Origin of the sequence: Bathymodiolus thermophilus thioautotrophic gill symbiont (genome assembly GCF_003711265.1) — a bacterium.
GTDB lineage: Bacteria > Pseudomonadota > Gammaproteobacteria > PS1 > Pseudothioglobaceae > Thiodubiliella.
Map to the genome: position 1 here is coordinate 2,249,187 of NZ_CP024634.1, position 230,686 is coordinate 2,479,872.

The 230,686-nt window shown below is 37.8% G+C and carries 231 protein-coding genes, 5 tRNA genes and 3 pseudogenes (2 of these 239 only partly in view); 89 read left to right on the forward strand and 150 right to left on the reverse strand.

The genetic code is table 11. From position 1 onward, the window contains the following. The 3 genes in view from MS2017_RS07825 to MS2017_RS07835 are tightly spaced (at most 29 nt apart) and all read right to left on the reverse strand, a layout consistent with a single transcriptional unit that may run on beyond the window. Positions 1–319: the start of a nitrate reductase subunit alpha gene (locus MS2017_RS07825; RefSeq protein WP_122951840.1), read on the reverse strand. Its footprint begins 3,416 nt before the window's first position; only the first 319 of its 3,735 coding nucleotides appear in the window; its start codon is at positions 317–319; the stop codon falls past the left edge of the window. Between the two features lie 29 nt (positions 320–348). Further along, complete coding sequence (locus tag MS2017_RS07830) at positions 349–1,962, reverse strand: MFS transporter (protein ID WP_071564161.1); 1,614 nt, start codon at positions 1,960–1,962, stop codon at positions 349–351. A gap of 24 nt (positions 1,963–1,986) precedes the next feature. Further along, a complete protein-coding gene (locus MS2017_RS07835; protein ID WP_122951841.1) occupies positions 1,987–3,384 on the reverse strand; it encodes an MFS transporter in 1,398 nt (465 codons plus the stop codon). Positions 3,385–3,495: 111 nt separating this feature from the next. Here MS2017_RS07835 and MS2017_RS07840 point away from each other — a divergent pair, with 111 nt between their 5' ends. Further along, positions 3,496–5,019 (forward strand): nitrate- and nitrite sensing domain-containing protein, encoded by a 1,524-nt coding sequence (locus tag MS2017_RS07840; RefSeq protein WP_071564160.1) that lies wholly within the window; start codon positions 3,496–3,498, stop codon positions 5,017–5,019. A gap of 57 nt (positions 5,020–5,076) precedes the next feature. On the opposite strand, the gene MS2017_RS07845 is transcribed toward MS2017_RS07840, so the two are convergent. From MS2017_RS07845 to MS2017_RS07875, 8 genes are all read right to left on the reverse strand, one after another. Then, positions 5,077–5,814, reverse strand: coding sequence for a pseudouridine synthase (locus MS2017_RS07845; RefSeq protein ID WP_122951842.1), 738 nt, complete (start codon positions 5,812–5,814; stop codon positions 5,077–5,079). Further along, complete coding sequence (locus MS2017_RS11935; RefSeq protein WP_420886038.1) at positions 5,814–5,930, reverse strand: hypothetical protein; 117 nt, start codon at positions 5,928–5,930, stop codon at positions 5,814–5,816. The genes MS2017_RS07845 and MS2017_RS11935 overlap by 1 nt, the downstream gene beginning before the upstream one ends. Beyond that, complete coding sequence (locus MS2017_RS07850; RefSeq protein ID WP_122951843.1) at positions 5,881–6,108, reverse strand: hypothetical protein; 228 nt, start codon at positions 6,106–6,108, stop codon at positions 5,881–5,883. The genes MS2017_RS11935 and MS2017_RS07850 overlap by 50 nt, the downstream gene beginning before the upstream one ends. Positions 6,109–6,315: 207 nt before the next feature. Next, a complete protein-coding gene (locus MS2017_RS07855; RefSeq protein WP_122951844.1) occupies positions 6,316–7,512 on the reverse strand; it encodes a tryptophan--tRNA ligase in 1,197 nt (398 codons plus the stop codon). After that, complete coding sequence (locus tag MS2017_RS07860) at positions 7,502–8,104, reverse strand: type III pantothenate kinase (protein WP_071564157.1); 603 nt, start codon at positions 8,102–8,104, stop codon at positions 7,502–7,504. The genes MS2017_RS07855 and MS2017_RS07860 overlap by 11 nt, the downstream gene beginning before the upstream one ends. Beyond that, positions 8,091–9,467 (reverse strand): sodium:proton antiporter NhaD, encoded by a 1,377-nt coding sequence (nhaD, locus tag MS2017_RS07865; RefSeq protein WP_122951845.1) that lies wholly within the window; start codon positions 9,465–9,467, stop codon positions 8,091–8,093. Before nhaD ends, MS2017_RS07860 begins: the two co-directional genes overlap by 14 nt. 15 nt (positions 9,468–9,482) lie before the next feature. Further along, positions 9,483–10,130: a CAF17-like 4Fe-4S cluster assembly/insertion protein YgfZ gene (ygfZ, locus tag MS2017_RS07870; protein WP_122951846.1), complete on the reverse strand. Its 648-nt coding sequence runs from the start codon at positions 10,128–10,130 to the stop codon at positions 9,483–9,485. A gap of 214 nt (positions 10,131–10,344) precedes the next feature. After that, the gene (locus MS2017_RS07875; RefSeq protein ID WP_084032323.1) at positions 10,345–10,926 is read right to left on the reverse strand and encodes a urate hydroxylase PuuD; all 582 of its coding nucleotides are present in this window, start codon (positions 10,924–10,926) and stop codon (positions 10,345–10,347) included. A gap of 372 nt (positions 10,927–11,298) precedes the next feature. Between MS2017_RS07875 and mutM the strand changes: the two genes are divergently transcribed. Genes mutM through MS2017_RS07890 form a run of 3 tightly spaced genes read left to right on the forward strand, consistent with a single transcriptional unit; the run spans position 11,299 to position 12,720 of the window. Continuing rightward, on the forward strand, positions 11,299–12,108 hold the full coding sequence (gene mutM, locus MS2017_RS07880; protein WP_071564470.1) for a bifunctional DNA-formamidopyrimidine glycosylase/DNA-(apurinic or apyrimidinic site) lyase: 810 nt from the start codon (positions 11,299–11,301) through the stop codon (positions 12,106–12,108). After that, a complete protein-coding gene (locus MS2017_RS07885) occupies positions 12,105–12,500 on the forward strand; it encodes a S24 family peptidase (RefSeq protein ID WP_337925549.1) in 396 nt (131 codons plus the stop codon). The genes mutM and MS2017_RS07885 overlap by 4 nt, the downstream gene beginning before the upstream one ends. 1 nt (position 12,501) lies before the next feature. Continuing rightward, positions 12,502–12,720: a DUF2798 domain-containing protein gene (locus tag MS2017_RS07890; protein ID WP_071564472.1), complete on the forward strand. Its 219-nt coding sequence runs from the start codon at positions 12,502–12,504 to the stop codon at positions 12,718–12,720. On the opposite strand, the gene pgeF is transcribed toward MS2017_RS07890, so the two are convergent. The 6 genes from pgeF to MS2017_RS07920 all read right to left on the reverse strand — a co-directional run bounded on the left by pgeF (position 12,701) and on the right by MS2017_RS07920 (position 14,914). Continuing rightward, the gene (gene pgeF / locus MS2017_RS07895; RefSeq protein WP_122951847.1) at positions 12,701–13,429 is read right to left on the reverse strand and encodes a peptidoglycan editing factor PgeF; all 729 of its coding nucleotides are present in this window, start codon (positions 13,427–13,429) and stop codon (positions 12,701–12,703) included. The two genes, MS2017_RS07890 and pgeF, sit on opposite strands and share 20 nt — an antisense overlap. Next, entirely contained in the window at positions 13,416–14,360 is a 945-nt protein-coding gene (gene rluD, locus MS2017_RS07900; RefSeq protein ID WP_071564473.1) for a 23S rRNA pseudouridine(1911/1915/1917) synthase RluD, read from the reverse strand. The genes pgeF and rluD overlap by 14 nt, the downstream gene beginning before the upstream one ends. Beyond that, the gene (locus tag MS2017_RS07905; RefSeq protein WP_122951848.1) at positions 14,357–14,557 is read right to left on the reverse strand and encodes a hypothetical protein; all 201 of its coding nucleotides are present in this window, start codon (positions 14,555–14,557) and stop codon (positions 14,357–14,359) included. Before MS2017_RS07905 ends, rluD begins: the two co-directional genes overlap by 4 nt. A gap of 30 nt (positions 14,558–14,587) precedes the next feature. After that, positions 14,588–14,664: transfer RNA gene (locus tag MS2017_RS07910), tRNA-Glu, on the reverse strand. 84 nt (positions 14,665–14,748) lie between these two features. Beyond that, a tRNA-Glu gene (locus tag MS2017_RS07915) sits at positions 14,749–14,823 on the reverse strand. 15 nt (positions 14,824–14,838) lie between these two features. Further along, positions 14,839–14,914, reverse strand: a tRNA-Ala gene (locus MS2017_RS07920). 74 nt (positions 14,915–14,988) lie between these two features. Between MS2017_RS07920 and MS2017_RS07925 the strand changes: the two genes are divergently transcribed. Genes MS2017_RS07925 through MS2017_RS07960 form a run of 9 tightly spaced genes read left to right on the forward strand, consistent with a single transcriptional unit; the run spans position 14,989 to position 22,411 of the window. Further along, positions 14,989–15,711: an MBL fold metallo-hydrolase gene (locus MS2017_RS07925; RefSeq protein ID WP_071564474.1), complete on the forward strand. Its 723-nt coding sequence runs from the start codon at positions 14,989–14,991 to the stop codon at positions 15,709–15,711. Next, positions 15,708–16,274: a nicotinate (nicotinamide) nucleotide adenylyltransferase gene (nadD, locus tag MS2017_RS07930; protein WP_122951849.1), complete on the forward strand. Its 567-nt coding sequence runs from the start codon at positions 15,708–15,710 to the stop codon at positions 16,272–16,274. Before MS2017_RS07925 ends, nadD begins: the two co-directional genes overlap by 4 nt. Next, positions 16,267–16,392, forward strand: a complete 126-nt coding sequence (locus MS2017_RS11820) for a hypothetical protein (RefSeq protein WP_257468770.1) — start codon at positions 16,267–16,269, stop codon at positions 16,390–16,392. The genes nadD and MS2017_RS11820 overlap by 8 nt, the downstream gene beginning before the upstream one ends. Before the next feature lie 5 nt (positions 16,393–16,397). After that, complete coding sequence (gene rsfS, locus MS2017_RS07935; RefSeq protein ID WP_071564476.1) at positions 16,398–16,730, forward strand: ribosome silencing factor; 333 nt, start codon at positions 16,398–16,400, stop codon at positions 16,728–16,730. After that, positions 16,706–17,194: a 23S rRNA (pseudouridine(1915)-N(3))-methyltransferase RlmH gene (gene rlmH / locus MS2017_RS07940; protein WP_241156920.1), complete on the forward strand. Its 489-nt coding sequence runs from the start codon at positions 16,706–16,708 to the stop codon at positions 17,192–17,194. The genes rsfS and rlmH overlap by 25 nt, the downstream gene beginning before the upstream one ends. A 41-nt stretch (positions 17,195–17,235) precedes the next feature. Continuing rightward, entirely contained in the window at positions 17,236–17,895 is a 660-nt protein-coding gene (locus tag MS2017_RS07945; RefSeq protein WP_071564478.1) for a glutathione S-transferase family protein, read from the forward strand. 29 nt (positions 17,896–17,924) lie between these two features. Beyond that, positions 17,925–20,336 (forward strand): efflux RND transporter permease subunit, encoded by a 2,412-nt coding sequence (locus MS2017_RS07950; protein WP_122951851.1) that lies wholly within the window; start codon positions 17,925–17,927, stop codon positions 20,334–20,336. Beyond that, on the forward strand, positions 20,336–21,130 hold the full coding sequence (locus tag MS2017_RS07955) for an outer membrane lipoprotein-sorting protein (protein ID WP_071564480.1): 795 nt from the start codon (positions 20,336–20,338) through the stop codon (positions 21,128–21,130). Before MS2017_RS07950 ends, MS2017_RS07955 begins: the two co-directional genes overlap by 1 nt. Next, entirely contained in the window at positions 21,131–22,411 is a 1,281-nt protein-coding gene (locus tag MS2017_RS07960; RefSeq protein WP_122951852.1) for a DUF1302 family protein, read from the forward strand. It abuts the gene before it with no gap. A 187-nt stretch (positions 22,412–22,598) separates the two neighbouring features. Here the strand turns inward: MS2017_RS07960 and arsC are convergent, their stop codons facing one another. Further along, entirely contained in the window at positions 22,599–22,946 is a 348-nt protein-coding gene (gene arsC / locus MS2017_RS07965; protein ID WP_071564482.1) for an arsenate reductase (glutaredoxin), read from the reverse strand. A gap of 15 nt (positions 22,947–22,961) precedes the next feature. Here arsC and MS2017_RS07970 point away from each other — a divergent pair, with 15 nt between their 5' ends. After that, positions 22,962–23,468 carry a TlpA family protein disulfide reductase gene (locus MS2017_RS07970; RefSeq protein WP_122952242.1) on the forward strand — a complete coding sequence of 169 codons (507 nt, stop codon included), beginning with the start codon at positions 22,962–22,964 and terminating at the stop codon, positions 23,466–23,468. Here the strand turns inward: MS2017_RS07970 and epmB are convergent. Beyond that, positions 23,465–24,400: an EF-P beta-lysylation protein EpmB gene (gene epmB, locus MS2017_RS07975; protein ID WP_122951853.1), complete on the reverse strand. Its 936-nt coding sequence runs from the start codon at positions 24,398–24,400 to the stop codon at positions 23,465–23,467. The two genes, MS2017_RS07970 and epmB, sit on opposite strands and share 4 nt — an antisense overlap. Positions 24,401–24,466: 66 nt before the next feature. Further along, positions 24,467–24,652 (reverse strand): Alvin_2107 family globule sulfur oxidation protein, encoded by a 186-nt coding sequence (locus MS2017_RS07980; protein ID WP_071564484.1) that lies wholly within the window; start codon positions 24,650–24,652, stop codon positions 24,467–24,469. Positions 24,653–24,777: 125 nt separating this feature from the next. On the opposite strand from MS2017_RS07980, the gene uvrD reads away from it, so the two are divergent. From uvrD to MS2017_RS08025, 9 genes are all read left to right on the forward strand, one after another. Then, positions 24,778–26,952, forward strand: a complete 2,175-nt coding sequence (uvrD, locus tag MS2017_RS07985; RefSeq protein ID WP_122951854.1) for a DNA helicase II — start codon at positions 24,778–24,780, stop codon at positions 26,950–26,952. Positions 26,953–27,086: 134 nt separating this feature from the next. Continuing rightward, a complete protein-coding gene (locus tag MS2017_RS07990; protein WP_122951855.1) occupies positions 27,087–27,314 on the forward strand; it encodes a DUF6500 family protein in 228 nt (75 codons plus the stop codon). 300 nt (positions 27,315–27,614) lie between these two features. After that, positions 27,615–28,178 carry a DUF2278 family protein gene (locus tag MS2017_RS07995; protein WP_122951856.1) on the forward strand — a complete coding sequence of 188 codons (564 nt, stop codon included), beginning with the start codon at positions 27,615–27,617 and terminating at the stop codon, positions 28,176–28,178. Positions 28,179–28,192: 14 nt separating this feature from the next. Then, complete coding sequence (locus MS2017_RS08000; protein WP_122951857.1) at positions 28,193–28,654, forward strand: hypothetical protein; 462 nt, start codon at positions 28,193–28,195, stop codon at positions 28,652–28,654. Beyond that, positions 28,654–29,727 (forward strand): serine/threonine-protein kinase, encoded by a 1,074-nt coding sequence (locus tag MS2017_RS08005; RefSeq protein ID WP_071564489.1) that lies wholly within the window; start codon positions 28,654–28,656, stop codon positions 29,725–29,727. The genes MS2017_RS08000 and MS2017_RS08005 overlap by 1 nt, the downstream gene beginning before the upstream one ends. Positions 29,728–30,192: 465 nt before the next feature. After that, a complete protein-coding gene (locus tag MS2017_RS08010; protein ID WP_122951858.1) occupies positions 30,193–30,396 on the forward strand; it encodes a hypothetical protein in 204 nt (67 codons plus the stop codon). A gap of 159 nt (positions 30,397–30,555) precedes the next feature. Further along, a complete protein-coding gene (locus tag MS2017_RS08015; protein ID WP_122951859.1) occupies positions 30,556–30,792 on the forward strand; it encodes a hypothetical protein in 237 nt (78 codons plus the stop codon). Between the two features lie 64 nt (positions 30,793–30,856). Next, complete coding sequence (locus tag MS2017_RS08020; RefSeq protein ID WP_122951860.1) at positions 30,857–31,324, forward strand: hypothetical protein; 468 nt, start codon at positions 30,857–30,859, stop codon at positions 31,322–31,324. A 431-nt stretch (positions 31,325–31,755) separates the two neighbouring features. Further along, positions 31,756–32,532 carry a TSUP family transporter gene (locus tag MS2017_RS08025; RefSeq protein ID WP_122951861.1) on the forward strand — a complete coding sequence of 259 codons (777 nt, stop codon included), beginning with the start codon at positions 31,756–31,758 and terminating at the stop codon, positions 32,530–32,532. Between the two features lie 394 nt (positions 32,533–32,926). Here the strand turns inward: MS2017_RS08025 and MS2017_RS08030 are convergent, their stop codons facing one another. The 8 genes from MS2017_RS08030 to MS2017_RS08065 all read right to left on the reverse strand — a co-directional run bounded on the left by MS2017_RS08030 (position 32,927) and on the right by MS2017_RS08065 (position 39,559). Continuing rightward, on the reverse strand, positions 32,927–33,970 hold the full coding sequence (locus MS2017_RS08030) for a hypothetical protein (RefSeq protein ID WP_071564882.1): 1,044 nt from the start codon (positions 33,968–33,970) through the stop codon (positions 32,927–32,929). Then, on the reverse strand, positions 33,967–34,800 hold the full coding sequence (locus MS2017_RS08035) for a hypothetical protein (RefSeq protein WP_122951862.1): 834 nt from the start codon (positions 34,798–34,800) through the stop codon (positions 33,967–33,969). Before MS2017_RS08035 ends, MS2017_RS08030 begins: the two co-directional genes overlap by 4 nt. Before the next feature lie 213 nt (positions 34,801–35,013). Then, entirely contained in the window at positions 35,014–35,751 is a 738-nt protein-coding gene (gene djlA, locus MS2017_RS08040) for a co-chaperone DjlA (protein WP_071564884.1), read from the reverse strand. Between the two features lie 191 nt (positions 35,752–35,942). Continuing rightward, complete coding sequence (locus MS2017_RS08045; protein ID WP_071564885.1) at positions 35,943–36,224, reverse strand: hypothetical protein; 282 nt, start codon at positions 36,222–36,224, stop codon at positions 35,943–35,945. Continuing rightward, positions 36,221–37,210, reverse strand: a complete 990-nt coding sequence (gene nagZ, locus MS2017_RS08050; RefSeq protein WP_098008889.1) for a beta-N-acetylhexosaminidase — start codon at positions 37,208–37,210, stop codon at positions 36,221–36,223. Before nagZ ends, MS2017_RS08045 begins: the two co-directional genes overlap by 4 nt. After that, the gene (locus MS2017_RS08055) at positions 37,207–38,721 is read right to left on the reverse strand and encodes an AmpG family muropeptide MFS transporter (RefSeq protein WP_180334622.1); all 1,515 of its coding nucleotides are present in this window, start codon (positions 38,719–38,721) and stop codon (positions 37,207–37,209) included. The genes nagZ and MS2017_RS08055 overlap by 4 nt, the downstream gene beginning before the upstream one ends. Beyond that, positions 38,715–39,116, reverse strand: coding sequence for a rhodanese-like domain-containing protein (locus MS2017_RS08060; protein ID WP_122951863.1), 402 nt, complete (start codon positions 39,114–39,116; stop codon positions 38,715–38,717). The genes MS2017_RS08055 and MS2017_RS08060 overlap by 7 nt, the downstream gene beginning before the upstream one ends. After that, positions 39,113–39,559: a L,D-transpeptidase gene (locus tag MS2017_RS08065; protein WP_237731953.1), complete on the reverse strand. Its 447-nt coding sequence runs from the start codon at positions 39,557–39,559 to the stop codon at positions 39,113–39,115. The genes MS2017_RS08060 and MS2017_RS08065 overlap by 4 nt, the downstream gene beginning before the upstream one ends. A gap of 428 nt (positions 39,560–39,987) precedes the next feature. On the opposite strand from MS2017_RS08065, the gene MS2017_RS08070 reads away from it, so the two are divergent. From MS2017_RS08070 to MS2017_RS08090, 5 genes are all read left to right on the forward strand, one after another. Next, the gene (locus tag MS2017_RS08070; protein WP_122951865.1) at positions 39,988–43,224 is read left to right on the forward strand and encodes an FG-GAP-like repeat-containing protein; all 3,237 of its coding nucleotides are present in this window, start codon (positions 39,988–39,990) and stop codon (positions 43,222–43,224) included. Between the two features lie 723 nt (positions 43,225–43,947). After that, positions 43,948–48,024, forward strand: coding sequence for an Ig-like domain-containing protein (locus MS2017_RS08075; protein ID WP_122951866.1), 4,077 nt, complete (start codon positions 43,948–43,950; stop codon positions 48,022–48,024). A gap of 665 nt (positions 48,025–48,689) precedes the next feature. Continuing rightward, entirely contained in the window at positions 48,690–50,942 is a 2,253-nt protein-coding gene (locus MS2017_RS08080) for a calcium-binding protein (RefSeq protein WP_122951867.1), read from the forward strand. Between the two features lie 214 nt (positions 50,943–51,156). Then, positions 51,157–51,306, forward strand: coding sequence for a hypothetical protein (locus MS2017_RS11450; protein ID WP_164707668.1), 150 nt, complete (start codon positions 51,157–51,159; stop codon positions 51,304–51,306). A gap of 15 nt (positions 51,307–51,321) precedes the next feature. Next, complete coding sequence (locus tag MS2017_RS08090) at positions 51,322–55,194, forward strand: beta strand repeat-containing protein (protein WP_122951869.1); 3,873 nt, start codon at positions 51,322–51,324, stop codon at positions 55,192–55,194. Positions 55,195–55,567: 373 nt separating this feature from the next. Here MS2017_RS08090 and MS2017_RS08095 read toward each other — a convergent pair whose 3' ends face one another. From MS2017_RS08095 to MS2017_RS08130, 9 genes are all read right to left on the reverse strand, one after another. Then, positions 55,568–58,714 (reverse strand): DEAD/DEAH box helicase, encoded by a 3,147-nt coding sequence (locus MS2017_RS08095; RefSeq protein ID WP_122951870.1) that lies wholly within the window; start codon positions 58,712–58,714, stop codon positions 55,568–55,570. Then, positions 58,708–60,027 carry a 23S rRNA (uracil(1939)-C(5))-methyltransferase RlmD gene (gene rlmD / locus MS2017_RS08100; RefSeq protein WP_122951871.1) on the reverse strand — a complete coding sequence of 440 codons (1,320 nt, stop codon included), beginning with the start codon at positions 60,025–60,027 and terminating at the stop codon, positions 58,708–58,710. Before rlmD ends, MS2017_RS08095 begins: the two co-directional genes overlap by 7 nt. A 2-nt stretch (positions 60,028–60,029) precedes the next feature. Then, a complete protein-coding gene (gene glcF / locus MS2017_RS08105) occupies positions 60,030–61,154 on the reverse strand; it encodes a glycolate oxidase subunit GlcF (protein WP_122951872.1) in 1,125 nt (374 codons plus the stop codon). Positions 61,155–61,349: 195 nt separating this feature from the next. Further along, a complete protein-coding gene (locus MS2017_RS11455) occupies positions 61,350–61,538 on the reverse strand; it encodes a hypothetical protein (protein WP_164707669.1) in 189 nt (62 codons plus the stop codon). A gap of 230 nt (positions 61,539–61,768) precedes the next feature. Further along, entirely contained in the window at positions 61,769–62,254 is a 486-nt protein-coding gene (locus tag MS2017_RS08110) for a transposase (protein ID WP_122951873.1), read from the reverse strand. A 478-nt stretch (positions 62,255–62,732) separates the two neighbouring features. Next, positions 62,733–64,454, reverse strand: a complete 1,722-nt coding sequence (locus tag MS2017_RS08115) for a DUF2326 domain-containing protein (protein ID WP_122951874.1) — start codon at positions 64,452–64,454, stop codon at positions 62,733–62,735. Next, complete coding sequence (locus MS2017_RS08120; RefSeq protein ID WP_122951875.1) at positions 64,445–64,687, reverse strand: ABC-three component system middle component 6; 243 nt, start codon at positions 64,685–64,687, stop codon at positions 64,445–64,447. The genes MS2017_RS08115 and MS2017_RS08120 overlap by 10 nt, the downstream gene beginning before the upstream one ends. Further along, a complete protein-coding gene (locus tag MS2017_RS08125) occupies positions 64,684–65,577 on the reverse strand; it encodes an ABC-three component system protein (protein WP_122951876.1) in 894 nt (297 codons plus the stop codon). The genes MS2017_RS08120 and MS2017_RS08125 overlap by 4 nt, the downstream gene beginning before the upstream one ends. 174 nt (positions 65,578–65,751) lie before the next feature. Continuing rightward, positions 65,752–66,600: a hypothetical protein gene (locus MS2017_RS08130; RefSeq protein WP_164707670.1), complete on the reverse strand. Its 849-nt coding sequence runs from the start codon at positions 66,598–66,600 to the stop codon at positions 65,752–65,754. A gap of 128 nt (positions 66,601–66,728) precedes the next feature. Between MS2017_RS08130 and MS2017_RS08135 the strand changes: the two genes are divergently transcribed. Further along, the gene (locus tag MS2017_RS08135) at positions 66,729–68,030 is read left to right on the forward strand and encodes a HipA domain-containing protein (protein WP_122951878.1); all 1,302 of its coding nucleotides are present in this window, start codon (positions 66,729–66,731) and stop codon (positions 68,028–68,030) included. Positions 68,031–68,246: 216 nt separating this feature from the next. Here the strand turns inward: MS2017_RS08135 and MS2017_RS11460 are convergent, their stop codons facing one another. The 6 genes from MS2017_RS11460 to MS2017_RS08160 form a co-directional block, all read right to left on the reverse strand. Beyond that, on the reverse strand, positions 68,247–68,408 hold the full coding sequence (locus MS2017_RS11460; protein ID WP_164707671.1) for a hypothetical protein: 162 nt from the start codon (positions 68,406–68,408) through the stop codon (positions 68,247–68,249). 197 nt (positions 68,409–68,605) lie between these two features. Continuing rightward, a complete protein-coding gene (locus MS2017_RS08140) occupies positions 68,606–70,843 on the reverse strand; it encodes a tetratricopeptide repeat protein (protein WP_277424508.1) in 2,238 nt (745 codons plus the stop codon). Positions 70,844–70,875: 32 nt separating this feature from the next. After that, a complete protein-coding gene (locus MS2017_RS08145) occupies positions 70,876–71,184 on the reverse strand; it encodes a hypothetical protein (RefSeq protein WP_122951879.1) in 309 nt (102 codons plus the stop codon). A 333-nt stretch (positions 71,185–71,517) separates the two neighbouring features. Beyond that, complete coding sequence (locus tag MS2017_RS08150) at positions 71,518–72,048, reverse strand: FAD-binding protein (RefSeq protein ID WP_122951880.1); 531 nt, start codon at positions 72,046–72,048, stop codon at positions 71,518–71,520. Next, positions 72,048–73,478: an FAD-linked oxidase C-terminal domain-containing protein gene (locus tag MS2017_RS08155; RefSeq protein ID WP_122951881.1), complete on the reverse strand. Its 1,431-nt coding sequence runs from the start codon at positions 73,476–73,478 to the stop codon at positions 72,048–72,050. Before MS2017_RS08155 ends, MS2017_RS08150 begins: the two co-directional genes overlap by 1 nt. A 132-nt stretch (positions 73,479–73,610) precedes the next feature. Beyond that, positions 73,611–73,889 (reverse strand): hypothetical protein, encoded by a 279-nt coding sequence (locus tag MS2017_RS08160; protein ID WP_122951882.1) that lies wholly within the window; start codon positions 73,887–73,889, stop codon positions 73,611–73,613. 46 nt (positions 73,890–73,935) lie between these two features. On the opposite strand from MS2017_RS08160, the gene MS2017_RS11470 reads away from it, so the two are divergent. Further along, positions 73,936–74,082 (forward strand): hypothetical protein, encoded by a 147-nt coding sequence (locus tag MS2017_RS11470; RefSeq protein ID WP_164707672.1) that lies wholly within the window; start codon positions 73,936–73,938, stop codon positions 74,080–74,082. A 165-nt stretch (positions 74,083–74,247) separates the two neighbouring features. Further along, positions 74,248–75,363, forward strand: a complete 1,116-nt coding sequence (locus MS2017_RS08165) for a pyridoxal-phosphate-dependent aminotransferase family protein (RefSeq protein ID WP_122951883.1) — start codon at positions 74,248–74,250, stop codon at positions 75,361–75,363. Positions 75,364–75,528: 165 nt separating this feature from the next. On the opposite strand, the gene MS2017_RS08170 is transcribed toward MS2017_RS08165, so the two are convergent. The 4 genes from MS2017_RS08170 to MS2017_RS08185 form a co-directional block, all read right to left on the reverse strand. Further along, positions 75,529–75,729 carry a hypothetical protein gene (locus MS2017_RS08170; protein WP_122951884.1) on the reverse strand — a complete coding sequence of 67 codons (201 nt, stop codon included), beginning with the start codon at positions 75,727–75,729 and terminating at the stop codon, positions 75,529–75,531. Between the two features lie 47 nt (positions 75,730–75,776). Continuing rightward, positions 75,777–79,331, reverse strand: a complete 3,555-nt coding sequence (locus MS2017_RS08175; RefSeq protein WP_122951885.1) for an Ig-like domain-containing protein — start codon at positions 79,329–79,331, stop codon at positions 75,777–75,779. Between the two features lie 153 nt (positions 79,332–79,484). Beyond that, positions 79,485–80,075: a hypothetical protein gene (locus MS2017_RS08180; protein WP_122951886.1), complete on the reverse strand. Its 591-nt coding sequence runs from the start codon at positions 80,073–80,075 to the stop codon at positions 79,485–79,487. A 2-nt stretch (positions 80,076–80,077) separates the two neighbouring features. Continuing rightward, the gene (locus MS2017_RS08185; RefSeq protein ID WP_071565365.1) at positions 80,078–80,311 is read right to left on the reverse strand and encodes a YfhL family 4Fe-4S dicluster ferredoxin; all 234 of its coding nucleotides are present in this window, start codon (positions 80,309–80,311) and stop codon (positions 80,078–80,080) included. Positions 80,312–80,396: 85 nt separating this feature from the next. On the opposite strand from MS2017_RS08185, the gene MS2017_RS11825 reads away from it, so the two are divergent. Genes MS2017_RS11825 through MS2017_RS08205 form a run of 4 tightly spaced genes read left to right on the forward strand, consistent with a single transcriptional unit; the run spans position 80,397 to position 84,448 of the window. Continuing rightward, positions 80,397–81,344: a peptidylprolyl isomerase gene (locus MS2017_RS11825; protein ID WP_071565366.1), complete on the forward strand. Its 948-nt coding sequence runs from the start codon at positions 80,397–80,399 to the stop codon at positions 81,342–81,344. 1 nt (position 81,345) lies between these two features. Continuing rightward, complete coding sequence (gene mraY / locus MS2017_RS08195; protein ID WP_071565367.1) at positions 81,346–82,431, forward strand: phospho-N-acetylmuramoyl-pentapeptide-transferase; 1,086 nt, start codon at positions 81,346–81,348, stop codon at positions 82,429–82,431. Between the two features lie 2 nt (positions 82,432–82,433). Further along, complete coding sequence (locus tag MS2017_RS08200) at positions 82,434–82,877, forward strand: deoxycytidylate deaminase (protein ID WP_071565368.1); 444 nt, start codon at positions 82,434–82,436, stop codon at positions 82,875–82,877. Beyond that, positions 82,877–84,448, forward strand: coding sequence for a peptide chain release factor 3 (locus MS2017_RS08205; protein ID WP_071565369.1), 1,572 nt, complete (start codon positions 82,877–82,879; stop codon positions 84,446–84,448). The genes MS2017_RS08200 and MS2017_RS08205 overlap by 1 nt, the downstream gene beginning before the upstream one ends. Positions 84,449–84,579: 131 nt before the next feature. Here the strand turns inward: MS2017_RS08205 and MS2017_RS08210 are convergent, their stop codons facing one another. Continuing rightward, positions 84,580–84,771 carry a hypothetical protein gene (locus MS2017_RS08210; protein WP_071565370.1) on the reverse strand — a complete coding sequence of 64 codons (192 nt, stop codon included), beginning with the start codon at positions 84,769–84,771 and terminating at the stop codon, positions 84,580–84,582. Positions 84,772–84,994: 223 nt separating this feature from the next. Here MS2017_RS08210 and MS2017_RS11475 point away from each other — a divergent pair, with 223 nt between their 5' ends. Continuing rightward, complete coding sequence (locus MS2017_RS11475) at positions 84,995–85,144, forward strand: hypothetical protein (RefSeq protein WP_164707673.1); 150 nt, start codon at positions 84,995–84,997, stop codon at positions 85,142–85,144. Between the two features lie 63 nt (positions 85,145–85,207). Next, the gene (msrA, locus tag MS2017_RS08215) at positions 85,208–86,503 is read left to right on the forward strand and encodes a peptide-methionine (S)-S-oxide reductase MsrA (RefSeq protein WP_122951887.1); all 1,296 of its coding nucleotides are present in this window, start codon (positions 85,208–85,210) and stop codon (positions 86,501–86,503) included. 143 nt (positions 86,504–86,646) lie between these two features. On the opposite strand, the gene MS2017_RS08220 is transcribed toward msrA, so the two are convergent. From MS2017_RS08220 to MS2017_RS08315, 21 genes and pseudogenes are all read right to left on the reverse strand, one after another. Beyond that, the gene (locus MS2017_RS08220; protein ID WP_071563968.1) at positions 86,647–87,243 is read right to left on the reverse strand and encodes a YceI family protein; all 597 of its coding nucleotides are present in this window, start codon (positions 87,241–87,243) and stop codon (positions 86,647–86,649) included. Positions 87,244–87,610: 367 nt separating this feature from the next. After that, entirely contained in the window at positions 87,611–87,913 is a 303-nt protein-coding gene (locus tag MS2017_RS08225) for a hypothetical protein (RefSeq protein ID WP_122951888.1), read from the reverse strand. Positions 87,914–88,022: 109 nt separating this feature from the next. Next, positions 88,023–88,418: pseudogene (locus MS2017_RS08230) on the reverse strand (nuclease-related domain-containing protein); the annotation flags it as partial. A 58-nt stretch (positions 88,419–88,476) separates the two neighbouring features. After that, positions 88,477–91,077, reverse strand: coding sequence for a DNA gyrase subunit A (gyrA, locus tag MS2017_RS08235; protein WP_122951890.1), 2,601 nt, complete (start codon positions 91,075–91,077; stop codon positions 88,477–88,479). Between the two features lie 107 nt (positions 91,078–91,184). Beyond that, entirely contained in the window at positions 91,185–92,252 is a 1,068-nt protein-coding gene (locus MS2017_RS08240) for a 3-deoxy-7-phosphoheptulonate synthase (protein WP_071563486.1), read from the reverse strand. After that, a complete protein-coding gene (folE2, locus tag MS2017_RS08245) occupies positions 92,246–93,040 on the reverse strand; it encodes a GTP cyclohydrolase FolE2 (RefSeq protein WP_071563487.1) in 795 nt (264 codons plus the stop codon). Before folE2 ends, MS2017_RS08240 begins: the two co-directional genes overlap by 7 nt. A 2-nt stretch (positions 93,041–93,042) precedes the next feature. Then, the gene (gene queD / locus MS2017_RS08250) at positions 93,043–93,411 is read right to left on the reverse strand and encodes a 6-carboxytetrahydropterin synthase QueD (protein ID WP_071563488.1); all 369 of its coding nucleotides are present in this window, start codon (positions 93,409–93,411) and stop codon (positions 93,043–93,045) included. Between the two features lie 279 nt (positions 93,412–93,690). After that, positions 93,691–94,290, reverse strand: coding sequence for a hypothetical protein (locus MS2017_RS08255; protein WP_122951891.1), 600 nt, complete (start codon positions 94,288–94,290; stop codon positions 93,691–93,693). Between the two features lie 312 nt (positions 94,291–94,602). Further along, a complete protein-coding gene (locus tag MS2017_RS08260) occupies positions 94,603–95,940 on the reverse strand; it encodes a hypothetical protein (protein ID WP_122951892.1) in 1,338 nt (445 codons plus the stop codon). Between the two features lie 8 nt (positions 95,941–95,948). Next, positions 95,949–96,092, reverse strand: coding sequence for a hypothetical protein (locus MS2017_RS11480; protein WP_164707674.1), 144 nt, complete (start codon positions 96,090–96,092; stop codon positions 95,949–95,951). 77 nt (positions 96,093–96,169) lie between these two features. Beyond that, positions 96,170–98,407 (reverse strand): DNA topoisomerase IV subunit A, encoded by a 2,238-nt coding sequence (gene parC / locus MS2017_RS08265; RefSeq protein WP_122951893.1) that lies wholly within the window; start codon positions 98,405–98,407, stop codon positions 96,170–96,172. A 228-nt stretch (positions 98,408–98,635) separates the two neighbouring features. Next, positions 98,636–101,725, reverse strand: a complete 3,090-nt coding sequence (locus tag MS2017_RS08270) for a cadherin repeat domain-containing protein (RefSeq protein ID WP_122951894.1) — start codon at positions 101,723–101,725, stop codon at positions 98,636–98,638. Positions 101,726–102,601: 876 nt separating this feature from the next. Next, on the reverse strand, positions 102,602–105,409 hold the full coding sequence (gene gcvP / locus MS2017_RS08275) for an aminomethyl-transferring glycine dehydrogenase (protein ID WP_122951895.1): 2,808 nt from the start codon (positions 105,407–105,409) through the stop codon (positions 102,602–102,604). A gap of 422 nt (positions 105,410–105,831) precedes the next feature. Then, on the reverse strand, positions 105,832–106,188 hold the full coding sequence (locus tag MS2017_RS08280; protein WP_071563983.1) for a hypothetical protein: 357 nt from the start codon (positions 106,186–106,188) through the stop codon (positions 105,832–105,834). A gap of 102 nt (positions 106,189–106,290) precedes the next feature. After that, positions 106,291–106,665, reverse strand: a complete 375-nt coding sequence (locus MS2017_RS08285) for a hypothetical protein (protein WP_071563984.1) — start codon at positions 106,663–106,665, stop codon at positions 106,291–106,293. Positions 106,666–106,814: 149 nt separating this feature from the next. After that, positions 106,815–107,390, reverse strand: a complete 576-nt coding sequence (locus MS2017_RS08290) for an HNH endonuclease (RefSeq protein WP_122951896.1) — start codon at positions 107,388–107,390, stop codon at positions 106,815–106,817. 187 nt (positions 107,391–107,577) lie between these two features. Continuing rightward, positions 107,578–107,898 (reverse strand): hypothetical protein, encoded by a 321-nt coding sequence (locus MS2017_RS08295; RefSeq protein WP_122951897.1) that lies wholly within the window; start codon positions 107,896–107,898, stop codon positions 107,578–107,580. Between the two features lie 86 nt (positions 107,899–107,984). Next, a complete protein-coding gene (locus tag MS2017_RS08300) occupies positions 107,985–108,323 on the reverse strand; it encodes a histidine triad nucleotide-binding protein (protein ID WP_071563728.1) in 339 nt (112 codons plus the stop codon). Between the two features lie 13 nt (positions 108,324–108,336). Then, entirely contained in the window at positions 108,337–109,464 is a 1,128-nt protein-coding gene (locus tag MS2017_RS08305; protein ID WP_122951898.1) for an NAD(P)/FAD-dependent oxidoreductase, read from the reverse strand. Positions 109,465–109,467: 3 nt separating this feature from the next. Then, positions 109,468–109,770 (reverse strand): hypothetical protein, encoded by a 303-nt coding sequence (locus MS2017_RS08310; RefSeq protein ID WP_071563730.1) that lies wholly within the window; start codon positions 109,768–109,770, stop codon positions 109,468–109,470. After that, on the reverse strand, positions 109,763–110,197 hold the full coding sequence (locus MS2017_RS08315) for a hypothetical protein (protein ID WP_071563731.1): 435 nt from the start codon (positions 110,195–110,197) through the stop codon (positions 109,763–109,765). The genes MS2017_RS08310 and MS2017_RS08315 overlap by 8 nt, the downstream gene beginning before the upstream one ends. Positions 110,198–110,233: 36 nt before the next feature. On the opposite strand from MS2017_RS08315, the gene MS2017_RS08320 reads away from it, so the two are divergent. Further along, the gene (locus MS2017_RS08320; protein ID WP_071563732.1) at positions 110,234–110,815 is read left to right on the forward strand and encodes a malonic semialdehyde reductase; all 582 of its coding nucleotides are present in this window, start codon (positions 110,234–110,236) and stop codon (positions 110,813–110,815) included. On the opposite strand, the gene MS2017_RS08325 is transcribed toward MS2017_RS08320, so the two are convergent. The 12 genes from MS2017_RS08325 to dapB all read right to left on the reverse strand — a co-directional run bounded on the left by MS2017_RS08325 (position 110,808) and on the right by dapB (position 119,830). Beyond that, positions 110,808–111,050, reverse strand: a complete 243-nt coding sequence (locus MS2017_RS08325; RefSeq protein WP_122951900.1) for a hypothetical protein — start codon at positions 111,048–111,050, stop codon at positions 110,808–110,810. The two genes, MS2017_RS08320 and MS2017_RS08325, sit on opposite strands and share 8 nt — an antisense overlap. A 240-nt stretch (positions 111,051–111,290) precedes the next feature. After that, a complete protein-coding gene (locus tag MS2017_RS08330; RefSeq protein WP_122951901.1) occupies positions 111,291–112,202 on the reverse strand; it encodes an MBL fold metallo-hydrolase in 912 nt (303 codons plus the stop codon). A 10-nt stretch (positions 112,203–112,212) separates the two neighbouring features. Beyond that, a complete protein-coding gene (locus MS2017_RS08335; protein ID WP_071563965.1) occupies positions 112,213–112,833 on the reverse strand; it encodes a DUF4395 domain-containing protein in 621 nt (206 codons plus the stop codon). A gap of 125 nt (positions 112,834–112,958) precedes the next feature. Beyond that, the gene (locus tag MS2017_RS08340) at positions 112,959–113,405 is read right to left on the reverse strand and encodes a hypothetical protein (RefSeq protein WP_071563964.1); all 447 of its coding nucleotides are present in this window, start codon (positions 113,403–113,405) and stop codon (positions 112,959–112,961) included. Positions 113,406–113,648: 243 nt separating this feature from the next. Further along, positions 113,649–114,233 (reverse strand): Crp/Fnr family transcriptional regulator, encoded by a 585-nt coding sequence (locus MS2017_RS08345; RefSeq protein WP_122951902.1) that lies wholly within the window; start codon positions 114,231–114,233, stop codon positions 113,649–113,651. Continuing rightward, entirely contained in the window at positions 114,226–115,407 is a 1,182-nt protein-coding gene (locus MS2017_RS08350; protein ID WP_122951903.1) for a BaiN/RdsA family NAD(P)/FAD-dependent oxidoreductase, read from the reverse strand. Before MS2017_RS08350 ends, MS2017_RS08345 begins: the two co-directional genes overlap by 8 nt. Then, positions 115,404–116,639 carry a TlpA disulfide reductase family protein gene (locus tag MS2017_RS08355; RefSeq protein ID WP_164707675.1) on the reverse strand — a complete coding sequence of 412 codons (1,236 nt, stop codon included), beginning with the start codon at positions 116,637–116,639 and terminating at the stop codon, positions 115,404–115,406. The genes MS2017_RS08350 and MS2017_RS08355 overlap by 4 nt, the downstream gene beginning before the upstream one ends. A gap of 8 nt (positions 116,640–116,647) precedes the next feature. Continuing rightward, positions 116,648–116,899, reverse strand: a complete 252-nt coding sequence (locus MS2017_RS08360; RefSeq protein WP_071563618.1) for a hypothetical protein — start codon at positions 116,897–116,899, stop codon at positions 116,648–116,650. After that, the gene (locus tag MS2017_RS08365) at positions 116,892–117,599 is read right to left on the reverse strand and encodes an MBL fold metallo-hydrolase (RefSeq protein WP_122951905.1); all 708 of its coding nucleotides are present in this window, start codon (positions 117,597–117,599) and stop codon (positions 116,892–116,894) included. The genes MS2017_RS08360 and MS2017_RS08365 overlap by 8 nt, the downstream gene beginning before the upstream one ends. A 549-nt stretch (positions 117,600–118,148) precedes the next feature. Continuing rightward, positions 118,149–118,448: a YciI family protein gene (locus MS2017_RS08370; protein ID WP_071563448.1), complete on the reverse strand. Its 300-nt coding sequence runs from the start codon at positions 118,446–118,448 to the stop codon at positions 118,149–118,151. Then, positions 118,448–119,086, reverse strand: coding sequence for a DUF2238 domain-containing protein (locus tag MS2017_RS08375; RefSeq protein ID WP_122951906.1), 639 nt, complete (start codon positions 119,084–119,086; stop codon positions 118,448–118,450). Before MS2017_RS08375 ends, MS2017_RS08370 begins: the two co-directional genes overlap by 1 nt. Before the next feature lie 9 nt (positions 119,087–119,095). Beyond that, positions 119,096–119,830 carry a 4-hydroxy-tetrahydrodipicolinate reductase gene (gene dapB, locus MS2017_RS08380; RefSeq protein ID WP_071563446.1) on the reverse strand — a complete coding sequence of 245 codons (735 nt, stop codon included), beginning with the start codon at positions 119,828–119,830 and terminating at the stop codon, positions 119,096–119,098. Between the two features lie 203 nt (positions 119,831–120,033). Here dapB and MS2017_RS08385 point away from each other — a divergent pair, with 203 nt between their 5' ends. Beyond that, a complete protein-coding gene (locus MS2017_RS08385) occupies positions 120,034–120,795 on the forward strand; it encodes a hypothetical protein (protein WP_164707676.1) in 762 nt (253 codons plus the stop codon). Between the two features lie 169 nt (positions 120,796–120,964). Here the strand turns inward: MS2017_RS08385 and kdsA are convergent, their stop codons facing one another. Next, complete coding sequence (kdsA, locus tag MS2017_RS08390; protein ID WP_071563444.1) at positions 120,965–121,819, reverse strand: 3-deoxy-8-phosphooctulonate synthase; 855 nt, start codon at positions 121,817–121,819, stop codon at positions 120,965–120,967. A gap of 81 nt (positions 121,820–121,900) precedes the next feature. On the opposite strand from kdsA, the gene trpC reads away from it, so the two are divergent. The 5 genes from trpC (at position 121,901) to MS2017_RS08415 (ending at position 123,862) form a co-directional block, all read left to right on the forward strand. After that, complete coding sequence (trpC, locus tag MS2017_RS08395) at positions 121,901–122,698, forward strand: indole-3-glycerol phosphate synthase TrpC (protein WP_122951908.1); 798 nt, start codon at positions 121,901–121,903, stop codon at positions 122,696–122,698. Beyond that, positions 122,695–123,108: an OsmC family protein gene (locus tag MS2017_RS08400; protein WP_071563442.1), complete on the forward strand. Its 414-nt coding sequence runs from the start codon at positions 122,695–122,697 to the stop codon at positions 123,106–123,108. The genes trpC and MS2017_RS08400 overlap by 4 nt, the downstream gene beginning before the upstream one ends. Next, entirely contained in the window at positions 123,101–123,322 is a 222-nt protein-coding gene (locus MS2017_RS08405; protein ID WP_071563441.1) for a hypothetical protein, read from the forward strand. The genes MS2017_RS08400 and MS2017_RS08405 overlap by 8 nt, the downstream gene beginning before the upstream one ends. Before the next feature lie 32 nt (positions 123,323–123,354). Then, positions 123,355–123,723, forward strand: a complete 369-nt coding sequence (locus MS2017_RS08410) for a hypothetical protein (protein WP_164707677.1) — start codon at positions 123,355–123,357, stop codon at positions 123,721–123,723. Positions 123,724–123,769: 46 nt separating this feature from the next. Then, a tRNA-Ser gene (locus tag MS2017_RS08415) sits at positions 123,770–123,862 on the forward strand. Positions 123,863–124,081: 219 nt separating this feature from the next. On the opposite strand, the gene MS2017_RS11485 is transcribed toward MS2017_RS08415, so the two are convergent. Beyond that, positions 124,082–124,240 carry a hypothetical protein gene (locus MS2017_RS11485; RefSeq protein WP_164707678.1) on the reverse strand — a complete coding sequence of 53 codons (159 nt, stop codon included), beginning with the start codon at positions 124,238–124,240 and terminating at the stop codon, positions 124,082–124,084. 194 nt (positions 124,241–124,434) lie between these two features. On the opposite strand from MS2017_RS11485, the gene MS2017_RS08420 reads away from it, so the two are divergent. From MS2017_RS08420 to MS2017_RS08430, 3 genes are all read left to right on the forward strand, one after another. Next, complete coding sequence (locus MS2017_RS08420; protein WP_071563839.1) at positions 124,435–125,214, forward strand: thiazole synthase; 780 nt, start codon at positions 124,435–124,437, stop codon at positions 125,212–125,214. 67 nt (positions 125,215–125,281) lie between these two features. After that, positions 125,282–125,884 (forward strand): cache domain-containing protein, encoded by a 603-nt coding sequence (locus tag MS2017_RS08425; protein ID WP_122951910.1) that lies wholly within the window; start codon positions 125,282–125,284, stop codon positions 125,882–125,884. Then, positions 125,881–127,269, forward strand: coding sequence for a KAP family P-loop NTPase fold protein (locus tag MS2017_RS08430; protein WP_122951911.1), 1,389 nt, complete (start codon positions 125,881–125,883; stop codon positions 127,267–127,269). The genes MS2017_RS08425 and MS2017_RS08430 overlap by 4 nt, the downstream gene beginning before the upstream one ends. Positions 127,270–127,283: 14 nt before the next feature. On the opposite strand, the gene MS2017_RS08435 is transcribed toward MS2017_RS08430, so the two are convergent. Then, entirely contained in the window at positions 127,284–128,204 is a 921-nt protein-coding gene (locus tag MS2017_RS08435; RefSeq protein WP_122951912.1) for a LysR family transcriptional regulator, read from the reverse strand. 103 nt (positions 128,205–128,307) lie between these two features. Between MS2017_RS08435 and metE the strand changes: the two genes are divergently transcribed. After that, positions 128,308–130,584 (forward strand): 5-methyltetrahydropteroyltriglutamate--homocysteine S-methyltransferase, encoded by a 2,277-nt coding sequence (gene metE / locus MS2017_RS08440; protein WP_122951913.1) that lies wholly within the window; start codon positions 128,308–128,310, stop codon positions 130,582–130,584. A 40-nt stretch (positions 130,585–130,624) separates the two neighbouring features. On the opposite strand, the gene gcvA is transcribed toward metE, so the two are convergent. After that, the gene (gcvA, locus tag MS2017_RS08445) at positions 130,625–131,530 is read right to left on the reverse strand and encodes a transcriptional regulator GcvA (protein ID WP_164707679.1); all 906 of its coding nucleotides are present in this window, start codon (positions 131,528–131,530) and stop codon (positions 130,625–130,627) included. A 327-nt stretch (positions 131,531–131,857) separates the two neighbouring features. On the opposite strand from gcvA, the gene MS2017_RS08450 reads away from it, so the two are divergent. The 5 genes and pseudogenes from MS2017_RS08450 (at position 131,858) to MS2017_RS11940 (ending at position 133,354) form a co-directional block, all read left to right on the forward strand. Then, the gene (locus tag MS2017_RS08450; RefSeq protein WP_122951915.1) at positions 131,858–132,490 is read left to right on the forward strand and encodes a DDE-type integrase/transposase/recombinase; all 633 of its coding nucleotides are present in this window, start codon (positions 131,858–131,860) and stop codon (positions 132,488–132,490) included. Positions 132,491–132,496: 6 nt separating this feature from the next. Then, positions 132,497–132,862 carry an integrase core domain-containing protein gene (locus tag MS2017_RS08455; protein WP_122951916.1) on the forward strand — a complete coding sequence of 122 codons (366 nt, stop codon included), beginning with the start codon at positions 132,497–132,499 and terminating at the stop codon, positions 132,860–132,862. A 70-nt stretch (positions 132,863–132,932) separates the two neighbouring features. After that, positions 132,933–133,022 (forward strand): annotated as a pseudogene (locus MS2017_RS11830) (ATP-binding protein); the annotation flags it as partial. Beyond that, entirely contained in the window at positions 133,002–133,289 is a 288-nt protein-coding gene (locus MS2017_RS11735; protein WP_122952245.1) for a magnesium chelatase subunit ChlI family protein, read from the forward strand. The pseudogene MS2017_RS11830 and the gene MS2017_RS11735, both read left to right, overlap by 21 nt. Next, positions 133,277–133,354: a hypothetical protein gene (locus tag MS2017_RS11940; RefSeq protein ID WP_420886048.1), complete on the forward strand. Its 78-nt coding sequence runs from the start codon at positions 133,277–133,279 to the stop codon at positions 133,352–133,354. Before MS2017_RS11735 ends, MS2017_RS11940 begins: the two co-directional genes overlap by 13 nt. Before the next feature lie 300 nt (positions 133,355–133,654). Here MS2017_RS11940 and MS2017_RS08470 read toward each other — a convergent pair. The 5 genes and pseudogenes from MS2017_RS08470 to MS2017_RS08485 form a co-directional block, all read right to left on the reverse strand. Next, positions 133,655–134,830: pseudogene (locus MS2017_RS08470) on the reverse strand (IS1380 family transposase); the annotation flags it as partial. A 324-nt stretch (positions 134,831–135,154) separates the two neighbouring features. Beyond that, positions 135,155–136,393 carry a serine hydroxymethyltransferase gene (glyA, locus tag MS2017_RS08475; protein ID WP_122951918.1) on the reverse strand — a complete coding sequence of 413 codons (1,239 nt, stop codon included), beginning with the start codon at positions 136,391–136,393 and terminating at the stop codon, positions 135,155–135,157. Further along, on the reverse strand, positions 136,386–137,192 hold the full coding sequence (locus tag MS2017_RS08480) for a Fe(II)-2OG oxygenase family protein (RefSeq protein WP_122951919.1): 807 nt from the start codon (positions 137,190–137,192) through the stop codon (positions 136,386–136,388). Before MS2017_RS08480 ends, glyA begins: the two co-directional genes overlap by 8 nt. Continuing rightward, on the reverse strand, positions 137,158–137,331 hold the full coding sequence (locus MS2017_RS11490) for a hypothetical protein (RefSeq protein ID WP_164707680.1): 174 nt from the start codon (positions 137,329–137,331) through the stop codon (positions 137,158–137,160). Before MS2017_RS11490 ends, MS2017_RS08480 begins: the two co-directional genes overlap by 35 nt. Beyond that, the gene (locus MS2017_RS08485) at positions 137,331–138,194 is read right to left on the reverse strand and encodes an EamA family transporter (protein ID WP_122951920.1); all 864 of its coding nucleotides are present in this window, start codon (positions 138,192–138,194) and stop codon (positions 137,331–137,333) included. The genes MS2017_RS11490 and MS2017_RS08485 overlap by 1 nt, the downstream gene beginning before the upstream one ends. A gap of 698 nt (positions 138,195–138,892) precedes the next feature. Here MS2017_RS08485 and MS2017_RS08490 point away from each other — a divergent pair. Together MS2017_RS08490 and MS2017_RS08495 are read left to right on the forward strand one after the other, a co-directional pair. Continuing rightward, entirely contained in the window at positions 138,893–139,501 is a 609-nt protein-coding gene (locus tag MS2017_RS08490) for a LysE family translocator (protein ID WP_237731894.1), read from the forward strand. Beyond that, on the forward strand, positions 139,491–140,279 hold the full coding sequence (locus tag MS2017_RS08495) for a sulfite exporter TauE/SafE family protein (protein ID WP_180334666.1): 789 nt from the start codon (positions 139,491–139,493) through the stop codon (positions 140,277–140,279). The genes MS2017_RS08490 and MS2017_RS08495 overlap by 11 nt, the downstream gene beginning before the upstream one ends. Positions 140,280–140,396: 117 nt before the next feature. On the opposite strand, the gene MS2017_RS08500 is transcribed toward MS2017_RS08495, so the two are convergent. Further along, on the reverse strand, positions 140,397–140,714 hold the full coding sequence (locus MS2017_RS08500; RefSeq protein ID WP_122951922.1) for a DUF6172 family protein: 318 nt from the start codon (positions 140,712–140,714) through the stop codon (positions 140,397–140,399). 154 nt (positions 140,715–140,868) lie between these two features. Between MS2017_RS08500 and MS2017_RS08505 the strand changes: the two genes are divergently transcribed. From MS2017_RS08505 to MS2017_RS08525, 5 genes are read left to right on the forward strand one after another with little or no spacing between them, the layout of a single operon-like run. Beyond that, positions 140,869–141,942: an aminotransferase class I/II-fold pyridoxal phosphate-dependent enzyme gene (locus tag MS2017_RS08505; RefSeq protein WP_122951923.1), complete on the forward strand. Its 1,074-nt coding sequence runs from the start codon at positions 140,869–140,871 to the stop codon at positions 141,940–141,942. Continuing rightward, positions 141,881–142,660: an alpha/beta fold hydrolase gene (locus tag MS2017_RS08510; protein ID WP_241156923.1), complete on the forward strand. Its 780-nt coding sequence runs from the start codon at positions 141,881–141,883 to the stop codon at positions 142,658–142,660. The genes MS2017_RS08505 and MS2017_RS08510 overlap by 62 nt, the downstream gene beginning before the upstream one ends. Positions 142,661–142,679: 19 nt before the next feature. Continuing rightward, on the forward strand, positions 142,680–143,168 hold the full coding sequence (gene purE / locus MS2017_RS08515; protein WP_071563830.1) for a 5-(carboxyamino)imidazole ribonucleotide mutase: 489 nt from the start codon (positions 142,680–142,682) through the stop codon (positions 143,166–143,168). 11 nt (positions 143,169–143,179) lie between these two features. Further along, positions 143,180–144,271, forward strand: coding sequence for a 5-(carboxyamino)imidazole ribonucleotide synthase (locus MS2017_RS08520; protein ID WP_071563829.1), 1,092 nt, complete (start codon positions 143,180–143,182; stop codon positions 144,269–144,271). Then, positions 144,258–144,560 (forward strand): DUF3846 domain-containing protein, encoded by a 303-nt coding sequence (locus MS2017_RS08525; protein ID WP_122951925.1) that lies wholly within the window; start codon positions 144,258–144,260, stop codon positions 144,558–144,560. The genes MS2017_RS08520 and MS2017_RS08525 overlap by 14 nt, the downstream gene beginning before the upstream one ends. An 80-nt stretch (positions 144,561–144,640) precedes the next feature. On the opposite strand, the gene MS2017_RS08530 is transcribed toward MS2017_RS08525, so the two are convergent. Genes MS2017_RS08530 through MS2017_RS11495 form a run of 7 tightly spaced genes read right to left on the reverse strand, consistent with a single transcriptional unit; the run spans position 144,641 to position 148,274 of the window. Continuing rightward, positions 144,641–145,015 (reverse strand): glutaredoxin domain-containing protein, encoded by a 375-nt coding sequence (locus MS2017_RS08530; RefSeq protein WP_071563827.1) that lies wholly within the window; start codon positions 145,013–145,015, stop codon positions 144,641–144,643. Beyond that, the gene (gene folD / locus MS2017_RS08535) at positions 145,012–145,848 is read right to left on the reverse strand and encodes a bifunctional methylenetetrahydrofolate dehydrogenase/methenyltetrahydrofolate cyclohydrolase FolD (RefSeq protein ID WP_122951926.1); all 837 of its coding nucleotides are present in this window, start codon (positions 145,846–145,848) and stop codon (positions 145,012–145,014) included. Before folD ends, MS2017_RS08530 begins: the two co-directional genes overlap by 4 nt. Continuing rightward, positions 145,845–146,579, reverse strand: coding sequence for a 3-deoxy-manno-octulosonate cytidylyltransferase (kdsB, locus tag MS2017_RS08540; RefSeq protein ID WP_122951927.1), 735 nt, complete (start codon positions 146,577–146,579; stop codon positions 145,845–145,847). Before kdsB ends, folD begins: the two co-directional genes overlap by 4 nt. Further along, the gene (locus MS2017_RS08545) at positions 146,576–146,740 is read right to left on the reverse strand and encodes a Trm112 family protein (RefSeq protein WP_071563824.1); all 165 of its coding nucleotides are present in this window, start codon (positions 146,738–146,740) and stop codon (positions 146,576–146,578) included. The genes kdsB and MS2017_RS08545 overlap by 4 nt, the downstream gene beginning before the upstream one ends. After that, positions 146,737–147,654, reverse strand: a complete 918-nt coding sequence (gene lpxK / locus MS2017_RS08550) for a tetraacyldisaccharide 4'-kinase (RefSeq protein WP_338134305.1) — start codon at positions 147,652–147,654, stop codon at positions 146,737–146,739. The genes MS2017_RS08545 and lpxK overlap by 4 nt, the downstream gene beginning before the upstream one ends. After that, positions 147,644–148,069 carry a phosphate-starvation-inducible protein PsiE gene (locus MS2017_RS08555; RefSeq protein WP_071563822.1) on the reverse strand — a complete coding sequence of 142 codons (426 nt, stop codon included), beginning with the start codon at positions 148,067–148,069 and terminating at the stop codon, positions 147,644–147,646. The genes lpxK and MS2017_RS08555 overlap by 11 nt, the downstream gene beginning before the upstream one ends. Positions 148,070–148,118: 49 nt before the next feature. Beyond that, a complete protein-coding gene (locus tag MS2017_RS11495) occupies positions 148,119–148,274 on the reverse strand; it encodes a hypothetical protein (protein ID WP_158009257.1) in 156 nt (51 codons plus the stop codon). Positions 148,275–148,330: 56 nt separating this feature from the next. Between MS2017_RS11495 and MS2017_RS08560 the strand changes: the two genes are divergently transcribed. Genes MS2017_RS08560 through MS2017_RS08570 form a run of 3 tightly spaced genes read left to right on the forward strand, consistent with a single transcriptional unit; the run spans position 148,331 to position 150,787 of the window. Then, positions 148,331–149,566, forward strand: coding sequence for a lipoprotein-releasing ABC transporter permease subunit (locus MS2017_RS08560; protein WP_122951928.1), 1,236 nt, complete (start codon positions 148,331–148,333; stop codon positions 149,564–149,566). Further along, positions 149,559–150,230, forward strand: coding sequence for an ABC transporter ATP-binding protein (locus MS2017_RS08565; RefSeq protein ID WP_071563820.1), 672 nt, complete (start codon positions 149,559–149,561; stop codon positions 150,228–150,230). Before MS2017_RS08560 ends, MS2017_RS08565 begins: the two co-directional genes overlap by 8 nt. Continuing rightward, the gene (locus tag MS2017_RS08570) at positions 150,227–150,787 is read left to right on the forward strand and encodes a hypothetical protein (protein WP_122951929.1); all 561 of its coding nucleotides are present in this window, start codon (positions 150,227–150,229) and stop codon (positions 150,785–150,787) included. The genes MS2017_RS08565 and MS2017_RS08570 overlap by 4 nt, the downstream gene beginning before the upstream one ends. A gap of 70 nt (positions 150,788–150,857) precedes the next feature. Here MS2017_RS08570 and panD read toward each other — a convergent pair whose 3' ends face one another. The 6 genes from panD to infA form a co-directional block, all read right to left on the reverse strand. Then, positions 150,858–151,229: an aspartate 1-decarboxylase gene (gene panD, locus MS2017_RS08575; protein WP_122951930.1), complete on the reverse strand. Its 372-nt coding sequence runs from the start codon at positions 151,227–151,229 to the stop codon at positions 150,858–150,860. 5 nt (positions 151,230–151,234) lie between these two features. After that, positions 151,235–152,365, reverse strand: a complete 1,131-nt coding sequence (locus tag MS2017_RS08580) for a sodium ion-translocating decarboxylase subunit beta (protein WP_071563817.1) — start codon at positions 152,363–152,365, stop codon at positions 151,235–151,237. A gap of 78 nt (positions 152,366–152,443) precedes the next feature. Continuing rightward, the gene (gene oadA / locus MS2017_RS08585) at positions 152,444–154,276 is read right to left on the reverse strand and encodes a sodium-extruding oxaloacetate decarboxylase subunit alpha (protein ID WP_122951931.1); all 1,833 of its coding nucleotides are present in this window, start codon (positions 154,274–154,276) and stop codon (positions 152,444–152,446) included. Positions 154,277–154,281: 5 nt separating this feature from the next. After that, positions 154,282–154,509 carry an OadG family protein gene (locus MS2017_RS08590; RefSeq protein ID WP_071563815.1) on the reverse strand — a complete coding sequence of 76 codons (228 nt, stop codon included), beginning with the start codon at positions 154,507–154,509 and terminating at the stop codon, positions 154,282–154,284. 22 nt (positions 154,510–154,531) lie between these two features. After that, positions 154,532–154,616, reverse strand: a tRNA-Leu gene (locus MS2017_RS08595). Between the two features lie 11 nt (positions 154,617–154,627). Then, positions 154,628–154,846 carry a translation initiation factor IF-1 gene (gene infA / locus MS2017_RS08600; protein WP_071563814.1) on the reverse strand — a complete coding sequence of 73 codons (219 nt, stop codon included), beginning with the start codon at positions 154,844–154,846 and terminating at the stop codon, positions 154,628–154,630. A 466-nt stretch (positions 154,847–155,312) separates the two neighbouring features. Between infA and metF the strand changes: the two genes are divergently transcribed. Continuing rightward, positions 155,313–156,134, forward strand: a complete 822-nt coding sequence (metF, locus tag MS2017_RS08605; protein WP_071563813.1) for a methylenetetrahydrofolate reductase [NAD(P)H] — start codon at positions 155,313–155,315, stop codon at positions 156,132–156,134. 45 nt (positions 156,135–156,179) lie between these two features. On the opposite strand, the gene MS2017_RS08610 is transcribed toward metF, so the two are convergent. After that, positions 156,180–156,614, reverse strand: coding sequence for a hypothetical protein (locus MS2017_RS08610; RefSeq protein WP_071563812.1), 435 nt, complete (start codon positions 156,612–156,614; stop codon positions 156,180–156,182). A gap of 256 nt (positions 156,615–156,870) precedes the next feature. Here MS2017_RS08610 and MS2017_RS11500 point away from each other — a divergent pair, with 256 nt between their 5' ends. Beyond that, positions 156,871–157,014: a hypothetical protein gene (locus MS2017_RS11500; protein ID WP_164707681.1), complete on the forward strand. Its 144-nt coding sequence runs from the start codon at positions 156,871–156,873 to the stop codon at positions 157,012–157,014. A 130-nt stretch (positions 157,015–157,144) separates the two neighbouring features. Here MS2017_RS11500 and MS2017_RS08615 read toward each other — a convergent pair whose 3' ends face one another. Next, positions 157,145–157,876 (reverse strand): uroporphyrinogen-III synthase, encoded by a 732-nt coding sequence (locus MS2017_RS08615; RefSeq protein WP_122951932.1) that lies wholly within the window; start codon positions 157,874–157,876, stop codon positions 157,145–157,147. A 4-nt stretch (positions 157,877–157,880) separates the two neighbouring features. Beyond that, positions 157,881–158,477 carry a hypothetical protein gene (locus tag MS2017_RS08620; protein WP_071564634.1) on the reverse strand — a complete coding sequence of 199 codons (597 nt, stop codon included), beginning with the start codon at positions 158,475–158,477 and terminating at the stop codon, positions 157,881–157,883. Positions 158,478–158,526: 49 nt separating this feature from the next. Here MS2017_RS08620 and MS2017_RS08625 point away from each other — a divergent pair, with 49 nt between their 5' ends. Together MS2017_RS08625 and tsaE are read left to right on the forward strand one after the other, a co-directional pair. Beyond that, positions 158,527–159,480 carry a calcium/sodium antiporter gene (locus tag MS2017_RS08625; protein ID WP_206423656.1) on the forward strand — a complete coding sequence of 318 codons (954 nt, stop codon included), beginning with the start codon at positions 158,527–158,529 and terminating at the stop codon, positions 159,478–159,480. After that, on the forward strand, positions 159,477–159,938 hold the full coding sequence (gene tsaE / locus MS2017_RS08630) for a tRNA (adenosine(37)-N6)-threonylcarbamoyltransferase complex ATPase subunit type 1 TsaE (RefSeq protein ID WP_122952250.1): 462 nt from the start codon (positions 159,477–159,479) through the stop codon (positions 159,936–159,938). The genes MS2017_RS08625 and tsaE overlap by 4 nt, the downstream gene beginning before the upstream one ends. 13 nt (positions 159,939–159,951) lie before the next feature. Here tsaE and MS2017_RS08635 read toward each other — a convergent pair whose 3' ends face one another. The 15 genes from MS2017_RS08635 to MS2017_RS08705 form a co-directional block, all read right to left on the reverse strand. Next, complete coding sequence (locus MS2017_RS08635) at positions 159,952–160,284, reverse strand: HesB/IscA family protein (RefSeq protein ID WP_071564632.1); 333 nt, start codon at positions 160,282–160,284, stop codon at positions 159,952–159,954. Between the two features lie 25 nt (positions 160,285–160,309). Continuing rightward, a complete protein-coding gene (locus tag MS2017_RS08640) occupies positions 160,310–161,674 on the reverse strand; it encodes a cobyrinic acid a,c-diamide synthase CobB (RefSeq protein ID WP_122951933.1) in 1,365 nt (454 codons plus the stop codon). 13 nt (positions 161,675–161,687) lie between these two features. Next, positions 161,688–162,887 (reverse strand): NrfD/PsrC family molybdoenzyme membrane anchor subunit, encoded by a 1,200-nt coding sequence (gene nrfD / locus MS2017_RS08645; RefSeq protein WP_076982507.1) that lies wholly within the window; start codon positions 162,885–162,887, stop codon positions 161,688–161,690. Between the two features lie 19 nt (positions 162,888–162,906). Beyond that, a complete protein-coding gene (gene dsrO / locus MS2017_RS08650; RefSeq protein WP_071564630.1) occupies positions 162,907–163,635 on the reverse strand; it encodes a sulfate reduction electron transfer complex DsrMKJOP subunit DsrO in 729 nt (242 codons plus the stop codon). After that, complete coding sequence (locus tag MS2017_RS08655) at positions 163,632–164,012, reverse strand: sulfur reduction protein DsrJ (RefSeq protein WP_071564629.1); 381 nt, start codon at positions 164,010–164,012, stop codon at positions 163,632–163,634. The genes dsrO and MS2017_RS08655 overlap by 4 nt, the downstream gene beginning before the upstream one ends. 16 nt (positions 164,013–164,028) lie before the next feature. Continuing rightward, positions 164,029–165,993: an NAD(P)-binding protein gene (locus MS2017_RS08660; protein ID WP_071564628.1), complete on the reverse strand. Its 1,965-nt coding sequence runs from the start codon at positions 165,991–165,993 to the stop codon at positions 164,029–164,031. 18 nt (positions 165,994–166,011) lie between these two features. Beyond that, positions 166,012–167,601 (reverse strand): sulfate reduction electron transfer complex DsrMKJOP subunit DsrK, encoded by a 1,590-nt coding sequence (dsrK, locus tag MS2017_RS08665; protein WP_071564627.1) that lies wholly within the window; start codon positions 167,599–167,601, stop codon positions 166,012–166,014. Between the two features lies 1 nt (position 167,602). Beyond that, complete coding sequence (locus tag MS2017_RS08670) at positions 167,603–168,376, reverse strand: respiratory nitrate reductase subunit gamma (RefSeq protein WP_122952251.1); 774 nt, start codon at positions 168,374–168,376, stop codon at positions 167,603–167,605. A 280-nt stretch (positions 168,377–168,656) separates the two neighbouring features. After that, the gene (locus tag MS2017_RS08675) at positions 168,657–168,980 is read right to left on the reverse strand and encodes a TusE/DsrC/DsvC family sulfur relay protein (RefSeq protein ID WP_071564626.1); all 324 of its coding nucleotides are present in this window, start codon (positions 168,978–168,980) and stop codon (positions 168,657–168,659) included. Positions 168,981–169,004: 24 nt separating this feature from the next. Then, complete coding sequence (gene tusB / locus MS2017_RS08680; protein WP_071564625.1) at positions 169,005–169,301, reverse strand: sulfurtransferase complex subunit TusB; 297 nt, start codon at positions 169,299–169,301, stop codon at positions 169,005–169,007. Positions 169,302–169,313: 12 nt separating this feature from the next. Continuing rightward, complete coding sequence (gene tusC, locus MS2017_RS08685) at positions 169,314–169,718, reverse strand: sulfurtransferase complex subunit TusC (RefSeq protein ID WP_071564624.1); 405 nt, start codon at positions 169,716–169,718, stop codon at positions 169,314–169,316. Position 169,719: 1 nt separating this feature from the next. After that, on the reverse strand, positions 169,720–170,121 hold the full coding sequence (tusD, locus tag MS2017_RS08690; protein WP_071564623.1) for a sulfurtransferase complex subunit TusD: 402 nt from the start codon (positions 170,119–170,121) through the stop codon (positions 169,720–169,722). An 11-nt stretch (positions 170,122–170,132) separates the two neighbouring features. Next, the gene (gene dsrB / locus MS2017_RS08695) at positions 170,133–171,206 is read right to left on the reverse strand and encodes a dissimilatory-type sulfite reductase subunit beta (protein ID WP_071564622.1); all 1,074 of its coding nucleotides are present in this window, start codon (positions 171,204–171,206) and stop codon (positions 170,133–170,135) included. Between the two features lie 44 nt (positions 171,207–171,250). Further along, entirely contained in the window at positions 171,251–172,555 is a 1,305-nt protein-coding gene (gene dsrA, locus MS2017_RS08700; RefSeq protein ID WP_071564621.1) for a dissimilatory-type sulfite reductase subunit alpha, read from the reverse strand. Between the two features lie 391 nt (positions 172,556–172,946). Then, the gene (locus MS2017_RS08705; protein WP_122951934.1) at positions 172,947–174,380 is read right to left on the reverse strand and encodes a glutamate synthase subunit beta; all 1,434 of its coding nucleotides are present in this window, start codon (positions 174,378–174,380) and stop codon (positions 172,947–172,949) included. Positions 174,381–174,499: 119 nt separating this feature from the next. Between MS2017_RS08705 and rplS the strand changes: the two genes are divergently transcribed. The 3 genes from rplS (at position 174,500) to xerD (ending at position 176,084) form a co-directional block, all read left to right on the forward strand. Continuing rightward, a complete protein-coding gene (rplS, locus tag MS2017_RS08710) occupies positions 174,500–174,853 on the forward strand; it encodes a 50S ribosomal protein L19 (protein ID WP_071564619.1) in 354 nt (117 codons plus the stop codon). A gap of 100 nt (positions 174,854–174,953) precedes the next feature. Next, positions 174,954–175,205, forward strand: coding sequence for a hypothetical protein (locus tag MS2017_RS11505; RefSeq protein WP_164707682.1), 252 nt, complete (start codon positions 174,954–174,956; stop codon positions 175,203–175,205). A gap of 6 nt (positions 175,206–175,211) precedes the next feature. Then, the gene (gene xerD, locus MS2017_RS08715; RefSeq protein WP_122951935.1) at positions 175,212–176,084 is read left to right on the forward strand and encodes a site-specific tyrosine recombinase XerD; all 873 of its coding nucleotides are present in this window, start codon (positions 175,212–175,214) and stop codon (positions 176,082–176,084) included. Between the two features lie 219 nt (positions 176,085–176,303). On the opposite strand, the gene greA is transcribed toward xerD, so the two are convergent. Genes greA through carA form a run of 4 tightly spaced genes read right to left on the reverse strand, consistent with a single transcriptional unit; the run spans position 176,304 to position 181,814 of the window. Then, positions 176,304–176,780 carry a transcription elongation factor GreA gene (gene greA / locus MS2017_RS08720; RefSeq protein WP_071564720.1) on the reverse strand — a complete coding sequence of 159 codons (477 nt, stop codon included), beginning with the start codon at positions 176,778–176,780 and terminating at the stop codon, positions 176,304–176,306. A gap of 10 nt (positions 176,781–176,790) precedes the next feature. Further along, positions 176,791–180,000, reverse strand: coding sequence for a carbamoyl-phosphate synthase large subunit (gene carB, locus MS2017_RS08725; protein WP_122951936.1), 3,210 nt, complete (start codon positions 179,998–180,000; stop codon positions 176,791–176,793). A gap of 24 nt (positions 180,001–180,024) precedes the next feature. Continuing rightward, positions 180,025–180,684 (reverse strand): MlaA family lipoprotein, encoded by a 660-nt coding sequence (locus MS2017_RS08730; protein ID WP_237731898.1) that lies wholly within the window; start codon positions 180,682–180,684, stop codon positions 180,025–180,027. An 8-nt stretch (positions 180,685–180,692) separates the two neighbouring features. Next, positions 180,693–181,814 carry a glutamine-hydrolyzing carbamoyl-phosphate synthase small subunit gene (gene carA, locus MS2017_RS08735; protein ID WP_122951938.1) on the reverse strand — a complete coding sequence of 374 codons (1,122 nt, stop codon included), beginning with the start codon at positions 181,812–181,814 and terminating at the stop codon, positions 180,693–180,695. 107 nt (positions 181,815–181,921) lie between these two features. On the opposite strand from carA, the gene MS2017_RS08740 reads away from it, so the two are divergent. Continuing rightward, positions 181,922–182,191: a heavy-metal-associated domain-containing protein gene (locus MS2017_RS08740; RefSeq protein WP_071564724.1), complete on the forward strand. Its 270-nt coding sequence runs from the start codon at positions 181,922–181,924 to the stop codon at positions 182,189–182,191. Beyond that, positions 182,188–182,388, forward strand: coding sequence for a sulfur carrier protein ThiS (gene thiS, locus MS2017_RS08745; RefSeq protein WP_071564725.1), 201 nt, complete (start codon positions 182,188–182,190; stop codon positions 182,386–182,388). Before MS2017_RS08740 ends, thiS begins: the two co-directional genes overlap by 4 nt. A 41-nt stretch (positions 182,389–182,429) precedes the next feature. On the opposite strand, the gene MS2017_RS08750 is transcribed toward thiS, so the two are convergent. The 4 genes from MS2017_RS08750 to prmA form a co-directional block, all read right to left on the reverse strand. After that, entirely contained in the window at positions 182,430–182,939 is a 510-nt protein-coding gene (locus tag MS2017_RS08750; protein ID WP_122951939.1) for an Lcl C-terminal domain-containing protein, read from the reverse strand. 229 nt (positions 182,940–183,168) lie between these two features. Further along, positions 183,169–185,724, reverse strand: coding sequence for an Lcl domain-containing protein (locus MS2017_RS08760; protein ID WP_122951940.1), 2,556 nt, complete (start codon positions 185,722–185,724; stop codon positions 183,169–183,171). A 239-nt stretch (positions 185,725–185,963) separates the two neighbouring features. Continuing rightward, complete coding sequence (locus MS2017_RS08765; protein ID WP_071564729.1) at positions 185,964–187,007, reverse strand: tRNA (5-methylaminomethyl-2-thiouridylate)-methyltransferase; 1,044 nt, start codon at positions 187,005–187,007, stop codon at positions 185,964–185,966. Positions 187,008–187,064: 57 nt separating this feature from the next. Continuing rightward, positions 187,065–187,934 carry a 50S ribosomal protein L11 methyltransferase gene (prmA, locus tag MS2017_RS08770; protein ID WP_241156924.1) on the reverse strand — a complete coding sequence of 290 codons (870 nt, stop codon included), beginning with the start codon at positions 187,932–187,934 and terminating at the stop codon, positions 187,065–187,067. A gap of 101 nt (positions 187,935–188,035) precedes the next feature. On the opposite strand from prmA, the gene MS2017_RS08775 reads away from it, so the two are divergent. Further along, a complete protein-coding gene (locus tag MS2017_RS08775) occupies positions 188,036–188,326 on the forward strand; it encodes a TusE/DsrC/DsvC family sulfur relay protein (protein WP_071564731.1) in 291 nt (96 codons plus the stop codon). A 243-nt stretch (positions 188,327–188,569) separates the two neighbouring features. Here the strand turns inward: MS2017_RS08775 and alaS are convergent, their stop codons facing one another. From alaS to MS2017_RS08790, 3 genes are all read right to left on the reverse strand, one after another. Next, on the reverse strand, positions 188,570–191,170 hold the full coding sequence (gene alaS / locus MS2017_RS08780; protein ID WP_122951942.1) for an alanine--tRNA ligase: 2,601 nt from the start codon (positions 191,168–191,170) through the stop codon (positions 188,570–188,572). A gap of 291 nt (positions 191,171–191,461) precedes the next feature. Next, positions 191,462–192,082, reverse strand: a complete 621-nt coding sequence (locus tag MS2017_RS08785; RefSeq protein WP_071563718.1) for an L-threonylcarbamoyladenylate synthase — start codon at positions 192,080–192,082, stop codon at positions 191,462–191,464. Then, complete coding sequence (locus MS2017_RS08790) at positions 192,082–192,939, reverse strand: PHP domain-containing protein (RefSeq protein WP_241156925.1); 858 nt, start codon at positions 192,937–192,939, stop codon at positions 192,082–192,084. Before MS2017_RS08790 ends, MS2017_RS08785 begins: the two co-directional genes overlap by 1 nt. Positions 192,940–192,959: 20 nt before the next feature. On the opposite strand from MS2017_RS08790, the gene glmS reads away from it, so the two are divergent. Next, positions 192,960–194,801, forward strand: a complete 1,842-nt coding sequence (glmS, locus tag MS2017_RS08795) for a glutamine--fructose-6-phosphate transaminase (isomerizing) (protein WP_122951943.1) — start codon at positions 192,960–192,962, stop codon at positions 194,799–194,801. Here the strand turns inward: glmS and MS2017_RS08800 are convergent. The 5 genes from MS2017_RS08800 to MS2017_RS08815 all read right to left on the reverse strand — a co-directional run bounded on the left by MS2017_RS08800 (position 194,784) and on the right by MS2017_RS08815 (position 198,989). After that, entirely contained in the window at positions 194,784–196,223 is a 1,440-nt protein-coding gene (locus MS2017_RS08800; protein ID WP_122951944.1) for a TolC family protein, read from the reverse strand. The two genes, glmS and MS2017_RS08800, sit on opposite strands and share 18 nt — an antisense overlap. After that, on the reverse strand, positions 196,220–196,507 hold the full coding sequence (locus tag MS2017_RS08805) for a helix-turn-helix domain-containing protein (protein WP_071564862.1): 288 nt from the start codon (positions 196,505–196,507) through the stop codon (positions 196,220–196,222). Before MS2017_RS08805 ends, MS2017_RS08800 begins: the two co-directional genes overlap by 4 nt. Positions 196,508–196,768: 261 nt before the next feature. Next, on the reverse strand, positions 196,769–197,608 hold the full coding sequence (gene galU, locus MS2017_RS08810; RefSeq protein WP_122951945.1) for a UTP--glucose-1-phosphate uridylyltransferase GalU: 840 nt from the start codon (positions 197,606–197,608) through the stop codon (positions 196,769–196,771). 3 nt (positions 197,609–197,611) lie between these two features. Continuing rightward, a complete protein-coding gene (locus MS2017_RS11510) occupies positions 197,612–197,782 on the reverse strand; it encodes a hypothetical protein (RefSeq protein WP_164707683.1) in 171 nt (56 codons plus the stop codon). A gap of 1 nt (position 197,783) precedes the next feature. Next, complete coding sequence (locus tag MS2017_RS08815) at positions 197,784–198,989, reverse strand: glucose-6-phosphate isomerase (RefSeq protein ID WP_071564864.1); 1,206 nt, start codon at positions 198,987–198,989, stop codon at positions 197,784–197,786. A gap of 749 nt (positions 198,990–199,738) precedes the next feature. Here MS2017_RS08815 and MS2017_RS08825 point away from each other — a divergent pair. From MS2017_RS08825 to MS2017_RS08850, 5 genes are all read left to right on the forward strand, one after another. Beyond that, positions 199,739–200,368, forward strand: a complete 630-nt coding sequence (locus MS2017_RS08825) for an EF-hand domain-containing protein (RefSeq protein WP_122951947.1) — start codon at positions 199,739–199,741, stop codon at positions 200,366–200,368. A gap of 121 nt (positions 200,369–200,489) precedes the next feature. Beyond that, complete coding sequence (locus tag MS2017_RS08830) at positions 200,490–207,281, forward strand: FISUMP domain-containing protein (protein WP_122951948.1); 6,792 nt, start codon at positions 200,490–200,492, stop codon at positions 207,279–207,281. A 108-nt stretch (positions 207,282–207,389) separates the two neighbouring features. Next, positions 207,390–209,015 (forward strand): hypothetical protein, encoded by a 1,626-nt coding sequence (locus tag MS2017_RS08835; protein ID WP_122951949.1) that lies wholly within the window; start codon positions 207,390–207,392, stop codon positions 209,013–209,015. Positions 209,016–209,233: 218 nt separating this feature from the next. Next, positions 209,234–210,130 (forward strand): hypothetical protein, encoded by an 897-nt coding sequence (locus MS2017_RS08840; RefSeq protein ID WP_122951950.1) that lies wholly within the window; start codon positions 209,234–209,236, stop codon positions 210,128–210,130. A 377-nt stretch (positions 210,131–210,507) separates the two neighbouring features. Then, a complete protein-coding gene (locus tag MS2017_RS08850) occupies positions 210,508–212,178 on the forward strand; it encodes a glutamine--tRNA ligase/YqeY domain fusion protein (RefSeq protein WP_122951952.1) in 1,671 nt (556 codons plus the stop codon). Positions 212,179–212,245: 67 nt separating this feature from the next. Here MS2017_RS08850 and hemW read toward each other — a convergent pair whose 3' ends face one another. Beyond that, entirely contained in the window at positions 212,246–213,352 is a 1,107-nt protein-coding gene (hemW, locus tag MS2017_RS08855; protein ID WP_071565056.1) for a radical SAM family heme chaperone HemW, read from the reverse strand. Next, complete coding sequence (gene rdgB / locus MS2017_RS08860) at positions 213,349–213,918, reverse strand: RdgB/HAM1 family non-canonical purine NTP pyrophosphatase (RefSeq protein WP_122952253.1); 570 nt, start codon at positions 213,916–213,918, stop codon at positions 213,349–213,351. The genes hemW and rdgB overlap by 4 nt, the downstream gene beginning before the upstream one ends. Positions 213,919–213,955: 37 nt before the next feature. Between rdgB and rpiA the strand changes: the two genes are divergently transcribed. Next, complete coding sequence (rpiA, locus tag MS2017_RS08865) at positions 213,956–214,615, forward strand: ribose-5-phosphate isomerase RpiA (protein WP_122951953.1); 660 nt, start codon at positions 213,956–213,958, stop codon at positions 214,613–214,615. Here the strand turns inward: rpiA and MS2017_RS08870 are convergent. Continuing rightward, the gene (locus tag MS2017_RS08870) at positions 214,612–215,949 is read right to left on the reverse strand and encodes a M48 family metalloprotease (RefSeq protein WP_164707684.1); all 1,338 of its coding nucleotides are present in this window, start codon (positions 215,947–215,949) and stop codon (positions 214,612–214,614) included. The two genes, rpiA and MS2017_RS08870, sit on opposite strands and share 4 nt — an antisense overlap. A 111-nt stretch (positions 215,950–216,060) precedes the next feature. Here MS2017_RS08870 and MS2017_RS08875 point away from each other — a divergent pair, with 111 nt between their 5' ends. The 3 genes from MS2017_RS08875 (at position 216,061) to MS2017_RS08885 (ending at position 218,556) form a co-directional block, all read left to right on the forward strand. Continuing rightward, positions 216,061–216,285, forward strand: a complete 225-nt coding sequence (locus MS2017_RS08875; RefSeq protein ID WP_071565052.1) for a sulfurtransferase TusA family protein — start codon at positions 216,061–216,063, stop codon at positions 216,283–216,285. 25 nt (positions 216,286–216,310) lie between these two features. Further along, positions 216,311–216,826, forward strand: coding sequence for a DsrE/DsrF/DrsH-like family protein (locus MS2017_RS08880; protein ID WP_071565051.1), 516 nt, complete (start codon positions 216,311–216,313; stop codon positions 216,824–216,826). A 764-nt stretch (positions 216,827–217,590) separates the two neighbouring features. After that, positions 217,591–218,556 (forward strand): hypothetical protein, encoded by a 966-nt coding sequence (locus MS2017_RS08885; protein ID WP_164707685.1) that lies wholly within the window; start codon positions 217,591–217,593, stop codon positions 218,554–218,556. A gap of 292 nt (positions 218,557–218,848) precedes the next feature. On the opposite strand, the gene MS2017_RS08890 is transcribed toward MS2017_RS08885, so the two are convergent. From MS2017_RS08890 to mltG, 7 genes are all read right to left on the reverse strand, one after another. Then, on the reverse strand, positions 218,849–220,270 hold the full coding sequence (locus MS2017_RS08890; protein WP_420886049.1) for an IS5 family transposase: 1,422 nt from the start codon (positions 220,268–220,270) through the stop codon (positions 218,849–218,851). Positions 220,271–220,342: 72 nt separating this feature from the next. After that, positions 220,343–220,996, reverse strand: a complete 654-nt coding sequence (locus MS2017_RS08895) for a histidinol-phosphatase (protein WP_071565049.1) — start codon at positions 220,994–220,996, stop codon at positions 220,343–220,345. Positions 220,997–221,003: 7 nt separating this feature from the next. Continuing rightward, on the reverse strand, positions 221,004–222,287 hold the full coding sequence (hemL, locus tag MS2017_RS08900; RefSeq protein ID WP_122951956.1) for a glutamate-1-semialdehyde 2,1-aminomutase: 1,284 nt from the start codon (positions 222,285–222,287) through the stop codon (positions 221,004–221,006). A gap of 9 nt (positions 222,288–222,296) precedes the next feature. Next, positions 222,297–223,298, reverse strand: a complete 1,002-nt coding sequence (locus tag MS2017_RS08905) for a DNA polymerase III subunit delta' (protein WP_122951957.1) — start codon at positions 223,296–223,298, stop codon at positions 222,297–222,299. After that, positions 223,295–223,912 (reverse strand): dTMP kinase, encoded by a 618-nt coding sequence (gene tmk / locus MS2017_RS08910; RefSeq protein ID WP_122952254.1) that lies wholly within the window; start codon positions 223,910–223,912, stop codon positions 223,295–223,297. Before tmk ends, MS2017_RS08905 begins: the two co-directional genes overlap by 4 nt. An 11-nt stretch (positions 223,913–223,923) precedes the next feature. Further along, positions 223,924–224,082 carry a hypothetical protein gene (locus tag MS2017_RS11515; RefSeq protein WP_164707686.1) on the reverse strand — a complete coding sequence of 53 codons (159 nt, stop codon included), beginning with the start codon at positions 224,080–224,082 and terminating at the stop codon, positions 223,924–223,926. Between the two features lie 56 nt (positions 224,083–224,138). Continuing rightward, complete coding sequence (gene mltG, locus MS2017_RS08915) at positions 224,139–225,938, reverse strand: endolytic transglycosylase MltG (RefSeq protein ID WP_122951958.1); 1,800 nt, start codon at positions 225,936–225,938, stop codon at positions 224,139–224,141. Positions 225,939–225,980: 42 nt separating this feature from the next. Between mltG and MS2017_RS08920 the strand changes: the two genes are divergently transcribed. The 5 genes from MS2017_RS08920 (at position 225,981) to MS2017_RS08940 (ending at position 229,212) form a co-directional block, all read left to right on the forward strand. After that, positions 225,981–226,712 (forward strand): DUF1538 domain-containing protein, encoded by a 732-nt coding sequence (locus MS2017_RS08920; protein ID WP_122951959.1) that lies wholly within the window; start codon positions 225,981–225,983, stop codon positions 226,710–226,712. 23 nt (positions 226,713–226,735) lie between these two features. Then, positions 226,736–227,455 carry a DUF1538 domain-containing protein gene (locus MS2017_RS08925; RefSeq protein ID WP_071563512.1) on the forward strand — a complete coding sequence of 240 codons (720 nt, stop codon included), beginning with the start codon at positions 226,736–226,738 and terminating at the stop codon, positions 227,453–227,455. Then, positions 227,445–227,795, forward strand: coding sequence for a P-II family nitrogen regulator (locus MS2017_RS08930; RefSeq protein WP_071563508.1), 351 nt, complete (start codon positions 227,445–227,447; stop codon positions 227,793–227,795). Before MS2017_RS08925 ends, MS2017_RS08930 begins: the two co-directional genes overlap by 11 nt. Next, complete coding sequence (locus tag MS2017_RS08935) at positions 227,792–228,190, forward strand: CBS domain-containing protein (protein WP_071563509.1); 399 nt, start codon at positions 227,792–227,794, stop codon at positions 228,188–228,190. Before MS2017_RS08930 ends, MS2017_RS08935 begins: the two co-directional genes overlap by 4 nt. Positions 228,191–228,564: 374 nt before the next feature. Further along, positions 228,565–229,212 carry a DUF302 domain-containing protein gene (locus tag MS2017_RS08940; RefSeq protein WP_122951960.1) on the forward strand — a complete coding sequence of 216 codons (648 nt, stop codon included), beginning with the start codon at positions 228,565–228,567 and terminating at the stop codon, positions 229,210–229,212. Positions 229,213–229,218: 6 nt separating this feature from the next. Here the strand turns inward: MS2017_RS08940 and MS2017_RS11520 are convergent, their stop codons facing one another. Next, a complete protein-coding gene (locus MS2017_RS11520) occupies positions 229,219–229,380 on the reverse strand; it encodes a hypothetical protein (RefSeq protein ID WP_164707687.1) in 162 nt (53 codons plus the stop codon). A gap of 62 nt (positions 229,381–229,442) precedes the next feature. Between MS2017_RS11520 and MS2017_RS08945 the strand changes: the two genes are divergently transcribed. Further along, positions 229,443–230,408: an MBL fold metallo-hydrolase gene (locus MS2017_RS08945; RefSeq protein ID WP_122951961.1), complete on the forward strand. Its 966-nt coding sequence runs from the start codon at positions 229,443–229,445 to the stop codon at positions 230,406–230,408. A 38-nt stretch (positions 230,409–230,446) separates the two neighbouring features. On the opposite strand, the gene MS2017_RS08950 is transcribed toward MS2017_RS08945, so the two are convergent. Further along, on the reverse strand, positions 230,447–230,686 hold the 3' portion of the coding sequence (locus MS2017_RS08950) for a leucyl aminopeptidase (protein WP_122952255.1). 1,077 nt of this gene lie beyond the right edge of the window; the window shows 240 of its 1,317 coding nt (coding positions 1,078–1,317); its start codon lies off the right edge, out of view; it ends in the stop codon at positions 230,447–230,449.

Sequence of the window (230,686 nt, forward strand, 5' to 3'; positions counted from 1 at the left end):
AACTGTATAAATACCATGAATATGAAGCGCCTCTTGGGCAGCCACGAGGCTCATGATCAGGCAAGTCGGGGCGGGTTCTTGGGTAATTAGTTTGTTGCGTCTCCCAAGTTACCAAACCATTTTTAACATAAATCTTCCAACTACAAGACCCAGTGCAATTAACACCGTGTGTTGAACGAACTACCTTGTCGTGTCCCCAACGACCACGATAGGCACGCTCCCAATCTCTATTCTCATAGACCAACTTTCCATGTCCATTAGAAAACTCTTCCGCTTTTTCTTTATTAAAAAAACTCAATCTGTCTAATAAATGACTCATATTTTTTCTCCTAATTTATGATAGTTTTGTTATGGGTTGTGAAATTCAGCATCTTTGCGTAAATAAAACCACCAATTAATAATCATACAAAGTGCATAAAAAACTGCAAAACCATACAATGCATTCTCTGGTGTTGTTAATTTAATTTGCTCGCCAAACACTTTTGGAATAATAAACGCACCGTAAGCCGCTACTGCCGAAGTCCATCCCAACACTGGACCTGCTTGCTCTTTGTTAAATACTTGTGAAATTGTTCTAAAAGTAGAGCCGTTACCAATGCCAGTCATTGCGAATAGCACAACAAATAAGATTAAAAATGGATAGAAAAACTCTTCAGGCGTTGCTGACGAATAGGCTTGCTTCATAAAGTAAGCCACGCCTAATGCTGATACCACCATTACTGCAGAAATAATTTGCGTTACTTTAGCGCCACCAATCTTATCAGCAATCATACCGCCAATAGGTCGAATCAACGCACCAACAAAAGCACCCATCCAAGCGTAAGTCAGTGCTGAGGGGCCATTTAAATTTACCGTATTGTGCGTCATTACACCGTCAACTAGAATGTGTTGAAAACCAAAAATAACTTTAATTGACAATGCCAATGTTGCAGCGTAACCAATAAATGAGCCAAAAGTCATTGTGTAAATAATGGTCATCGCCCAAGTGTGCTTGTTGCTAAAAATTTTATACTGACGATTGATGCCTTCTTTATAATCATTGCCAAGCGGTAGTAATTTAAGCAACAATACCGTTAAGATAATTACAATAGGAAGTACCACCCACTTGCTCACCATAAGCCCAGAACCATTAACCACCTCTGGAAGCATTAAATACAAACCAAATGCTGCTGTTGAAAGCCCTAAAATCAACATTACAATAATCTTGATAAAAGCGCCCAAGGTGGAGCCAATATTTGGCGACACATGGTCTTCGGTAATATTGTTCATTCCCATCCAAGTTGCAAGAGATAAAGGGATTAAAAGGATTAACCAAACATAACCTGCATTTTGCAAATAAGTATCTGTACCCGCTGGAATTTTACCAATCAATGTGCCTGAAGCGATTTGCAACTCTGTCGGGTTGCCCATAATTGCAAGTGTCATGACCAATGGAATAACAATCTGCATGGTTGTTACACCAAAATTACCCAGACCTGCATTCATACCAAGAGAATAACCTTGAATCTTCTTTGGAAAAAAGAATGAGATATTTGACATTGACGAAGCAAAATTACCGCCTCCAAAGCCAGATAATAACGCCAGAATCTGAAAATGCCAAAATGGTGTATCAGGCGCAGAAAGTGCAATACCCAAGCCCAAAGCTGGCAATATCAACAGTGAAGTGGTTAAGAAAATGGTATTTCTACCACCTGCTAGGCGAATAAAAAAGGTTGAAGGGATTCTTAAAGTAGCACCTGATAAACCCGCAATAGCCGCTAAGGTAAATAACTGAGATTTATCAAAGCCACCATAACCTGTATTCATCATTTGCACCGTGATGATGCCCCACATTAACCAAGTGGCAAAACCTGCCAATAAACTTGGAATAGAAATCCATAAATTACGATTGGCTATTGCCTTGCCAGTGCTGCCCCATTCGGATTTGTCATCTGGATTCCAGTTTTTTATATCTTGAGCCATTATTATAGCCTCCTCTATTAAAAATTATTTTGTATGTGCTTGCTTAAACTCGTTGTATTTCTTATTAAACTCTTCAATTAAATCTATTTGCTCTAAAACTGCCTGGGCAGCAATAACATCATTAGGATTGTCGTGTGTTGTTGCATACTCTTTTAACGCCTTTGTTCTTGCCTCTTGAGTGTGTTTGATTTTTTTCTCTTTGGCAAAAGTAAAATACATCCAAACCAAAGAAACTGCTGTTGCCCCATATAACAACATAAATATCACACTATTAATACCCGTATAGTCAATTAATGCACCAAATATGATAGGCAGAGTAAAGCCACCTAAGCCACCAGCCATACCAACAACGCCAGAAACCACCCCAATATTATCCGGATATTCATCTGACAAAAATTTAAACACACTCGCCTTGCCAAACCCCCAAGAAACGCCTAGGGTAAATAATAACGCCGTAAAAACCCACACATTTAAACCAATATCAAATTTAACTTCGCCTGTGGTGGTTTTAATCAATAAAGCAGTTTGTGGATAAGACATAAAAAATAAACAAGTGAGAGAAACCCACATAACCCACCAAGTAACTTTATAAGCACCATATTTATCAGCAAACCAGCCTCCTAAAGCTCGAACAACACCTGAGGGAAGAACAAAAATAGCACCCAATAAGGCGGCAGTTTTTAGATCAAAGCCGTATTCATTAATATAATATTTAGTCATCCATAAAGACAACCCAACAAAACCACCAAATACCAAGGAATAGTACTGCATATATTTCCATACCTTAGGATCCCTTAATATCTGCAATTGCTCTTTAATGGTTACCTTAGAAGCATGCTTATGATCAGGATCAGTATAGGTAAACATCCAATATAAAATCACCACCACTACCATAGCCATGGCATATATCTTAGGCACCATTTGCCAACCAAAAGACAATAAAATAGCAGGGGCAACAAAGTTTGTAATCGCCGCACCTGCATTGCCTGCGCCAAAAATACCCATGGCAAAACCTTGGTTCTTTTTATCAAACCATTTAGAAGTATAAGCAATCCCCACGGTAAATGAAGCACCTGCCACACCAACCAATAATCCCAATACTAAAAATTGCCAATATTGCGTGGCTGAACCAATAAACCACAATGGCGTTAGTACCGTTAATAGCAAAGTCAAGTAAACAACCCTGCCGCCAAACTTATCTGTCATCATACCAACAGGCAGTCTAAAAATTGAACCTGTTAAAATGGGTGTTGCAACTAAAATACCAAACTGAGTGTTATTCAATGACAATAATTCCTTAATAGGAATGCCGATAATTGAAAACATTACCCACACAGCAAAGCACGCTGTAAACGCAATCGTATTAGCCGCTAAGACTGATTTAGCTTGCGCAGTTTGGCTCTTAATGATAGAAATACCCATCCACTCCCCCTGATAATTTATTGCAATTTTATATTCTATTTGTTTGCTTTTAGATTTAAAATATGGCTTTTTATAAAAAGTGTGATTTATATCACGCAATATTAACTAACCATGCAACAACTACAAATACTGAGCGACACATTTCACGCATTACAAAATGAACGGGGCTTTGCAATGCTTTATCTGCGTGAAAATACAACGCAATATAAGCAGGAAATGCTGGGTTATTTTGCCAAAAGCAACTTGAGCATCAAGCAATTAAAACTAAATATTGCACAACAAAGCAGCGATAAAATGGATACAGAACAGCAACAATTAATTCAAACTATTGACGCAAGTTTAGAAGAATTAAAAACCAATCGTTTGACATTAATACGCTTGGAATTAAAGGCTGGCACTGTATTTGACTTGTATTCTTATCAACTTATTTCCCCTATTATTCAGTTGATGACGCATTTAATTTTAAAAATCAAAGGCACCCACCCCAGTGCAATTAGTGCTTATTGCTTTTTTCTGCAATGGAAGGAGAAAGTCGGTTTAGAGCGTTCTATTATTATGCGTGGCTTTATTGAGGGAAATTCTAATAAGAATGAATGCATTGAACACATCAAAGTTTTAATTAATGAACAAAAATATTATAAAAAATCCTTCTTGTCTTTAGCCACTATTGAGCAGAAAACTTTTATTAAAGCCATCTACCAAACGCCTGACATAGATACATTGCACACCATTCACCAGCAACTTAGCACACAAGGAAAATCGGACATACTCTCTAAAATGGGTACGAAAGATTGGTTTGCGCTTATCTCAAAAAAAATAAACAAACTGCATGATATTGAAGAAAAACTACGCCTTACCTTAGAAGGCGATCATCAATTAAGCAAACACAAAATTAACACACCCGGCACCTCAGAGCGTTTGGCGTATAAAATTGCTCTTTTTCAAGATATGCCTATTGACGAGGTGGAGCAAATTATTAGCCATTCTAAGATTTATCAAATCCCAAAAAACAAAGCGCTAATTTTGGAAAATAACCCCATAACCCATTTATATGTTGTTTTAATGGGTTGGGTTAAAATTTTTAAGCAAAACGATGGTCGAAATGAAATTTTACAAATTATTAGTAACAATGAAACTGTATTAGAACATTGTCTATTTACACATCAAGTTTTTAACGCAAATGCCAAAACTATTACCGATACACTAATGCTGTCCATTCCAATTAATGTACTTAACCATACACTGGAAAAATCCTCAAAATTCGCCCATAATCTCATGGTTATGAGTGCGCAAAAAACCAATGCTACTCTGCAAAACATTCAATCTATTAAGCATAAAAATACCGAGCAAAGAATGGGAGAATTTTTCTTAAAATTACTGAATGATAAAAAATGGCAGTCTAATACCATTCAATTGCCTTACAACAAATCCCTTATTTCTTCTTATTTAGGTATGAGCAGAGAAGTGTTTTCACGCAATCTAAAGCACTTGTCTCAACAAGGCATTAGCATTACAAAAAAGACCATCACTATTGTCAATAAAGAAAAATTGTGTAAATATTGTCATTTTGATATTAATAATCAATGTCATAATTTTCAACACAATCAATGTCATCATAATGAGCAAAATAAATAACATCACATCCCGATTTTTTACTGATGCGTTAACAAAAAAAACCAAATGATCAGAATATTATATTTTCAAATTAACCGCATCTAATAATAATTTTACTTGTCCGGGTTTAAGGTAATCATAGTGGTTTGCCTTAAGTTTATCTGGCAGGCGAATTTCACCAAAACGGATACGAATTAAGCGTGATACTTTAAAACCCAATGCCTCCCATAGACGGCGCACTTCTCGTTTTCGACCTTCTTTTAATACCACTTTATACCAACGATTTGCCCCCTGTCCACCACCGACAGTCACACGAAAAAATTTGGCAAAACCATCCTCTAGTTCAATGCCATCTGTTAATTGTCGCAAATCTTCTGGTTCAACTTTTCCCAATACTCTAACTGCATATTCTCGGTCAATTTCAGAACTTGGGTGCATAAGTTTATTGGCCAAATCGCCATTGTTGGTAAACAACAACAAGCCTGATGTGTTCAAATCTAAACGCCCTACCATAACCCAGCGGGATTCTTTAGGCAATAAACTGAAAACGCTTTTACGCCCTTCTTCGTCTTTCTTAGAGCAAATAAAGCCCGCTTGTTTATTCAGGATAATAACCTTAGTTTCCTCTTCTTTATAGCGTGCAAGGTCAATTTTTCGCCCGTCAATTTTGACAATATCGGTAATGTCGGCTTTATCGCCAATGCTGGCAGTTTTATTATTAACCTCAATGCGCCCTTGCTCAATCAAGCGCTCTGCCCAACGACGAGAACCGTAACCTGCTGTGGCAATTAATTTTTGTAATCTTTCCAAAAGAATTATCTCCTTAAAATGTCAATTAGATTTTGAAACTTTATCCATAAATTGGCGTTATTGTCTTCTTGCCTAGAACGAATAATAAAAGGCTCTGCTTGTTCGTAAATGTGAATAATCATGGTTTTTTGCGCATCTTTTATCAGAATTTTTTTTATTTGCTTTAGCAAAATCTTCAATGTGGTATTCTTTATCTATCTTTCTTAATATTTTCAAACCATCTGTTAAGAAATCACCTTCCAAATCTTTCATTAATAAACCAATCGTTTTTTCTTTGTTTTTTAATTGAAATCTACGCAACGAAAACAGCCACTATTAAAGTGGCTGTTTGTATAACTTGAAAAGTTGTCTGACCATCTAGCTCTATCAAAGAACTACAACCCATTTGAACCTTCTTGTAAAAGAGTCATAACCCCCCTTGTTTTTTGATTAATAATTTAACTATATTTTTTTGATTAATAATTTAGCTACACAAATTATAACATATTTAACTTTTAATAAAAGTCTTTAGTAGGTAATACCCATAACCTCACGCACTTCTGCCATCGTTTCTTGGGCGATGCTACGCGCTTTTTCAGATCCTTCGTGAATAATTTGGCTAATCAGTTTAGGGTCGGATTGATAAGTGGCAATACGCTCTTGGATTGGCAATAATTCTGTCTGAATACTGTCAATTACCGGTTGCTTACATTCAACACAGCCTATTTTTGCATGGATGCAACTGTCTTTTACCCAATCGCAAGTTTGCTCGTCTGAATATATTTCGTGCAGTTGCCATACTGGACATTTTTTCGGGTCGCCTGCATCGGTCAATTTTATTCGTGCTGGGTCGGTTGGCATACGCCTAATTTTGGTTTCAATTTCTGCCTTGGTATCACGCAAAGAAATGGTATTGCCATAAGACTTACTCATTTTTTGCCCGTCCAAACCTGGCATTTTTGAGGCCTTTGTCAACAACGATTCTGGTTCAGTCAAGATAATTCTGCCAATCCCTTCGATGTAACCCAACAATCTTTCTCTATCGCCAAGGGTGATATTTTGTTGTTCTTTTAATAGGGCTTGTGCTTTATTTAGTGCCTCAATGTCACCTGTTTCTTGGTAAGTTTTGCGCAATGAGCGGTAAGATTTGGCTTGTTTTTTACCCATTTTGGTAATGGCAACTTCTGCTTTTTCTTCAAAATCAGCTTCTCGCCCATATACATGATTAAAACGCCTTGCGACTTCACGAGTAAGTTCAATGTGTGCCACTTGGTCTTCACCCACTGGCACTAAGCCTGCTTTGTAAATAAGAATATCGGCACTTTGCAAAAGCGGATAACCTAAAAAACCATAAGTACCCAAATCTTTGGTTCTTAATTTTTCTTGTTGATCCTTATATGATGGCACACGCTCCAGCCAAGGCAAAGGGGTAATCATGGACAACAGCAAATGCAATTCTGCATGCTCTGGCACTTTTGATTGCACAAAAATCGTTGAGGTATTTGGATTGATGCCTGCTGCCAACCAATCAACCACCATTTCAGTAACATTAGACTCAAGATCAATCTTGTCGGAATAATGTGTCGTAAATGCATGCCAATCAGCAACAAAAAAATAAGAATCGTACTCATTTTGTAATGCCAACCAATTTTTTAAAACGCCATGATAATGACCCAAGTGCAATTGCCCTGTGGGTCTCATTCCTGATAAAACTCTATTTTCCATCTATTTCCTTTAATCCTATTATCACTAAATTTTGATGATATTCTGCTTGCTTAATATCAACTATCGCTTGTCCACCGCCCGTGATTAAAATCTTACCATCAAACGCATCACAACGCTTCTCAATGGTATCACGCAACATATTTTCTGTCCCTACTCGCCACGACCTTTGGCTGTCATCACCCACAAAAGTTTTACACCCTTGTAATTGATAAAGCCCCGGCGCAATACCTCCATCAATATGCCGATTATTTTGCACATAATCAATGGTAATAAATGTGCCAATATCCACCAACATAAAATCTTGTTCGGGATATTTTTCATATCCTGCCACAAGCCCTAAAAAACGGTCAACACCTAATTGCTCTAAATTATAATCAAAAACCAAACCTTCGTAAGGCTTAGGCTGAATAATAGTTGGATTAGAAAAATGCCGAATAAGTTGATGATTTGCCACACAAGCAATAGTACTAACTTGGTGTTGCGGTATGACATTAGGTTGAAAATCTTTAATATCAACACTGCCATAACAGCCGCCAATCTCCCAATCTACACTACTGTTACCAATATCTACCCATAGATTAGATTGGCACATTAAACAATTCTTTATTCCACCATAAATGCACCAGAACACTGGCAATATAGCCCAATGCAATCACTGGCATCCATTTTAAATGCGATACAAATGTATAAAGACCTTTTGATTGACCCATTAACGCCACACCAGCAGCAGAACCTACTGAAAGCAAACTACCGCCTACACCAGCAGTCAGTGTTACTAACAACCATTGACCTAATGACATATCAGGATTCATGGTCAAAACTGCAAACATCACGGGAATATTGTCAACAATTGATGACAATACGCCGACCAAAATATTGGCATAAGTTGCACCTAAAGAGGCATACATCAACTCTGAAGTTAGTGCTAAATACCCCATAAAACCCAAGCCACCAACACTGATAATCACCCCAAAAAAGAACAACAATGTGTCCCACTCAGCAAGCGCAATTTTTTTAAACACATCAAAGCCCCCCTCTTGCGTTTTCCTTTCTTCTCTACGAATAAAGAAGGCAGCAATCATCAAATAACTCATTCCTGTCATCATGCCCATTGCTGGCGGTAAATGTAAAAAGTTGTAAAAACTTACCGCAGTAAAAATAGTCAGCACAAACAAAACAACAATCGCCAAACCGCCAATTTTAATCTTAACCGCTTGGTTGTTACCAACTGCCACATCGTCTTTAATGAAAAAATGCATAATCGCTGCTGGCACCAAAAAGTTAATCAAAGACGGAATAAATAAATCAAAGAATTGGGAGAATCCCACCACCCCTTTTTGCCAAACCATTAGCGTGGTAATATCACCAAATGGACTGAATGCACCCCCTGCATTCGCTGCCACCACAATATTAATAAATGCCAACGAAACAAACTTAGGATTTCCCTTGCCAACCGCCATTACCACTGCACCCATAATCAATGCTGTGGTTAAATTGTCCGCAACTGGTGAGATGAAAAATGCCAAAAACCCTGTTAACCAAAACAACTGGCGAAAGGTTAAGCCCTTATTGATCAACCAGACTTTTAATGTCTCAAACACATTGCGCTCACGCATTGCCTCAATATAAGTCATTGCCACCAATAAAAATAACATCAACTCTGAATATTCTAATATATTATGTTTAAGTGCCACTTCAGCACTATGCGGCAAACCATGCTGTGCATATACCCAACCAATCAGCCCCCAAATAATACCTGCCACCAAAATCACAGGTTTGGACTTTCTAAAATGGGTAAATTCCTCCACCATCACAAAAATATACGCCAAAGCAAACAAAGCCAAAGCCACATAACCCACCCAATGGCTGGTTAAATCTAAGGTTGCAGGTGAGCCACTAGTGGCAAAAGCAGGAGAGGATAGCAACAATAATACTAAAGTCTTAATGAATGTCATAATGTAGTTTGTGTATTACGAAGGAAAATTAGCCAATTCAAGTAACTTAACTGGTTGGTTGTTGATAAAAATAGTATTGTCTTTTTCAGCAATTTTAAGCACGGCAAAAAAGCGAGATTTTACCTGATTAAGCACCGTTCCAACATTTTTTGTAGCGTCTTCTAATGTTAATTTGTCCAATGGATTGACTTCAAAATCACACTCAAATTGATATAACCTGCGTTTCGGCGTACCCAAATAATGCACCCTTGCCACCACTTCCTGCCCCGGATAACAACCTTTGGTAAAACTCACGCCCACTTCATCAATATCCAAATTCAAATCTTGTGGAATAAATTTTTCACTGGTTGCTAATGTTACCTGCGCTTCCTCAATAACCTTTTCTTGACAATCAACCTCATTAAAAACCACTGCCGCATTCAGAGCGAACATTTTCAAGCGATTTTGCACCACTGCTTTCAAATCTAATGCAAAGTCTAAATAAAAATCATCACCCTGCTTTTGCACCCACATCAACGCAATAATTCGCCCTTGATGCTGACAATAAGCATTCAACTGCCATTGTCCATCAACAATTTTATTAATTTCATTCGACAATTGTCCTTGCAAGAAACTTTGCGCATCTTTGCCACTAACTTTTAAAACAGGTGTTCTTGTTATCATAATTAAAGTAGATTATACCATTTTTAAAAAATAATCATATTGAGACCTTTGCATAAATATGGATGATTAGCAAAATTCAATTTTCACCCACTCGGTAGTTTTGTTGGTAAAAATGAGTGCTTAGTGAATGTGATTATTTTTTGAAAATGGTATTATACAATAGACGAAAAAAAACCGAGTATAAAACTCGGTTTTTAAAATAAAAGCGACTATTTTAATGCCATGCAATCATCGTTAACAACATTGGCACAGATAAAATCACATTAATGGAGGAAGCTAATGCCGCATTCTTCTTTGCAGTTGCAATCTCACCATCAGTTGCAGATTTCATACCTAAAATCTTTTGCTGATTTGGCCAAATAATAAACCACACATTAAATGCCATAACCGTTCCCATCCATGCGCCAATACCAATAATTTGATACCCTTTTGCAAAAGTAAATGCACCCATAATACCGTCCATACCACGAGATTGTAATGCCAATAATACCAAGCCTAAAATCCAAGTTGTTGCCGCTGCCATACGAAACCATAATAAAGCACGAGGAGCAATATATTTACCAATCGCCGCTGGACCCGGACCCTCTTTATCAGCCAATGCTTGACCCATACCTGGTACTTGAACAAAATTGAAATAATATAACAAACCAATCCATAAAACGCCTGCCGCAACATGCAACCACACTGCCATCGTGTAATGCGTCATATTTGCTTGTCCATTAAAAGACACAAAAACGATAGCCGCCAAAATAAAACCCATTAAAATTTTTCCTTTTACCGAATTGATAAAACCCATCTTTTTCTCCATTGTTATAATAATTGACTATTATAATAAGGTATTTAAGATTGTGTGCTATTTTTTTTAAGTTATACCCCACTATAAACCCCCAACAATTTCAGACAACAATCTAAACAAAAAAAATCAAAGTAGTGATTTTTGGTTGATTTATGCAAAGGTCTCTAGTAAAACCTACCTATAGAGACCTTTGCATAAATATGGATGATTAGCAAAATTCAATTCTTGCTCACTTGGTAATTTTCTTAAACCTTGTCCTGGCAGAGCTAAGGCTGGGTTTAAAAAATTACCAAGTGGGTGAAACGAGAATTCTTGATGATTATTTATATTTATACAAAGGTCTCCTATAATACAATTACCTAATGATAACCAATGCCAGAACTACCTGAAGTTGAAACCACCAAACGAGGACTTGAACCTTTGATTGTCAATCAAAGGATTGAACAAGTGCACCTATATCGAGACAATTTGCGTTGGGAAATACCCAAACATTTGCCAAGGACATTGGCTCATCAAACTGTTAATGGAATTGAGAGGCGAGGCAAATATTTACTCATTAGGTTTGGCGTAGGCACGCTGATTATTCATTTGGGAATGAGTGGCTCAATTAAAGTGGTGGATAATGAGATAGCACTCAAAAAACACGACCATTTTGAATTAACATTTACGAATGGCAAGCGTATGCGTTTGAATGACCCTAGGCGTTTTGGTGCGGTGTTATTTACTGAGAATAACACACATCCCTTGTTGGATAATTTAGGTGTTGAGCCGTTAGAAGTGGTGTTTAATGAAGAATACTTGTATGGCAAATCGCGCAAAAAACAGCAGAATATTAAGGCATTTATCATGGACAGTAAAGTCGTGGTTGGCGTGGGCAATATTTATGCATGCGAAAGTTTATTTCGTGCGGGCATTAACCCTGAGCGAAAAGCTGGTAGTATCAGTAAAAAACGCTATGTGCTTTTAACACAATGTATAAAAAATATTCTTACTCAGGCAATCAAGGCTGGTGGGACAACTTTGCAAGATTTTTCTGCTGTAGATGGCAAACCGGGATATTTCTCACAGACTTTGTCAGTGTATGGGCGTGAAAATGAAAACTGCACGCAATGCAACGGTAAAATAGCGCGAATTGTACAAAATCAACGATCGTCATTTTATTGTAAAGGATGTCAAAAATGAGTAAAGAAACTTTTGAAACTAATTGCGGTACTAATTCAGAACCATTTGCCTTGCAAAATTTAGGCACTTATATGGAGCCTGAATTTAGTGAAAATTGCATTTTAATTATTGACCCTGGTATGCAAATTCATCATCGTGCTTATGCAGTAGTGCGTTACGAAGATGAATTATACTTTCGTCAATATATTGAACGGGGCAATAATAAGTTTTTAGTACCATTAAATACACAACATGATGAAATTGAAATAAAAAATGAATTTGAGACCATTGGATGCGTGGTGCAACAAAAACAGCGCAAACAAAAACCACTGCATTACTATCATTTAAATGTTAAAACAAAAGAAATGGATTTCACCATCTCTGGTAAAGAAAAAATAAAGGAAGGAAAATAATATGGAAAAGAAAGTACACTTAATATTTAGTATCGTTATGTCGCTATTTATGATTAGCATCATGTCGTTTGTTGTTACTTATATGAACATCGGTTGGGTTGACGAAACCATTGAAAAATGGCTCTCTAGTTTTGCTATTGCCTGGCTAGTAGGTTTCCCATTATTGTATGTTTTTGCGCCAATTTTTAAGCAAACAATTATTAAGTCGTTATCCAAATAAGGTGTGCCATTCTGCCTGAGTTTGCACCATCTCGACGATAGGAAAAATAATCTTGCTCCTGCTCAACAGTACACTGGTCGCCACCACTAATTGTTGTAACGCCTAAATTATTCAAAATAAGACGGGCAACTTGGTAAATATCTAACTGATATTTTTCACCTGTTTGCACGAATGCCGCACTAAGTTTGTCATCTTTAGCAATAAATTGTGCAAACACCTCCTTGCCAACTTCAAGGTTTTTTGATGAAATCGCCGCACCAAAATGTATTAATAAATCACGCTCATTAAACTGCGCAATAAACGCCTCAATCACACCATTAAGAATCCCTTGCCAGCCCGCATGAGCAACCCCCACCTGCGTGCCAGACTGATTGGAAGCAAAAATCGGCAAACAATCAGCCGTCATTACCGCACAAATCACACCTTTTTCACGGGTAACAACAGCATCCCCTTCACAATCATTAGACTGTGCATCTAAGCAAATATTAGAATGAATTTGATTCAGCCATTTTGGCATGCTTGGCAGATCAAAATGCGTGACCAATAATTCACGATTATACGCAACAGCATCAAGATTATCACCTGTATGTGTGGCCAAATTAAAATTATCATAACTACACTTGCTTGCCCCACCCTGTAAATACCGTGGCGTTGAAAGTAACCTAACATTGTTTGGAAGATTAAAAGACCTTTCCTTATGCGGCATCATAGCTTTGTAAAATTTTAATTAAATCTTGCATATCTTCTGGCAATGGTGCTTTCCACGACATTTCTACTGCTGAAATCGGGTGGGTTAAGGTCAGTTTTTTAGAATGTAAGGCTTGACGATTAAAACTTTTTAATGCTTCTTTAAGTGCCTCATCTGCTTTTTTTGGAAAACGAATTTTGCCCCCATACATCGGGTCGGCAATCAAAGGATGCCCAATGTGCGACAAATGCACACGAATTTGATGGGTGCGCCCTGTTTCTAAAATCGCCTTAATATGCGTATGATGGGCAAATCTATCAATCACACGATAATGTGTAATCGCCTGTTTACCCTCTTCCACCACTGCTTGTTTAATGCGGTCTTTAGGATTGCGTCCAATCGGCTCATCAATAACACCACCTGAAATCATATGCCCATACACAATAGCAGAATATTCCCTAGACACACTGTGCGTCTGCAACTGTTCAACCAAGTTTTTTTGCGCCAACTCACTACGCGCAACCACCATTAACCCCGAAGTGTTTTTGTCCAATCGATGCACAATACCCGCCCTATCAAGATTGGCAAGTGCAGGGTCATGATACAACAGTGCATTTGCCAATGTGCCCGTCCAATTGCCCGCACCCGGATGTGTGACCAAACCCACTGGTTTGTTGATAATAATAATATCTGCATCCTCAAATACGATATTTAACGGTATATTTTCTGCCACCCAATCATTGGTCTTTTCCACCTTAATGCTGAGTTCCACAATCTCACCACCCAATACTTTTTCTTTAGGCTTAAAGGTTTTTCCATGAATCAATGCACGCCCCAACCTCACCCACGCTGTGATTTTAGAGCGAGAATAATCAGGCAACATTAATGCCAATGCGCTGTCAATGCGCTGTCCAATAAGCCTATCTGGGATAATAATATTAAGTTGATTCATATCAATAGCAAAAAATAGATTCCATAGTGATTATTCATATTTATGTTTAACTTGAGGCCTTTGCATAAATATGAATGATTAGCAAAATTCAATTTTTGCCCACTTGGTGATTTTCTTAAACCCTGTCTTAGCAAGGCTAAGGCTGGGTTTAAAAAATTGCCAATTTGGTGAAAAGTGGATGCTTGATGATTATTCATATTTTATGCAAAGGTCTCAACTTTATAATTTGGCGTCCCGTAAGAGATTTGAACTCCTGTTATCAGGATGAAATCCTGAGGTCCTGGGCCAGCTAGACGAACGGGACAAATGCCTATTATATAGTCCAACTACATTTACAACGAACAAAAAAAATAGCCCAGCATCATTACAATACTGGGCTATTCAAATATGGCATCGCCTAGGAGAATCGAACTCCTCTTACCAGGATGAAAACCTGGGGTCCTAACCGATAGACGAAGGCGACATAACTTTTTTTACTTGGTGGAGCTAAGCGGGATCGAACCGCTGACCCCGACACTGCCAGTGTCGTGCTCTCCCAGCTGAGCTATAGCCCCATAAAATACTGGTGACCAAATAAAAGAAACAAATTATAGCGTGTATGGCGAATTAGTCAAGTTAAAATACCGCTATGCTAGAAAAAAAATACATTGAAAAAACTTTTACCCTAGAAATCCTCTATCACATTGGTGCATTAGAGGATTCTATTCATTTTATCTTTGACCACGATAGTAAAACTTGTGCCATTGTTGATCCGGCGTGGGATGCATCATTATTCATCCAACGAATACACGATAAAGGCTATACGCTTACTGATATTTGGCTAACACATTGGCATTTTGATCACACCAATGCAGTGGATGAAATTGTAGAAAAAACAGGTGCAAAAATTACTGTAGGCGTTCACGAGGTGCCTTATTTGCAAATTGACAGTTTGCCTGAAACAGTTGAAAACAACGACACTATTTTTATCGGCAAGACCCCTGCTAAAATTATTAATACTCCCGGTCATAGTGCTGGTGGCATTTGTTATTTGCTGGATGGGCATTTGATTGCAGGGGACACGCTCTTTGTTTATGGCGCAGGACATTGCTCCTTGCCAGGTGGCAATATTGCTGAATTATTTAATTCCATGCAAACACTCAAGCACATTGATAATGAAGTTATGCTACATTGTGGTCATGATTACGGCTGCAAAATTGAAACCACGATGGGGGAGCAAAAACAGGGTAACGCTTATTTATTGATTGACAATGAAGCGGATTTTGTGCGCTTTGTAGAAGGTATGTCAGTTGGTCAATACCCTTATCCAACCGAAGCGCTGACCAAAACAGAAGTTCAAACCATGTTATGATCGGCTTCTTCGGCGGTTCGTTTGACCCTGTGCATTATGGGCATTTAAAAACGGCTCGTGCTCTCAAAAAAGAGTTGGGATTGACACAACTTTTTTTAATGCCTTGTAAGGCTCCTGTGCATAAAAGTGCCTTACAATTTTCCAATCAACAACGCCTTGATATGTTAAATTTGGCAATCGCTGAGTTTGATGATTTACAGCTTGATAGCCGTGAAATTAACCGACAAAGTGCCTCTTATACCATTGACACGCTCAAACAAATTAAAATAGATTACCCCAATAAAAAGATTTTTCTAATTATGGGTGAAGACAGTTTTAACACATTAGAAACTTGGAAAAACTATCAACAACTTAGCGACTATGCACAATTGGTAGTGCTACCCAGATTGTCCGAACTTGAGGGTTCAATTTCTCGTATGGGGGTATATTTTGCCAAAACACTGTTAGTTAATATTTCATCGACGCAAATTAGAAGTAAAATACGCAATCAAGAAAACTTATCAGAATTATTACCTGAGAACATTATTAAATATATTGGAAAGACCCTGCACAAATATGAATAATCATCAAAATCCACCTTTTGCCCACTTGGCAATCTTTCCAACGACACTCAGTAGCCCTCTAGGAAGGCAAAAATTGAATTTTACTAATCATTTATATTTATACAAAGGTCTCACTTAAAAACTATGAATTTAAAACAACAACTAAAAGCAGTTACCGACATTATTGACGAACTTAAAGGGGAAAATGTTGTTACTCTAAAAGTTTTGCAACAAAGTGCAGACATTGAGGCAATTGTAATTGCCACAGGCCGTTCTACGCAACATGTGCGAGGCATCGTTAATAATGTCAAAATTGAAGCAAAGCGCTTGGGAATGAAGGTTGTTGGCATTGAAGGTGCAGAAACGGGGCATTGGATGTTGATTGATTTGGCAGAAGTGGTGGTACATGTCATGACTGAGAAAACCAGAGAGTTTTACAAGTTGGAAAAATTATGGTCGGGAACGGACGACGAGTGAAAATCAACTTAATTGCCATTGGTAAAAAAATGCCTGACTGGATACAAACGGGAATCACTCATTATCAAAAGCAATTGCCCCGTGAACTCAACTTTAGCTTGACCACGCCCGAAGCGCAAAAACGCAAAGGCAAAAATATTGAGCAAATCAAACAACTTGAAGGTGAATTACTAATGAAAGCCAGCACCCATGCAAATTTGATTATTGCTTTTGACGAACACGGCAAACAACACACCACCAAAGAAATCGCCACGGCAATGAAAAATTGGCAACAAAATGGCGACAGCGTGGCTTTGTTGATTGGCGGTGCTGACGGTTTAAGTAATACCATTAAACAACAGGCTCATCAATTATGGGGATTGTCAAACCTAACTTTGCCCCATTCAATGGCACGATTATTGGCGGTGGAGCAGATTTATCGTGCCCATTCATTATTAACCAACCACCCCTATCATCGGGAATAATTTAGAGGAAGCAGAAGCTTTCTTACTACAAGGAGAAAAAAATGAAATTAGAACTTATTAGCTTTAAACTTTGTCCATTTGTACAACGGGCAGTGATTTCATTGGAAGTACAAAAAATTGATTTTAAAATGACTTACATCAACCCAATGGACCCGCCAGATTGGTTTAAAGAAATTTCACCCACTGGACAAGTGCCATTACTTAAAGTTGACGATCAAGTTATTTTTGAATCCTTAGTGATTACTGAGTTTATTGAAGAAATAAGCACACACAGTTTTCATCCAAAAGAGGCTATACAGAGGGCTAATAATCGCTCTTGGATTGTGTATTCTGGAGAAATGTTAGGCGATATGTTCGGCATAATAACAGGCGATGAGGAAAAATTTCACACTTCGAAAAAAGCGTTATTTGAAAAATTAACAAAGATTGAAGCAATTAAAAACCAAGAAAAATTCTTTAATGGCGATGAATTTAATATGATTGATGCTGCTTTTGCACCAATTTTTATGCGCCTAGCTTGGATGAATGAATTTACCAATAACACCCTATCTATCACAGAATTTAAACATTTAAGCGCTTGGAGTGATGCAATTTTAGCCCTTGATGTGGTTAAAAACTCTGTGGTTGATGGGTTGGACGATGTGTATTATTCAAATATTGAAGCACGCGAAGGTTATCTTTCAACCTTATTAATCGATTAATTATTTTTTTAAAACTTACGGATATTACAATGAACTGGCGACTAAAAATAGAACAAAAATTTGAGAAATTATCAGATTTTATTTTTGAAAATAGCAAAAAAACTATTTTGGCAATTTTGCTGATAGTGGTGGGACTTGGCTCTAATTTGTCACACCTTAGAATGGACACCTCAACCGAGGGTTTTTTACATAAAACCGATGAAATGCGCATTAAATACGATGAATTTCGTGACCAGTTCGGCAGAGATGAAAAAATCTTAATTGCGGTTGAAACTGAAGATATTTTTAACCTTGATTTTCTTAAAAAACTGGCAAAATTACACCAAGAATTAGAAAATAATTTACCCTACATTAAAGAGGTCAATTCTTTGATAAACGCCAGAAATACCCTTGGCACAGCGGACAGTTTAATTGTTGAAGATTTGTTTGACAATTATAAAATTGACAAATCCACGCTCAATGCCAAAAAACAACTGGCGACTGCCAATCCTTTGTTAAAAGATTTGTTGTTTAATGGCGATAAAACTTTTACCAACATCGTCATTGACACACAAACTTATTCTAGTTTTGATAAAAATGGCAAAAAAATAGTCGTCAACGAAGCAGATGAGTTTGCCGAAGAAACAACAAACGATGCGCCAAAAATATATTTAACAGACAATGAAAACACCAAAATCATTGAAGCAGTACAACAAATTACCAAAAAATATGAAGATGCCAACTTTACCGTTCATCTCGCAGGTTCGGCACTATTTGCAGGCGTTATTAAGCAGGCAATGAGAAAGGACACGCAGAGTTTTATCCAAAAAATGCTACTCATGGTAATTTTGGTGTTGGCACTAATGTTTAGGCGTGTTTCAGGGGTTGTTTTGCCGCTCATTACTGTTGTTTTGACAATCGTAAGTGCCGTTTCATTAATGGCACTGTTTGACGCACCCTTTACCGTCGTCACTCAAATTATGCCTTCGTTTTTATTGGCAGTTATTACCGGGGCAAGCATCCATCTTTTGGCAATGTTTTATAAAGACTTTGCCAAAACTGGGGATAAAAAATCAGCACTGCGCTTTGCCATGGGGCACTCTGGCTTTGCCATTGTAATGACCTCGCTTACCACTGCTGCTGGCATGTGGTCGTTCTCATTTTCTGATGTCGCACCTGTTGCTGACTTAGGCATTTTTGCCAGTGCCAGTATTGTATTGGGGCTGTTGTTTGTTTTGGTATTATTACCTGCCATGCTTGCTACTCTGAAACTTAAGCACAAACCCATTGCTGCACACAATAAAAAAATGGACACTTTTTTACACAAAATTGCTGATTTTTCTCTAAACCACGCCAAATCCATTGTGTCAATTAGCGGTATTATGATTATTATTGCCGTCTTGTTTGCAACACAAATGAAATTTTCTCACCACCCACTCATTTGGTTTGAGGCTGACAATCCTGTGCGTGTTAGCGTTGAAACGATTGACAAGGAGTTAAACGGCTCAATGACTTTAGAAATTATTGTCGATACTGGACGGGAAAATGGTCTATATGAACCAGAGATATTACAAAAAATTGAAAAGGCAACCGATTATCTTAACACCTTAAAAGAGGGAGAGGTTTTTGTTGGTAAAACGATAACACTGGTTGATGTGTTGAAGGAGACCAATAAGGCGTTAAATGCGAATGATGCAGCGTTTTATAAAATTCCCACGAACAAAGATTTGATTGCACAAGAACTGTTTTTATTTTCCAATAGTGGCAGTGATGATTTGGAAGATTTTGTTGATTCTGGCTTTTCTAAGGCACGCATAACGGTCAAAGTGCCTTTTGTTGATGCCATTAAATACAATGAGTTTTTAGATAAAATCCAAACCCATATTACACAAGAATTTAACGCCAAAACCGATGTATCTTTCACCGGCATTGGTGTTTTGCTGGCCAGTATTATGGAAAAATCCATTCATTCTAGTGCAATGAGTTACATTCTTGCCTTTGGACTTATTGCCATTATGATGATAATTTTAATTGGCAATATTAAAATTGGCTTGATTAGCATGATTCCAAATATCCTACCGATGTTGACCATTGTGGCATTGATGGTTGGTTTTGGCATTCCTTTTGATATGTTTTCAATGCTTGTGGGGGCGATTGCCCTTGGTCTTGCCGTTGATGATACCGTGCATTTTATGCACAATTTTAATCGCTATCGCCTAGAGGGAAAAAGCGTCGATGAGGCAACGAGACTAACCTTTATTGGAACAGGGCGGGCGATTATCGTTACTTCTGTTGTGCTTTCCCTTGGGTTCTTAGTGTTGCTAAGTGCCAGTATGACCAATATGTTTAATTTTGGTGTTTTGACTGCCAGTGCTATTTTTGTCGCCCTTATTGCTGACTTTTTACTGGTGCCTGCCATTATGAAATTATTAGAAAAACCGAAACCTTTGGAGCAAAAATAATGAAAAAATTACTCTTACCCGCCCTTTTATTAAGTGCTAGCGTTAACGCCTTAACGGGCTTAGAAATTATGCAAAAAGTTGATGCCAGAGATGATGGCAGCAGCGTTGTTTCCACTTTGCAAATGATTTTAATCGACAAACATAAAAAACAACGCATTCGACAAATGCGCACATTCTCCAAAGATATCAATAAGAATACCGAATATAAATCTGTCTTTTTTCTAACGCCCAGCGATGTTAAAAACACAGCGTTTTTAACCTTTGATTATAGTGGAAATGATAAAGATGACGACCAATGGATGTATCTCCCCGCACTCAAAAAAACCAAACGCATCCCAGCCAGTGACAAAGACGGTGCCTTTATGGGCAGTGATTTCTCTTATGCCGATATGACGGATAAAAATCTTGATGATTATCATTTTAAATTGCTAAAAGAAGGTGTTATTAAACGCAAAAATGGTAAAAATCCAGTATGGATTATTCAATCTTTGCCAAAAAATCAAGCGGTGATTGATGAAACTGGCTATACCAAAAGCATTTTATACATTCGCAAGGATAATTTTATGCTCGCCCGTGCTAAGTTCTATCTTAAAAAGGCCAACCGAGTCAAATATATGGATGTTCGTAAAATGGAAAAAATCGACGGCATTTGGGTGGCAACACAAACAACAATGACGACAAAATACGGCAAACAAACCCTACATAAAACCATTTTGAGTAATCGTGATATTAAAATTAATGTTGCCATTGATGATGAAATGTTCAGCGTTCGTAAAATTGAAAAAGGCTTGTAAATGAAGTTAATTTTATTGTTTTCATTGCTTTTAACTGCTTTTTTATCGAATGCTGAAGAAGAGTTTGACGATGGATTTGATGATAATATTGACGATATTATCATCGAAACTGCGCCGCCGCCTGAAAAAAATTCGGTGTATGGTTCTGTCAATTTCGAAACGCATTACAATCTCAATAACAATAAAAATATATCTTCTACAAAACTGCTACTGGACTTAACCACCGATTACAAAATGGACAATGGTTTTAAGGTAAATAGTAATTTGAAAGCCTATCATGACTTTATATTTTATGCCAGCAACAACTACGAAACAACGCCTAGCAACTATGAAAACGAGTTGAATTTAAATGAATTAAATATTGAAGGCAGCATTAACGCCAACCTTGATTTTAAAATCGGCAGACAAATTGTCGTTTGGGGCAAATCTGATTCTATTCGCATTACCGATATTCTAAATCCATTAGACAATCGTGCACCGGGATTGATTGATATTAAAAATTTACGCCTTGGTAGGTTAATGAGTAAATTAGATTATTACCAAGATAACTTAAAATTTTCTACCGCTATTTTGCATGAAAATCGTTTTAGTGAAAATCCAAAATTCGGCTCTGATTTTAAAAACAGCGCCGATTTGCCAGAGAATACCCCCAGCAATGGTTTAAAAAATACGGGCATTGCACTGAGCCTCACTGGCGAGTTTTCTGGCTATGATTTTGGGGTATATTTTGCCGATACTTACCTTGATAAACCTTATTTTAAAGAAGGTGCTTTACAGTTTGATAACCGATCAAAAATGTTGGGTTTGGCCTACAACAAAGTGGTTGACAGTTTTTTATTAAAAACAGAAATCGCCTATTTTAACAATATTAAATACACGGGACTGAATGACACAAAGTCAAGAATTGATAGTTTAATCGGCGTAGAGTACACGGGCATTAGCGACGGCTCAATTGGCTATGAATTGGCACTTAGAAAAATCAATCATTATGACGCTATCATCAATACCCAATTCAATAATTTCACCCGACAAGAAACCTATCAACACGCCTTACGCTTTACCCAGTCATATCTCAACCAAACCCTAAACTTAACTGCAATTTCAGGTGTATTTGGCAAACAAGGTGACGCAGGAGGTTTTGCTAGAATTTCATTAGAGTATGCCATTGATGACAAACTTTCAATAAGCGGCGGCATCATTGATTATATTGGCGGTTCTACTGCCACTGATGCAATTAAGAATAACGATAGAATTTTTACTAAAATCAGTTATTCTTTTTAAAGAGGTCTTTGCATAAATATGGATGATTAGCAAAATTCACTTTTCACCCATTTAACAATTTTTTCCAACAACACACCAAAAAGGCAAGCCCAATCGTAGGGAACGGTTTGTAACCGTTCCTCCCTCGCACAAGGTGTTTACCCTCTAAAAAAAGCAAAAATTAAATTTTGCCAAGTTCTCTCAAGATTTAAATAATCGCCAATACATTCTCAGGCGGTCGTCCAATTACCGTGCCTTTATCGGTTTTCACAATGGGACGCTCAATTAGAATTGGATAATCAACCATGGCTTGGATTAAATCAGCTTCGCTGAGTGATTCGTCTTCTAAATTATTAGCCTTATAAGGTGCCTCATGGGTACGCATTAGTGATCTGGCATCTAATTTTAATTGTCCAAGCAATGTTTTTAGTTCCTCAGCAGAGGGGGTATCGTCTAAATATTTAATTATCTGAAAATCAATGCCTTTTTCTTCTAAAATACCTAAGGTCAACCTAGATTTTGTGCATCTGGGATTATGATAAATTATTGCACTCATTTTAAAACCTCATATATGAAAAAAATCTTTATTATACTCGCTATCATTCTTCCCTTAAGCGTCGTTCATGCAATGACACTGGGGGAACTTTTCTCTAAAGACGATGCCCCAAAAAAAATTCAACTACCTAAATTTTCAGTGGTGGATATGAATGGCAAAGTACACAACAATGACACCGTTAAAGGCAAATACTTGGTGGTTAATTTTTGGGCAACTTGGTGCCCACCTTGCTTGAGAGAAATCCCTGCTTTTGTTGATTTTTATGACAAGCATTCAGACACAGTGGAAATCTTAGGAATGGATTACGAGCAAGCCAGTATTGAGAAAATTACCGAGTTTACCGAGAGTTTTATGGTGAGTTATCCTATTATTCTATCTAATAACAAAAATCGTGCTGAATTTGAAAAATTTGGCAAAGTAGTGGGTATGCCAACCACCTATATTTACACCCCCGATGGCACATTGATTAATCATTATATGGGTGAAGTTAGCATGAAAACTTTAGAAGAAGCCATTCGCTAAAGCCAAGTTTTGGCTGCTAAATTTTCATCTCTTACCAATCTAGGCACTAAGTAGCCACTGAGTTTTTTGCCTAATTCTCTGTGTAATTTAGTGGCAGTTGCATCATCAACTAAAAAATGCTCTGCACCGCTCACTTTATCCAACAAATGTAAATAATAAGGCAAAATTCCCAAGGCAAATAAATCGGTAGAAAGTGTACTTAAAACCGATACAGAATCATTCACATCCTTGAGTAAAACCGATTGATTGAGCAAAGTTACTCGGGTTAATTGCTGTATCGCTTTAGCGAATTTATTTGACAATTCATTGGCGTGATTCACATGAGTAACCAGCACAACGCTCAATCTAGTTTTGTCTAACATTTTTACCAATTCGACGGTTATTCTACTCGGCGTTACCACGGCACTGCGTGTATGAAATCGAAGATTTTTAATGTGCGGAATGCGCTCAATATTGTTAATTAAAACCTGTAATTTTTCATCACTTAAACTCAACGGGTCGCCGCCACTTAATATCACTTCATTTATTTGCGGATGGGTGCGAATATAATCTTCAATCGCTTGCCAGTTGCTGATGGCGTCATGCTCGCTGTAATTAAAATTTTGTCTAAAGCAATATTGACAATGAATGGCACAAACCCGAGAGGCAATTAATAACACTCGATTGGGGTATTTATGAATAAGTCCTGCCACAGGAGAATTCTTCTCATCTTCTAATGGTTCGACTGAAAAACCCTGTTGTTCAATTTTTATCTGCGGTAAAACTTGTTTTAGCAGTGGGTCGTTTGGATTGCGTTTATCAATAAGATTGGCAAATTCTAAAGGGATTTTAATGGGAAAATTTTGCTCTGTAAATTGCTCGCTGTGAAAAAAAGCGTTACATTTATCTGCACCCTTAAGTGTGTTTCTAGTATTTTGTTGCCAATGGCTCATTAAGTAATACCCCACAAAAAAGCCCCGTGAACGGGGCTTTTTTTTAAAATTTGTTAGTCTGCAAGATTAGCAAAAACTTCCAAAGTTTGAATCTGTATGCTCTTTACCATCTTCAAAGCCAGACTCCCACTCGTCAGTAATTCTTTGCTCTTCAATCTCAGGATTGTTTAAAAAACCAGCGACCCAACCTTGAATATAGTTGTCGTTTACGCCCATTTCTTCCATTTTTTTAACGCCTTCATAATATGTCATTACTGCTACTCCTTGATAAATAATGTTTATAATTTCCCACTTCTTAATCAAACTTAAAATGTTGGGATAAGATGTAAGAGAAAGGCAATATTATAACCATTTAAAACAAATACACAAGAAAAAATATGAATTTATCTGAAATAATTGACGGACTAAATAGCGAACAATCTCAATCAGTTACGCTGAATGACACACAAAGTGCTTTAATATTAGCAGGCGCAGGCTCTGGAAAAACCCGAGTGCTAACCCATCGTATCGCCTATTTGGTCACACAAAAAAACCTTCACATTGATGCCATCTTGGCAGTTACTTTCACCAATAAAGCAGCCAATGAGATGCGCGAACGCCTTAATGTGCTACTCAGGCGACCTATTAGAAGTATGTGGGTTGGTACTTTTCACGGTTTGGCACATCGCCTATTGCGCACCCACCCTACTGAAGCCAATCTGAGCCCTCAATTTCAAATTCTTGACCAACAAGATCAATATCGTATTGTGAAGCGCTTGATGAAAGAAAACCAGATGGATGAAAGTAAGTTTCCAGTTAGAAAAGTCCAATGGTTTATCAATCAGCAAAAAGACGAAGGCATTCGCCCCAACGATATTGAGGCGGGACATAATTTCTTTGTCAAAAAAAGTCTTGAAATATTTAAACTCTACGAAGCACATTGTCATGCCAATGATTTGATTGATTTTGCCGAATTGCTAGTGCGTAGTTACGAATTGCTAAAAAATAACCCAGTGCTACTCACACACTATCAAACCCGCTTTGCACATATTTTAGTAGATGAATTTCAAGACACAAACACCGTGCAATACAAATGGATTAAGTTATTGTTTAATGGCGATAATAAGGTGTTTTGTGTTGGCGATGACGACCAGTCTATTTATGGTTGGCGTGGTGCAAAAATTGAAAATATCACCAAACTTACACAAGATTTTGCCCCACTTCAAACCATTCGTCTAGAGCAAAATTATCGCTCAACGGGTAATATTCTAAACGCCTCAAACGCACTCATTACGCACAATTCAAATCGTATGGGCAAATCCCTATGGACCGATGCTGGCGAAGGTGATTTGATTGATTTATATGAAGCACGCACAGAAATTGACGAAGCAGATTTTGTCGTCAGCGCCATTCAAAAACACCTTGACAATGGCGTATCAGCCAGCGAATGCGCCATTCTTTATCGCTCAAATGCACAATCCAGAGGATTTGAAGAACGCTTGATTAAATATAACATTCCTTATATTATTTATGGTGGTTTACGCTTTTTTGAACGCGCTGAAATCAAAGATGCCCTAGGCTATTTGCGCCTCATGGAAACCACCGCCGACAGTGTCGCCTTTGAACGCGTCGTGAATTTTCCAACCCGTGGCATTGGCGCCGCTACCGTTGAAAAAATACGAGCATTTGCACGAGAAAATCAAACCAATTTATTCCAAGCAGCAATCAGTATCGCACCAACTTTGCCCACTCGTGCCGCCAATGCCTTAATTGGATTCACTCAGTTAATTGAAAAAATGCAAGACGACACTCAGCACTTAAATTTGTCTGAAAAAGTTGCCCACCTCATTACGGCATCCGGACTGATCGCACACTATTCCAGCGACAAAACCGATAAAGCTGGTAGCAAAACCGCCAACTTAGAAGAACTGATCGCCGCCGCCGAACAATACCATCACGAAGAAGACAGCGACATGAGCGAAACCTTAGGTTTCCTCTCTTTAGCATCACTTGATTCCAGTGGCGACGCCAATTCACCCCCCGCACAAAATGTGCAACTAATGACCATCCACTCCGCCAAAGGCTTAGAATTTCCTTATGTGTTTTTAACAGGCATGGAAGAAGATTTATTCCCCTCCAGACAGTCCAAAGACGAACCTCATTTAATAGACGAAGAAAGGCGTTTATGCTATGTCGGTATGACCCGTGCCATGAAAAAACTGTCCCTTTCATTTGCCATTAAACGCTTTTTACACGGACAATCCATCTACGCCTACCCCTCCCGTTTCCTCTCAGAAATCCCAAGCAAACACCTCAACCAAATTAAACAAAAATACGGCGCAACACCCCAAAACTACCAAGCAGACGATTCCTTCAACCAAGAAATCACACAAATTACACCAAGTGCAAACGGACAACTGTCCATCGGCAAAACAGTTAAACACACCAAATTCGGCTTCGGCACCATCCTAAATTTTGAAGGCGATGGCGACAGCGCCAGAGTACAAGTCAAATTCAAAACCGCCGGCACAAAATGGCTGATTAGTGCTTATGCCAAGTTAGAGTTTGTTTAATAATGTATTAAGAAATTGTATCTCACTCCTACGCTGAGAAAACAACCTTTTCTTGATAGAAATATGGGTAGATATACTCTTATAACAATAACTAACGGTTCGAAAAAGTTGTTATTTTCACATTATTGGAAGATATGAAAGAATTATTGAAACAAAAAATCATTAGGATTTGCAATAGTAAAATTGAAACAAAGGGTGTGGATGTTGGATTATCATTCTATGCGTTTTTTTCAAATAAAAATGACAATCCTCAGTCGTTAATGGAGGTTGCTGAATGGTGGATTATGACTCACAAACTTAATCATTTTGAAAAGGCAACAAAGATTAAATCCATGATAGAAAATATGGGTGTCAATAAGTAATAGAGAAGAAAAAATACAAAAAATGGAGGTGGATACTTTGACTTACAAAGAGATAATAACAGTCTGCTTTCATTTAATTACACGCTAACCCTAATATTATCTATCAACAAAACAATTAAATACACTAAATTCGTCTTTGATGTCGCACTGAACTTTGAAGGCGAGAATTAGGATGTAAATCAAAGTCAAAACTGTTGGCACAGCATGGCTGATTGGCACTTATACTAATTTAAAATTTATTTCACTATTTTTTTGGATTAAGGTAGAATATAAATTCCTTTATGAATTAAATTTTAAATTATGTCACAATGTCACACTCATTATGGATTAATCTCTGGAATACTTCTAAAAGACTTTGAAAAAGGTGCGCATCCACATTTATATCTTTATATTAAGAATGATACTGAAGAGCCCTTTAGAGTGGCAGTTAATGTGAGAGATTACGATGATTCTGATGTTTTCTTTGCTCACATTAAAGATTTAAAGGCTGATTTTCTCAAAAATTTATCAACACTAAAGAATGGTGCTTATTATCTACAACCCGCAAATCAAGAAAATTCTTTAGATTACATTAAAGAAGAATTTATTAAGGAAGCACATTTTATTCAAACACCCGAGGAAGAATTGGGTAACACCCTTCTGGACATACTCAAACCCTACATTGATGCCGACAACGGTTCTAGGGTAACTGCTTACGGTTCTCGTTTCCCTGGTGGAATACATGACATACACATGAATCAAGGCTATCCACACTCATCATTGCCTTCTTGCCAAGACGGTGCTTTAATTTTATATGATGCGATTAATGATAAATACGAAGGGTTGTTTTTTCATTTCCACAGTCAAACACTTACAGCGCCTTAATTCAAGGGGTAAGTTTGAAGTTATTGGGAATTAGGACGGCACCAACTCAGTTGCGTTATGCGCTCATTAAAGTTGACGATGATAATAATTGTAGTCTTGTTAATGGCAACAGTGAAAGTTTAATCAAAGTTCCTGCTGGTATGGATGATTTTAGCGAAAAGCTTTCTTGGCAAAAAGATGAAATCGACAGAATCATAAGGCAAAATCAGGATGTAAAAAAAATTCTCTTAAAAATTGGCGAGTATGGGAGAAGCGATACAAAATCTAGCCGCCTAGCTGCTTACTTTGATGCAGTGGTTATTTTGGCAGCCAAAGAAGCCAATATTCCAATTCAAACTAAAGTATATAATCAACTTAGCACTAAACGCAAGCAGGTTAAAGAGCATGCAGAAGCGCGTATTGGTCGAACAGAAAAATACTGGAATGAACAAATTGCTGATGCCATAGTGGCTGCATGGTCAGGGCGTCATCTCTGATGGCATTAAATATAACGCTTAACCCTGGGGACAGCCTTTATAAGTATCAATTAATTCGAAAAATTGGAGGTGGTAACTTCGGGGAAGTTTGGCTTGCTGATGATGTAACTATATCAAAAGAAGTGGCGGTTAAAATTCTTGATGAAAGCATGGTGCCTGTAGCAGAAAATTTAAAAGAGGCGCAGATTGGCCACTTGCTTGAGCATCAGAATGTTGTTCATGTGCATTATGCTGATGTGGTGGGTATATTGGGGGTTAATGTGGTGATTATTGCTATGGATTTTCACCCACATGGATCAACAGTTGGAATGCTCAATCCGTCTAATTTTTTATCAATTATTCAGTCGATAAAAATCATGATTGACATTCTCCGAGGGTTGGAATATTTACATGAGAAAGGTCTTTATCATAATGATATCAAACCCTCTAACATCCTTGTTGGCCCTCGTGGCGAGGGCATTCTTACAGATTATGGTATTTCTTGTTTGGCACCTAATCTACAGCCAGCTCAGGCACCAAATGCCTATATTCTTCACAGAGCCCCTGAGACAGGCGTGCATAACAATATTTCTGTCCAAACTGATATATATCAAGTAGGCCTTACTCTATTTAGATTGGTAAATGGCATAGGCTTAATACAAGAACTCCTCCTCGCTCATGGTCAAGACAAGTTCGAACAATTAAAAGCACAAGAAAAAATACCAAAAGCAAGTAACTATCAATTATTTGTGCCTCCAAGTTTGAAACGAATAATTTCCAAAGCCATCAAAGCAGATCCAAATAGTCGCTATCAATCTTCTTTAGAAATGCGCCGAGCATTAGAACAAATTGCCATATATGGCTACTGGTCAACTGATTCTACTGGCTCTTACTTGGGTTATTATGACAAGCAAGTATTTAGGTTTGAGACAATAAAGACTAGGACTGGTCTTAAATTCCAAGCATATAAAAAACGCTTAGAAACTGGAAAGGAGGTAAAAATTGGAAAAATGTCCTCGTCTTGTGCCAACGAACAAGAAGTAAAAAAATTAAAGAAAAAATTAATGTTAGCCGTTGTTAGTGGCAGTCTATGACCTAACAAATACTTACGAAGGTTGTTTTAATTATTGCACCAAGTTAGCATTTGCTTAATACCCCAAGAAGTCATGCCTCGTGCGTAGAAACGAAAATGATGCTTAACCCTAATATTTCACACATTTATTAAATGAGACCTTTGCATAAATATAAATAATTATCAAGAATCCACTTTTCACCCACTTGGTAATTTTTTAAACCCAGCCTTAGCTCTGCTAGGACAAGGTCTAATAAAATTACCAAGTGGGCAAAAATTGAATTTTGCTAATCATCCATATTTATGCAAAGGTCTCTAAATAACTAACCTGTTTTCTGTTATCATACTTTACTAAAATTAACTGTAAACAGTATTCAACTTAGTTTTTTAACCTTGTCTTAAGCAAAAAAGGTTTAATTATTTTTTGACAGGATTTATTTTTAATATAGCACTTATAACAATTAACTTTCACAGCAAGAGAAAAAAAATGAGATTAAATCAAACAATAATAATTTTAATAATATCCATATTTGTCATTAGTTGTAGCGCAACTCCTGGAGATGCCGCATATCGTGGAGGGCATCCGGTTCAAGCAGCCAATCTTTATATGCAAGGTGCAAAACTAGGAGACAGTGACGCCGCCCTAAAATTGGCTCGAATGATATCTGAAAGCGAAGTATCTATCTCCTAATATGGAAGTGCGACAAAATGGTTAAAACGCTCATGTGAATTAAAAAACAATGCTGGCTGTCATAATCTCGCCCTTGTCTATGAGTACGGAGAAAATGGAGAAAATAAAGAATATACAAAGGCACAAGGGTATTATTTATTAGCAGCAGAAAAGGGGTATATGCAATCCCAATACAACCTTGGAACTTTATATTCCAATCAATATTTAGATGATAATGTTGAAGGGCTCAAATGGATACTTCTTTCCCAAAAATTCGCAAAAAAATGTTCTGAAGAGCCATTATGCAATTGGGTATTACAAGACCCTCCAGGTCACCGTGCCATGTTAGAAAATAGGATGACTGAAAAACAAATTTTAAAATCACATAAAGAAGTAGACGAATGGAAAAGCAAATAACAAAGTTAATAAATCATTTTTTGGATCGCTCGTGTCAGGTGAATTTAAGCATTAGAGTGTCATAATGAGTAATTCTTTTCAGAGAATAGGCGCAAAATCTAATGCACAAGTTGGTAGAGATTTTGAGAATGCAGCGTTACAATTTTTTAAGTCTCAAGATTTAATTCTTAAAAAAAATATAAAAATAAAGGTTGGTATAGAAGAGACTCCCAAAAAATTTCATGCATTCGATCTAGGGTGCAAAGAGCAAAAAATAATTGTTGAATGCAAATCTCACAAATGGACATCTGGTGGAAATGTGCCTAGTGCAAAAATGACTGTGTGGAATGAGGCAATGTATTATTTTGCCATATTACCAGATAATTTTAAAAAAATTATGTTTGTTTTATATGATTACAATGAAAAACGAGAGGAAACATTAGCACAATATTACTTGCGAACATACGAGCATTTAGTACCAAAGACTGTTGAGTTTTGGGAATACAAAGAAGGAGTAAGTGCAAAAATTTTATACCCTAAAAAATCATTTTAGCCAAGACCGCTAACGAGTCAACTGAAAAAGAGCCAAAATCAAAGGGATTAGTATCGCTTAATTTCTTAATACATACACTGCCAACTAATAGCATTTTATCTTTATTCAAAGACACTTTCCCCCAAACTTTTTGCTATATCCTTACCCTAAAAACCTAGATATACATTGCCACGCGCAGCGTGAGAACGAGAATACAAGATGTTTTTATTTTTGAAACAAAAAGTCAATATATGAGAAGATAAAAAATACTTTGAGGGAGTTTAAGCAACCCCTCAAGAAATTAAATTAAAATCATATATTTGCATTAAAAAGTTATTGTAAAAAAATATGCTTGATAGAGGCAACAACCTTAGACTGATAAAAATATCAAACAAAGCCTCTACAACTTGTGACTGCGAAGCAGAAATAAAGGAAATTATATTGGAACTTACATGATTGAAATATTAAATGAAATGGGTTATTTTGCTATAGCAACGCTCTTTTTTGTTGCAATAATAGCAGGTATCGTTGATACAATTGCAGGTGGTGGTGGACTGATAACTCTGCCAATGTTGTTGTTGTTTAATATACCGCCAGCCACAGCACTTGGCACAAATAGGCTTCAAGCAACTATTGGAGAGTTGTCGGCTATTATGTTTTTTATTCGTAAAAAAGTTTTAAATTTTAAATTCTTATTAAATGGCGTTGTTTTTACGGCTATAGGAGCGGCGACTGGAACGATGTTAGCCTATTCAATCAATGAAAAAACTTTGGCATTTGCCCTGCCTGTGTTGTTACTTTTAATAGCGATTTATAGTTTACTTTCACATAAAATATTAATTGATGTTGAGTCTCGTAAATTATTAAGCACAAAAAGTTTTTTAATATTATCGGGTCTAACAATTGGCTTTTATAATGGCTTTTTCGGTCCAGGTGCTGGCTCAATTTGGATATTGGCATTTGTTGTATTACTTGGATCAACAGTGTCGCAAGCCACTATAAATGCCAAACCTTTAAATTTTATTGGTAATTTAATTTCTTTATTGATTTTTTTGTTTTTGGGTAAAGTCAGTATACTGATTGGGGTAATAATGGGGTTAGGTCAAATTTTAGGGGCTTTTATTGGCTCGCATTTGGTTATAAAAAAAGGCGCTAAAATTATTAAACCTATTTTTATAATTGTCGTAATTTTTATTGCAATCAAGGAAATTTATCACTACTTCTGGTGATCAAAAAATTTAACAGTTCGTTTCTGTCTAACTGCCAACGGGTCAACTGAATGTAATACCATTTCCAAAAATAAATTAGGCAATCTGGCACCCACCCTCATCCCAAGTATTGTCATCAGTAAGAATTAGTGTACTTTAAAATTAACTGGCAATTCTCATCGTCCATATTTTTTGAGACCTTTGCATAAATATGGATGATTAGCAAAATTCAATTTTTGCCCACTTGGTAATTTTCTTAAACCTGCCCTAGCAGGGCTAAGGCTGGGTTTAAAAAATTACCAAGTGGGTGAAAAGTGGATTCTTGATGATTATTTATATTTATGCAGAGATCTTGTTTTATGCAAATATTCTTATTCTAACTGTTAACATATCTTTTTTTTATTGCACAAAGGCTCTATCTAATCACTCCTCTTTGTTCTTTTTTCACTCTAAGGGAAAATTCACCATTGGATTCTGAAAAACCACTAACAACAATATAGATTTCACTAGGAGAGGTAGGGGGAGTATATAATATTTTACTCATCAACTTATTACTGTCATCATTTGAAGCAAGCACATTCCCAGCTTTATCGTAAACATATAAGTAAGTATCAAAATTTGCACTCTCTATCTCTATACTATATAGGCGATCTTGGCCTTGGGGTATAGAAAGTTTGTAAATAGAGGCTCTTCTCGCGACCCCCCTATGTAACCCAATGTATTTTGGTGCACTGCTAGTATTGCCAGAATACAAAGCATCAAGGGAAATTTCAACAGCAGAAGTTAGTATGCTTGAAAGAGTTGCCCAAACCCTGTTTTTATTATCGTTATCCCAAAATTTATTCTCTCTGCTGTAAAACCCTGGATTTGGATACATAATTGATGCACTAAACCAATATGTAGAAGAGTTATTCTTGGCACCCAACATAAGACCCACCATATGGGCTGCACTACTCTCATAATTGTCAGATGAGATACTATAATAATAGCTAGAATATGCCTCTCCACTCTTTGAACTGAACCAACTACCCCAATTACTTTCTGTCATTAACACATGATAATTATTACGACTTTGCCCATAGTTTTTCTTGAGGTAATTATAAAATTGCGACAACTGATCATCAGCATTATCAATTTTATGAATAACATCATCAAAATGCTGATAATTTTTAAAGCTAGAATCTAACCAATGCACGGAAATGATAGAAGAGTTACCCACATTTTGTATTGATTCTAGTGCGCTGTTTTTAATAATGGTAGAACTCTGACCTATACTCCCTATTGATTCTAGTATGTTGTTTTCAATATCGTCCCGATCATCTACAGATGGATCTAATTCCCATAACCATATATTGACCACCTCCTTGCCAATGTTATGTATTGTTTCTGGCAATTCTAAAGCATGAACTAAGGGAAGGCAAAAAAGACCAACACTTAAAAATAAGATTTTTTTATTCATTGGTAGTTCTCCTGATCTGAAGGTGAAATTGTATCGTTTTCATAGTTAACACCATTTGGCGAAACCACTCTTTGGTAAACCTCTCTTTGGTATATATCATCTTTTCTTTCGCTTATCACATAATAGTCATTTTGAGTCTCGTAAAAACTAGATTTAATAGACTTGGTTTTACTTTTTGCTCCCTGTGATGATTGGGAATCTTGATCTTTTGATTTGTTTCTATTGTCCATGTATCTTTGTCTTTCGTTCAAGGTCTTTGAAATTTTAATTTTGCCTTCAGGTTTGTAAATATAGACGGTTACTTTATCTGCAAACGCCTTAACTCGGGTTTTTATATCTGTACCTTCAACATATCCTGAATACCAATCACCGCCATCAGTATAAGCATTAGTGCGCTTTAGGGTCAACTGATAATCTTCATTCAATGCTCTGACATTAAATAAAACTTTTTTTGATTGGCTGAATTTTTGACGGTAATTAATATCCGTATTCGGCTGAAAATCTACCTCTGAAGTAGATGCATTAAATAACGCTTGCTGGGCTTTGGCAATTTTCTCAGCCTCGTGTTTGGCGTCCATTTCGGCTTGTTTTTCGCTGTCAAATAATGATAAAGTTTCAGGAGGAGGTGGAGGTGGATCAATATTCTTAGATAAATGGCTGATTGGGTTTGGACTTGGACTTGGCTTTACTGGCGCTTTATTGCTATTGTGCGTAATGACATTAATTTTTGGCTTTTGGACGGGTGTTGAAGGAGTGTCATTAGACTTAATAATAAAGGCTATAACAAATACAATGATTGCAGCAAATAAGTAGCGATAATTAATTGTCATGTATTATGGCTTAATAAAATAATGAACTTTTATTGTAGCACATAAATTCTTCCAAGGATAAATTAAATTACGCCATTTCAAAAATAAATGAATGCGTAGAACTGAATAAATCCAAAATGTATTTTTCGTTTCCACACTGTGTATGAAAATACATAAAAATAAGGATTACCAGGTAACGCCATACATCTCTAAGACAAGCTTAAGAGGCGCTTGTCAACTATCATGCCTATATTTCTTAATAAGGTCATACGCTTTGTTGATACTTTTTGATTGCTCATTGGCATAATCCATAAATTCTTTAGGCAGGCCTTGGGAGTGTATTTTATCGGGATGATGTTTGGCGATGGCGCGCTTATAACTTTTCTTAATTTCTTTAATGCTACTGTCTTTACTGCACCCAAGTATTTCATAAGCTTTGTCTATGGCGTCCTCATTCCAATCATTTTGATTGTGAATTCTGTCTTTATATTGATGATAAGCGCCACTGTTTAAACCTAAATATTCAGGTATTCTTCTTAAAATTTCGTCTTCTTTTTCATGCAAAATACCGTCAGAATAGGCAACATCCCAAAGTACGGCATAGACCACACCTCGCATTTCTCCGCTGGCTAATTTACTATATTGGCTGGCGTATTCATAGATTGAATGTTTGCTTACTGATGCGCTTCTAAAGGCGTTAATAGCGGTTTTCTTATCTGCGCTACTCAGTTTGACATGATTCATAAATTGTGTAACGGCATCAATTTCTTCTTTGGTAATAATGCCATCTGCTTTTGCGATTTTTGCAAGCATTGCAAACAAGGAGTTAAGGAACAAATCGGTAACATGATTGTTGTTTCTAACGACAAATGAGCGCACAGCAAAACCTAATACCCAGGCTATTAAAAAACCAATCAATGCGCCAAAAGGTCCATTGATTGCATAGCCGATAATGGCTGCTAGCCAAATCATTGTGATTGCCTATGCAAACTTTTTCGTAAATATAAAGGATGAGCCGAATTCAAATGTTGCTCGCCTAGAAGGTTGCGCTTTAAACTTTGTCTTAGCAAGGTTATGATTGGGCTTGAAAAATTGCCAAGTTGACAAAAAGTAGATGTTAGATTATTCATATTTATATAAAAGTCTCATGATAATGCACGAAGTTAGTTTAAGGTTTTTTTCAAATCATCGACAGAAAAACTTTGCACCGTTTGCTCATCGGTGTAAACGGGCTTCATCTTGGTGTGTGTGCCCGCTTCTTTTTCAATGGCAACTTGTCTGGAGACAACAATGTCCAAACAGTCGGTAATCATTTTTTGCGTGTCTTGTGTCAATGGGTGGCGTAATCCCGGCTTGGTCATGGTGTCTTTTGCGACAGAAATAAGGGTTTTTCTGACGGCACCAAGCAGTCTGGTTTCAAAATCTTGTGTATTGTTATTGCTCATAATAAATCTCGGATGATTGCTAAATGTTGTTGATGGCTAATTTTATCGGATTTAAACCCATAAAAACCTTGCATTAATTGTAATTTTGCATTTACCCCCCAATCTTTGTCAATAACTTGCGCAACCAGTTCCGGATGATTGCAAATAAGCGCCATATCACAGCCACTGTCTAACGATGCGCTGACTCTATCGGCAATATCTTCGATAAAATGTGCGCCTTGCATTGATAAATCATCGCTAAAAATCACGCCTTTGAACTTAAGTTGGCCTTGCAAAATGTCTTTAATCCATTTGGCAGAAAATCCTGCGGGTTTGTCATCCACTTGAGGATAAACAACATGAGCGGGCATAAGCGCATCAAGCCCGTGGTTGGTCAAGTTTTTAAAAGGGGCTATATCTGGCAATAAATCGTCCATTGAGCGATTGTCTATTGGCAAATCTAGGTGCGAATCTGCCACCACAAAACCATGTCCAGGAAAGTGTTTACCGACACATTTCATCCCCGCTTGATGCATGCCTTGAATCAAACAACCTGCCAATTCAACCACCACAGTAGGACTGGAATGAAACGCCCTATCGCCAATCACACAAGAATTACCATGGTCTAAATCAAGCACGGGGGCAAAAGAAAAATCCACGCCAATATCCAACAATTCATACGCCAAAACAAAGCCACAAGAAAACGCTTTTTTAATTGCCTGCTGAGGATTCTGATCATACAATTCACCCAGTTTTGCCATGGCTGGTAAATGCGTAAAACCTTGTTTAAAGCGTTGCACCCTACCACCTTCATGGTCGGTAGCAATGAGCAAATCTTTATTAATTTGACGAATATCTTTAATTAAAGATTTAATTTGCTCCATGGATTCAAAATTACGCGAAAACAAAATGACACCACCAATGCTTGGTTTAATCAATTGTGTTTTTTCTATTTCAGTCAGTGTCAAACCTGACACATCCATCATAATAGGACCTAAGTTTTTCATTTAATATAAGGTTTAATTTTATAAACAAGCCACAAGACTGGCACACCAATCAATGTGGTAATAACAAAAAATTCACTGTAACCAAATTGCTCAACCAATGTGCCCGAATAACCGCCAAATATTTTAGGCAAAAGTGTCATTAAGGATGAGAACACAGCGTACTGTACAGCGGTAAATTTTACATTAGTTAAACTGGATAAAAAGGCAATAAATGCAGCACCTGCAAGACCTGCGGATAAGTTATCCATACTAATGGTAATATACAACCAAGTAATATCATGCCCCACATTTGCTAATACGATAAACAACAAATTGGTTAACGCCGATAACAAAGCCCCCAAAAATAACACCTTAAACACCCCCATTCTAAGCGCCATCACACCACCAATGAAGCCACCAGCAATCGTCATTAACAAGCCAAAAGTTTTGGCAATGGTTGCAATCTCAACTTTGGTAAAGCCAATATCTTGATAAAAAATATTGGCAATAACACCAAGCACGATATCACTCACACGATACAAACCAATCACTGCCAATAGCAACACCGCAACGCCCATGCCATAACGCTCAAAGAAATCTTTAATAGGATTGATATAAGTACCATCCACCATAGCCTGATTAACAACATTAAACATTATCATGCCTTTAGCCACCATATAAGCACCCAACAATGCGAATGCCATCTGCAAAACGCCTACAATAAATCCAGCGAGGTGCTTGTTGTTAAAAACTTCGCTCAACGCTTGCTTAACTGTATCCACCAAGTCTGCTGTAACAATAAATATTAGAATAAAAGTCGCAATTACGGATAGAAATAACAAGAAAAACTGCACATAATCTTGCGTTGTATATCGGGCTTCCGTGTGCTTAGATTGTGGCTCGCTAATAATCAATGTCGTTGCCACGCCAATCAACATTACTGCTGCCATTACCATATAAGCACCTGACCATGCTTCGTAACTATATAACGCTTTGGTAGAGCCCAAATAACTGGCAATAAACAACCCCCCTGCACCTGCCACCAACATACCAATTCTATAACCTGCAATATAAGTGGCAGACAACATCGACTGCATCTGCCTATCTGCCGATTCGATACGATAGGCATCAATCACAATATCTTGCGTTGCTGAAGAAAATCCTAACAATACCGCCCCATAAGCCATGACATTTAGGCTGTCAATATTAACTTTCGGGTCAATAGATGACATTAACAAAATAGCGCCAATAATACTCAACTGAGACACCAACATCCAAGCACGACGACGACCTAATGTTTTCGTCAAAAAAGGCAAAGGCAAACGGTCAACCAAAGGTGCCCACACAAATTTAAACGAATAACCCAGTGCTGCCCATGAAAAATAAGTAATGGTTGATTTAATAACACCCGCTTCATTGAGCCATAAGCCCAAGGTAGAAAATATTAATAAAATAGGTATGCCTGCCGAAAAACCCAAAAACAACATGGTTACCACCCTAGGGTGAATAAATAATTTAATGCTGTTTAACATTGATCCCAAGGCATACCGTCATGCCGCCAACCGCTAACATTGCCACGCTGATTGTTTTCATCAAGATCACCTTCAAATCCGCTTACAATATGTGCCACATTACTAAAATTTCGTTTAATTAAACATTGTCCAGCGTCATTAGAACGATAACCATTAAGGCAAATTAAAATAATTTCTGTGTCTAATTGACAGCCCAAACGCTGAATAGTAGCAACAAAATCCTCAGGACATGGCGAACAATTAGGCGTCTCCACCCAAGGCACAAAAAGACAATTTAAAGGTCTGCCAACAAACCTATTTTCCGCCTCAGTCCGCACATCAATCAAAACTGCCTCATGATTGTCTTGCAACCGCTCATAGGCTTTTTTGGGTAAATATTGCGTCAATTTATTCATTGCTTAATTATAACCACTTTTTCACCCACTTGAACCACATCAAACAGCGCAACCATATCTTTATTGTGCATACGAATACACCCTTTAGAGCCCACCACGCCCATCGGTTCCTCATCAGGTGTGCCATGAATATAAATGTAGCGTGCTTTGGTGTTTTTATTATGCGATTCAAGCCCTTCTAACCAGAGAATACGCGTTAATATCCAGTCTCTATCAGGACATTGTCTGCCTAATTCAGCCGTGTAAATTTCACCCGTCGGCACTCTACCCACTAATACCGCACCTACCTGCAAGTCAGTACCAATTTTATCCGCAATTTTAAACGCACCTATCGGCGTGCAAAATGAACCCTCTTGCTCGCCAACGCCATTTTTAGCACTGCTAATTAAATAAGAATTGCCTTTAAAACTTAAACTTTGTTGAGCAATGTTAATAGTAATCACAATAAATTCTTGTCAAGCTTCACCATACTACTCCCTATTTTCAAAAACCACATTCCAAAACACCCAAATTCTTTAGCAAGCCAAATTATACCGACAGAGATCCCTACTGATGAGTTACTGGTTTAGGCGACAATATTTTATCTAGAAAAATATTTTAGTTGGGCGCAGTAAAATTTAGATGTTTTTTTTGAAAGTCTAAAAGTTGACCAATTAAGTGCCATATTAAGATTCACCCAATGCTACTTTTCAAGTATAATTATATCTCCATTAGTTTTTTAATTTTCTATCTTAAATTAAAAGGTTACGCGAATTAAAGGGTTAGAAAACTTCTTTATTGTACGATAATTTTGCTATAGGTTGCCATCAGTTAAAAAAAAGCAAATCAAAATTATATGGTGAAATACAAAAAAAATCAGGAGAAGTAAAGCATGCAAGCAGAAACACAGAAACAAATTATGTCGTTACAAAATAAAGCAAAAAAAATTGCCGATAAACTCAACGAAGAAGTTATTACCATTGCCAAAGGCATTCAACACATCCAAACTCAAGCAGGTATAGCATATCAAATAAACTCTAAAGATTTTAACACTAAAAAGTTAAGCTTAATTGCCAAAAAAATCGGTGATGATTTAGAAATAGCATTAGCAGAAGATGTTGTTGTCTTTGATAACTACTTTAATATTTGTTCAACTGATTTGTCTTGCTTAGTTTCTTTGCCTACCAAAGACGGTGGGCTTTATCATATTGTTGCTGACACCTTTTTCACTTTAGAAGATGGCACACAAGTTGTGTATTTTTATGGTGAACAATCTATTGTTTCTACAGAATCTAGCGCAGTAAGTGCAGATGATGATCAAAGTTTCTTGGAGGTTATCAAGTCAAATATAGGAATTGTAGCCGCAGTTGCAGTTGTAGTTGTAGCCGCTGCAATTGCCACTAATAATAGTGGTGGTAATGATGGTGATGATGATGGTAATGATGATGGTAATGGTAATGGTGATGACGATGACGATGATCTAACACCTCCTCCAGCGCCGAAATTTACCTTTGTAGATACAGGTTCATCAAGTGTCGATGGTATTACTAATAATGGCACAATTACTATTAGTGGTTTAGAGCCAGGTGCAACTTGGCAGTACTCTACCGATGGTGGTGCTAACTTCTTCACTAATGGCATAGGCAATAATTTTGTACTAAACGAAGGTACTTATGATGCTAATGCCATCCAGATTAAGCAAACCGATGTAGCTGGCAATACTTCAAACATCTTTAAGAATGCCTTACCTATTATTGTAGATACCACAGGCGCTTCATTTACCAGTGCAACTATTGTTAATGTTGAAATAAACACCGATGTAACAGAAACAATATATACAGCAGCAGCAACAGACGATTATCCACTTACTTACTCTTTAAAAGAGGGTAACCAAAAAGACAAATTTACGATTAACATTGCCGGTGAATTAAAATACAAACAAAAACAAACTCAAGCAGAGACGCACAAAGTTTCCATTATTGCCACTGATACGGCTGGAAATGAGGTTGAACAACTTATTACTGTGTCAGTGAAAAACCCACCCTCAGTACCTCCAGAACCTCCAGTACCCCCAGTAACAGAAGGCTTTGTTATCAATGGTGAAAATGCTGGAGATAAGAGCGGCTGGTCAGTTTCCTCAGCAGGGGATGTCAATGGCGATGGCTTGGATGATTTGATTCTTGGTTCACCTGAAACAGCTTTCAGTGATAACGATAATGTAGGTCGGTCTTATGTGGTATTTGGTAAAACTAATGCAACTGTTATTGATTTATCAAACATAGCCTCTGGTACAGGGGGCTTTGTTATTAATGGCGCACAAGCCAATGATTATAATGGCTACTCAGTCTCCTCAATAGGCGATTTCAATGGCGATGGCTTGGATGATTTGATCATTGGTTCAAGAAAAAGAGAGTCCGATGGCAACAGTGTGATAGGTAAGTCTCATGTGGTGTTTGGCAAAACTGACGGAACTGTTGTTAACTTATCAAACTTGGGTACGGGTGGCCTCGTTATTAATGGCGAGCAACCCAATGATCATAATGGCTACTCAGTCTCCTCAGCAGGCGATGTCAATGGCGATGGCTTGGATGATCTAATTATTGGTGCTTGGGGTATGAATAATAATGCAGGCAGATCTTATGTGCTGTTTGGTGTGGCAGGCAATCCTACTATTGATTTATCAAACATAGTATCTGGCACGGGTGGCTTTGCTATCAATGGCGAAAATGCTGGAGGCTTTAGTGGCTATTCAGTTTCTTCAGCGGGCGATGTTGATGGCGATGGCTTTGATGATTTGATTATTGGTGCTTGGGGGATAGATTCGGCAAAAGGTAGATCCTATGTAGTATTTGGCAAAACTGACGGCACTATTGTTGATTTGTCAAACATAGCATCTGGCATAGGTGGCTTTGCTATCAATGGTGACGATGTTCATAATGTGAGTGGTTCCTCAGTTTCCTCGGCAGGCGATGTTAATGGCGATGGCTTGGACGACTTAATTGTTGGCTCTATTATTGCGGAAAATAACAGAGGTAAAGCTTATGTGGTGTTTGGCAAAAAGGAAGGGTCTGCCGTTAATTTAGGAGACATAGCATCTGGCACAGGTGGCTTTGTTATCCGTGGCGAGAAGGATGGAGATAAAAGTGGCCACTCAGTGACTTCAATAGGTGATTTCAATGGCGATGGCTTGGATGATTTGGCCATTGGTACTAATCAGATAAATGGTGTTGATAAAGAAAATTACCCAGGCGAAACCTATGTAGTGTTTGGCAAGGCTGACGGAACTGCCATTGAACTATCAGACATAGCATCAGGCAGTGGTGGCTTTATTATCCGTGGCGAAAAAGATAAAGATTGGAGTGGTGTATCCGTCTCCTCAGCGGGCGATGTCAATGGCGATGGCTTGGATGATTTAATTGTTGGCTCACCTCAAGCAGATCCCAATGATAACAATAATGCAGGTAAAGCTTATGTGGTGTTTGGCAAAACCAATACGGAAACCGTCGATTTAGCAAATATCAGCAAAGGTGGAGGTGTTGCCGCTCATGCAATTGATTTTCAAGGCGATGCCAATGCCAACATACTAACAGGCACCTCTACAAATGAATTATTTGTCGCTGGTTTGGGCGACGATATTTTAACGGGTAATGGTGGCTTTGATGTCTTTAACGCAGGTGCAGGCAATGATACCATTATTATTAATGACAGTAATATTGCCACACTCTCCAGCAATATGTTTGACAGTCATTTACTTGCTCGTGTTGATGGCGGTTATGGTCTTGATACTTTGAAGTTGGCAGGTGAAAACCTTATTCTAGACCTTGCCAACATAGATAATAATCGCATTCAAGGCATTGAAATCATTGACTTGACAGGCTCAGGTAGCAATACCTTAAAACTTAATGTTAATGACTTATTGCACATTTCCAACGAAAGCAATATTCTTAGAGTTATTGGCGATTCAAACGACAAAGTTAAGATAGAACTTTCCGATGATGGTTTTTTTGCTGAGTCCCCTATACTAGAAGATGGTGTGAAGTATTATGTTTATAGCAGCCCAAGCAATGACTTTGGAAGATTATGGGTAGGCCAAAATATAGTCGTGGAGAATTCAGGGGAAGTAATTTAGTAATTATTCTATTATTACCTTGGCTTTGCCTCCCTTTTTTTTAACCAAGGTAGATTGGCTTTGAAAATTTAGCGCTAAAAATGATTAAAAAAATATGATTTTTACCTTATTTCTAAGCCCTTCTTAGATAGATGTAACACCTGTGAACTTGGAAGTAAAGTGGCTCTGTATTATTAAATTAATACCATTTTTTTGGAAATGGTATAACTTATTTTTTGTGAAAAGGCAAAAATTTTATATGCTATCGCCTAGAAAAATATTTTAGTTGAACGCAATAAAATTTAGATGCTTTCTTTAGGTGTCTAAGCGTTGACTAATTAGAGTTAAACGCCACCTTAAAATTCATTTAATACTACTTTTTTAAGTATAATAATACATTGAAAAATTCTTTAACATAGTCTTTTTTATTCTAAGTTAGCGATTTCTTTAAACCCCATCCTAGCAAGACTAAGGCTGGATTTAAAAATTTCCAATAAGACCCTGCATTAGACATGAATGCTAAATAAAGGGCGAATTTTATTCAGTTGTAAATTTTTATCAAATTTATCTTAGTGGAACCAAGATGGGCTTTGTAAAAAATTACAAATGGGTAAAACTGGCCTTTGATTAATATGTATGTCTAATGCAAGGATCTCAAGTGAGTGAAAGGTGGATTCTTGACGATTATTCATATTTATGTAAAGACCTCAGAATAGTAAATAGTATGAATTAGGAGCAGTAAGCATGCAAGTAAAAACACCAAAGCAAATTATGGTATTGCAAAATAAAGTGCAAAAAATCGCTGACAAATTTAATGAAGAAGTTGTTACTGTTACCGAAAGCGTTCAACACATTCAAGTTCAAACAGGCGTAGTTTACCAATTAAACGCTAAAGATTTTGACACTAAGAAGTTACACTTAATTGCTAAAAAAATCGACAATGATTTAGAGGTAACACTGGAAGAAGGTGTTGTTATCTTTGACAACTATTTTGATGCTTGTTCTCCTGATTTATCTTGCTTAGTTTCCTTGCCCACCGAAGATGGTGGACTTTACCATGTTGTTGCTGATACATTCTTCACCTTAGAAGATGGCACACAAATTGTGTATTTTTATGGCGAGCAATCTATTGTTTCTACAGAATCTAGTGCAGTAAGAGCAGGTAACAACAAAAGTTTTTATAATGTGACAGAGATCGTGTCTGCAATTGCGATTATGATCATTGCTATTACTGCTACTGGCAGTGACAATGATGATGATGGCGACAATGAAGCAGTCATCACAGGTAATGTCGGTTTAGGGCTAATAATTAATAGCAGCTTAAGGGTGCAAGCTTTTATTAATGGGGTTGCCATTTCTGATAAATTTATCGTTGACACCAGTGGTAAATTTACTATTACCCTAAGCGAATCATACAATCAAGGTACAATTGTTACCCTTAAATTAACAGATACCACAGCTACTGCGGACTATATGGACGAAGCTTTAGGTACTAATAAAGACTTGGACAGTGAGTTGCGGGCAACCATTGTTATTCAATCAGGTGATACAAAAGTCAACATTACGCTATTAACTGATGTTGCCACCAAAATCATAACTAAAGAAGCCAACATTACCCAGGAACTTGTTACTAATACCAATACACAAGTGGCTACAGTCTTTGGTATATCAGGTGATGTGACCACGGAAGAAGTTAGAGCTGTTATAGATAAAAAAGGCTTTACCACGACAAGTAACGCCTATGGTCAAGCACTAGCTGTTGTTTCTCAGTTTGAGAATGACACCAGAGCAGACTCAAGCTATTCCATCAGCACAAGCACTGTTACCACGACAATTGCCAATGCCCTTAAAGATGGAAATATTGCCAATATAAATGTAAAGAAAAAACTTAACGAAGCGCAAAAAACAATTAAAGATACTTATCCTAGTATACTTTTGAACGAAAATTTCACCTCACTAACCATTCAAATAGCAGAGGAAAACGCAACAAAAAATGAAGCGCTAAATGAGAATCAAATTACAATAGTGGCAGAATCAGGTAGCAAGGTAATTATTGTCTTTTCTGCAAACGGCAAAACTGTCACAAGAACAATCGATTCTACCTCAGGTAACACTGCTAACAAAGTTCCTGCTTTAATAGACAGCGAACTCAGTACATTAGGTGATGGCTTAATCAGCATTTTAGCCACCTTAATTAAAGATGGTATAACGAACTCCACTAGCACTAACAGCTTTATACTTGATACTACAGCACCAAATGCACCGGTAATCAATATGATAGCTGAAAATAATACGATTAATTTCTTTAAGAAAAACGCAACCATTGCTGGTATAACGGAATTTGGCAGTTCTGTTGTGTTGTCCATTGCTGGCAATAACAGAAAAACAGAAATTTCAGGCATAACTTGGCATTACACCTTAACAGATGCAGATATCAAGGCCATGGGCCAAGGTCGAGAAAATATCACTGCAACTACAACTGATGTTGCAGGTAACCACACCACATCACATGCCAGAGGCATTATGATTGATACCGTAGCGCCAATATTTGATCAACAACCTATTGCAATCAATATCGCTGTTAACACCTTAACTACAACCATTATTTACGATGTTCAAGCAAGCAATTTTGAGGGCGGCAACGCAGATGAAGGTGTTACCTACAGTATAAAAAATGCAGAGGACAGTAAATTTTTGATCAATGCTAATACTGGAATAATAACCTATCGAACAATACAAACATCCGTACATGATGATACGATTACCATTATTGCTACTGACGCTGCAGGCAATACAAAAGAACAAAGCGTTACTGTGTCGGTGAAAGATATTGATTTATCTACCTCAGTTGTTTGGAATCATATTGGTAACAGTAATATCAATATTGATAAATTAGCAACAGCCACTTTAAGTGGCACAGTTGCTATCATTGGTACAGTTACTGACTTAAGTATTAAGAGCATTATCTTCAAGCAAGAAAATGCTGTTGTCTATACAATTGACGCCGATCTTCCTGAAATTGTTAATGGCATTTGGACTTTGGCCAATAACAACTCTTGGACTGCACAACTTAGCAATGGTAGTTATACTGTTATCGTTCACCTTTCTGGCAATAATGGCAGTATTACAGGTCGAGGAATAACAACAGCAACAGTAACGGTTGACACAATCGCTCCAACTCAACCCACAATTACCTTAACAAATGACACAGGTAGCGATGGTTCTGATTACATAACTAACGACATGACGGTATCCATCTCAGATCTTGGGGTTGATAATACTCGTGTTTATAGTTTGGAGAAAGACGATAATAAAATTATTAATGTTACCAGTAAAGCAAATTATACTGCTTATATAGAGGATGCAAAGGATGCCACCTACAAACTTACCGTTACTGATATCGACGCTATAGGCAATACCACTAGTAGCAACACACTTGCTTTTGAACTAGACACTGTTTCTCAAACATTAACAACTGACATGGGAACAGGAAAAAATTTATCTGGCAACAAACTTTTTACCAATAATAATACGGTTACTATTGACAATTTAGAGTTAAAGGCAACTTGGCAGTATTCTACTAATGGCTCTGCCTTCATTGATGGTATCGGTAATAGTTTTACGCTGGCTGACGGCACTTACGAGATTGGGTCTATTAGAATTAAGCACACTGATGTAGCTGGCAATGTCTCAGCCGTAAAAAATCAAGAGCACACTTTGGTCATAGATACCAAAGTTCCAGTATTTGACCAGATAGATCCAGTCACTGGGAAACTAATCGGAGCAAAAAATATCTTTGTCAATGGCCCTTTTACAGCCCCTATCTTTGATGCCCAAGCACGCAACAATTCTAAGGAAAATCCAGATGAAAATCCAGATAAAGATATAACTTATAGCATAAAGGAGGAAGGTAGTAAATTTAAGATTACTCCTGACTCTGGAATACTAACCTACAAAGAAAGGCAAACATCAGCAAGTAGCAATGCAATTACCATTATTGCTACTGATTTGGCGGGTAATACAGAAGAATATACCGTTTCTTCATCAGTAATCCTCCCCACAGCACAAGGCTTCATTATGAATAGCAAGAGGAGTAGGGATCTTAGTGGCGTCTCATCCTCCTCAGCAAGCAATGACGATGACCTAGATGGTAAAGCACAAACAGATAAATCTTATGTAGCATCTAGCAAAACCAATACAAAAGCCGTCAATGTAACAGACATCAGTGAAGACAAGGGTGTTATTACTACTCATGCAATTAATCTTCAAGGCGACGACAACGACAACACACTAATCGGTTCTCTTGCCAATGAGTTATTTGTTGCTGGCTTAGGCGACGATACCTTAATAGGCAATGGTGGTACGGATGTCTTTAATGCAGGCGCAGGTGATGATACCATTGTCATAAATGACGACAATCTCGCCAAACTTTCCAGTAACCCACTTAGCGGTAATTTACTCGCGTGTGTTGATGGTGGTAGCAATACCGATACTCTAAAATTAGAGGGTAGCAACCTTAACTTAGACCTTACTAACATAGACAATAGCCGTATTCAAGATATTGAAATCATTGATTTAACAGGTTCAGGTAACAATACTTTGAAACTTAATCTTAATGACTTACTGGATATCTCCAGCGAAACCAATGTTCTTAAAGTTATGGGTGATTCAGGCGATAAGGTTGATATAGAACTTAATGACAATGCCTTTGTTCGAGATTCTGCATCAGAAACAGAGAATGGTATTACTTATCATATTTATAGCAATGCTAACGATTCCACTGCAGAATTATGGATAGATCAAGATTTGGGGGTGATGTAGTAATTGCTCTCTATTGTTGCTTTGAATTATTATCTGCTTGACCCTTTTAGCCAAAAAAGGTAAAACTTGACAGGGATTAACTTTAAAGAGTTGGCATTCAAAATACCCCCTGTATTAAACATGGATGCCAGATAAAGGGTAAATTACAAATAAGTAAAAGTTAGCTTTGATTAATATTTATGTCTATACAGCCCCAAGCCTGAGAGTAGTTTCGCTTAAAATATATACACCAAAATTCTTATGGATAAAAGCGAATATCTGTATTTATCAACTTTAACACAATTAGAGACCTTTGCATAAATATGGATGATTAGCAAAATTCAATTTTCACCCACTTGGTAATTTTCTTAAACCTTGTCCTAGCAGAGCTAAGGCTGGGTTTAAAAAATTACCAAGTGGGTGAAAAGTGGATTTTTAATGATTATTTATATTTATGCAAAGGTCTCGTTCTAGTATATTAAATAAGGCTTGGGAGCAAGGGTGGTGATATTTTTTGTAGGCGTTATAAAGATATTATTGTATAATTAACGGAATACTTACTTATAAGCATGATTTTTTCTAGCCTTTAAAAAGAAAAATTTAATCTGAATTAAACCATGAAAGGAACTTTTTTTTGCATAGTTAAGTAAAAAAAACAATAAAATAGAAAATCAGGAGAATCGAGTATGCAAGTAAAAACATACAAGCAAATTATGGCTTTACAAAATGAAGCACAAAAAGTTGCCGATAAACTTAACAAAGAAGTGGTTGCTATCGCCAAAGGCGTTCAACACATCCAAGTTCAATCGGGCATAGTTTATCAGTTAAACACTAAAAAGTTAAACTTAATTGCTAAAAAAGTCGGCGACGATTTAGAAGTAACACTAGAAGAAGGTGTTATCGTCTTTGACAACTATTTTAATGTTTGTTCTGCTAATTTACCTTGCTTGGTTTCCCTACCCACCAAAGACGGCGGGCTTTATCATATTGTTGCCAATGCATTTTTCACTTTAGAAGATGGCACACAAATTGTGTATTTTTATGGTGAGCAATCTATTATTTCTACAGAATCTAGCGCAGTAAACACAGATGACAATCAAAGTTTTGAAGATATCATCGCTTCAAATATAGAAATCATAGCCGCAGTTACAGTTGCGATTATAGCCGTTACGGCTATTGGCAGTGGTGACGACCCTACAGATGATGACAACCCTACAGGTGATGTATACACTATGTTCATCGGCGACAACAAGGATACATCGGTCAATAGTCGCATTACCAATAATGCCAATGTCAAAATTAGTTTAACCTTAGCCAATGATCTCATTTTAACAAGTGATAAAACACTACAAGTCAGTGCCGATGGAGGTGTAACTTGGGTAAATACCACAGGCAGTAACAAGATATGGTTTACCACAGACAATGCTGTTACCTTAGTAACAGGAACAGGTAGCACGCTTATTACTGCTCGGATAATTGACACAGCAGGCAATGTTACTATTCTCCCCTTAAGTGATAATAGCTACACCTTGGACACGACGCAAGCAACTATAACCAGTGTTATTATTAACGGCAAAAAACGCAATGATGGAAAACTCTTTACTGGTAGCGGTACCAATGACGATCCAAGCTTCGTTGCCAATGAAACCGAAAGTATCTTAAGAGTCAGAGATGAAGTTATTGTCAAAGTAACGATGAGTGAAGTGGTTCACTTGACAACAACAGATGCTTCAAACCCAGCAACTTACACCATTAAAGTTGATGGCGTGGATAAAGTTGCTACTTATGTAGGTGGCTCTGGTTCCAACACTTTGACCTTTAGTTATGAAGTTGAAGATAATATTAACACGACAAATATCACATCACCCGTCAATGCACTATCACTAGGTACTGATACACTTACAGATACTGCTAGCAATAATGCCAACCTAACCATATCAGCACCTAATATTACTGTTACGGATATCACCATAGACAACACACCCTCAGTAATAAATGCAGAAGCAACAAAAATTTTAGATTCGGCTGGCAGTATTAAAGTGAAAAGCAGTGAGAATGGAACGGCTTATTTAATTCAACACCAAGTATCTACTTTTGTTAGTCCTGGCTTTATTTTAACCTACAAACAAAAACTTGATTATGCGTCTACCCTTGTTGACCCTAATGGTATTCCTTATGGCGTTAAGATAGATGTTTTAGCCGATACCTTTGCAGATTTATCAATTAGCCAATTGAAAGCAGATGAGCGCTATAAACTGCTTTTCCTTGATGAGGCAGGTAATTTCGTAGGTAGTGAGACTACTAATCTCTTTATAATCATTAGTGGCAATACCTTGTCACACGACATGGATAATATTGACTATGGCTTACCAAAATATCAAGATGATGCAAAGATAAGTAACTTCATAGGTGGCACAGGCGCAGATACTATAACAGGTGGTGTGGGTGCAGATACTATAACAGGTGGTGCAGGTGCAGATACTATAATAGGTGGCGCAGGTGCAGATACTATAACAGGTGGTACAGGTGCCGATACTATAACAGGTGGTGCAGATGCAGATACTATAACAGGTGGTGCAGGTGCAGACATCTTTAACTATAGTGCCGTTGCAGACAGCACTCAAGATAACGCTGATACCATTATTAATTTTGACTTTTTGGGTGCGGCAGATAGATTAAATCTTAAAGATATAATAACAACTGACACCAACGGAAGCATTACAGATGCCGCCAGTTTGGCCAAATATATTCACGCTGAAGCCGACGCCGACAATAGCACTAACATTAAGCTCTATATTAAGAGTGATGGCATTAGCACTGGTACTGTAAGTGCTTCTAATGCAGATATGCTGATTAATTTCACTGTAGATGCTACCAATCAAAGTTCAATTGTTGCAGCATTTATTGATAACAATCTTAGTGAATATATCTTGTCGTAGCGCTTTTCTTAACTAGCCCTTAATAAGTAAAAAAACAACCGTTTAAGGTCTTTTTTTGAAAATGTCATTTAAAAACTATTTTTTACTTAAAAAATAGCAGGTAAAAGGTGTATCAATCTAAAGTTAGAATGTATTATAATGCCTCCTCTAAATTCAAAAAGGTGACTTTGTGCCATTTTCAAAAACAAAATATATATGAGACCTCTGTATAAATATGAATAATCATCAAGACTCCTCGTTTCACCCACTGGGTAATTTTTTAAACCCAGCCTTAGCCCTGCTAGGACAAGGTTTAAGAAAATCATCAAGTGGGCAAAAATTGAATTTTGCCAATCATCCATATTTATGCACAGGTCTCATATAAGAAAAAACAAGCATCATGAAAAATATACAAACAAAAGTAACCGCGCAAAAACAAATAACAACACTGCAAAATAAAGTGCAAAAAGTCGCTGACAATCTCAATAAAGAAGTTATTACTATCGCCAAAGGTATTCAACATATCCAAACGCAAGTAGGTGTAGTTTATCAATTGAATACTAAAGATTTTGACGCTAAAAAGTTAGGTTTAATTGCTAAAAAAATCGGCGATGATTTAGAGGTAGCACTAGAAGAAGGCGTTATTATATTTGATGATTATTTTGAAGTTTGTTCGACTGATGTATCTTGCTTAGTTTCCCTCCCCACCGAAGACGGTGGACTTTATCATGTTGTTGCTGATGCTTTCTTTACTTTAGAAGATGGCACCCAAGTTGTGTATTTTTATGGTGAGCAATCTATTATTTCTACTGAGTCTAGTGCAATAAGAATGAGTAATAACAAAGGCTTTTATGATACTATGGAAATTGCGTCTGCAATTGCGCTTATAACCATTGCTGTTTCTGCCACTGGTGGCAATGATGATAGTGACGATGGTGATGATGCTAGTGACGGCGATAGAACGCTCATTACAGGTGATGTTAATTTGGGAACAGTAACTGGTCGCAGTTTAAAGGTGCAAGCCTTTGTTAATGGGACTGCCATTTCTGATAAATTTATCGTTGACGCCAGTGGTAAATTTACCATCACCCTAAACAAATCATATAATCAAAATGCCATTGTTACCCTTAAATTAACAGATACCACAGATACTGCGGACTATATAGATGAAGCTTCAGGTGTTGCCAAAGACTTGAACAGTGATTTGCAGGCAATTGTTATTATTCAATCAAGTGGTACAAAAGTCAACATTACGCCATTAACTGATATAGCTGCCAGAATCATAATTAAAGAAACAAACATTACCAAGGAACTTGTTATTAATGCCAATATACAAGTAGGTAAAATCTTTGGCATATCAGGTAATGTAACCACAAAAGAAGTTAAAACTGTTCTAAACAAAGAAGGTGTCATTACCACAAGTAACGCTTATGGTCAGGCACTGGCTGTTATTTCTCAATTTGAAAAGGACGCTCAAGCAAGTGATGCCACTATCAAAACAAGCGATACTAATAAAAAAATTGCTGATAGCATTAGCATTAACTATGGAATCATCACTAACAATGGCATAAGGGTAAAGCTTAGAGTGGCAGAAGTTGCAACTGATATAAAGTATAAAATAACATCTAACGATCACTTTAATAACATACAAGCAACAAAGATTATGATTAAGTTAGTGACTACAGATAATATCATTAACTTTTCTGAAAAAGACAACACCAGCATCACTGGCACAGTAAAAGCTGGCAGCACTGTCGTACTGTCTATTAACGGCAGAGACAAAAATGCAAGTGTCTCAGACACAACTTGGCGTTACACCCTAACAAATGCCGACATTGCTGCCATAGAGGGCGAAACCATCAGTATTATCGCAACAGCAACTGACGCTAACAAAAAAGTAACCATATCAGACACCAGAGTCATCACAATAGACACTATAGCCCCCACATTTGACCTATCACTCCCCACCACAATCAATATCGCCACCAACACCCCCATTACAACCTCTGTTTACAACGCCCAAGCAACCAATCTAGAGGGTGGTAATGGCATTATTTATAGCCTAAAAGAGGCAGCAAGCAGTAAATTTAAGATCAACGCCGACACTGGAAAAGTAACCTACAAAACCCTACAAACATCAGCACATAACAACGACACAGCTACCATTATTGCCACCGATAACGCAGGCAATACCACAGAACAACTTATAACTGTCTCAGTACAAGATATTGGCTTGACTACTTCCGTTGTGTGGGGCAATATTAGCAATAATGACAACATTATCGGCACTAACGACCTAACAACAGCTACTTTAAGTGGCACAGTTTTTGTTACTGGCGCAGTTGACTCAATCAGCATTACCAGCATTATCTTCAAAAAAAATGGCAATACCGTTTATGGAATCAACACCAACCTCCCCAATGTCGATAACAACAACACTTGGACTTTAACTCATGGCAGCACTTGGACCTCAAAACTGATTAACGGCGATTACACCATTGTCGTTAACCTTTCTGGCAATAGAACAATTGAAGGCTCAGGCACCTTAACAACAACAATTGACACAATTGCCCCAACCCAACCTACTGTTACTTTAACGAATGGTGGAGATGTTACTAAAGACGGTGCAATTATTGTCTCAGATCTTGAACCGAATGGCACTCGTGCTTATCATTTAAAGAAAGGAAATTCCAAAGTTGCTAGCGTTACCGATGAGACAACTTATACCGCCTATATGGCGAATGCAGATGAGACCACTTACCTGCTTACTATTATTGATACTGATAATGCAGGTAATGCCAGTATTAATAACAATACACTTGCTTTCACATTAGACACAACCCCCCCAAATTCGCCGATAGTTATTTTGCAAGAAGACAGTGGACTGATGGGCGATAACATTACTAATAATGGTCGATTATTAGTTTCTAATGTATCAACAGAGGCAACCTTCATTGTTACCAAGAACAATGGAGTGCCACTTGCTGCCATGACAAAGGAAGAATATACGGCTTACATTACTGGAAGGAATAGGGATGGTGATTATTCAGTGGAGATTGCCGTTAAAGATGCTGTTGGCAATACAAGCAATGCAATCATAAAATTTACCTTAGATACCGATGTTTGGGCGCCTACCTTTAGCTTTACAGATACGGGTTCGTCAAATAGCGATAGGATTACTAATAATGGCACAATTACTATTGGCAATTTAGAATCAGGATCAACTTGGCAGTATTCTACCAATGCTGGCACTAACTTTGTTAGCGGCGAAAACAATAGTTTTATGCTGAATGAAGGCACTTATGAGATTAACGACATTCAAGTTAGGCAAGTCGATACAACTGGCAATACATCATCAAACATAGCCACAAACACTTCACTTCTTATTATGGATACCACAGCCCCTTTATTTACCAGTGCAGCTGCTATTAATGTTGAAATAAATACGGCTATTTCAGACACAATATATACAGCAAAAACCAACGACGATCTAACTTCGTACTTCTTGAAAGACGAAAATCAAGGGAAAAAATTTACGATTGGCAGTGACAGCGGCATATTGAGATATGTACACAAACAAACCCAAAAAGGCGAGCACCAAGTTACTATTATTGCCATTGATATTGCAGGCAATGAGGCAGAAAAAGTTGTTCATGTGTCAGTAATAGATACGGGCTTATCCCCCTTTAATCATCACACCAACACAACGCCAGTGCTAAATGGCGACGACAACGACAACACACTAATCGGTTCTCTTGCCAATGAGTTGTTTGTTGCTGGCTTAGGCGATGATACCTTAATAGGCAATGGTGGTACGGATGTCTTTAATGCAGGCGCAGGTGATGATACCATTGTCATAAATGACGACAATCTTGCCAAACTTTCCAGTAACCCACTTAGTGGCAATTTACTCGCGCGTGTTGATGGTGGTAGCAATACCGATACTCTAAAATTAGAGGGTGGCAACCTTAGCTTAGACCTTACTAACATAGACAATAGCCGTATTCAAGATATTGAAATCATTGATTTAACAGGTTCAGGTAACAATACTTTGAAACTTAATCTTAATGACTTACTGGATATCTCCAGCGAAACCAATGTTCTTAAAGTTATGGGTGATTCAGGCGATAAGGTTGATATAGAACTTAATGACAATGCCTTTGTTCGAGATTCTGCATTAGAAACAGAGAATGGCATTACTTATCATATTTATAGCAATGCTAACGATTCCACTGCAGAATTATGGATAGATCAAGATTTGGGGGTGATGTAGTAATTGCTCTCTATTGTTGCTTTGAATTATTATCTGCTTGACCCTTTTAGCCAAAAAAAGGTAAAACTTGGCAGGGATTGACTTTAAAGAGTTGGCATTCAAAGTAACCAGAAAATATCGTTTTCTTACCTTATAGAGCATAAAGCATAAGATTGAGACCTGCATTAAACATAAATCTTAACCAAAAGCCAACTTTCACTCAGTTATAAAATTTTATAAATCCCATCTTAGCTCTACTAAGATAGACTTTATAAAAAATTACAACTGAATAAAATTTACCCTTTATCCAGCATTCAACTCTAATTCAGGGGTCTCAAATCACTAAGCAGGAAAAAGTGAATGGTTGATGATTGTCCATATCTATGCAAAGGTCTCATTTTAATAATTTCAGCAACTCTTCGCCCGAAATTTTTTCAGTTTTTCCACCTTTATAAACACCTTGCTGCAATTGCAGTTTCTTCTTTTGTAATTCTAAAATCTTTTCTTCAATGCTATTTTCAATAATGAGTTTATAAACAAATACTGCCTTAGTTTGCCCAATACGATGCGCCCTATCTGTCGCCTGATTTTCAACGGCTGGATTCCACCAAGGGTCATAATGAATAACCGTATCTGCTTCTGTTAAATTAAGCCCAACACCGCCCGCTTTCAGGCTAATCAAGAATACATCTGCTTGGCCAGAGGTAAATTTTTCTATCACTTCCTCGCGTTTTTTAGTGGCACCTGTTAGCTTGGTATAACTGATATTTTTCTTCTCCAATTCATTCTGCAAAATATTCAACATAGAAGTAAACTGGGAAAAAACCAATATTTTTCTATTTTCAGACAGTAACTCTTCTAACAAATCTAAAAACAATTGTAATTTGGCGGATTCTTCTACTTTTTTTGCCATCTCTATTTTAACCAATTGCGGATCACAACAAACCTGCCTAAGTTTTAACAAAGCGTCAAGTAGCATAATGTGTGATTTTGCCAAGCCTTTTTGGGTGATTGCTTCTCGCACTTTTTTCTCCATAGTAAGGCGAATGCTTTCGTATAGAGCAGCTTGTTTTTCATCAAATTGAGTGTATTTAATAATTTCAGATTTTTCTGGCAATTCAGGCAAAACTTCAGCTTTAGTGCGTCTTAGCATAAATGGGCGCACACGCTGATTGAGCATCTTTTGCTTATCTTGATCCAAGTGTTTTTCGATTGGCGTTTGGTATTTTCTTTTAAAAGTAATTTGATTGTGTAAAAATCCAGGCATTAAAAAGGAAAAAATCGACCACAATTCACCCAAATGATTTTCAATCGGCGTACCGCTCAATGCCAAGCGGTAATCGCTTTTAAGGGATTTGATGGCAACACACATTTTGGTTTTTGGGTTTTTAATTTTTTGCGCCTCATCCAAAATAATGTAACTAAAATGATATTCAATAAATTTATCAATATCACGATAAATGAGCGCATAAGAAGTAAGCAAAATATCAGCCTCCTCTATCTGTTTAAACATTTCAAAGCGTTCTGACCCCCCATATAATGAGAGTATTTTTAAATCTGGCGTAAATCTTTTTACCTCGTTTTTCCAATTGGCAATCAATGAAGTTGGCACCACAATTAACACCGGTTTTTTTATTTTTTTCTGCGCTTTTAAGCAAGATAAATGGGTCAATGTTTGCAAAGTTTTGCCCAGCCCCATATCGTCTGCCAAAATACCAGAAAATTTAAACTCAAATAAAAAGTTCAGCCAACTAAGCCCTGTTTTTTGATAATCCCTGAGTGTGGTTTGTAAATTTTTAGGCGTTTCTACAGGTGTAATTTTGTCAAAATTGCGTAATTTTTCTGCAAGTTTTAAAACCTCTTTTGAACCACGCCAAAGAATATCTTCACCCATATTTTCCAATGTATGCACCTCATTCGCCCCCACTCTGACACTTTGAGATTGTCCGTCATAAAGTTGCAATATCACATTCAAAATTGGTTTAATTTGCTCTGTTTTAATGCGCACAAAATAATCAGGACGCACTTCCAAATTAACATATTCTCTTGATTCATGCTGATCAAATTTTGTTACAAACGAACTAATCAAAGGCGCTAACGGCAACTTTATCCCATCAAATTCTATATTAAATAACAAAGAAAACCAGTCATTTTTCACATCACTGTCTATCGAAACTTGAGCGTTATTAGCAAAATTTAGTGTCCAATTTGGGTCTATTTCAATCACAAAACCTTGTTGTTCCAATGAATCTAAACTTTGTTTAAACCGATACCAAAAATCTAAATATTGTTGCTTGTCTTCATTTTCATAATAAAAATACAACTGTTTCTTAAAAAAATCACTCGCAAATCCCAATGCCTCAAACTGTTGCTTAATCTGATTTTCAAAAGCCAAATCACGCTTAATTTGATACTGTATGTCTGCCTCTAAAACAACACTTGTTTGCTCTTGTGGATAATAATTTAACACCGTCTCATCGTAGATAAAATCCAGAGTTACAACGGCTCGCCTTCGATTTGTTAACTTGATTTTTGGCAGAGCAATAACATTGATTTCTTTGCACTCAAAATCCTCTGGAATAACAATATTAATATCAATAAAATTCTGCCTAAACAATTGATACATTGGGATAATTTGCGACTTAGAAACCGTAGGTGCATTTAGTATTTTTCTCAAAGTATCGTAGTTAACACCTTGCACAACAGTGGCTTGATTATTGTCAATAGCCACCACAGGGTCGGAGGCAATAATGCGGGCATCTGCCGCTAAATTGGTGGTTATTTGATAAGAATTTTTTACCTTTTTCCAACTTAATGCCAAAACGGTTTGAGTTTTTTCTAATTGTAGCGGCTGTTCATTGTCTTGATAAAAACAACGATTGGTTTTTATCATTTCCAGCAAAACACGATAGCCCAATTTGCCAGAAAGCGTTTTTTTAAAATAAGAATATTGCGGAAAAATACCCCGACACATGGTAATAATGTCTTGATCTTCTTTGGTAATTATGTGTTGATGAGCACCCCCATATAAAAGTTTATCTGTGTCAATTTTGTAAAAGCGAACCTTGTTCTTTTTAAGTTGCTTGACCTTAGTGAACTCAACATCTCGATTGGAGTCATCGCCAATAAACAAACGATAAATCATATAGTCGCTATTTGTTTGAAGTTGATTGCCTTTTTCACTTAGTTTTTGAAAATCATCCGCCCACACTTCAAATTTTGACGGTAAATTTTCATCTTGTGAAACAAAATTTTGTGTCTTCATGTCGCTAAAAGCAATGACCGCTGCCACAACATGCTTGCAATTGTAACCAACAGGACAATCACACTTTCCAGCAATAATGGCATATTGACTGTGACGAATAGCAATAGTTTGCGTGTATAAACTATTACCATACACTTGAGAATTTAATACAACAGAGCCAGAATCTTTGCGCTCAACCTTCAAACTCTCAAGCGCACTATGGCGATAATATTGAAATCCCCTGTCAAAAGCACCGTTATTGCCAATCGCTTGTTTAATTTGCTCTAAATTTAACATCTAACAAACAACGCAATAGATTCAACATGCGCTGTCTGTGGAAACATATCCATCACCCCTGCAGTTTCTAGTTCATACCCAATTTCAATCAATTTCTCAGTGTCTCTCGCCAATGTAGCAGGATTACACGACACATAAACCAAGCGCTCAACGCCTAATTTTGGCAACAATTCAATAATTTCAATAGCACCTGAACGGGCTGGATCAATCAATGCCTTGTTATAAGTTTTACCTCGGAACCACTCAAAACCTACCACTTCTTTAAACAAATCCGCCTTATAAAAATCTGCATTCTGAATGCCATTTTTCTGCGCATTTGCCTTAGCACGCTCAATCAACCCCGAATCCCCCTCAACACCAACCACATACTGCGCATATCTCGCAATCGGCAGCGTAAAATTCCCCAAACCGCAAAACAAATCAATCACCTTATCATCCTTATCAAGCGCCAGCAAATCAAGCGCCAATGACACCATTTTTTGATTTAATTTAAAATTCACCTGCGTAAAATCAGTTGGCAAAAACGCCATTTCAATATCATGCTGAGGATGAGAATAAGTTAAAGTAACCGACTCCCCCAACGCTTTAACCGTCTCCTCACCCCCACTCTGCGTATAAAACGAAACCCCCAATTTATCCGCACAATCTAACAATATCTGCTCATCCTCCGCACTAAATGGCTCAAGATGTCGCAAAATTAACACCGTATTATTCTCAGCAATTGCCACCTCAATTTGCGGCACCTGCGATTTAATAGAAAGCCGCTCAATACACTCACCCAAATCCACCAAATGCTCGCCAATAGCAGCATGCAACACCTCACACCTATCCATATTAGCAATCCAACCCGACTTTTTCTCTCTAAAGCCAACCAAAACCTTGTCCTTTTTAGCCACCCAACGCACACCCAACCGCGCCTTACGCCGATAACCCCACACCTGTGCCTGCAAAGGCTCCAGCCAATTCTTTGGCTCAATCTTAGCCTGCTGTTTAAACGCATCTTTCAACCACGCCCCTTTAGCCTCAATCTGATCCTCACTAGACAAATGCTGAAACGAACACCCGCCACAAATACCAAACACCTCACATTTAGGCACAATCCGATTATCCGCAGGCACCAAAACCTCCACCACATCCGCCTCTTCAAATTTAGCCCGAGAAAAAACACGCTCAGCCACCACTTTTTCCCCTGGCAACGCACCACTAACAAAAATCACTTTTTCATCTAAATGTGCAATACCCCGCCCTTCGTGTGAAAGCGCTTCAATCTCTAATTCGTAAATCCTTGGTTTTGGTTTTCTTCTTTTGCCCATGCTTATGCCTCCAGTAGCTCGATCCAATGTTTAACAGGTGTTTTAGTGCCTTTTTGCAAATGCATTAAACAGCCTATGTTTGCAGTAACAATCATCTCTGGATTGCTTGCAGTTAGATTTTTCAGTTTGTTGATTTTCAATTGTTTTGAAAGTTTTGGCTGAAAAATTGAATAAGTGCCCGCAGAACCACAGCATAAATGCGAATCAACAACAGGCATTTGCTGATAACCCAGCGAATGTAAAATAGAATCAACCAAGCCACCTAATTTCTGACCATGTTGCAAGGTGCAAGGCTCATGATAAGAGATATTAACTTGCTTTACATTAAGCCGACTCAAATCTTGATAAACCAAAAATTCAGCAATGTCCTTGGTTTTGTTCGCAATATATTGCGCCTTTTGATAATACGGGTCTGACTCATCAAATAACGCTGGATAATCTTTAACCATCACCCCACAACCACTGGCACTGGAAATAATAACCGTCGCCTCAACTTGAAGCCAAGCATCAATATTACGCTTGATTTTAATCAACGCATCACGACTGGCACTCAAATGCTGGTCAATCGCCCCACAGCATTGTTTTTGCGGCGTTTCTGTCGTTTCGTAACCCAATTTTGCAAGAATATTTTTAATCCGATGGTTGATATTAGGCGCCAGCACACCCTGCACACAACCACCCAATAACAAAACCTTACCCGTTTTCACCAGTGGCTTAATCAACGCCCCACACACCTTAGAATGCCTCAACACCCGCCCCACCGGATTAAACAAAATCGGCGTGGTCAAAAATTGACGCACAGAATATCGATACACCCTCTGCCAAAGCGGTCGTTTTTGCTCCACAAACGCCCGCCCAATATCCACCAATTGACCATACTCCACCCCCGATGGACAAGTAGTTTCACACGACCTACAAGTTAAACAACGGTCTAAATGTTTGATACTTTGCCGAGAAAAATCACGCCCTTCCAAAGCCGATTTAATCAAATAAATACGCCCCCGCGGCGAATCCAACTCATCCCCCAATAATTGATAAGTCGGACAAGTCGCCAAACAAAATCCACAATGCACACATTTACGGATAATATCATCAGCTTTTAAATTTTTAATATCTATGGTTTGCATAAGTTTATTTCTTTTCCAACTTTAAATCTCACAAGCACCTTACCCCTTCACATAAAAAATCAGGGAAAGGCTTATAACCCCTTCTAAAACACGATTAATCCACAAAAAAACCACTCTTTATATTTTAAAAAGAATAAATTCACAAACTCTGGCAACAAGAGGAGCAGTTACAAACCACTCCCGACGGCTTTATATTTAATTTATTAAGTTGTTTTTATCTAAAAAATTAATAATAATATGAGACCTTTGCATAAATATGGATGATGAGCAAAATTCAATTTTTGCCCACTTGGTAATCTTCTTAAACCTTGTCTTATCAGGGCTAAGGCTGGGTTTAATAAAATTACCAAGTGGGTGAAAAGTAGATTCTTGATGATTATTCATATTTATGCAAAGGTCTCAATATAAAGTCTGATAATTATGTCATTTTTTTGACCTCTAATTACTCTATTATCAAAAATATTTTTACTACTTAAATTTTATGAATCTATCCAATAACTCCACATTATAAGGAACGGTTTATAGCCACCCATTTCTCGCCCACAGCCCGCTTAAAAACAAAGATTTCCTACCAAAAAAGGAACGGTTACAAACCGTTCCCTACGGCTTCATGTTTAATTTATTGAATTGTTTTTGTTTAAATGCCATTTCAAGGGGTTATTAGCAATATAGAGTCTAGCATTGTCTAATTCCTTTTGACTTCTAATCACTCTATCATAAAAAGATTTTTGCCACCTAAATTTCACCAACGCATCCTCTTCATTAATTTTCTTAGACGAAAAAGTTTTAAAACCACGCATTATCTCCGACAACCCATGCCTTGGTTTGCAACCACCCCCTTCCCGCTCATTATTAATAATCACAATCCCATGAAAATGATTAGGCATCACCACATACTCATCCAATATACAATTTTGATAATGACTTGACAAACCTAACCAGCATTCTTCAACAATTTCACCGGCCTTATTAATGGTCATTATTTCATTGGAAACTTGCCCAAAATATTCATGCATTTTGTAAGTGCAAGTGGTGATGTAATAATAATTATTTTGCGAATAATCGTAATTTTTAAGTCTATTGGCTTTTCTTTGTTTCATGCTGTTAAAAGGACTGCAAGTCTATCTCTATTCATCTTTGAAAAGCAACGGTTGCAAACCATTCCCTACCTATTTACATCTAAAAAAGGAACGGTTACAAACCGCTCCCTACGGCTTCATGTTTAATTTATTGAATTGTTTTTATCTAAAAAATTATTGACAATATAAAGTCTGACAATTATGTCATTTTTTTGACCGCTAATTACTCTATTATAAAAAATATTTTTACCACTTAAGTTTTATAAACCACCCAATAATTCCCAACCACCTCACGCCGTAGGGAACGGTTTGTAACCGTTCCTTTCTCATCTGCACCTTGTACTTAAAAACAAAAATGTTTTGCCAAAAAAAAGGAACGGTTGCAAACCGTTCCCTACAAGCCTTATGTTAAATTCGCTGGCTAACCTCGCCAAGTGTTTGTATGAAAATCTATTTTTAGGCGTTATAAACGATTACCCTTAAGGTTTGGTTATTTTTATTAATCGTATTCTAACTCAACAGTGATACCGAGTAACTTACCGTTATCCGAGTCGTCAGTAAGTTCTTGAATTGTATTTTTTTTAACAAATTTTTTCACACTATCAGACAAGGTATTTAATTGATTTTGATTGATGCTGGCTATATATTGCTTGTCCGAAAACCTATCTTGAACTATTTTAAATAATTCATTACAGTGCGTTTCGTCAATATCGCTAAACAACCTGCTATCATGAAAGATAAAATTCATAATATGGTTATTGCCTTGCATTAGAGTGGTAATATCGTAGCAAAAAAGTTTAACACTATTGATTCCATCAGAAGAATCAGATTGGATTTTAGCCTCAATATCATATCTAATTTGATTGAAGCCATCATTATTTTTTACTGTAATTCCAGACAATGAATTGGGATAAAAGAGTTTTGCTAACACTCTGAAATATTCCATAATTACACGAATGTCCTCCTTTGCATCATCTAAATAATTAACTGTTTTTTCTGATTGTAAAATCATATCCTTTTTTAAAGATATTTTTTTTTGCCCATAGTCATGTTGCAATTTTTCATAACTTTGTAATTTTTCTTTACTTTGTATCATTTCAGAAAGACTAGCGTTAATTTTAGTAAAAATATCTAAGGCTTGGTGTGCATTAAGAAATTTCATATTTTTATCAAAATTCTGCTTTAGTGAAACAAAATCTTTTTTAAGGTTTTCTACCTCATTGAGAATTATTTGTTTTTGCCTTCCTAGCCTTTTGCCTCTATTGACCTTCAAAGATTTGTAAAAAATTTCCAATTCAGACAATTGTTTTTCTACATTCACTCGAAAAACAAGCTTTGATTCGTCAAATATTTTTTTTATATCTTTCTTATCTACATCAGGGCTAATTTTCAAACTTTGTTCAATATTTTTGATGCTATTTTTTTTTAGCTCAATGGTATTTTGCGTTTCATCTATTTTTCTTTTTATATCGTCAGACTCTTGTTTTATTTGATAATAATCATCCGCAACTTCAAACTGCTTTAAATCCTTCTCTAGTTTTTTAATTTTTTCATCTAAATCTGCTAATTCTAAAGATGAGTCTTGGTAGCCTTCAAAAAATTGCTTTAAAATCGGATCTTTTTTAATATTTTGATGTAGTTTATTTGTATCTGTTATTTTTTTTTTAAGTAACATTTTGGCTTGTGATAAATCTATATTAAGATCCAACAAAAAAGCGTTATAAAGTTGTTTTTGGTAGGGCTTATTTACTTGTTCTGGATTATCGTATTCAACATATGATTTTTTTGAAGGTCTGATGAAAAATGGAAGCAAAGAGCGAAAACTTAAATATTGAATGTCTGGCGATATATCAAAGCAAAATTTTTGTAATTTTTCACAAAAATCAGATACAGTAAGGCTTTCATTGTTTAACTTAATTTTACTAGGGGATCCCGCATGTCTTTCTATTCTATAACATTTATCTTTTATTTCAACAGTTAAAAAAAACTGCCAATTAGGTAATTTTTCTTGCAACGATTTTGTAATTTTGTTATTTGCACTAGCGCCAAGACAAAAATTAATCAAAGCAACTAATAATGATTTGCCAACACCATTATATGTTTTATTATTATCAAATTGCTCTGGGTTACTTTGCCTTGCAACAATAAAGCTAGCGCCGCTTTTATTAAATATTATATCTTTAAATGTTTCTTGGTTAGCTTTCAGTGAAATTAAACGCATTTTTTTATTACCCCGTCTTTTTCCGATACACTGCCAATACTATATAAAAATAGCAGAGTCATAATTAAATTATCAAAACTATGCTTAGCTAAATAAATGTTATTTTCGTAATCTGCTTCATATTTCTCCCAAAGTTCATCAATATTTTTAGGTGACCGAAGTTGTGATAAAACATAAGAACCTAGTCCTAACAATGATTGAGAGAAATTAATGTGTTTTGTTGGTAATATCATTTTGGTTCCTTAAAAATATCGCAAGTTTCAAAATATTTAGCTAGTAATATAATAACAGAGGCTTGAACATAGGAGCACTGTTTAGGACTAATTTCAGTAACAATTTCCAAAAATAAATCATCGCCAGAATAATTATTTTTTAAATTTTTATAAACATTTCTGATTTTATCTTTAATCTCTTCTGCAAAAAAATTACTTTCATTTTTTAAATAACTATCAAGTGAAGCAACCTGAAAAGAGGCTGTGTTTAAATATTGAGATGTAAGCCCTCCTAAGTCGTTAAATTGAATTTTATCATTCCAATCAGGATAAATAGCCGAACTGTCTTCTTCTTTTGATAAAGGTAATTTCATAAGATATGAAATTATTTCGCTTAAAACAGTAAAGTCCAATGTTATTTTTTCTGGGTCAGGTAAAAAACCAATTACAGAAAAAATTTGATCGTCATCTAATGAAAATAATAAATCCTCTAAATCTTTTGCCGTTTTAAAGCCAGCATTATTTAAACCGTGTTCTCTCTTTATTGCTTGTATTGCTTGCTCGCAGTCTGCATTAACGCCTTTATATTTGTCATTGACTACAAAATAAAACTCATTAATAGATGCCCATTGCTTTTTAAGTCCTTCAAAATCTTTTTTTGTTTTGTCAACAACTTTAACATAAGATCCTGTTATTTCTTCGGGTGCATACACTTGAAAAAATATACCTGCCGATTCAATATAACCATCATTTTTTCTATCTCCAATATTGCCCCAAGGTCTAATTGCTTGAAAACCTTGCTCAGCATAATTCATTATGCTAGTAAACAAATCCTCAAATTCTTGCCCATTAGATTCGTGTATTTTCAGTTTAAACATCCGTCTAGCAAGTGCCTTTTCTTGACTATTCATTTTTTCCTTCTAAATTCAAACCACTCGATAAATCTCTAATTTCAACTCATCCAATGCTTACAAATACTTTATTTTACCCCAAACAATCCAACAAATTCCCTTCACTATATTTAGTGAAATAATCACATTTTTTAACTCATTCAGAGTTACTCAAAGGTGGTGTGAAAAATGAAATCAATAATAAATTCTCCAGTACTCATCATAACGATATCTGCTTTTATTTTTCTCGGTATAAAAATCAAATTCACTGACTTGCTTTTTAAATATATCAAGTTCTGAATGGTGAAAGCCAATTTGATTCAAGGCAAATCCGAGTAGTTGAAAATAAGGGTAAATCAAATCAAAGGCTTTTATTACTTTATAAACTTCATTGATATCGATTCTGTCTTTAATGCCTTTAAATTCTTTGATGACTTCTTTAAAGCCCTTGAAATATTGGATGTTTATTAATATTTCAGCCAATGCGCGATTCACTGAGGATATATTAAAACCGTTATGCTTTTCAACGCCTACTTCGCCGCTAAACTTTGGCATTAACAACACGAGGTGATGTGATTCATAATCGGCGGTAGATTTGGTGTATCTATAGTCTTTTTTGTAAGCGTTGTCTATCGCTTCTTGGGTGATTTTGGATGGTTTATAGTGTTTTTTCTTTTGTTCTTGGGAGTAGAAAATGAATTCACTTCTAAAGTTAGATGCGCCTATTAGATTTAAAGCAGTTGTCATGGAGAAAAAGGTTCTTGGTGTTAATGAATTAACAAACTCATAAATGGTTATGTCAAATAAAGAGTACCTTTCTTGCTTGATTTTATCCGAAACTACTGTGTATGTTTTTAAGTGTAATTGCTCTTGCAATTTAACCATAAATGCTGAGGATGACATTGATTGTGCCACTCGTGAATCCTTTTTTAAAACATTTAAAACATCTGTTAACTCTCTATATTTATAGACTTTTTTCTCAGAGATTGCATTTTTAATATCCGCTAAGTTCTTGTCAAATAAAGTCTTTCGTTTATTTTTCATAGTTAGATGTAAAGTATTAGTATATATACTAATACTATACATTGTTTTGATATTTTTGTCAAGTTTGACAAAATATATTAATAGCATTAAAATAAAGTATATATACTTTATTTAATAATGATTAAAATATGATTATTTATGTTTATAAGCAGAATCAATACCTAGGAAAATTAGAGGAGAATAACGATAGAATTACCTTTATTTATAGCGAAGATATTGGTGAAAAATGCTATATTGATACTATAAAAGACAAGAAGAATACATTTGAAGATTTGCCGTTGGTGTTTAAAAATCTATTATTAGAAAATGAAGATTTAACAAAAAAAACATCGACAAAAATTGAAAAACTATTACTATTATCAGATATTCATGGCAGCTACCAATTTAGTCAAACTAAACACATTTCAAAAAAGAAAAATAAAATATACAACTATCAAGATGTAAAAGAGGAAATTCTAGACAGTGGCTACTCATTCCCCAATATATTAGACTACAAACTAGATATCCCCAAAGAAAAATTAGAAGCAAACAATCAAAATAATGTTATAGGTCTCAGTGGTTTTCAACATAAATTTAGCGTTACCAAAGATGACAAGACTAAAACAATCACAACTTCTGAAAATGATAGCAATTATTTCATGAAGCCCTACAACAAACATCATCTAATTTTTCAAAATGAATCCTATATTCCCTGCTTGTTAATTAATGAACATTTGTTTATGACTATAGCCAGAGATCTTGGTTTTGACATACCTTATAACGCGATTATCAAAGGTGAAAAAGATTACCACTACATCATTAAACGCTTTGATAGATTTGATAAGATAAAATTTGACCACGAAGAGTTTGCCACCATGCTAGGTTATGATTCAAATAGTAAATACAACACCACCATTCTTGAAATTATGACAAAAGCACAAGCATATTTACCAAGTAATGAATTAAAAGAACTCTTGTCTTTTATTTTTTACTCTGTGGTTATATCACACGGAGATTTGCACTCTAAAAACTTGTCATTAATACATCAATCAAACGCCTTCAATGAACAAAAAAAGTGCGTTTCCCCTTATTATGATATATCCACCTCATTTATATACAAAGGATTAAAAAATAGAGATATTGGAATGAAAGTTTTTAACAAAAAGAAAGGGATAAAAAAACAAGATTTCCTAAACTTGGCTCAAAAGTTTGAGATCGATAATTTTGAAGATGAAATAGAAAGAATTTGCCGATATTTTATTGATAATTTTAAGTCGTATATAAATAGCCTACCTAACAATATCCAAAATATACCAATAGCCCAATCCGGATATTATGAAAACAAAAAAACTTTTAAATTCGTTCTGGAAAGGTATTACAATCAGCGTTGCCAATACATCAAAGAAAAAATTGATAAGGGCTTGTTACCTGATATAAATATTTTTAAATAGTCTTTTGTGTGGATATGGGTGATTAGGAAAATTCAATTTTTTGACTTTTCTTAGGGGGTTGTTGCGTGGTGTTAACCAAATAAACTTTGTGCGGAGGAAGGAACGGTTATAAACCGTTCCCTACGGTCTTGCATTCAATCCATTGAATTGTTTTCATCTAAAGGCTATTTTAAGGAATTATTGGCAATATAAAACCAATAATTATGTCACCCTGCTCTAACTCCTAATCACTTTGAGACCTTTGCATAAATATGGATGATTAGCAAAATTCAATTTTTGCCCACTTGGTGATTTTCTTAAACCTTGTCCTAGCAGGCTAAGGCTGGGTTTAAAAAAATTACCAAGTGGGTGAAAAGTGGATTCTTGATGATTATTCATATTTATGCAAAGGTCTCACTTTATAACAAAAACACTTTACCCACTCAAACTTTATAAACCCATCCATTTTACTGACGCACACCGTAGGGAACGGTTTATAACCGTTCCTTCCCCATCCATACCCACAAAAACCTTACCAATCAAATCTTCCACCAACCTCACAATCAAACAACTTGGCCACACTAAATTGTTATACTTTACACATCAAAAGACAAGCCATCTAACGCCTGGTTCAATTTAAAATAATCAATCTCTTGTGCAATTTTTTTGGCAGATTGTAAACACGCCAGCCCCTGTTGTTTTTTACCTGTTTGATAATAAATTACACCCATATTAAACAATGCATTACCCTCCCCTGCTTTATCGCCAATCTCTTGACGGATTGCTAACGAGTCGGTGAGGTAAATTAGTGCAGTTGTGTAGTCGCCTTGTGTTTGGTAAATCAAAGAAATATTATTTAAAGTTGCGCCTTCCCCTGCTTTGTAGCCAATCTCTTGGTGGATTGCTAGCGAGTCGGTGAGATGGATTAGTGCAGTTGTGTAGTCGCCTTGTGCTTTGTAAATCTGAGAAATATTATTTAAAGTTGTACCCTCCCCTGCTTTGTCGCCAATCTCTTGGCAGATTGTTAACGAGTTAGTGAGGTAGGTTAGTGCAGTTGTGTAGTCGCATTGTGCATAATAAATTTGAGAAATATTATTTAAAGTTGCGCCTTCCCCTACTTTGTCGCCAATCTCTTGGCGGATTGCTAACGAGTCGGTGAGGTAAGTTAGTGCAGCTGTATAGTCACCTTGTGCTTGGTAAATCTGAGAAATATTATTTAAAGTTGCACCCTCCCCTGCTTTGCCGCCAATCTCTTGGTGGATTGTTAACGAGTCAGTGAGGTAGGTTAGTGCAGTTGCGCAATCACCTTGTGCTTTGTAAATCGAAGAAATATTATTTAAAGTTGTACCTTCCCCTGCTTTGTCGCCAATCTCTTGGCAGATTGTTAACGAGTTAGTGAGGTAGGTTAGTGCAGTTGTGTAGTCGCCTTGTATTTGGCAAATCAAAGAAATATTATTTAAAGTTGTGCCTTCCCCTGCTTTATTGTCAATCTCTCGGTGGATTTCTAACGAGTCGGTGAGGTAGGTTAATGCAGTTGTGTAGTTACCTTGTGCTTGGTAAATCTGAGAAATATTATTTAAAGTCACACCTTCCCCTGCTTTGTCGCCAATCTTTTGGCAGATTGTTAACGATGTTTCAAGATAAGGTAATGCCTGAGAATATTGTGCAGTATAAAGATACAGCAACCCCAAAGAAGCATTAAAATTACCTTTTTTATCATCAAAATTTTTCTGCCCATGCAATAACAACGCCTCTAAAATCAGTTTTTCCGATATTTTTAACGATCCATAATATCCAAATGTATCAACGATTTCTTGGATAAATTGTTGCGACTTTTGATCATTCAATTGAATGTCATACACCTGTCGCACGGCGCGTGCCAAAATATCGTGCAATAAGTAACTTTTCCGATCGTCCTCCAAAATACTTTTGCTTAACAATGATTTCTTGACTAATGAATTTAAGATAACTGCATTATCTAAATTTAACCAACCTCTCAAAGTATCTGTCTCAAAGGCGAAAACAGGTAGGCGACTCAGTGATTGCAACAATAGCACCTCATTTTCTGGCAGCCGCATCAAAGAAATAAGTTTGCCAATATGTTGAATTATTTTTTCCGATCCTTCTGCGGCAAACCCTCTGCCTGCTTTTATTTCTACCAATGAATCAAAATTACTGCCCTCTAATTCATCCCACATTTTTGATGGTGAATAATCTGACATGAGTGCAATCTTTGCCACTAATTCCAATACCAAAGTATGATTGCCACAATGTTGCACAATCTGAGCCACTGCTCGCTTCTCAGTAGGGTTAAGTTTGCTGATTTTTGCGTCTAATACCGCCTTGTCTTTCATTCCTTCATTGCTGTAATAACAATACAAACTCAAACAATCTTGTTCGCTCAAGAAATCCAGTTCTATGACCTCGTTAAAATTGGTATCTTGATAACGAGAATTAACAATACAAGGAAAATTAATGCTTTGTAGTTGCCTTGCTATAAGCCACTCGCCATCATCTTCTAACAAATTATCAATAATAAGAACCCCTTTATTTGTTACTTGGCTTACAACTCCTATGAATGCCGTAACAGGATCTTCTATATCTTCAATTCTAAAATGAGCGCTTAAAATATTGACTAATTTGCTGTTTAATCCTTGCGAAGCATCAAGCCAAATGACATTAGGAAAATCGTCTTTATTATATAAATCATAAGCCAATTGCCGACATAAAGTAGTTTTACCAACGCCACCAAAACTTTTAACCAAACAGATGGTTTGATTACTTTGTTTCTGTATTTTTTCAGTTAATGTTTTAAGTAAATCGTCTCGCCCTATTACTAGATTGCTAAAGCCATCGGGTAATAGGGTTAGGACTTTTTTTCTGAACCATAATGATTGACAATCTTGTCGCCCGCTACAGCATCCCCAAAAATTGTGTTATTTTGAAAAATATGGCTATTGTTAAATTGCTGCTCAATGGCTGTTTTGTCCAACCCTTTCAACTCTAGTTTTTTAATATTTTCCACTGCCAATGCAAATTCATTACCCTCTAAAACATCTGCTTTAACTGTATCTTTTAAAATATTTTTAAAATTCTCAATACTAAGACTTACTTTCGCTTTTAGTAAATCATAAGCCGCATTAGCCAATAATGATATTGTTAGCGCTTCAACCATTTGCCTCTCCCTTTATTAAAAAAAATAAGACCTTTGCAGTACGCAGTCCCTTGTGGATAAATATGGATGATTAACAAAATTCAATTTTCACCTAATTGGCAATTTTTAAAACTCAACCCCAAAAAACAAAAAATGAACTTTACAAACAACACCCTTGGGCTTTAAATTTTATATACCAATCACTAACATACCTCCCAACACCAAACCCTACAAACACCTTTCCCCATCCAAAACACAAACGCAAGTAGGGAAGAGTTTGTAACCCTTCCTAACAACCAACTTACAAGGACGGGTTACAAACCCATCCCTACCCATTGATGTAAAAATGCAAGATTATTTAAAAATCCCTTTAGGATCAAACACCCCCTTCAATCGCCTTTCTATTTCTTGCCGAATAGGCTGGTCATTTTTTGAGAGGCAAGGCCTCTCAATTTTGCCGATGTAGGTGCTGGGCATAACTTTAAAACTGATTTGTGTGATGATGGCGAATTGGCCTTTGGAGCCGACTAGGAGGCGGGAGACATCGTAGCCTGCGACATTTTTCATGACTTGGCCGCCGAAGTTTAGGTAATCTCCGGTGCCGTCGATGATTTTCACGCCTAGGATGCAATCTGATAGGTCTTGGGCGCCTTGGGCGTAGGCAGCGCCGATGGTGGTGTTGGGTGTTACGAAAAAGGGTAGTGCTTGGTTGTGTTTGGCGAGTTCGGTTTGGATTTCGCTGATTTTTGTGCCTGCTTTGGCGGTCATAACCAGTTCTTCGGGGTGATATTCTACTATGCCTGAATAGGCTAGCCAGTTGCTGTTAATGTGTAAATTGTTGGCTTCTTTGACCAATTGTTGTAGTTGGTGGATTCGATTTGGCATTAAAAGCGCTCCAATTCAGGGTGGGGTAATTTGCCGTGATGGACATGCATGGCGCCTAATTCTGCGCAGCGGTGTAGTTCTGGGACGGCTTTACCAGGATTGAGTAGTGAATTTGGATCGAAGGCTTGTTTGATTTTGTGGAATATTGCCAGTTCTTTGTGGTTGAATTGGTGACACATGGCGTTTAGTTTTTCAACGCCTACGCCGTGTTCTCCAGTGATGGAGCCGCCCATATCAACGCTGAGTTTTAGGATTTCTGTGCCAAATTCTTCTACTTTTTCTAACTCACCTGCGACATTGGCATCGTACAAAATCAGGGGGTGTAAATTGCCATCGCCTGCGTGGAAAACATTGGCTACTCTGAGTTGGTATTTTTGGCTTAATTCGTTAATTTTTTCCAACATATCGGCTAGGTGTCGTCTTGGAATTGTGCCGTCCATACAATAATAATCAGGGGACAATCTGCCGACGGCAGGGAAGGCGGATTTGCGCCCTTTCCATAAATTTAATCGTTCTTCTTCGCTGGCAGATACCTTTAACGATGAGGCGTTGGATAAAATTTTTAACACGACATCTAATTCAGTTTGCACCTGCGCTTGTGTGCCGTCTAATTCGCAAAGTAACAGTGCTTGTGCTTCTAATGGATAACCAACGCCAGCAAATCCTTCGGCTGCTTGAATGGCAAAACTGTCCATCATTTCCAACCCAGCAGGAATAATCCCCGCCTTAATAATATCTGCCACCACATTGGCGCATTCTCGAACAGAATCAAATCCCGCCATCACCACTCTAGCAAGGGCAGGTGTTGGCGTTAATTTAACCGTAATTTCAGTAATAATCCCCAGTAAACCCTCCGAGCCATTCATTAATGCCAATAACCCCAATCCATCATCCTGACGCGACAACACCAACTCATCGCCATCAATGGTCAGCATTTTAATCGCCTCAACATTATGCACCGTTAATCCATATTTCAAACAATGCACACCACCAGAATTTTCAGCCACATTACCGCCAATCGTGCAAGCAATTTGACTCGATGGATCAGGCGCATAATATAATCCAAACCCAGACACCGCCTCACTAATCGCAATATTCCTCACCCCCGGTTCCACCACTGCCAGTCGATTTTCCACATCAATTGACTTCACTTGATTCAACTTAGACAACCCCAGTACAATTGATTTTTCAAGCGGCATCGCCCCACCTGCCAAACCTGTCCCAGCACCCCGAGTTACCACTGGCGTATTATGTGCCTTGCAAATTTTTAACACCTGTTTAACTTGCTCAATATTCTCTGGCAACACCACCGCCAACGGTTTTTGCCGATACACACTTAACCCATCACACTCAAAGGGACGGGTATTTTCCTCGCCTGTTAGGATGATGTTTTTAGGTAGTTGTGTTAAAAGTTGTTGTATGATTTTCATTGGCTTAATCTATTCCTTATTTAAGTTGGTTTTTTTTGATAGGCTCTTAAATAATTACCTATTTATTGCCCAGCCATAAGCGACTGAATGTTGCTTATATATTGTTGGTTGCATCATTTTTTTAGTTGTTTTTTATTTTCTTGTTAGAAGCCAAGCCACCAAAACTGCACCACCAACAATTGCCAAACCTTTAACCAAGTCTTCATTTTTTTTCTTATTATTCAAACTTGCTTTAAATTCATCCATTGAATTAAAGCCAATATTTTTCATATAATCTGACATTTCTGTCTTATTGCCACTTTTCTCCATCAAGTCTAAAAATCTTTGTATTTCATTAAAAGTTGCAGTATTGGTAGTGAGTTTTTTTTGTGCTTCTTCTAATTCCTTATATTCTTTAACTAATAACCCCATGTTTTTACCCTTTTTCAATCATTTTAATAGAGACCTTTGCATAAACATGAATAATCATCAAGAATCCACTTTTCGCCCACTTGGTAATTTTTTAAACCCAGCCTTAGCCCTGCTAGGACAAGATTTAAGAAAATTATCAATGGGACAAAAATTGAATTTTGCTAATCATCCATATTTATGCAAAGGTCTCTAATAAAAATTTCTTCAGATGTTCTTTTTGACTCTTTCTTAAAAACTCCAACTTTCTCTATTACAAATTTACCTAAAATATCCTTGAACAAAGCAAGCGATAATTCATCAGTAATTGACATTTAAGCCATTATAATGGTTTTTTTATTTTAAATATTTAATAAACCTTATGAAATCATTTAATCCACCAGTAAGAACTTTAATGGGGCCAGGTCCTTCCGATGTTCATCCACGAATTTTGTCAGCAATGGCACGACCGACAATTGGGCATTTAGATCCTGCTTTTGTGGGCATGATGGATGAGACTAAAGAGGGGTTGCAGGCTATTTTTAAAACTGAGAATGAATTAACTATGCCAGTATCGGCACCGGGTTCTGCTGGGATGGAGACTTGTTTTGCGAATTTGGTTGAGCCAAATGATAAGGTTATTGTTTGCATTAATGGCGTGTTTGGAATGCGTATGAAGGAAAATATCACTCGTTTGGGGGGTGAGGCGATTGTGGTTGAAGACGATTGGGGCAATGCGGTGTCGGTTGACAAAGTGGAGCAGGCTTTAAAGGACAATCCAGAGGCTAAAATTTTGGCTTTTGTGCATGCTGAGACTTCAACGGGTGCGCAGTCTGATGCCAAAACTTTGTGCAAACTTGCGCATCAATACGATTGCATTACTATTGTTGATGCGGTTACTTCGTTGGGCGGAACGGAATTGCGTGTTGATGAGTGGGAGATTGATGCGATTTATTCGGGTACGCAAAAATGTTTGTCTGCTATGCCAGGTATTTCGCCCATTAGTTTTAGCGAGCGTGCTTTAACCAAAGTAAAAAATCGTCAATCCCCTGTAACTTCTTGGTTTTTAGACCTTAATTTAGTTATGGGCTACTGGGGCAAAGGGGCAAAACGCACCTACCATCACACTGCACCTGTTAATACGCTATACGGCTTGCATGAGTCATTGGTAATGATGTTAGAAGAAGGTGTTGAGAATTCTTGGGCACGACATCAATCTAATCACGAATTATTGCGTGATGGCTTGGAAGCAATGGGCATTAATTTCTTGGTGAATGAAAAAGACCGTTTGCCACAATTAAATTCTGTATTTATCCCCGAGGGTGTAGATGATGCACAGGTTCGTGCCACTTTGCTTAACGATTACAATCTTGAAATCGGTGCTGGGCTGGGTGCTTATGCTGGTAAAGTTTGGCGTATTGGCTTGATGGGTTATACTTCTAGAAAAGAAAATATTGCGTTGTGTTTATCGGCTCTTAAGGATGCTTTGGGTAAATAATTTAATGCCTTTAGAGTAAAAAAAGCAGCCAATTGGTTGCTTTTTTTTGCTTTAAATTGAGACTTTTGTATAAAGAGCACTTCCAAAAACCCCAATACAATTTATGAAAAGTATAAAACAGCACCTTTTTCATCCAAAAATTCATCAAATAGCGGGCTATGCTCCTCATTTTTGGCTAAAAAATGCACTATTTCCTACTCTCCCTAAATCGCACTGGGGTTTCTGAAGGCGCCCTAAATATAGATGATTAGCAAAATTCAATTTTTGCCCACTCGATAATTTTCTTAAATCTTGTCCTAGCAGGGCTAAGGCTGGGTTTAAAAAATTACCAAGTGGGTGAAAAGTAGATTCTTGATGATTATTCATATTTATGCAAAGGTCTCAAATAATCAAAAAAACATATTTTCAAAGTCTCACTCTACAATAAATGTCCCCATCATGCCATTGTCTTCGTGTTCTAAAATATGGCAATGATACATATAAGGATTATTGCTGTTATTAGTGTAATCTATCATTTTAACCACGAATTTAACGCTACTATTGGGGTCAACTCGTACTGTGTCTTTGTAGCCTTTTTCGTTGTCTGCAACATTGCTAGCACTGCCTCCGCGTTCAATCACTCTAAAATGTGTTGCATGTATGTGGAAATTATGCACGATTCTCATGTTGTTGGTAATTGTCCAAACTTCGGTTTGATTTAATGTCATGGTGGTGTCTATGCGAGACATATCAAAAGATTTGCCATTAATGGTGAATCTAGCGCTACCGTTGCCACCACCACCGCCCATGCTGCCAGATAAGACAAAATTTCTAGTTGTTGCGTTAATTGGGGAGTGTTTTTCAAGTGTGGTAAGTGTTCCTGGGACGGCGTTTGATGTTTCGCTACTACCGACAATAATTTGCATGAGTTCAGCGCCAGTTTCAAAGTCTTTTAAGATGAATGTTTTGCCGCTATTGCCACTAAAATCAACGACTATTTCGGCGCGTTCAGCGGGGCTTAATAACACTCTTGTTAGGGTAACTGGTTTTTCTAAAAATGCTTGGTCGCTGGCAATTTGCTGGAAACTTTTATCTTTATTGCTGGTATCAATCAAGCCAAAGTTATATAGGCTGGCATTAGAGCCATTTAATATCCTAAAACGAATACGCTTGGCTTTAACCTCCAAAAATGGCTTAATAACGCTGTTAATTATATGAGTATCACCCTTAAAACCTTGCATAATTTCCATTCTGGTTGGACTATAAACCAGTTGTTTATTGGCATTAAATTTTCTATTTTGCACAATTAATGGAATGTCGTCTATGCCATAACGCTTGGGCAAATCAAGTGCATCACTTTCAGCATCATCAACAATAATCATACCTGCTAAGCCTTTATATACATGTTCTCCAGTTTTTCCAGATAGGTGTGGATGATACCAATTGGTTGATGCTTTTTGTTTAACTGTATAAGTTGCGGTCCAAGTGGTGTTATTCTCTATGCCGCTATGAGGGCCGCCATCTTGGTTTGCTGGTAGGTGCATACCATGGCCGTGCATAGTGGTGGTTTCGCCTAATTTATTGTGATAGGTAATTTGCACATTGTCATTCTCATGCATTCTTAAAGTTGGCATTAAAGATTGGTTGTTACTGGTATTGCCACTATTGCTATCAGCATAAAACACATTGGTATTGATGCCGTTATAAAATTGATATTGTCCTTTCTTAATGTATAAGGTAAAACTTTTCTTGTTGTTGTCAACGCTAGGGTTGAGTTCAACTGGAATTTTTAATCTTTGATTAAAGTCAGAAGGTGTGGTGCTAAAATATACTTGATTGCTAGTTCTGTGGGTGGCCATATTTTGCCTAACAGCCGTGATGATGAAATAATAACCTGCTCTGGTGAGATTTTCAATTGTTAGAGTGGTTACATTCGTTTCTAACATTGTATAACTTGTCAAAACGCCATAATTCTCAGGCTCAATATTGACAAAACTTTCTTGTGCATAATGCACCTGATAACTATCTGCACCAGTAGCGGTATCCCAGTTTAATATCACGCTATTGTTACTTTTTTTCGTGAATCTTAAATTACTTGGCGCACCAAGATTTAGAACAGTTAAAGTGTAATTATCGCTCACTGGATGATATCGCTCATCTCCTGCACGAGTTGCGGTAATGATTACTGTGCCAGCATTAAGACCAATATCTACCTTGCCATTTTCATTCACATTTACTTTATCAGAGTTAGCGCTATAACTAATAGCGCCATTGCTCAACCCGCCCGTTGCAACTTGGATGTAACTAGAAAAAGTAACCCCTGTTTTGTCATTACCAGCACTAAAGCCTGTTTGGTTGGCCTTATTAATAGTTAGCGTGTATTGTCCACTAGCAGTTTGATAAAAATCATCCCCTAATTGTGTTGCTGTAATGTTCACAACGCCCGCTTTTAATGCTCCAATAGTGCCATTTTGATCAACTGTGGCAATACTTGTATTGCTTGAAGTGTAGGTGATATTTTTATGGCTACTTTGTCCAGCAGTGGCTGTACGACTAAAACTTTCGCCAAATATTTTGCTGACTGCATTTGTGTCAAAAGCAAAATTGGTTTGATTGGCTTTATTGTTAATAGTTAGCGTGTATTGTCCACTAGCAGTTTGATAAGATTCATCCCCTAATTGTGTTGCTGTGATATTAACAACACCAATTTTTAATGTTCTAATAGCGCCATTTTTATCAACTGTGGCAATGCTTGTATCACTTGAAGTATAAGTAATATTTTTGTTGCTACTTTGTCCAGCAGTGGCTGTGCGACTAAAATTTTCACCAAATGTTTTGCTGACCGCATTTGTGTCAAAAGCAAAATTGGTTTGATTGGCTTTGCTAATAGTTAATCTGTATTGTCCGCTAGCAGTTTGATAAGAATCATCCCCTAATTGTGTTGCTGTAATGTTCACAATGCCGGCTTTTAATGCGCTAACTGTGCCATTTTGATCAACTGTGGCAATGCTTGTGTCATTTGAAGTATAAGTAATATTTTTGTTGCTACTTTGTCCAACGGTGGCTGTACGACTAAAATTTTCACCAAATGTTTTATTAACTGCACTTGTGTCAAAAACAAAATCAGTTTGTGCAAATTTCATACCGACCAGCAGTCCAAAATTAGCAGCCACAGTGTTGCGCTCAACATCTGACCTTACTGTAATTATTGCATAACCTGATATGTCAGGCTTGGCGGTAATTTTTACGCTATAAATAGCATTGGAAACTTGTTTAAACTCAGATTGTGTAACAACCTCATTAATGCCAATATCAGTAGCGCTAAAAGCCACTTCTTGGCTGAATTTAAAAGTAATAATAGCAGTATTAGTAACGCTGTTTAACAAAGGAACGCTACTACTGATAAGCAAATCAATTGGATTTGATTTTTTGTATTCCAATTTATATAACTGCGCTCTGAAATGTTTTTCTGCTTCCGCCTTTGACACACTAAAGTTGTTGTTGCTTTTAGCGCTATCTGGTAATTGATTTAAAAAATCATCTTGTTTGTCAACAAAGGTGCTAATGTTTCCTGAAATAGCAAGATTGTTAGTAATGCTAATGCCCTCATTTGCACTGTTATTTGCGTTTAAAGATTGCAAGGTTTGCAAAATTAAAGTTTCTAGTTTTTGCTTGTCAACAACTTTTGTATTCTCTGCCAGCATTCTCGGGGTAATGATTTCACGCCCGCCAATCGTATTGGTTTTTGCAGTACCCAACTCTAGCGACCCCAATGAAAAAGTAATGTCATCACCTACTAAATACTCAAACGAACCCAAACTATCGGTAATCCCTTGTTTACCCGAAGAGGTGCTGTAGTTCAATCCAGATACCGCAGAATCATGAAAATACCCAGTCAACGAATTGGACGAATTGCCATCACCGCCACTGCCGCCACAGGAAATAATAGTGCTACTTAATAGTGCTAATAATAAATTTCTAAAAAACATAATTTTAAACCTTAATGAGACCTTTGCATAAATATGGATGATTAGCAAAATTCGATTTTTGACAAATTAGCGATTTCTTTAAACTTAGTGCTGACAAGGCTTTTGCTCATCTAAAAAAATAAAGAGAATAATCAACTTGAGTTAACTGACTATTTACACAATGGATAAATGGATTATTCTCTTCATCTCCTTTTTTTTAATTTTTTTCAGAATGCTGGTGCCTTCAAAAACTTTTTCTTTTTCAATATCACTTAATAAATAAGAAACCAAACTGTCCATTGCTTGATGAATAGTGGTAGCAAAGTTATTTCCAATATATAACAACTCAGTGCCATCAGTAGAATAATGAAGTTTTTTCAAAATACTATTTTTATACAAAATCGTTACATCCATATCAAAATGGCGTTTACGCTCGGTAGGAATTAAACCTAATGTCAAGGCAAGAATCATGATGCCAACAAAATTTTCTTCGCTATTTTCTTGGATTCGAATGTCGAATGTAAAAGAAGTAATGGTGTTATTGTTAACACTAATTCGTTTAAAAACATTCGCTTTTCGAAGAGACTTAACAATGCCCTGATGCATACGAACTTGTTTAAATGAATCATAAAGCCCATCATTAACAATAATAGAGACGGCTGGATATTTTTTGGCAATATTGGTTTTATACGGTGCTTTTTGATAAATTTGGCTTGATTCACAGGCAGACAATAACAGAACAAGTGTAAGGACAACTATTTTCACAACTATTTAATTTTTGCTAGCAACTCTTCTTCCGTTTCAACACGATCTGGGTCGGATAGACAACAATCAACTGGACAAACTTCTACACACTGTGGTTCGTCGAAATGGCCAACGCATTCGGTGCATTTGTCGCCATCTATTTCATAGATTTCATCACCCATAAAAATCGCTTCGTTTGGGCATTCTGGCTCGCAGACATCGCAGTTAATACATTCGTCGGTAATCAATAATGACATAACACTCTTAAATTTTTAAAATTATGAGAATGCATTTTACTGTGATTTTAGGTATCATAACCACTTTTGTATCGGGTCTTATCTTATGAGAATTTTAATTGCGTTTTTCACTCTTTTTTTATCAATTCAATCACAAGCAAAATTAGCAGATGGTTTATATGCTAACTTGCACACCAATCAAGGTGATATTATCGTTCAACTTGCTTATAAACAAGCGCCATTAACGGTAATTAATTTTGTTGGTTTGGCAGAAGGCACCAAGCGTTCGAATGCCAAAATGGGCAAGCCATTTTATAATGGCTTAAAATTCCACCGAGTGATTAATGACTTTATGATTCAAGGTGGCGACCCTAAGGGCAATGGCACAGGCGGCCCAGGTTATCAGTTTGCAGATGAATTTAGTGATTTAAAACATGACAAAGGTGGCATTTTATCTATGGCAAATTCAGGGCCAGCTACCAATGGTTCACAATTTTTTATTACACATACGGCAACGCCACATTTGGATGGCAAGCACACGGTTTTTGGACATGTGGTTGAAGGTATGAAAGTGGTAAATAGCATTAAAAAAGAGGATTTTATTCGTGAGTTGAATATTATCCGGGTTGGCGATGAGGCTAAAAAATTCCAAACTGATGAGGCGGCTTTTCAAGCGCAGAATAAAAAATATTTAGTTGAAAAAAGTAAAAAACTGATTAAGTTTGTTAAAAGCCATTACCCAAATGCAAAAGCCACAGACGATGGTTACTTTGTGCAAATTAATCAAGCAGGAACCGGTGCAAAATCAAGTACAGGTGATACCGTAAAAATTAGCCTATCACTGGAATTAGATACTGGCAGGAAAATAAGCAAAGCTGACGAAGCAATAACTTTTACCTTAGGCGATGGCACCATTCTTAAAGCCATTGATCAATCGGTAGTAGGGATGAAAGTCGGTGAAAAGCGCACTGTTATTATGCGTAATAATGTTCGAAATATGCCACAAGATTTGCTTTTGATTGTGAATTTGGAGCTGGTATCAATAAGTAAATAATATGTTCCTAGAGTTCATTAATTTTCTTACTCAATTTGATTCGGGTTTTAATGTTTTACAATATCTGACACTTCGTGCAATTTTAGCGATGCTAATGTCTTTGTTTACCGTGCTCGCTTTAGGTCGTCTGTTTATCAATCAATTGCAGCAATATCAAATTGCGCAAATCATTCGTCATGACGGCCCAGAATCGCACTTGTCTAAGGCAGGCACGCCAACCATGGGTGGCATTTTAATTTTATTTTCCTTTATTAGCAGCGTGCTGGTGTGGGGCAATTTGCACAATGTTTATCTTTGGATTGTGGTGGTGGTGGCGTTGGTTTTTGGGGCAATTGGCTTTACCGATGATTATTTAAAAATTAGCAAAAAATCTGCCAATGGCTTAAGTGCCAAACAAAAATATTTGGCGCAATCGTTTAGTGCAATTGCTATTGCGCTATGGATAGTGAGCAATACCGAGCAGGCGATTTCTACCGATTTATTGATTCCTTTCTTTAAAGATTTGACTGTGCCACTGGGTGCTATCGGCTTGGTTGTGTTGTCTTATTTTGTAATTGTCGGCAGTTCTAATGCGGTTAATTTAACCGATGGCTTAGATGGTTTGGCTATTATGCCGACTGTTTTGATTGCGGGGGCTTTGGCAATTTTTGCTTATATTGGCAGCAATTATCATTTTGCTGAATATTTAAATATGCCTTTTATGCCGATTGCCAGCGAAATGGTGGTTGTTTGTGCTGCTTTGGTTGGTGCGGGATTGGGTTTTTTATGGTTTAACACTTATCCTGCTGAGGTTTTTATGGGTGATGTGGGCTCTTTGGCGTTGGGTGCGATTTTGGCAGTTATTGCTATTGTTATTCGTCAAGAAATTTTGTTGTTTATTATGGGCGGTATTTTTGTCGCCGAAACACTCTCGGTATTGATTCAGGTTACTTGGTATAAGCGCACTAAAAAGCGCATTTTTTTAATGGCACCTTTGCATCATCATTTTGAGAAAAAAGGTATGTCTGAGCCGAAAATTATCGTGCGTTTTTGGATGGTTACTTTAATTTTGGTGTTAATCAGTCTAGCCTCCATTAAAATACGCTGATTATGAATACATTAAATAAATGGGATAAGCGCTATTTGTCGCTAGCAAAAGAAATTGCCACTTGGTCAAAAGACCCCTCCACTCAAGTCGGTGCAGTTACCGTTGGCAGCAAAAAAGAAGTGCTGTCTCAAGGGTTTAACGGCTTTCCACGCAATATTAATGACTCTGAGGAACGCTATAACGACAGAGAAACCAAATACAAATTTGTGGTTCACGCTGAGATGAATGCGATTTACAATGCCACTTATTCTGGCACTTCACTTGATGGGGCAACTTTATATGTTTATGGCTTACCTATTTGCTCAGAATGCGCCAAAGGCATCATCCAAGTCGGCATTAAAAAAGTGGTGGTCAAAAAATCCAAAGAACTTGATTGCTGGAACGACAGCTTCAAACTCTCAAAAGCAATGTTTGATGAGGCAGGCGTTACGCTGATTATTAAATAATGATATCTGAAATTTCTAAACGCCGCACTTTTGCGATTATCTCCCACCCTGATGCAGGCAAAACCACAGTAACCGAAAAACTGTTACTTTATGCAGGTGCCATTAAAACAGCGGGCAGTGTCAAAGCGAGAAAATCCAACACTCATGCTACTTCAGATTGGATGGAGATGGAAAAAGAAAGGGGGATTTCTATCACTTCATCCATCATGCAATTTGAGTATGACAAACATGTGATTAATTTGCTGGACACACCGGGGCATGAAGACTTTTCTGAGGATACTTATCGCACATTAACAGCGGTAGATTCCGCATTAATGGTAATCGATGTTGCCAAAGGTGTAGAAATGCGAACCATTAAATTGATGGAAGTGTGTCGCTTGCGAGACACGCCAATTTTGACCTTTATTAACAAACTTGACCGTGAAGGCAAAGAGCCAATTGATTTACTGGATGAAGTGGAAACCGTGCTGAATATTGAATGTGCGCCCATTACTTGGCCAATTGGCATGGGCAAGCGTTTTAAGGGTGTGGTGCATTTGCTTGAGGACAAAATTTATCTATATGAGGCAGGGAAGAATTCTGAAATTGGCGAGAATATTATTATTGACGGCATTAACAATCCTCAACTTGATGAAATTTTAGGCGCAGATGAAGTGCTTGAAATGCGTGAAGAGGTTGAACTTATTCGTGAGACTACCACGCCATTTGATGTGGATAAATTTTTAGCCGGTCAACAAACGCCCGTATTTTTTGGCTCCGCCATTTCAAATTTTGGCATTCAAAATTTACTAGATGGTTTTCTTGAATACGCACCAACGCCAAAAAATCGTGAATCAGATATCCGAGAAGTCAAACCTGAAGAGGACAAACTTACTGGCTTTGTGTTTAAAATTCAAGCCAATATGGATCCAAAACACCATGACCGCCTTGCCTTTATGCGCCTGGTAAGTGGACAGTATAAAAAAGGCATGAAAGTTTTACAAGTATCAACAGGCAAACAAATCAAAATTGCCAATGCAGTTACTTTTATGTCGCGCGAACGCTCTTCGGCAGAAGTGGCTTATGCAGGCGATGTGATTGGCATTCACAACCATGGTGGCATTAGTATTGGTGATACCTTTACCCAGGGTGAAAAACTCTCATTTCAAGGTATTCCCAACTTTGCCCCAGAGTTGTTTCGTCGTGCCGTTTTAAAAGACCCACTCAAAGCCAAAGCCTTGCAAAAGGGTTTAGATCAACTCTCAGAAGAAGGGGCAACACAAGTATTTCGCCCAATTATCAATAATTCGCAAATTCTCGGTGCGGTTGGTATTTTGCAATTTGATGTGGTTGCCCACCGTTTAAAATATGAATACGGGGTTGATTGTCAGTTTGAAACCATTAATATCGCCACAGCACGCTGGATAACAGGCAGTGACAAAGACATTGAGCAACTCAAAGCCAAAGCAGGCAACAATGTGGCAGTTGATTCTGCTGGCGTTCTCACTTATTTAGCACCCTCTACGGTCAACTTACAGCTCACTATAGAGCGCCATCCAAATCTAGTTTTTTCCGCTACCCGTGAGCATTAGCCATTTGCAAAAATAAAGCAAACAGTCTGATGCTAATACTTAGGCAATTAAGCATTTTATTTTTGAAAACGGTATAACCAAAAAAAAACGACCTGCTAAGAGGTCGTTTTCAAAAATATCATTTAAAGCCTTTAAACTGAACAGCTCATATCTTCACCACAACACATTGGTGATTTGATTTTTCCATGGCCATTTGGGCATTCTGATATTTGCACACTTGAACCATCTTCCAGTGCTAAATTTCCATCTGTAAGTGGTGCATCACATTTTCCACAAGTTGCATTGACGCTCATACCGCATTTTTTACATTCATAAGTTGGCATTATCTTCTCCTTTTATTTGATAAAATGTTGTGTTAAAGTTAACTCAACAACCAAAATTTTATACGATTTAATTGGTGATAATGTGGTTTTTAATTTCAAGAAATGCAACGCCTAATACCTTACCATTTTCAAGAATAAAATAAACAATAGGAGGCTTTTGCATAAATACCAAAGTGTTTAGTTTATTTTTGAAAATGGTATTATTAGAGACCTTTGTATAAATATGAACAATCATCAAGAATCCTCGTTTTACCCACTTGGTAATTTTTTAAACCCAGCCTTAGCTCTGCTAGGACAAGGTTTAAGAAAATCACCCATTGGACAAAAATTGAATTTTGCTAATCATCCATATTTATACAAAAGCCTCTATTAGAGAAACTAATTTGAAGCTAGCAGCGTATAAATAAAATAGATTTAACAAAAAAAGGAGAAATCAATGTTATTAGAAATTGTCTTTGCAGCGGGTTGTTTTTGGGGTGTGGAAAAGAATTTTGAGCAAATATCAGGTGTAATCGATGTAACTTCTGGTTACGCTGGTGGTAATTATAACGACCCAACTTACCATCAAGTATTGGCAAATAAAGACGATAACAAGGCATTTAATTTTCTAAGCATACTGAAAAAGATTCCTTGGAGCGACGAAGAAGACGACGAAACGAACGATGAAAAGAGGGATAAAAATATCATCAATCATGCCGAAGTAGTCAAAATAATTTATGACACAAAACTGGTTTCTACTGAATTTTTAATTAAAAATTTCTGGGAATTACACGACCCCACGCAAACTGACGGGCAAGGCAATGACAAAGGCAACAATTACCGTTCTGCCATTTATTGGACAAACGATGAACAAAAGAAAATCGCATTCGACACCAAAGATGCGTATCAACAATTATTAAACAAACAAGGCTTTGGGAAAATTGTTACCGAGTTAAAGCCTATGGACAAATTTTGGCCAGCAGAAGCGCATCATCAAAACTATTTAGCCAACAACCCTAATGGTTATTGCCCTAATCATAAAACGGGGGTGGAGTTTGCCAACAAAGGTGAAATTAAAGAAAAACTCAGTGGCACTTATAACGAACACCTAAAAAACCTTATTTTAAAACCTATCAAAGGCAAAGAAATCGTGGTGATTGAAGCCGATGCTTATTGTCCTTATTGCGTTGCCTTCAAACAAAAAGTATTGGACAATTACAAAGGCAGTATTCCTGTTAGAAGTGCATTTGCGCATAATCTTAAAGGCTACACGATCAAAACACCAACCTTTGCCACGCCTACTATTTTATTCATTAAAGACGGTGTAGAACAATCGGGTTTTCAGGGTTATTTAGCACCCAAAGAATTTTATAAAGCACTGGGAAAATTCAAACTCGGCGACTCCAAGGCCTTTGATATTGCCTTTAATCAAGGTACCGAAAGTAGATTTTGTGAAAAATACGATATTTTCAAAAACACGCCTGACGGTGTATTTGTTGACAAACTATCAGGTGTGGCACTCTTTGACACCGATGATCGCTTCAATTCTAAAAGTGGCTGGTTAAGTTTCACCAAAGCCATTGATAATACCACCATCGAAAAATCCGACAACAATTACGGTATGAACCGCACTGAAATCATCTCAAAAAGCACTGGCATTCATTTGGGCCATGTATTTGAAGACGGGCCAAATGGTGCGCGTCGCTTTTGCATTAACGCTACTGTGTTAGATTTTGTTGCGGACAAAGAATAAAAGGCACAATATAGTATTTATAATCGTCCAAGTATTGGCAGTAAAAAACCCGTGCTACTTATTGATAAAACAGGTATTTTGACTGCCAATACTTGGGACGAGAATGCGTGCCAAATTGTTTGGTTTATTTTTTGAAAATGGTGTTATTTATTGTGTGCAAAACTTAATACAAAATTAACGGCTGCTTTGTCGGAAAGACTTAAACCACCAACTGTTTTTGACAAGGCAATTAAATTCTTAGCAGGGACACCATAATCGTTAGCATCCATAATGATTGGCTTCATAGATGTGATTAATAATTTTTTTCTATAAACTTTTGCAATTAAAACATCTAATTCTATCTTTTTACTAACGCCATAAAATTCCAAAACAGCCGGTATTTTCATTCTTTTATAATAACGAATTGACTTTAATTTTTTCATATCAATCTTTGCTCTAATAATCGCCTGAGGAGACTCTATAACTTTAAAGAACAAATCTTGCAATCTTTTGTCTCTTATTGCTATATTCGTATTCACACTGTTCAAGTCAACGCTTATTTCCACCTCCCCTGTTTTGGAAATTGCTCCTTTGACACTTTCAAAAACAGCGGGCTCAATAACATATTGTTTTTTTATAGTGCTAAAATTGACTACTGAGTTCTTGCTATCAACAATATATTCAGGGGTTGCAAAAGCGCTGTTCAGCGTGGTTAGCGATAGCAGTAAAAATGCAGCCAGTGTTGTTTTTATTAAATTCATATTGTTCCTTAAAGTTATTAGAGACCTTTGCATAAATATGATTAATAAAATTCATTGTTTACCAAACTAGCAATTCCTTTAAATCATATCTTAACAAAGCCAAGACTGGGTTTAAAAAATTGCTAAATTGATGAAAATAAATGCTTAACGGTTCATGTTTATGCAAAAGTCTTCCTTATTATACAACGAGACCTTTGCATAAATATAAATAATCATCAAGAATCCACTCTTTACCCACTTGGTAATTTTTTAAACCCAGCCTTAACCCTGCTAGGACAAGGTTTAAGAAAATTACCAAGTGGGCAAAAATTGAATTTTGCTAATCATCCATATTTATGCAAAGGTCTCACAACAAGTTTTCAGTTGATTATTTTTTCTTTGCAATCGCCTTAACATGTTTGATGTGCTCTCGGTTGGTTTTAAAAGAAGGCGTTAATCTGCCAGCTTCAATGCGACTTACAATCTCTTTCACTTCTGATTTGGTTAAGACGGACTGGGTTTTTGATTTTATAAATTTGATATAACCACTTCCATGGGTTACATTTTCTGGCATTTTTGTTTTAAATTCACTATCACCAACAAAAACAATCACTGAAAACACCTGACTTTCATTTAATTTGAGACCTTTGCATAAATATAAATAATCATCAAGAATCCACTTTTCACCCACTTGGTAATTTTTTAAACCCAGCCTTAGCCCTGCTAGGACAAGGTTTAAGAAAATTACCAATTGGGCAAAAATTGAATTTTGCTAATCATCCATATTTATGCAAAGGTCTCAATTCCAATAATGCCTCAAGCACCTTTGTATGCTTATAATTTTGATGAAGCGGATTCTGAAATTTACCCGAATATTTATAAATTTTTTGAGTCCATATTTTTTGATTTAAACCACCAAATATCCAGCCTTTCATATTTTTCGTCTCAACAACAAAAATACCATACTCTGAAACAATAATATGATCTATTTGGGTGCTACCATCTTCAGTTGGCAAAGTAATATTTTTTATAAGATGGTATTTTCTTTTATCAAGAAGCAATTTGGCACTTAAATTAACAATAAACTCACCAAAAACACCTTTAAACCATGCTGATTTTAAGAGCGTGATTATTACAAAAGCAGGAATGAAATACCAAAGCATGTCCACTTGATTCAGAATAGGTGCTAAGTCCATTGTCTCCTTTGTTTTATTAAGGTTAAAACGCCATTAAAACCACACTTTCTTATCTTTATTACTCTGCTTCTGTCTCACCCTCAGGAGTTTCAGTAATTTCATCGTCTTCAGTTTCAGCAATCTTAGCGATGGACACTAATTTTTCACCTTTGGCAATTTTGATAAGAGTAACGCCTTGGGTGTTTCTGCCGATAATAGAAACATCGGCTGCTCTTGCTCTAACGAGGGTGGCTTTGTTGGAGATGAGCATCATTTCATCTTCGTCAGTTACTTGGATGGCGCCAACAACTTTACCATTTCTGTCGCTGGTTTTAATGGAGATAACGCCTGATCCGCCTCGTGCTTGAGAGCGATATTCATCAAGTGCGGTGCGTTTGCCAAAACCTTTTTCGGTGGCAGTTAAGATTGAATCTTCGCCAGCTGTGATAATGGCTGAGACTATTTCATCGTCTTTTAACCTCATACCTCGCACACCGATAGCGGTTCTGCCGACAGCACGAACATCGGATTCTTTGAAACGGATGGATTTACCGTTGGCTGAAAATAACATAATATCTTGCTCACCCGAGGTAATGTCAACGCCAACAAGTTTGTCGCCATCTCTGAGGTCAATAGCGATAATACCACCTTTTCTTGGGCGGGCAAAGTTGGTTAGTGATGTCTTTTTACAGGTGCCACTACTGGTTACCATAAAGACAAATTGGTCGTTACTAAATTCAGCCACTGGCAAGATGGCATTAATTGATTCTTCTTTTTCAAGTGGCAATAAATTGACAATTGGTTTGCCTCGTGCGATGCGTGATGCCATTGGTAACTCATATACTTTCAGCCAATGCACCTTGCCTGTGGAGGAGAAACACAACACAGTATCGTGTGAATTTGCTACAAATAACTGGTCAACAAAATCTTCATCTTTCATTTTGGTGGCAGCCTTACCTTTGCCACCACGGCGTTGTGCTTGATAATCACTGAGTGATTGCGCCTTAATGTAACCGCCGTGTGACAAGGTTACTACACGCTCTTCTTGGGCAATCAGGTCTTCTAGTGTTAAATCAATCTTATTTTCAATAATCTTGGTCATTCTGTCGTTAGAGAAATTCTCACGAATTTCCATCAACTCATCGCGAATAACTTGCATCAATTTTTCAGGGTTTTGCAAAATATCTAATAAATATTTAATTTGCTCTAACAGCTCATTAAATTCATCAAAAATCTTATCTTTTTCTAAACCCGTTAAACGATGAAGTTTCAAATCAAGGATGGCTTGCGCTTGCTTTTGTGAAAGCTGGTAATCGCCACTCGCTTGTAAACCGAGTTCAGGTGGTAATTCTTCTGGCTTAAATAACGACATATCACGATCGCCAATCAAATCTTTAATCACACTGCCCTGCCAAGTTTGAGCAACTAATTTTGTTTTTGCTTCGGTTGGGTTGGCAGCAGATTTAATCATTTCAATGATGTCATCAATATTACTGAGCGCAACCGACAAACCTTCTAAGATGTGCGCACGATTTCTAGCCTTGTTTAATTCAAAAATAGAACGGCGAGTAACAACATCACGACGATGCGCAATAAAGGCGTCTAGCACGCCTTTTAGCGTCATTAACTTAGGCATACCTTTGTCAATCGCAACCATATTGATGCCAAAAACGGTTTGCATTTCGGTTAGTTTGTATAAGTTATTTAACATGACTTCTGGCACTTCACCACGACGAAGCTCAATCACCATGCGCATACCATCTTTATCAGACTCGTCTCTAAGTCCTGTAATACCATCTACTTTTTTATCTTTAACCAACTCAGCAATCTTGGTGATTAACTTGGCTTTATTTACCTGATATGGCAATTCTGTGACGACAATGCTTTGCTTGTCTTCACCTTCAACATGGGAAACGGAACGAAGATAAATTTTACCTTTACCAGTTTCATAAGCTTGACGAATACCGCTGGCACCATTAATAATACCAGCGGTGGGGAAATCAGGCCCTGGTATTACGGTCAACAATTCGTCAATAGTTATGTGATCATTATCAATCACTCGTAGGCAAGCATCAACCACTTCTCTTAAATTATGGGGCGGGATGTTGGTCGCCATACCCACTGCAATACCTGATGAACCGTTAACAAGAAGATTGGGTACACGGGTTGGTAGGACACTTGGCTCAGATTCAGAGCCATCATAGTTGTCAATAAAATCAACGGTTTTTTTCTCTAAATCTCGCAACAATTCATGCGAAAGTTTTGCCATACGAATTTCTGTATAACGCATGGCAGCAGCACGGTCGCCATCAACCGAGCCAAAGTTACCCTGACCATCAATCAGGATACTACGCATTGAAAATGGTTGCGCCATGCGGACAATCGTGTCATATACCGCTGTATCGCCGTGTGGATGATATTTACCAATCACATCACCGACAATACGGGCAGATTTTTTGTAGACTTTGTTGTAGTCATTGCCCAGCACATTCATGGCATAAAGCACACGGCGATGCACAGGTTTTAACCCATCTCGAACATCAGGCAAAGCACGGCCGACGATGACACTCATTGCATATTCCAAATAGGAATCTCGCATCTCGTCTTCAATAGTAACTATAGGGAAGTTAGGCTCGAAAGTATCGTTTACATCCTGGGGATTATCAATATCATCAGACATACAAAAAAGGGATAATTAAATTACCTATATTTTACTCCTAAAGAGACACAATTCATAACTATAATTTTTCAATTATTTTCTATAAAAAATTATTAAAAATCAATTACTTATGCCTTTCTTTCTTGAATAGCATTTGCCAAAGTTCTCAATAGATTTTCAGTATCATTCCAATTGATACAACCATCGGTAATACTAACGCCATATTCCAGGGTTTTTAACGGTGCAACACGCTGGCTGCCTTCGTTGAGATGTGACTCAAACATTACCCCAAAAATCTGTTCAGAACCTGCACTAATTTGTTTGGCAATATCCGCACCAACTTTGATTTGATTTTTAAAATTTTTTTCACTATTGGCATGCGAAAAATCAACCATTAAACGCTCAGGTAAACTCGCATTAGAAAGCTGTGTAACGGCCTCTTGAACGCTGTCGCTATCGTAATTAGTTTTGCCCTTGCCACCACGCAAAACAATATGACAATTGGGGTTGCCCGAAGTCGTGTATCGATTAATCATACCTTTTTTATTAATTGACCAAAACATATGTGGACTACTGGCAGCAATAACTGCATCAATTGCCACTTGAGCGCCACCCTCGGTACCATTTTTAAAACCAACAGGACAAGACAAACCTGATGCCAATTCTCGATGTGTTTGGCTTTCAGTAGTGCGAGCACCAATAGCGCCCCATGAAATCAAATCAGAAATATATTGTGGGGTAATAAGATCCAAATACTCGGTCGCTGTGGGCAAGCGCAATTTGGCTAAATCTAGTAATAATTTACGCGCCACGCCAAAGCCTTTTTCCATGTTACAACTGTCGTCTAAATCGGGGTCGTAAATCAAACCTTTCCAGCCGATAGTGGTGCGTGGTTTTTCAAAATATACCCGCATAACAATAAACAAATCGTCTTTCAATTCGTCTTGTAACTTGATCAATCTTTTGGCATATTCTATTGCTGCTTTGGGATCATGAATAGAGCAAGGTCCAGCCACAACAAGTAGGCGCTTATCTTTACCCTTGACAATATTGGCAATGGTTTGGCGTGCTTCAACAATAAAATCAGACTCAGGTTTTTGCACCTCGTAACGCTTGATATATACAATTGGCGGGGTGATAGATTCTGCCTTGGTAATACGGATATTGCTAATTCTCTGAAATATTTTTTTTAACATTTGTAGTTCTCGATAACAGCATAAGCTGAATGGTTATGAATTGATTCAAAATTTTCTGACTCTAAACAATAATAATCAAGATTGTCGTTAGCATTTAAACCAACGGCAATGTCACGCACTAAATCTTCAACAAATGCAGGATTGTCATACGCTCTTTCGGTAACAACTTTTTCATCATCACGCTTTAAAATAGCATACAATTCACACGATGCCTTTTGTTCTGCTAATTCAATCAAATCTTCTAAATGCAAGGTTTTGCCTTTGGCAATCCTTACTTTAATAGTAATGTGTGAGCGTTGATTGTGGGCACCATATTTAGAAATACTCTTTGAGCACGGGCAAAGACTGGTTACTGGTACCACAACTTTCATCATTACTTCTGTAACACCTTGGTTTAAAATTCCGTATAAAGTTACTTGGTAATCCATCAAGGATTCAACCCCTGAAGAGGGGGCTTTTTTGGTGCGGAAAAAAGGAAATTCTAGGACAATATGTGCTGTGTTAGATTCTAACTTTTCACGCACTTTGTCAATAATTTTATTAAAATTATCACTGTTAAATTCACAAGGCCCTTCATTTAAAATCTCAATAAAGCGCGACATATGTGTGCCTTTCACATGCTCTGGTAATTCAACCGTCATAGTAAAATTACCCACTGTTGGATTTTTCTTGCCATCACGGTCAATAAAAACAATAGGGTGTGAAATGTCTTTAATACCCACTTTGTCAATAACAATTTGACGAGAGTCTGGGTTGTTTTGTGTATCAGGTAAACTAGATGCGTTCATAACTACTCCGAATAAGCCACAGATGCTCTCGGTGTTTCCCAAATAATCACTTCAGAAACACGAACATCTTGGTTATTAATTAATTTTCCAACCGCTTGATAAAAATACTTTGCGATATTTTCAGCAGTTGGGTTAAGCACATCAAAAGGAGGGATTTCATTCAAATATTGATGATCCAGTCTTTTAACCACGGCTTTGGTTTGTTTTTTAATCTCACGGAAGTCAATTGCAATACCTGAAACATCAAGCTCTTGTGCCTCAACCGACACTTCAACGCCCCAATTATGGCCATGTAAGCGTGCACAATCGCCTGGATAGTCTCTCAAGGAATGCGCTGCACCAAAATCTGTGACAATTTTTAAGACGAACATAATTCGGAAAAATTGGAAAAAGAGGCTATTATACCAATATGAAACCGCTGTATTAGCCAACCCATCACAATTTATGAAGTATATGAAATAACACTTGAATGGGTGTGGATATTAAAAAAATCCCTGTCAACTGATAACCCAAATCCAACGGCACTTCTCTAATATCAAAAACAAGCAATTAAAAAAAACTATCTACTTGAGGCCTTTGCATAAATATGAATAATCATCAAGAATCCTCGTTTCACCCACTTGGTAATTTTTTAATTTGCTGACACCCTCTTATCCTTCGAGGGTTGTCATACAGTTATAGGGGCCGAGCTGGAGGTTCGCATTGCCCGCCATTTGTGCAGAAGGTGCAAATTGGTCTGTTTGTATGGCAACGGTTCTTGTTTTCGTATATTTCAACTCGTCAAGGACTTTATTAATCCGATCACTCATCAACTTAGTGTTGCCTTCATCACCCATATCGTAAACCTGTACGACCTTTATGGATGAGCCAATCGTGTTGCCTTTTTCCAAAAGTTTAGCGAGGATTTTACTGAGTGCATTCGGGCAATCGCAACCATTTTCATTGAGCACCACATCAGATGATAAATGTATGAGACCGACACCGTTGTGTGTTTGACTTTGAAAAAGCACTCCAATCCCAACACATGTAGCAATGCCCATTGTATAAAGACCGATTTTCTCTAAACTTGGCTGAGATTTTTGAGCACTCACAAAGCCAAGATACTGAGTTTTTTCCCAATCGTCATTTTTGACCTGATCCACCCCAGTCATATCTACAAATTGAAATTGTTTTAATTGTTGATGTTGGTTAGATATACATGACACTGCAACCTGTAAATCTTGGGGAATAGGTGGAAAGTTTTCAATCATGGTAGCACTCCTGTGTAATAGACTATTTTTTCAACAGTTTATACTATTTTTCAAAAATAAAATAGACAATATAGCGCTGATAATCACCCCAATATTTTTACTACTAATACCTGGGATGAGGATGACACCAGATTGTTTGGTTTATTTTTGAAAATGGCATTACTGTGTTGGAAATAGACTGTCAATATTTTTTAAAGCAGTCTTAACCCAAAAACAAAAAACGCACAAAATCCAACGGATACAAAGGTTGCAACCAAAAAAAAGCCTTATCAACTAATAAGGCTTTTTTGGTTATTACAATAAAACTAAATCTTATTGTATAACACCATCAATCACACTGATTCCATTAATGGTGTCAATTGCAGATAAGCCCTCTACATCTGGCGCACTATATGTAATACTAGGCGGTGCATAAGCAGGCAATGTTAAAGCGTTACAATCACTTAACTGTTTAACTTTATAGTCAACCGTTATTTCTTTAGCTTTGACGATATATTTTTTATTGTTATTTTTTCCAATAAGAACCGCACCATCTTTTAACGAAAGTATTTTTGAATTTCCTCCGTTATTTGCTGTTGGAGGCTTAACAAGTTTAATATGCTCACTATTAAAAGAACCAACAGCAATTGATGGCATTTCATTTGAACGAATATCTGTCGCTGTTATTTTTGACATATCAAACTCAATTGGCTTGGCAATACTTTGTTCAATGCCATCGGTTGTTAATTTATCAATTTTATTGTTTTTGTATTGAACTGTATAAGTTGTACCTTTGTTATCTCCACCTATACTCACAATTGTGTCTGGACGATTACCATTTAAAGAAACATAGTCGTAATGTGCATAGCCATATTGGAGATCATCATTGTCATCTTTATAGGAAAAAGCAAATGGCTGAATACCGTCAAACATTAATTTAGTAGTCTTTAGAGTGGCATCTGGCGCATAAGTGTAAATATGATAACTCCGAACTGTAAAGGTTGGCTCGTTTCTATCAAAACAAGTAGCGGTGGTTTTAATAAGATCATCATTGAATGCAAAAGTTTTTTGTATATTATCGCGATCCGTCAAAAAAGAACCCTGTTTGTTGGCAACATTGCTGGCAAAAGAATCTAGCATGTGATCGCCATCTTTAACAATAACTTCAATTTTTCCGTTGCTAATTTCTAAAGTACCTTGTGTGCCATTGCTGTCTATATCAATCCTAGTAACTTTCCAATTTAATGTCAAATCACCTAATGGATTAGCCTCAGTTGCAGAAGCGCGAATTATGGCATTTAACTCAATCATAAAATCCCCACGGTCATTTGATATTAAAATTTTTGCCTTGACTATTTGCTTAGCATCAACTTTACTCACATCAACTACCGTTTTTAAAATTATTTTATTGTTCGATTCGCCATCATCACACACAGTGCCACTCGTCCACACTTGATAGCTACCTTTGCCCACAAATTTTTCACTACGAAGAGAGTGTAAATAACACAAAAGACCGTTAACAGCGCCTAAATTCCCTTCCACTTCATTGTCTATATAAGTGTCTGCAGCGCCCTGTTCTTTATAAATTCCTGTTAATTGATCACTTGGAATGACCTCAGAAAAAGCCTGTTGTCCAAATAAAAATAACGATATGATTAATATTTTTTTCATTATTGCCCCTACTTAATTGCTTCAATATGTTTTGGCGGTATGAGTCCTTCATGAGGCTCATCGTTGTTATTGTTGTTATTGTTGTTGTTATTTCCACAACCTACCAACACAACACTCAGCAATAGAAGCATACTTAAACTTAACTTTTTCATGACTTCCCTCATCTTTTTAACAATTTAATTAGAAAAATATTATATCATTACTTTTGGCAAAGTTAATATTAAAAAAATTAATCAACTGCTTCGATTTTTGATAGGTTTTGATAGCCTTTTGGCAATAAATTTCCTCGTCTGGCACGCTTGCTAATGTAATTACTTAAATCTTGAAATTTAATGGTTAAATGGCGCTTTCCTGCGGTTACTTTAAGATTTTGAGTGTCTAACAAAACGCAGATACTAACAACAAACTCTTCTCCAGACTTCATTTCTTTTGATGGAATTTGAATCAATTTATTGCCCTTTCCTTTTGACAAAACTGGCAATTCAGAGATTGAAAACACCAATAACCTGCCACGATTGGTGGTTACTGCAACAAACTGGTTTTCTAAATCATTAACTTCAACGATTCGCATTACTTTGGCTTTGCCTGATAAGGATAAGGACACTTTGCCAGCTTTTTTCTTTGATAATAAATCACCAATGGTGGTGATAAAACCATAACCTGCATTAGAGGCTAATAGAATATTTTGACTGTCATCACCCATAATAACATCTACAAATTTAGCCTCTAATGGTGGGGTTAATCGACCTGTTAGTGGTTCGCCCTGCCCTCTGGCACTGGGTAGAGAATTGGCTCTTAATGAATAAGAGCGACCTGTTGAATCTAAGAAAGTGGCGTTTTTGTTGCTACGCCCTTTGGCGCTGGTTAAATAGCCATCGCCTGATTTATAATTCAATGCACTGGAATCAATGTCATGTCCTTTGGCGCTACGCACCCAGCCATTATCACTCAATACCACAGTAACATTTTCAGCGGGCGTTAAGTCGTCTTCATTAAAGGCTTGGGAGTGTTGGACGCTGGGTTTAATGCTTGAGCGTCTTGCGTCGCCAAAGGTTTTAATGACAGCTTTAAGTTCATTTTTAATATAAGTTTTTAGGCGTGCCTCGCTTGATAATAGCAATTCTAATTTTTCTTTTTCCTCTGCTAATTCTTTTTGCTCGCCTTGGATTTTCATCTCTTCTAACCTGGCAAGGTGGCGAAGTTTTAATTCTAAAATCGCTTCGGCTTGTATTTCACTCAGTTTAAAATGCGATATCAATACTGGCTTTGGCTTGTCCTCTGTGCGAATAATTGCAATCACTTCATCAATATTCAAAAACGCAATTAACAACCCTTCTAAAATATGCAATCTGGCTAAAATCTTATCCAAGCGATAGTTTAGGCGATTGGTAACCACTTGCGTTCGATAAACCAGCCACTCTTTTAGCATTGGAATAAGTGGCTTAACCTGTGGCTTGCCGTCCAAACCAATCACATTCATATTAACGCGATAATTTTTCTCTAAATCGGTGGTGGCAAATAAATGCAACATTAAAGCGTCTGCATCCACACGATTTGACCTAGGAACAATCACAATTCGAGTTGGGTTTTCATGGTCAGATTCATCACGAATGTCTTCAACCAATGGCAGTTTTTTCTTACGCATTTGGTCGGCAATTTGGGTAATAACTTTAGAGCCAGAAGTCTGAAAGGGCAGTGTTTCAATCACAATTTCACCTTTTTCTCTTTGATAGGTAGCACGCATTTTAACCGAGCCATGACCGGTTTCATAAATCTGTCTAAGGTCGGCGACATTAGAAACAATATCAGCATTAGTTGGATAATCTGGCGCTGGCAAAATACCCATGATTTCGTCCAAATCAGCAGATGGCTTGTCTAACAAATGAATGCAAGCCGACACCACTTCGGTCAAATTATGCGGTGGCACATCAGTTGCCATACCAACGGCAATACCCGAAGTGCCATTTAATAAAAGATTCGGCACTTGTGCTGGCAAATGCTTAGGTTCTTGTAACGAACCATCAAAGTTGTCTGCCCAACTCACTGTACCTTGATTAATTTCACCAAGCAATAAATCTGCATAACGGGAAAGTTTACTCTCAGTATAACGCATTGCTGCAAATGATTTTGGATCATCAGGTGCACCCCAATTCCCCTGCCCGTCAATAAATGGATAGCGATAAGAAAACGGCTGCGCCATCAACACCATTGCCTCATAACAAGCGCTATCGCCATGTGGATGAAATTTACCCAAAACATCACCTACAGTACGGGCAGACTTTTTGAATTTGGCACTAGATTTTAGCCCCAGTTCACTCATTGCATAAACGATACGGCGCTGAACAGGCTTGAGTCCATCACCCACAAACGGCAACGCACGGTCAAGAATAACATACATAGAATAATCAAGGTAAGCATTCTCGCTAAATTGTGCGACACTTTGTTGTTCAAGACCGATTTGGCTCATTCTTTTTCTGTAGGGGTGTAATAATTCGGATTATTTTAACTTAAATATTCAAACTATTCAGCGCGATTGTTATTAAAAAACCGATTGGTAATATAAATGTGCATTTTTTTCAATTTACACCCTAAACACAGAAATCAGCATTATTTTTTTACACCCAAAGAAACCTTTACATGAGCCAAACAAAAAAGCCACTAAAATAGTGGCTCTTTTTGTTTATTAACTAATAACTTAACGGATAAAACGGCGTTTTCTTCTAATGAAATAATAAGTACTCAACATCATCAACAAGACAAAGCCTATATCAAATCTAGCAGGTGCATTAGGGTTGTAAACACAGCCGCCACTGTTGCTATTGGCACTGGTACTGTCATTGTTGGTAACAGGAGTTGCTATTGCAATAGTGCTTTCAATAACGCCGTTGGCTTGGCCAGTGTTGGACTGGTCGCCATCGGTGTCATTTACGCCACCGTCTTTGATGGTGAGTTTAAGACAGGTTGCACCTTGGATTAACATAGTTTGCCAAACGACATTATCGATGCAAGTTGCGCTTTTTTTGGATGCAATTACATTGTTGGCGTTGACCACAAAACCAGACCAACTATTGGTGACTAACGAATATTTGCGTAACTCCGCATCTTTGGGGAGTGGAGTGGCAAGTTCGATAATCACTTTAGCGGAAATGCCAGTGGCGTTTAAGCTTTCGATGACATAGTCGTAAATATCGCCAGTGCTTGATGTGTCTTTGGTGATATCAGCCATATGATTATCTTCCATGTATCCTTTCATTTGACCAAAAGTTAGGCGCCCAGAATCTTTACCCATAACGCCCAGTAATATTCTAGTGTTTTCTAGGCTAGTGATGGTTTTGCCTGTGCCTGCTTGGATTTTATTGCTTTCGGTGTTGATATCTTTGCTGTTGGGAATACCATCGCCGTCGCTATCACTGTCATCACTACTGATATTTTCTTCAACTAGTTGAAGTTTCAACACTCTTTCTGATGCATAGCCGTTAGCAGTAACTTCTAATGTAATACTCTGAATGCCGATATTCCCAGCAACAGGATTAAAAACAAAAGTTGAGTTATCGGCATTATTATCCATATCAGAAAAATCAGAACTCCAAGCATAAGTGCCTACACCTGCTAAAGCCTCTATAGTAACATTTCCACCATTTTTACTGATTAGTCGGCCTTTGTTACCATTTTGGGTTACGGTAAACTGACTAATAACTGGTGCGCTGATAACAGCAATGGAGAATCCTTGTTCTTGACTGCTTCTGATACCATTGCTGACGCTGATACGAATAGGATATGTGGTTTGTGTATCGGTAACGACTTTAATTTTTAATTTATTGCCAACAATTTCAAAATTGACAGTGTCGTTGACTTCGTAGGTTAAATTATTATCGCCTATATTGCTTGCGGACAAAGTGCCGACGATCTCACCAATCGCTGCACCAATTGCAATACTGTTTCTGGTTAAGAAAATGGCGATTGGAGCGTCGTAAACATCGTTAATAGCGATAGTAATTTTGGCAGTTTTGCTTTCTACATTGTCGCCAGTGATTTCAACTGTGAGAATGTAACTTGATTTGGTTTCGTAATCTAGACCTGTTTTTGCTACTTGGATTTTTCCTTCACTGTTGATTTTAAAGAAGCCGTCAGAGCCGCTTTTGATGCTATAGCCAGTTACTATTCCATCATCAATGGTCACTGTACCGACGGTAGTATTTTCATCAGATTTTTCATCAACATTCATACTTTGATCTTTGATAACAAGAGGTTTGTCTTCGGTGGTGATGGTAATGGTGATGGGTTTTTTGGTGGTGGAAATGGTATCATAGACTTCTAAAATTAGGCTGTAGGTGGATTGCTCTTCGTAGTTGGGTGAGTTTTTAAAAGTAAGGATGTTGTTGTTAAGGTTGAACTTGCCTTGGTCTGTGCCTGAAATACTATAAGTTAGGATTGGTGCTGGAATAGAGGCATCGGTGGCATTGATGGTAAGGACTGTGCCAGTCATATTTTCTTTAACGCTAATGTCGGTATTGGTAATGATGGCAGGATCGGAGTTAACCACAATGGTGAATGTCTTCCTAGCGGTGTTATTGGCCTTATCTTTGACGGTGATTTCGACTGAGAATGTTTTGTTTTCGTTAAGAACTTTTTTGGTTTGTAATTTATTGTCGGTAATTTGAAAATTGTCACTGTTGACGCTGTAAATTAAAGCATCGTTATCTGTGTTAGTATCAATATCAGTTGCAGATAAGGTGCCTATGAGGGTGCCAGCAGGCAAGCCGATTGAGATATAGTTACTGCTCAGAGTAATGTTAGTGGGGGCAGTGTCGTCAATATCCCCGATGGTGATGGTGATTTGGGCGGTTTCATTCTCTGTATTTGCGCCAGTGATTCTGACTTCAAGGGTATAACTTTGTGTGGTTTCGTAATCTAGACCTGATTTGTTTACTTGGATTTGTCCTGCGCTGTTGACCTTAAAGAAGCCTTCGTTATTGCCACCGATGATGTGAAAATTTGTTACTGTGCCTGAGGTGACTAGGACTTCGCCAACATTGGTGTCAACGGCTGCATTTTCGTTGACGGTTCGGGCTTGGTCAAAAAAAGCGATTTCATTATCGCCAATGGTAACGGTAATGGTTTGTTCGGTGTTTTTATCATCGCCATCGCCAATGGTGGCTTTGATTTTGACGGTATAGGTCCTTATGTCGCTTTCGTAGTCGGTATCTTTACCGTTAAAGTTTAGGGTTGTGTTGTTGGTGCCACTGAGGCTAAATAAATTGTTAGGGTTTTCAACAATGCTGAGAGTGGCATTTATGTCAGTGACAATAAGGGTGTGAACGAGGTTAGTGCCTTCAACAACATTAAGCGCATTCCTGGAGGCAATGGCAAAAGGGCCACAAAAGTCATCAACGCAGAGGATGTAATCACGAAGATTGCCCGCCCCAAGGCCTGTTATACTAACTAAATCGCCTGGTGACACTTTTTTTTCAAGTGTTAAAAACCTGTACACAGCTTTTGTACAATTGTCAAAATGATGAGTGTATTCGCCAACACTACCCTTAGAGGGTACATCTGGTTCTGAATCACATCTTGTTAAAGTGTTTTCCAAAATGCCACCCAAAGTGTTCATAGAAGAATTCTCAAGAAAGAATGTGACCTTCATTGGTTCTAGTGTAACAAGTTGAAGGACATCATTTTTTATATGGAACTTCTTAGTTACGGGATCGGGACTAAGTGTTGCTAGCGTTTGTACTGATAAAAGCAATAATACAAAAGAAAGAGTAAAGCGGTTAAGTGTGTTCATGGTAAATATCCTAAATTGGCAATGGCTGCTCTTTTACTTCAAATATAAAATTTTTTCCAACTATTGTGATAAAAATCTCAGTTGATAAGGTCAGTAATTATTAAAGACCTTTGCATAAATATAAATGAGGATTGTTCAACTTGGATAAAACTCAAATACTACTAAATTACGGTGTGAATTATAAAGTATAACTGTTCTCATGAGTTATAAATTTTCCATGTAGAATAAATACTTGTATAAAAATTTTATAATTTAAGACCTCTGTATTAGGCATAAATATTAATGCCCAAATAAAAAGAGCCACTAAAATAGCGACTCTTTTTGTTTATTGGCTAATAACTTAACGGATAAAACAGCGTTTTCTTCTAATTGAGACCTTTGCATAAATATGGATGATTAGCAAAATTCAATTTTTACCCACTTGGTAATTTTCTTAAATCTTGTCCTAGCAGGGCTAAGGCTGGGTTTAAAAAATTACCAAGTGGGTGAAAAGTGGATTCTTGATTATTTATATTTATACAAAGGCCTCTCATAATAAATCCTGGATTTTCTTTCTAAGTAATGGCGAATAAAAGTGTCGTGCTAGGGGTGTCAACTTCACCATTGTTAATTTATTTAAACTCTGTCTTAGCAACACTAAAACTGGGCTTGCTCTCCTGCGAGGGCTGCTGAGTGTCGCTGGAAAGAATACCAAATGGATAACAAGTGGATTTTTGACGATTGTTCATATTTTAATACCATTTTTGAAAATAGTATAAGCCCCACTTATCACCCTTCGTTTTTATGCTGTGCGTGAGAATGCATATTTCTCTTGTGTTGCAATTGGATTTTTTTCAAGATTATTAATAAATTTTAAGAATGGGTATTTCGTATTTTTTAAATGGGTGTGCCTTCAAACTCTGTTATATCTGGACAGGTACAAAATAGGTTACGGTCGCCGTAAACATTATCGATGCGTTTTACAGGTGGGAAATATTTGTTTTGTTTTAGAGATTCGACGGGGTATAGTGCCGTAGTGCGTGAGTAGGGATAGTGCCAGTCTTCTGCCATTTCAAGGGCGGTGTGAGGTGCATTTTTTAATGGGTTGTTGTCTTTGTCCCATTCTCCAGAAATTACTTTTTGAATCTCGGCATAGATGCTGATCATGGCGGTAATAAATCTGTCGATTTCTCGTTTTGATTCGCTTTCCGTTGGTTCAATCATCAGTGTGCCTGCAACTGGGAATGACATAGTAGGGGAATGAAAACCGTAGTCCATTAGGCGTTTAGCAATGTCTTCTTCGGAGATGCTGCTTTTTTCTTTTAAAGGGCGGATGTCAACAATGCATTCGTGTGCTACTAGGCCTTGGTCACCACGATATAAAATGGGGAAATAGCCTTTGAGCTCGTTGGCAATATAGTTGGCACTAAGGATGGCAATTTCGGTTGATCGTTGCATGCCTTGCTTGCCTAATAATTTAATATATGACCATGAAATTGGTAGGATTGAGGCAGAACCAAACATGGCTGCTGATACGGCGTTTGAGTTTTTTTCTAATGGGTTGCCAGGTAAAAATGGGGCTAAATGCGCTTTCACGCCGATAGGACCCATACCGGGGCCACCACCGCCATGGGGAATGGCGAAGGTTTTGTGTAAATTGATGTGTGATACATCAGCACCAAATTCACCCATACGAGTAATGCCGACCATGGCGTTTAGATTGGCGCCGTCTAAGTAAACTTGTGCACCTTGGGCGTGGATGATGTCGCATATTTTTTGTATTTCTACTTCGAAAACGCCGTGTGTTGAGGGGTAAGTTACCATGATTGCTGCAAGATTGTCAGCATATTTTTCTGCTTTGGTTTGTAAATCGTCTATATCAATATTACCCGATTCATCGCATTTAACAATCACCACCTGCATGCCTGCCATTACTGCACTGGCAGGGTTTGTACCGTGTGCTGATGAGGGAATTAAACAGATATTACGATGTGAATCACCACGAGAATCGTGATAAGCGTGAATGGCAAGCAATCCTGCAAACTCACCTTGAGAGCCTGCATTTGGCTGTAATGACACGGCATCATAGCCTGTGATTTCTGCTAGTGCATACTCTAAATCTTTAAATAATTGTTGGTAACCTTTGGTTTGATGTGCTGGTGCATAAGGGTGCAAAGAGGAAAAACCGGGCAAAGAAATGGGGTACATTTGCGTAGCAGCATTCAGTTTCATGGTGCAAGAGCCCAATGCAATCATTGAGTGATTAAGGGCGATGTCTTTATTTTCTAAGCGTTTTAAATAACGCATCATTTCGGTTTCCGAGTGATATAGACTGAATACTGGATGCGTTAAATATGTGGAACTTCTGGTTATATTAAGAACAGAATTTTGTGCCTTATGGGTGAGACTTATGTCAAAAATTGAGGCAAGTTGAGACAGTTGGGTGGTGGTGGTGGATTCGTCGATGGCGATGGTAAGTTGGGTGCTGTTTAGCAAGCGGCAGTTAATGCCTTGGTCTTGCGCTTGGTGGAACAATGTGGTTGCTTGATTGGTGTTAATGGTGAGGGTGTCGAAAAATACTTTATTCTCTAATTGAAAACCTGCCGTGGTAAGGCTATTGGCAAGTGTTACTGCCTTTAAATGTACTTTGGTGGCAATCTTTTTTAACCCTTTGGCACCGTGATAAATGCCATAAGCTGCCGCTAATACTGCCAATAAAACTTGTGCGGTGCAAATATTACTGGTGGCTTTGTCACGACGAATATGTTGCTCACGCGTTTGCAAAGACATACGCATTGCAGGATTGCCGAGTACATCTTGTGAAACGCCGATAATACGCCCCGGTACCATGCGTTTGAATTCGTCTTTTGTGGCTAAAAATGCTGCATGAGGCCCGCCAAAACCCATCGGTACGCCGAAGCGCTGAGAGTTGCCAATGGCAATATCTGCACCCATTTCGGCGGGGGTTTTAATGAGACAAAGTGCTAAGATATCACAGGCAACAATGGTTAAAACATGGTGTGATTTGGCTTTGTCAATGTCGGCAGTTAAATCACGCACTTCGCCATTTGTGCCGGGTGATTGCATCAAAACAGCAAAGCAATCGGAAAAATCGTCATCTTGAATTTTTTTTACCACCAATTCGATACCAAGTGGCTTGGCGCGTGTTTGTAAGATGGTAATGGTTTGTGGATGGGTATTGGTGTCAATTAAAAATTTGTTAGATTTATTTTTGCGATTGGCTCGTTTCGCCATCATCATCGCCTCAGCGGCGGCAGTTGGCTCATCTAATAACGATGCATTAGAAATATCCATACCCGTTAAATCCACAATCATTTGCTGAAAATTGAGCAACATTTCCAAACGCCCCTGAGAAATCTCAGCTTGATAAGGTGTGTAAGCCGTGTACCAACCAGGGTTTTCTAAAATATTTCGTTGGATAACGCTCGGCATCAATGTGCCATAATAACCCTGTCCAATAAAATTTGTAGCAATAATATTCTCGGCAGCCAACTGAGTTGCCAAAGCCAGCGCATCACGCTCACTCAACCCTTCATCAAGTGCCATTTGATTGCCAAACAAAATACCCTCAGGCACAGTTCTTGATATCACTTCATCAATTGAATTTTGTCCGATTGCACGCAACATTGAGGCAATATCCGCTTCGTTGGGCCCGAGGTGTCTGTCTAAAAATTCGTTGCTCATATTGATGGGTGCTTGTAAAATATAAAGTGCAAATTTTAACCTTTTTTAGATGAAAAATACCCACTTAAAAAAAATGTGGTCTTGTCTTAGGGGTGCCCTAACAATTTCAGGCAACAATTTAATTTTTCTTATTTTAAACCCGTTAAACTAAACAAAAAAAATGAGTGAAAAAACGAACCAAATATTGTAATGGTCTTGTAATAATCTTTATCTGTATCACAGAAAAATACTTCTTGGGTTATACAGTGTGGAATGTTGGCAAATACACTTCTAATTTATCTTGGCATTAGGGTATTTTATCACAAAAGAGATCTTCCCCTTATTTCTCAAAAACAATCCTTAAAAATGGAAATAGGAAGATGGAGGTGAATACCTAGCGCTTGAATTCAGCTGACGCGTAAGCGGTCAGCTAGAATGATTTGTTAGGTGTTTTTACACCCTTTACGACTATAAGCTCTTTTTGCCGCTTCATATTCACCTTTGATTTGTGCATATCTTCTTGCTTCTGGTTTGTTGTCATCAATTAAAAACAATGCAGGCCAAAATAATAAAAATGCCGCAATATCTTTACCATCCTGTGATTTTCCTTTTTCATCTACAATACCAGCTGCTTCATTTGCTCTTTGTTGCAAGTAGGATAATTCATTTCTAATTTCACTACAACTCATACTGGTAAGTTTATAGCCATCAACATAATCAGCTATCACTTCTGATGATGTTCTATTGCATCCTGTTAATATAATTGTAGATGCCATTGCTAAACTTATTGTAAACTTCATTTTCATTTCTCCAAAGCCCCTATTAAGAAAAACAGAGATGTGGGGGATAACACCTAACACCTAAAATCACCTGACGCGTAAGCGGTCAGGTGGAATGATTTGTTAGGTACTTTTATTTTTATAAGATTGTTTAATAATTTGAAGGATTTCTTTTGTATGGCTAGCATTATCAACAATCGCTCTTGTAATTTGACCAGCAATAACAAGAAACAACCCAGATACTGATGTCCCTAATCCAAATCCAAGTAAGGCAAAACCTCCATATTCACTACTTTGCACCAAGCCAACTATTACTATAATCGCACCAATCCAAACAAATACCCAGCCTATAAAAGATATAATTTTAGAAATATTTTTTGACGCACTATAATCTGATGTTGAATTGGTCGCACCATTTTCTAGGCATAATTTACATGTCCCATTCGTCAAATTTATGGTGCCTACACCGGTGCCACATATTTTACATTTTCCAAACATTACTTTCTCCAAAAACCTCTATTAAAAAAAATAGCAAAGTGCGAGGATATCCGCATCTAACGATTGAATTCAGCCGACGCGTTAGCGGTCGGCTGGAATGATTTGTTATGCTTTGTTTTCATTATACATTTCTTTTAAAGAATCAATACTTATTGCATTTTTTTACGATGAAGCATTGCATGACAATTAGGACACACAGGAATCAAATCTTTTTCTGGGCTTACCAAATAATTTTTATTTATTTCTGATAATGGTTTAATATGATGAACATGAATGAATCCAATACCAATAGAGCCATATATATTTTCAAAATTCATATTGCAAACGGCACAACCTAAACCATGTATTTCAATACATTTATTCCTTGCTTTATTATCTCTTTCATATGAGTTTACAGTAATAACTTTTTTAGAACCTTCTGTATATTGATTAGGATTCTCTATTTCATCAGGAGACCTGTAGATAAAGTTTGTTTCTGTGATAAATTTAAGATATTTTCTTAATGCTGTGCCACAATTATTTTTATAATTTTCTGCTAAATCAGTTTTTGATAATTTCTCAATTATAATATCGACATCTTTTTTTGATGAAATTGCAGAATCATTTATTGTGATATTTAGAGCTCTTGAAACAGCCTCTAAATATCTTACATAACTATCAGCACTGTCTTTTTGAAGACCATTTTTGACTAAAAATTCAATATATTCATATTCATTTTGAACCATTATATTTTCCGATTATTGCGCATAACTATTAGTATAAGGACATATTTCCTTATATCACGATATTAAAAATAAAATCTGTAAAAAACAATAAACCTCTATCTATTTTTAAGATAACATTTAATTTTTACCTGATATTTTGCCCTTATTCCCACGCACAGCGTGGGAATAAGGGTATTTTGGTGTTTTATCATAAGAAGGGTAGCGTCCCCTTATTTCCCGTTGCCACACAAAGTCTCCTTAATGCTAAAAAAATTAGAAGCTGTAGGCTAGATATTTTACACTGATCGACCTGGAACTGATAATGATAAATCATTATACTTGCTATTTTAGAGGTAACTTTAAAGACAAAATACAATCTATATTTACCAAAATACTTATCCAAAACATCTTCATTTAAACGATTTTCACCTGTTTTTGATAAGGTTACTGAAAACTTCTCAAACATATCAGATGTAATTTTTTCATAATTTTCTGCTTCAAAAATATCGTTAATAGATATGGGCAGCATTAATCTGACAAGCATTCATACAATATAATTTCTTTAAGATGTATTTGATATGCCAAAAAAAATACTTGAACATAATTTTCAAAGTGCTATCCCGGTGGCCAAGATAATACTCGCCCACCCAAACAGTGAAGATGAAGGTGATAGACTGTTTGTCCGCCGTGATCATTGCAATTCATAACGACGCGATAACCCTCATCAGCAAAGCCTAAATCCTTAGCGATTTTACTGGCGGTTAAGGTTAATTTACCTACCAATGCTGCATCGTTTGTTTCATTTAATGAGGCAATATGTATTTTTGGGATGACCAAAAAATGATGTGGCGCTTGCTTGCCAATATCGTGAAAGGCAAAAACATCTTCATCTTCATAGATTTTTTCAGCGGGAATATCTCCAGCAACAATTTTACAAAATAAACAACTTGACATATCTTTTTTCTCCTTAGCGATACTGGCGCAAATACCACCAGCCAAACAAGCGTTTGGCAAAGTGAAATAAGCGCAGATTTGGTAACACCAATCCGCCTGTCATTGTGCGTGATATATACATACCTTTGTAATTTGAATCAACAATACACATTAATTCAATTTTAAAAGTGTGGCTCGCTGGCTTGTCGTTAAGCGCATCAAGCATATTGTGAGTGGCGGCTTCGGCTTGTAAATCTGCCATGTGCGCTTGTTTTGGCATCCATTCTGGCCCTGGAAAACTACCTGAATCACCTGCAACAAACACATTTTTAAGTGAAGTTTGGCAAAATTTATCCGCCTTAATCAGTCCGCCCTCGCTACGAGCAAGATCGGTATTGTCAAACCAAGTACTGCCTGTCATTCCCGGCATAAACAAAATCAAATCTGCTGGAATATCGCCCTTTTCAGTAATAACTTTGTCGGCCTCAAAAGCCTTTATTTTGTGTCCAAGATGGGTGTTAATATTGCGCTTTTTCATCTCGTTTAACAGTTTTTTAACTGCCTTTTCGCCCAAGCGAGCACCGGGTTTTTCTGCGGGGGTAAAAAAGGTTATATTAAATTTATCACGCCTACCTTCTTGTCGAAGTTGCGTGTCCAAACCAAACAAAAATTCAAACATCGGCCCGCCACGCATAGCACTCGGCTCTTTTGGATTACCTGCAAAACCAATGGCAATATTGCCACTGTCTAACGCCTTTATCCTATTGCGTATTGCTTGCGCTGCATTCAATCCTTCGCAGGGGGTGATGGCATGCTCAATACCAGGCAATTCTTCAATAAATTGTCCACCTGAGGCGATAATCAATGCATCGTTATCAATTTTAACATTGTTGTTTAACACCACCACTCTACCATCATTCTCCAAGCCAATAACTTCGCCTGACACATGTCGGACATTCAATCGCCGAAAAAAATTACCCAGCGGCACCACAACATCTTTTTTATTTGCAGCACCTGAGGGAATCCAAATCAAACTTGGCATATACACCAATTCTGCTTTTGGAGAAATTAATGTAATTTTCGCTATTTTGTCTTTTTTTCTAAGCATTCTAACGGCGGTCAAACCTGCAAATCCTGATCCAATAATGGTAATATTTTTCATTTTTTAAAAAATCTCTATAGCCTGATTGGTGCTAGTTTCTATATTAACAATGCTACTAAAATGTTGCATCATTTGTGGCCACTCTTGCCTCGCCTCAAGCAACTTCTTAAAAGTTTCTTGATGTGCCTTACTTTGCCATTTCACTAAGCAATACACCCGTCCATGCTCATCTATACCAGAATCACGAGAAATAAACCCATCGGCCTTGGCAATGTCTTCATCAATCTCTTTTGACAACGCCGTCCAATCATCAATCAAATCTTTTTCGTTTAACTCAAACGACATAATAACAAAATATTCACTCATGTTTGTCCCCTATATTTTTACAAAAATGTCCACTATCAAGGCCTTCTACGCTGCGCGCTATATTATCAATAAAAGCCTGTAATTCATCAAATTCTAACACAGTAAGAATACGCGTTACAATCTCTGGTTTCACTCTTAAAGTACATATTGTGCCGTCTTTAAGTTCAGTTTGCATACCTGCTGCATTCATAAATAAGCCGTTACCATTTGCTTCAAGTATTTGCTCTAATTCGTCTTGAAGTTTATCGTACAAAACTTGCAATTCGTCCAATATACGCTCGCTGGTTTCATCAGGAATGGCAACAATTTCACCTTGCACTGACCCAAATTCATTGTCACTTTCAACTGTAAATTCTATCCCCACTTTTATTAAGTGGTCTTTAAATTTTCCTGAAAGTGTTGTATCAAAAAATATATAATCTAGCATAATTTATTTTAAAAGTTATTTAAGGAGGGTATTTTAATGCTGAACAAAGGCGCACTTGACACTTTATTTACAAAAGCACGAAGTTATAACGGCTGGTTGAACAAATCCGTGTCTGCAACACAAATTAACCAAATTTACCAACTAATGAAGTTCGCCCCAACTGCGGCGAACACTTGCCCATCACGCATTATTCTAGTACAATCCAACGAAGCCAAAGCAAGACTTAAGCCACATTTAGATGAAGGCAATGTGGAAAAATCAATGACTGCACCTGCAGTGGCAATCATCGGCTATGACACTGAATTTTACGAAAAACTTCCCTTTCTGTTCCCTCATACTGATGCCAAAAGTTGGTACGAAGGCAAACCAGATAAAATTAAATCTGTAGGCGAAATGAATGCAACCCTACAAGGCGCTTATTTTATGATGGCAACACGCTCTATCGGTTTGGATTGCGGCCCAATGGGTGGATTTAACGCCGAAACGCTAGATAACGAATTTTTCCCAGATGGCAAAGTCAAATCTATTTTCTTATGTGGCATTGGTTATGGCGACAAAGACACGCTCTTCGCTCGCTCGCCTCGTCTTGATTTTGACGAGGCTTGCAAAATCATTTAGATTTAACAGCTTCCTCAGTTTTTTCTCTTGGTGGGCAACCGTTATGCAATAACCATTGGTCTTCATGTCCAATGGCTTTTGCAAAAGTGGGAATTTCACATTCTTCGGCAGTTTTTTCTTTGTTTGCCTTTGTCTCAGTGTCTTTTTTATCTTCACCAGAACCAAACCACGATGCCGTTACAGCGGTGGTAAAAATTAACATCAATAAAACTGTAAATTTCTTTATATTTTTCATAACTTTTTTCCTTTTTTATTAAATAAGAGACTTTTGTATAAACATAAATAATCATCAAGCATCCACTTTTCACCCACTTGGTAATTTTTTAAACCCAGCCTTAGCCCTGCTAGGACAAGGTTTAAGAAAATCACCAAGTGGACAAAAATTGAATTTTGCTAATCATCCATATTTATGCAAAGATCTCTAATAGACTTTTGCATAAGATTGAATTTTACCAATCATTTTTATACAAATATTTTAGTCGTCAAACTCCATCTCTTCGAACACCCATTGCGCATTTTTTCCCGCAATGCTTTCATAATTTTTTAGATAATGAAAATTTGATTGATCAATTTTACTGGCATCTAGCATATTGCCATCATTCTCTAAAATCTTACTAATTTTTGTTTTTAAAAACACCAAATAATCATAAGTATTATGCGTTGCAAACAACAAATCAGATGCATTACCATGACCTGGAATTATGTGTTTTGGCTTAAAACTTGCCATTTTTTCGAATGCATTAATCCAACTTTGAGAATCTTTAGCGGGTCCAATTCCCAGCATTCTGTTATTGAAAACCATATCACCTGTAAACATTGTTTTTGTACTCGGCATCCAAACAACAATATCACCCACCGTGTGCGCTGCACCAAAATGATACAACTCTAAATTTATACCGCCAAAGTCCACCTGCATTTTCTTATCAAAAGTCTCCAATGCAGGCACAGGCTTTGTGCCTTTTAAACTATCGCCAATCAATATATTTAACCTTGCTATTTGCTCATCTGCTCTTGCTTGTTGGTCAATTTTAGTTTTACTAGAACTGATAATTCTGGCACCTAATTTTTGAAAATAATCATTGCCTAACCAGCGATGGTCTTGCCCGCCAGTATTGATGACGATTTTGACAGGCATGGGGGTGAGTTTTTGAATGGCTTTATGAATCTCTTTGGCACCAAGATAACTTGCACCTGAATCTATAAGCACCACACCTGCGCTCGTAATAATAACCCCATGTGTTGAATTATTGCCTAAATTAGTTTTAGACCTTTGGGATAATTCACCCACTAAGGCATAAACATTATCTGCTATCTTTTGCACCTCAAATAAAGCGTAAGTTACACTTGAAAATAAATAGAATAATACAATGATTGTAATTTTTTTCATACTTTTTTCCTTATTTGTTAAAAATTAAAAATTCAATAATATCGCCAAATACCAAGTAAAAAAGTACCAGTATTGAGAGCGTAAATATTAGACTTTGTGCCAAATTTAGACTTTGAATAGGTGTTCGTTTTTTATTCAAATCACACGATTCACCGGGGCAATACTTAGCGCTATCTTGATGAAATATATTGTAAATTTTGCACCCTGCACAAATGCCAAATACCGCTTCAAAAAACAACAAACCTAAACATAAAGCACAAGTCAAAATATTAACAGGACCACGAATATCGTTCAGCACCACCAAATAAAACATCACCATCGCTAAGAAAAACCCAAATGCCCATGCCCAGCGTTTCTGCGGTGCACCGACATATTCGGGCGTTTGATTGTTAACCATCCAACGACCCATTATCATAGATGGTGAATATTTTGGGTTAACAACAATACGAATAAAAAAATCAAACAAGAAAACCGATACCATTAGTTTAGTTGGCTCATTATTACCTGTTAAAAAACCATTCATAAATGCCATAAAAACAAACAAGAAAATGATTCCAGCTGCTGCCCTCACTTCTCGTTCATTAAAAACAAGAATGTCATAACCTGCTACTTTTTCCCCGAATTTAAACACTTTATCTCCAATAATTTTGGCAATTTTTTACACCCAGTCTTAACGCTGCTAAAACAAGGTTTAAGACAATCACCCATTTGTCAAAAATTGAATTTTGCCAATCATCCATATTTATACAAAGGCCTCTAATTAACCGTAAAAGCCTCGTGGCAAGCCAAGCAGTTTTGCATTAGCCTGCCAGTTAATTCCGCTAAATCTTTCATATCATCCGCATCACCTTCATCCGCTTCTGCTGCATTAATGGCCAATTCTTCAAACATCATATGTGTTGGACCACCAATTTTTTCAAATGACACAGGCGTTTTGTCTTTAATGGTTTGAGGCGTTGCTCTTGCCATGCGATTGCCAGAATAATGCGCTGCTTTAATAACCATGGTCTTATCTCCAATGCCAATACCAAGCATAATTTGCTGGATGCTTACTAACATTTGCCTCATTTCTCTAAGAAACACTACTTTTTCTTCAGCATTAAGCCCTAAATGGTAACGATTATCGTGGTTTTTAGTTTGTGACAAAACTTGTGTTGATGTCAATAGTCCAAATAATACAAAAAATAAGATTTTTCTTTTCATAACTCCATAACCAATAATGCACTAATTGACATATTATAAGGTAGTTTTAATTATTATTATATGATTCAAATCACATCACGGGTCTTTATGAGGATTTTGCCTAAATTGAGACCTTTGCATAAATATAAATAATCATCAAAAATCCACTTTTCACCTACTTGGTAATTTTTTAAACCCAGCCTTAACCCTGCTAAAACAAGGTTTAAGAAAATCACCAAGTGGGCAAAAATTGAATTTTGCTAATCATCCATATTTATGCAAAGGTCTCATCTTGATAAACTGGGCATACCGCACAATTTTGCCCTCTTGTTCTAGTGTCTTTAAAATGCGATAAAAGGTCTCGTGTGCCAAGCCTAATCTGCGTGCCATATCTTTAAGTGAATAGGAAAAATGAAGTTCAAAATTTTCATCAACTTCAGAGGCAAAGAATGTTAAAACTCGCTCGTAAGCACTATTGATACTTTTAATTTCATTCAACAATCTTAGGCTTCGAACTTGTTGGGCATAAGTTTTTAACAACTCCATCATAGCGTTTGGGCTATCTTGCAGATATTGGGCAACTTCTGTTTTGGCAAAAGAAAATACTGTGCAGGCGGAATCACAAATTGCATGGCAATGATATACTTGAGAGAAAAACGATGCCTCAGCAAAAGTTTCTTGCGAATAGGCAATGTGCATCACCAAAGACTGCCCTTCTACCGTCTCTCGCACCAATTTAATTCTGCCTTTTTTAAGAAGAAATAACCGCTCCACATCGGCACTTTGGTAAAACAAAAAATCCCCTTTGTTTAATTTGAGTGTCTGATATTTAATGTTATTTCTAAACATATTGCCCTGCCGCCCAGCCTGATGACCAAGCCCATTGAAAATTATAGCCACCAAGCCAACCCGTTACATCCACTGTTTCGCCAATGAAATACAGTCCTTGTTGCTTATTTGCTTGCATGGTTTTGGATGACAATTCGCTGGTGCTAACACCCCCAACGCAGACCTCGGCGGTGCGCATACCTTCGGTACCATTGGGGGTTAAAATCCAATGGTTAAGGGTTGCGCCTAGTGTTATTAAATCGTCTTTTTTGATTTGGTTTAATGCTTTGTCTGATAAATTTTTATGGGTTAGCGTATCTGCTAAACGCACGGCTAAACGCTTTGGGAAATAGGTACTAAGTAGCGTTTTTAAGGCAGATTTTGGCTGCTTATCACGCATTTGTAACAACCAATCACTTGCCACTAAATCGGGCAGTAAATTAAGCGTAATGGCATCACCTTTTTGCCAATAAGAAGAAATTTGCAACACGGCTGGCCCACTAATACCACGATGCGTAATCAGCACACCTTCTCTAAAACTTTGGTTATTACATTGCACAATTGCATCAATACTCAACCCTGATAAGTCCTTAAAATAACAATTAATATCATCTTGGTGAAAGGTAAATGGCACCAAAGCAGGTCTAAAATTGATGGATTTAAGTCCAAATTGTTTGGCAACTTGTAAGCCAAAATCCGTGGCACCCATTTTTGGAATAGATGCCCCACCTGTGGCAATCACCAATGATGACGCCTGAAATTTGCCTTGATTAGTGGTGAGCATATAATGTTGTTGATAGGCGATATGTTCAACATTGACATTCCGTTGAATGGTTACTGACTGACACGCATCTAACAACATATTTAGCACTGCACCTGATTTTTCATCGCAAAACAATTGCCCCAATGTTTTTTCCTGCCAATGCAAACCTGATTTTTCCAAAAAAGCCAAAAAATCCCATTGGCTGTAACGAGACAACGCCGATTTACAAAAATGTGGATTGCTGGAAATATAAGCACTTGGATCAATATGCAAATTGGTGAAATTACAACGCCCACCCCCTGAAATTAAAATTTTCTTACCCACTTTATTCGCTTTATCTATCAACAAAACCTTGCGACCACGATAACGGGCTTGTGCAGCACACATTAACCCTGCCGCACCTGCACCGATAATAATAACATCGTATTTCATAACAATGAATTAATCGTATCAACAACACTGCGCTTATCCCATTGCAAAGCACCTCGATAACCGTAACGAATAATCCCTTTTCTATCAATTAAAAAATTAGAAGGATAGGCGTACACCCCCCAATTTTTGGTCACTTTTCCATCATTGTCCAATAACACTGGCAGACTCAATCCCACTTTTTTTGCAAACTTAAGGATTCTGTCTTTAGATTCTCCGATATTAATGGTGATGATTTTAAAATCCCGTCCTTTGAATTTTGCCTGCAAGCGAACCAATGAAGGGATTTCAGCAACACATGGTTTACACCAACTTGCCCAAAAATTAATCAACAACACTTGATTTTTGTAATCATTAATATCTGAAATTTTGCCCTCAAGTGTTTTTAATGTGAGTGGCATATTCTGCTTACCATGATATTGCTGCAATATTGACGCACTCAGAACCACTTTAGTCGCTGCATTTAAGTCTTTTTCAGTCGTTAATATTTTTGGTATGTTGGTGGATTTCATTAATTGCATAGCATTTTGATAAGTGTTTGCCAAATCTGCTCTTGCCTTGATATCAAGTTTTGACAAATCTTTTTTTCTACGCATATGAAAACCACCACTTACCCCTGTTAAACGATGCACAAATACCGCACTGCCTCCTTGTTTAAGGGCATTGACAATCTCATTGCCACGCAAAAACTTAGTACCAAATTGTGATAATAGTAGATAAATTGGCAAATTACTGTGCCTAGCGATATTAACATATTGCGCCACACTGCCCAAAGCAGGCTTGCCTTCTAATAAATGTGGAGAATGAAAAATATGCCCTTTAAGCAAACGAGATTTTGGATTTTTTAACTGCCATTGATACGCAACTTTGAGCGCCAACTGTGCACCCCTACCTGAACTTAAAAAGAAAATGTTTTTAAAAGATTTTTCCTCAGCCTTGGCAATAAGTTCCAACAAATCATCAACGCTAAAGCGGTTTACACTACTGCGATATTTAGCAATCATATAACTACTGTGCAAATCAGCCGCCCACACATTAACATCATCAAAGGCTAATTGTTGTGCAGTAGCAACATACCCCTTGCCCAAACCACGCCCTGATGGAAGATACAAAAGCAAAGTATCGCTATCTGCTGGATAAGCATCAATACTAATAGTATTATCAGAAGTTACTTCTATTTCTAGATTATCGCCTGCAAAAACAACACAGGAAATCGTCAGAAAAAATAAGCCCAACCACTGCATTAGGCGTTATACATTTCAATAATATAATACAACATTGTGCCCTCAGATGAGCGTGCTGGACCAGCTACCTTGGTGGCGTAATATTTATTATCAGGGTCAGATTGTGCAATTGCCATTTCTAAATCTTTAACAATTTCTACACTACTCGCTGGCACTCGGTCGCGTTTAATACGCGGAATACGCACGACAGCAAATTGCTCTTTGGCAAAATTTGCCCGAGGATGTGGATCAAGTGAATAACCGTTAACCATCAGATAAAATCTTAGAGCCACAAACTTGATTTGCTGGCACAGCAACATGAATTTTCTTAGGCAATGACAATACCATGGCATTCACACGACGAACAAATTCATCCTTGCCAACGCCACCACCAATCATTTCATTAAATTGCTTCTCCTCTCCAATTGAACTAACCGTCCTACCGCCATAATCATGTGCTGGATAAACCAAAACCTCATCACCTAGCATAAATATTTTATGAATAGAATCAAACAATTTCTCCGCCGACCCCCCTTGAAAATCGCATCGCCCACAACTTCTAATCAACAAAGCATCCCCAGTAAACACCTTATCCTCGCACACAAACGACATACAGCCATTGGTATGCCCCGGTGTTGCCAGCGCCCTTATCGTGTGCGCTCCAAACTGCAAACTGTCGCCCTCTTTGATTAAAATATCCGCACAAACTACCGCATTAGCCACACCCAGCACAATTTTAGCGTTTTTAAACTTTTGTTTCAACGGGCATGAACTGGTAATATGATCAGCATGCACATGGGTTTCAATGATGTATTTCAAATCCAAGCCCAATTCTTCAATCAAACCAATATCTCGTTGCTGTGTTTCATCCACTGCATCGATAATAATCGCCTCTTTGGTCTCTGAATCCGCCAATAAATAAGTATAAGTTGAACTCTTTTTTTCAAACAAAGGACGAAAAAACAGACTCATAACGCCCCTTTCTTTAAAATTAAACAAACCTTTATATCATCCACTCGCCCATCACCCAATCTTTAAAAAACCAATTTTAACACGAAACACTCTGCCCACAAAACCAAGCCAAATCCACCAGCGCACATTCTTACAGCAAAAAAACAAAGATTACTCCCCTTGCGAACGAATAATGCAAGGATTTCAGCATCGCAAAAAAAATCAGACATCTGTTTCTTGCCACCAAAGCATTTTTATCTTTTTAAACAACAGGCACCATCCTTATGAACAAGACACGACAACTTTAATAGAGACCTTTGCATAAATATAAATAATCATCAAGAATCCTCGTTTCACCCACTTGGTAATTTTTTAAACCCAGCCTTAGCCCTGCTAGGACAAGATTTAAAAATGAGAGAATTGAGTGTTAGTAAATATTTATGCCCAATGCAAAGACCTCTAAATGCTTAGAATAAGAGCCAATGACCTTGTTTTTAGTTTATTTTTGAAAATACCAAGATTACTGCCCTGTTATCCTGCAATGTAAGCGCTACAAATTGGCAATTCTAATTACGGCAATACTTTTTTAAATGGCTTAACCACAACATTTGCATACGCACCAGATACCCAATAAGGATCTGCATCCGCCCAAGTTTGGGCTGCCTCAAGACAATCAAACTCTGCCACCACTAACGAACCGGTAAAACCCGCCGCACCCGGCTCATTGTTGTCAATCGCAGGATGAGGCCCCGCTAAAATTAACCGCCCTTCATTTTTCAATGCCTTTAGGCGCTCAATATGCGCTGGACGCACCGACATTCTTTGCTCTAGCGAATGCTCAACATCTTGTGAGATAATAGCATATAACATTATTGATTCCTCCAATGACGCTGCGTAAATAACGCTAATAATCCAAAGACACAACTGCCCAATATATCCATCAACATATCTTTTTGCGCATCCCAAATATCACCTTGTGACCCTAAGAAAGCAACACCCGACTCTCCACCTTCAGTAACAGCATAAGCCATTTCAATAATTTCATAACTTGCCGCCCAAAACCCTAAGGCAAATACACCAAATACCCATGCCATGAAACCATTACTTACCCATTGTTTGCGTAAACTTATTTCAACCGCAGGATAAGCAAAAACGCCGACCAAAAAATGCCCCAAGCGGTCAAAATTATTACGCCCTTCAGGCAAAATAAAATCAAACCCCAGTTGTGACAAGGCATTATTACCCCAATCAAACGGCACCAAGGCAAAAGTAAAATATCCACCAATGGTGTGATAGCACAAAAACACAACCATTAAAAAGTAAGAAAGGTTTGAAAATTTGAAATTGGAATAAGTTAATAACAAAATACCAACAACAATTAAAACGGGAATACTTTCTGCCCACCAAACTGCCCTGCTATAAGGATCAATTGCCAATGTAATAAATAAAATTGTATAAATTGCCAATAAAATAAACGGTATTTTGTGTGACTGTGTTTTCGTATTCATAAAATGCTCCTATCTTATTTCCAATACATCTTTCATAGAATATAAGCCTGTTGGCTTACCTTTTAACCAATTTGCCGCACGCACTGAGCCGTTGGCAAAAGTCATTCTTGATGACGCTTTGTGGGTGATTTCCACCCGTTCTCCGTCCATAAAAAAACTCACCGTATGCTCACCAACCACATCGCCACCACGGATAGTGGAGAAACCAATCGTTTCTTTATCTCGTGGCTTTTCAATGCCTTGCCGTCCATAAACGGCACATTTGGACAAATCTCTGCCTAAAGCATTCGCTACCACTTCACCCATTTTGAGTGCTGTGCCACTAGGTGCATCAACTTTATAACGATGGTGTGCTTCAACAATTTCAATATCCGCTTCATGACCAATCACACGAGCAGCCATATCTAATAATTTAAGTGACAAATTCACACCCACACTCATATTGGGAGCAAATACCACTGGAATTTTTTTAGCAGCAGTATTGATAGCCGCCAAACCAGTATCGTCAAAACCTGTTGTGCCAATAACAATTGCTTTATTGGCAGACATACAAATGGCAAGATAATCAAGTGTCGCTTCTGGGCGAGTAAAGTCAATCAATATATCAAATTGATTTAACACGGCATTTACATCATCACCCTTGTCCAATTTAACCCCCAATTCCACCCCATGGGTTTGATTGATTGCCTCAATAATGGTTTGCCCCATCCGTCCAGAGGCGCCCGTTACCGCTATTTTTATCATATTTTTATTCCTTTAAAATTCAATTGAAAAATTTATTGTTATTAGGGGCTGTGATTAATAGCCTATTCAAAAGTTCATTTAATTATCGTCTTTTTTTGTACCACGCTCCAACTGAATCATAGTATACCGAAATTGAAAATAACAATTGCTTAAATAAAAGCCTATCAAAATGTATAATCAGGACTTTTTATACATTAATCTTAATGGAAAATATATACAATATTTGGCTGATCTGTCTGCTTTTTACCTGTTTGCTTTTTCTCCTTTGCCTGATTATCCCTCCTCAAAAAATAGGTAGAATTTTGCCATTTTTTACTGCATTTTGGCCCAGTAAAAATATCCAATTAGATTTTCAATCTGTTGCTTATGTAGCATTACATCGAAATATTATCAATAGAATTATTCACTATTCTATTTTTGTAGATGCATTTGCATGGTTGCTAATTCTGAATAGTTTTTGGCAGGGTTTTTTGCCTATAGCCGTATTGCTTTTTATGGTTCAAACCCTCCTCATTAAAGAATTTAAATTTACAATATTAGCGAACTTGATATTACTCACAATACTAGCAGCCTTACTTTCCTTGTTTGATGCCAATATAGAATATTTAATGTTATGGACAATGTTAAGTGCTGCTTTACGCGTGATTGGTCATTTTTTTGAGCCATTACCTCCTTTTTTAATTGACAATAGCGGTCAATTTGCCCCCATGAATTTTACAACACTCAAAAAACTTGGCCTTATTAAAATAGTTGCTTTACTCCCTATTGGCTTTCTTGCAGAGTTTTTATCTGGGCAGGCAAACCGTTTATTTTTGGTGCAAATAAATGCAATAACCAGTGCATTGTATAAACACCAACATATTCTAGTTTGGAAAAATGTCGTTACAAAAGGTATTAATTCTTACAAAAAAGGCATTAAACAAGAGCCTTTATTTAAAAGTTATTGTCGTTTTTTTGAAAAATAAGGGCTGTGAATCTGATAACTTTACTGTAATTTGAGACTTTTGCATAAATATGAATAATCATCAAGAATCCACTTGTTCACCCACTTGGTAATTTTTTAAACCCAGCCTTAGCCCTGCTAGGACAAGGTTTAAGAAAATTACCAAGTGGGCAAAAATTGAATTTTGCTAATCATCCATATTTATGCAAAGGTCTCAATTTGTTTTCTAAAAAGTCGTTTTTCTTAGTTATATTGTCCAATTCTTGCAAGGTTTTAAGTAACTCACCTATTTTGTCAATTGGCAGAGAATTGGGGCCATCACTTTTGGCGTTTTCAGGGTCGGGGTGTGTTTCCATAAAGATACCGCTAATACCAACTGCAATGGCTGCTCTTGCCAAAACTGGCACCATTTCCCGTTGCCCGCCTGAGGTTGTGCCTTGTCCACCGGGTTGTTGAACAGAATGTGTGGCATCAAATACCACGGGGCATTTTGTGCTACGCATACTCGCCAAACCCCGCATATCGGAAACCAAAGTATTGTAGCCGAATGAAGTGCCACGATCACAAATGGTAATTTTTTCATTGCCAACTTCAAATGCCTTGTCAACAACATTTTGCATATCCCACGGCGCTTGGAATTGACCCTTTTTGATATTAACCGGCAATCCTTGTCGGCAAACATTTTGAATAAAATTGGTTTGACGCACCAAAAAAGCAGGGGTTTGCATCATATCCACCACCGAAGCAACTTCATCAAGTGGCGTATCTTCATGCACATCCGTCAGCACTGGTACGCCCACCTCGTCTTTCACTTTTTGCAAAATACGCAATCCTTCCTCAACCCCTAAGCCTCTAAAACTACTGGTGCTGGTGCGATTGGCTTTATCGTATGAGGATTTATAAATAAAATTAATGCCTAAATCCTCGGTAATCTTCTTTAAATAAACAGCTGTTTCCAGGGCCAATGCCTCAGATTCAATGACGCAAGGCCCTGCAATTAAGAAAAATGGCTGGTCGATACCTACTTCAAAATCTAATAATTTCATAATTTGGATTCTATACAAAAAACTCAGCAACAATTATATTCGTTTAAAATACGGTAATAGAGATAAATTGATTAAATAGCCATGACAAACACACCTGACATTTTAAAAAGAATTATTACCCGCAAAGAAGAAGAGGTTGCCGAGTGTAAAAACAACATTTCTGTCAAGAAAATGCTTGAGGATGCTTATCAAAATCGTGACACACGGGACTTTTACCAAGCCTTAAAAAACAAAGCAGACCTTAAGCAAAATGCCATTATTGCAGAAATTAAAAAAGCCTCCCCTTCCAAAGGGGTTATGCGAGAGAATTTTGACCCTGTTGACATTGCCAAAAGTTACGAGCAAGCAGGTGCATCTTGTTTGTCCGTTTTAACCGATAAAGATTTTTTCCAAGGAGACGATCAATATTTGACCGATGTGCGTGCTGCAGTTTCCCTCCCTGTTTTACGCAAAGAATTCATTATTGACCCTTATCAAGTTTATGAGTCCAGAGTGTTAGGTGCTGATTGCATCTTACTCATTGCCGCCTGTTTAAGTGACGAACAAATGGAAGATTTGGCAATGCGTGCCATTGCTATTAACATGGATGTTTTGGTTGAAGTGCACAACCTAGAAGAATTGCAACGCACCTCTAAATTACGCCTACCTATGATTGGCATTAACAACCGAAATTTACGCACATTTAGCGTCTCCCTACAAACAACAGTTGAATTGCTAAGGGAAATTGAAAGTGATACTTTGATCATAACCGAAAGCGGCATTTTAAGCGCAGAGGATGTGGCGTTTATGCACAAACATGATATCTATAGTTTCTTAGTGGGTGAGGCGTTTATGCGTCATGACAACCCCGGCAAGGCTTTACAGGAGATTTTTATATGAAAACAACCGTTAAATGGATTGATAATATGATGATGGTTGGCGAATCTGCCAGTGGTCATGCTGTGGTGATGGACGGCCCTGAAGCATTGGGGGGTAAAAATTTAGGCATTCGCCCCATGGAAATGTTATTGCTAGGCATGGGTGGATGCACAACCATTGATGTGGTATCCACACTCAAAAAAATGCGTGAAAATATACACGATTGCCATGCTGAAATTACTGCCGAGCGTGCAGACGAACACCCAAAAGTTTTTACCAAAATCCACATTCACTTTATTGTAGCAGGTGAAAATCTCAACGAGAAAAAAGTAGCCAAAGCCGTTAGCCTGTCAGCTGAAAAATATTGCTCTGCCTCCATTATGCTTGGCAAAACTGCCAAAGTAACACACGATTTTAAAGTCCATGAATAACGCTTGGGGTTGGTTCGGCACAATAACCGGCATTACAGGTGGTTTGCTGGTGGCACTTAACTTTGAATGGTCTAAATTTGGTTATCTTTTTTTTATGGCATCAGCCATCAGTTGGATTATCCAAGGTACTAAAAATAATGACAAATCTCTAATACTGCTCAATGCCGTCTTTGTTTGTGTCAATACAGTGGGGATTTACCATTGGTTTTCTTAAAAGTATTTTTCCACATTTTGTGCCTTTGCCTATTGTCATCAAGTGTCATAGCACACGACAAAAATAACGATGCTTTGACTAAAAAAATTGAAAAATCACACCATCATTTATCCACATTTAAAATTAAATTAAAAACAGGTGTTAACACCGCTAAAATCTCAACGCAAACAAACAACAAAAAATTACTTCACTATGAGCGCCATTTAGGTACACCTAAATCTCATGAAAATAACCAATGGGGCGAATCTGAAGCAATGATTCTTGAAGCAAAAATGAAATTACAAACCATAGAAAACAAAATGAGCGTTCAAGGCAATTGGGGGCAAATAAAACTTAGAGTACAAGGCTTAAAAAGCAAAGACCCCGGTAGAGTAAAACTCAAATATCAATATGGCTTTTAAACTGTCGCAAATTGTTATTTCTTAGCGTATAATGTTGTCCTTCTATGGAGAGTTGGCCGAGTTGGCTGAAGGCGCGCCCCTGCTAAGGGTGTATAGGGTTTATCCCCTATCGAGGGTTCGAATCCCTCACTCTCCACCATATTATTGCAAAAAATGCCTTTAAATCAACATTTAAAGGCATTTTTGTTTCTAGTTTTTAAAAAAAAATACACCACTTAAAACCCTTACATCTTACCAAATATTCAAAAAATCAGAGTTTTTCATCAAGTGCCTGAACACTTGATAGGCTACTCCCTTTTTTTTCAATAATAGCGATAATTAACACATCATCAATGTGGCATATAGCACTTTGAAAAAGTCAGAATAACCCTGTGAGACCTTTGCATAAATATGGGTGATTAGCAAAATTCAATTTTTGCCCACTTGGTGATTTTCTTAAACCTTGTCCTAACAGGGCTAAGACTGGGTTTAAAAAATTACCAAGTGGGTGAAAAGTGGACTCTTGATGATTATTCATATTTATGCAAAGGCCTCTAAGAGTTGTAATTTCTATAAAACCTATCCTAGTAGAACTAAAATTGGCTTTATAAAAGATTACAAATGAGCGAAAGTTGGCCTTTAGTTAATATTAATGTCTAATGTAAAAATGATATTAACGAAAATCGGGTAAAATTTTCAACTTGCTTTATTTATATATTAAATTATTTTACTATGACCGATACCCCTTTAATAATCGCTGGAAAAACTTACCAATCTCGCCTCCTGGTTGGCTCAGGTAAGTACCAAGACCTTAACGAAACCAAATTGGCAACCGAGGCAGCAGAAGCCAACATTATCACCGTTGCTATTCGCCGCACCAACATTGGGCAAGATAAAAATGAACCCAATTTATTGGCAGTTATCTCGCCAGAAAAATACACCATTTTGCCCAACACAGCAGGCTGTTACAACGCCAAAGATGCCGTGCGCACTTGCCAATTGGCTCGTGAACTTTTGGGTGGTCATAATTTGGTTAAACTTGAAGTTTTGGGAGATGAAAAAACCCTTTACCCCAATATTGTTGAAACCCTATCTGCTGCACAAACACTGGTCAATGACGGTTTTGATGTCATGGTTTACACCAGCGACGACCCCATTGTCGCCAAAGAATTAGAAAACATCGGCTGTTGTGCCATTATGCCGCTCGCCTCACTCATCGGCTCAGGTCAAGGCATTGCCAATCCCGCCAACATCAAACTCATTAAACAACACGCCAATGTCCCTGTTTTAGTAGATGCAGGTATCGGCTGTGCAAGCGATGCCGCCAAAGCCATGGAACTCGGCTGCGATGGCGTATTGATGAACTCAGCCATTGCCAACGCCACCCACCCAATTTTAATGGCAAGCGCCATGAAACACGCTGTTATTGCTGGTCGAGAATCTTTTCTTGCAGGTAGAATGATGAAAAAAGCCTACGCTTCCGCTTCATCGCCAATGGAAAATTTAATTTAAGGCATTTACATCAACATTTTGTCAGGGTGAACAATTATTAAAAAAAATCTAACACGGAACTTATAAAATGAAAAACACAATAAAGAAATTACTCTTAACACTTGTATTGATTTCTCCTGCCTATGCCACTATCAATCACACAATACCCGAAATCCTCGCACAAACAGACAAAATGGCAAAAGTAGCACAAGCCATACTAGAAAATCCGGAGGTTTCTGATACTGATATAAAAAGTCTTGTCTACAGATTCGTCCTCTTTGATGAAAAAATTTACGGCTCAGCATTAGCATTTAATCCTGATGTTTTGTCAAAATACCCTAGACTAAGTGCCGAAAAACACAATGGTCATCTTTTATACAGCCCTTACATGTATCGCAAAACCCCCTCCTCTTTATCGTTCATCAACATTGGACACATTCGCCCCAATCAAGGTTACGATTACACCACCAAACAATGGTACGCCAAACCCGCAAAAACTTCACAACCTGGATGGAGTGATGTGTACATAGACACGGGGGCTGGCAATGTCAAAATGCTTACTTATTCGGTGCCTGTAGAAAATTTGGCGGTTTTCACTTTTGATTTGACGGGCTCACAAGAAAACAAAGAAAAAATCCAAGCGCTCAAGCATAAATTTAAGATAAAACGCAAAGGCTCATTAAAAAGATGATAACCACCAATAAGCCGATAGAAATTTCAGAGGATGATATATTTGTAAATGATTGCTTAGATAGAAAAGAGGTCGTAGAGGATTTATCTTGCTTAATCAGCTCTAGCACCCAACCTTTTGTCTTTAGCGTTAATGCTGATTGGGGCTCAGGGAAAACTACTTTTGTAAAATTATGGAAAACCCATTTGGAAAAAGAGCATGGAGTCAAAAGTGTTTACTTTAGTGCGTGGGAAGATGATTTTACCAGCGACCCATTAATTGCAATATTGGGGGAATTGGACGCTTATATTAAAAAAAACAATGGTGACTTAGAGGGCGAGTTAAAAAATGTTAAAAAAACAGTCGGTAAAATTCTTGGCAATACTATGCCAGCAATATTCAAAGGAGTGGCAAAAAAAGTGATTGGTAACGATGCCGTAGATCAAATTGTGACTGATTTTATAGAAAGTTCTGCTACTGTGCTTATTGATAACTATCAAACAGAAAAAACAGCCTTAGAAGAATTTAAAAGATCCATTACCGAGATATTGCAAAAAATAAACAAAGGTAGTCCTTTTGTTATTTTCATTGACGAATTAGACCGATGCAGACCGCTTTATGCCATAGAATGCTTAGAAAGAATTAAACATATATTTGGCATTAAACATTTGGTTTTTGTGCTGTCAATTGATAAAAAAAATTTAGCAGAGTCTATCAAGTCTCAATATGGCAATATAGATACTGATAACTATCTAAGGCGATTTATAGACCTTGAATTTGATTTAAAAAACCCTAGTGTTGATGAATTTTGTGATGTTTTAGAGAGAAAATTTCAGTTGAATAACATCATTGAAGAGAAAATATCTAATACTGGGGGTGCAAAATATTATTATTTACCTACAATAAAAACACTTGTTATAGAGCTTAACTTGTCATTAAGGCAAGTAGAGCAAATTTTTACCAAATTACAAATTGTTTTTAAAACTACCAAATACGGAGTGCCTTATGGGCACTTTTTGGTATTGGCTTTATTTGAAACCTTCAAAACTTATGACAATGATTTGTACTTTGGTTTAATAAATGGAAAAGAAGAGGCTGAAAATAAAATTAAAGAGTTGATAGAGGCTATAAATAACGATGACTTAAAGTATTTTAAAATTTTAATTATCATAATTATTGGCTCTATGAAACTTGACGACACTTCCTTGTATAAATTTATAAAAACACAGCTTGAACCGCCTTCAATAGAAGATAATTATAATTCTATTTTCTTTTATGGGGCATTAGAAGAGTTGTTTATTAACATATATTCTATGTCTAAAAGATTTAGGAATCCTGCAAGCAATCAAATTATAAAAACCGCAATAAAACAAATAGCCTTTACCGATAAATTCAATCTTGACTAATGCAAAGCCAAAGATTATGTTTCTACAAATGGTATAACTGATGTTTGAGTAACACTGGCTATTTTCTTGCCAATACCAATAAAATGTTGCATATAAGAAATATCCCTATCTTGCTGCCTCAAAATTGCAAATAATTTTTGCTCAAGCCCATGCTTTATATAGATTTTTTGCAAGGACATTGTTTCAATAAATTCATCTGCTAGCCATTCTGGCAAGACACACACGCCTCGCTCAAGGGCGGTCATTTGTAGCATCAATTCAATAGATTCAATTTTTTTAATGTGCTTGGGTTTGATGTGTGCTGGGTTTAGGAATTGTGTCAAAATATCAAGTCGTTCTAGGGGGACGGGGAAGGTTAACAAGGTTTCGTTAATGAGGTCTTTTGGCGTGATTGTGGTTTTGGGTGCTAACGGGTGCTGGTTGGCGACTAGAAGCACTAGATTGTATTGTGCAAGTGTTTCGGTGTGGATGTCTGCTTGCTTTTCTATATCGGGTGTAATGAGGATGTCGATGTGGTGATTGAGCAGCCCTTCGTGTCCGGAAAATTGGAATTTGTTGATAATTTCTACTTCTACATTGGGCATTTTTTGTAGAAAAACACCAATGACCTTGGTGAGCCATTTATAACAAGGATAACATTCAACACCGATGCGCAAAACACCTTGGCGACCTTGGGCATAAGCGGTTAAGGTTTTTTCAGTTTGCGACAAAATGGGTAAGAGTTGTTGTGCTGTTTGCAATAACAATTCACCTGCTTTGGTTAAACGCAGCCCCCTTCCCTCTCGTTCCCAAAGTGCAATGCCGAGTTTTTCCTCCAAATAACGAATTTGGTGGGACAAGGCGGATTGGCTTAAACACAATACATTGGCAGCATTCGTTAACGAGCCACTTTCATATAAGGTTTGGATGATTTTTAGATGTTTGAGTGTTATCATTGTAATTGATGAGTTTTTCTCATAGATAAGTTAAAAACAATCATTTTACTTCATATTAAAGCCCTTATAAAATAACCCACTTTATAAACATTAAGGCACGCTCATGGTTACAACACACAATCTCGGTTTTCCACGCATCGGCAAGCAACGGGAATTAAAATTTGCTTTAGAAAAATATTGGTCAAATGCCATTTCTCAAGAGGAATTATTACACACTGCTGCTACCTTACGCCAACAACACTGGGACAATCAAAGTCAACTTGATTTAGCACCTGTGGGAGATTTTTCTTTTTATGATCAAGTTTTGGACATGAGTTTTTTATTAGGCAATGTGCCAAAACGCGCTGAGAATTTATCAGACAATACATTGGATAATTATTTTCGAGTAGCACGCGGACGGGCTGCTGCCAATGAATCTGATTGCACTTGTATTCAAGCGGGTGAAATGACCAAATGGTTTGACACCAATTATCATTATATTGTGCCTGAATTTAGTCATGACACTCATTTTGCACTCCAAGCACAACACTTACTTGCGCAAATTACCGAGGCGCAAACGCAAGGGGTAAAAACCAAGCCTGTCGTTATTGGTCCAGTCACTTATTTGTGGCTCGGTAAGTCTAAAGACGACACCAGCAAACTGGATTTATTGGAATCACTGGTCAAAGTGTATGTGCAATTGTTTGATGAATTGGCAAACCTAGGTGTGGAATGGGTGCAAATTGATGAACCGATTTTAGTCACGGAATTAACACCAGATTGGCAAGCAGCATTTAAGCAAACTTATGCCACTTTAGCACACAGCCCAGTTAAATTACTGCTGGCAAGTTATTTTGGCACTTTGCAAGACAATTTAAGCCTTGCTTGCAATTTGCCAGTGGACGGATTACATATTGATGCAATTAACGCCAAAGAGGAAGTACAGACGGTGATTGACACACTGCCTAAGGATAAAATTCTGTCTTTGGGCATCATCAATGGTCGCAATATCTGGAAAACAGATTTGAGCGCCACATTGTTGTGGTTGACGCCTATTTTCCAGCAATTAGAAGACAGATTGTGGCTAGCACCTTCTTGTTCATTGCTACATGTGCCTGTTGATTTAAACAGCGAGCAAGCGCTGGATACAGACATCAAATCATGGCTTGCCTTTGCTGTGCAGAAGTTAGCAGAACTCAATATATTGGCACAAGCATTAAATCAAGGGCAAGCCAGTGTGACTAAGGAAATAGCCAAAAATATTGATGCCATTAACGCCAGAAAACACTCCCCCCTTGTGCATAATGCCGAAGTCAAAGCGCGTGTTACTCAAGTCCACGACACACTTGGCAACCGTAATACCGATTATGAAAGCAGGGCAAAAATACAAAGTAAGAAATTTAATTTACCTCTGTACCCAACCACAACCATCGGCTCTTTTCCACAAACGCTAGAAATTAGACAAGCCAGACGCGATTATAAATCAGGCAAATTATCAGAAGAAAAATACACCCAAGCAATGCAAGCAGAAATCCGACACTGCGTACAAGTGCAAGAAGAATTAGACTTAGATGTCTTGGTGCATGGCGAACCTGAACGCAACGACATGGTGGAATATTTTGGACAACAACTCAATGGCTACACCTTCAGCCAATTCGGCTGGGTGCAATCGTATGGTTCTCGTTGCGTCAAACCGCCGATTATTTTTGGCGATGTTTCTAGGTCAAATCCAATGACAGTAAACTGGGCAACCTACGCCCAATCACTCACTGACAAACCCATGAAAGGCATGCTAACTGGCCCGGTAACAATGCTCAATTGGTCATTTGTGCGTGACGACCAGCCTCGTTCAGCCACTTGTTTGCAGTTGTCTTTTGCCATTCGAGATGAAGTATTAGACCTTGAAAAAGCCAATATCAATATCATTCAAATTGACGAAGCCGCACTCCGAGAAGGTTTACCATTACGCAAATCTCAATGGCAAGCCTATCTTGATTGGGCAATTGAATGCTATCGAATTAGTGCCAATGGTGTTAACGACGAAACCCAAATCCACACCCACATGTGTTATTCAGAATTTAACGATATTATTGCTGCAATCGCACAAATGGATGCAGATGTAATTACCATTGAAACCTCTCGCTCGGATATGGAATTACTAGATGTGTTTGATGAATTTGATTACCCTAATGAAATCGGTCCTGGTGTTTATGACATTCACTCCCCTAATATTCCTACGGTTGATGCCATGGTTGAACTCATGCAAAAAGCCGCCCAACGCATCCCTGCCAAAAGGCTGTGGGTCAATCCTGATTGTGGCTTAAAAACCAGGCATTGGAATGAAGTTCAACCGGCACTAACCAATATGATTCTTGCCAGTAAACAACTTCGAGCGCAATAATATCATTTGGTTTTTTGGGCAACTGCTTAACCAAAAAAAATCAATGGCAAGCGGATAAAATCCATTGTTCAAATTTTTGGATATTTTTATTGCTACCATATGATTTTGGGTAAACCAAATGGTATCCGGGGGATTTAAGAGCCTTGTTTTTGTAGATTTTAACCAATTGACCCGCCTCCAAATCATCGGACACTAACATACTTCGGGCAATTGCCACCCCTTGTCCAGCAATGGCAGCTTGTAATACTAAATGTGACTGGCTGAGTGTGAGTGATTTATTGTTTTTAATATCAACTTTGAGTAATTTGGAAAAATCATCCCAACTGGGTTCAATAAAGATACCGTATGCCTCAAATACACAATCAACGGAATCATGAATTAAGGTGTGGTGCTGTAGGTCATTAGGCTTGTTAAAATTGTATTTTCCCGTGAGTAATTTAGGGCTGGCGACCAAAAACATATCTTCATCCATCAAAAATTTTGCCGTCAAATTTGCATGATGCTGATACCCAAAACTGATGCTTAAATCGTCATGTTTAAAATTACTTAGCCCCAAATGTGCATTAATGTGGATGTCAATATCAGGGTGTTTTTGGTTAAAATCGTTCAAACGAGGGATAAGCCATTTAATGGCAAGCGATGGCAAAATACTGATGGTTAAAATACTTTTCTTTGAATTTTTATTCAGTTTTTCTAAAGCATTACTTATCCCGTTCAAGGCAATATTAACAGGATTTTGCAAGGCAATACCTTGTTCTGTTAATTTTAGTTGCCTATGTAATCTATGAAACAGATCAAACCCAAGACGCTGCTCTAACAGTCTAATCTGCTGGCTTACCGCTGCTTGGGTAATGGAAAGTTCCTCTGCTGCTTTAGAAAAACTCAGGTGTTTAGCAGCAACGCCAAAGGTGTTTAAATTATTAAGTGGGGGTAGTTTTTTATTCATTTGCATAAGTATATCTTATGCTAAACATAAGTTTTTATCATTTGTCAAAATAACTTTGGGCTTATAATGGTCGTTTTTATAAAACCCCAACAATTTCAGACAACAATTTAATTTTCCTTATTCCAAACCCGTTAAACTAAACAAAAAAATCGGAGTAAAAAAATGAGTAAAAAACGAACTAAATACACCTCTGCATTCAGGACCAAACTCGTGCTTGAATTATTGCAAAACGAACAAACCTTAGTGCAGATTGCTAGCAAGCATAACATCCTTCCTCGGAACCTACAAAATTAAAAGAAAACCTTTCTTGCTAACGCAGAAATTGCCATGGAGCCCTCTAAAGCTGTTAAAGAATACAAAGAAGAACTTGTCAAAGCACAGCAACAGAATGAGCGTCTAACTACCCTAGTAGGCAAAGTAACTGTAGAGAAGTGGTTGGCAAAAAAGCTAAAAAGCTTGGACTCATCTAATCTCAAGCAGTTAGTTGATTTCAAGCCATCTTCATCTTCTTTATCCGTTAATTATCAATGTCAATTATTGAGCATTAACAGAAGTGGCTTATATTACAAACCAAAAACAAACGATACTAAGCAAACCATCAAAAACCACATTATCAAAGTATTTGAACGCATACCTATTTACGGCGAGAAAAAAGTACACCAACAATTACTTGAAGACGGCTACAAAGTAAGTCTAAACACGGTTGCACGCTATCGTCAAGAACTGGGCTTAAAAGCAGTATTAGCAGTCAAACAAGTTAATACAACCATATCAATCAAAACGCATAAGAAGTACAGTTACAAGCTTCTAGACCTTGGTATCAATCATGCCAATCAAGTTTGGTCTACAGACATTACTTATATCAAGATTGCAGGCGGTATGGTGCATATGGCAGCCATTATTGATTGGTATTCTAAAGCGGTGCTATCACACAAGATATTCAATACTATGGATTCGTAGTTAGTGATGAGTATACTCAATGATGCTTTAGAAAAGCATCCACATCCAGAGATATTTAATACCGACCAAGATAGCCAATACACCAGCGAGATACACATTAAACGGCTAAAAGATTTAGGTATTCAAATATCTATGGATGGCAAAGGCAGAGCCACAGATAATATTTGCATTGAGCGCTTTTGGCGAAGTGCAAAATGCGAAAGGTTTTATCTGAACGAGTATCAATCTATTCGTGAGTTGATCGTTGATGTAGATGATTATATTGAGTTTTACAATCATCAAAGATTTCATGAAACATTGGGGTGCAGAAAACCAATGGATGTGTATCGGGAGAGTGTAAAATTAAATCAAGAAAAAGCGAAGGCTTCTTAAGTTGGGCTATATAAGAAATTTTAAAAAGTTGTCAGGGTTTTTGGGGTAATGTAACGGCACCGCAAAATGCCACTGCACCGAAGACCAAATCACCAAGTACAAGAATAAAATATCAGGCCCACTCTTAGATAGAATTGACATGGTGCTTACCGTACCACCGCTACCAAAAGAAGCGCTATTTGGCCAAACAGATACAAGTGCTGAATCAAGCAAAATAATACGTAAGCGTGCACTCAAAGCCTATGAAAAACAAATCCAAAGACAAGGTAAAACCAATGACAAGCTCGCCCCCGATGAAATCGATAAACTCATTAAGCTAGATAAAGCCAACAAACAATTATTAGAGCTGGCAATTGATAAATTCCACCTATCTGCCAGAGCGCCTACCACCGCATCCTCAAAGTCGCCAGAACCATTGCAGATTTAGACAATGAGAACAGTGTCAATACCCAACATCTCACTGAGGCGATTAGTTATCGTAGAAATAATTAATGTTTGTGAAGTTTTCCAAAAAACTGGATACTAAATTGTTATAATTTAGCGTTCAGTTTTTTGACTGGAGTGAGTGATTTAATCACTTATCCCAAATCCAAAAATAGAACTACCAATACCAAAAAAAAATTCCCAACCTAAAAAAAACCATTTTCCAACCAACACCCCATAAATTCTACCAACAACACCCCAATCAACACCCCATACACCTGTTTAAACATTTTTTTCATCGGTTTTCTGATTTTTAGACGAGTGCTATTCTTAATAAAAAGAGGACTTGCAATTATAAAGAGAAGTTATTTAAATCAACAACGACTTAAATGTCTTGATACTACTCAGTACTTGATTAAGTAAGTCGTAATATTGTGATTGACATTTAATAATAACTTGCCTGCCATGCAAAACAACTTTAGTAGCAATACTGTAGAGACGATGACGCACGTACTTTGCTCTTTTGTTGACAAATTCAAGGGGAAGCAGTTGGCGCATTAAAGCAAACAAATTATAAGACAAACTACAAATATCAAAATACAAGGCATTGGCATTAAAATCCCCACAAGGCATTTGTTTTGCACCAAAGTCATTTTTTAATTCTTTGATACGGTTTTCACTACTTTCGCCCCGTTGATTGTAAAAATAGACAATTTCACTCTCACTCAAGCCATCAAGATTGGTAGCAATGGCTCGATAAGTGTATTGCCCATTGGTAATTTGATTCAGATCTTGGGCGGTATCAGTGTCTAACTCTAACTCCATCTGCCCTTTACACATTTTTCTTTGTACAATCAAGTTAAAAATCTCACCCTTCTTACCGATATAATGTTGCATTCTGAAGGTCTCTTGTCCTTGAATGACTTTGCCTTGTTTGTCAGACAAAGCCTGCCACTGGTTGTCTTTATCAATAATAATGTCTTTGAAGGATTGACACATCTTTGCACGAATGGCAAAGCCAATATTTTGACCGACACAATAGTCAATAATTTTGGCTTGATAACCTGCAGCATCTATTCTAAGTTTGTTAACTTTAACACTGCTAGGCAAGGAGGATTGACAATGTTTGATAAAACCAAGGTTGTCCGTATTTGGGGAAACATTGCCTGCCCTGAAGTCCGTGGCAACAATTTGCCCTGTTTGTGCAATGTGTCCTACCATTGGCACATATCCTTTGTTTTTGTTATAAGTCCACTGGGCATCCGCTTTATTGGCAATTACCTCAGAGGCATCAATATCAAGGGTAATATTTTTACAATGGCACAAGGCTGACTTAAGTACAGTTTTGTTGACTTCAGACAAGGCTTTAATACCTCGATTGTCTTTACCCAAACGCTTAAGCCAAATACCGATACTTTGTGGTGTTGGCATTTGTTGATTAATGACAAGACGCAATGGTTTATCTTTAGCAATATGGGCAACATCATCTAAACACTGTCCACCTTCATGTTGGCTTAATATTAGGGTGTTAATAAAGACCGAGGCTTTGAATGCGTGATTACTGCCAAGGCCTGGAAAGTGTTAGTCGATAGTGTCGGACAAGTCCAGTGCATTGATTGTATGGGCAGTGGCAAGCAGTCCAATACGAGAAGTTAAAAGTTCATTGGTGGTATCAAGTTTGTCGTTTAAAATGTTCATAAATGCAATAAGGTTTGGTTGTATAAAAAGGATATGGTTATCTTTGTATTCACCCGTTGGGTGAAGTGGTTTTTTGGTTGAAACTATTATACCAACTGGGCTTTCTGTATTTTTTTAATTTCTATATTTAGATTGGGGCTTATTAACCCTAATTATTTTGCACATAATTTGTTAAATATCAGATAACGGATATTTTGCACATAATTGCAACACTTTATTTTTAACTTCAAGTGTATCATATTTTTTTTCTAATGTATCTGCAATTATATTTGCAATCTCCATAAAATCAGCTTCTTTTAACCCTCTTGTAGTCATGGCAGGGCTGCCAATTCTTAGCCCGCTTGTTACAAAAGGACTTTCTTTATCATTTGGTACAGAATTTTTATTTGTTGTAATATTGACTTTAGATAACAACAGTTCTGCCTTCTTGCCACTGATTTTTTTATTTGATAAATTTATTAAAATTAAATGATTTTTACTATCTTTGCTTACTATGTCATAACCTCTATCAACTAATACACCAGCCATTGCTTTTGTGTTTTTTAACACTTGCTCTTGATACACTCTAAAACCTGGTTCCATTGCCTCTTTAAAAGCAATTGCTTTTGCTGCAATAACATGCATCAATGGACCTCCTTGTAAACCAGGAAAAGTCAAAGAATTTATTTTCTTTTCAATTTCAATATTAGATTTTGCCAATATCAAACCGCCCCTTGGACCTCTTAAGGTTTTGTGTGTTGTCGTTGTTGTTACATCCGCAATATTAACAGGAGATGGATATAGTTCAGTTGCTACCAAACCTGCAATATGGGACATATCTACCAATAAATATGCGCCTACTTTATCCGCTATATCTCTGAAAATACTCCAATCAATAATTTGCGAATATGCAGAAAACCCTGCAATAATAAGCTTAGGCTTATGTTTAATTGCCAATTCTTCAACTTCATTGTAATCAATAAAACCTTGAGAATCCACACCATATTGAACAGCATTATAAAACTTTCCACTAAAATTAACACTTGCCCCATGGGTTAAATGACCTCCCTCATTAAGACTCATTCCTAATATGGTATCACCTATATTTAGTAACGCTGCAAATGCTATAAGATTCGCAGAAGATCCACTATGTGGCTGTACATTAACATAATCCGCATTAAAAAGTTCTTTTGCCCTGTTGATGGCTAAATTTTCAGCAATATCTACGTATTCACAGCCACCATAATACCTTTTGCCAGGATAGCCCTCTGCATATTTATTTGTTAAAACTGAGCCTTGTGCTTCTAATATATTTTTTGATACAAAATTTTCCGATGCAATCAGTTCTAAATGCTCTTCTTGTCGCCTCTCTTCTGACTGAATGCATTTGTATATTTCTTGGTCATATTTTCTAAGACTTTTTTCATTCATAATTACCATCCTTGTTTTTATTATTTCCATATATTCTTATAAGCCATCTTTCGTTCCCATTAAAACATGTTTTAAAAGAATCTCTAGAATGTATTGTAAGCTGATTGTTAAATAACAACATATCTCCTTCTGTCAACACTATTCTAGACTTTGGAAATTCATCAATTGTTTTTTTTAAGTAAGAAAAAGCATCTTTTGCCAAAGTTGTCATGGGTTTAACGTTATGCATATCAAATCTTGAAATATAGGTGTTTTTATACTTTACAAGTAAAGGGACAATTCTATTTGATTGATTTGAAAATGACTCTGGTGAATTGACTAAAAAATTGTTTTTTAGTAGTTCTGTTGTCACTTCTTTGGGCAAAATATTAACAATATCTTTTAACATAATTATGTTTGTAGAGACATCATATTGTGCTCTTTGTGACAAAAGTCCTAATATTTCTGGCGCTCTTTCAATTTTACTATTTTCATCACAATTTTCACTCATTAGAAGCAAATGAGGATTGTCCACATGCGTGCCAAATGCATATTTATAGCCTTGAGAGCCAATTTGACCCTTGATACTTTCAGATGGAACAACATGCCTAATAATTCTATCACCATTCTCTCCTTTGACAGAAAAAGGTTTTAAATTTAATAATTCATACAAACCAACAAAAAAGGATACACTTTCACTTATTTCACACTCATCAATATATCCACTAGTTGGTGTAGGTTTTTTAATATATGGTGTAGGGCATCCTCTTATCAGTACGATAGGGTTATCTGCATATAAGCCACGCTTTATTTTCTCCACCCCCCCCTAACTCTCTTTGAACCAAAGAAGCACACTGTTTTATGATATTTGTGTTTTCCATGTCTTTTTCAGATTTAATTTTTGCCAATTTATTTATAAGTGTAGTGGTACTATTGTATGACAATTCAAGTACTTCCATTATTCACCCCTTTTTACCTTTTTAAACATAAATATAACCAACCCAAACATTACTACAAGAAAAGCAATAATTTTTTCTATATTTACAACTTCTTCAAATATTAAATATGATCCAAGTAAGCCAAATATTGGGACTAGCAATGATAATGGTGCAACTAAAGAAACAGGGTGTTTTACCAACAATGAGTTCCATATGTAATATCCAAATAAAGTTGTTATATAAGATTGAAATAGAATGGAAAATACACCCACATAATTTGTATTAAGTGCAGTTACAAAAGGATCGGCGCCTTTTAAAATAAAAGTCATTATAAATAATGGTATTGGAGAGAATAAACAAGCCCAAACAACAAAACTAAACATATTTGCTGGCTTGTATTTCTTAATTATCACATTGCTAAAAGCCCAAGCAAAGGCAGCACTAAAAATCAATACTATAGATAATAAGGGCGTGTTGCCGTCACTTGATGAAACTATGTAAAGTAAGCCTAAAATTGACACCAACATACCTAAATATTGATTTTTAGATAAAGATTCTTTGAAATAAATGCGTCCAAATACAACCGTAATAAATGCTGTGAATTGAAGTAATAATGATGCTAAACCCGCAGACATTCCAACATAAATTGATAAATTAACCACCCCCCAAAGACCGAAACCAAACAATAATCCGTATATTGCTAACACATACAATGGTATGTTCGGTCTTTTTATAAAAAAAACTAATGGTATCGCCACTAAAGAAAATCTTAATCCTGCCAGTATAAAAGGATCAATTGTTAATAATCCTAATTTAATAATGGAAAAATTAACACCCCAAATGGCCGCAACCAAAACCCCAAGCGATAAATCTCTAAATGGCATATCTTTACCTTTTATTCTATTAAAAACAGCATTATAAAATCGAAATTTATTTTTACAAACGATAAAATCTTATGCTTATCATAAGATATACTTATGTGAATGAAAAATAAGTCGCTACCACTCCCGACTTCCGCACTTTTTTTTCAAAAACCCCACCACAAAGCCATTCCTTAAAAAAATAGGGCACTACATCAATACTTCTCCAAAATATAAGGTGTTGTCTTAATCTTAACCCCCATTAGTTGATATATCTTTCTAGTATCTTTTTTAATTGCTGATGGCATTGCACATTTAATTCTTTTTTCTTCTGAGTTTAAAATACTGGTTTGTACAGATATCTGTAATGGTATTATTAAAACCTTTGGTAAATATAAATTTTCTAATCAAATCTTTTGTGTTTTTAACACAGTGATTTCATCCTTATATTCTTTAGTAGCCTTTGCAGGCTCCATGGTAAGTCTGCGTTTGATAAAAATGTCTTCCAATTTTGGATGTTTTTAGGGGTGATATTGTGATAACTCTTGCTATTTGAGGCCTTTGTATATAAACTATGAATAATCATCAAGAATCCACTTTTTACCCACTTGGTAATTTTTTAAATCCAGCCTTAGCCCCTGCTATTTAATGAGTTTTTGGATGAAAAAGGTGCTGTTTTATACTTTTCATAAATTGTATTGGGGTTTTTGGAGGTGCCCTAAATGCAATCAATGAATTTTCAATACTTTTTATTATTTTTTGGCTTAATGTTCCCCTTGGTTTTTAGCCCCGGTCCTGCCAATATAGTTTTTACCATGGCAGGCATTAAACAAGGCGTTAAAAAATCTATCCCGCTCATAATAGGGGTTAATCTGGTCTCTATCCTGTATTCGCTACTCATTGGCTTTGGCTTAGGTGAGGTTTTAAAACATTATCCTGAATTAATGACTATTTTGAAAATAGTGGGTGCCCTATATTTGGTTTATTTGGCTTATAAATTTATTAAACCACGCCAACGACAAACAAGCGTTAAAAACACCTATACTTTTTGGAATGGGGTTATTCTGCAAGCGCTTAATCCCAAAGGATTTTCAATGCAACTGCTAATGTTTTCAGTGTTACTTGATGGCAGTTTCAAGCAAATAGAACAAATATTTTATTTGATATTTATGCTGGCTATTTTAAATATTTCCACCCATTTTACTTGGATACTCATAGGCAACAGTCTTTCTCAATGGATGAGCAATCCAGTGACAGAAAAAATCCTGAATTATCTATTTTCCAGTACATTACTACTCATCGCCATTTGGATTGTCTTGTATGTTCATTGAGGGCTCATTGTTAGCAGATTATTTGCTCATAGGCATATTAGTCTTGGTGCTTGCCTCTTTTATTGCTGGATTTTTAGATGCAGTGGCTGGTGGTGCAGGATTAATTTTAGTACCAGCATTTATTTTAACTGGCATGCCGCCACAATTAGCATTGGGGCAAGAAAAACTTGTTAGCACACTAGGCACATTTTCAGCCATTTATAACTATTTTAAAGGTGCTAAAATTATTTGGAAAGTCGTGATATATGGCATACCAACAGCACTAATAGGCGCTTATATTGGTGGCCAAGTTATTTTGTCTATTGACGAGTCCATCGTTGGAAAAATCATCTTTTTCTTAATCCCCATTGGCTTGCTTTTTTCTTTTATACCAAAGCACAGTAAAAACGATGGCGTTTATCAACCCAGTCAAACAGACATTTTCATAATTCTGCCATTGGTATGCCTTGTAGTCGGTTTTTACGATGGATTTTTTGGCCCCGGTACAGGCAGCATTTTAATCCTAGCACTACATTTTTTGATTCGTATGCCTTTACTTGAATCCTCAGCAACCTCTAAAATTTTTAATTTAGCCTCAAATATAGGCGCCTTTACCGCCTTTTTTATTGCCGGAAAAATGGCGTTCATTATCGGCATACCCATGGTTTTAGCAAGTATTGGCGGTAATTATGTCGGCAGTCACCTCACTCTAAAAAGTGGCGATAAAATAATTAAGCCGTTAATATTTACCACAATTGCTATTTTATTTATCTCACTTGGTCTTAGATATATTTGGTAATTTTATTAAACCTTGTCCTAGCAGGGCTAAGGCTGGGTTTAAAAAATTACCAAGTGGGTGAAAAGTGGATTCTTGATGATTATTTATATTTATGCAAAGGTTTCTATGCATAAAAATTTACTCTAAAAAATCTTCAACCACTTCTTCTTTAGCCTGCATAACTCTCACACCCGGCTTGGCTAGCACTTCTAAAAAGAAGGTGTCTAAGCCTTCTACATCGGCCTCTGAAATAACTTTGTTGATTTCGGAAATATGAATGGTGTCAGAGGAGGCTTCATTGGCACCGTAGCGGCAATCAAAATCCCAAAAATCTACCTTTTCAGGTAACTTTTTATTGCGCTCGCGTTTGATGTATTTTTTAAGTTCGTATTTAATTGCTTCGACCACTCGGGGTCTTTTCTTTTTAGGGTGTACGAAACTAAATGTCTTTTTCATAATAACTGGATAATAAATTAATGAGGAAATAGATTATACGCACTTAACAACCTTTGAGACCCCTGCATTAAACATAGATGCTGAATGTAGGAATCTCATATTAGCAAGAAACAAATTGAGACAAATATGGGATTGAGGGGTTAAAATACCTTGCATGAAATTTACCAACACCCTGACAGAACTCAAAAATCAACATCTTTATCGGCAGGCTAAAGTCGTTGATAACACTTGCGTGGATTTTTGTTCAAATGATTATTTGGGATTGAAAAATCATCCTCAGGTGATTGAGGCATTTAAACAAGGGGCGGATGAATATGGGGTGGGGTCTGGTGCGGCGCATTTAATTAGTGGACATACTCAGGCACATCAAAAATTGGAAGAAGCATTGGCTGATTATTTGGGTCAACAAAAGGTGTTGTTATTTTCAACGGGGTATATGGCGAATATTGGGGTGTTTTCTGCGCTTAAAGATGAACTTGATTGGGTGCTGCAAGACAAACTTAATCATGCGTCACTGATTGATGCGAATCATTTAATTGGTTTGCCTCTTCAGCGTTATTTGCATAATAATGTTGAATCACTAAGGAAAAAAACAGACAAACAAACTGGGCAGGGGTTGATTGTTACGGATGCTGTCTTTAGTATGGATGGCGATCAGGCGGATATGGGTGCATTGGATAAAATCGCACAACAATCAAAGGCACTGTTAATGCAGGATGATGCGCATGGATTTGGCGTGTTTCAGGCGCATATTCCGCAAAATTCGATTTATATGGCAACATTGGGAAAGGCGGCAGGCACAATGGGGGCATTTGTGGCAGGGGATGAAGATTTGATTAATTTTTTAGTGCAAAAATCACGCCCTTATATTTATACCACGGCAATTGCGCCGGCTTTGTGCATTGCCACCTTGAAAAGTTTGGCGTTGATTAAACAAGGTGATCAGAATGCTAAATTATTAAATAATATTCAGTATTTTCAGCGTCTTGCTGGCACGCTAGATTTACCCATTAAAGCCTCCAATAGCGCCATTCAACCCCTTGTTGTAGGGAGTAGTGAAAAGGCAATTTACCTTGCAGAAAAGTTATTAAGTGCAGGCTTTCATGTTGGCGCTATTCGTCCGCCGACTGTGGCAAAAGGCACAGCGCGTTTAAGAATAACACTCAATGCCAACCACACGCAACAGCAAATTAATCAATTGCTCACTCGGCTTAAAGATGCTTTATAGTCATACGGTTGGACAAGGGCAAGCGTTGGTTTTGTTGCATGGCTGGGGATTTAATGCCGAATTATTCAATGCATTAATTGCGCAATATAAAAACCAATATTGTATAACTGTGATTGACTTGCCGGGTCATGGAAGGAGTGACGAAGTTAAGGGAGGAATAAAGGAATGGTGTACTGAAATTATTAAAATTTTGCCCAATAATCCAATATTACTCGGCTGGTCGCTAGGGGGATTATTGGCAATACATATCGCCAATAAAATCAAAATATCGGCACTTATATTGGTCGCTGCTACCCCTAAATTTGTGCAAACCGATGACTGGGTTTATGGCATTGATGCGAATAATTTTCATCAATTTTCTGATGCGTTAGCACTCAACCTGTCCAAAGGCTTAAAGCGTTTTGTTAGTTTGCAAACCAACGATAAAGCGCAACTTAAAATACTCAATCAATCTATTGATGCACTACCTGCAAGCGCCAAGGCGCTCAACCAAGGCTTAGAAATTTTATTAAACAGTGATTTTCGCCCTCAATTCAAGCAACTCAAAATACCCGTGCAAATCATTCTAGGCCATCGCGACACGCTGGTGCCTGCTAATATTGCACATTGGTACGAACGCCTTACAACTTCAAACCCTAGCGTCAAAGTGTTGGTGACCATACTTGATGCAGGACATTTGCCTTTTTTACATCCAGATTTTAAGTTGCGTATAATTTAGGGAAATTTTGGAGGAAAAAATGAAGGCACTTGTTGGAGTTATTATGGGGTCAAAATCTGATTGGCCAACGATGAAAAACGCAGTAGAAATGCTGGAGCAATTTGGCATTCCGCATGAAGTCCAGGTGGTGTCCGCACATCGAACCCCTGATTTGATGTTTGAATACGCCAATACTGCCAGTGAACGAGGACTTAAAGTCATTATTGCAGGAGCAGGTGGGGCAGCACACTTGCCTGGTATGGTGGCAAGTAAAACCATTGTGCCTGTGTTGGGCGTACCTGTGCAATCACGCGCACTTAGTGGGCACGATTCTTTGTTGTCTATTGCACAAATGCCGGGGGGTATTCCTGTTGGCACATTGGCAATTGGTGAGGCGGGTGCAAAAAATGCAGGCATTCTTGCTGCGCAAATTATTGCCAATGAGAATGAGGGGGTAAAAGAAAAGGTTTCTGCTTTTAGAGCCAAACAAACGCAGGATGTTTTAGACAATCCCAATCCTAAAAATTAAGGGTATTTAAAATGAAAGTAGGTATTTTAGGCGCAGGTCAATTAGGAAGAATGCTTGCCATTGCAGGTTATCCCTTAAATCACCAATTTGGTTTTTCAGGTAACAATAACGATGAACCTGCCTCTTTATTGGGGTGTATGTTTACTGGTGAAGAAAATATTGAATCTCTGATTGACTTTGCCGATGTGATTACTTACGAAAGCGAAAACACTGATGTAGAGATTGTGCATGCCATCAATCAAAAAGTGCCGGTTTATCCTAGTGAAAAATCCCTCTTCACCACCCAGCATCGTGGCCGTGAAAAAGCCTTATTTGACCAACTCAACATCCCTTGTGCGCCTTATCAAATGGTTAACTCTGAGGCAGATTTAAAGCAAGCGGTTGAAATAATTGGCTTGCCTGCCATCTTAAAAACAGCCACCGAAGGTTATGATGGCAAAGGTCAGTTTTTGATGCGTGATACAAATCAAATCACGGCAGCATGGGACAGTATGAATGGCGTTGAGTCTATTTTAGAAGGCTTTGTTGATTTTAAGCGTGAACTTTCGTTGATTGCCGTGCGTGATACCCATAACAATCACAAATATTATCCGTTGGTCGAAAATGATCATCATGATGGTATTTTGCGATTAACTGTTGCCCCTGCACAAAATATTGACGAATGTGTACAAAAAACTGCCGAACGCTATATGCAAACTTTATTGGATGAAATGAACCATATTGGCGTTCTAACAATTGAATTATTTGAAACGGAAAACGGGCTGGTGGTCAATGAAATGGCACCTAGAGTACATAATTCAGGACATTGGAGCATCGAAGGTGCCAATACCTCACAGTTTGAAAACCATATTCGTGCCATTACTGGTCAACCGCTTGGCGATACCACGCCTAGCCACCCATTTTGTGCAATGATTAATATTATTGGTAAAGTTGGCAACACTGATATTGTATTAAATATGCCCAATGCACATTTACACTTATACGACAAAGAAGAGCGTGCCAATAGAAAATTGGGGCACATTAATATGACAGCAAGTTCTGCGCAAGAACTGCATGACAGTATTCAAAAATTACAGGAGTTTTTACCCAATGTCGACAATTAAATACAAATGGCACGAAGCAATGTTATACAAAGTTACAGGCGACCCGATTAGCATTAAACCCACGGATGACAAAGAAGAATTTGAAACCTCGGAACTACAAACTTTTATAGAAGGCTATTTGGGCTTTATCAAACAAGCAAATGGTATGCTGGTTATTAATGATGATGGCGAGGCATTAGGATTGCCTCAAAATGAGATGGCAGGTAAAAATGGCTACGCTTTATTTGGCAATGTTATTTTTGTCCCTATCGATAACGACAAAAGCACATTAGAGGTTACTACGCACTAATACCCTTTTTCAAAAACAAACTAGAACGCATCCTTATTGAAATTCTTGCCGTCACAGTATTTACATTTTCTGTCTCTAGGCTAGGAAAAACGCTTTTCTAAATAAGCGATAATATCAGCAGTTTCCAGCATCCACTCCACCTTTTCATCGCTGGTTATTTTTAAACAAGGCACTTGCACTTTGCCCGTTTCTTTCAATAATTCCGCTCTAAAGACACCTTGTCTATTTTGTGCATCTCGGGTGATAATATTAAGATTTAAACGCCTGATGGTTCTTCTGGTCTTGATACAAAATGGACAGCCAAAGAATTGATATAACTCAATATGAATAGTTTGCTCATCCACTTTTTGTTGTTGTTCAGCACTGCGTTTCACTTTGCTCACTGGAATTAACCAACTAATAAAAGCAATAATTGCGCCCAATCCGTTTCTAAAACCTTTTAATAATAATTTCATTTCTCTTTCCTTGCCTTGTAGGCGGTTAATGTATTTTCTAATAAAGTAGCAATGGTCATCGGTCCAACGCCACCAGGGACTGGGGTAATCCAGTCGGCAACTTTTTGAGCAGATTCAAAATCTACATCGCCAACCAAATGCCCATTGTCCAATTTATTGATGCCAACATCTATCACAATGGCACCTGATTTAATCCAATCACCTTGAATCATATTGGCAATACCAACCGCTGCCACAACAATGTCAGCTTGTTTGAGCTTGCCAGATAAATCTTGGGTTTTGCTATTGCAAATGGTCACTGTAGCACGGGCATTTAATAATTCCATTGCCATCGGTCGCCCCACAATATTTGATGCACCTACAACCACACAATGCTTGCCTGCCAAATCTACGCCAGTTGTTTTAAGCATGGTCATTACACCCTTAGGTGTGCAGGGGCGAAGAAAGGGGTTATTTTGCATTAGTTTGCCGATATTTTCACTGTGAAAACCATCCACATCTTTTGCCGGATTGATGGCTTCAATAACCAAATTAGCATCCAAATGTTGTGGCAATGGCAACTGCACTAGAATACCATCAATTTTATCATCGTTATTTAAGCGCTCAATTTCAGACGATAACGCTGCTTGAGTAATGCTTGCTGGCTTGTTAATTTTTTCAGAATAAAAACCTGCTTCCTTACAAGCAATGCCTTTGTTGCGCACATAAACTGCTGAAGCGGGATCATCACCTATTAAAATCACCGCTAAACCCGGTTTTCGTTCCAATAATGCCACTTCATTGGCAATGGTTTGTCTTAATTCCTGTGCAATTTGTTTGCCGTCAATAATCATTGTAATGCCTCCCTTACTTTGTCCAAATCTGCCTGCGTATCCACGCCAAAACCTACGGAAGCACACGCTTTGCTAATATGTATTTCAAACCCTTCGTTAAGCACAGTGAGTTGTTCTAATTTTTCCACTTGCTCGTAATCCGATCTATTCATGGTCAAATATTGCTTAATAAAGCCTGAGCGATAAGCGTAAATACCAATGTGTTTAAAACACAGTGTGGCATCAAAATCTGCTTCATTTCGAAAGGCAGGAATGGGTGAGCGAGAAAAATAAAGCGCTTTGCCAAATTTATCAAACACCACTTTCACGCAATTTGAATCTAAATATTGTGCCTCGTCCACTACATTTTCGCACAGCGTTGCCATTTGCATTTTTGAATCTATTAAGTTTTGTGCCACTTGTTGAATGACTTGTGCTGCCAGCATTGGCTCATCGCCTTGCACATTGACAATAACTTTCTCATCGTCAATATCCAACTTTGTCAATACCTCTGCAATGCGAGCAGTGCCTGAAGTGTGTTTGGTGCTGGTCATACAAATCGTGGCACCAAATTCATGGGCAACTGCCTCAATTCGTTTGTCATCGGTGGCAATAATTACCTGACTTGCGCCACTTTTTTTGGCGTTTTCATAGGTGTGTTGAAGGAGGGGTTTGCCGTGAATATCTTGCAATAATTTCGCACTCAATCGAGTTGAGGCGTAGCGTGCAGGAATAATGACAATAAAACTCATTGGCTTATTTTTCTCGCCTCTTCGACCAGTAAAACTGGGATGTCGTCAACAATAGGATATGCCAATGCGCTTTCCTCACAAACCAATTCATCACCTACTTGCTTGAGTGGTGCTTTGCTTTGTGGGCAAACCAATAATTTTAATAAGGACTCGTCAATCATAATTTTGCATCAAGTTGTTGTAAAAAATCTTCATCTAATTGGGCTTCTACTTGCAAAACCCACATATTTTCATCAATGAATGGTGTGCATTTTACACAATCCTTGGCGGTCATAAGAATGGGATGTGTTTCTTTAAAATTCAAATCTTGTGCCACGAACGCATGGTGGTCTTTAAAAGGGTGGCAAATCAAATGAATGTCCAAATCAGTTAAGGTGGAAAAAAATTTGCTGGGCTTTCCAATGCCAGCCACAGCATGACAAGTTTGCCCTTGAAAATAATCCAGTGGTTGTTTTTGCTGGGTTTTTAGATGGATAAACGCCATGGGTTTTAGTGTGCTTTGCATGACAAAATCCACATTTTTCAAACGCTTTTTAGGCTCTCTCAACGGCCCTGCTGGTAATAAAAAACCATTACCAAAACCATTTTCCACGCAAATCTCAACCGTCCTACCCATGCCGTAATGTTGCAAGCCATCATCGCTAATCACAATATCTACCCCATGCTGGGTAATTAAATCTTGCACTGCTTGCGCACGATTTTTATTCACCATAACTGGTACTTGCGTTTGTTGATAAATCAACATCGGCTCATCTCCCACCCTTTCAGCTCTTGAATTTTCATCCACCAATTGAGAGGCTGAGTCTTTTGATTTTCCACCATAACCTCGTGAAACCACACCAACTTTTTTTCCTTGCTGTTTAAAATGTTCAACCAAAGCGATAACAATCGGTGTTTTGCCTGTGCCACCAACAGTAATATTGCCCACCACAATAACAGGCACAGAAAATTGATGCGTGGTGAATAAACCCATGCGATAAAGCCCCTTTCTGACCAGCGACAATAAGTAAAAAACTGCCGATAATGGCAGTAATAAATAATGGGCAATATTGCTCGTGTTTAAATCAATAGTCACTGTCGGACCGGTATTTTTTCTCAGTAAACTTCAACACACCTGCTGCCATTGACAATATCAGAATTGCAATAACCATAACCAATAAATTAAACTTATCATGCGTTACCAAAGATTTCATATCAATCACCAAAAAACGAGTGATAGCAGTAATGGCAATAAAGATTAAGAAAACAACAGGCATTTTATGAGTTTTGAAATAAATACCCGTCATTGCCCCCAGTTCCAAATAAATAAACAGCAATAAAATATCTTTAAGTGAAGCAAAACCTGATTCATGCTGCATAATCAAAAAATACTCATGAATCGCTGACCAAACAATTGTAGCACCAATCACAAACAGTCCGATAATATGAAAAATTTCAATCATAAAATTACCCAATTGGTCAATTTTATTTTTAATGGTTGTGTTTGGCATTTTCTCTCCTCTGTTTTTTAGACTTTTGCTAAATTATTCAAGACCTTTATCAATATAGATGATTGGTAAAATTCAATTTTTGCCCACTTGGTGTTTTCTTTAAACTCTGTTCTAATAAGGCTAAATCTGGATTTAAAAAATTACCAAGTGGGTGAAAAGTGGATTCTTGATGATTGTTTATATTAATACAAAAGTCTATATTCATATTATATGCAAAGGTCTTTACTTTTAAAGTGTTAATTATGACAAAATATTAACCTTATGAACATTGAATTTAAAATTTCCAACCAATATTTACGATCTAACCGAAAAAAAGGGTTAGTTTCTTTCATTTCTGGCGTCTCTATTGTTGGGTTAATATTAGGTATGATAACGCTGATTACTGTTTTATCAGTGATGAATGGCTTTCACAAAGAGCTGCGTGATAGAGTATTAGGCGCTATTTCACACTCCTACATTTCAGCATATAATGGCAAAATCGAAAATTGGCAAACACTACAAACAAAGATTAACCAGCATCCAAATGTTATTAGCACCTCACCTTATATAAAAAAATATGCACTCATCAACACACCCTTTGGCTCACAAGGTATTCTTGTTAGGGGTGTCAAACCAGAATTAGAAAAAAAGACCTCAGTGTTACTCGACAACATTAAATTTGGCACTGCAAAATTAAGCAAATCTAATATTTTAATTGGCACAGGATTAGCAGCAGAACTGGGGGTGGTTTTAGGGGATAAAGTAACTTTATTAACACCACAATTATCTGCCAATATTCTCGGTATGCAGCCTAGATTTAAACGCTTTGTAGTAACGGGTATTTTTGATGCAGGCGTTAGTGAATATGACAACAATTTGGCTTTTATTAGCCTTAGGCAAGCGCAATTACTATATACCATGAAGTCCAAAGTCTCAGGCATTCGGTTAAAAGTGGACGATTTATTTAATGCCAAAAAAATCACCGAAGAAGTGCTTGATGGATTAAATTCTGAACAATACTACGGCGTTGACTGGATGCAGCAAAAGGCAAATTTCATTAAAGCCTTAAATCTTGAAAAGCAGATGATTGGCATTGTGTTGTTTTTGATTATTGCCGTTGCTGCATTCAATGTGGTTTCCATGATGGTTATGGTGGTTGCTGATAAAAAAGCCGATATTGCCATCCTCAGAACCATTGGCATGACCCCAAGACGCATTGTTAAACTGTTCTTTTATCAAGGCATCACCATTGGCATTATTGGTATTGTCATTGGCACAATATTAGGGGTAATACTAGCGTTTAATATAGAACCCGTCATTGGTACGATTGAATCCATATTGGGATTTCAATTCTTTCCTCAAGATGTGTTTTATATTAATCGTTTTCCTTCTGAAGTGCACTTAAATGATGTAATCACAGTGGCAGTTAGCGCCTTTGTTTTGGTGGTCATTGCTTCTATTTACCCTGCAAAACGCGCAGGAAAACTGCAAATCTCAGAGGTGCTTAATCATGAATAAAATCATTGAATGTCAAGCGTTAAATTACAGTTACCAGAATAACAAAGTTCAAACGCCCGTATTAAGTGCCTTAAACTTAGTCGTTCATCAATCAGAATCCCTTGCCATCATTGGAGAGTCGGGTTGTGGCAAATCCACCTTACTTAATTTATTGGGCGGTATGAGCCGACCTAGCACTGGAAAGGTAATGGTCAACGGGTTTGATTTGTCGCAACTGAATGAAGAAAAAGTTACTCTTCTGCGTGCGCAACACTTAGGGTTTGTGTATCAATTCCATCATTTATTAAAAGATTTTAGTGCCTTAGACAATGTGGCAATGCCACTGCTAATTCGTGGCGATGATATGCAAACAGCGATTAAAAAATCCAGTAAAATATTAGCAGATATTGGCTTACAAGATAGACTCAATCACAAACCTGCAGAATTATCTGGCGGTCAACGACAACGGGTTGCTATTGCACGCGCTTTAATTAACAAACCAAGTTGCCTGTTAGCCGACGAACCTACAGGTAATTTAGATGCCAAAAGTGCAAAAGAAGTTTTAGGTCTAATGATGGAACTTAATCAACAACAAAAGTCAGCTTTGATTTTAGTTACCCACGATATGTCCATTGCCAAGCAAATGGACAGATTTTTAACTCTAAAAAATGGAACCCTAATATGAATATACATCAAATGCAAATTTCTTATTCAAACCAAGAAGACAGACTTATCCTCAGCATTAACAGCAAAGAAAATGAAGAATTACGCCTATTTTTAACCCGCCGAATTGTCGCCTCATTTTGGGAAATTCTCAATAAAACCATCAGCCATTCTTTATCCATTGCCACACCTAACGATATATTGGAACCAAAGGATGGGCAACCAGAGTCGCAAAAAAAGCAGATGGAGCAAAAAATGGAGCAGCAAATACAGCATCAAAACATCATTGAAAAAAGCGACTATGAAACACCTTTTAATAATGGCAATAAATTTCCAGTGGGTGAGGCACCTATTTTGGTGGAAAAAATCACCATTAATGTTTATGAAAATAACAATACCGCTCTCATTTTTGAAAGCAACAATGGGCAAAATATTAACTTAAATCTAAATCCACAACTGCTGCACAATCTCTCTGATTTACTTATTAGAGTTATGCCAAGCACAAATTGGAATATTGATCTCATGAGTGAAACCAATATACTCATTCCTGACAACCAAGACAAATTAGCCTTACATTAATTCATTTTTTTTTCAGAGGTGTTATGTTTAATGCCTTAATGCAAGACCTCTAAGAGATGAGACGCTAAATTTACAGCGTTATTTGATTACCAACCTTGGTTAACACATTGTCTGCATCAACATAACACAAGGTTGGGGTGTAATTTTTAATGTCATCTTCGTTATAACTGGCATAAGAGGCAATAATCAACAAATCACCTACCTTTGCCTTATGCGCTGCTGCGCCATTCACAGAAATCACACCTGAATTGTCTTTGCCACGAATGGCATAGGTGGTGAAACGATTGCCATTGTTAATATTGTAAATTTGGATTTGTTCAAAAGTGCCAATGCCTGCTGCATCTAATAAAATTCCATCAATTTCACACGAACCTTCATAATCCACCTCACTGGCGGTGGTAGTTACCCGATGGAGTTTAGATTTTAAAAATATTCTTTGCAAAATGCTTAACTCAAAAACTGAATCATAATACCAGCAGCAATCGCCGAACCAATCACACCCGCAACATTTGGCCCCATTGCATGCATTAACAAAAAGTTATGTGGATCAGTCTCTAAGCCTACTTTATTGGAAACGCGTGCTGCCATCGGTACAGCAGAAACACCAGCCGAACCAATCAAAGGGTTAATTTTATTTTTACTAAAAGCATTCATCAATTTTGCCATTAACAATCCGCACGCTGTACCAATGGCAAATGCCACCATACCAAGTACCAAAATACCCAGCGTTTCAGGTTGTAAAAACTTATCTGCCATCAACTTCGACCCAACTGCCAAGCCCAAGAAAATAGTAACAATATTAATCAATGCATTTTGCGTGGTATCGCTCAATCTATCAACCACACCCGATTCTTTCATTAAGTTACCAAAAGCAAACATACCCAATAGGGGTGCCGCATCTGGCAAGAGTAATGCCACTAACATCAGCAACATAATGGGGAAAATAATCTTCTCCGCTGACGATACTTCACGCAATTGCACCATTTTAATTTGACGCTCTTTTTTAGTGGTCAAAGCACGCATAATAGGCGGCTGAATCAGTGGCACTAAAGCCATATAAGAATAAGAAGCCACCGCAATTGCACCCAATAAATCAGGTGCCAATTTTGAGGCAACATAAATACTGGTGGGACCATCAGCGCCACCAATAATGCCAATCGCAGCAGCATCATTCAGACTAAAATCAAACACACCAATGGCAGTCAATCCTATTGCGCCCAATAAAGTGGCAAAAATACCAAACTGTGCCGCCGCACCGAGCAATAAAGTCTTTGGATTAGCAAGTAAAGGGCCAAAATCAGTTAATGCACCCACACCCATAAAAATAATCAACGGGAAAGCGCCAGACTCAATACCTACCACATAAAATACATGCAGAATGCCACTGCCTTCAGCGATACCTGCACCAGGGATATTGGCCAAAATCGCACCAAAACCAATCGGCAATAACAACAATGGCTCAAATTTTTTAACAATGGCCAAATATAAAAGTAGCATACCTACAAGCAACATCAGCCCCTGACCCCAAACCATTTGCTGTAATCCTGTGTTTGCCCAAAGTGTGTTTAATTGTTCCATTAAGAGACCTTTGTGTGATTATGAATAATTAGAAAAATGATGTTTTGATGATTGCTCATAATTGTATCAAAGTTTGCTCTATACCATGCTCAATAAAGTTTGACCCACTGTTACCGCATCGCCTTCTTTAACGCTGACGCTGGCGACCACGCCGCCTCTTGCCGCTTTGATTTCAGTTTCCATTTTCATGGCTTCTAAAATAACCAAAACATCGCCTTCATTAATTTTCTGATGTGGCAATACCATTACCTTCCAAATATTACCAGAAAGAGGAGCGCCAATGTCTTCAGTACCTGCTGCAGGTAGTTTCTCAATCATTTCTTTTTTTGCTGGTGTGGTTGCTGATACAGTTGCATCAGAGGCTGACTTCATAGAAGTAATATTGCCACCTGCAGAAACATCAACCTTATAAGAAGTGCCTTTAAATGAAACTGTATAACTGCCCTCTTCGGTCGAATTATTAACGCTATTACCTGCCTCTGGAACAGATTCAAAAAATTCAGCGTTATTGCGATTTTTTATAAAATTAATACCGACTTGTGGGAATAAGGCATAAGTCAATAAATCATCAATTTTATCGTCGGCTACAGTTAAGCCTTTTTCTGCAACAATTTTGTCAAACTCTTGCTCTAAGATGTTCATTTCTGGTGCAATATTATCTGCTGGGCGACAAGTAATAGGCTCGCCACCGTCCAAAACTTTGATTTGCAAAGCTTGATCAACAGGTGCAGGTGTTGCACCATATTCACCTTTTAAAATGCCTGCGGATTCTTTGGTAATGGTCTTGTAGCGTTCGCCTGTTAAGACATTTAAAACTGATTGCGTGCCAACAATTTGTGAGGTTGGTGTTACCAATGGAATGTAACCCAAATCTTTGCGCACTCGTGGAATCTCTGCCATGACCTCATCCATCTTGTCAATGGCATTTTGCTCACGCAATTGGCTTTCCATATTGGTCAACATACCACCCGGCACTTGCGACAATAAAATCCTTGAATCCACACCCTTAAGTGAACCTTCAAACTGTGCGTATTTAGCACGAATAGGTCTAAAATAAGCATCAATTTCTTCTAACTTCTCTAAATCTAGCCCTGTTTTTCTTGGACTATTTTCTAAAATAGCCACCACTGAATTAGTTGCTGAATGCCCATAAGTCATACTCATAGAGCCAATTGCTGTATCTACACGATCAATACCTGCTTCAACCGCTTTAACAATTGAAGCCGTTGATAATCCCGTGGTCGCATGTGCGTGTAATTGAATAGGAATGTCAACGGTTGCTTTAAGTTTTTTGACCAAATCATAAGCATCATAAGGGTGTAATAAACCCGCCATATCTTTAATACATAAAGAATGCGCACCCATATCTTCAATGGCTTTTGCCATATCAACCCAAGTTTGCATGGTATGCACCGGACTCACTGTATAAGAAATTGTGCCTTGCGCATGCTGTCCCAACTTCACTGTTTGGTCAACTGCCGTTTTAAGATTGCGCATATCATTCATGGCATCAAAAATACGGAACACACTCACGCCATTTTCAGCACAACGGTCAATAAATTTTCGCACCACATCATCACTATAATGACGATAACCTAATAAATTCTGCCCTCTGAGCAACATTTGCTGAGGCGTGTTAGGCATTACTGCTTTGATTTCACGAATTCTATCCCAAGGGTCTTCGCCAAGATAGCGAATGCAAGAGTCAAAAGTTGCCCCGCCCCAAGATTCCATTGACCAATAACCAATCTTATCAAGTTTATCAGCAATTGGCAGCATATCATCAATACGCATTCTCGTTGCAAATAGAGATTGGTGCGCATCCCGAAAAACAAGTTCGGTAATTTCTACTTTTTTGGTATTTTTCTGGTTATCAGGTTTTTGAACAACATTCTTTAGAAAGTCTAGCATTTTTTCTACGCCCCCCTATGTATCTTAATGGCTTCTTCAATGACAAACTTGGTTTCTTCATCCAATTCATCGTCCATTCCATTAATTGCCACTGATGCCTGCCTACTTTTTCTTTGAATAATAATTGACATTAATTTGGTAACAAACACCAATAAAGTCAAAAACAAAAAGACAAAACCCATCCCAAACAGGGTTAGGTTTAACGCTTCTGCCATTAAATCTACTTGTTCCATATTATTCACTTTAATTTAAATTTGGTACCGATGGACGGGGTCGAACCGTCACTCCTTGCGGAACTGGATTTTGAATCCAGCGTGTCTACCAATTCCACCACATCGGCAATATCTTTTTTTATTTATGTCTAAAGGTAATTCTACCTTTGGTTAGGTCGTAAGGTGTCATTTCTACCGTTACCCTATCTCCTGGCAAAATACGAATATAGTGTTTACGAATCTTACCAGAAATATGTGCCAATACACTGTGCCCATTCTCTAGCTCAACAGTAAAAGTGGTATTTGGTAATTTTTCCTTAACAACACCTTCTAATTCAATGTAATCACTTTTCGACATATGTCTTAACAACTTTATCAATAAAAAAAGTTATTTTACTCCATTGCCACTCCCTTAAACAAAAAAAAGACCAAGGTTTTAAACACTAAAATAAATACCCCAAGAAGACCCTTGTATTAGACATGGATGTTGAATAAAATTTGATCTTTATGAGACCTTTGCATAAATATGGATGATTAGCAAAATTCAATTTTTGCCCACTTGGTGATTTTCTTAAACCTTGTCCTAGCAGGACTAAGACTGGGTTTAAAAAATTACCAAGTGGGTGAAAAGTGGATTGTTGATGATTATTTATATTTATGCCAAGGTCTCTTTATGTGATGTTTATGTTTAATGTAGAGACTTCCTAAGGCCTTTACATAAATATGAATGATGAGCAAAAGGTGGATTCTTAATCATTATTTATATTTATGTAAAGGTCTCACGCTATAATAAACCTCATTTATAGACTATATTTATATACAAAATGAAAACAAGTTTTGAATTTTTTCCACCAAGAACTGAAAAAGGTAAGCAAAATTTAGCGCAAGTTCGACAAGAATTAAGCGTTATTCAGCCAGACTATTTCTCCGTTACTTTTGGCGCTGGTGGCACAACACAAGACGCCACATTGGAGACAATATTAAACATTCAGAAAAATGACACCATTCCTGCCGCCCCTCATTTGTCTTGTATTGGTTCTGAGAAAGAGAATATTATTGAGTTACTTGACCAATATAAAGCAGCTGGTGTTAATCGTATTGTGGCTTTGCGTGGCGATATTCCATCGGGTGTGCGTGATATTGGTGATTTCCATTATGCCAATGAATTGGTTGAATTTATCAAGACACACTATAACGAGCAATTTCATATTGAAGTGGCGGCTTATCCTGAAATGCACCCACAAGCAAAAAACATTCACGCTGATTTACAACATTTTGCCAACAAAGTGAAAACCGGTGCAGATAGTGCAATTACGCAGTATTTTTATAATGCAGATGCCTATTTTAGATTTGTCGATGACATTGAAAAACTTGGTATTAATATTCCAATAACACCCGGTATTATGCCAATCACTAACTATGCGCAATTGGTTAGATTTTCTCAGATGTGTGGTGCAGAAATTCCAAAATGGATTTTAGAAAGATTAAAATTGTATGAAAATGATCTTGATGCACTCAGTGCATTCGGCACAGAAGTGGTTACTAACTTATGTCAAACACTCAAAAGCCAAGGGGTAGAAAGTTTTCATTTTTATTCAATGAACCGCTCACAGCCTTCATTAGATATTGCCAAAACTGTTTTATAAAGCACGCTAAAAAATTTTAGGGGTTTCAGGTAACAATCTTTGCTATTAATGTTGGGATTTAACCCAGCCTTGTAACTTGTGTAAGGAGGCTTTGTCTTGAGAATGGCAATGCGTTTCAAGTATCTCTAAACGCTCAGTCAATTCAGAAAACACCATTTGATAATGTTGATTTTTAACTTGGGCTTTATAAAGTTTGGACTTTAGATTGTTAATAATACCCATGTAAGATTTTTCATTTTCATTGTGTAAGCTTTTATCAACTTCTATTTTCTTTATGGCATCATTTTTAATTTGTTGCATTTTCTGGATGTATTGATCTTGCTCAGAATTTAAACCTGCATTTGGATATGCCAATCTTAAACTGTCGGTTGTCACATAACCTTCGTGCGTTTGTAATTTACCGCTGTTGATTTGATTTTGGATGTCAAAACGACTGATACCCAACATTCTTGCCGCCTTGGATACGCTTAATTTAACCATTTATCCCCCTCAAGTAATTTATGGTGTAATGCATTATACCATTTATAAAAAATAATCATCAAGAATCCACTTTTCACCCACTTGGTAATTTTTTAAACCCAGCCTTAGCCTTGTTAGGACAAGGTTTAAGAAAAGCACCAAGTGGGTGAAAATTGAATTTTGCTAATCATCCATATTTATGCAAAGGTCTCTGGATATATTAAAGCAGATTTTAGGTTGTTTAGGAATTTAAGTTGGTGACGAGATTAATGTTTTAATGGTAACCCTACTAAGTCTTGTTACGCAGAGCAACTCTAGTAATACCAATGTGCTTAAAGTGGCTGGTAATTCAGGTGATAAAGTTGAAGCAACTAGATTTTTATCAAGTCAGGCACCGAGAAATGCTAATGATGTGTTATAGCCATGCCAGCAGAATTGTGGGTAGATCAAGATTTAGCGTTGTTCTAGGTAGTTTTTTAAAGATGTAGATGGTATTGCCAATGGGGTGAAAAGTGGGCTCTTAATGATTGTTCATATTTATGTAAAGTCTCTTATAAACTACATTGAATGGCTTTAAGTAGCCCCTCATCACGGGTTTCTATTGCCACTTTAATTTGATTAAAACCTATAGATTGTGCAAAAACTTTAATGCGTTCGCTTAATACTACAAGTGGATAACGCTTAATTAAGTTCAGTGCTTTTGTGTCAATCTGTTTAATCATAAACACTAGTGCAGAAAGATTTTCAACGCTGGTGGCAGTAACAATGCCTTGATTGCTTTGTAAGAAATTCAACAAAGAATCGCGATGTAAAGGTGTGATATTACACCGCACACGCTGATAAACTTCAATGTACTCAACTTTATTATTTTTACTCAAACTGTCTTTAAGGGTTTCCCTACCGCCTTTGCCTCGAAAAATCAAAACAGTTTGATGATGCAGTGCTTGCAATTCACTCATTGCCAATAAAGCTTCGCTTGACGCTTTTTGCGCTGGAAAAGCATCAACTTGAATACCATACTCTTCCAACTTTTTTGCAGTTGCAGCGCCTACGGCAAAAATCTTGGTGGTTTGTTGATAATCCAATATTTTTAAAGTTTCTAATCCATGTTCAACTGCATTAGCGCTGATAAAAATCAATACATTGTAATGCGTTTTAAGAGGCTTATTATTGAGTAACTCAATCTCTAAAGTAGGGAATAACACTGGCTGATAACCCTGCTCACTGAGTAAAGTTTGCAACGGTTGAACTTGTGACAGTGCGCGCGTTAACAATATACGCAAGGCTTTAATGCCCCAATAATTCAGAAATAATGCGCATTTTATCTAAAGCTTCACGCTCTGCAAACTTGCAAATCAATATGGTTTTGGTGTTTACGCTTGCAATACTTTCAAGATAACTACGCATTTCCTGCTCATCCCACATCTTGGCAGCATATAACACTGGATATTTATTAAAACTAAGTAACAACCCTGACGCCTTTACTTCTTGCAAATCTAACTTAAGCGCTTTAAGAGATTGAAAACAAATGTTATAACCAGACAATACACCCATTATTGCTGCACTTGGTGCATGCGTCACTTCGCAAAATAAGATAAAATCATCTGCATAACCTTGCACAATTTTTAGCAATTCTTTGAGTGTTTCTATATCGGTTAATTGCGATTCTTCCACTGTTAGCACCAGCACAAACTCCTCTTCCTCATCCTCTTTCATGTCTGCAAAGATTTGTTCAAGGTCTTCATTGGTGTCAATTGCCAAAGAAAGTGTTTTAAAAATAGCCGTATAATAATCAAAACGCCAGTCTTCTGGCAAATCATCAGGATAGAAATCATCTTGCAAGCCCAGTCCACTACGACCAATTAAAAATTCTGTTTTGTTCATTTTGTTGTATATCCCTTTATAATAAGCAAAAAGTTTTTATTTATTAATTATGATCAACATTCTACTATCAATTGTCGCTATTTTAACAGGTTTTGTACTTTTAATTTGGAGTGCAGATACATTTACCAACAATGGGGCAAAAATTGCCACTATTTTTAAAGTGTCGCCTTTGGTAATTGGCTTACTTATCTTCGGTTTCGGCACTTCTGCACCAGAAATGCTGGTATCTGGTTTGGCGGCAATGGATGGAAAAACAGGGTTGAGTATTGGCAATGCCATTGGTTCCAATATTTTTAATATCGCTCTTGTGCTAGGTATTAGCGCTATTATTGCCCCTATTGAAGTAAAAAGTGAAATTTTAAAAAAAGAATGGGTGTTCTTAATGTTTGTAACGATTGTTACTGGTTTTTTATTATGGGACAAGCATCTTGGTGTGGTTGATGGGGTAATCTTGGTATTCTTATTAACTTTATTCTTAACTTATACTTTAATAACTGCCAAGAACAAAAACAATCACGAGTTTGACGAACTAGAACAAGTGATTGACAAAGGCCAAGTGGGCAAAACTTGGCTCATGCTTATCGTTGGATTAGTGGTATTGGTTTCTAGTGCGAAAATGATTGTGTGGGGTGGTGTAGAAATTGCACAAATTTTTGGCGTGTCGGATTTAATCATTGGCTTAAGTGTGATTGCACTTGGCACCAGTTTGCCTGAACTGGCGGTATCCATCAGCAGTGTTTTGAAAAAACAATATGAAATGGTGGTCGGCAATGTCATTGGCTCTAATTTGTTTAATACTGTGGCTGTGCTTGCTATTCCTGGGCTAATTCACCCCTCTACTGTGGCAGATGGTGTCATTTATAGAGATTATCCTGTTATGTTGCTGCTCACCATCTTATTATTCATTGTTTCTTACAAATTCCATAAAAAACACATTATTAACCGCCTTGAAGGGGTGATTTTGGTCGGCGTATTTAGTGTTTATATGTGGCAATTATTTTGAATAGAACTTTTCATAGTGAGGCTGAAATACAGCAATTTGCTCAAACCTTAGCGCACTATGTGCAAAATCTCAAGCATTCAATTGTGATTTATTTAGAGGGGGATTTGGGCGCAGGAAAAACCACATTGGCACGAGGATTTATTCAAACCTTTGGCTTTCAACGCGTCAAAAGCCCCACTTATTCTTTGGTTGAAAGTTATCAAAATCAAACTATTAGCATTCATCATTTTGATTGTTATCGCCTAAGTGACCCCGAGGAATTGGAATATATCGGCATCCGTGAATACTCAACAGGCAATCATATTCAACTGATTGAATGGGCAGAATTAGGCAAAGGTATGATTGCTCCTGCCGATTTAATCATTCACATTAGTGGTGAAGACAACAGCAGAACTTTAGCACTCACGGCACAGAGCAATATTGGGGAGAAATTACTACAGTTTTTGGAAACGGCATAAAAACGCCGTAATTTTAAGACTTTTTAGGTGCAATACGCTCTTCGGGTGGCTCATAATTTGGATCGTTTGGATTCATAAAAATAAACCCATAACCGCCCTCAGTATCAATTTCATCAAAATCAACCACCATACCCTCTAACAACGCTTTTTGTGCGTAGGTAAGTACATATTCAATGCCATTTGATTCCAGATGAATATCAGCATCGGTGCGCTCATCAAAGCCCATTAAATATTGAAAGCCTTGATCGGTTTTATCAATTGCAAAACGCATTAACAAGCCTTGTGCATCAGGGTTTTGAGTAGAAAGTCCGATTTCTTCAGCGGCGCGTTTAGTAATGGTAATCATAATTTTTGACGATGCAAAAGGGGGTTTAACCTCTTGCTATCTTTTTCTCCTTAATAAAATTGACAAACTGCGTGGTCCAGTGATTGCTCCCCACACTTCTTAGGTGAGTGTAGGTTGCTAATAGGTTATAGGTTAAAATTCCATCGTGTTTATTATCCACACCCACGCCGCGTAAAACCTTGTAGGCATAACGGGTTTTAGGATCAATATTTTCGAGCTTGGAATAATGAAATTCATGTGCATAAATCGTTGGGGCAACTTCATTCCATGGGTGTTCATTGCTGGGCGCTAATTGCACATAACCTCTGCCAATCGGCCTAGAGGTCATTATTGTATCCGCTTGAATAACGCCAACCATTTTATGTGATTTTCCTTGATAAGTAATTTTCCGACTGAGATACATCAGCCCGCCACATTCTGCATAAGTCGGTAAACCTTGTTGTATGTTTAATTTAATATTATCAAGCAAGGCTTGGTTGGCACTCAATGTCTCAAGTTGCATTTCTGGAAAACCACCCCCAATAAACAGTCCATCACATTGAGGCAATTCTACGGCTTTAAGTGTATCAAAATATACGAGATTAACGCCCAAAGATTGAAAGGCATCTAAATCATCTTGATAGTAAAAACCAAAGGCCTGATCTTTAGCGACAGCGATCGTCAAATCAGTAGTAGTTGTCGTTAATACAGGGGGGGCAATTGGAGATTGTGCATTGTGGAAAGTTGAAATTTTACTTAAATCTACTTGGTCGGCAATTATTCTAGCCACACCATCAATAAAGGCTTGTGACTGAGTGGATTCATTTGCCGGCATAAGCCCCAAATGTCGCTCATCAATAATAAGGTCTTTAGCACGGCGAACTGCACCCACAACAGGAATGTCGGTGTAATGCTCAATCGCTTGAATAAGTTTTGATTCATGGCGCTCACCTGCCACTTTATTGAGAATAACGCCAGCAATATTAACCTCAGTATCAAAAGCTTGGTAGCCCATTAACAAGGGAGCAACACCCCGAGTAATGCCATTAGCATCAATCACCAAAATAACAGGGATATTTAATAATTTCGCCATATCGGCATTGGCATCACCACCTGCCACACTCATACCATCATACAGCCCTTTATTGCCTTCAATAATGGCAATATCGCTGCTTTGACTTTGGCGCCTATACAATTGAATGATCTCATCATTCGTCATATTGTAAAAATCTAAATTGTAACAAGCGTTACCACTGGCTTGAGCAAGCCACAAGGGGTCGATATAATCTGGGCCTTTTTTGAACGAAGCAACTTTAAGTGCTTGCGCTTTAAACGCAGCACACAATCCTAAACTAACAACAGTTTTACCTGATGATTTGTGAGCGGCAGAAAGGTAAATAGATGAGGGCATACCCCATTACAAGTTAAACTTTATGATGTGGGTCTGCCACTTTATCTGCTAGACTTTCAGGCAAGAATGGCAAAAACTTCACTAAGAATGAAACAGCAATCAGCGCCACAGCAATACCGCCAACGCCCAAAGCCATTTCAGGAAATGATGGTGTGTAAGCAGCAATGCCGCCATAACCTTCCAACATTTCTTTACCAGGGAACATTTCCATAGGATAAGCTTGTCCGCCAATAATGATAATATACAATTGAATAACCCCGCCAATCAACACCAAAAGCGAAGCCAAACCTAAAGTAGTACGATTGCCTTTAAATACGGGGTGATAAATAAGTGCCATTGGTATTAAGCCACCTAAAATAATCTGACCATACCAAAATAAAGGCGTATAAATGTGCTCACCAAATAAAATAAAGTTTTCAATACCTGCGTTCTCAGCCAAATATAAATTACCCAAATGCTTAATTGCCACAAAATACATTATGGCTGCCACAAACACACCCAATAAATGACCCAAACGATTAACAATTGCATCGCCCAATGGACGCTCAGTCCATTTGTAACTTGCCATTAAAATCAAGATAAAGAAAGCCAAGCCAAAGGCAAATGACATAATAATAAACATCGGTGCCATAATCACTGCGTCATACGCTTGGCGTGCTACTAGAAAGCCAAAAATAGAACCTGTACCTGTTGTTAAAATCAAACGCCAAGTAAAAGCTGCCAAACCTGCTTTAGCAGTAAATTTATTCATTCGACGCTCAAACATCATCCATAAATATACGGCAACAATGACAAAAAAACCATTGTATAAAATAATATTCCAAGCGAAAATTGACTTAAAGTTATACTCAGTCATTGCTACAATCAGACGATCAGGGCGACCCAAATCAAGCACCAACACCATTAAACCACCTGCCAATAGCGACAATGCCACCAAACCTGACAAGCGTGATAAAGGCTTATAAAGTTTTTTCTGAAATACCGATGCAATAGAGGCAACATTGAGCGCACCTGAGGCGGCAACAATTAAAAATAAAGCAAATACATGCGGTATGCCCCACACAATTCGGTTACTCATGCCCGTTACATAATGACCATGATGCTCTATAAAATATACACTGCCTAATGCGGCTAGAATAAAAACGCCTAAGCCCAAAATAAGTGCATAAAAACCTAAACTTCTACCTTCTATTTGTTGATAACGAATGTTCATAATTGCCTTTTTAACCCTCTTAAATTCCGCTATAGCGAACACCAGTATTCAGATTTAAATCTGCTCTGATTTGCGTGCTTTGAATTTTCTTAAGTGTTTGATTGATTTTACTATTGGTGTCATATAAATCACCAAAAATAACGCCGTCATTATTGACTGCCTCAGCACAAGCTGGCATTCCACCTTTATCAACCTTATGTACGCATAAGGTGCAAGATTCAACCGTGCCTTTGCCTCGTGGCATATGCTCTTTTTGATTACTCAAATCTTCATGTACAAACGAACGCGCATCATACGGACAAGCCATCATGCAATAACGACACCCAATACACAAATGTCTATCTACCAGCACAATACCATCTTCACGCTTCATTGACGCATTGGTCGGGCAAACATCCACACAAGGTGGCTGCTCACAATGTTGACACATCATTGGCAAGTTATCAATTTTACCTGTGGCTTTATCTTTAACTTTGATTTTCTTAATCCAGCCTGGCTTTTGATCACCTCTAGAGTGAACTTCACTACCCCAACCATTTTCTTCCTGACAAGCATTAACCATATCATCAATATCAGATTCAGTCAGTTTGTTTGTGTCAATCAACATCCCCCAACGCTTTTCATTGGTAACTGGACTATCGCTAGCAGCAAATGTAGTGAGCGTAATGCCACTGGCAATTGTTGCCACACTCGCAGTGGCTACTGTTGTATTTTTAATAAAATCGCGACGATTTAGTTCTTTACTCATAATTCCTCTTTTGGTGTGGTGCGATGACAAGAAAAACAATCCAAACTTGTGCCTACTTTTTGATGGCAAGTTGAGCAAAATTGATCAGGTGCATTCACAGGAATATATTCGCCGTTCTTGCTAGAACTATGACAATTAACACATTCCTTTAACGAGTTACGCCGAGTGCGAACACCTTGACGCAATGTTTTATCGCGTTTATGCAATAAAAACTCAGGATGCATTTTTCTAATTTCAACAAGACTGGGGTGAATATCTCTACTTTTCCCCTCCTCCTTTAACTCAGTGGCTCTATCACCAAGGTTAACATGCTTATCGCTATGCGCTGACACAGTGTTAAGCGCTAGCGTTAGAAAAATAATCAATAAATGCTTCATAGTCATTCTCTTTAAATTACTCACCCAATCCCATTTGAATATAGCCTGTTGGGCACACATCTGCACAGATATGACAACCAACACACTTGTTATAATCAGTATCAACATAACGACCAAGTGTTGCTTGGTCTTTCTTAACTTTGAATACCGCATCTTGTGGACAATACATCACACAGTTATCACACTCAAAACACAAGCCACAAGACATACAACGACCTGCTTCTTGTTGCGCCTCTTCTTCGTTATAACCAATTAAACGCTCGTCAAAGTTACCCAATACATTGTCAACATTCACCAATTTGTGCTTACGCGCATTACGCTCTTCATTGTCAAAATGCCCTAAAAATAATTCTGTATGTGGAATGATTGATGCAAATGAACGGTCTTCATAGTTATGTACCGCATAATCTGCAGTGTCTGTTGATTCGCCAAATGCACCGCCTTTCTCGTAGTCTGAAGGTGTCAAATCCCACTCATTAAGTTTTGACATAAGGTCAAAATAGTGAACATCAACTTTATTACGAACTTTTTGGCTACTACCTGAAAGATAATCACCAATACTCTCAGCAACAATACCTGCTTGACCAATTGCTGTTGTCAATAAGTGTGGACGAACCACATCGCCACAAACAAAGAAACCTGGTTTGTTCGGTACTTGGAAGTTTTTATCAGCATCAATAAAACCATGCTCGTTGAAAAATGAATCGTCCATACCTTCGCCATCAACGCCTTGTCCAATGGCAGGAACAATGAGTTCACATTCAACATCAAACTCAGAGCCTTCGATTGGTGTAGAACCATCTTCCTCTAAACGAACAAAACGCAATGCAGTTGCACGACCTTCTGCATTCTTAATAACTTCTACTGGTTGCAATTGCCCTTGAATTTCAACACCTTCACGATTTGCATCGTCAATTTCTTCTTGTGCCGCTGGCATATTTTCAATGGTAGAGCGTGTTGTCAATAACACATCCGCACCTAAGCGCTTAGAAGTGTCAACCACATCGTGTGCAGTGTCATCAAAAATAACACGCTCAGGACGGTCTTTATCAGCCGTATTTTCAATATTGCCCAAACGGCGTGCCACTGACACAACATCAATTGAAGTATCGCCACCACCAATACAGATTACTTTACCTGTAATATGCTTTAAACGACCTTGGTTATAAGCCTCAAGAAATGCAACACCAGACACACAATTTGTTGCATCGCCACCAGGAATTGGCAACATACGACCGCTCATTGCGCCAATAGCAAACAATACTGCATCATAATCTTTTTCCAACTGTTCCATGGAGATATCTACACCTACTTTGGTGTTCATTTTAGTTTCAATACCTGTTTCAATAATACGATCAATCTCATATTGCAACACATCGCGTGGCACACGATAGTCAGGAATACCGTACATCATCATACCACCCAATTGATCATATTTTTCAAATACAGTTACACTATGGCCTTGCTTGCGTAATTGCAATGCCGCAGATAAGCCGCCACAACCGCCACCAATAATAGCCACTTTTTTACCCGTATCTTTGGCATCAACTTCAAATCTATAACCTTCTTTTTTTGCATTGTCGCCAATAAATTGCTCTACTGCGTTAATACCAACTGTATCTTCAACTTCGTTACGGTTACAACCATCTTCACAAGGTGCTGGACAAACTCTACCCATAATTGATGGAAATGGATTTGCATCTGTCGAACGACGGAAAGCATATTCCTGCCATGATAAATCACCAGAAGGCTTTTCCATGCCACGAACAATATCTAACCAGCCACGAATGTTATGACCAGAAGGGCAAGAACCTTGACATGGTGGGGTTTGACTTACATAAGTTGGACACTTGTGTGAAGTGTCGTTTTGAAAAATCTTTTGGCTCCATGGCACTGTGCCTAACTCATCACCCTCATCTTTAAACATTCTAAATGTATGGTTATCGCCTTTGTGAATTTGTCCGTATGGATTCTTTTGCATATCAAATCTCCTTATCTATTATTCTGCTTTTATAGTTTCTGCTTCTTCTGCCACTTTGGCTTCAGAATCATCTGTTTGTGGTTTGTCCATAATGATTGCCTCGCTTACCAATTGGTGTGCACTAACAATCATATAGGGGTCGAAATCAAATTTTGGTAACACTTTACTGAATTGTGATTTACAAATTGCACAAATGGCAACCAGTGTGTCAACTGCATCAGTTTTTTCTACTTCTTTCAATGCCTGCATTCTTGGCATTGCGCCTTTAATACGAATCTCCATCAAGTCGTCGGTTAACAGTCCGCCACCGCCACCGCAACAAAAGGTTGATTCCATAATCGTACTACGCTCCATATCTACATAATTATTACAAACTGCTTTAATTACTTCGCGCGGGAGGATGAATTGGCCATTTGGAATGCCGCCCATATTGGTTGCCCTCGCAACATTACAAGAATCATGGAAAGTAACTGTTCTATCGTCATTGGCAGATTTGTCAAACTTTAACTTATTGCGTTGAATCAAATCATGTGTGTATTCAATAATATGTTGTGGTTGTGGATAACGAGAATCCAGTTGATTCTGTAGTTTTAAAGCGTGCTTGTCAGTTGTATCTGCACCTGCACCAACGCCTGATAAAGTATTCCAAAAACTGTAAGCCACACGCCAAGCATGACCACACTCACCGACCATAACACGAGAAACTTCAAGATCAAGTGCTGCTTTACGAATTCTAAGTGCTGCTTTACGCATTATGTCGTAAGAGCCAATAAACATACCAAAATTCGCACCTTCGGAAGCATAAGAACTCATCGTCCAACTCACGCCATCTTGATGGAAAACCTTGCCATAACCAATCAAACCATCAATATGCGGTTCAGCAAAAAAGTCTGCCGACGGGGTAATAAGTAAAATTTCAGCGCCCTTAACATCCAATGGATATTTAACAGCAACTCCTGTTTCCTCTTCAATCTCCTCTTCAAGATCAAGTAGAGTGTCTCGTAGAGCTGGCTCAGGTAAACCCAAATTATTACCCACTGTAATTGCCTTACCCAAAATTTGATTACAATATTTTTGACCCAGTCCAACCGCATCCAACACTTCACGAGCTGCCATTGAAATCTCAGCAGTATCAATACCGTAAGGGCAAAATACACTACAACGACGACATTGTGAACATTGGTGGAAATAGTTATACCAATCGTCCAACATCTTGTCATCCAACTCTTTGGCGCCAACTAATTTAGGAAAATATTTACCTGCAAAAGTAAAATGGCGACGATAAACACTTCTGAACAAATCTTGACGGGCCACTGGCATATTCTTAGGATCAGATGAACCTAAAAAATAATGGCATTTATCTGTACAAGCGCCGCATTTGACACAAGCATCTAAAAATACTTGAACTGAGCGATATTTAGATTTTAACTCGCCCATTTTATTGATAGCAACTTCTTGCCAATTGTCAACTTTTTCACCAGGAAAACCCAAAGGTTTTTGAAATTCTTCAACAGATTTAAAGGGCCCATCGCCAGCCATAATCCCTTCGTTAATCTTAGGAATTTTTAAATAAGTGGGTAATTTTGGTACCTCGAAATCTTTTGCCATGTTATTCGTCCTTACCTAATGTTTCGTTTAATCTAACTTCTTGTTCTTGTTCTTGCTTCAATGCCCACGGTGAAATGTGACGCTTCTTGCGTGAATCATCCACTTGATTTCGTGTTGGGCTAAAGAAAATACCAGGCACATGTAATAATTTTGAAATTGGGAAAATGGCCAACAACGAAAATGCCAAGAAAATATGCACCAAAAAATGTACTTCCGTTGGTAAATTTGCCCAATCAAAACTCAACAATCCAGAAGCAAAACCTTTTACCATAATTACATCAGTATGGTTACTGGTAAATGTCATTACCACGCCACTTACCCCAATCACTAATAATAAAAGCAACATTAAATAATCAGACGGTGCTGAAATATAACGAATACGCTCAACAAAAAATCGACGACCAAGCAAGCCAAATAAACCGATAACCATAGCAAAAGCTGCATATTTAAACGGTTGAATCAATAAAAATATTTCAGGCAAATCGCCTGGCCAAAAATAACGAGCATGGCGGATTAAAACCAACAACAAGCCCACATGAAATAACCAGCCAAACAACCAAGTCCACTTATTAGATTTGAATAAACTTTCAAATAAAACGACTTCGCGTGCCAGTCGCATAACCACACCTGTTTGTGTTAATGGAGTTGGTGCGGTTGGAATTTTAAGAGGTGCAGGCGTTACCCAATATTGGTAGATTTTTCTCGCCATACCAACAAGAAAAATCACCAAAGATAAGTAGAATAAAGCCGTAAAAAAAGTGCTTACTAAAGACATGTTGCCCTCAAAAAATTTAAAATTTAGGAAAACACCCAAATAAACAGGTGCCTTCAATTAATAGAGACCTTTGTGTAAACATAAATAATTAGCAAAATTCAATTTTTTTGCCCAATTGGTAATTTCTTTAAACCTTATCTTAGCAAGACTAAGACTGGGTTTATCTATTACTAGAAAAATTACCAAGTAGGTAAAAAATAAATTCTTGATAAATATTCATATTTATACAAAGGTCTCTAACATCCACTCAAAAGGTTTAAAAACCTTTTGAGTCAAATATTTAGATACAACCTGTTGGTTTAGGAAGACCAGCGAAACGACAACCTTGCTTACCAGGACCATACGGGAATAAAGAATATAGGTACTTAGAGTTACCTTTTTCTTTACCAAATTGTTTGCCAATTGCTTTGGTCAATACACGAACCGCTGGTGCGATTTGATACTCTTCAAAGTAATCACGCAAGAAATTAATAACATCCCAGTGCTCTTCAGATAAATCAATATCATCACCTTTTGCCATTTCTACAGCAATCTCCTTTGTCCAGTCTTTAAGATCTACCAAAAAACCCTCTTCATCTACTTCTGCGCCTAAAATCTCAGCCATTTTTTACTCCTATATAAAATTAAATTAAAGCCATGAAACCGCAGTTCCATGCTCTACAACTAAATCAACAAAACCTGCGTAATCAACTAATTTGATATCATCTGCAACCTTTGATGAAATTCCTCTTGCCTCAACATCTCCCTGCAATGCAAACACTCTACCCTGTGCTGCCAAATCGGCAAGCATGGGTGATTTTGTATTTTTTGCAGCAGAAATAACACCATCTTCGATGAGCAAAATAACACTACTGTCGTCAATTGTATTTAAACAAGACTGTAATGAATTGCGCTCAAAAGATGATTTGTTTACTGTATGTAACATATTAAACTCCTCTTAAAAACTTAAACAGACATCTTGCTCAGACATCAATTTAGTCAACTCAGCATTAGAAACCACTTGAATACTTGGCTTTTCTGCCCAATCATCATCTTCATCTTCCCAAACCAAAGGCATTAAGTCATCTATACTCAAGCCCCTTTCTTCCAAAGATTCCGCTGACACAAAAAGTTGCTTAATATCGTAATCGCCAAGCGCATGATAAGTCTTAGAAAAGTTTTTCATACCAATGCCTTCAGGATTTTGACCTTCAACAATTTGATACACGCCATCATCAATAAACGCCAATGACACATCTTGCTCAAAAGCAGCAGCAATCAACACCACCTCTAATGATTCTAAGGCATACACGGTACCGTAAGGTGCCTTACGGTTTAAATACATAAATTTCTTTGTCGTCATCTTAGTCTCCAAATACCACTAAACGATCGGATTGAATACCTGCTTCAATCAATTGACCTAAACCTGAAATGCGGAAAGCTGGGTGAATGTTATTGCCATCAATACCATTCTTACTGGCTTCACCTTCATCCAACATACCACGACGAAGCGCAGCAGCCACACAAACCACCAACTCAGGTTCACCATCGGCATTTTTAATATCTAACTCAGCCCACTGGTTAACAACATTGCGATCGTCTTGCGGTGGAATAGTAAAACGCGAAGCATTATCAACTCCGTCATGATAGAAAAACACACGGAAAATCTCGTGTCCTTTGGCAATCGCCGCCTTGGCAAACTGATACGCTGTATCAGATGCTTGGTGCTGATAAGGGCCTTCGTTAATTTGAATAGAAATCTTCATTTAAACGCTCCCTAGAAACGGATATAAGCTGATGAATTAAGCTGATGACGCGTACCTTTCCAATCAGAAACATGGAATTTAGTAAACGGTAATCCAGTCTTTTCAAAGAATGCTGGCCAGCCGATACGCTCAACCCATTCTCCTACTCTTTCCCAATCACGAGCATCAGCCTTATACACGGCTAAAATTTTCTTAACCACAGCGCCCACTTCTGGCCATCTTGGTGGGTTATTTGGCAGACCTGCTGCTACTAACTTCTGGAATGAAGGCTTAGAGCGTGCATTTGAGTGCTTACCGCCAATCCAGATAGCAATCTTAGAATGCTCAGGATCGTTAATTTGCATTGGAGGGCAAGGTGGGAAACACGCACCACAACAAATACATTTCTTCTCATCAACTTCCAATGTTGGCTTGCCGTTAACCATTGCAGGACGAATCGCAGCAACAGGACAACGCGCAACAACCGTTGGACGCTCACAAACATTAGCCACTAAATCATGGTTAATCTTAGGTGGCTTAGTATGTTGAATGTTAATCGCAATATCGCCATGTCCACCACAGTTAATTTGACAACATGAAGTCGTCATGTGTACACGATTTGGCATTTCTTCTTTTTTGTATTCTTCATACAATTCATCCATCAATGCTTTTACTACACCCGATGCGTCTGTACCTGGAATATCACAGTGCAACCAACCTTGGGTGTGTGAAATCATTGACACTGTTGGACCTGTGCCACCTACTGGGAAACCAGCAGATTCTAATGCTTCAATCAAAGGATTAACTTTTGCTTCAGTGTCTACCATAAACTCAACATTTGAGCGGATAGTAAAGCGAATGTAGCCGTCGCCAAATTCATCAGCAATGTCTGCTAATTTCTTGATTGTGTACACATCCATTTGTCTTTGTGTGCCACAACGAACAGTCCAAACTTCTTCATTGTACTTTGAAGTGTGGTGTAATACACCTGGACGAGGACGGTCATGATAAGCCCATTGGCCGTAGTTACGACGCATTGTTGGGTGCATATATTGAATAGGATCAGGGCAACCTGATTCGATAGGCATTCTTACTGGTTCAGCCATAATATTTTCTCCTAATGTTATTTAATGTTTAATAAATGTTATGATTATGCGTTTGCTTCGGCTTTGTTTTCAAACCACTTAACAGCTTCTTCGTCCCACTTGTCCATACGAACATAAGACATATAACGCGGTGAATCAACCATATTTGGGTTAACTTCTAAGCCAATACCTTCCATAAAGTTAACGATACCAATTCTTTCAATCATTTCACCAGTGCGCTCATGCTCTAATGCATTTTCAGCGAAGAAGTCAATAACTTCACCAGCCAATTCTTCAATCGCTTCGTAATCATCTTCACTTTCAAGCTTCATAAATGGAACAACAACTGTGCCAAATAAGTCACCAATTTTCAATGTGCGCTTACCGCCCATACAAATAGTTACACCTTTGTCGTCACCTGTTGCTAAGATTGCGCCTTCAGCAGCATCTTTAACATACTTGTGTGTAAGAGGGGAAGTTACATTTAAACAATGCATACACTTAACGCAGTTTTTATTGTCAATTGTCAATGAAGTATCAGATTCAACTTTCATTGCTTGAGTCGGGCAACGCGAAGTAATGTTGTCAACCACATAATCCATGCCTTTGTCTGCTACCATTGCTTTCCATGCGTCTTGGTTGATTTTAATATCATCTCTCCAAGTACCGATGGTTGAGAAGTCTGAACGCTCAATAGAGTTCATACAATCGTTAGCACAACCTGACACTTTAAATTTCATTTTGTATGGTAATGCTGGACGATGCATATCGTCAAGAAATGCATTTACCAATGTACGCAATGCGGCTTGCTCGTTTGTATTTGACATTTCACAACGCGCTGCACCAACACAAGACATGCCAGTACGCACTGCAGGACCTGCGCCACCCATATCAAAACCATAATCGTTAAACTTGTTAAAAATAGTTTGTGTGGTTTCTTCAGTTGCACCTTGAAGCATAATGTCACCTGACTGGCCATGGAATGCAATCAAACCAGAGCCGCCGTTATCAACAAACATATCACACATATCTCTCAATAACTGAGAGGTGTAATGCATACCTGCTGGTGGCTGAATTCTTAAGGTGTGGAATTCGCCAGCATCTTTAAATTTAAATTCGCCGTTTTCGTCTTTAAGTTCGTTAAAGCGTGGAATAACACCACCACCATAACCAACAACACCAACTGTACCACCTTTCCAATAACCTTTCTTAGTTACATACGATGTTTCAAGTGTTGCCAAAACATCACGCACCATGCTAGCACCTGTGTGATCATCTTGTGCCAAACGCTTAAGACCTGTTACGAACGAAGGCCATGGGCCATTTTCCAACTCATCAAGGTTGGGCGTGTTATATAGCTCTTTTGCCATTTTTATTTCTCCAATAGTTTTAATAAATTCCCTGATTCTTAAGAAAAGGAAATATGAACAGAGATATTATACTCAGAATACAAGAAAATTCCCCATTTTATTAGTGGTATTGATGACTATCTCTTAGGGGGTAGATTGGTTTTGCTTTTAAAAATTAAGGCGATTACCATAAAGCCAACCTCGGTGTAATGCAGGCATCACACTAACTATAATTAAAGGTCTTTGCATTAGTATAAATGATTAGCAACATTCAATTTTTACCAAATTAATGATATTATTAAACCTTATCCTAATAGCACTAAAGTTAGGTTTACCTTCTAAGACTGCTGGGCTGCTGAAAAAGATGATTATTTATATTTTATGCAAAACCCCGCATATAAAGATAAACACTTTATGCTAAATACTCATCAACTTTGCTGGCTACACCACGGCCTTCATTGATTGCCCACACCACCAGGGATTGACCACGACGACAATCACCCGCAGTGAAAATACCCGTTTGAGAGGTGGCATATTCGCCATAATTCGCTTGATAATTACCCCGCTTATCAAGGTCAATATTTGCATCATCACTTAAATAATGCTCTGGGGCAATAAAGCCCATTGATAAAAGCACCAATTGTGTGTTCCAAATTTTTTCACTGCCGTCAATTTCAATCAACTGGCCTTCTTTAAAATCAACATTGACTGTATTTAGCCCAACAACCTTACCGCTCTCATCTTTAACAAATGATTTGGTCATTAAGTGATATTGCCTTGGATCTGCCCCAAATACTTCTGCTGCTTCGGCATGACCATAATCCACACGATAAATCAATGGCCAAAGTGGCCAAGGATTGCTTTCTGCACGATCTTCAGGAGGCTTGCCCATTAACTCAAAATTCACAATTGACTTTGCACCTTGACGCACTGCCGTGCCAATACAATCTGTCCCTGTATCGCCACCACCAATCACAATCACATCTTTGTCTTTAGCAGATAATTCTGAATCGTCAGCATGTCCAGTATTTAATAAACTTTGCGTATTTTTAGTCAAATATTCCATTGCCAAATGCACGCCATCTGCATCACGATTGTCCACTGGCAAATCACGCGCTTGTGTTGCGCCTGTAGTAAATACTAACGCATCAAAATCTTTTTGCAATTGCTCGGTACTAATGTCTTTGCCCACATTGACATTGGTAATAAACTCAATGCCTGATGTTTTGAGTAAATTCACACGACGATCCACCACTTCTTTACCGAGTTTCATATTAGGAATACCATACATTAACAAACCGCCAATGCGATCAGCACGCTCAAAAACACTTACACTATGTCCCAGTTTATTAAGTTCTTCTGCTGTTGCTAAACCCGCAGGTCCAGAGCCAACCACTGCTACTTTTTTCCCTGTTCGATATAGAACTTTGTGTGGCTGAATCCAATTTTCGTCAAAACCACGATCAACAATGGCTTGTTCAATATTTTTAATTGTTACCGCTGGATTGTTCAATCCTAATACACACGAACCTTCACAAGGTGCGGGGCAAACCCGCCCTGTAAATTCTGGAAAATTATTGGTTTTATGCAAACGCGTTAATGCTTCTTGCCATTTGTCGTGATAAACCAAATCATTCCACTCAGGAATTAAATTATCAACAGGGCAGCCATTACTGGATTGACAAAACGGCACGCCGCAGTCCATACATCTTGCCCCTTGATCTTGTAAATGTGCAACATCGTGTGTGCCGGTAAAAATTTCACCATAATCTTTAATGCGCAGTTCGACAGAACGATATGCCTCGGTTTTTCTATCAAATTCCTTAAATCCAGTTATTTTTCCCATTGTTAATCATTGTCTAAAATATCAAGGTGCGTAATTATGCCATAAATTCACCTTGTTTATCAATCATAATGACTGTATAATTGCCCCTTTTTACAGATTTGAATAGAAGGAATGTAGTCATGAATGTAATTGACCAAATTGAAAGTGAGCAGTTAAGATCAGATATCCCTGAGTTTTCATCAGGTGATACAGTCGTTGTGCAAGTTAAGGTGCGTGAAGGCGACCGTGAAAGATTACAAGCATTTGAAGGTGTGGTAATCGCTAAGAAAAACCGTGGTATTGGCTCTGCCTTTACGGTTAGAAAAATTTCTCACGGCGAAGGTGTTGAGCGGGTTTTTCAAACACATTCTAAAATGATTGACTCAGTAGAAGTTAAGCGTCGTGGTAAAGTTCGCCAAGCTAAGTTATATTATCTTCGTGGTCTGACAGGCAAGAAAGCAAGAATTAAAGAAAAATTGGCGGCTAAAAAATAAAAGCCATCACATTCTTTTAAAAATACCGACAATCAGTCGGTATTTTTTTGTCTAAAATCTAATACCATGGAAACCATTATATTGAGACCTTTGCATAAATATGAATAATCATCAAGAATCTACTTTTCACCCACTTGGTAATTTTTTTAAACCCAGCCTCAGCCCTACTAGGACAAGGTTTAAGAAAATTACCAAGTGGGCAAAAATTGAATTTTGCGAATCATCCATATTGATGCAAAGGTCTCATATTAAACTTATGAAACACATAAAACAATATCTCATTTATCCAAAGAATCGCCAAACAATAGGCTGCCCTTCTAATTCCCTAAGCCGAACTGGATTAACACAGTAGCCTTTTATGGATAATCTCACACTTATCGATCAATTCCTTGACCATTATTGGCTGTCATCAGGTGCCAGTCCAAACACCTTATCAGCCTATCGCTCCGACCTCAATCTTTTTTCTCAATGGCTAAAATCCCCTCTCGAAAAAGTTAACGATACTGCCATTCATAATTATTTCAAACACAGGGCGCTTAACCCGGCAACCCAAGCGCGCATACTCACTTGTTTACGAACATTTTATCAATATCAACTTACCATAAAAACCATTGCCGCCAACCCAACAGAAAAACTTTGTCACCCAAAACAGGTGCAAAAACTCCCCATTTTCTTAAACCTCACAGAAGTTGAAGCGTTACTTGAAGCGCCCAATAAGAAAACCATCTTCGGTATGCGTGACCGTGCTATGTTAGAGTTACTATATTCGTGTGGATTGCGCGTTTCAGAATTAATTAATTTGGCGTATCACAATCTAAACCTTAATGAAGAATACATCCGCATCCATGGCAAAGGCAATAAAGAACGAATGTTGCCAATGGGTGAAATGGCAATGGATTACCTATCCATCTACGAAGAAAAATCCCGCCCTTTTCTGCTAAAAACTGGACAAACTGACGCCTATTTTCTCAGTAATCGTGGCTCAAGCATGAGCAGACAAAATTTCTTCTACATCATTAAGGCCTACGCTTTGAAAGCAGGTATCAACAAACCTCTCTCTCCACACACACTCCGCCACGCCTTTGCCACGCATTTGGTACAACAGGGTGCAGATTTGCGTAGTGTGCAATTAATGCTGGGGCATAGCGATATTTCCACCACCCAAATCTACACCCATATTCAAAATACGCAATTAAAATCTCAACATCAAAAACACCACCCTCGTGGCTGATTTTAGATATTTGAGACCCTTGCATTAGATATGAATGCTGAATAAGGGGCAAATTTTATTCCGTTGTATTTTTTTTATAAAGCCTGTCTTAGCAGAATCAAAATGAACTTTGGTTGCTATTTATGCCTAATACAGGGGGCTCTATTTTTAAGGGTGATTTAAAGTGAGATTTTTACAATTAATATTTGAAGAATGGCACAACTACAATGCCATTGATAATTAGATATATTTCACTTCTAAAATTTCGTAAAGAATATTGCCTTGTGGCGCTTTAACAATAACTTCATCGCCCTCTTCATTACCCATTAAGGCACTGGCGATTGGGGAATGACATGAGATTTTTTTAAGTTCAATATCAGACTCGTCTTCGCCGACTATTTGATAAGTGATTTCTTTGTCATCTGCAAGATTCATCAGGGTAACTGTGGTGCCAAAAACACATCTGCCGTCTTGGTTAAGCTTGGTAACATCAATAACTTGCATGTGTGAAAGTTTTGCTCCAACTTCTTTAATACGACCCTCGATAAAACCTTGCTCTTCTTTGGCGGCATGATATTCAGCGTTTTCTTTAAGGTCGCCATGAGCGCGTGCGGTGGCGATTTCCTCAACAATGCGTGGTCGCTCAATATCTTTGAGGTTTAATAATTCTAATTCTAACGCTTTAGCGCCCGCAACAGTCATAGGGATATTGTCCATATTTATTCTCCTAGTTATTAAGTGATTGTATTGTTCTCACTGTTATTTTTTTATTAACTTTCAAGCCATCCAGCATAGCAAAGGCTGCTGCCACTGTGGTGGTGAATGGCACTTTATGCACCAAGGCTTGACAACGAATTGTGGCAGCATCTTCGGCACCTTGGGTGTCTTCTGTTGAGTTGATAATCAAATCAATCTCATCATTTTTAATCATATCAACAATATGTGGCGAGCCTTCGGAAACTTTATTGACCGTTTCACATTCTAAACCCGCATCGGTTAGCACCTCTTTGTTGCTACGAGTTGCCACCAAACTAAATCCTTGTGATGCAAGACGCTTGCCTAAATTAACCAAATCATCTCGGTCCAATTTACGCAAACTCACGAACACTTTGCCACTTTCAGGGGCACGGCTACCTGCTGCCAATTGGGCTTTATCAAAAGCTGAGGCAAAATCTTTGCCAATGCCCATCACTTCACCTGTTGAGCGCATTTCAGGACCTAAAATTGGGTCAACGCCTAAGAATTTATTAAACGGAAACACGGCTTCTTTAACGCTAAAATGTTTTGGAATAATCTCTTTGGTAAAGCCTAATTGCTTGAGTGTTTTGCCTGCCATCACCCGTGCTGCAATATTTGCCAATGGTGCGCCAATCGCTTTGGACACAAAAGGCACTGTGCGAGAAGCACGAGGGTTCACTTCAATAATATAAATTTCATCATCTTGGTAAGCAAGTTGTGTATTCATTAAACCAATAACACCTAACTTTGTTGCCATGGCAACAACTTGTTTACGCATCTCATCCAGCACTGCTGTCGGTAGCGAATAAGGTGGCAGCGAACAGGCTGAATCACCTGAATGAATACCAGCCTGTTCAATATGTTGCATAATACCGCCAATCACCACAACTTCACCATCGCAAATCACATCAATATCAACTTCAATGGCATGATCAAGAAAGGAATCTAATAATACAGGTGAGTCGTTTGAAACTTGCACAGCGGTATGCATATAATGATCAAGGCTGTCTTTGTCATAAACAATTTCCATTGCTCGACCGCCCAACACATAAGAGGGGCGAACCACCAATGGAAAACCAATGCCGTCAGCAATGTCTTGTGCCTGTGCCAATGAACGCGCTGTACCGTTGAGAGGCTGTTTAAGCCCCAATTCTTGCAACATTTTAGAAAATCGCTCTCTGTCTTCTGCCAAATCAATCGCATCAGGGCTAGTGCCAATAATTTTTGCACCTGTTTTTTCCAATGCATCTGCTAGTTTTAAAGGCGTTTGACCGCCATATTGCACAATAATACCATCGGGATTTTCAACATCAATCACTGCCAATACATCTTCAAGCGTTAATGGCTCAAAATACAAGCGATCAGAAATGTCATAATCGGTAGAAACCGTTTCAGGATTGCAATTCACCATAATGGTCTCATAGCCATCTGCACGCAATGCTTTTGATGCATGCACACAACAATAATCAAATTCAATACCTTGCCCAATGCGATTAGGGCCGCCGCCTAAAATTAATATTTTTTTCCTATCGGTTGGTTTGGCTTCGCATTGTTGCTGGTAAGTGGAATACAAATATGCCGTTTGCGTATCAAACTCAGCGGCACAACTGTCAACTCGCTTAAATACTGGCTTAATATTTAATGCTTTGCGGCGTTCACGCACAGATGATTCGCTACAATTGCACAGTTGCGCCAAACGCGCATCAGAAAAACCTTTGCGCTTTAAATCAAATAGTTCGTTGGCATCAATGTCGGTAATATCACTGGCATTAATTTGCATTTCACTGGAAACAATATCTTGTATTTGCGCCAAAAACCAAGGGTCAACTTTAGACAAATCAAACACTTCTTCAAGGCTCATACCGAATCTAAATGCATCTGCCAAATAAAAAATTCGTTCACCACGAGCAGAAATGCACTCACTTCTAATTTTATTACGCGCATCATCAGCACCCAAATCAACAATAGGATCCAGTCCAACTTTATCAGTTTCCAAACCTCTAAGTGCCTTTTGCAAAGATTCTTGAAAAGTTGAACCCATTGCCATTACCTCACCCACAGATTTCATTTGCGTGGTCAGCCTATCATCTGCTTTGGGGAATTTTTCAAAGGCAAATCTTGGAATCTTGGTCACCACATAATCAATACTTGGCTCAAACGAGGCAGGTGTTTTGCCTCCAGTAATGTCATTATCAAGCTCATCAAGGGTGTAGCCTACTGCAAGTTTGGCTGCCACTTTTGCAATCGGAAAACCCGTTGCTTTTGACGCTAAAGCAGATGAGCGAGAAACCCTTGGGTTCATCTCAATAATCGTCAATCGCCCATCTTTTGGATTAAGCGCAAATTGCACATTTGAACCGCCTGTATCGACGCCAATCTCACGCAACACGGCCAACGAAGCATTGCGCATTATTTGGTATTCTTTGTCAGTTAAAGTTTGTGCAGGGGCAACTGTGATTGAATCGCCTGTGTGAATGCCCATTGGGTCAAGGTTTTCAATGGAGCAAACAATGATACAGTTGTCTTTATGGTCACGCACCACTTCCATTTCAAACTCTTTCCAACCCAAAATTGACTCTTCAACCAACAATTCATTGGTCGGAGAAAGGTCTAATCCTCGCTCACAAATTTCAACAAATTCTTCTTTGTTATAAGCAATGCCACCACCTGAACCCCCCATAGTAAACGAGGGACGAATAACAGTTGGAAAGCCTACCATTTCCTGAACGGCAAAGGCCTCTTCCAAATTGTGTGCAACAGCTGCCTGAGGCATATCAAGTCCAATTTTAAGCATTGCTTCACGGAATAAATCACGGTCTTCTGCTTTATTAATGGCTTCTTTTTTAGCGCCAATCATTTCAACACCATGTTTTTCTAACACGCCGTATCGCTCTAAATCTAGCGCACAATTCAATGCCGTTTGCCCACCCATTGTTGGCAGTAGTGCATCAGGTTTTTCATCTTCGATAATTTTCTCAACCGTGCGCCATTCAATCGGCTCAATATAAGTTGCATCTGCCATTTGCGGGTCGGTCATAATCGTAGCTGGATTGGAATTAACCAAAATCACCCGATAACCTTCTTCACGCAATGCGGTACACGCTTGTGCACCTGAATAATCAAATTCGCACGCTTGCCCAATAACAATAGGGCCAGCGCCAATGATTAAAATACTTTTTAGGTCTTGTCTTTTAGGCATTATATGGAGGCCTCAGTTTTATAATTAAAATTCATCATCATCGGGTACATTACCATTGTGTATATCAAATTGTCGCTTTTGCAAATAAGAAGAACGCATCACAATATAGGGATCGTCTGATTTTTTAAGTAAATTGCTTATTGGTAATAATTTAACACGCATATCAACTGCTTGAGCTGCACTTAAGCTAGTTGTTTCTATTATATCTAGGCTTTTGGTTTGTTCCATACTTTGCAAACTATCTACTATGACGCCCGTTGTGTCACGCAATGTTGAGGGACCTAAAATTGGTAACACGACATAATCACCCTCTGGCATACCCCAAACTGCCAAAGTTTGGCCAAAATCTTCATAGGTTTTCTTTAGCCCAAGTTCACTTGCTATATCAAATATACCCAAAAGACCTGCTGTAGAATTGATTAAAATTCTGCTTAGTGTATTAACACTACTCATTATTTCAAACTGCGCCAACTCATTGCTAAATGTGTTGATATCACCGATATTAGAAGAAAAGTCGCTCACTCGATTTTGTATTGTTTCAGGAATATTCTCTTGATAAGATTTGGCAATTGGTTCAAAAATATTCTCATCCAGCGTTTGATTAAATTCAAAAGTTACACGGTTCACTTCTTCCCACGGGTCAATATCATTTGCCCACAACGAAAAAGGCGTTAACATTAACATCAAAAACTTCATCCTTGCATTTCCTGTATAAAAGTATCAAACAAACCACTCATATCATGTGGCCCTGGCGAGGCTTCGGGATGACCCTGAAAACCAAATGCTTTTTTGCCAATGACTCTAACACCTTGAATGGTGTCGTCAAATAAAGACTTATGCGTTACCTCAAGATGTGCCGGTAAATTATCTGCTGATACTGCAAAACCATGATTTTGTGAAGTGATCATCACCTGCTTAGAAGCCAAATCTTGCACCGGGTGATTAGCGCCATGATGACCTACAATCATTTTTTCAGTAGATGCGCCACTCGCTAATGACAACAATTGATGCCCCAAACAAATACCAAACATAGGGATATCTTTTGCCAATAAAGTTCGAATATTTTCAATCGCATAATCACATGGCTCAGGGTCGCCTGGACCGTTGGACAAAAACACACCATCAGGGTTCATTGCCAAAACATCTGCAACAGGTGTTTGTGCATTGACCACTGTTAAATCACAGCCTCTGTCTACCAACATTCTTAAAATATTTTTTTTCACGCCATAATCATAAACCACAACGCTGAATTTTGCATCAAGCGAATTAAATTTGCCTTTTTCAAGAACATAAGAGCCTTCCTTAAATGTGTATTGCTTAGTGGTGGAAACCACTTTAGCCAAATCCATATTCTTAAGTCCAGCAAAAGATTGTGCGTTAGCAATTGCCAACGCCTCATCAATATTATCGCCTGTTATAATGCAGCCTTTGAGTGCGCCTTTTTCACGCAAATGGCGTGTTAAAGCACGGGTATCAATGTTGCTAATTGCAATGATATTATGTTTTGATAAATATTCATCCAATGGCATTTCATTACGCCAATTACTGTGTAACAAAGGCAAATCACGAATAATCAAACCAGAGGCATAAATCTTAGCGGATTCTTCGTCAATTTGATTGGTGCCTGTATTGCCAATATGCGGATAAGTGAGTGCCACAATTTGCTTGGCATAAGAAGGGTCGGTTAAAATTTCTTGGTAGCCCGTCATTGAGGTATTGAATACCACCTCACCCAATGTTTCACCACTAGCGCCGATTGATTTCCCCTTGAAAATTGCACCATCCTCTAATGCTAACACAGCAACTTGCGACACTGAACACTCCTGAATTAAAAACTTCGGAAATTTTACCACAAGCAATCTATAATCTAACAGGCAAATCAGATATAATCTTACACTTTAAAATCAAATAAAGAGGCACTATGGAAATTACAGTAGAAAATATCAAATGTGGTGGCTGTGCAGGCACCATCACTAAGAAACTTAATACAAAATTTAACACCGACAGCACTGAAGTGAATGTTGAACAAGGCACAATTAACATTGATGTTGAAGACACTAAACGCGACGAAGTAGCCAAAATTTTGCTCAACTTAGGGTACCCTGAAACCGACTCAGTTCATGGTTTCGGCTCAGCCAAAGCCAAAGCCAAATCATTCGTTTCTTGTGCCATCGGTAAAATGGATAAATGATTCTACAAGTCAATGGCGAACAATTTAAGATTGCCAGTGGCTCAACTGCCACTGATTTAATTGCTAAACTCAATTATCAAAACCAACGCATCGCCCTAGAAGTCAACGAAGCCATTATCCCCAAATCAAATCACACGGAATTCCTTCTAAACGAAGGAGACAAAATTGAAATTATTAAAGCAGTGGGTGGTGGCTAATTATTAAGGCTTAACCTTAATAAGGCTGTAAGAAAAAATCACTATCTGGAACGCACCAAACGAACATAATTGCTACTGTTGCGTTCTTCAGTGTTGGCATAGCCATAGTTGAAATGCAACTGCCAAGTCTGGCTGGAATTACGAGCACTAGGTGAAGACGACCAAAAGAGGTCGGCAGGGGTGTTGGGGAAAATGTTCTCATTAACACGAGGGTTATAACAATTACGCGTAACCAAAGAATTCAGTTCTTTTATGTTTGGCAGACGCCAATCGCTATAAGTGGCAAAGTTGTGATCTCTTGCCAATTGTAGTGCCGCTTCCCAATTGAACTTACCGCCTAAACCTACGCTACAATTATCACCACTCAAACCTTGAATACATTTTTTCCACATTAAATTGGTTTGATAGTCAATAACCGTATTATCACTACGAATGACATATCTACTATCTTCCCACTCGTTAGGAATATAGTCTTGGCAAGTTTGAGCCAACGAATAATTGGTGGCTAAAAATATAATATTAATTGTTAGAAATAAAATTGTTTTTTTCATGTTTATGCTCTTAGTTATGGGTGGAATATTTTTAAGTCGTTTATCCTAATGCTCTTGCTCGGTTGCAAATGTTGTGCAAACTGTCTATTTGTAAAAATAAAGCATTTGCCTTTTTGTAAAGAAATAACAAAATTTTTAACTGCACTTTCTATTTTGATAACCAAGCATACTACATTACGATAAATAGAAAATTTGTTTTGATCATTCATATTTTTAAAATAAAAAATCATTATTTAGAATGCACCAAACGAACACTATAAGATTTGTGAGAACGAAGGTAATTATAAAGATAGCCATCGTAAAATTCCAGTAGCCATGCATTATTAAGGCTATTCACATAAGGTGAAGACGACCAAAAACTATTGACCACGGCATTTGGAAAATAATTATTATCAATCATAGGTCTTGTAATTGACAAATCGATAATTGAATACAATTCGCCTATGGTTGGTACACGCCAATTATTGTTGCCACAGAAATTTTCAGCATTTGTCCCCTCAACTAAACCAGTCCAATCATTGTTATAATCGCCTTTTCTATTGGCATTTTCTCTGCCAATTGCGGTTTTTCCACCCCAACGATAGACATTGCCTTGGTGGTGAATATTGGTGTGGTTGTTGTCAGTGGTATCACTATCCTCAACACCTTGATTGCTTTTCACCTCCCAAACTAATCCTGTGACATTGTCTCGTACACAAGACCATTTAGTCCCAGCACTTTCTGTACCCGTATCGCCTGTTGCCCATGTTGCGTTTTGAATGCTTAACACATTGCCTGTGCTACCGAGTTTAGTGAAATCAAATCCTACCTTACCCCCACCTATTTTTATCAAAGTGCCAGCGGCTGCTTGAGCATCTCGTCCATTCGAGCAGTCTTGTGCTGATATTTCTGTACCTGTGCAGGTGTCATTATTACCCGTTTGATATTTCCCGCCCTCAATTATGCCTGTGTCGTTAAGCATTTCAACTGGTATGGCTGTTGTTTCGCCAGATCTGCCACTTTCAAAAGTGCCTTTGACGGCCGTAACAATAAAATAATATTGTGTGCCTACGGCTAAATTAGCAATAGTTTTGCTAGTGCCTGTGATGTTTTGTAATAATGAACCGCCATCTAAAGAGGCGTAATTAGACAGATTAACACCATTAAAACTTTGCTTGGCATAATACACTTGATATTTTGTTGCCCCGCTAACTGTGTCCCAAGTTAAGGTAACGGCGGCATTAGCCTTGCTTTGAGCTGTCAGGCTTTTTATCGTATCCAAATCAACATTAATACTTATTGTAGCCGTGTCATCTCCTATTGCATTGGTGGCTTTAATGGTATAAGTCGTAACGCGTTGTAATACGGTTGGTGTGCCAAAGATTTCACAGCCACCATTGCTATTATTAGACTCCACTATTAAGCCATTTGGAAGTCTAGGTTCACTACTACAACTACTAGCAGCAGTGCCTGTGTTGTGAAACATAAAGGCAATGATATTCTTATTAAGAATGAAATGCCTACTAGGTAAATTGGTGAGTATCGGCTTGCCTGTAGGGGTGGTAGTTACTACATTACTTAAAGGCCCTTCAGCACTACCTTGTAACGCAGCAACGACAAAATGATAGAAAGTGCCACTGCTTAAGCCACTAACAGTTCCACTAACACCTGATGTTAACAAGACACTGGCACTGCCTAAATTAGATGCGTTAATTTCATTTTGGGAGTAATATATTTTGTACCCTGTTGCCCCGTTAACTGCTTGCCAAGTTAAGGTAACAGCGGCATTACCTTTGGTGGTTTTCAAGTTTCTTGGTATATCTAAATTAACGCTGATGCTAATCGTGGCCGTACTGTTACCTTTTAAATTAGTGGCTTTAATGGTGTGCATTGTAGCGCTTTGCAATAAGGTTGGTGTGCCAAAGATTTTGCAACTGCCACCAAAAAGTACCACCATTAAACCATTTGGTAAACTGGGTTCGCTACCACAACTACGAGCATCACCACCTGTGTTTTCGAACACAAAAGTTACAGGACTGCCGATAATCAAGTTTTTGGTTGATAAATTGGCAAGTCTAGTCAATAGTGGCACACCAATTATATCTGCTCCAATTTTGTCAGCATTGGTGTTTTTAAACTTACTGTCTAAGCCATCAAGTGCTATTACTAATTCCTTTGCGGTTGCCCGATCTAATGTCTTGTCAATTAATTCGACTTTGAATGCCTCCATAATTTCACTGAGACTACCTCTATTGCTTACATCTTGATCTTCAAATTTTGAAAGCATTGCCAAAACCATGGCATAATCTCCAGCGTCGTCATCGGTTATATCAGTTTTGTCAATGTTTGTAGGAATAATTAGGGTGATACTTTTTCCTGATAAACCAAAAGCGTTGGCGACTGTGCTATTATGAGTTTCAATAACATTGTTAAGGTTAGTGTCAATTCTTACGGCAATTTCAGTTAATGGTGTGACGGCAAATTTTTCACCTTCGACAAAATTAAGTGCCGCTCGTAACATTGGCGATTGTTTTTCTTCACCTGTCGCTTCATCGGTATATTTTCCACCAGCAGAACATTCAATTAAAGCCTTTCCAAAATAATTAACATTACTAAATTCAACAACACCCTTGTTGCTAATCGTAGAGACTAATTTATCGCCTTTTCCCCCTTCTAGGGTGACATTATAAATGGAACAACTGGCGTTATCAATTGGAGCAGCAGAGAGAAAACCAGAAGAAACCCCACAAGATTGCAACGCCAAAGCAACGGCCACAACTAACGAATTTTTTAACAAATTAGACACTGAATATACTCCAAAAATGAAAAATAATATTACCCAAGATTTTGTATAAAAGTGGTGCCGAAAATCGTTCAATTGCACTACTTTGGCACTAATGAATAGCGATTATACAACTTTTTTTAACAGTAAATTGTATTTTTTTGTAATAAATTGCACGAACTATATAGACCGAGGGCTATTCTAAAAAAATGTTGCACTATTAAGACCTTTGCATATAAGTATAAATTAAATTCACCACTTTTTTAAACCATCCAATTCTTTTGAATTTCATCAGCTGAGAACGGCTTAACACTTAGCATTTGCATAATACCAGTATCTAGTTTTACCTCTACATCAACACTGTCACTGTCTCTGCCCTGAGAATAACGCGCTAAGATTTTAGCGGCAATTTGCAGGTCTGCTTGAGTGGGCTCGCCATCAATCAATGCCAATGGTCCATTGCAACTGGTGGGGTATAAATTAGCGTATTGATTGCGATACCCTTCTAAAAATTTAACCTCTCCTTCTTCCCTGGCAACAATCATTTTAAAACGGGGATTTGGACGAATGTGCCTACCAACTTTAAGCATCATTAAATCGTCTAATTGATATTCACGACTGCCACGAGATTGCCACATATCGACCAACTTATCTGAATATTGCTTGTCGGTTAAAAAACAACATCCACCGGCAGGTGTGGCATAGTCTTCAAAACCATATTGCTTGGCCAAAGCCATTTGTGGCTTGCGCGTGCGCCCTGAAAAATCCAATAATTTTTCTCTGTCCACCCAGCCTTCAATTTCTGCTTTAGTGGGTGGTAAATGTTTGGCACACAATGGGCGCAATAACAAATCATCTGCCCCTGATTCTGCTTGCACAATTGGCATGGTTTCCTTGCGTTGCGACATAGGTCGCTGCCCCATTACTTCGCCTGTAATAATGAAATCAAAATCGTGTTCTAACATCCATTGTTTGGCTTTTTTTACCATAAATCCCTTGCAATCCAGACACGGGTTCATATTTTTGCCATAACCATGCTTGGGGTTTAATAACACATCACGATATTCTTCAATGACATCAATAATATGTAATTTTATATCAAGTTGTTCTGCCACCCATAAGGCGTTATTGCGTTTTGGCTTGTCTTTTTTTTGCTTGCGAATAGCGTGCGTGTGTCCTTCTACACAAAAACCAGTAAAAAAATTAATTCCCTCTACATGCACACCTTGATCTAACATTAATTTGGTGCTCAAAAGTGAATCCAATCCTCCTGAAATTAACGACACTGCTTTTATTTGTTTTTTCATTTTATCCTTTGGGTAAGTTTTGCCCGTTTTTTTTCATAATTTATGCAAAACTCTTATTTATTTTCTTATGCCATTCACTCGGCACCAGTCGTCTTTTTGCGTTACTTTTAATGCTGAAAAATATTCACCATAAGCGGTTAGTATCATCTCTACTTGGTCATACAAAATACCCGAAAGCACCAATTGTCCGCCCGATTCTAACAATGTAGAAAAATGCACACACAAACCAACCAAAGGTTGTGCCAAAATATTGGCAATCAATAAATTTGCTTTAACCAACTGCCCTTCATCGTCCGTATGCAAAACGGAAATCTGAGATTCTACTTGATTGTTGGCAATGTTATTCTGTGTGGCAATCACCGCTTGCGGGTCGTTATCCACACAAACTGCCTGATTTGCGCCCAGTTTAACAGCAGCAATTGCCAATACACCTGTGCCTGATCCATAGTCAATTACCCTTTGCCCAACGGGCGGATTTTCATCCAAATATTGCAAACACAAATCTGTGGTTTGATGTGTGCCAGTGCCAAATGCCAATCCTGGGTTCATATCAATTACCACGGCATCACTTGGCAATTGTGCGCTATTTTCCCATGATGGGCAAATCCAAAGTCGTTTACCGAATTGCATTGCATGAAAATCTTTTTTGCATTCGTCTTCCCAAACTCGGTCTTTTAACAAAGCAAAACTTGCCTCATTAATTGAGCAAATACGCTTTAAAGTATCCTTAACATAATCTTGATCCGTGTCAACGCCAAACAATGCAGTAATCGTCACATTCTGCCACAGGGGCGTTTCACCCACTTTCGGCTCAAAAATTGCATCATCATTAGTATCACTAAAAGTGACCGAGACGCTATCCAGTCCCATTAAAACCTCGCTGACAAAATCCGCCTGCTGTTTTGAAGTGTTTAGTGTAAGTTGCATCCAATCCATAACCGCTAAATTATACCCTTATAAAAACCAAGCAAATGGGTTGGGTAATTAACTATAATAGACTTTTAATTACTATTTAGGAAAAAATAAAAATGGCACTAGAGAGAACAGGAAATGGATATTTGGTTGATCCAACTATTTGGAGCGAAGAAATTATGCTTGAAATGGCAAAAGAAGACGATATAGAATTGACTGAAAGCATGATAACTCAAATCATGGCCGCTAGAGAGTATTTTGCAGAAAACTCATCAGTTCCTCCTATTAGAACCTTCGCAAAAGTGGTTGGCATTGATAAAAAAATCTTATTCAAGGAATGGCTAACAGGTCCAATGAAGCCTATTACTAAGTATGGCGGCATGCCTCAACCAACAGGTTGCGTTTAGTTAAATATTGAGACCTTTGCATAAATATGGATGATTAGCAAAATTCAATTTTTGCCCACTTGGTGATTTTCTTAAACCTTGTCCTAGCAGGGCTAAGGCTGGGTTTAAAAAATTACCAAGTGGGTGAAAAGTGGATTCTTAATGATTATTTATATTTATGCAAAGGTCTCTATTAATGATTAAACTTAAAAAACCCGCTTAATGTGGGTTTTTTTTATCAAAAAATCAAGAACCTTTAATCAATTAAACCAACAAAGCCTTAACTGAAGTCAATGCCACATCTAACTTACTTGGATCTGTGCCACCACCCTGTGCCATATCTGGACGACCGCCACCTTTGCCACCGACTTGTTGCGCCACATGGTTAAGGATTTTTCCTGCTTGATATTTATTGGTCAAATCTTTTGTAACGCCAGAGACCAAGGAGACTTTACCGTCATTGACGGCGGCTAGGACAATGACTGCTGAACCTAATTTGTCTTTAAGTTTATCGGCAATATCTCGTAAATCTTTACCACTTACGCCGTCCACGACACTGGCAAGCAGTTTAACGCCATTAATTTCTTGTGCTTGGTTGATTAAATCATCACCTTGGTTGCTGGCGAGTTGTTTTTGAAATGAGGCAATTTGTTTTTCCAATTCCTTTTGTTGCTTAATTAATTGCGCTACTTTTTCTACTGCTTGTGCATTGTTTGACTTTGTCATTTGTGCAATTTGACTTAAACTGTCCTGTGTATGATTGTCAAACTGATACGCTGCATAACCTGTGATTGCTTCAATACGACGCACACCAGCAGACACGCCGCTTTCTGAGGTAATTCTAAACAATCCAATATCGCCCAATTGATTAACATGTGTACCACCGCACAATTCTACGGAAAAATCGTCTTTGCCCATGGTAAGCACACGCACCGTATCGCCGTATTTTTCGCCAAACAATGCCATTGCGCCTTTCTTTTTGGCAATCTCAATATTAGTAACATCGGTATGCACTTTGGTGTTGCCCAAAATCTTACGATTCACCATGCCTTCAATTTTATCCAGGTCTGATTTGGCAATTATTTCATCGTGTGAAAAGTCAAAACGCAATTTTTCGCCGTCAACCAACGAGCCTTTTTGCATCACTGTTTCCCCTAAAATTACCCGTAATGTAGCGTGCAAAAGGTGTGTGGCTGAGTGATTTCTGGCAATGCATTTGCGGGCTTTTTTATCAACATTTGCCTCTAGTACATCACCCACTTTTAATACGCCTTTGGTCAAAATACCGTGGTGTTCAAAAGCACCTGTTTTTTGTTTTTGGGTATTGTTTACTGAAAATTCTATTTCTGGGTTGGATAATATCCCACTGTCGCCCACTTGACCGCCTGATTCAGCATAAAAACTTGATGCCGCTAAAACCACAATCCCACACTCGCCTGCTTCAATTTTTTCAACCAATTCGCCTTCTTTAATGAGCGCTTGTACTGAGGAAGTATTTTTCAATTGCTCATATCCTAAAAATTCGGTAACTTCACTAACATCAACGCCCTTTTGTGATATTTTAAAATCACCCGCCTGTCTGGCACGCTCTCTTTGCTTGGTCATTTCCACTTCAAAACCAGTCATATCAATGGTTAAATTATGCTCGCGTGCCACATCGGCAGTTAAGTCTGCTGGGAAACCAAAAGTATCGTAAAGTTTAAACACAGTTTCACCACTAATTTCACTGCCTTTCAGCTGTGCAATTGCCTCGGTTAAAATCCCCATACCTTGGTCTAGCGTCTGTGCAAATCGTTGCTCTTCTCGCTTTAATACTTTTTCAACATTGGCCAGTGCTTTTTTGAGTTCTGGGTAAGCGTCCTTGAATTCTAACGCCAACACGGGTGCCAAACGATAGAAAAATACTTTATCAATGCCAATTTTATGCCCATGACGAATGGCACGACGAATAATGCGACGCAACACATAACCTCGCCCTTCATTTGAGGGAATAACCCCATCAACCAACATAAATGCTGTTGAACGAATATGGTCGGCAATTACCCTTACTGAAGCGTTATCTGCTTTAATATTATGGTCTTTTGGGGTTAAGTCAACAATGGCTTTTATTAAAGTTTTAAACCCATCAGTGTCGTAATTGTTATTCTTATGTTGCAATACTGCGGCCAATCGTTCTAGCCCCATGCCCGTATCTACACAAGGGGCTGCAAGGGGCTTGAGGTAGCCATCCTCTTGCTTGTCGTATTGGGTAAAAACCAAATTCCAAATTTCTATATAACGGTCACCGTCTTCATCAGCATGCCCCGGAGGGCCACCTGCAATGTCCTCGCCATGGTCATAAAAGATCTCGCTTGAAGGGCCACAAGGGCCTGTGTCTCCCATTTGCCAAAAATTATCTTTGGCGCCACAACGAGAAATGCGATTTTTGGGAAAACCAATTTCATTCACCCAAATATCCTCTGCTTCATCATCTTCTTCAAACACACTCACCCAAAGTTTTTCTTTTGGCAGTCCGATTTCAACGGTTAAAAATTCCCACGCATATTGAATTGCTTCGCGTTTAAAGTAATCACCAAACGAGAAATTACCCAACATTTCAAAAAAAGTATGATGTCGTGCAGTATAACCCACATTTTCTAAATCATTATGTTTGCCCCCTGCACGCACACATCGCTGGCAATTCGCCGCACGCGTATAAGGGCGCTTTTCCACACCGCTAAACACATCTTTAAAAGGCACCATGCCAGCATTAACAAATAATAAAGTTTTGTCATTATGCGGAATGAGTGAAGCGCTTGGCTCAATAGTATGCCCTTTTGAGGCATAAAAGTCTAAAAATTTTTGTCGTATTTGTGCAGTTTTCATAATGGGTAATTATATAGAGACCTTTACATAAATTGGCAATTTTTTAAACCCAGCCTTAGCCTTACTAGGACAAGGTTTAAGACAATTACCAAGTGGGCAAAAATTGAATTTTGCTAATCATCCATATTTATGGGCACCTCCAGAAACCCCAGTGTGATTTAGGGCAATTAGAAAATAGTGCATTTTTTAGCCGAAAATGAGGAGAATAGCCCGCTATTTGATGAATTTTTGGATGAAAAAGGTGCTGTTTTATACTTTTTATAAATTGTATTGGGGTTTTTGGAGATGCCCTTATGCAAAGGCCTCTATAGAAATGTCGCCCGCACCTTGGCGGATAATTTCAATATTACCTGAGGATAAATCAATGACTGTGGTTGGCTCTGGTATACAATAACCGTCATCAATAATCATATCCACTTTATTTCCCAACACTTCACGCACATCCTGAATATTATAAAACTCATGACCTTCAAGAATCAAAGAAACACTCATTAATGGCACATCAAGCAAACCAAGAATGGCTTGCACCACACTGTGTGTAGAAATCCTTAAGCCAATGGTTTTTTTCTTGGGGTGTAATAGGCGTTTTGGCACATCGCGTGTGCCTTGTAAAATAAAAGTGTAAGCCCCTGGTAAAACCTTTTTTAACAAACGAAAAGCATTGTTATCCAATTTAGCATACTCACCAATATGCGATAAATCCCGCATCATCAAAGTAAAATCATGGCGTTTTGACAAATTACGAATGCCTCGAATACGCCCCAAGCCCTCTTTATTGCCCAATGCCGTGCCTAACGCATAACCAGAATCAGTCGGATAAACAATCACACCACCTGCATTTAACTCATCCACCACTTGTTTAATCAAGCGATTTTGTGGATTTTGTGGGTGAATTTCTAATAATTTTGCCATTACCATTTTCTCCATAACGCCCTATCAGGATCAGGAAAATCCTTCAATTGCCCAATTTTAACCCTCTGATTATCCCAACCATGATAATCCGAGCCACAAGAATACAACAACTCATATTCATCCGCCCACTTAGACATTAGCGCAATTTCTACCTCTGTACTATGAGCAGTTACCACTTCCACGCCATCAAGTCCTGCATTGGACAAATGAGAAAGCATTCGTTGAACTTTAGTCTGTGTCATTCGATAGCGCAAGGGATGTGCCAATACTGCCACACCACCAGCAGCATGAATCCATTCAATAACTTCGTCAAACTGCGCCCATTTTCCACTAACACCCCCCGGTTTTTTTCCTGTTAAAAATCGTCTAAATACAGATTTCATATCCTTGCAAATGCCTTCTTGAATTAGCATTTGTGCAAAATGTGTACGCGTCAACATATCAGTTTTGGCAAGCGCTCGAGTTTTTTCCATTGCCCCTACCACACCTGCACCACCCAAACTGCGTGCCATTCTTTCGGCTCTGGTTTTGCGAAAATCTTGATGTTGCGTTAATCCTGCCTGCAAAGTTGGATTGTCTTTATCAATATTAAGCCCCACAATATGAAGGGTCATGTTACTCCACATTGTTGATATTTCAACACCATGAATCAATTTAATTTGTTGATTATTCGCCTCTTGTTGCGCTTCGTCCAAGCCATTGGTTGTATCATGGTCAGTCAGTGCAAACACCTCGCAATTTGACTCTTTTGCCAAGCGCACAACTTCGCTGGGCGAGAGAACGCCATCGGAATAATAAGAGTGGTTATGCAAATCAATTGTCATAAGCGCCATTATATTGACTATAATTTCAAACATTAATCTTAATTATTATTTTTATGTGTGGAATTGTTGGTGGTATTTATCAAAGCAACATCACATCCCTCTTAGTTGATGGGCTTAAACATCTAGAATATCGAGGTTATGACTCAGCAGGCTTGGTGATATTAACACACAACAATACCCTGCAACGCATCAGAGCAACAGGCAAAGTTACCAATCTTGAAAACAGCATTAATTCAACCGCCATCAATGGCACAATTGGCATCGCCCACACCCGTTGGGCAACCCACGGAAAACCCACCACAAAAAACGCCCACCCACATATTTGCAATGACAATATCGGCGTTGTACATAACGGCATTATTGAAAACTTTTTAGCACTCAAAGCTGAACAACAAGCACACGGCTATAATTTCACCTCAGACACCGATACCGAAGTCATTGCACACGCAATCCATCACGCATTAAAAAACTGCAACACCTTATTAGAAGCCGTGCAAAAAGCCATTACCTCATTTGAAGGCACATACAGCATTGGTGTCATCTCCCCAGCAAACCCGGAACATATTATTGCTGCCAAAAGTGGCTCACCTTTGGTGATTGGACTAAGCAATCAAGGCAATTTTATCGCCTCAGACCAAATGGCACTATTGAGCATTACCAATCAATTTATCTTTTTAGAAGAAGGCGATATTGCCGACATCACACTAGATTCTGTTACTATTTTTGACAAAAATGGCACACAAGTAAAGCGCAAAACCAAAACCTCAAAACTCACACAAGGGGAAATTTCAAAAGGCGACTATGCGCACTATATGCAAAAAGAAATTTTTGAACAACCTCAAGCCATCGCCGATACCTTAGAATCTCGCATTACCAAAAATAAAGTGCTAGTATCAGCATTTGGATATAACGCAGAAACAATATTCAAAAAAGTCGAACGCATACAAATTATCGCTTGTGGCACGAGTTACAATGCAGGCTTAGTGGCCAAATATTGGCTCGAAGACATCGCCAAAATACCCGCCCACATTGAAGTGGCAAGCGAATATCGCTATCGCAACCCCCTCATTTTAGACAACACCTTATTTGTTACCATTTCCCAAAGTGGCGAAACAGCCGACACCCTAGCAGCACTTAAAGCAGTCAAAGAACGCAACAACAACATCCACTCCCTTGCCATCTGCAACAGCGCCGAATCAAGTCTAACCCGTGAATCAGAACTCACCTTCCTCACCCACGCTGGCATAGAAATCGGTGTCGCCAGCACCAAAGCATTCACCACACAATTGGTCGCATTAGCACTACTGTCCGTTGCCATCGGCAAATGTCGCCAGCAAATATCCACAAAACAAGAAACCATCATTGTAAATGGATTAAAACGCCTACCCAATCTAATCGCAAAAACCTTAAAACAAGAGCCACAAATTATCACACTAGCCAAAACCTTTAAAGACAAATTTAACGCCCTATTCCTCGGCAGAGGCGCCATGCACGCCATCGCCATGGAAGGCGCACTCAAACTCAAAGAAATTAGTTACATCCACGCCGAAGCCTACCCCGCTGGCGAACTCAAACACGGCCCCATTGCCCTAATCGACAAAGACACACCCGTCATTGCCATCGCCCCAAATGACGAACTACTAGACAAATTAAAATCCAACTTACAAGAAGTTAAATCCCGTGGCTCACAAATGATCGTCTTCGAAGACGAAGCCTCAAATGTAGAACCCATGGAAGGCATGAACATCATCCCCACCACCCACAATCTAGGACGCATCACCGCACCAATCATCTTCACCATCCCCCTGCAATTATTAAGTTACCATGTCGCCCTTATCAAAGGTACAGATGTAGATCAACCTCGTAATTTAGCCAAATCAGTAACTGTGGAGTGAGGCTGATTTGGGTAGAACTTTATCGAGTTTGTCGTTATATTTAAGTAAACTTTTTTGATAGCTTGTTAGGGCTTTGATGTAGTCTAATTCAACATCGCATTTTTCTTGATAAGCATCAATCAAGGTTGTGATAGGAACGGATTTATTGAGGTAACTTGTGTGTGCCAAATTGGATTCGTCGTTTACATTGGTGATTAATTTTTGGTATTCGTTGAGTGATTTTTTTGCCAAATGTAATTCAACAATTAACGCTTGTGCGTCTGAAAAAATATCTTTTAATTTATTGTTGTAATCTATGTCGAGTTTCCGCAAATTTAAGTGCGTTATTCGAATGTTTTTTTTATTATTAATGTCAGTGCCAATTGGCATGGAAAAATTAAGTCTAGTAGTATAAAGGACGCTCGTACTCTTGTAATCGGTGGTCATTGTATTGCCTTTGTTATTATTCACTTCGGCACTGATATTAAAATCTAATTGATAAAGAGATTGATTGCTATGATATTCTAAATCAATTTTTTTTAAGCGCTTATCAATCTCAATTTTTAACAAATTTCGTACATTTTTTTGTAAATATTGTGTCAGATTGGGCATGATTTCTGGGTGTTTATTGATATCTATATTTGGACTTTTGGTCCATAAACTTGAATCATTTAACATGCTAACTAGCACCTTTTTTAAAGACTGCAACTTGCTATCATTGCTTAAAATATCTTGATTTGCCAATAAAATAGCGGTATTTAATTTTGATTCATCTGTCGCTTCGTTAACTTTAATCGCCTGCAATCTGCTTTTGTAATCTCGATAAATGTCAGCATTTTTTTGATGAAAATTCCAGGCAATATACTGCTTTAAACGACCAACTAAAAATTTCTCTTGAGCGTCGCTAAAATCAAGCATCTCACGCTCTAAATCCAAAACATCACGACGATAAGTCTTTAAACTTAATGCATTGCCATCATGCTGTAACAAAGGGTATTTATAACTAACCTTGTAAGTATTGTCAGAAGTAGTAACATTGTATTCGTTGCTTATTTTATCTTGCTTATAGCGTGTTATATCGGTATCTGGAATTGAGTGCGTGGCTTTGAGTGTCAAACTAGAAGGGTTGGATAAAAATCGTTTTTTAATGCCAACACTGATTTCTTGGGTGTCTTTGAGACGATGTTTTTCATAAGCTTTCTTAGAGGTGGTATCTTTTTCTATATCATAATAACTACTTGATAATGATGCGGTTAAAGCAGTAGCCCAATTTGAATAACTTGCTCTACTCGTTTCTAATTCCATTTGCTTAATCGTTACATAAATTTGATCTTTTTCAAAATTCGTATCTTGGCTTATTACTTTTTCGATAAATTCTTGTTCAGTTAGTGCCAATGCGTTGATGGCAAATAAAAGTAAGAAAGCACAAAAGTTATTCCTCATTTTCTTATTCCCTTATAGACAAGATAATTAATAGATAGTCCACTAATTGCTAGATCAAAATCACGCATTAATTTAACAAAAGAATAATTAAGCGCTTGACAGATTTGATAAACTTCCACAAAATCGATAAGACGATCGCCATTTTCATATTTACTCACAAAAGATTGTGGTTTTTGCAACTTCATGGCTAACTGAATTTGCGTTACTTTTTGCATCTTTCGGGCATCAATCAACAATCTTCTTAAAATTATTCGCTGTCCATCGTGTGGATTTCTTTTACTCATTTTCTTTATTCTAACTTAGAATAAAAATTATCCCTTTATGGGATAAAAATCTATTCTCTAACTATTTGATTTATGTTAAATCAGGGTGAGACCTTTGTATAAATATGGATGATTAGCAAAATTCAATTTTTGCCCAATTTGGTGATTTTCTTAAACCTTGTCCTAGCAGGGCTAAGGCTGGGTTTAAAAAATTACCAAGTGGGTGAAACGAGGATTCTTGATGATTATTTATATTTATACAAAGGTCTCAGGGTATAACTTTTATGACGAAAAAAATTTTGATGCAAAAAAAGTGTTTGCCTCCACAAAACCTTTAACACTACCACAATCAAAGCGTGTGCCTTGGAATTGATAAGCAATGACTTTACCTTGTTTGGCAAGTGTTAGTAGTGCGTCGGTGATTTGAATTTCGCCATTTTTATCAGGTTGAGTGGTTTCTAATACGGCAAAAATCTCATGAGTGAGAATATAACGACCTACAATAGATAGGTTGGTTGGTGCTTCTGCTGGGGTGGGTTTTTCTACCATGTTATGCACACGATAGGCATTTTTTGAATCTGGTAATAATTCACCGTCAATTACACCATATTTGTCTACTGCATGCATTGGCACTGCTTCAATTGCCACGATACAACAATCGGGGTGTTGGGCGTGTAATTTGGTCATTTGTAGCAATACTGAATCGTCATCATTGGTGCATAAATCATCGGGCAAAATTACTGCAAATGGTTCGTGGCCAATTAGCGCTTTTCCTGTGTAAATAGCATGTCCCAAGCCTTGCATTTGCTGTTGCTCAATATAGGTGAAATTACATTGCTGGATAATGTGGTTCACTTCATCCAGCAAAGGCGCCTTAGGGGTGTCTTGGATGCTGGCTTCAATCTCTGGGTGTGGTTGAAAATGTGCCTTAATTGCTTGTTTGTGCTTACTTGTTACCATTGCCATTGTGTTGATGCCTGCACTCATTGCCTCTTCTACGCCATATTGTATCAGTGGCTTGGTAAGAATGGGCAACATTTCCTTAGGAATAGCCTTAGTAGCAGGCAAAAATCGTGTGCCGTAACCTGCAACTGGGAAAAGACATTTATTGATAACAGGCATTATTTAATCCTTTAGAAGCCTTTGTATAAATAGACGATTAGCAAAATTCAATTTGTTTCCACTTGTCGATTTCTCCAAGCCCTGCCCTAGCAAGGCTATCTTCCTAGAGGACTGTTGGGTGTTGCTGGAAAAATTGCTAAGTGGGTAAAAAGTGGATTTTTGATGATTATTCATATTATGTAAAGGTCTCCTTTAGGCTTTCTTTGAGAATAATTTTACCTTTTTCTACACCGGGTTGATTGTAGGTATTAATTTGCAAAAATTGCCCGATAGTAGAAACCAATAATTGATAACTAAACATCAATTTAGCAATATTATACTCATCCACCGTAGAGACTGTAATCACATCGCAAGGGATGTCTTCTTGGTCTTTAACAGATTGAATAGTGGCGTCGGCTTGCTTATTTAAAAGGTCGTTAAAACTTAATCCTTCGGCATATTCCAAACCTAGATTTTCACTAGATTTTGGAATAATAGTGTCGTCTTTCAAGTCGGCAATTTTAATAAAAGTAACAGTTTTATCACGCACACCATCAATAATAAGTTGCAAAAAACTGTGCTGGTCAATGGGGCCGATTAAAGCAATTGGCGTTAGCGCTTGTCGGGTTTTGTTGATATTAAGTTTACCCAAACTCTCTGCCCAAAGTTGCACATACCATTTATTAAAGCCTTCAAGTGCTGAGGAATAAGAGAAAATCGCATTAATATTAAAACGCCCTTTGTTTTCCACCAAAAATCGTGCTTTGCTAATAATCGGCTGATAATAATCCTGTTGTATAAAAAAACTATCCGACACACGCCTAGCACCATTCAACAAATTGTCAATATCCACACCTACCATCGCAAGTGGCACTAAACCGACTACGCTAAAGACTGAAAAACGCCCACCAATATTTGCAGATAATTCAAAGGTAGTAATATGATTATCCTGAGCAAACTTGCTTAATCCAGTTTTTGCCTCAGAAATGATGGTGCAATTATCGCTATTAATCTCAATCAAAGCCCTTAAATACTTAAACAAACTAATGGTTTCGATAGTGTCGCCTGATTTTGAAATTACCACAAAATGTGCATTCTTAATATCAAGTTTGGCTAAACAATGATTGATTTTAAGCGGGTCAACCGTCTCTAAAAAAACCAAATCTTTTTGATAATGATTTGCTGGTAACAAAAATTCATAAATTGCCTTAGCGCCCAAACTCGACCCGCCAATGCCCAGAACAACAATATGCTGCTGGGTAACTGTCTCAACATACGCCTTAATTTTACTGGTATCTTGATAAGGCAAATCATAATAGCCAACGGTTGCGCGTTCGTCTTTAATACGCTTAAAAATATTGTCATTAGAGCGGATTTGATAAAAATTTTTGTTATATTCCATTGACGCATTATATATCCGTCACCAATAAATATATGATTTTTTAACTCTGCATAAATATAGATGAGGTTGGTAAAGTTCAATTTATACCTACTTAGTAGTTTATTTAAACCTTGCCCTATAGAGAGTAAAGCTGGATTTACCCCTCCTAGAAGGCTGCTTAGTGTCACTGGAAAAATTGCCAAATGTAAAAATAGATTTTTTTTTGACAAAATTCATACTTGTGCAAAGATTTTATGTGTTAGAATATTCGAAAGATTTAATCTAACCTTTAGATCTTGAACACCTTAATACCATTAATATAGATACATAGACCCACCTTCTTCAAGGTGGAGCGCATTAAAATCAGTCCCTATAATTGGACAGAGATTTAGATTGTTGTAACACGAATTTACATAATTTTTGTAATGAAGGAAAACAATGGGAGCTACAAAGTCAAGTATTTTAAGTTTGTTATTTTTCGGCAGTTTTACTGTGTTAGCCACTACTGAATGTGTGGATACATCAGGGGGGATTATTCTAAATTCTTCCGAGGATGAGAGCGGGGCATCATGCAAATGCACACTCGGATATAGCGGAACTCTTAACAAAGAAAGCGAAAGTAAATTTTCAGGTACATGCACCCTTATCCCAGATTCCAAAGGCGTATCGTCGTCCTCTTGGGTTATTCCTGGTGTCATACTGGGGGTTACAGGACCGCTATTGTTACCACTGTTGCCATTGGTGGTGGCTACTACATCTATAGAGGTAGCATGGCAGCGATAACGGAAGCGGCGGGAATGGCAAGGAACATAACTCGTGAAGAATTCATACATTACCTACATACCAATGATGAGATTGACTCTCAGGCTTCAGAGGAGGATATCGATTCTATATTTGACAAAATGGGCACTATAACTCGTGAAGAATTCATGGAGGAGTTACGCACTGATGGTATGGATTCTGTATTTAACGAAGTGCGCTCTGATTTTGATTCTGCTAATTCCACAGGGGAAGACTTTGAACTAAATATGACAGCGGAAGGGTATGCAACAGACGCCCCTATGAACGAACTTTTAATTAAAGACGATTTAGTTACTGAGTCGCCTGCAGGTGATCCAGACTCTTCATGGTTAAACTCTCAAACTGAAGGTAATTCAGGCGAAGAAATAAATTTAGAGGAACTTGGTGAGCAAGTGAAAAGTGTTAGAGAGAATGTTATGGAAGAAGCGAATTTAGAGGAAGCGAGTGGCGGAGGGGAAGAGATGGAAATGGGCGTATATTTTGAAGAGCAATTGGTCTCTGATCTTAGTATTCCTGGTATTACTAACACAAGTACCTTTATCGAGGATCCTGAACTCGAGGGCTTAGAGAGGTGGGAAGGAGAAGAATGCATCATATAAACAAAAAAATAACACGGATTTAATTAGGCCATTATGTTTAAAAAGCCTAATCTTTTGAAAATTACAATGTAATTCTAATTTTTTAACAAAGATAGTTTTGCTATCTATACAGAGATTAATTATGCAAACAGTTAAGACACTAATTATTGGTTTATTTATTTATGGATTGTCAGGTATTGGTATATCGGCATTCTCTTTTGACAACATAACACCTCAACCTAAAGCATCTGCACCAGCAACTTTAGACAACAACCCCGATACCAGCGCACTTTCTAAAATTGCGTCCAAGGCATTTGTGTCAAGTATGTTTAAAAACCGTGATATATATGTAGAATTCCTTAAACATTTACATACATCGTTATCGCTTAAAGACAACTTCAAGGATCTTAACGATTTTTTAAGCGCAAGGTGTCGTAATGAATGCGATGTAAAGTCAATTTCTGCCGTACTTGAAAAATTAAGAGCTGCAAATTTGTTTTTTTGGATTGGAAAATACCGCACCAATTTGACATTTAATAATAGAGGTCAAACATTCACAGTTTTTATAACGAATGGCTCTGAGGTCGAAAACGATGGTAAAGTTGTGGATGGCTCTGTATTTATAAACAATATACCCATTTATAGTGCCACATTTAAAAATAGGCAATTAACTTGGGACTACGACACCAACTTGATATTGTCTAACAAATCCAAAGGTAATCTCACTTTTTCCGATGTTCTTACTAAAGATTCATATGAAGGTCGTAGTTTTTTAGGTACATTGATGGTTAACAGTAAGATTACAGGAAAGGAGGAAACACATAAATTTATAGGTTTTTCTCGTGTTCAGATGCCAACTAAATTATCAGCAAAAAGAAAAGATAGTTTAAAAGGTAAGTCAGGAAGTAAATCGGGGAGTGGATCGGGGAGTGATTCAGGAAGTGATTCAGGAAGTGATTCAGAAAATGGATCAGAAAGTGGCTCAGGAAATAATTCGGAAAATAATTCAGCTATCAACCACTATCAAACAAAAGCAATGAAGGTTAGTACAATTGATTATAAAACCCAAATTTTCGGCTCACAAGTATGGACTGTTGAAAATATGCATCATTTCCCAACCGAACTTATGACTGGTGTTTTTACTGGGGACAACGATGATATTAAATATTATGAATGGGCCTCTGCCATGAATACAGAAGTCACAGAAGCCTCACAAGGCATCTGTGCAAAAGGTTGGCACATTCCAACAGATGCAGATTGGAAAGAGTTAGAAAATTACTTTCAAATGAGTAAAGTCCATCAAAATAAAAACAATGCTTATCGTGGCAAAGATCAGGCCAGCATGCTCCATCAAGGTCGTTTTAATGCTGAATTATTAGGATTTTTCAAACACAATAGTTTACAAGAAAAAGGTAAAGAAGTTTACTTCGCCAGCTCTAGCAAATCCATAAAAGGGCATTTTACTGGCCGTAAAATCTCAACTGTGCCTACCTCTAATGCGCGCTTTGTATTGATTAAGCAAGTTACTCTTGGAAAAATGGCAATAGGCGAAGTAGAAGTGATGTATCGGGGTAAAAACATTGCGTTGTATAAAAAAACAACCTCTCAAGAGGCGAGTATGAATTCCAAGTCTTTTGTTTGGGCAAAAGGAAATGCCATCATTGATGGCAAAACAAGCACTGGCTTATTAAGTGCGGATAATTCAAATAACAAATGGATAGTCATTGATTTGGGTTCAGAATATAAAATTGACAGCATTAAAATTAAAGATTTAATTCATGATTCTAAGCGTATTTCAGCCAAAGAATTGGCTATTTTTACCTCTAAAAAAGCAATAAATTTTCGAAAAACATTACAAGAACTTAGAGATGACCCTGAGGTTGAGAATGTTGGAATTAGCATCATGAGGCCTTCAACCGATCCTGATCATAATTTTATCATTAGCGCCATAACACTAGATTTATGGCGTGGCGACATAGACAACACTATTGGCTCTAGTGTGCGCTGTATTCAAAACGACACTATTCCAAATTTGGCTGCCACCAGTATTGAAAACAATATCCAGATTGGCAAACCAATAGAACCCCCTATCAGGATTTCGAATTTTACATCGGGAGGGGTTGACAGTTGGTCAATCAGTCCAGCACTTGATAATGGCTTGGTGTTTGGCACTAAAACAGGTGTAATCTCAGGCACTCCTAACAAACTTCAAAGCAGAACAAAATATAAGATTACTGCTACCAATGGCGAAGGCACAAGTACTATTGTTGTGTATATTACGATTTTACCAATATTGATTAATAAGATTGAAATATCAGGTAAGGATGTTTTGAAAATTGGCGAAACCACTCAACTTAGCGCCATTATTAGCCCTAGCAACGCAAACAACCAAACCCTTTCATGGTTCACAGATAAAGTAGCAAGTATTGATAAAACGGGTAAAGTTACTGGACTTGAAGAAGGAATTGCCAGCATCAGAGCGGTTTCCAGTAGCGGTCTTGTCGTTGGCAGATTTGAAATATTGGTTGTTGATTCGCAAACCGTTGTTGTGGATAAAAAATCTTATAAAATTGTTTTATCCCAAGCAACAGGGAAAGCTTGGCTGGATAGAAACTTAGGCGCATCTCGCGCTTGTAAAACTGTATCTGATGTTGCTTGCTATGGCGATCTATATCAATGGGGTAGAGGCAATGATGGGCATCAATCCAGAGGAAATGTAAAAAAAACCACAGTTTTGGCAAGTAGCATCACCCCTGACAATGGCAGTTTTATAACCAGTAACACACCCTACGCTGGTGCTGATTTTCACAACCACACAAGCGCCAATGTCCTCATTGGCTCAGATTGGACAGCAGATGGTGTTGACCAATCAGGTAGAAAAAGAGTAGCGGCTTGGCTCGGAACTGGCGTTAACAATATTTGCCCAATAGGATTTAGAGTGCCAACTGCTTATGAATTAAAGACTGAATTTGGTTCAGTTTTTAGAAAATATAGGGATACGCCCAACATGAATACCCTATGGCGATTGCCATTAAGTGGCAATCGCAATGCTCAGGGCAAGTTAGAAAATCTTGGTAACAAAGGTTTTTACTGGGCTAAAAATTCTGTTAATCTAACTTCTAATCTATATACTTCCAATGGTCTTGAAGTTGATAGTTCTAACAATCTTTCTATCCTAAAAGAAAAGCGCATTCAAGGCTTTAGTGTGCGTTGTATAGAAAATATTACTGATGCGCCAATTATTATGCCTAGTGTTGAACAGTTAAGCGCGAGTATTGGCGAAAACATTACACCAATTACCTTTGCTAATTTTGGTGCTGATGCCTCCCAATGGCTCATCAATCCAATGCCTAATAATGGACTGTCTTTTGACAATCATACTGGCACAATTTCAGGCAATCCAAACAAAAAAACACCAGAAATTTACTACCATGTTACTGCCGTTAATGATTCTGGTACAGACACTGCAGTGGTTCGCATTACTGTGAATTCTGTTGCCGTACCTGTTACCAGTATTCAACTTAGTCATAACACCATACAAATAGATGGTAAGAATATTCTAAAAGTAGGGGAGACTATCCAACTTAGTGCTGGTATTACACCTGGTAACGCCACTATTCAGGATGTTTTGTGGACAGTAAAATCTAATCATGCAACCATTTCTGGAACGCAAGGCGTAGCCACTCTTACAGGTGTTAGCATTGGTGTGGCAGAAGTTCATGCCACTTCTCTAGACGGAGAATATGTGGTTGCTAAACTCACTGTCCATATTATTGACACAGTATTTAAGGGGAAAATTTACAACAAAGTTATTTCGCCAGCCACTGGACGAGTTTGGCTGGATAGAAATCTAGGTGCAAGTCAAGTTTGCGTTGATGACAAAGGTAGTGAATGTTATGGCGGTTTGTATCAATTTGGACGACCCATGGACGATCATCAGCGGCGCATAAATACAAATATTCAGCGTAAACAAGCACAAACTATTAAGCCGAATGAAGACACATTTTTCACAAACATAAATGAAGCTGAGGTTATAGACACCCCTCCTAAGAAAAAGTTAAAGGTGAGTACGATTTGGGGTGACATTGGAGATAAAATTGAAGATGTAACTATACGGCCAATTGGAGTAGCAGCTTCTGCAGTTGGTAAAATAGCTGATAAAATAATTCATACGGGAACTGATGCAGCTAAAGTGGTAATTCATGCGGGAACTGATGCAGCTAAAGTGGCAATTCATGCGGGAGCTTCTGCGCTCGGTTCAATAGCCCATGCGGGAGCCTCTATGTTCGGTTCAATATTTGGCTCGAGTAAGAGCGATAAAGAGAAAAAGGAAGAAGAGAGAAAGGAAAAAGCGGAGAGGGAGAAAGAAAGAGTGGAGAAAGAGAAGGAAAGAGTGAGGGAAGAGAAGGAAAGAGTGGAGAGGGAAAAGGAGAGGGAAAGAGTAGAGAAGGAGAAGGCAAGGGAAAAAGCAAAGAAAGAAAAGGAAAAGGAGCGGCAGGCGATTCTAGCTCAATATGCAAATCCTCCACAAAAATACGATTGGACAGTGGCTGATAAAACAGGCAGTTCTCGCGTTCAATTTTGGTCTAACGATAGTGGTAACGGCATTTGCCCAGTTGGCTTTAGAGTGCCCAGCATAGGCGAACTAAATGCTGAAATGGATTACTTCCCAGAATCTGGCGGAGTCATGGCACTTAAAAGTTTCTTAAAATTACCAGCAGCAGGCAAACGCCAATTGTATGATGGCGTTATAAAGGGTGAAGGGATTGAAGGATATTACTGGAGTAACACATCACTTGAATCTCATCACACGCAAAGTTTAGTTTTCTCCCCAGCCAGTATGAGGGTCTCTAATAATTTCAATGAAAATGCAAATTTAGGAAAATCTCCTGCCAGAATGCACACAGCCAATGCTAATGGTTATAGCATTCGTTGTATAAGTTCAAAAATTACAGGAGGAATGGAAATAAAAGGCATTAAATACAAAACCGTTCGAATTGGCAAGCAAGTATGGACAGCTGAAAATATGCGTCATGTGAGTGGTAAAAATACTTTTTTCACAAACTTTGACAACGGCGTATATTCCTATAAGGACAAACTAAGTAATGATAAGGAATATGGGAAATACTACACTTGGTCTGCTGCCATGAAGGGTGCCACTAAAGAAGGCGCACAAGGCATTTGTGCACCAGGCTGGCACATTCCAACAGCTTACGATTGGAAGGTATTGCAAAGGTATCTAGGTATGGATACTGCTGACTTAAATAAGAATGGCGTCTGGATCGGCAATGACCAAGGTACACAACTCAAAGTAGGAGGTGCTAGTGGGTTTGAGGCAGTTATGACAGGTGTCACTGTGCTTCAGAAGATAAATAATATAGTACCCATAAATTCTAATCCTTACGATAATAATGGCATACTCAATGGTGGTATAGTGAGTGGCATAGGCATATCAAATTCTGGACCGTTTAATAATATTGGCTTCTACAACGACTCCATATTTTCTAATATTCCTCCACATGTTGTTACAACCAATATTAAACGAGACAGAACCTATTTTTGGTCCTCTTCTAGCCATTCTGGAGTGGCTTGGAGCATGGGGTTAGACCGATCAAAACCTACAGTCTATTATGGGAATACTGTTAAAAGTAATGCCCTCAGCGTGCGCTGTATTAAGAATAATAAAGTGCCAACATATAAAAAAGGAATGGAAATAGAAAGTATTAAATACAAAACCGTTCAAATTGGCAAGCAAGTATGGACAGCTGAAAATATGCGTCATGTGAGTGGTAAAAATACTTTTTCCACAAACTTTGACAACGGCATATATTCCTATAAGGACAAACTAAGTAATGATAAAGAATATGGGAAATACTACACTTGGTCTGCTGCCATGAAGGGTGCCACTAAAGAAGGCGCACAAGGCATTTGTGCACCAGGCTGGCATATTCCAACAGCTTACGATTGGAAGGTATTGCAAAGGTATCTAGGTATGGATACTGCTGACTTAAATAAGAATGGCGTCTGGATCGGCAATGACCAAGGTACACAACTCAAAGTAGGAGGTGCTAGTGGGTTTGAGGCAGTTATGACAGGTGTCACTGTGCTTAATATAGTACCCATAAATCCTAATCCTTACTATAACAAAGACATATTCAATGGTGGCATAGCGAATGGCTTAGGGATGGAGGATCATGGGCTGTTCCATGGTGGCATAGTAAGTGACATAGGCATAGTATCAAATCCTAAACCGTTTGATATTTATGACTTACTTAATAATATTGCTCAACCTGATTCTACAATCAATATTGAGCAAGACAGAACCTATTTTTGGTCCTCTTCTAGCCATTCTGGAGTGGCTTTGAGCATGGGGTTAGACCGATCAAAACCTACAGTCTATTATGGGAATACTGTTAAAAGTAATGCCCTCAGCGTGCGCTGTATTAAAAATAGTAAAGCATCGAAAAAAGCAGATATGATTTCGAAAATGACAAATATAGCATTGAACAAGCCCACTGCACAATCTTCTACCTTTGCTACCGCTGCCAGTAGTCGAGCTGTTGATGGTAACACCAATGGCGACTATTTTCATAATAGCGTTTCTAGCACTCAACCTGAGTTAATAAATCCTTGGTGGCATGTTGACTTGCAGAAAAAATCTTATATTGCAAAAATTAATATCTTTAATCGAACCGACTGTTGTAAAGATAGGTTAGGGAATTATCGAGTTACTATTGCCGACGATGCTAGTTTTACTCAGGTTAAGTATGTCAATGAATTTTATACCGCCCCTAATCCACAAGCAACAATTGACTTATCTGCATACGATGTGACGGGTCGTTATATTAAAGTTGAGGCACTTAAAGTTATTGGCGAGACGGCATATTTATCTTTAGCAGAGGTTCAAGTAATAGGTGCCCCCGCTCCTGATTAGGGTGAATAATATTTAGTTTTTGAAATCAGTATTACCTGTAATTTACAATATAAGACAAATTACAGGTATTAAGAAGTATATTTACATTTAAAAAATATAGGACATTTTATGATATTAACAAAATTTAATTTTTTAACACTAATTTTTAGTGCCTTATTAACATTTAATATTAATGCTGGCACATGTACGCCATTAGAGGATGATGAACTTGATGAACAAATATCGCAACAAGAAAGTGGATCATTCACTGAAGACAGCGTTCCCACAGAAAGTGAATATGTTGCTAGTGTTGATGAGAACATCAGCGAGGTGTCGATAGAAACATCTACATTCCTAGAAGACGGTGTCTTGGAGGCGGCTGAACTAATAACCTTAGAAGAGGCCGCTCTAGCTCTTGGTGTTATTGGCATAGTTGCATTAGCGGGATTCGTGTCTTACAATGTTTTAAAAATCTGGCTCAACCCTTATGCAACAACTGATCAAAAAGTAGAATCGACAATTGCCCAAATTCCATTCGTAGGCATGGTCGCAGCCTTTTATTATGAGAAGTACAAGTATTCTAAGAAACAAGAGAAAGTTTATGTTACATTAATAAATACTTCTAATGAATCTCACTATGCCATTAATAACCTAGAGGTTACCGATCTAAAGGCATATGTATTGAAAATTGAAGAGTGGCTCACAAAAGCAATAAATGGCACAACTATTACGGCAATTCTGGAGAATGTTAACAAAAAATTACTCCGTGATTATGCAAAACAGTATTTGTCATCTGTTAAAAAAATAGGAGATTCTTTACCAAGGATATATGCAAAACAATGGATGAAAGCCTCTCCAGATTTTATCAAGTTAGATGTTGCCCTTAAAAAGGCAACTGCAGGTGAAGAAAACACCCTACCCAGTATCATTTCTAGTCAGACACTCACACTTTGTGGCATTAATGATACAACTAATTTTCTAAATTTTACCAACAAATCTTCCAATCAAATAAAAAGATGTTTAGGGGGTATTTTTTACGATTATAGAGCCCATTTTAACGCCTACTCTTTAGATGATACAATTACAATCAGTGTTCCCGATCGCAAGCACAAGCAAGCTTCTTATAGTTCTTATAAGGAGGTCGTTAAAAATGTAACCTTTCGTGACCTTCTAACATCTTATGCAAAAACTTATAATCATTTTTTAAGCAATACCAAGATCAGTTATGCCAATAGTATTTATCAAAACAAAGCAAAGGTAGAAAGAATGGTTTGCCTTAAACAAAAAACTGATGGGGAGAATTTTTTACTAAAGGCGCGAGCAGGAGCGCTAAACTTGGCAAAAAAGAGGTTTGAAAAAAAGAATAATGTTAACAAATATGGGCAAAGTTTGAACAATGTTTGCTGGCAGCAATTTAACCAAAGTCCTGATTCGCACTATTATTGCAAAGCATACCTTAAGTATGATTCACTTAAGGACGCCTCTATTGCTCCTGCATTAGCAAAAATAAACGCTTTGCAGGTAGTAATAGAGAATGCATATAATAATTGCCTTGAAGGAGGCACCATCAATACTGATACCGATCCTCATAAGGAATTTATCTATGCTTTGAATCATGATCGTTTTTATCCTATGCTTGATGAAGACAATGTCGCCAAGTTATTTGTTAATGTGTTTCGTGGCATTAAATCAAACCTCATGCTCTCTGTTGCAGGGTATTCCAAAATCTTTTACGAAAACAAAAAACAAAAATAATAGGTGGTGGGCTCAACTCTATAAGCACAACTGCTGTTTAAAAAAAATAAGTTCTCTGAAAGTTTATGTATCTTATTTGTCAAAACTTAACTTTGACAAAGCGTACCGTTGCGTTATGCCATTTTTGAAGATGGCATGAGGCTTCTGCAAGGCAAGGAGTATTAGCATAAGCCCATATAATTGAACAGAGATTAAAAAATTGCAATCAAGGAGAACAAATGAGCGCTATAAAATCAAGTATTTTGAGTTTACTACTTTTCAGCAGTTTTACTGTGTTAGCCACTACTGAATGTATGGATACAGCGGGGAAGATTATTCTAAATTCTTCCGAGGATGAAAGCGGGGCATCATGCAAATGCATACTCGGATATAGCGGGACTCTTATTAAAGAAAGTGAAGATAAGTTTTTAGGTACATGCACTCTTATCCAAGACTCCAAAGGTGTATCGTCATATTCTTGGGTTATTCCTATTGCCGTACTGATGCCTGCAGTTGCTATTGATTTTGGCATGTTCTACTACGCTTATACAATCGCTGGAATGCCGAATATAACTCGTGAAGAACTTTTTCGTCATCTGCGTCTTTATAATGAGGTTGATATCTCGGGGGCAGATTCTCAAACTTTAGGAGAGGGTACTGATTCTGTATTTAACGAAGTGCGCTCTAATTTTGACCCCTCTGATTCCACAGAAGGAGACTTTGAATTAAATATGACAGCGGAAGGGTATGAGATAAATATCCCCATGAACGAACTTTTAATTAAAGAAGATTTACCTGTAACACCTCCAGGTGAACCTCCAGTTACTGAGTTACCTAATTCAACAACCCTCTCGCCTACAGGTGATCCAGATTCTCCAAGGTTCAGCCCTCAAACTGAAGGTAGTTCAGACGAAGGAATAAATTTAGAGGGATTTAGTGAGCAAGTGAAAAATGTTAGAGAGAATATTATGGAAGAGGCCAATTTAGAGGAAACGAGTAGCGGAGGGGAAGAGGTGAGCGCATATTTTGAAGGGCAAACAATCTCTAATCCTAGTATTCCTGATATCGCTCCCACAGATACCCTTGTCAATAATATAGAAGAGTGGGAGGAAGATACAAACTTAGGTTGTAAGTAGCATCTTAAATTTAAAGCAAGTAGTTAAAGATGCTATGTGAAACCTTTGCATAAATATGGATGATTAGAAAAATTCAATTTTTGCCTACTTGGTGATTTTCTTAAACCTTGTCCTAACAGAACTAAGGCTGGGTTTAAAAAATTACCAAGTGGGTGAAAAGTGGATTCTTAATGATTATTTATATTTATGCAAAGGTCTATATATTAGTAACGCCATTTTCAAAAATAAAATGAATCATATAGTGCCAATACTTGGGATGAGGATGGACGCCAGATTGTTTGGTTTATTTTTAAAAATGGTATTATGCAAAAGTCTCCCTATATTTATTCAGTCAGATTACCCCACTACTGCCACTATCACGCTATAATTTAACACCTATGAGCAATAACACATCAAACGACAAGCCTGTAATAAATTTTATTCGCCATCAAATTAATGATGATTTGGCATTAAATTTACACAAATCTATTCAAACGCGTTTCCCGCCTGAGCCAAATGGCTATTTGCATATTGGTCATGCGAAATCTATTTGCCTTAATTTTGCTTTGGCACAAGATTATAACGGCAAATGTAATTTGCGTTTTGATGACACCAATCCTGTCAAAGAAGATTTGGCATTTATTGAATCTATCAAAAGTGATGTGCAATGGCTAGGCTTTAATTGGGATGGTGAAATTCGATACAGTTCACATTACTTTCCAAAATTTTATGACTATGCAATTGAACTCATTAACAAAGAGTTGGCGTATGTGTGCTTTTTAAATGCAGAAGAAACACGCACTTATCGTGGCACACTCAAAGAAGCAGGTAAAGATAGCCCTTATCGCAACACGCCAAAAGCAGAAAACTTAGCCCTACTTGCACAAATGAAAGAGGGTAAATTCTCCGAAGGTGAATGCGTATTGCGTGCCAAAATTGATATGTCGTCATCATTTATGTGTATGCGTGACCCAGCACTTTACCGCATTCGTTTTGACAAGCATCATCAAACTGGAAACGAATGGCGCATTTATCCAATGTATGATTTTGCTCATTGTATTTCAGATGCAATTGAGGGGGTTACCCACTCGCTTTGCACATTAGAATTTCAGGACAATCGCCGTTTATACGACTGGATATTGGAAAATTTAGACGAGTTCAACAAGCCAAATCGCCCACATCAATATGAATTTTCACGCCTAAATCTTGAATATACGGTAATGAGCAAGCGCAAATTACAACAATTGGTGGCACATAATTTGGTATCTGGCTGGGACGACCCACGCATGCCAACCCTTTCAGGTTTGCGTCGTCGTGGTTATACCGCTGCCAGTATTCGTAATTTTGTTGACAAAATCGGCATCTCAAAAGTAGACAGCATGACTGATATGGCAATTTTAGAAGCCTCTATACGCGATGATCTTAATGTTATTGCGCCTCGCACTATGGGCGTGATTGACCCCATTAAAATCATCATTGAAAATTACCCTGAAGGGAAAATTGAAACACTTCAAGCACCTATTCACCCACAAAATGAAGATATGGGTAAGCGTGAAATTTTCTTCTCCAGAGAGCTGTATATTGACAGAGCAGATTTTGAAGAAATAGCGCCAAATAAGAAGTTTAAACGCCTAGCCATTGATAAAGAAGTGCGTTTGCGTAATGCTTATGTCATTAATGCCACCACCTTTGACACCGATTTTGATGGCAATATAACCACCGTATATGCCACTTATGACCCAGACACTTTGGGCAAAAATCCTACTGATGGTCGCAAAATAAAAGGGGTGATTCATTTTGTTGAAGCCAGCAAAGCACTCAGGGCAGAATTTAGATTATATGACAGATTATTCACCCTCGAAAATCCAGGTAAAAACGACCACTTTGAGCAATTACTCAACCCAGAATCTCTGGTAACCACTTATGGTATCGTTGAGCCGAGTATGCAAGATGCCAAGCCTGAGCAGGCTTATCAATTTGAGCGTGAAGGCTATTTTTGTAGAGACAGTCAAACCGAAAATTTGGTGTTTAATAAAACAGTTAGCCTGCGTGACACTTGGGGAAAATAGGTTTAAACGCATGCTGAGGCTCTGGCAATGCGTTAATTTGAGACCCTTATGCAAAGGTCTCAAATTATTATAAAAAAATCTGCTGCAAATCATTTAAAAAATCAAAGCCTTTTTCTGTAGCCCTAATATTGCCCTTTTGTTCTAATAACCCCAGTTCAAAGGCTTTTTGCAATGGTTCTTTGATATTGTCAAGCGTCAATCCTGTTCTTTGCACAAATAAATCAGGCGCAAAGCCTGCTTTCAGCCTTAATGCATTTAACATAAATTCAAAACTAGATTGCGTTACAGGAGTTGTCTTATGCTGATTATTTTGCATAAAATCCACTGGTGATTTTGATTGCAGAGTGCGGATAATTTCATCATCCAAGGTAATCTTTCCATGTGCGCCAGCGCCAATCCCTAAATAATCGCCAAATTGCCAATAATTTACATTGTGTTTTGCAGGTCGCTGTGAAAATGCCGAAATCTCGTATTGAGGAAACCCTGCCTGCACTAATAATTGATGTGCTTGTTCTTGTATTTCCCAATTCGTTTCTTGTGAAAGTGTGGGTGGGTATTTGGCAAAAAAAGTATTCGGCTCAATCGTAAGTTGATAAAAAGACAGGTGCGCTGGATTGAGCGCAATGGCTTGCTTTACATCACTCAAACATTCGGCAACACTTTGATTTTCAAAACCAAACATCAGATCAATATTAATATTGTCAAAACCACACGCCTGCGCCCCTTGCACTGTTTCAACTGCTTGTTGTGCAGAATGTATTCTGCCTAAATTTTGCAAATGCGTGTCATTAAAAGATTGCACGCCAATTGACAAGCGATTGACACCCATTGCTCTAAAAGCGCTAAATTTTTCCTTGTCACTTGCCCCAGGATTGGCCTCTAGCGTGATTTCAATATCTTTGGCAAAAACCAACCTTTCTTGCAATCCTAAAAACAATTCCTCCATCGCATCAATAGCACACAAACTAGGCGTGCCACCACCAATAAAAATCGTTTGTATTTCTCGATTTTGCACCAAATTTTCTTGCAATTGATTGTCTAAATCTGCCAACACAGCTTGCATATAAGCCTTGTCATTATCCCCTTGTTGCTGGTGTGAATTAAAATCACAATAGGGACATTTTTTCACACACCAAGGATAGTGAATATAAAGTGAAAGTGGCGGTAAAGTCATAGTTTGGCAAGCAAATCTTGCATGGCTACAGCACGATGTGAGATGGTATTTTTCACAGATGCTTCCAATTCTGCTGAAGATTTTTCTAAAGTGGGCAGATAGAAAATAGCATCGTAACCAAAACCATTTTCCCCTCGCCTTTGCTCTAAAATCTCACCATGCCATTTGCCAATAGCAATAACAGGCGTAGGGTCATTGGCATGCTCAACAAAAACGATAGCACAATAAAAATAAGCACTTCTGTCTTTAACACTGTCCATATTTTTCAGCAACTTATCAATATTTTGCTCATCATTGCCACCACTGTATCGTGCTGAATAAATCCCCGGCTCTCCATTTAATGCTGCCACATTCAAACCAGAATCATCTGCCAAGGCTGGCAGACCCGATTGTTCAGAAGCATTACGCGCTTTAATGAGCGCATTTTCCACAAAGGTCAATCCAGTTTCAGGCACTTCTTTAACGCTCATATCGCCCATAGACACAACTTCATAAGCACCTTTGAGCATAAAGTTAAATTCTTTAATTTTTCCTTGGTTGTTGCTGGCTAAGATTATTTTTCTCATAGTATAATATTTAACAATTAATTTATTAGGGAATATCATGACACAAGATGAAATGAAACAAGCGGTAGCCATTGAAGCATTAAACTATGTCGTCGAAGACACTATTATAGGTGTTGGCACGGGTTCGACAGCTAATTTTTTTATTGATGCTTTGGCAACGATGAAAGACAAAATAAAAGGCACAGTTGCCAGTTCTGAGGCAACAGCACAACGATTGCAATCACATGGCATCGAAGTATTTGATTTAAATGATGTGGAAAAACTATCGGTTTATATTGATGGTGCTGATGAATCAGACGACGGACTTAATCTGATTAAAGGCGGTGGCGGTGCATTGACGCGTGAAAAAATTGTGGCCGCAGTAGCAGATAAATTTATTTGCATCGCTGATGAATCTAAGTTGGTTAATGTGATGGGCAAATTTCCACTGCCTGTAGAAGTCATCCCGATGAGTGCAAATTATGTCAGTCGTGAAATTAGCAAAAGAATTGGTGGTACAGTAAAACTCAGAGAATTTACCACCGATAATGGCAATTTAATCTTAGATATAAGTAACTTAAAAATTACCGACCCAAAAGGCTTGGAAATGGAATTAAATAGTATTGTTGGGGTAGTTACCAATGGCTTATTTGCCAATAGTCCTGCGGATGTTTTACTGCTCGGTACACCTAATGGTGTTCGCGTGGTAACGGCTTAGTTTTCATACAAGTCTAGCGTCTGTTGTAAACGGCTAATATTGGCATTAATAATGTCATATAAATCTTGAGAATTGGTCAGCGCTCTTGCACGCTGATAATGTTTAATCGCCTTATTAAGCCTACCTTGCGTGACCAGTGCTTTGGCACTTTGAATATGTGAGCGTCCAATGTTGCCTTGCTTTAAATACAACAACGCCAAAAGTTCATAAGACTCATAATTGCCTTGATAGGTACGCAAAAAAGGTTTTAACACAGCAATGCCTGCACGCATTTGCTGGTTATCCAAATACGCCTTAGCGGCATAATAAACGCTTGCCTCGTCTTCTTCAGTGCCATGATTTTTATTAAAATATTGTTGTGACAATGCGACATCGCCTAGTTTTGCGGCAATACGCCCTGCCAAAATATTACTGGATTTATCACTATTAAGTGGCAATAATTTATCTATATAACGCTTGGCACTTTGATAATTCTGTTTGTCAAATGCCTGATATGCTTGCATATAATAAGTAATTGCCTTATCTTTTTGCAATTCAATCTGCTGGTTTTCTTGGTAATATAATTTAGCCTTAATCGTTGCATATTCAAAAGAACTTTTTCTCTTACTCTTTGGAGCACGAGCCGAACGCTGCAAACTATCAGCAATGCGATTAATGCTCAGTGGATGAGATTGTAAAAACTCTTGGGCATTGCCACTGTCTTTTAATTTTTTAAAGAAATTCGCCATACCTTGCGGGTCGAATCCAGACTTCTGCAACATTGTTGAGCCAATCCGATCCGCCTCCCATTCATGCTCACGAGTAAAATTAATATTTTGCTGCAAAGTGCCAGCAATAGTAGAAGTGAGAATAGCCTCTGATGCTTGCCCATTTTTAGTCAATACCGCCGCTACAACGCCTGCCAATAATAAATAATTCTGCTTATTTGCTTTTTCAGAAAATCGCACCAAATGATTTTGAGTAACATGTGATATTTCATGCGAAAGCACGCCTGCTAATTCAGATTCAGAATCCGAACTCAACAACATACCTGTATGCACGCCAATATAGCCATACGGACCCGCAAATGCATTGATACTATTGTCTTTTAAAAAGAAAAAGTCAAAATGTTTGCGTGGATTTTTACTATAAATAACCAAATTATGGCCCAGTTTTTTTAAATAAGTAGCCGACTCAATGTCGGAAACAACCGAATTTCCTCCCCAAATTAATTGCAAAAACTCCCTACCCTGCTTTTTTTCATCCAAAGACTCTGTCAGTCGAAACTCTGGAACACTAAGTGCAAAAGCAAAAAATGGGATTAAAAACAATATTAAAGAGAAATTCTTATTCATCAGCATATTATATTTGACTATTAAGCCCTGTATAAGATAAAATACTCAAACATATTAGAAGTTTTTTTCTAATTGTATTTAATTTAACAATAAACTATAAGGAGTACCAAAATGGCTGACGAAACTTTAGACGCATCAGGCTTAAACTGCCCATTACCAATTTTAAAAACCAAAAAAGCACTATCCAAAATGGATGCTGGCAAGATACTAGATGTAATCTCAACCGATGCCGGTTCAGTAAAAGACATTGAAGCCTTTTGTAATCAAACAGGCAACAAACTTATTTCAACAGCAGAAGAAGGTGGTAAATATATTTTTACCATTGAAAAAGCCTAAACTCATTATCTCATAGGAGAACACTATGTCAGACAGCAAAAAAATGACCATCATCGCCACTAAAGGCACTTTTGATTGGGCTTTCCCACCTTTCATTATTGCTTCTACTGGTGTTGCAATGGATAAAGAAGTTACTATATTCTTTACCTTTTACGGACTTAATCTTTTATTAAAAGACACCTCCAAATTACGCGTTTCTCCTATGGGTAACCCTGCCATGCCAATGAAACTCCCTATGGGTCCAAAATGGCTACAAAAAATTGATTTTGGCCCTAAAATTCCAAATATCTTTTGGTCTTTACCATTCACAGAACACTTGGCAACTTACTTGATGAAGAAAACCATGAAGAAAAATGGCGTTGCTACATTAAACGAATTGCGCTCCATGTGTCAAGAATTTGATGTTAAATTCATCGCTTGCGAAATGACTGTTGATTTATTTGGCTACAACAAAGACGACTTCATTGATGGCGTTGAATTTGCAGGTGCAGCCACTTATTTTGAGGAATGCAACGGGTCAGATCACAATCTTTATATGTAAAAATATGCTGATGTGTAATAAGAAAAAATAGAAATATGATATTGTTTATAAAGTTGAAAATTTTGAAGATGTTCACTATGGTCTCAAAAAATCCGATGGCTAACACAAAACATGTAAATATTAAAGCAGGTGTTACCAAAATTACTGCGGATTTGGAACTTGTTTTCTAGTTTACAGATATTTAAACTAAACAGAGGAAAGACATAAAAAAATTAATTAGCTCTGTCGCAATACTTGTCCTATTAATAGGAACGCAGGCAACAGCAGGCTGGAGAAATGCTATTGAGTCTGTCACATCAAAGTTAGAGGCCGATGGTAGGACACTTGTTATAGAAGTCAAATTTCTAGATAATGTTAGATGGCTTAATACTTCCGTCCAAGGAGGTAGCTGGATAGTTGTGCAAAATATTCTTAAAATTAATGGCCATTACACTAGAACGATTGCTTCTTTAGGTGCAACACACGGAAAGCATATTACTATTAAGGCCGATGTTCCACACTATTCGAACATTACTATGAGTAAAAGCGATTTGGAGGCTTTCCTAAAAGGGCACTTTATGCTCTCCTCTTCTAGAAGGGTTTTTGATATTACTTACTACAATAAACAAGTAAAAGAAGACCTGTGCATCCTTAAGCTTCCCATAAATAATGTAATGCAAAGTTTTAAGGAGTACAAGAAAGGGAAGTGCGTTTCGAGTTCTTTGTCCTTAAACAACTGGGTATTTGTTAGTGATTTCAACTCTGGCTATAGTCCTGAAGATAATATGGCATTCTTTAGAAATGAATTCTATGGTGCAACTAGAGTTTTAACCCCAGAAACCATTCGCCCTACAGATATTCACGGCAATACAAATACTAATACTATTTTGTCAATGCGCACCTATCATAAATTACTCAAAGTAAATGGATTGTATTTTCCAATAACAGGATTCTTAAACTCTGATGGAAAAAGTATATTTTTTAGTATAGAAAATCTTCCTGAAAGTCCTAATATATCAATATCTTGGGATGATTACTACAAAGTATTTATGCACAGGTTTAGAAAGCCAAACGGCATGCGGGTGGACATTACCAGAGGGGCTAAACAATGTGAGGATGCGGGTGGTGAACATATTAGCCACAACAATACTAGCAATTGGGATAACTGTACAGGCTGGTGGAAGAGGCAATCTACTGAACAGTGGGATAAAGCCAATGATTGGAACAGTATTATTACATCCGCTAACGAAGTTTTGGCAGATAAGTGGATTGTTAATGCCAAAACATTAGTGGCTGAGACACACACATTAGTTGAACCTTACCTATTAGCAGGTAACGATAAGACGATAACCGATCTTAAGAACGGTGTGAAGGATGTGGAATCTGTCTATCATTCTATGGATGAAGATCGAAAATGGATTGCAGAGAATGCTAATTCTAAAACATCGGAGTATGACGCTGAGCGTAATAATATTTTGCAAATTTTAGAAGAGATAAAATCCGCCTTCAATACAAAATGCTCTACTGATACTGTTAAGGGCTATTGGAAATACCCAGTAATTAAAGGCTTAAACTATGTTAGAAGCATTTGCGACCAACTCCCTCCTAGATCTACTAATAATAAAGGTGCGTTTTCTTGTAGTGCCGGAGAGACAGTTGCTTTCTACCTGGGAATAATAAAAGTATATGAAGTAATGTGTGGAGATAAAAGTAATGCACCCACTATAACGCTTATCCCCTCCCTCCCTTAAACACCTTTAAGAAAACTATACCTAAGCATTGAGATGGGGGGGATTGTATCCTCACTCGGTATAACAAAGGTGGATAACACCAACTAAAAAGAGGTTTTTTGTTGCCTTAGGCTTCCCTCTAAGCCCCCCTTAATTGAGGGTTTAGAGGTGTAAACTATAGGGTCTATTAACATCTATTCTATAATTTTGTGCTGGTATAAAACACCAGGGGAGCAAATAATGAAAAATTTAAATACATAGTCAACCCTTAAAAACCCCAAACCCCACCACCCCTAATCAACCAAACCAGTTTTCAAACAATAACACACAAAATCCTCGCCCTTTTCACAAAAAACAAACCAATTTTTTGCAAAGACAAAAAAATAACAGTGGCAATCAGCCACTTTTTCAAATTCCACGCTATAGCAGCCATTAAAACATTAATCTCATCACCAACTTGCCCTTTGAGTAAATTCCTAGACAATCTAAAATCTGCTTTAAGATGTCCAATGATAGGTTCTATTGCTGCTCGTCTTTTACACAACTTACGCTTTTTATCTCGTTGGTAACGGCTGTCTCGTTTCAGGGGCTTTTTAGGTAAGATGATTTCAGCCCCTAGTACTTCTTTTGCACCCACATACCCTCTATCACATACTGCCTTCTGAATGGGCTTGATACGATTAGCGTTAGCATGAGCAATGGCTGTATCTAGTGTTTTTGAATCATGAATGTTTGTTTTATGGCTTGCCACGCCAACGATAATGTTACTGTCTTTGGTAGAGACGATTGAAACTTTGTTGCCATATTCATATTTCTTATGGTCTTTGCCTTTGGCAATAACATAAACATCGGGCTCATGTAGGGCGTAAATTTTGTTTTTGTCTCCAGGTTGTTGAGCGAGCACTTTTTGGTAGAACAAGAAGTCTTTTTGATAGATTTCAAACAAAGAATAGACTGAAAGTTTGCGTTGCAGTTCACGGATAAGCTTGTTGGCAATGGTTCTGAGTCTTTTAAGGGCTTTTTTGGCTTTGGCACGCTTTTTGACGTGGCGAAAGTGGCGAATGCTAAGACGACAGTTTTTAACTTCTTTGACATAAGTTCTTCGCTGTTTGATGTCGTGTTGTTTTGCCAGTTTGTTTAAGCGATTAATTATCTTAATTGCCAGTTTGGCGTCAGTAGGATAAGTGATGTTTTTCTCTTGAACGGTGGTGTCAATTAACACAGTTGACTCTTGTGCTTTTTTACCGTGTAACTCAACGCTCATTTTAAAGATAAGATTAAAACCTTTAACGCCAATGCGTTTTCTGAAATGCACTAACTCAGTGGCGTTACAAGCTACATTAGCAATATAAGCACTGTGACCACAAAAGTATTGGTAATACGGATTTCTTTTAAACTGCATAATAACGACTTCATCTGATAGATTCTCTAACTGTTTGAGGATAAGCAAGCCTACCATTAGGCGAATGGGTTTTGAGGGTCTGCCATTGTTAAGGCAATAGTGCTTGGTGAAGGCATCATTGAAAACTTGCCAGTCTATGGCGTGAGATAGTGCAATGAGTGGGTCTTTGATGTCTAATTGATTAAAAAAAGCTCTGAATGGAATAAATTGTTTTGGGTGGATATTGGTAAAGATTCGGTTAGCATATTTTTTAGGTAAAACGACCAGTAAAAGAGTGTTGTTATACCAAAAGTTGGTTGATTTGTCTATGGGTATTTGATTTTTTATTGTTATAAATCAAATTGTTGTGTGGTTTTTAAGGGTTGACTACATAGATTTTAGGTTTTGGAAAAACAGATGTAAGCACTAAGTCCAGTCCATACACTGCCAATTTTTTTGCTGAGCAATGGCCAATAATTTTTCATCACCATGTACAACAATAGGATTGTCCACCAATTCTAATAAAGGTAAATCGTTATGTGAATCGGAATAAAAATAAGCACCGTCTAGGGTTTCATTGTTCTCTTTACACCATTGCTTGAGTTTATGGACTTTGCCAATTTGGAAGCATGGGATGCCTGAAACTTTGCCATTAAATTGACCGTTTACCCTTTCAGGTTCGGTGGCCAATAAATCTTCAATGCCGTAAGCTTGGGCAATTGGGCGGGTGACAAATGAATTGGTTGCGGTGATGACCAGTGTTCTGTCGCCATTTTTTTTATGTATATCCACTACTTTTTTGGCTTTTTCTAACAAAATAGGTTGGATTTTTTCTAGCATAAATTGCTGATGCCATTTATTAAGCTGTTTGATAGAATTGTTCGCTAAAGGACTTAAACAAAATTCTAAATATTGATTAATATCCAACTCACCTTTGGCGTAATCATCAAAGAATACTTGATTTTTCTTTTGATATTCCTTGGCATTCACGGCACCAATCTCAGTCAAAAACTCACCCCATAAAAAATCGCTATCACCACCTAATAGCGTTCTGTCTAAATCGAATAATGCAAGTGCCATAATACTTTTATAATTTTTGAAAACATTTTCCAGCCAATTCGATGGTGCGTTCAATATCTGCATCGGTATGTGCTGTGGAGATAAAGCCTGCTTCATAGGCACTGGGTGCTAGGTAAACGCCCTCTGCTAACATTAAATGAAAAAACCGATTAAAACGCGCCACATGACAAGCACAAGTTTGCGCAAAATTGGTAACAGTATCTGCATCAGTAAAAAACAAGCCAAACATACCGCCCACCACATTGGCCGTCATTGGAATATTGTTTTCATGTGCTTTTGCCACAATACCATCGGTTAATTTGCGTGCTTTTTGCTCTAAATTTTCGTATAAATTGGCATCCTCATCAATGGCTTTTAACATCGCTAAACCTGCTGCCATTGACATTGGATTACCTGAAAGTGTGCCTGCTTGATAAACCGCACCTAGGGGGGCAATACATTCCATAATGGATTTTTTACCGCCAAATGCACCCACTGGTAGTCCGCCACCAATGACTTTACCGAGGGTTGTTAAATCGGGTTGGATGCCAAATTTTTCTTGCGCCCCACCTTTTGCCACTCTAAAACCTGTCATTACTTCATCAAAAATCAACACTGTGCCATATTGATCACACACCCTTCTAAGTCCTTGTAAAAATCCATCAACAGGTGGGATGCAGTTCATATTACCAGCAACAGGCTCAACAATAATGCAGGCGATTTCGTTACCTTTTTCAGCAAATGCTTCTTCTACTTGTGCTAAATTATTGTATTCAAGAGTTACGGTATGCTTGGCAAAATCCGCTGGCACACCTGCTGAACTAGGCTCACCAAGTGTTAATGCACCAGAACCTGCTTTTACCAATAATGAATCTGAATGCCCGTGATAACAACCTTCAAATTTAACAATCGTATCGCGCTTGGTAAAACCTCGTGCTAAACGAATGGCACTCATGGTGGCTTCTGTGCCTGAACTAACCATACGCACCAATTCAATAGACGGCACCAATTCACATACTTTTTTTGCCAATTTGGTTTCAATCTCAGTTGGTGCACCAAAGCCTAAGCCGTTGTGCAAAACTTTTTCTACTGCACTAATCACATCTTGATTGGCATGCCCTAAAATCATCGGCCCCCATGAGGCAACGAAATCAATATATTGATTGTCATCTGCATCAAATAAATAAGCGCCCTCACCTCGGGTAAAAAATATCGGCGTCCCACCCACACCTTTAAAAGCCCGAACAGGGGAATTTACACCACCTGGAATATAGTGTTGTGCTTCATCGAATAACTGCTCTGATTTTGTCATTTTTAATCCTTAATTTAAAATTTTTGGGTAAGTTTTAAGATGGGTAATGTGCGACCATATAATAAGCACATTATCCAATAATAATTTGATATTCACACTGGTTTTTGACAGACGAATTGCCTGCTGAATATCATGTAACAATTTAAACAGGAAATCTGTTTTTGTCATATTAATAATTTGATTAAGTTCGACCAGTCCACCTTCATGTTGAAGTGATTTTAACCGAATGCCTTCGATAATCAAATGTTGCAAACAATTCAACACAGCAACTTCATTGCCCTCAAAATCCTCTACCTTATTAATCATAATTGGATGAATGGCAATATTGAGCAATTGATCTTGCCAATGTTGATAATGAATAAAACTGTCCCCCGCAAGATCGTCAATCACTTTAAAAGGCACGCCGTGCGTAGCCTCTAACAATTGCATTACCTCAAAATCTTCTTCATGCTCAATATTTTGCTTAATCCATGCCTGTGTTTCTTGATCATAAGCAGGACTAATATGCACACTTTGACAGCGTGAAACAACGGTTACAGGTAGGTTTTTAGCATTGTGTGCCAACAAAATAATCAGCGTATTTTCTCTCGGCTCTTCCAAGGTTTTCAACAAACTATTAGCAGCATTAACATTCATCTGATCCGCATAATAAATAACACCAATTTGCAATTTATCAGCCGTTTTATTCAATCCCTCACAAAACGCCCGCACCTGATCAACTCGAATATCTTTAGAACGATTTTTAGTCGTTGGATTAAGTTCACCCGCACGACAATAAATCATATTAAGATAATTAGAACGCCTAATCAAGACAGGCATATCTAAATCTTGCCGAATATTGTCTTTTCTAATAATTTCATCATCATTAATCAATGTACCTACCAGTTGTTGCATTAACTCAAACTTCCCAATTTGTGGCATACCTGTGATTAACAGCGCATGTGGTAGATGATTTTGATCAATCATTTGTTTAAGTGTTGCAAAAGCGTTTTTGTGCCAAGGTAGGGTCATAGTGTTTTTAAAATTTTCTGAATTTCATTTGAAATATTTTCAACATTTTGCGATGCATCAATCAGTTTAATGCGCTCAGGATATTGTTCGGAGCGTGCAATATAAGTGTTACGCACACGGTTAAAAAAATCTAGGCTTTCTTGTTCAATGCGGTCTTTTTCACCTCTGGATTCCACACGCCTCATACCAATGTCAACAGGTATATCTAATAATAAGGTCATATCGGGGGCAAAACTGCGTAACACCCATTGTTCTAACTGGGCGATGCGTGCAATATCTAAGCCACGCCCACCTCCTTGGTAGGCGTAAGAAGCATCGGTAAATCTGTCGCTTAATATCCAATCGCCTTGATTGAGTGTGGGGATGATTTTATTTTGAATATGTTCATTTCTGGCGGCAAACATCAGCATTAACTCGGTATCGGCGTGCATTTTACCTGTTGAATTACTCAGTAGCAAAGTGCGAATCTTTTCGCCTACTTCTGTTCCGCCCGGTTCACGAGTAAGCACAACATTGATACCTTTGTCTGTCAAGTATTGACAAATAAAATCAATTTGCGTGCTTTTTCCTGCGCCTTCAACGCCATCAATGGTAATAAATTTTCCTTTTTGCATAAGATTATATTTTAATTTAATAAATGGAGACTTTTGCATAAATATGGATGATTAGCAAAATTCAATTTTTGCCCACTTGGTGATTTTCTTAAACCTTGTCCTAGCAGGGCTAAGGCTGGGTTTAAAAAATTACCAAGTGGGTAAAACGAGGATTGTTGATGATTATTCATATTTATGCAAAGGTCTCAAATGATCAAATATACATAAGATGGAATTGCTTGCATTCTTATGGATTAGAGGTAAGGTATTTCTTAATATTGAGGCGATGTTGTTGGTAGGTTTTGGCAAAAGCATGGCTGCCATCTTTTTTGGCAACGAAAAACAGGGTGTTGCCTGATGCAGGATGTAGGGCGGCGTGTAATGAAGTGATACTGACGGAACTAATTGGGGTTGGTGGCAATCCATGATTTCGATAAGTGTTATAAGGGCTATTGGTTTTTAAATCTTGTCGGGTTAAAAAACCACGGTACGATTTACCCAAGGCATATACAACTGTGGGGTCGGTTTGTAGGCGCATACCCAATTTCAAACGACGCATAAATACGCCAGCTATCTGTGATTTTTCGGCAATGTGTGCGGTTTCTTTTTCGATTAAGGAGGCCAATATCAGGGCTTGAAACGGGGTTTTTAGTTGTAGGTTTTTATCTCGCTTTTGCCATTCGGCGGCCAATATTCTTTGCATAACTTGATGAGACCTGTGGAAAATACTGGCAACACTATCACCATATTGTATGCGATAGGTATCGGGCCAAAAAACACCTTCATAAGGTGATTTAATGTTCAACAGTTGCATAATATTTGCAAATGACTCACTGGGTTTTAACGCCTTAATGTCTTGTAATTGCTGATAATAATGATGTACAGTTTTACCTTCAATTAGAGTAATATTGCGCTCGGCTACGGTTGCTGAGACAAAATTTTCAAGCAAATCCAATACCCCCATATTCGGTACGATATCATAATAACCTGTTTTTAATTTAGTATCAAAACCAAGGATTTTAGATGCCGTGCGTATGAAAAAAGGGGAGCGAATCACGCCACGCTCTTCAAGGTCATTAATGGTTGAAACGATATTGGCACCTTGGGGTAAATGGTAAACCATTGGTTCGGTGACTTGAATGGTATTCGCCCAGTAAGACCAAGTTAAAGCCAATATAGCAACAATGGTTAAAGACTTCCTTATGATTTTTTTCGGTTTCAACGGGTGTTTATTTTTTCTTTTTAAACCATGTTTTTGCAATACTCGTGCTAATTTTTGAGTGATGGTGTGTTGAGTAAATTGTCTTTTGTTAATCGTGCTTACTGATTTAATACCTATTACGCTGTTACTAATAAATACCTCATCACAATCAAACAATGCTTGTAATGTCAATTTACCCACTTTAACTTGCAAACCTAAATCGGTGGCAATTTTTAATATGGCTGCTCGTCGTGTGCCGGCAATGCCACATTTGTCTAAATTCGGGGTTAGCAATACCCCTGATTTCACGGCAAAAATATTGCCTTGTGTCACTGAAATAACATTGCCATTATTGTCCAACATAATGCATTCATCAGCACTCAATTCACTGCGTGCTAATATTTGCTCAAGGCGATTACAATGCTTAATATTAGACAACAGCTGATTGTCGGCATAACCACTACAACACACGCTAAGTGCATATTTAAGTGGCATCTGTGTTGGCATTTCGGAGACAATGACGAATCGGATTGGCTGAATATTTGATGCAAATCCATAACCTCTAACGCTTTCTCCACGAGAAAGGAAGATTTTCACCACTGCATTGTCTAGTTTGGCAAGTTCAAGTGCCTTGGCAATATCTTTTAACCATTGTTGTTCGCTAATAGGATTAATTTTTAATTGCGCACAACCTTTCTCTAGGCGTGCAAAATGTGCCGACCAAAACAGCAAATTGGTATTTTTAACCACGCAGGTTTCAAACAAACCATCGCCGAATTGCGTCAAGCGATTAAACACGCTTAATCTAGTTTGCTTTTTTCCATTAATTAAAACCACTTGTTTCATAGATTGTATTATAATTTAACTAGACTTAAAATAAACCCCCTCATGAAAAAAAATTTTGTAGTATTTAGCAACAACTTACTAAATAGTGCAAAAGACTTGGCACCGATTGTGCTGGTTATTGCGTTTTTCCAGTTGGTTGTTTTACAGCAAAGCATTCCTAATTTTTTTGATATTATGCTAGGCACAGGCTTTGTGCTATTGGGCTTGACGCTGTTTATATATGGATTAAATTTAGGGCTTTTTCCCATTGGTGAAGCGCTGGCATTTGCCTTTGTTAAAAAAGGTTCACTTGCGTGGTTGCTAATCTTTGCCTTTGCACTCGGATTTGGCACAACAGTGGCAGAGCCTGCTCTCATCGCTGTTGCCAATGAAGCGGCTAATGTGGCACGACTTGGTGGCGTAATAAACACAACAGCAGATTTACACACTTACGCACAAACACTGCGCTACACTGTTGCAATATCCGTTGGTTTTTCCGTGTTGCTCGGTGTGCTACGAATCATTAAAGGTTGGTCACTTACGCCTCTTATTATTGGTGGCTATATATTGGTCATCATTGCCACTATTTTTGCACCCAATAATATTATTGGTATTGCTTACGATTCTGGTGGTGTGACTACCAGCACCATTACTGTGCCATTAGTCACGGCGCTTGGTGTTGGTTTGGCGAGTTCAATTCGTGGCAGGAACCCGATGATAGATGGCTTTGGTATGATTGCCATTGCTTCTTTACTGCCTATTGTAGCGGTTATGATATTTGGGATGTTGTGGTGAATTTATTACAGCCTTTTATTAATATGTTGGTGGATGTTGCACCTATTGTCTTGGTGTTGTTCAGTTTTCAGACTTTAATCCTAAGGCAAAAAATTCCGAATTTAAAAAAGGTTATTATTGGTTTTATCTTAGTGTGGATTGGGCTAACGCTGTTTATCATTGGATTGGAAAAGGCACTTTTTCCCATAGGGAAAATTATGGCAGACCAATTGACTGCTGTGTCTTTCATTGGCGAGAGTGGTGGTTGGGAAAAATATTATTGGGTGTATATTTTTGCTTTCTCCATTGGATTTTCCACCACCATTGCCGAACCGTCCTTATTGGCAGTGGCCATCAAAGCCAATCAAGTTTCAGGGGGTTCTATTAAAATTTGGCCGTTGCGTATTGTTGTGGCAATTGGTGTTGCGGTTGGTATTTCTCTAGGTAGTTTTCGTATTGTTACTGGAATACCAATACATTATTTTATTATTACCGGTTATGTGGTGGTGTTAATACAAACTTATTTCACCCCCAAAGACATTATTGCCTTGGCATACGATTCAGGGGGTGTAACCACTTCCACTGTAACTGTGCCTTTGGTTGCTGCCTTAGGTTTGGGTTTAGCGAGTACAATTGAAGGCAGGAACCCAATGATTGATGGATTTGGGCTGATTGCTTTTGCCTCTTTATTTCCCATTATGAGTGTGCTGGCGTATGCACAAATTACCAATTTTTTAAACAGGAGAAGAAACAATGCACTTTAAACTGATCATTGCCTTTGTTGATAACGACAAAACCGATGCCATTCTAAATGCTGCAAGAGAAGAGGGAGCAACAGGCTCAACCATCATCTCTCAAGCACGAGGAGAGGGCTTAAATAGTAACAAAACATTTTTAGGATTGAGTATTGACACCCCCAGAGATGTCTTGTTGTTACTTGTAGAACAACATCTCTCCAGAGCGATTTTAGAAAGAATTGCCAGGGCAGGAGAATTTGACCTTGATAACCAAGAGGGAATCGCCTTTCAAATTGATGTGGAAGATGCCGTTGGTATTGCACATCAAATACAAGCATTAGAAACAACCGTGGAGGAAAAATTATGAACACCCCAATATTAGTAAAAGAAGTTATGTGGAAAGAAGTAGATATTATTGACAGCAAAAGCACTGTGCAAAATGCCCTAAACGATATGCAGCACAAAAAAACCAAAATGTTAGTGGTTGACAAAGCCCACGAGCACGACGAATACGGCGTCATACTGATTTCCGATATTGCCGCCAAAGTAATTGCCAAAGGGCGTGCATTAGACCGTGTTAACGCCTATGAAGTTATGACCAAACCCGCTATTTCTGTGCATCCCGATATGGATATTCGTTATTGCGCCAAATTGCTCACTCGTCTTAACCTATCTCGTTGCCCAGTATTGGATAATGGGGAAATTGTTGGTGTGGTTAGTTTGACCAATATTGTGTTAAATGGTTTACGAGTTTTGCAATGAGCGAATGACAAACATTAGAAAATTAGCATATAGTAATACATTTGCACTAACTTAACATACTGTTTAAAATCACTGAACTTTATCTGTAATGCATAATTAAAGTTAGAATAAAGCAGCAAACATAAAGTTTGTCAAATTGAGACCTTTGCATAAATATGGATGATTAGCAAAATTCAATTTTTGCCCAATTGGTGATTTTCTTAAATCTTGTCCTAGCAGATTTAAAAAATTACCAAGTGGGTGAAAAGTGGATTCTTGATGATTGTTTATATTTATGCAAAGGTCTCAAATTAAACAAAAAAACATTCTAACGCCTTGTGACTTCAAGGGGGTATTGCTATGAAATTTATTTTTTTAAAAAAAAGGAGTAAAAAATGAAGACAATTCAATTTGTTAAATGGGTATTAATTATTATTGGTGCAATAGCGACTTACTATATGCTGTCATTGCAAATACAATACGGCGTTACCAGCAAAGTTATTAGCGAAATGATTTCCCCGAAATTGCATCCAGATGCAATGAAAAAAGTCTATATGCCAATGACCAATAAGTTACTTGATACAGGCGATATTACTATGGCATCTATTGTGCGTGTAAAAGTAGCAGACGATGTTTCCAATGCAGATGTTGAAGAAGCAATGGAATCTATTGCTACTGCCGAAAGTATTCGTTCTGTTGGTATGTTGCCACTCTCGGAAATGGTCGAAATTCAAACAAATGCAGCAGGTGTTACTAAAGGTCATCCAGATTTCAAGCCACAGCGTTATTTGAAAATTTATCAATACTGCTCACCACGAACCGCAATGATTATGGTTGATCATTCAGATGCATTTTCAGCCTACTTGCCTTGTCGTATTGCCTTAATTGAGGACAAATCTGGACAAAGATGGCTTTACACTTTAGACATGGACTTTATGATTTACGGTGGTGCACCATTACCACCTGCGCTATTGAAAAAAGCCATAGAGGTTAAGCGTGTGATTACCGCTATCCAAAAGGGTGGTGCAGAAGGCGACTTCTAAAGTTATTCAATTGAGGCCTTTGTATAAATATGGATGATTAGCAAAATTCAATTTTTGCCCACTTGGTAATTTTCTTAAATCTTGTCCTAGCAGAGCTAAGGCTGGGTTTAAAAAATTACCAAGGGGGTGAAAAGTGGATTCTTGATGATTGTTTATATATTTATGCAAAGGTCTCAATTACTTAAAAACCGTTCTTTTGGGCGGTTTTTTATTGTCTAAAATAAACCCCTATGAACCCTATTTATCACACATTAGATTTTGGCATTACTTGTATTGACACACAGTATATGCGCAATGATTTTGTTGCCACTTATTTGATTGAAGACCAAGGACATGTTGCCTTTGTAGATACCGGTTGTTATTTATCGGTGCCAACGCTACTTGCGACGCTGGATGAAAAAAACATTCAGCAAGAACAGGTGGATTACATTATTCTAACCCACATTCATCTTGATCATGCAGGAGGAGCAGGTGAGCTTATTAGACACCTGCCCAATGCTAAAGTTTATGTGCATGAATATGGTGTAAACCACTTAATTGACCCTTCTAAACTGCGTGCTGGCGTGATTGGCGTATATGGTGAATTGTTTTTTAAGCAATTTTTAGGCGATTTAATTCCAATTGCTAAAGAGAAAATTGTCATCGCTAAAGACAAAGATGAAATCACCCTGGGAAATCGAATTTTAAAATTTATTAATACCCCTGGACATGCCCGTCATCATGTGTGTATTTGGGATGAGAAATCCCAAGGCATCTTCTCTGGCGATACCTTGGGCGTTAGTTATCGTGAATTTGACACTGAACAAGGTGTGTTAATTTTTCCACCCACCACACCCGTTCAATTTGACCCCGATGTTTGGAAAAATACCATTCAACAACTAATGACATTGCAACCAAAATATGCTTATTTAACACACTTTAATCGCATCGAATTTACCAAAAAATCTGCTGATATGCTGATTCATAATATAAACAATTTTGTTGAAATTGCCATCAAAATGCAACACCAGCCCAATCGTCATAAAGCAATTAAAACAGCATTATTAGATTATTTACTAGAAATTGCCAGCAAACACGGTGTAACCACAGAGGAAATAAAACAGATTAAAGTTTTTAAAGGCGATTTAGAAATCTGCGCCCAAGGTTTGGGCGTTTGGCTTGACAAAGAATTCTGCGCAAAGATTCCAAACAAATAATCTAACCATTGATTTGCCAATGCCTAAACAATAAGCACTTATTTTTCCACTTGGTCTAAAACAAACTGCGTCAACAATGCTACTGGGCGACCCGTTGCCCCTTTCTTAGCGCCACTTAACCAAGCCGTACCCGCAATATCAAGATGTGCCCAGCGATAATTTTGTGCATATCTTGCTAAAAAACAACCTGCGGTAATACTGCCAGCCTCGCGCCCACCAATATTCGCCATATCGGCAAAATTTGACTTTAGCAATTCATCATATTCCTCATCTAATGG

Coding starts and splice junctions, on each gene's coding strand:
- MS2017_RS08090 (WP_122951869.1), top strand. CDS start 51,322: ATGAAAAATATACAAACAAAAGTAACCGCGCAAAAACAAATAACAACA.
- MS2017_RS08280 (WP_071563983.1), bottom strand. CDS start 106,188: ATGAAGTTTACAATAAGTTTAGCAATGGCATCTACAATTATATTAACA.
- MS2017_RS08095 (WP_122951870.1), bottom strand. CDS start 58,714: ATGTTAAATTTAGAGCAAATTAAACAAGCGATTGGCAATAACGGTGCT.
- MS2017_RS08055 (WP_180334622.1), bottom strand. CDS start 38,721: ATGTTAAACAGCATTAAATTATTTATTCACCCTAGGGTGGTAACCATG.
- MS2017_RS08035 (WP_122951862.1), bottom strand. CDS start 34,800: ATGACAATTAATTATCGCTACTTATTTGCTGCAATCATTGTATTTGTT.
- rpiA (WP_122951953.1), top strand. CDS start 213,956: ATGACACAAGATGAAATGAAACAAGCGGTAGCCATTGAAGCATTAAAC.
- MS2017_RS08930 (WP_071563508.1), top strand. CDS start 227,445: ATGCACTTTAAACTGATCATTGCCTTTGTTGATAACGACAAAACCGAT.
- dsrO (WP_071564630.1), bottom strand. CDS start 163,635: ATGAGTAAAGAACTAAATCGTCGCGATTTTATTAAAAATACAACAGTA.
- MS2017_RS08340 (WP_071563964.1), bottom strand. CDS start 113,405: ATGAAAAGAAAAATCTTATTTTTTGTATTATTTGGACTATTGACATCA.
- MS2017_RS08270 (WP_122951894.1), bottom strand. CDS start 101,725: ATGAACACACTTAACCGCTTTACTCTTTCTTTTGTATTATTGCTTTTA.
- MS2017_RS08125 (WP_122951876.1), bottom strand. CDS start 65,577: ATGAATAGTCAAGAAAAGGCACTTGCTAGACGGATGTTTAAACTGAAA.
- galU (WP_122951945.1), bottom strand. CDS start 197,608: ATGCCTGTTATCAATAAATGTCTTTTCCCAGTTGCAGGTTACGGCACA.
- thiS (WP_071564725.1), top strand. CDS start 182,188: ATGATTCTACAAGTCAATGGCGAACAATTTAAGATTGCCAGTGGCTCA.
- parC (WP_122951893.1), bottom strand. CDS start 98,407: ATGAGCCAAATCGGTCTTGAACAACAAAGTGTCGCACAATTTAGCGAG.
- MS2017_RS11480 (WP_164707674.1), bottom strand. CDS start 96,092: ATGAAAAAGTTAAGTTTAAGTATGCTTCTATTGCTGAGTGTTGTGTTG.
- MS2017_RS08635 (WP_071564632.1), bottom strand. CDS start 160,284: ATGATTACCATTACTAAACGCGCCGCTGAAGAAATCGGACTTTCTACT.
- rlmD (WP_122951871.1), bottom strand. CDS start 60,027: ATGGGCAAAAGAAGAAAACCAAAACCAAGGATTTACGAATTAGAGATT.
- MS2017_RS08020 (WP_122951860.1), top strand. CDS start 30,857: ATGAGTAATTCTTTTCAGAGAATAGGCGCAAAATCTAATGCACAAGTT.
- MS2017_RS08660 (WP_071564628.1), bottom strand. CDS start 165,993: ATGCAAAAGAATCCATACGGACAAATTCACAAAGGCGATAACCATACA.
- queD (WP_071563488.1), bottom strand. CDS start 93,411: ATGTTCGTCTTAAAAATTGTCACAGATTTTGGTGCAGCGCATTCCTTG.
- MS2017_RS08450 (WP_122951915.1), top strand. CDS start 131,858: ATGGAGCCCTCTAAAGCTGTTAAAGAATACAAAGAAGAACTTGTCAAA.
- MS2017_RS08565 (WP_071563820.1), top strand. CDS start 149,559: ATGAATAAAATCATTGAATGTCAAGCGTTAAATTACAGTTACCAGAAT.
- dsrB (WP_071564622.1), bottom strand. CDS start 171,206: ATGGCTGAACCAGTAAGAATGCCTATCGAATCAGGTTGCCCTGATCCT.
- MS2017_RS08145 (WP_122951879.1), bottom strand. CDS start 71,184: ATGGTTGAAGCGCTAACAATATCATTATTGGCTAATGCGGCTTATGAT.
- oadA (WP_122951931.1), bottom strand. CDS start 154,276: ATGCTAGACTTTCTAAAGAATGTTGTTCAAAAACCTGATAACCAGAAA.
- mraY (WP_071565367.1), top strand. CDS start 81,346: ATGTTCCTAGAGTTCATTAATTTTCTTACTCAATTTGATTCGGGTTTT.
- MS2017_RS08580 (WP_071563817.1), bottom strand. CDS start 152,365: ATGGAACAATTAAACACACTTTGGGCAAACACAGGATTACAGCAAATG.
- epmB (WP_122951853.1), bottom strand. CDS start 24,400: ATGAGCCATTGGCAACAAAATACTAGAAACACACTTAAGGGTGCAGAT.
- MS2017_RS11450 (WP_164707668.1), top strand. CDS start 51,157: ATGAATAATCATCAAGACTCCTCGTTTCACCCACTGGGTAATTTTTTA.
- nhaD (WP_122951845.1), bottom strand. CDS start 9,467: ATGACATTCATTAAGACTTTAGTATTATTGTTGCTATCCTCTCCTGCT.
- folD (WP_122951926.1), bottom strand. CDS start 145,848: ATGATTATTGACGGCAAACAAATTGCACAGGAATTAAGACAAACCATT.
- MS2017_RS08350 (WP_122951903.1), bottom strand. CDS start 115,407: ATGAAATACGATGTTATTATTATCGGTGCAGGTGCGGCAGGGTTAATG.
- carB (WP_122951936.1), bottom strand. CDS start 180,000: ATGCCTAAAAGACAAGACCTAAAAAGTATTTTAATCATTGGCGCTGGC.
- MS2017_RS07905 (WP_122951848.1), bottom strand. CDS start 14,557: ATGAATAATCATCAAGCATCCACTTTTCACCAAATTGGCAATTTTTTA.
- MS2017_RS08525 (WP_122951925.1), top strand. CDS start 144,258: ATGTCGACAATTAAATACAAATGGCACGAAGCAATGTTATACAAAGTT.
- MS2017_RS08945 (WP_122951961.1), top strand. CDS start 229,443: ATGAACCCTATTTATCACACATTAGATTTTGGCATTACTTGTATTGAC.
- trpC (WP_122951908.1), top strand. CDS start 121,901: ATGACAAACACACCTGACATTTTAAAAAGAATTATTACCCGCAAAGAA.
- MS2017_RS07830 (WP_071564161.1), bottom strand. CDS start 1,962: ATGGCTCAAGATATAAAAAACTGGAATCCAGATGACAAATCCGAATGG.
- glyA (WP_122951918.1), bottom strand. CDS start 136,393: ATGAATGAAAAAAGTCTTAGAAAATATGACCAAGAAATATACAAATGC.
- msrA (WP_122951887.1), top strand. CDS start 85,208: ATGTTATTAGAAATTGTCTTTGCAGCGGGTTGTTTTTGGGGTGTGGAA.
- MS2017_RS07945 (WP_071564478.1), top strand. CDS start 17,236: ATGAAATTAGAACTTATTAGCTTTAAACTTTGTCCATTTGTACAACGG.
- rplS (WP_071564619.1), top strand. CDS start 174,500: ATGAATGTAATTGACCAAATTGAAAGTGAGCAGTTAAGATCAGATATC.
- MS2017_RS11475 (WP_164707673.1), top strand. CDS start 84,995: ATGAACAATCATCAAGAATCCTCGTTTTACCCACTTGGTAATTTTTTA.
- MS2017_RS08015 (WP_122951859.1), top strand. CDS start 30,556: ATGCAATCCCAATACAACCTTGGAACTTTATATTCCAATCAATATTTA.
- MS2017_RS07990 (WP_122951855.1), top strand. CDS start 27,087: ATGAAAGAATTATTGAAACAAAAAATCATTAGGATTTGCAATAGTAAA.
- MS2017_RS08325 (WP_122951900.1), bottom strand. CDS start 111,050: ATGAAAAATATAAAGAAATTTACAGTTTTATTGATGTTAATTTTTACC.
- MS2017_RS08115 (WP_122951874.1), bottom strand. CDS start 64,454: ATGCGTTTAATTTCACTGAAAGCTAACCAAGAAACATTTAAAGATATA.
- MS2017_RS08255 (WP_122951891.1), bottom strand. CDS start 94,290: ATGATTGAAAACTTTCCACCTATTCCCCAAGATTTACAGGTTGCAGTG.
- MS2017_RS08500 (WP_122951922.1), bottom strand. CDS start 140,714: ATGAAAAAGACATTTAGTTTCGTACACCCTAAAAAGAAAAGACCCCGA.
- glmS (WP_122951943.1), top strand. CDS start 192,960: ATGTGTGGAATTGTTGGTGGTATTTATCAAAGCAACATCACATCCCTC.
- MS2017_RS08320 (WP_071563732.1), top strand. CDS start 110,234: ATGCTGAACAAAGGCGCACTTGACACTTTATTTACAAAAGCACGAAGT.
- MS2017_RS08490 (WP_237731894.1), top strand. CDS start 138,893: ATGCAATCAATGAATTTTCAATACTTTTTATTATTTTTTGGCTTAATG.
- MS2017_RS08315 (WP_071563731.1), bottom strand. CDS start 110,197: ATGCTAGATTATATATTTTTTGATACAACACTTTCAGGAAAATTTAAA.
- MS2017_RS08045 (WP_071564885.1), bottom strand. CDS start 36,224: ATGAGCAATAACAATACACAAGATTTTGAAACCAGACTGCTTGGTGCC.
- MS2017_RS08295 (WP_122951897.1), bottom strand. CDS start 107,898: ATGCTGCCCATATCTATTAACGATATTTTTGAAGCAGAAAATTATGAA.
- MS2017_RS08920 (WP_122951959.1), top strand. CDS start 225,981: ATGAAAAAAAATTTTGTAGTATTTAGCAACAACTTACTAAATAGTGCA.
- alaS (WP_122951942.1), bottom strand. CDS start 191,170: ATGAAAACTGCACAAATACGACAAAAATTTTTAGACTTTTATGCCTCA.
- ygfZ (WP_122951846.1), bottom strand. CDS start 10,130: ATGATAACAAGAACACCTGTTTTAAAAGTTAGTGGCAAAGATGCGCAA.
- MS2017_RS08530 (WP_071563827.1), bottom strand. CDS start 145,015: ATGAAATTATTATTAAAAGGTTTTAGAAACGGATTGGGCGCAATTATT.
- MS2017_RS08815 (WP_071564864.1), bottom strand. CDS start 198,989: ATGGAATATAACAAAAATTTTTATCAAATCCGCTCTAATGACAATATT.
- MS2017_RS07855 (WP_122951844.1), bottom strand. CDS start 7,512: ATGGAAAATAGAGTTTTATCAGGAATGAGACCCACAGGGCAATTGCAC.
- MS2017_RS11505 (WP_164707682.1), top strand. CDS start 174,954: ATGAATAATCATCAAGAATCTACTTTTCACCCACTTGGTAATTTTTTT.
- rsfS (WP_071564476.1), top strand. CDS start 16,398: ATGAATTTAAAACAACAACTAAAAGCAGTTACCGACATTATTGACGAA.
- MS2017_RS08570 (WP_122951929.1), top strand. CDS start 150,227: ATGAATATACATCAAATGCAAATTTCTTATTCAAACCAAGAAGACAGA.
- MS2017_RS08495 (WP_180334666.1), top strand. CDS start 139,491: ATGTTCATTGAGGGCTCATTGTTAGCAGATTATTTGCTCATAGGCATA.
- MS2017_RS08110 (WP_122951873.1), bottom strand. CDS start 62,254: ATGAAACAAAGAAAAGCCAATAGACTTAAAAATTACGATTATTCGCAA.
- MS2017_RS11460 (WP_164707671.1), bottom strand. CDS start 68,408: ATGAATAATCATCAAGAATCCACTTTTCACCCACTTGGTAATTTTTTT.
- kdsA (WP_071563444.1), bottom strand. CDS start 121,819: ATGAAATTATTAGATTTTGAAGTAGGTATCGACCAGCCATTTTTCTTA.
- MS2017_RS08330 (WP_122951901.1), bottom strand. CDS start 112,202: ATGAAAAAAATTACAATCATTGTATTATTCTATTTATTTTCAAGTGTA.
- MS2017_RS08365 (WP_122951905.1), bottom strand. CDS start 117,599: ATGAGTCTGTTTTTTCGTCCTTTGTTTGAAAAAAAGAGTTCAACTTAT.
- infA (WP_071563814.1), bottom strand. CDS start 154,846: ATGTCGAAAAGTGATTACATTGAATTAGAAGGTGTTGTTAAGGAAAAA.
- MS2017_RS08425 (WP_122951910.1), top strand. CDS start 125,282: ATGAAAAACACAATAAAGAAATTACTCTTAACACTTGTATTGATTTCT.
- gcvA (WP_164707679.1), bottom strand. CDS start 131,530: ATGAATAAAAAACTACCCCCACTTAATAATTTAAACACCTTTGGCGTT.
- MS2017_RS08520 (WP_071563829.1), top strand. CDS start 143,180: ATGAAAGTAGGTATTTTAGGCGCAGGTCAATTAGGAAGAATGCTTGCC.
- MS2017_RS08300 (WP_071563728.1), bottom strand. CDS start 108,323: ATGTCAAGTTGTTTATTTTGTAAAATTGTTGCTGGAGATATTCCCGCT.
- MS2017_RS08505 (WP_122951923.1), top strand. CDS start 140,869: ATGAAATTTACCAACACCCTGACAGAACTCAAAAATCAACATCTTTAT.
- MS2017_RS11510 (WP_164707683.1), bottom strand. CDS start 197,782: ATGAATAATCATCAAAAATCCACTTTTTACCCACTTAGCAATTTTTCC.
- MS2017_RS08030 (WP_071564882.1), bottom strand. CDS start 33,970: ATGAATAAAAAAATCTTATTTTTAAGTGTTGGTCTTTTTTGCCTTCCC.
- MS2017_RS11470 (WP_164707672.1), top strand. CDS start 73,936: ATGAATAATCATCAAGAATCCACTTTTCGCCCACTTGGTAATTTTTTA.
- greA (WP_071564720.1), bottom strand. CDS start 176,780: ATGGACAATATCCCTATGACTGTTGCGGGCGCTAAAGCGTTAGAATTA.
- MS2017_RS08705 (WP_122951934.1), bottom strand. CDS start 174,380: ATGGGAAAAATAACTGGATTTAAGGAATTTGATAGAAAAACCGAGGCA.
- MS2017_RS11500 (WP_164707681.1), top strand. CDS start 156,871: ATGGTAACCCTACTAAGTCTTGTTACGCAGAGCAACTCTAGTAATACC.
- MS2017_RS08430 (WP_122951911.1), top strand. CDS start 125,881: ATGATAACCACCAATAAGCCGATAGAAATTTCAGAGGATGATATATTT.
- MS2017_RS07840 (WP_071564160.1), top strand. CDS start 3,496: ATGCAACAACTACAAATACTGAGCGACACATTTCACGCATTACAAAAT.
- MS2017_RS11455 (WP_164707669.1), bottom strand. CDS start 61,538: ATGAATAATCATCAAGAATCTACTTTTCACCCACTTGGTAATTTTATT.
- MS2017_RS08925 (WP_071563512.1), top strand. CDS start 226,736: ATGTTGGTGGATGTTGCACCTATTGTCTTGGTGTTGTTCAGTTTTCAG.
- MS2017_RS08130 (WP_164707670.1), bottom strand. CDS start 66,600: ATGAAAAATAAACGAAAGACTTTATTTGACAAGAACTTAGCGGATATT.
- nagZ (WP_098008889.1), bottom strand. CDS start 37,210: ATGAAAAACTTAGGTCCTATTATGATGGATGTGTCAGGTTTGACACTG.
- MS2017_RS08555 (WP_071563822.1), bottom strand. CDS start 148,069: ATGCCAAACACAACCATTAAAAATAAAATTGACCAATTGGGTAATTTT.
- glcF (WP_122951872.1), bottom strand. CDS start 61,154: ATGCAAACCATAGATATTAAAAATTTAAAAGCTGATGATATTATCCGT.
- hemW (WP_071565056.1), bottom strand. CDS start 213,352: ATGACTTTACCGCCACTTTCACTTTATATTCACTATCCTTGGTGTGTG.
- MS2017_RS08850 (WP_122951952.1), top strand. CDS start 210,508: ATGAGCAATAACACATCAAACGACAAGCCTGTAATAAATTTTATTCGC.
- rdgB (WP_122952253.1), bottom strand. CDS start 213,918: ATGAGAAAAATAATCTTAGCCAGCAACAACCAAGGAAAAATTAAAGAA.
- MS2017_RS08935 (WP_071563509.1), top strand. CDS start 227,792: ATGAACACCCCAATATTAGTAAAAGAAGTTATGTGGAAAGAAGTAGAT.
- MS2017_RS08420 (WP_071563839.1), top strand. CDS start 124,435: ATGACCGATACCCCTTTAATAATCGCTGGAAAAACTTACCAATCTCGC.
- dapB (WP_071563446.1), bottom strand. CDS start 119,830: ATGATAAAAATAGCGGTAACGGGCGCCTCTGGACGGATGGGGCAAACC.
- MS2017_RS08675 (WP_071564626.1), bottom strand. CDS start 168,980: ATGGCTGAGATTTTAGGCGCAGAAGTAGATGAAGAGGGTTTTTTGGTA.
- MS2017_RS11490 (WP_164707680.1), bottom strand. CDS start 137,331: ATGGAAGTACTTGAATTGTCATACAATAGTACCACTACACTTATAAAT.
- dsrK (WP_071564627.1), bottom strand. CDS start 167,601: ATGGCAAAAGATTTCGAGGTACCAAAATTACCCACTTATTTAAAAATT.
- dsrA (WP_071564621.1), bottom strand. CDS start 172,555: ATGGCAAAAGAGCTATATAACACGCCCAACCTTGATGAGTTGGAAAAT.
- MS2017_RS08260 (WP_122951892.1), bottom strand. CDS start 95,940: ATGAAAAAAATATTAATCATATCGTTATTTTTATTTGGACAACAGGCT.
- MS2017_RS08305 (WP_122951898.1), bottom strand. CDS start 109,464: ATGAAAAATATTACCATTATTGGATCAGGATTTGCAGGTTTGACCGCC.
- MS2017_RS08875 (WP_071565052.1), top strand. CDS start 216,061: ATGGCTGACGAAACTTTAGACGCATCAGGCTTAAACTGCCCATTACCA.
- MS2017_RS08005 (WP_071564489.1), top strand. CDS start 28,654: ATGGCATTAAATATAACGCTTAACCCTGGGGACAGCCTTTATAAGTAT.
- MS2017_RS08620 (WP_071564634.1), bottom strand. CDS start 158,477: ATGAACAAAACAGAATTTTTAATTGGTCGTAGTGGACTGGGCTTGCAA.
- nadD (WP_122951849.1), top strand. CDS start 15,708: ATGATCGGCTTCTTCGGCGGTTCGTTTGACCCTGTGCATTATGGGCAT.
- MS2017_RS11485 (WP_164707678.1), bottom strand. CDS start 124,240: ATGAATAATCATCAAGAGTCCACTTTTCACCCACTTGGTAATTTTTTA.
- MS2017_RS07980 (WP_071564484.1), bottom strand. CDS start 24,652: ATGACATATTATGAAGGCGTTAAAAAAATGGAAGAAATGGGCGTAAAC.
- gcvP (WP_122951895.1), bottom strand. CDS start 105,409: ATGAGCAACGAATTTTTAGACAGACACCTCGGGCCCAACGAAGCGGAT.
- MS2017_RS08825 (WP_122951947.1), top strand. CDS start 199,739: ATGGCAGCGATAACGGAAGCGGCGGGAATGGCAAGGAACATAACTCGT.
- MS2017_RS08765 (WP_071564729.1), bottom strand. CDS start 187,007: ATGAAAAAACAAATAAAAGCAGTGTCGTTAATTTCAGGAGGATTGGAT.
- MS2017_RS08120 (WP_122951875.1), bottom strand. CDS start 64,687: ATGATATTACCAACAAAACACATTAATTTCTCTCAATCATTGTTAGGA.
- folE2 (WP_071563487.1), bottom strand. CDS start 93,040: ATGAACGCATCTAGTTTACCTGATACACAAAACAACCCAGACTCTCGT.
- MS2017_RS08025 (WP_122951861.1), top strand. CDS start 31,756: ATGATTGAAATATTAAATGAAATGGGTTATTTTGCTATAGCAACGCTC.
- MS2017_RS08185 (WP_071565365.1), bottom strand. CDS start 80,311: ATGTCATTATTGATTACCGACGAATGTATTAACTGCGATGTCTGCGAG.
- tusC (WP_071564624.1), bottom strand. CDS start 169,718: ATGACGACAAAGAAATTTATGTATTTAAACCGTAAGGCACCTTACGGT.
- prmA (WP_241156924.1), bottom strand. CDS start 187,934: ATGCAACTTACACTAAACACTTCAAAACAGCAGGCGGATTTTGTCAGC.
- MS2017_RS08010 (WP_122951858.1), top strand. CDS start 30,193: ATGAGATTAAATCAAACAATAATAATTTTAATAATATCCATATTTGTC.
- MS2017_RS08385 (WP_164707676.1), top strand. CDS start 120,034: ATGGAAAATATATACAATATTTGGCTGATCTGTCTGCTTTTTACCTGT.
- MS2017_RS11495 (WP_158009257.1), bottom strand. CDS start 148,274: ATGAATATAGACTTTTGTATTAATATAAACAATCATCAAGAATCCACT.
- kdsB (WP_122951927.1), bottom strand. CDS start 146,579: ATGAGTTTTATTGTCATTATTCCTGCACGCTACGCCTCAACTCGATTG.
- MS2017_RS08155 (WP_122951881.1), bottom strand. CDS start 73,478: ATGAAAATCATACAACAACTTTTAACACAACTACCTAAAAACATCATC.
- MS2017_RS07925 (WP_071564474.1), top strand. CDS start 14,989: ATGCTAGAAAAAAAATACATTGAAAAAACTTTTACCCTAGAAATCCTC.
- MS2017_RS08895 (WP_071565049.1), bottom strand. CDS start 220,996: ATGGCACTTGCATTATTCGATTTAGACAGAACGCTATTAGGTGGTGAT.
- MS2017_RS08175 (WP_122951885.1), bottom strand. CDS start 79,331: ATGTTTTTTAGAAATTTATTATTAGCACTATTAAGTAGCACTATTATT.
- MS2017_RS08730 (WP_237731898.1), bottom strand. CDS start 180,684: ATGTTAATGTTAACGCCTTTTTCGTTGTGGGCAAATGATATTGACCCG.
- MS2017_RS08405 (WP_071563441.1), top strand. CDS start 123,101: ATGAATAACGCTTGGGGTTGGTTCGGCACAATAACCGGCATTACAGGT.
- MS2017_RS08805 (WP_071564862.1), bottom strand. CDS start 196,507: ATGAGTAAAAGAAATCCACACGATGGACAGCGAATAATTTTAAGAAGA.
- tmk (WP_122952254.1), bottom strand. CDS start 223,912: ATGCAAAAAGGAAAATTTATTACCATTGATGGCGTTGAAGGCGCAGGA.
- MS2017_RS11515 (WP_164707686.1), bottom strand. CDS start 224,082: ATGAATAATCATCAACAATCCTCGTTTTACCCACTTGGTAATTTTTTA.
- rlmH (WP_241156920.1), top strand. CDS start 16,706: ATGGTCGGGAACGGACGACGAGTGAAAATCAACTTAATTGCCATTGGT.
- mutM (WP_071564470.1), top strand. CDS start 11,299: ATGCCAGAACTACCTGAAGTTGAAACCACCAAACGAGGACTTGAACCT.
- MS2017_RS08840 (WP_122951950.1), top strand. CDS start 209,234: ATGAGCGCTATAAAATCAAGTATTTTGAGTTTACTACTTTTCAGCAGT.
- MS2017_RS08345 (WP_122951902.1), bottom strand. CDS start 114,233: ATGTTTAGAAATAACATTAAATATCAGACACTCAAATTAAACAAAGGG.
- MS2017_RS08080 (WP_122951867.1), top strand. CDS start 48,690: ATGCAAGTAAAAACATACAAGCAAATTATGGCTTTACAAAATGAAGCA.
- MS2017_RS08455 (WP_122951916.1), top strand. CDS start 132,497: ATGAGTATACTCAATGATGCTTTAGAAAAGCATCCACATCCAGAGATA.
- MS2017_RS08375 (WP_122951906.1), bottom strand. CDS start 119,086: ATGAATACGAAAACACAGTCACACAAAATACCGTTTATTTTATTGGCA.
- MS2017_RS07960 (WP_122951852.1), top strand. CDS start 21,131: ATGAAGTTAATTTTATTGTTTTCATTGCTTTTAACTGCTTTTTTATCG.
- MS2017_RS08150 (WP_122951880.1), bottom strand. CDS start 72,048: ATGCCAAATCGAATCCACCAACTACAACAATTGGTCAAAGAAGCCAAC.
- MS2017_RS08785 (WP_071563718.1), bottom strand. CDS start 192,082: ATGGCAAAATTATTAGAAATTCACCCACAAAATCCACAAAATCGCTTG.
- pgeF (WP_122951847.1), bottom strand. CDS start 13,429: ATGATGCCGCATAAGGAAAGGTCTTTTAATCTTCCAAACAATGTTAGG.
- MS2017_RS08370 (WP_071563448.1), bottom strand. CDS start 118,448: ATGTTATATGCTATTATCTCACAAGATGTTGAGCATTCGCTAGAGCAA.
- rluD (WP_071564473.1), bottom strand. CDS start 14,360: ATGAATCAACTTAATATTATTATCCCAGATAGGCTTATTGGACAGCGC.
- MS2017_RS08800 (WP_122951944.1), bottom strand. CDS start 196,223: ATGAGGAATAACTTTTGTGCTTTCTTACTTTTATTTGCCATCAACGCA.
- tusD (WP_071564623.1), bottom strand. CDS start 170,121: ATGAAGATTTCTATTCAAATTAACGAAGGCCCTTATCAGCACCAAGCA.
- MS2017_RS08870 (WP_164707684.1), bottom strand. CDS start 215,949: ATGAATAAGAATTTCTCTTTAATATTGTTTTTAATCCCATTTTTTGCT.
- MS2017_RS08740 (WP_071564724.1), top strand. CDS start 181,922: ATGGAAATTACAGTAGAAAATATCAAATGTGGTGGCTGTGCAGGCACC.
- MS2017_RS08835 (WP_122951949.1), top strand. CDS start 207,390: ATGATATTAACAAAATTTAATTTTTTAACACTAATTTTTAGTGCCTTA.
- MS2017_RS08170 (WP_122951884.1), bottom strand. CDS start 75,729: ATGAATAATCATCAAGAATCTACTTTTCACCCACTTGGTAATTTTTTA.
- gyrA (WP_122951890.1), bottom strand. CDS start 91,077: ATGTCTGATGATATTGATAATCCCCAGGATGTAAACGATACTTTCGAG.
- MS2017_RS08070 (WP_122951865.1), top strand. CDS start 39,988: ATGCAAGCAGAAACACAGAAACAAATTATGTCGTTACAAAATAAAGCA.
- MS2017_RS08160 (WP_122951882.1), bottom strand. CDS start 73,889: ATGGGGTTATTAGTTAAAGAATATAAGGAATTAGAAGAAGCACAAAAA.
- MS2017_RS08640 (WP_122951933.1), bottom strand. CDS start 161,674: ATGCCCTCATCTATTTACCTTTCTGCCGCTCACAAATCATCAGGTAAA.
- MS2017_RS08290 (WP_122951896.1), bottom strand. CDS start 107,390: ATGGTTCAAAATGAATATGAATATATTGAATTTTTAGTCAAAAATGGT.
- MS2017_RS08830 (WP_122951948.1), top strand. CDS start 200,490: ATGCAAACAGTTAAGACACTAATTATTGGTTTATTTATTTATGGATTG.
- MS2017_RS08655 (WP_071564629.1), bottom strand. CDS start 164,012: ATGAAGCATTTATTGATTATTTTTCTAACGCTAGCGCTTAACACTGTG.
- MS2017_RS08360 (WP_071563618.1), bottom strand. CDS start 116,899: ATGGTTAACGGTTATTCACTTGATCCACATCCTCGGGCAAATTTTGCC.
- MS2017_RS08590 (WP_071563815.1), bottom strand. CDS start 154,509: ATGGAACAAGTAGATTTAATGGCAGAAGCGTTAAACCTAACCCTGTTT.
- MS2017_RS08200 (WP_071565368.1), top strand. CDS start 82,434: ATGAATACATTAAATAAATGGGATAAGCGCTATTTGTCGCTAGCAAAA.
- nrfD (WP_076982507.1), bottom strand. CDS start 162,887: ATGAACATTCGTTATCAACAAATAGAAGGTAGAAGTTTAGGTTTTTAT.
- MS2017_RS07955 (WP_071564480.1), top strand. CDS start 20,336: ATGAAAAAATTACTCTTACCCGCCCTTTTATTAAGTGCTAGCGTTAAC.
- MS2017_RS08775 (WP_071564731.1), top strand. CDS start 188,036: ATGGCACTAGAGAGAACAGGAAATGGATATTTGGTTGATCCAACTATT.
- MS2017_RS07875 (WP_084032323.1), bottom strand. CDS start 10,926: ATGGGTTTTATCAATTCGGTAAAAGGAAAAATTTTAATGGGTTTTATT.
- MS2017_RS08790 (WP_241156925.1), bottom strand. CDS start 192,939: ATGTTTGAAATTATAGTCAATATAATGGCGCTTATGACAATTGATTTG.
- MS2017_RS08885 (WP_164707685.1), top strand. CDS start 217,591: ATGGCATTCTTTAGAAATGAATTCTATGGTGCAACTAGAGTTTTAACC.
- MS2017_RS07995 (WP_122951856.1), top strand. CDS start 27,615: ATGTCACAATGTCACACTCATTATGGATTAATCTCTGGAATACTTCTA.
- MS2017_RS08240 (WP_071563486.1), bottom strand. CDS start 92,252: ATGTTAAAAAAAATATTTCAGAGAATTAGCAATATCCGTATTACCAAG.
- MS2017_RS08545 (WP_071563824.1), bottom strand. CDS start 146,740: ATGATTGACGAGTCCTTATTAAAATTATTGGTTTGCCCACAAAGCAAA.
- MS2017_RS08205 (WP_071565369.1), top strand. CDS start 82,877: ATGATATCTGAAATTTCTAAACGCCGCACTTTTGCGATTATCTCCCAC.
- MS2017_RS08610 (WP_071563812.1), bottom strand. CDS start 156,614: ATGGTTAAATTAAGCGTATCCAAGGCGGCAAGAATGTTGGGTATCAGT.
- hemL (WP_122951956.1), bottom strand. CDS start 222,287: ATGACAAAATCAGAGCAGTTATTCGATGAAGCACAACACTATATTCCA.
- MS2017_RS11825 (WP_071565366.1), top strand. CDS start 80,397: ATGAGAATTTTAATTGCGTTTTTCACTCTTTTTTTATCAATTCAATCA.
- MS2017_RS08905 (WP_122951957.1), bottom strand. CDS start 223,298: ATGACCCTACCTTGGCACAAAAACGCTTTTGCAACACTTAAACAAATG.
- MS2017_RS08510 (WP_241156923.1), top strand. CDS start 141,881: ATGCCAACCACACGCAACAGCAAATTAATCAATTGCTCACTCGGCTTA.
- MS2017_RS08165 (WP_122951883.1), top strand. CDS start 74,248: ATGAAATCATTTAATCCACCAGTAAGAACTTTAATGGGGCCAGGTCCT.
- djlA (WP_071564884.1), bottom strand. CDS start 35,751: ATGATTTGGCTAGCAGCCATTATCGGCTATGCAATCAATGGACCTTTT.
- MS2017_RS07950 (WP_122951851.1), top strand. CDS start 17,925: ATGAACTGGCGACTAAAAATAGAACAAAAATTTGAGAAATTATCAGAT.
- MS2017_RS08310 (WP_071563730.1), bottom strand. CDS start 109,770: ATGAGTGAATATTTTGTTATTATGTCGTTTGAGTTAAACGAAAAAGAT.
- MS2017_RS08220 (WP_071563968.1), bottom strand. CDS start 87,243: ATGAATTTAATAAAAACAACACTGGCTGCATTTTTACTGCTATCGCTA.
- MS2017_RS08880 (WP_071565051.1), top strand. CDS start 216,311: ATGTCAGACAGCAAAAAAATGACCATCATCGCCACTAAAGGCACTTTT.
- MS2017_RS11735 (WP_122952245.1), top strand. CDS start 133,002: ATGGTGCTTACCGTACCACCGCTACCAAAAGAAGCGCTATTTGGCCAA.
- MS2017_RS07970 (WP_122952242.1), top strand. CDS start 22,962: ATGAAAAAAATCTTTATTATACTCGCTATCATTCTTCCCTTAAGCGTC.
- MS2017_RS08670 (WP_122952251.1), bottom strand. CDS start 168,376: ATGTCTTTAGTAAGCACTTTTTTTACGGCTTTATTCTACTTATCTTTG.
- MS2017_RS07885 (WP_337925549.1), top strand. CDS start 12,105: ATGAGTAAAGAAACTTTTGAAACTAATTGCGGTACTAATTCAGAACCA.
- MS2017_RS07835 (WP_122951841.1), bottom strand. CDS start 3,384: ATGGGTATTTCTATCATTAAGAGCCAAACTGCGCAAGCTAAATCAGTC.
- arsC (WP_071564482.1), bottom strand. CDS start 22,946: ATGAGTGCAATAATTTATCATAATCCCAGATGCACAAAATCTAGGTTG.
- MS2017_RS08400 (WP_071563442.1), top strand. CDS start 122,695: ATGAAAACAACCGTTAAATGGATTGATAATATGATGATGGTTGGCGAA.
- MS2017_RS11820 (WP_257468770.1), top strand. CDS start 16,267: ATGAATAATCATCAAAATCCACCTTTTGCCCACTTGGCAATCTTTCCA.
- tusB (WP_071564625.1), bottom strand. CDS start 169,301: ATGTTACATACAGTAAACAAATCATCTTTTGAGCGCAATTCATTACAG.
- MS2017_RS08285 (WP_071563984.1), bottom strand. CDS start 106,665: ATGTTTGGAAAATGTAAAATATGTGGCACCGGTGTAGGCACCATAAAT.
- purE (WP_071563830.1), top strand. CDS start 142,680: ATGAAGGCACTTGTTGGAGTTATTATGGGGTCAAAATCTGATTGGCCA.
- uvrD (WP_122951854.1), top strand. CDS start 24,778: ATGAATTTATCTGAAATAATTGACGGACTAAATAGCGAACAATCTCAA.
- MS2017_RS08060 (WP_122951863.1), bottom strand. CDS start 39,116: ATGAATAAATTGACGCAATATTTACCCAAAAAAGCCTATGAGCGGTTG.
- MS2017_RS11935 (WP_420886038.1), bottom strand. CDS start 5,930: ATGATTATTCACATTTACGAACAAGCAGAGCCTTTTATTATTCGTTCT.
- MS2017_RS08135 (WP_122951878.1), top strand. CDS start 66,729: ATGATTATTTATGTTTATAAGCAGAATCAATACCTAGGAAAATTAGAG.
- xerD (WP_122951935.1), top strand. CDS start 175,212: ATGGATAATCTCACACTTATCGATCAATTCCTTGACCATTATTGGCTG.
- MS2017_RS08210 (WP_071565370.1), bottom strand. CDS start 84,771: ATGCCAACTTATGAATGTAAAAAATGCGGTATGAGCGTCAATGCAACT.
- MS2017_RS07890 (WP_071564472.1), top strand. CDS start 12,502: ATGGAAAAGAAAGTACACTTAATATTTAGTATCGTTATGTCGCTATTT.
- metF (WP_071563813.1), top strand. CDS start 155,313: ATGAAAACAAGTTTTGAATTTTTTCCACCAAGAACTGAAAAAGGTAAG.
- metE (WP_122951913.1), top strand. CDS start 128,308: ATGGTTACAACACACAATCTCGGTTTTCCACGCATCGGCAAGCAACGG.
- MS2017_RS08485 (WP_122951920.1), bottom strand. CDS start 138,194: ATGCCATTTAGAGATTTATCGCTTGGGGTTTTGGTTGCGGCCATTTGG.
- MS2017_RS08625 (WP_206423656.1), top strand. CDS start 158,527: ATGATCAACATTCTACTATCAATTGTCGCTATTTTAACAGGTTTTGTA.
- MS2017_RS08075 (WP_122951866.1), top strand. CDS start 43,948: ATGCAAGTAAAAACACCAAAGCAAATTATGGTATTGCAAAATAAAGTG.
- MS2017_RS07860 (WP_071564157.1), bottom strand. CDS start 8,104: ATGTGCCAATCTAATCTATGGGTAGATATTGGTAACAGTAGTGTAGAT.
- MS2017_RS08940 (WP_122951960.1), top strand. CDS start 228,565: ATGAAGACAATTCAATTTGTTAAATGGGTATTAATTATTATTGGTGCA.
- MS2017_RS08560 (WP_122951928.1), top strand. CDS start 148,331: ATGAACATTGAATTTAAAATTTCCAACCAATATTTACGATCTAACCGA.
- MS2017_RS08750 (WP_122951939.1), bottom strand. CDS start 182,939: ATGAAAAAAACAATTTTATTTCTAACAATTAATATTATATTTTTAGCC.
- MS2017_RS08435 (WP_122951912.1), bottom strand. CDS start 128,204: ATGATAACACTCAAACATCTAAAAATCATCCAAACCTTATATGAAAGT.
- mltG (WP_122951958.1), bottom strand. CDS start 225,938: ATGAAACAAGTGGTTTTAATTAATGGAAAAAAGCAAACTAGATTAAGC.